Genomic DNA, 230,686 nt, shown 5'->3' with positions numbered 1-230,686 from the left:
CACCCTGGAGCAGTTCCATCAGTTCATAGTGGGTATAATTTACCGTCCACTCCGTCATATGGATATCGAGTTCCTTTCTGTGCTGCCAGCGGCTGTATACGCCTGTATACTCTTCCGCCCTGGCCCAGTCCGGATCTCCCATGGCCAGACGAAGCGCCTCCCACTCCTCATTCGTAGCTACCGCGATACTGATCCATTTGTCTTCGCCCTTGCAACGGTAACAGTTGTGCGGTGCCATAATGGCATCCTGATTCCCGCATCGGAACGGCGATCTCTTATTCATCGTATATTCCATCAATTCCGGACCCACGAGGGCGCTCAGGCACTCCGATGAAGAAAGATCGATATACTGGCCTTTTCCCGTCTTTTGCCTGTTGACCAGCGCTGTGATAAGAATAAATGCGGCCATGGTCCCGGCTCGCATATCCTGGACTCCGCTCATAACATTCGGCGCGCCGTCCTCATAGCCGGTCAGATAGGCAAGACCTCCGAAAGATGCAAAAATCGGTGCAAATCCGGCATAGCCACGATACGGGCCCGTGCATCCGAATCCCGAAGATTCCAGCATGATGACATTGGGGTTCACTTTTACCAATTCCTGGTAGCCTAGTCCCAGTTTATCCATCTTTCCCGGACGCATATTAGCAACGACGATGTCACACTTTTCTACAAGGCGTCTCGCCAGTTCGGAGCCCTCGGGCTTTGTGATATCAATCGACACGCCCTGTTTATTCAGGTTCGCATTGTTGAAAGTCGGTGAAGAGTCATAACCGTTAAAACTGTCGCCGTTCATGATGGAACCCTTTCGGGTCTGATCTACACGGCCCCGACTCTCGATTTTAATTACCTCAGCGCCCATATAGGAGAGGAGTGAAGTCGCATAAGGACCTGCCCAGACCCAGCTGAAATCAGCAATTCTTATTCCCTTTAAAGCATCTTTAAACATCTCTTGGTCCTCCTCTCTTTAAATGACGCCGGCTTCTTTGAGTTTCACCAGGTCACCCTTTGTATAGCCAAGGCGGCTGCAGTAGATTTCTTCGTTGTGTTGTCCCAGAAGAGGAGCACCGTGATTTTCGCTGATTCTGATATCAGAAAATTTGTAAGGCATACCCGGATATTCCAGTTTGCCTGCCACCGGATGTTCAATCTCTTCAAAGAACTCACGGGCCTTTGTCTGAGGCGAGTTGTATACCTGCTCCGCGGAACAGATAGGCGCACATGCCGTGCCTTGAGCCTGTATCTTGAAGAACAGCTCCTCGGTGTCATACTTTTTAGCCTCTTCCCTCAGGTAAACCTTGAGTTCTTCAAAATGGGCATCTCTGTCCTTCTGGTCGATAAACGGTTCCTTCTGAGCCCATTCCGGATTGCCAAGAGCCTCCACAATGCCTCTCCACTGTTTTTCCGGATAGAGCACCACGATGATGTAGCCGCCATCCCTGCACTGAAGCAGCGTGTCCCGCACGCGGTTTACACCGACGCGCGAAGGGCTCTTACCCATCATGTAGTAGCGGACAATATTCATCTTTTCCAGAGCCATCATGCCTTCCTGTTTGGAAATGTCGATGTACTGTCCTGTTCCGCCCGCATTTCTCCAGAAAAGCGCTCCCATAATGCTGACCGCCGCATAGACGCCGACGTCGCTCTCCCCGACATAACCGCCGCCCTTGATTGGCTCCCTGTCTGCGTTCGGCGAGGCGGCCGGAAGGACATAGCCGGCTCCGCTGGCATGATATGTATTCAGATAATATGCCTTGTAATCACGGTATGGGCCATACTGTCCAAACGGAGTAATGGATGCCATGATCAGGGACGGATTCAACTGTTTCAGGACCTCATAATTCAGTCCCAACCGCTCCATCTCCCCCGGTTTTGTGTCTTCCACCAGTATGTCTGCCTCTGCAGCCAGTTTTTTAAATATGCTGCGCCCCTCGGGAGACTCCAGATTCAGGGTTACCCCCAGCTTGTTTGTGTTGTGGTAGAGGTAAAGTCCCGAAAGTTCCGGGTCGGGATTGTCGTTCAAATACGGCCCCCTTCTCCTTGCGTCGTCGCCTTCCGGCCTTTCGACCTTGATAACTTCGGCTCCGAGATCGGCAAGCAGCTTTGTACAAAAAGGCCCTGAAATAAAATTACAATACTCCATCACCTTCACTCCGCTAAGCGGTCCTACTGCCATTCAACTCACTCCTTTCCATTTCCCTCACTTTTTATTTGGTTTCATGATTTGCGGTTTTATTTTCCAAAATTTCTATTTTACGCAATTCATTTCTGTATAACAGAATATTATCATGTTTATTTTTTCTTGTATACGGCTGTAATTGACAAAAAACAGAATTAATTTTTGTGCAATATAACTAACACCGTTAGTTGTATTGCATTTTTTTACCTGGTATGATTGGGTTGAATTATACCAGGCCTGGAACATTCTATTTCCTTTCAGCGGCCGCCGGTCAACGGCGAATCGCCTGCTTTCAGGCTCTTCAAAAACCGGAACGCTGTTGTCACCGCTATCGTGCAGGCAACCAGCTCTGCAATGGGAGTTGCGCGAGCCACGCCGTAGAGCGGCCAGATTCTGTTGAGTGCAAACATCAGGGGTACGTCCAGAATTCCCTTTCGCAGCATGGATATCAACGTGGCTTTAGCCTTTCTGGCCGTGGCCTGGAAAAGCATCATAAACGTCATAGTCGCCGCGGCAAGCGGCATAGCCAGGCAGATTGTCTTCACAAAGTATCTGCCGAACCGGACCGTCTCGGCGTCGTCTATGAAAAAGCCTACAAAAATACCGCCAAACAGGAATGATATACACATACAGACGGAAGCAAAACCAACAGCCAGTCCGGCGGCGCTCAGAATGGACTTTTTCATCCGTTTAAAATCACCCGCCGTGTGGTTATAGGCAATCAACGGAAGCGCTCCCTGTGTAATTCCGGTAGAGACGCGGAACGATAGCATATTGATTTTCTTGGCAATGCCCATTCCGGCCACTGCCGCGGAGCTCTCCCCCGAAATCAGGTTGTTGACCACGGCGTTGGAAAAGCTGGAAAGCATCGTCATTAAAAAAGACGGCAGCCCGATTGACAGCACATCCCCCGGTATCTGGTTTCCAAACGAGACATCGCGCGGAGCCAGCGACAGCACCGTCGTTTTTCTGTGACGGATGATATAGATGATAAAATAGATGGTTGCACTCAGATTCGATAGCATTGTTGCGATGGCCGCCCCTGCAACCTCGCAGCCCTTCGGTAGAATGACAAACATAAAAAGCGGATCCAGGGCGATATTGAGAATTCCTCCCATGGATACGCCGAAACTTGCCTCCTTCGAAGCTCCCTCCGAACGCACCAGATGCGCCAGCAGAGGATTCAGTACCGTAGGCAGGCCTCCTATGATGCAGGTCCAGAACATATAAGTGTAGCAGTATTCGATTGTCCCGTTCCCGGCCCCTAAAAGTCTCAGGAATGAGCCTCTGAACAAGAACAGCAGCACCGAATACACGATGACAAACATCACGCCTCCCCAGACGGAAAAAGCCGATGTCTGCCGCGCCTTCTTAAAATTTTCTGCCCCCAGGCACCGGGCAATCAGACTGGAGCCGCCGATTCCGAACAGATTGGCCATCCCCGTCATCAGCAGAAGCAGCGTCATACAGATAGAGGCGGCGGCAACCATATCCGGATTGTCCGTCCGCCCAATATAATAGGTGTCGGCCAGGTTATAGACAACCGAAATAATCTGGCTGAGCACGGCCGGCACAGCCAGTGTAAATACGGAACTGATTTCCGGCATCTCGACAAAAACCTTCCGTTCCCTCTCATTAAGTTGTTGTTTCATAACGTCCCCCTCTGTTCTTGCCGGCTGCCCATTTATCCCCGGATCTGCTGCTCCTCCAAACGATGGAGCCAGTCAGCATAGCCTTTCACCAGGAAACGGAAGCTTTCCTCAGAATGAATATTTTTACCCGTAAAATATCCTGCCGCTTCAAGCAGGGCAAAACCGTGCAGGGCGCTCCTGAAACAGCGTGAAAAATGCACATTTTCCTCATCCTGGATCTGATATTGACAGACAACGTTTCTGATTGCCAGCATGCTTTCCCTGCCGACTTCGATCGTGCCGTCTCCCTGATCCAGCACAGGCATGCCGATAATCGCTTTGTATAATTCCTGATTTTCTTTCACAAATCCGCGGTATGCATAAGCCAGGGCCATAACGGCCTCGTCGCGCGTCTTTCCTTCAACCGCACGGGCCAGGCTGCCGTTGAGCCTGGTAGCAGCCAGCTTTCCGACCTCACGGTTAATATCTTCAACTCCGTTCACATGGTTGTACAGTGACGCTGCCTTCACATCCATCCTCAAAGCCAGCTCACGCACCGAAAAATTGCCGTATCCCTTCTCCTCAACCAACTGCAGAGCAGTATCAACGATCATTTCTATTGTCAAACCTTTACCCTTCATATCCCGGTGTTCTCCTTAAACTAACATTGTTAGTTTAATTGTATACCGCTGCTTTCCATTTGTCAATATGAATTCAAAATTACTCTGCCCCGCACATTCAGGACAGAGTACGCCTTATCTCCCCGTTAGTTACTGTTCACTCCGTGCCCAGTAACACGCTGCACGATGCACAGAAACGGCAAAAAACACCTCGCGGAATACTACCTGTGAACAGTAACCTCCGTTAACTTCCCTACCTGCTCCAGCATCACCTCCGTCTCATCCAAAATCAGACGTATCTTTTCCTTTGAAATGTGATCATAGTGAATCCCGCACGCCACCGTCACCGGACAGCCCCAGGCCTCATAGAGAACCCTGGCCCACCGGGCGCTGACCGCGCTTTCTCTGTGACCTTTCTCCTCCATGGTTTGAAGGCCGTCGGCACTGCAGATGCTGACGGCGCCGATATGGGTTTTCATTCCGCCCACAAGGAGAATATGTATGCCCTGGTTCAGCACCGAAATTTCTGCAGTGACCGGATAATTGAGAACCGTCTGTCTGTATGTAACTCTTTTCATAATCCGACACCCTCTCCGCCTAATCTGCATTCTTCGTCCAATCTGTCCTCTTCTCCCCAACGGCAGAAATGCTCCGCCTCAATTCCAAACTGATCCAGCACCTTTCCCGCAATATGCGCCGTGCAGGCCTCCACCGAATCAGGATGGTTATAGTAACTGAGCACCGGTGGAATTATCACAGCTCCCATCCGGCTGAGCTCATACAGATTCCTCAAATGGATGGTGCTGAGAGGAGTTTCCCGCGCCACCAGCACCAGTTTTCTCCCCTCTTTTATGGTTACGTCGGCCGCCCTCAGGAGAAGATTATCGCTGTATCCGCTGACAATTCCCGCCACTGTTTTCATACTGCACGGCACTACAATCATTCCGGCGGTACGGAATGTCCCGCTGGCTATGGCTGCTCCGATATTACTGTTATCATAAACCACATCGGCCATAGCATTCAGTTCCTCCCGGGAAAGACTTGTCTCCTGCCCCAGTGTTATCTCAGCGCCTCTTGTATAAACGAGGTGCGTCTCAATCTCCGGCCGATGAAGTTGTCGCAGTACTTCCACGGCAATCGGAACGCCGGAGGCTCCGCTGATGCCTATTACGAATCTAGTTTTACCCATTTGTCAGGATCCACCTCCATAAACTGTGACCGCACAAAATGTTCTTTTAAATGGAAGGGCACGGTGCAGTCGAAAATAACCTTGCAGGATATGCCCCTGTCTGAAATCGACGGGCTGTAATACGGCTGGGCGCTTGGATCCAGCGGATGACAGCGTACGCCCGGCAGGAAAATGGTATCCACATCTCCCTGGTATCTCGTATTCATCGCCCACATTACATCGTCGGAATCGAAAATATCTACGTCCTCGTCCACCAGAATCACGTGTTTCAGTTCGGAAAAAGCGCTGAAGGCCAGGATAGCCGCCTGCCTCTGACGCCCTTCATCACTGGCCATGCTCTTTTTAATCTGCATGACAGCCATATATTTACCGCCTCCCGACGGATGGCAGTACACATTCTGAAGACGGCCGGGCATTGCCCGTTCCACCAGGTCGTAAATACTGGCCTCCGTGCAGATTCCCGCCATATTTACATGCTCCATGCTCGGGCCGATACACGTCTGCATAACCGGATGTTTCCGATGTGTCACAGCCTTCACCTTGATCATCCAGCACTGGTCGCTGGCCCCTCCGGTATAACCCGGGAATTCCGGCATGGCATAACCCGTATGGCTGTTCTGATCCTCCTGAACACGGCGGTTTGGCAGAACCTCCCCTTCAATTACATATTCCGCATTTGCGATTGCCAGCTCGGAAACGGTTTTACACCTGCACATCTTTACCGCAGACTCCCGAAGCGCGCCTGCGATGGAGAGCTCATTGTAACCGAGCGGCGTTGTCGGCGGCTCAAAGCACGAGGTAATCTCAATCGCCGGATCCACGCCGATGCTGACGGAAATCGGCAGCGTCTGCCCCAGCTCCTCCGCCCGCTCGGCCATCGCCCCGATGTGCCTTGCCCCCGGAGTAAAGAAAATGGAAAGCTCGTCTTTTCCCTGAATACAGAGCCTGTGGATCGTCACGTCCCCAACCCCGGTATCGGGATGGCTGGCATAACACATTCCGAGGGTAATATAAGGTCCGGCATCCACCGGTGTGTTGGTCGGCGCCGGAACTAACCGGTTCAAATCAAAACCGGGTTCCGAGGCCAGATGCACTACCTCCTGGCAGGGCGCCTCCTCCACCGTGACCGGCTGAATCGGACGGCACACACACTCGCATAAAAGTTTCGGAAGATTTTCCGGCTCACATCCCAGAAGCGTCCCCACCCTTTTCCTGCTGCCGAGGATGCCGATTGCAACCCTGGCATCGTCAAAACCCTTAACCTTGTTAAATATCATCGCCGGCCCATTCACCCTCGTCGGCCTTTGCACCGTTCCCCCGGCTCCAATATGGCGGTACACACCCGATAATTCCGCCATCGGATCCGCTTCCACATCCGTTTCCACCAACTGTCCCGGTGTCTCCTTCAAAACCTGGAGCGCTGTCCTCAAATCCAGGATCTCTGTCCGATTGTCCATCTTGATTCTCTCCTTTACATGAAACTGCTTATTCTTAATCCTATTTTTACAGTGAGCGGTGAACCGTAACTTTTTATATAACCGCTGTCTCTATTATATTTTGGAAGGGATTGACAAGCAATTCTGATTCCAGTATGATCAATTCCATAATCGAATTGATATATGTCTACAGCCAGTTAGGGGGACATAGAAAATAGAGGGTTCCGTTTCATTGATAAGGGGGAATTGATTTGAATATCGAATATATCCGTGAATTTGTAGTCCTAGCCGAAACCAGGAATTTTAATGAGGCGGCCGAGCGCCTGTTTACGACGCAGAGCACGATTTCCAAACACTTAAAACAGGTAGAAACGGAGCTTGGGACACCGCTCTTTACGCGGACCAGCAGAAGTGTAAAACTCAATGAAGCCGGAACACTCTTTCTCCCCTATGCGCGTCGAATCCTGGACACCCAGTATGAATATACAACCGCACTCAACAACCATCTTGGAAACCTCTCCTCCTCGCTCACAATTGGTTCCCTCCCCGTCATGGCCCAGTACCGGATCACGGATGTCATCGCCCGTTTCAATCAGGAAAACAGAAATATTTCCCTGCATGTGCTGGAAGCGGAGGCCTCCGAACTGATACCGCTCCTGGACGAGGGAACATGCGAACTGGCCTTTACACGGGAATCTCCGGAACTGAATGACAACTTTATCCGGATTCCCTATTCAAGGGACCGGCTGATTGCACTGCTGCCCTCCTCCCACCCGCTCTCTGCATCACGGCAGACGCCGCTTTCACTGGATCTGCTCCGTAACGAGCCGCTGCTTTTCATCAAGGAGAAAACCTTTCTCTATGAGCTGTGCATCCGCGCCTGTGAACAGGCCGGTTTTACCCCCAACGTAGTATTCTCAAGCCACCGGATTGAAAATATCATTGATCTGGTCAGAAAAGAGATGGGCATTGCACTGCTGATGGAAAAACAGATTATGAGTTTTAATCTGCCGGAAAATGCGTTTACGGTTGCCGCGGTCACGCCCGATGTTACCAGCCAGGTATTACTGATTTACAGGAAGGATCGGAAATTGTCGGCGGCGGGGCAGCATTTTCTGAGATGTGTGGAGGGGGAAAAATAAACGGCTCCCACTCGTCCAGCATCCTGAAGCCGGCGTCTTTCTTTTGACCATATTCTTACTATTTTTTTGATGACGTGTTAGAATAAGAGAAATGCAGGTACTATTTAATATTTCAAAACATTATTTAATTCATTGTTTCAAGGAGGTATTTAAATGACCCTTTTTAATTTCCCGCTTCAAATTGCAAATCTGACACTGCCCAACCGGCTCGTTATGCCTCCGATGGCAACGGCTAAATCGGGAGATGATGGGAAAGTTACCCGGGAGCTGTGTGAATATTATGAGGAAAAGTCGCACGGCGGACATATCGGCCTGATTATCACAGAGCACAGCTTTGTAAGTCCGGAGGGAAAAGCCGGCAGTGGACAGCTTTCCATATCCGATGACGGCGATATTCCCGGTTTAAAGGAACTGGTGTCCGTGATTCACCGGAATGATACGAAAGTGATGGCTCAAATTAATCATGCGGGAGGAGCCGCGAAAAGAGAGATTACCGGATGTGAGGCCATAAGCGCCGGGGCTGTTCTTATGCCCAGGGCTGCGGCCGGATCTCCGCTGCCCCGGGAGATGACCGCCACAGACATAAGGAGAGTCACCGATGACTTTGCCCGCGCCGCCGGCAGGGCGAAGGAGGCCGGGTTTGACGGTGTGGAAATCCACTCGGCCCACGGGTATCTTCTGAACCAGTTTTTCTCTCCTCTCACCAACTGCCGCACGGATTCCTACGGCGCTTCTTCACTCCACGGAAGAATCCGGTTCCATCTTGAAGTCATCGAGGCCGTCCGCCGTGTGGTTGGAACCGCTTACCCCCTTGCGCTGCGTCTCGGCGCGTGTGATTATATGGAGGGCGGAACCACAATAGAAGACAGCGTATCTGCCGCAATCGAATTTGAAAAGGCCGGCATTGATTTGCTGGATATCTCCGGCGGTTTCTGCGGATACGTGCGTCCCGGATCGAAGGAACAGGGCTATTTCAGTGAGCTGACCGAAGCCATAAAAAAATCCGTCTCCATTCCCGTGATACTGACAGGTGGGATTGTGGACAGAGAAGCCGCCGAGCGTTTATTGGAGCAGAATAAAGCAGATTTGATTGGAGTAGGGAGAGCAATCTTTAAGGACTCCTCCTGGGCGGAAAAGGCAATGCAGAAGTAAACTTATAATTTCGCAATTAGCTGTAACGTATACTGAGAGCAACGCAGCCCCCTGTCTTTGCCTTTCAAAAGCCCGTCGGACTCTTTCCTGCAATAAGAGCAGCCAGGAAAGAGTCCGACGGGCTTTTTCTATGATAGAAGTAATTTCCTGTTATGGACAAAAGCGCCAACGAGAGGTATCGTTACGATCACGACATGCAGTTTATTCTTAGCATAATTTAATAATTTTTCCGTATTATTGGTCCTCATTTCTTTTTCACATTGCTTTAAACTCATCCACTGTCCCTTTCATTCGCCCTGAAGATGGAAAACAACTTACCGCCCGCTATTGGATCACCGTCACAGAATCACTCAACACTTCAAAGTTTGAGACTGGGTTCTCTGTGCAGATTACTTCCCGAAGCCCTTTCAGACCGGAGAGCGGCGATATATCCGTCACGTAATTATCCGAGAAATTGATCGATTTAAGCGCCTCCAACGATGACGCAAATTCCAGATCCGTCAATTCATTTTCTTTAATGCTGAGTGCATTCAATCCTTTGAATTTCCCCAGAAAAGACAGATGATCCGTGAGATTCACATCATCCCAGTTTACAGAGTAGATTCCGCCCCCTCCTCTGACCGATACATTTTTATACAGTTTGATATGATCGATTTTCAGTTGTTCGAGGCTTGTATTATCCTGGATTTTATCAAAATTGATCTCACAATCCATACCGCTGATGTTTAAAGACTTCAGCGTCGGCATGTTGAAAATGCCGGAAATATCCTCGTAAGTCTTTGTTCCGCTCAGGTTCAGGCTCTCAAGCGCAGGAAGTCTTGTAATAAAACGGTAGTCCCGTTCCATCTGGCCAAAGGAGGTGCAGTTTAAGGTGGTTAGTTTCCCCAGGCCCTCAAAATCCGACGGATTATTTACCCTGCATCCATCCAGCGTCATTGTCTTAAGCTCCGGCATATTCCGCAGAAAAGCGGTATTCTCAAAGCTGTCCAGATACAGCTCCTCCATGGCAGAAAGAGCGCTCAGATCCGGCTCCGGGCAGCCGTATGGCAGCTCCAGCTTCAATTTTTTAAGATTTGTCAATCCGGATATCGCAGACATATCTTTCAGCTCGTCGCAGCGCTCTACGGTCAGGCTCTCCAGCCCCGTACAATTTTTAAGCGGATCCAGATTCAGGAATGTTCCATAGCTTAAGTTCAGTTCCTTTAGTCCCTCCAGCCCCGACACAAAGCTGAAATCTTTTAATTTCTTTGAACTGATCGTCACCCGCTCCAGCCATGGCATCATGCCGAAAACGGAAAAATCCATCCCCTCGTCATACAGATCGACCGAAAGGGATTTCAGTGTTTTGACAGCGACCAGCTTTTTCGGCTCCTCTATCTGATCGCAGTTCAGGCTCAGGATCTCCAGGTTCGGAAACTTTTCGGCTCCGTTAATGCTTACCTTGTCTCCGGACATGCCGATTTCCCTCATGGAATCCGTATCGCCAATCAATTCTGCCACACCGTCCAGACTGTCAAAGTATCCGCTGATCCCTTCAAGATGCAGGCCTGCGATCTCCTCCGATGTAAGACCACGGTTGGTTTTCAGTTTCTTTACCCCCGTAAACTTCGGCAGGCTGGATAAACTCATATCTATATAGTTGTCTCTGGGAAAGCTGACCCAGGTCAATTCCGGCTCAGAAACGACGATTTCCCCATCGGCGGCTCCGTCACCGGAACCGGTATATGGATTATAAAAACTGTACCCAATCATCTCAAAATCGGCTGTGGTCCTGAATTCCAGCCACTGAATCTTTGCCAGCTGTTCATCGGTGATTAATTCCGCGGGCTGCCCATATACCTGCTCCGCAAATGCGGCAAGAATTCCCTCCAGCTTAATTTTCTCTTCCTCTGTTTTTCCAACTCCTGCCACACTTCCGTTGACGGCGTCCGCAGGCTGCTCACTATTTACTTTCACTTCATGGTCCATCTTATAGCGCCGGTAAATGGCAGGACCTCTCATTACGCCCAGTATCACAAAAAACAGCACGACGATCGCGGCTCCGCGTTTCCAGCCGTATGGTTCCCATCCTGTTTTTTTCTTTTCATGTATCTTGACCGGCTGATACTTAATGGGCTCCGGAATCTTTTTCAGAGAGGGGTTTCCCTCTCCCGCAGCCCCACTCCCCCCTGCCGTATCCCATTCAATCAAATATCTGGTTCCACAGTATTCACATATGGCATAGTTGGGGTTTTCAGGGTCTACAATCATCGTTCCCTGACAAGCGGTACATCTCAATTCTGTAATTTTCACGATATTCCAGCTCCTGTAACCTGATTATGTAATGCGATGACTTCATCCATATCACGTGCGGCATCATATTCTTTGTTCTCATACATAAAATGGTGATCATGAATGACGGACGGATTCCGTTTTACAACCGCCTGTACAATCTCCACTGCGTCCTTTTCCTTGATCGAAGTGTTGATAAACGCCATTTTCTTATCATTGGAATAAGCCACAAACGCCCGATCATAACCGCCGTCCTGGCACCGGAACTTATTTGTATAAAAACAGGCCACCAAATCCTCCATGCGTGCCATAGAAGCCCCTATTCCCGGCATCTTGATGTAATGCTTTGTTATAAAACCCATTTTCTTTAAACTGTTGGTATCCTTCTGCTTTTCAAAGCTAAACAGAATGGTTCCCGGTTCCCTGAACTCCTGATCTGCTTTCAAAATCTCTGCTTCCGGAAGTCCCGTCTCTTTTTCATACTTTTTCAGCCATTTGTCATCCCGTGTCTTCTGCAGTTTAACGCCGCCTAAAACGAGCAGGATTCCCGGAATCACAAAGGCCCCGGCAAACATCAGTATCTGTATCATCTCCATCTCAAGTGTCATCTGAAATACTGCGCCCAGCAATACTCCAATGCCCACCAGCATGCCCCCCGCCGCAGCCAGCCCTTTTCCAAGTCCGGCCACACTGTACATAAATTTCAGCACACTTCCGTCTTTCGACATTTTCTTTTTCATTTTCTCATCCGGTTCAAATACCATTTTATCCGCTCCCTTTCTTAGTCAGTATCGTATTGTGTAACTATATTCATATTATCATGATATGAGAGGATATACAATGAGGTTTGGGGACTGATTTTACAGCTTTTTACTAAATTATTACCAATATTGCAAAAGTGCCATCATCTTCCTTTTTTTGTGTGGTTACCACCCTTGAAGGGCTACCAATGCGTAATAAAATCGGATATGTTTGCACAATACCATTATATGGCTGAAATGGTATAAATCTTCTAGGGGGTACAGATTGTACCTTGGCAGAAAAAATGATATAATACTCTATCCTTATGTTTGTTAAGGGGCAGCAGCTACAGATAAACCTCATTTTCTTTTATTAAACGAAATTGAGGTATCCCTATTTGCTGCACCGCAATAAAATATAAAGATAAGACCATGAAAAGGAGGCTTGTAGATATATGCTTAATCCTATCGTTATCGTTGCGTAAGCAAAGCTATCGCAACAAATAAAAAATGAATACGTGTTGCAGATAGTCTTTGCTGTTCCTGTAAAACATCATTTAGGAGCACGAGAATGAGTTATAAGAAAGCAACACACGTTCTGCCACAAGAATTATTGCTAAAGGTTCAAGAGTACATTGATGGAGAATTTCTCTATATTCCCAGAATCGCAGATAATAAAAAAAGCTGGGGAGACACGACCTCAACCCGCCAAGAGCTACAGGAGAGAAACAGACAAATTTATGCGGATTATCTTGCAGGGACAAATATGGAAACCTTAGCAGAGAAATATTATCTATCTTTGAAAAGTATTCAACGGATTGTTGGGCAGTTAAAAAATAAGAAGTGAAAAACGGCTGATATGGCTTACTCAAAACCATATCAGCCGTTTTCTCATATTTATCTCATAAAAGATCATTAGGTTGGGTTTGGTAAGGTGTAATGTTAAAATCTTCTTATCAAAACAAAGGAGGCCCTTTATGAAAAGAAGCTGTGAAAATCCACCTTTTTCTTTGTAGAAGTAAGACAAAGACGGAGGTGTAAGATGAAAAAAATCACATGGGAAGTGCAATATCTTTCTTTGCCGGCAGTATCGAAACATTGTAAAAAATGTGGGGAAAAATCACACTTTTTTTGTTCGGAAAAATTCCGCGTGAATGCCCAACGGCGGGCATTGGACGTTTGGTTAATATATAACTGCTCGGATTGTAATACTACATGGAACGCGAGAGTGCATTCCCAAATTTCCCCCCAATCTATAAATCCGGTGCAATTAGATGGCTTTCATAAAAACAACCAATCACTCGTAGAGGAATATGCAATGGATAGTGATTTTCTTTATAGAAATGGTGTTGATGAAGTTGAAGTCCCTAATTATACAGTTATTGGTGATGACTTTCTTTTGAATGAAAATGTGGAACTTGAAATCAAAAGTAAATATCCGTTTCCGATAAAAATTTCTTCATTGGTAAGACAAAAATTACATTTATCGCATGCGGAATATTTACGCCTGATTGAAAACAAAAATATAAAAAGTATTCCGGAACAGGATTTAAGGAAATGTAAATTAAAAAACAATATGACACTTGTTTTTCAATCAGAATAGCAGTACGCCAACTGCCATAATCTTTTATGGGGTGTCGGATATGAGTATTGGTAAGCTGCTGTGTCTGGTATTCTATGCTGAACAGCGGTATATGACAAAGCCGCTGCAAGCCCTGTGAAATCAAGGTTTGTAGCGGCTTTGTCCAGTCTGTGAAACTGTTTCTGTAAATAGCCAAATAAGAGAGCTTCCGTGATAAAATAAAAATCATAGGAGGTCTTTATTATGGCAAGAGAAAAGGAACCGGTACACAAAGTGGAAATGCATATTTTAAAGCTCCCGACTAGGCAGGATATTTACCTCGACTTGCATTTTCTTTTCTTATGATGTATAATGAGTACATAAAAAGAGCATCCGCCCACAAGGTGGAAGCCATAAGGTCTATTTACGTCCTACATGAGGACGCGCCTATCCTGTTTGGCTGACAGGGTAGGCATTTTTTATTTCTTATTATGCCTGTCTATGTAGGTCAGTAATGCGATCAGGAACGTGCCGCCCAAGAAGAGCAAGCTCAAAATTTCAAATGTCCCCATACCACACCACCTCCCTTCTTTGGTAAGATGGGAGGCCGCCACCCTGTACACGGTGCTCATGTGGAAATCTTATCACAGGATTACAAATTAATCAATCCCCTTACGGCGCGCTTCCCGGCCGGCACCGGCACGGCAGTAGCGAGGTCTAAAAAAAGACCGAGTTTCAAAAAATAATGTCACAGCAATGTCACGAGCCATAAAAAAAGCCCGGGAACCCTCATAAACACTAGGTTCCTGGACTTTTGACAATTATTCAAACTCGGCAAGTTCATGGTTCTTCCTAAACTATTTTGTTTAAATTGCATGTAGAAAATGCTTCTATATTATCTCAATTACATATCTTCTTCTGGCTTACTGATTTTCTGTTGCCAAAATGTTGCCATATATTTTTTACATATTCTTAAAATGAAAAACTATTGTTTCACTTTTCTTGTAATATTTTTTCTAAATTACGCAAAACAAATTCCTGTGCATCTCTTGTATACAAATTTACACTATACCTGTTTCCATATAAATTTACTTTATTTTCCTCAATAATCCCTATTGCTTTTCCTTTATCTGTCACACACTTATAGTTTTTATCCTCCCCAAGTGGTTTTGTCTCTAAATATCCCAATTTTTCTAGCCCATGTGTTATCTCCTTTGCAATCAGCCTTGTCATACCCGGTAATAAAATATCATTAATTTGATGACAAAATTCACTAATTGGAACTGGCTTGACAGAATATTGAAATTTATCTTTTTCTTTGGAGGATATAAAAAAAGGTATCTTACGATTATTAGTTTTTTTTCCATCATTCTCAATCGCTACTATTAATGAATCAAGCAATTCTCGAACCTTACCATTATAACTTTTTATTTTCTTGCAATTCATTACTGTATCTTCTGGAAAAACTAACCCCGATGTAGGATCAATCCCTTTTTCCATACAATTCGCATAATATCTCAATTCAAATAACTCTTCCTTCTTCATAATTAATCATCCCAATCTATATTATCTAATCTACTTAATAGTTTTCTTCCTAAGTGTTTGTCAACCATATTAATATAATACGCTTTTCCATACATATGCTCTTTATAAAAATGCTTATTACATTTAATATGTTGAAGATGGTCATGCACACCAAATTTCTCACAATAATATATCTCCTGACAAAATCCTTTTACATATCGCTTATCTACATGCATCTTCTTTCCATTTACATTTATTCCTGTTACTTCTTGACGTTGATAATAATATGCTATCCTAGTCTTATTCACATTTAATGAAAAACCTTCATCCTGAATTATCTTCTCTGCAACAGGAATAATTTTTTGTATTCCACATTTCCCCGAAAAAGTAATATCGTCTGCATATCTAGAATATGTTGATTCATATTTTTTTGCAAGTCCTGCTAACCTTTTATCCAATTTTAAACATGCGATGTTAGACAAGTATGGACTCGTTGGGGCTCCTTGCGGTAAATAACCATCATACGTACATAATCGAGCTAGCATATACGACACTTCTACTGTGTATCCATAATAATAAAAAATCCTAAATATTTGTTTTTGAGAGATACTTGGGAAGAAATCACTCATATCCATATTCACAATACAGTCCTGATTCAAATGATTTTGTGCATTTGTACATATAGATTTTTTCTTACAAAACCCATTGCAATATTGTGAAACTCTTATTTTGTATAATATTTTATCTAGTATCCACTTTTGCACCAAGCGTAAGCTAACCGCTGGAATATTAAGTGTTCTCATCTTTCCAGACTTCTTAACTATCTTGGCTTCATGATAGTAATTCGTCTCTATCATTGCCATCATCTTTGTAATTTCTGATAATTCTCTTCCAACAAGCAATGCAAAATGCTGTTTATCAAAAATCACAGGTAAACCAAGATTCAATAGATTTTTTGCATATTTTTTTGCTGCTTCAATATCCTTTATCTTTTCATTGCTATCAATTAATTCTTTTTCTAAATTTTCTAAATATTCTTCATTATTCATTATAATCACCATTCTCAAATGCACCTGCTACTATTTCTGTATTTGTGCTAAAGCAGCAAATGTTGTTGCATTCGCATGCAACAACATTTGCTGAATATCGTTGTAATGCCAACATATTCAGATTAAGTATGCTTTGCTACTTAATCTGCATATTAAGAAACCTTGCAACTATGAAAGGCCACTGTCCTTTCGCTTTCTAACAGATGCACTTGAGAACAGCAATTACATTTCGGAACCCCTCCATTTTTTTTAGAAAATTCATGTACAGTATAAACTTTTTTTATGCTCCATCTGCTATTTGAATATTCATTCTCCAAATTAATACTATAAGAATAATCTTCCATCTCCGAATTAATAAGTTTTAATCTTCCTTTTTGGGTTATACTGAGCATATTATTTTTGTAAGACAATTCACTATTTTCAACTAACTCTCCAATAAAATTATCAAGCGTATTAAACGGAATACCTATTTTTTCCTTTAATTTTTCTAAATTATATCTTCCATTAAATTCTTTAAAATAAGCCAATATTAATAACTTTACATATTCATCCATTATATTTTTTCTTTTCCCTTGCATAATTACTTTCATTACGTTGCTTCTTATCTGATTTAAATCTCATCCATGCTGGTTTTCGTTCATTATTTCTTGGAAATAATGCATTATTTTTACTTGTATTTTTCCAAAATATCCCTAACGTATTATTAGGTGTATCATTATAAAATGAAACTAACGATTCCGATTTCGAAAAACCAAATATGTCATTTTCGTTATATAAGTCCATTTTTTGGGATTCTTCTTTAAAGCACTCTCTCTTCATGCCTAGCTCGTCTGAAGAAGAAAATGCTGCACTTTGTTTATGTTCATATACGATTTCTATAGATATTTCATTTTTTTTCGCATAAGCTTCAATCTTAGACACTGCTGCATCCATAATATGAATTACGATATAAACAATATGTTTTCCAATAAGGATATTTTTATTTTTATCAATATAGTCTACAAATGTCTTCCCTGATCCGCAGAAGTCGTCAATCAAAATAATATTATCTATATACCCCCAATATTCCTTTGTAGCTATATCGTTTAATTCTGGAACAATAGAATATTTCCCAATCCCATTAAGATGCCTATACTCTATTAAATATTCATATGAACTATTAATTGTTCCCCTCTGTGATTTTAGTACACAAAAAACAGAATTACTTATATCAATATTTTCATGTTCCATTGTTCTATTATGTAAATCTTTTAGATATGTATTCACTAACTGATGAGAATAATAATCAAAATAATTTATTAATAGTAAAATGATATCTTTCATCTCTTGTGATAAATTTTCCAAATATCTTGGCAAATTACTTGAAAAGTAATTCATCTTTTCATCTGATTGCCCCCATTTATCTTTGCATTGTGTCAATAATAATTCTATATCTTTGTCCATACCTTTTCCTTAACTATATCTTGAAAGCAATATATATCATCTTCCATTTTTACTGGCAACAAAAATCATAATAATACATATCATTATAAATACGACAGGCAACCATATAGACTACCTGCCATATAAAATAATCTGTATTAAGTTGGTATTTGTTCAAGTGCAATCGAAATCCGCCCTCTTGTCCCACCAAAAACAGCCCTTTCCTTTCCAGCTTATTTTCGGGATTTTCTTCATTTTTAGATTTTCAGATTTGATTATTTCTGCCTTGTTCTCTGCTCCTTTTTCCGGCTTAGCGTTGGCTCACTGTTTGAGTTGGCTTCACAAAAGGACGGAAACAGAGACAAGTTGAGTTTTGGTTGTAATGGTCTTGGATTTGAATTTTCCTTGTAAATACGTTGTTTTCTTGTGTTTTCCTTTTCAGATTTTCTTTCCAATTTTGCCTTTTTCCTTTTTGAGAACAGAGAAAGAATAGAGGGCAAAGGGCAGAAAAAACTGTGAGTGAAAAGCCGGAAAACAAAAAGCAGAAGTACCGGGATCGTTAAGTCCTGATACTTCTGCTTATGTTTACTTTGTTCTATTTTCGACTGGATAAAAGGCTTGGAGCCGGTGGGAAGGGAACAGTATTACTCAAACTCAATCGTTGCCGGCGGTTTCCCCGTACAATCATACAACACCCTGTTAACCCCTTTTACCTCATTCACAATCCTGCTTGTAACCTTCCCAAGCACTTCCCACGGAAGTTCAGCGGATTCAGCGGTCATGAAATCGGAAGTCAGCACGGCTCTTAAGGCAATAGCGTAATCATAAGTCCTCTCATCACCCATGCAGCCTACGGATCTCATATTGGTGATAGCGGCGAAATACTGGCCTAAATCGCCTGCGATTCCTGCCTTATCGATCTCCTCGCGGTAAATCGCATCGGCATCCTGGACGATTTTCACCTTCTCAGGTGTCACATCGCCGATGATGCGGACGCCCAGTCCCGGGCCCGGGAACGGCTGACGGAATACAAGTCCCTCGGGAATGCCAAGCTCCAGCCCCGCCTTTCTGACCTCGTCCTTGAACAGCATGCGAAGAGGCTCAATGATCTCTTTAAAATCAACATGTTCGGGAAGGCCGCCTACATTGTGGTGGGACTTGATAACAGCTGATTTTCCAAGGCCGGACTCGATCACATCGGGATAGATGGTTCCCTGAACCAGGAAATCAACCGTTCCAATCTTCTTCGCCTCTTCCTCAAACACGCGGATAAATTCTTCTCCAATAATCTTACGTTTCTGCTCCGGATCCGACACTCCGGCCAGTTTCTCATAGAAACGCTCCTGGGCGTTGACGCGTACGAAGTTCAAATCGTACTGTCCTTCCGGTCCAAATATGGCCTCAACCTCGTCTCCCTCGTTTTTGCGGAGCAGGCCATGATCTACGAATACGCAGGTCAACTGTTTGCCGATCGCCTTTGCCATCATAACAGCGGCCACCGATGAGTCCACGCCGCCCGACAGGGCGCAAAGCGCACGGCCGTTTCCAACCTTTTCGCGAATCTCGCCGATTGTACGCTCTACAAATGCATCCATCTTCCATTCGCCCGCACACTTGCAGACATTGTATACAAAGTTGGAAAGCATCTTTGTGCCTTCCTGTGTATGCATTACTTCCGGATGAAACTGAACGGCATACCAGTTGTTTTCTTCACACTCCATGGCTGCAACCGGGCAGACCGGAGTCGTGCATGTTATTTTGAAACCTTCCGGCGCTTTCTCAATATAATCCGTATGGCTCATCCAGCAGATTGTCTTCGCGGAGACTCCCTCAAACAGTTTGGAGGTTGTATCCACAGCCACCTCTGTCTTGCCATATTCACTGACAGGAGCGGTCGCCACCTTACCTCCGAGTAAATGCGCGGTAAGCTGTGCGCCATAACAGATTCCTAAAATCGGAATACCCAGTTCAAAAATTTCTTTTGGACATCTTGCAGAGTCTTCCCCATACACGCTGTTTGGTCCGCCCGTGAAAATAATTCCTTTCGGATTCATTTCCTTAATCTTTTCCAGCGGCATATTGTATGAATGTACTTCACAATACACGTTGCATTCTCTGACTCTTCTGGCGATCAACTGGTTATACTGTCCGCCAAAGTCCAATACGATAATCATCTCTTTTTCCACGAGTATTCCTCCTAATAATTTTCCGTTGGTGATTTTCCCCTGATACGTGTAATACTTTACAGTGCTATTATTGGCATAAGAACTATTATTTATAAATTGATTGAACCGCAGCGACACAGCCGCATTGTTTTGTGCGTCCCTCCTGCGGCGTATTACTTATTATAAAATAATGACGTTCCATTGACAAGAAGTTTTTTCACGGTTTTCTGCCATTTTTCGTCATGCATTTTGTATCTTTACTACAGCCCGGGGAAAACCAGTCAAGAAACAGCTCCCTTTGCAACAGGCCTTTAAATGCTGCTGCAAACTCTTTTCCTTCCATTTTCGCTTATATATTCCTGCCAAGATACCGCTTCGTATAAGGACAGGCGGCAATACAGATGCCGCATAAGGTCAGTTCCTTTCCCAGTCTTTCCTTCACCATCCCACGCCCTTTACTCCTGCATGCCTCGATATCCACAAATTCATCGCGGTCCAGCCCGCTGTTCCACAGTTTTCCGCTGACAGCGCCCGCAGGACAGGCATTTGTGCACACCATGCAGCCTGCGCACTGCGACTCCCTGATTGCTTTTCCCGTTTTGAGGGGAGCATCCGTGACGACCGACGTAATCCTGACCGCAGAACCGTACTCCTTTGTCACCAGCAGTGCATTTTTCCCGATCCATCCGATTCCGGCACAGGTGGCAACCGTCTTATGCGGCAGCCAGGTGCGGTAATTCCCAAATTCCTTGACGGAATCCACGGTCTGGGCCAGCGCCTGATATCCTTTTTCCTGCAGATACTCCTTACAGGCAACCGCCAGCTCATCCAGCTTCGCATTCAATTCATAATATGTTTTCAAATACTTCTCATTCGGCCCGTCGCCTATCGACCGTACAATCTCCTTTGGTATCGTCACTGCAATGGAAACGCCGGACGTCCACTCTCCGGACGTTGCCTCCGTCATATCGGCAAAACCGACAAGTGCGGCTCCTTTTTGCCGCAGCATTTCTTCCAGTTCCCGTTCCAACTCACTGTTCATCCGTCTCCCCTCCCGGTAACTTAAACCTTCAGCTCCGCATTTTCCTGGAACCCGTCAATCGTCCGGAGTTCCTCCAGGAGTAGTTGGAGAAATTCCTTTACCAGCGGCTCCTTCTGCCTGGCTTTCGGCACCATGTACCCCATTTCACCGCTCAGTCCATAGGCAGGGCGGCTGACCAGGCCGTACGCTTCAAGCTCCGCCGGATCGATGGGCGTCCCGGCCAGAAAACCTACGCCCTGGGAAGCCAGTTTCATCCTGAGTTCCCTGGATTCCACACGGATTACGCGATCGGTTCCTATCGCGACGCGCATGGTCTCCGGGATAAAACTTTCGACCCTGATGGAATTTCTGTATCTGATGCACGCGTATTTTGAAAGTGTCTCCGGCGTCAGTTCCTCCTGATTCATCGGGTGATCCTTTGCCGCCGTTATCACAAACGGCTGTCTGCCAAGATAGGTGTAGAGTACATCCTTTTGGCGCATCTGCCCCGACAGCGTCTCCACGGTGCCGATGGGGCAAAAGGCAATGGCCATATCTGCCTTCCCCTGGTACAGGGAATCAACCGCCTCGCCGATTCCCTCGGCATACATGGAAAACTGTAATTTCTCCGACCGGCAGTATTTCCGGCAGAAGCGTGCAAACGCCCTCTCGATTCTCAGGCTGCTTGGCGCAATAAGGCGGAAACGTCTGACGATCTCTTCCTCTGAAATTCTTCCGATGGCCTCCATCTGCTCCGCCACCACCGACGCATGGCGCAGCATCTGCCTGCCCCTGTCCGTCACCGAAATCCCCCTGTTTGTCCGTTCGAATATCTGAAACCCCACCTCGTTTTCCACGGCCATAATTGAATTGCTCACCGTGGGCTGTGACAGGAACAGTTCCCTGGCCGCCCTGGAAATGGAGGCGGTCTCCGCCACCGTGAGAATAATTTTAAGCTGCTGCGTATTCATAAACTTCCTCCCAAACCCGTGAAATGCGGACTGCATTTTCCGGACAGTCCTGCAATTCATTTCCCCTATGGGGGTATCAGATAGTCGTATTTCCCAAACTTTTCCCCAAATGTTATAGTGATTTTAACATAAATCAACAGGAAACGAAAGGAGGAAGTAAAGTGACTTATCAAAGTATGCTTGAACTTCTCAAAAGTATCTGCCTCCTGTCGGCGCTTCTGCTGGCAGGCGCCTGGCTGAGGGCCAGAATCCCTCTGTTCCGGAAATTATTTCTTCCGGCGTCGGTAATCGGAGGTTTCATCGGATTGCTGCTCGGCCCCAGGATACTGGGAAACTTTTCCCTGCTCCCGGTCAGTGAAGAATGGCTGGACGCCTGGACCGCACTTCCCAGCATTCTCGTCATTCCCATTTTCGCGGCAACTCCGCTGGGGATGTTTTCTTCCAAAAACAGGAAGGCAAAATCGTCCTCTGCTGCCGGCTCCACCGTACAGCAAACCGGAAATAAATCAAAAGCAAAACCGGTTAAAAAAGGCATGATTGCTCTGGCCGCTTTTTTTGCCACCGGCGCCGTGATCAAGGTTGTAACCTCCCTGCAGGAAGTGGTCGGCCTCGGCACCAATGTAATCTACTCCGCCGTCAGACCGGACTCCGGGCTTTATAAGACCTTCGGCTATGAACTGGCCCGCGGTTTTGCCGGAGGCCATGGCTCCGCCGGAATGGTAGGCAGTCTGCTGCAGGGATACGGATTTGACTACTGGGAAACGGCCCAGGGCGTTACCACCACAACCGCCACCATCGGCCTGATCGCCGGAATGATCATCGGCATTATCACAATCAATGTAGCTTCGCGAAAAGGATATACGGCGATTCTAAAAAAGCCGTCTGAAATCCCGGAAGCCATGTCCCGGGGATATGAGTCCGATATCGGCCGCCAGGAATCCATCGGCCGCGAAACGATGATGAGTTCCTCCATCGACACCATCACCATCCATCTGGCGGTCCTGCTCCTGGCCTGCGGCATCGGCTTTATCGTCCAGGGAATTGTCGATCCGGGTGACAATCTTCCCGTATGGTTTTTCTGCATGGCCGGCATGTATCCGGTGGACTGGGCCATCTCGAAGCTGGGTCTTGGCTGGTTGATTGACACAAAAGTAAAGGCGCGCATCATCGGTTCCATGAGCGATTTTGCCATTGCCGCCGCCATTGCCAGCATTCCTGTTAAAACGCTCTCCGACTATGCCGGACCTCTGTTCGCAATGGTAATTGCCGGGCTCGCCGTCACCTTTGTCTCAACCTTTATCATTTTCAAATGGCTCTTTCCAACCCGCCACCCCTTTGAGCATTCCATAATGATGTGGGGCCTGGAAACGGGTGTGCTCATTAACGGCATGATGCTGCTTAAAATCTGTGATCCCGAGTATGAGACAACGGCACTCAACGACGTCAGCCTGGGAATGTCCCTGTTTAACCTGATTTCCCTGCCGCTGACACTCATCATTTACTATTCATTGAAGAACGGGACGCGCATGCAGATTTTCCTCACCGTAACGGCTGTTCTGATCGTTTCCGTCATACTGCTGCTTCTGTTCCGCGGTCTGTATAAGCGCTCCGAAAAAATGCAGGATGCGCCGGAAGGGCAGACGGGGATTGTATGTAAAAATGCAAATGCGGCGGTATGAGGAACCGGGAATGACGGGCAGACATAAGCAACATTAAGATAGAATCAGGAGGTCAATATGACGGTAAAAGAAAACGCTTGGTCGGCTATCGACCAAAAAAAAGAATGGATTTGCAGCATTTCCGATGCAATCTGGGAGCATCCGGAAACATCCTTTGAAGAACATTTTGCAGCCGGTATTTTATGTCAGGCACTGGAGAAGGAAGGTTTTGAAGTACAACGCGGACTGGCGGGCATGGAAACTGCTTTCTCGGGCCGCTTTGGAAGCGGCGCTCCGGTAATCGGAATTCTTGGGGAATACGACGCCCTCTCGGGAATGAGCCAGAAAGCCGATATTTTTCACCATGAGGCGATAGCACCGGGAGGAAACGGCCACGGCTGCGGCCATAACCTTCTCGGGGCCGGTTCCCTGGCCGCCGCCATTGCGGTAAAACACTTTCTTACGGAGACAAACACTCCCGGCACCGTAATTTACTACGGCTGCCCCGGTGAAGAAGGCGGAGCCGGAAAGGCATTTATGGCGCGTGACGGAATCTTCGATGAACTGGACATCGCCCTGTCCTGGCATCCTGGCGATGTCAATGCCGCAACTGCCGTCAGCTGCCTGGCAAACCAGGAGGTGCTCTACCGTTTCCACGGGACCAGTTCCCACGCCGCAGCCTCCCCGCATCTGGGCCGCAGCGCGCTGGATGCCGTAACCCTCTTTAACACGGGTGTCCAGTTCCTCCGGGAACACATTATCCCGGAGGCAAGGGTACACTATGCCGTGACCAATACAGGGGGTTTTTCGCCGAATGTCGTTCAGTCCGAGGCCGAGGCCGTCTACCTGATACGCGCCCCAAAAATCAGCCAGGTAAAGGAGATTGCAGCGCGCGTGGACGATGTGGCAAAGGGCGCCGCCCTGATGACCGGAACCAGTGTGGATATCCAATTTGTAAAGGCATGCGCCAACATTGTACCGAACAGAACCCTGTCAAGCGTCCTTGCCGCCAACCTGCAGGAAGTTCCGGCCAACCGCTATACGGAGGAAGAATTGGCTTATGCGGCAGCCATCCAATCCACGCTCCCCGTAAAAGACAGCCTCATAGCCATCTCTGAAAAGCTTGGTCCAAACGTCCGGGCATTTGTTAAACCCTATATCGGAGAACCAATCCACTCTTTTGCCGTACCGGATCTGCCCGTCACGATGACACTCCCATCCTCCACGGATGTCGGGGATGTAAGTTTTATCTGTCCAACCGGACAGATCCAGGCCGCCACGATGTGCTGCGGCACCCCCGCCCATTCCTGGCAGCGCACCGCACAGGGAAAAAGCTCCATCGCGCACAAAGGTCTGATTTATGCCGGGAAAGTCATGGCCGGAGGGGCAATCGACCTGTATCTCACCCCCGATACAGTCAAAGAGGCACGAAGAGAATGGGGAGAACAGTTAAACGGCGAACGTTATCAGCCAATCCCCAAAGAGGTGTTGCCCTCCGCTGTTCATAAATTCCAGTCTGAATAGGTTCATTTGCCCGGTTAAATCTCCTGGGGCTAAAATCAAGTTTAAACATAAGTCAGAAAGGGAAGAATGCCCGGACAAAATCACTCTGTCGGCATTCTTCCCTCTTCTATCACACGTTTCTTCTCTCACAGATTATTTCATCACTTGTAACGATTCAGTACCTTCCTGGTTACCGCTACGCGATGCACAGAAACGGCCCATTCATTACAGTTCCAGATATTTCTTTACATACTCTCCGGTGTAGGAAACAGGGCTCTTCGCCACTTCTTCCGGCGTTCCCTGGGCAATCACCGTACCGCCCTTGTCTCCGCCTTCCGGTCCGATATCAATCAGGTAGTCGGCCGTCTTAATCACATCCAGGTTATGTTCAATAACAACAACCGTATTGCCGCCGTCCGACAGTCTGCGCAGAATCTCGATCAGCTTGTGGACATCGGCAAAATGGAGGCCGGTCGTCGGCTCATCCAGAATGTAAATCGTCTTTCCGGTCCCTCTCTTGCTCAGCTCCGTAGCCAGCTTGATACGCTGGGCCTCACCGCCGGATAACTCGGTGGACGGCTGTCCCAGACGGATGTAGGAAAGTCCCACATCGTAGAGAGTCTCTATCTTACGGTAAATGGACGGAACATTCTCAAAGAATTTGAGCGCCTCCTCCACCGTCATATTGAGGACGTCGTAAATGCTCTTTCCCTTATACTTGACATCCAGAGTCTCCCTGTTATATCTCTTGCCTCCGCAGACCTCACACGGAACGTAAACATCGGGCAGGAAATGCATCTCAATCTTGATAATTCCGTCTCCGGTACATGCCTCACAGCGTCCGCCCTTCTTATTAAAGCTGAAACGCCCCTTATTATATCCCTTGGCCTTGGAATCGGATGTCGATGCAAACAAATCCCTGATTAAGTCAAACGCCCCCGTATAGGTGGCAGGGTTGGAACGCGGAGTCCGTCCGATTGGGGACTGGTCGATCGCAATAATCTTATCGAGCTGCTCCACGCCTTCTATCTTCTTATGTTTTCCCGGAATTGTGCGGGCGCGGTTCAGCTTCTTGGCCAGAGCTTTATATAAAATCTCATTCACCAGAGAGCTCTTTCCGGATCCCGAAACACCCGTCACGCAGGTCATTACCCCTAACGGGAAGGATACGTCGATATTCTTCAGGTTATTCTCGGCGGCTCCTTTTACGGTCAGCCAGCCGGTCGGCTTCCTGCGCTCACCGGGAACCGGAATCTTCTCCCGGCCGCTCAAATAGGCTCCGGTGATGGACTCCTTACATGCCATAATTTCATCCGCCGTGCCGACGGCAACCACGTTACCGCCATGCTCTCCGGCACCCGGCCCGATATCGACGATACAGTCGGCCGCCCGCATCGTATCTTCGTCATGTTCCACGACGAGCACAGAGTTGCCCAGATCGCGCAGATGGAGAAGCGTCTGCAGAAGTTTGTCATTATCCCTCTGATGGAGGCCGATGCTCGGCTCATCCAGAATATAGGCCACACCGACCAGGCCGGAACCAATCTGGGTAGCCAGACGGATACGCTGGGCCTCACCTCCCGAAAGTGTTCCCGTGGCGCGGGCCAGTGACAGATAATCAAGACCTACGTTGATCAGGAAGGACACTCTGGCCTTAATTTCCTTAAGAATCGGGGCGCCGATCGTCTCCTGCATCGTGGTAAGCTGAAGCTCGTCCAGGAACTCGCGGTACTTCACGATGGACATGTTGGTGGCCTCATAAATATTACAGCCGCCCACCGTTACGGCCAGAGCTTCCTGTTTCAGACGCTGTCCGCGGCAGGTCGGGCAGGGGGTGATTCTCATAAAGGTCTCATACTCCGCCTTCATTGAATCGGAAAATGTCTCCCTGTACTTCTTATTCATATTCTGAATCAGGCCCTCGAAGGCAATGTCATAAATCCCTTCGCCCCTCTGGCCCCTGTAACGCACCTTTACGATCTTTCCATTGGTTCCCTTCAGAAGAATGTCGTGCACTTCCTTCGGGTACTCCTCAAACGGAGTGTCCAGGCTGAAATGGTATTCCTCCGCCAGCGCCTCCAGAATCGCGCCGGTAAAACTGCCCTTGTCACAGCACGACTGCCAGCCCATCGCCACAATGGCGCCCTGCTTAATGCTGAGGCTCTTGTCCGGTATCATCAGATCCTCGTCAAACTCCATCTTATATCCCAGGCCGTAACAGTCGGGACAGGCTCCGAAGGGGTTATTAAAGGAAAAACTTCTCGGCTCCACCTCGTCCACACTGATTCCGCAGTCCGGACAGGAAAAACTCTGGCTGAACATGATCGGCTCCTGTCCGAATACATCCACCATCATCAGTCCGCCGGTCAGGCCCATAACCGTATCGATGGAATCGGAAAGGCGCTTTTCAATTCCCTCCTTGACCACAAGGCGGTCCACCACAATCTCAATATTATGTTTAATGTTCTTCTCCAGAGCAATCGATTCCGTCAGCTCATAGAGATTGCCGTCAATCCTGACACGGACATAGCCGCTCTTTTTAGCCTGTTCCAGCACCTTCTCATGACGGCCCTTGCGTCCCCTTACAACGGGCGCAAGAAGCTGTATTCTCGTCTTCTCGGGAAGGGCCAGGATCTGATCCACCATCTGATCCACGGTCTGCTTCTTAATCTCACGGCCGCACTTCGGACAGTGGGGGATACCAATTCTCGCGTAGAGAAGACGCATGTAATCATAAATCTCCGTAACCGTCCCTACCGTGGAACGCGGGTTTCTGTTTGTGGACTTCTGATCAATGGAAATAGCCGGAGAGAGCCCCTCTATGCTCTCCACGTCCGGTTTCTCCATCTGCCCGAGGAACTGTCTCGCATAGGAGGATAGAGATTCCATATATCTTCTCTGGCCTTCCGCATAGATCGTGTCAAAAGCCAGCGACGATTTGCCCGAGCCAGACAGGCCGGTCAGGACGACAAGTTCATTTCTCGGAATATCAAGTGAAACATTCTTCAGATTGTGCTCATTGGCACCACGTATTTTAATATACTGCTTCGCCATTATTCAAACTCCTGTGTATATAAGCATCACAGAATCCCTGCTGCTTATTCTCTCTCCTATATATGTTACTGTCCACTCACTGCCAAAAAGGCAGGCGGCGGACAATAGCACCTAATCAATTTCGCTTTTTGTATAGTTTCCATCTATCTGTAGCTATCCCAGTATAGCATATTCCGCCATGTTTTGCAAACATTTGTTCGGCATAAATTCCCATATTTTTTTGGATTTTATGGGAAATATTGTGGGCACAAAGGGGTGTCCCCGGAAAGCGATAAGGAGCCCGGCAAGCCGGACCCCTTATCTTTTTCTGATATTTAATTACTGCTGCCCGCTCTTTTTTCCTTACCGCTCTTCCCTGAAGTAATTCATACCCAGATGTGCCGGGATATGGCCGCCCTTGCTCTTTCTCATGGAAGAGATAACAAGCACGAGCGCCGTGATCAGGAATGGAAGTGCATCGAAAAATGCCGTCGGGATTGCGTAGGTGTTCTTTGGAACGTAATATTTCAACACCCTGAGCGCGCCGAAAATAAAGGAACCGTAGATAACATTAACCGGCTTCCAGGAAGCGAAGATTACAAGGGCCACGGAAATCCATCCAAGGCCGCCCACGCTGTCCCTCAGCCATACGCCGCTGTTGATGATCATGGAACAGTAAGCGCCGCCGATTCCGCAGATAGCGCCGGAAAGCAGGATATTGATATAACGCCATTTTGTAACCTCAATTCCGGCCGCGTCGGCTGCACCAGGATTCTCGCCGATTGCCTGCACATTCAGTCCGATCTGGGTTTTGTACAAATAGATGCTGGCTGCTATGGCGATAACCAGTCCCAGGTAAACAAACGGGTTGTAGGAAAACAGAAGCTCTCCCAACACCGGAATGTCGCTCAGTCCCGGGATATGGATATTTCTCATCTGGGATGTAATCGTGTCCGGAAGCTTTAAGGTGCCTCCCTCGGAACGTTCCAGCATGAACACGCCGATAAAATTGGAAAGCCCGACTCCGAAAATCGTCATCGTAAGACCCGTTACGTTCTGGTTTGCCATGAAGGTAACGGTCAGCACGCCGTAAATCAGGGCGCCTAACATTCCCGCCGCAGCCGAAGCCAGGACTGCGACCAGGAAATTATCCGTAATATAGCCGGCCATGAATCCGGCGCAGGCTCCGAGGGACATCATCCCTTCCACACCGAGGTTCAGATGGCCCACTTTTTCGCTCAGAATCTCGCCGACCGTTCCGAAGAGGAACGGTGTTCCCGCAAGTACTGCAGCCACAAGAAACTTAATTAAGATTTCACTGCTCATGCCCTGGCGCCTCCTTTTCCCCGCAAAACAAATTTATACCGTATAAACAGCTCGCATCCCAGAATAAAGAACAGGATTACTCCCTGGAGGACATCCGCGCTGTCGGACGACAGTCCGAAGGAGGACTGGACCACGCTGCTTCCCTTTTCCAGAATACTGAACAGAATTGTGACAATGAGAATTGCCGGCGGATTGAGCTGTGCCAGCCATGCCACGATAATTGCCGTGAATCCGACGCCTCCGGCCACCGCCGTCGTCAGCGTCACGTCGGAACCGGCCGCCTGGACCATTCCTCCGATACCGCACACTGCGCCGGAGAGGAACATCGTGCGGAGAACGACTTTTTTCACGTTCATTCCCGCATACCGCGCCGTCTCCTGGCTCTCTCCCACAACGCCAATCTCGTATCCCTGTTTGGAATACTTCATATAGATAAGTACCAGCACAACCAGCGCCAGTGCGATAATCCAGCCGAACTGGATTCCGAATACCTTGTCGAGAGCCGCATTCTTATCGAATCTGGCAATCTTTGCATATCCCTGGGAACCAGGATCGCGCCATGGACCCTCTCTCAGGAATACGATGATATTCAGGGCGATATAATTTAACATCAATGTAAATAAAGTCTCATTCGTATCGTATTTCGTCTTGAACCATGCCGGGATCAGTCCCCACAGGCCGCCTCCCACGGCTCCTGCAATAAACATAACGATAACCAGCACCCAGTGGTTCCATCCCGAATGGAACAGGGCAAAATAGGAGGCGCAGATGCCGCCCGCGATAATCTGGCCCTCCGCGCCGATATTCCAGAATTTCATCTTGAATGCCAGCGTTACGCCTAGTGATGCAATCAGCAGCGGAATCGCAATCTTTACCGTAGCCTGGATTGCCATCTGGCTCCGAAGCGCTCCCGTGATAATTGTTTTATAAATTACAAATGGATTCTGTCCGATTATCAGAATAAAAAGCCCACCGGCCACAAGCGCCAGCAGAATCGCTTCCAGACGCAGGATAAACGTCTCCCTGCTGCCCAGCTCCGCTTTTTTCACTACACGGATCAACGGCTCTTTCATGCTTTTTCCTCCTCTTCCGGCCCTTTCAGGGCCTCGGCCGCCTCAGTGCCTGTCATCATCAGTCCGATCTGCTCCTTTGTCACGTGTTTGGCATCGACAACTCCCGTTACCTGACCGTGGCAGAGTACCATGATCCGGTCAGACAGCTCCAGGAGCACATCCAGATCTTCACCGATATAAATGACGGCTACGCCCTTTTTCTTCTGTTCATTTAATAAATCATAGATCGTATAGGATGAATTGATATCAAGTCCGCGCACCGGATAGGCCGTAATCAGCACCTGGGGGCTGGACTCAATCTCACGTCCCAGAAGCACCTTCTGGACATTGCCTCCCGACATCAGCCGGACCGGCGTATCCACGCCCGGAGTCACAATTCCCAGCTTATCCACCAGCTTCTGAGCCAGTTCCCTGGCCGGTTTCCGCTCCACAAAAGGCCCTTTTCCATCCGTGTAGGACTTTAACAGCATGTTGTCCACCATGCCCATGGAGGCTACCAGTCCCATGCCGAGCCTGTCCTCGGGGACGAAGCTCATGCTGATTCCCAGCTTGATAATCTCTGCAGGTGTCTTTCCCACAATATTTTCTTTATGATAAAGGATGGCTCCCTGTTTTGCCGCCATCAGGCCCGTCAGCGTCTCACAGAGTTCTTTCTGCCCGCTGCCCGCCACGCCGGCCACACCCAGTATCTCCCCTGTTTTAATCTCAAAGGATACGTCGTCAAGAGCCATAGAGCCGTCGCTCTTATCCACGGTCAGGTCAACGACTTTCAGAATCGTCTCCCGTTTTTCGATCTCTGGACGCTCGATATTTAACGTCACCGGGCGGCCTACCATCAGCTCCGTCAGCTTCTTTTCATTGCACTCGGCCGTATTGACCGTTTCAATGCTCTGTCCCTTTCTCAGGATCGTCACACGGTCGCTGATGGAAAGCACCTCATGCAGTTTGTGTGTGATAATGATAATCGCGCAGCCCTGCTCCTTCATCTTGCGGAGAATGGCAAATAATTTATCCGTCTCCTGCGGGGTCAGTACCGCAGTCGGCTCGTCCAGAATCAAAATCTGGGCGCCTCTATATAATACCTTTAAAATTTCCACCGTCTGCTTCTCGCTGACGGACATATCGAAAATCTTCTTTTCAGGTTCAATTTCGAGTCCAAAAGACTGGCTGATCTGCTCAATCTTCTCTTTTAAAGCTTTTCTTCCCAGCCGCTTTCCGCTGGTCCCAAGTACAATGTTATCCATCGCGCTGAATACATCCACCAGTTTGAAATGCTGATGGATCATTCCGATCCCCAGGTTTCTGGAATCCACAGGCGAATTGATCGCCACTTCTTTTCCGCCCACCAGAATCGATCCGGAGTCCGGATGATAGATGCCGGAAATCATATTCATCAGTGTTGTCTTACCGGAACCGTTCTCTCCCAGGAGAGCCATGATTTCCCCATACTTCACCGACAGGTCGATCTTATCATTGGCGACCACACTTCCGAATACCTTTGTAATCTGTCTGCACTCAATGGCATACTGCTCTGTCATATCTTCACCTCGTGATTCGCTGCTGTTCACAGCCCTGCTGAATTCCTACCGCAGGACAGCCGCTATGAATAGTAACCGTGATTTGTACGGCGTCAAAAAAGGGATGCCGTAAAATGAGAATTTATGTAATTCACCATTTTTAAGCATCCCTCATCTCTCAGCCTGTCTTAGTGATATCTACGTTACCGTTCACCCCGTGCCCGGTAACATATTTATTGTAACGTTATCTGTAACTGCGAAAACGCCTGACAGTTACTATTATTTCTCAACAACGTTCTTGAAATACCAGTGAATGTTTCCTGTGATATCAGCATCCGACATATGCTCGCCCTCTGTGCCTACGGTTGTTCCGTCGTTGCACTCGATTACGCCGTCAAATACATCCCATTCGCCGGAAACCATCTTAGCTTTTGCTTCTTCGATCTTCTCTGCTGTGCCTTCTGCACAAAGATCCGATAATGGAGCCAGGTCTACAAGGCCTTCTTTTAAGCCGCCGAAGTAGTTCTCGCCTGTCCATGTTCCGTCAACAAGGCTCTGAACTGCCGTCGTATAGTATGCGCCCCAGTCCCAAACAGTGGAAGTAAGAACTGCCTTAGGAGCATCTTTGCTCATATCGGAGTTATAACCAACGCCGAATACGCCGTTTTCCTCAGCAGCAAGCTGTGGGTTCGGTGTATCGCAGTGCTGTCCGATTACGTCGCAGCCTTCGTTGATTAAAGCAACTGCAGCCTGTTTCTCACCTTCCGGATCATACCAGCTGTTGGTTGTTTTGATGTAAACGGTTGCGTCTGGATTTACAGAATAAACGCCCATCGCAAATGCGTTGCATCCGCCTGTAACCTCTGCATTGTCCTTGCCCCAGGCGCCAACGTATCCAATCTTGTTGGACTCTGTCTTAAGGCCTGCCGCAATACCGGATAAATATCTGGACTGGTAAATCCTTCCGAAATAGTTATTGAAGTTAACGCCATTGGATTTATATCCTGTGCCGTGTGAGAAAACTACATCCGGGAACTCTTCTGCAAGAGCTTCACATGCATCCATGTATCCCCAGCTTGTGGCGAAGATGATCTGACATCCCTCTTCCACGCACTCTCTCATGGCTGTCTCAATTGCAGTCTGATCATCATCAGCTACATTGTTCTTACGGATAATCTGGCTGTCATCCAGGCCTACCGCCTTCTGCATAGCAACGATACCAAGATCATGTGCATAAGAATAACCGGAACCGTCTGCCGGGTTTCCGATATGGATTACGCCAACCTTCAGGTCTTCCTTGGCAACTGCCGGCATAACGCCCTCTGCTGCCTTTGCTTCTGTCTCTTCGCCTGCTTCAGCAGTCTCTCCTGCTGCTTCAGATGCAGCGGCTTCGGTCTGTGCAGCGGTTGTCTCTTTGCCGGATGAAGATGAACATCCTGTACAGAGAGAAAGTGCCATGGCTGCGGACAGTACCACGCTTAATACTTTTTTCATTTTCTTTCCTCCTCATTTAAGATAAATGAATGTCAATACGGAACAATTATTACATTTTCTTGTAAAATTTGCAAGGGATTTCAAAGAATTTATCGAAATATCTGTAACAGCCCTCCAACACTCATGCCGAATGCATTCCAGAAGGCGTTTTCACATGTTTTTTTGACAGAAATTCATGAGATTTGCGACGCGAAATACAATTGAAATTACATCATAAACAATTAATAAAGCCCACTAAAACGACAACATGCCACAATACCATAATACCATAAATCCCCACAACCAGATGCAGGTAGTGGCAGCGACAAGAGCCCACCCCCTGAGCATGAGAACAGCCAGCAGCCCCAGGCCACGGTCCGGCCGACAGCCTTCCCCGAGTCTTCAGTCCCAACGCTCCGCTGCCCGGGGAAGGAGGCAGAATGAAATGCGCAGGGGACATTGGAGTCCATCAGCACTTAGGCGGCGTTTTGTGACGCCTTAGTGTCTGCTATGTACTCCACCAAGTGCAAACGGTCCCCGGAGCAATTCATTCTGTCCGGATTCCCCACTCACGAGAATCTATAAATGGGACTGAAGACTCATACACACACCCCTCCCTCCCCGGATCCTGCCCTCCCGGCGGCATTCCTCATCTCCCCCATCACCGTGTTTTCCCCGAAGGCTTAACCCTGCACAGTTTTAAAAATTCTTCCATAGCCTTTGTCGTATACCGCCCTCTTTTGCGTGTCAAAAATATTTCCCTGCGTGCCAGCGGATCTCCTATTTTATAGTAGACCAGCGCGTCGGTATCCGACACAAGGCTAAGCAGGCTGCTTCTGATAAACGCAATGCCGGAACCGGATTTTGCCACATAGAAGGAGGTCATAATCTGATCCAGATATAATTCAACTTTTGGCTCAAAACCGGCGTTACGGCAAATTTCCTTGCTCCGCACACAAATATCGTTTTCTTCTTTCAGAAGAATAAAAGGACAATCCTTAAATACCTGCATGGGTACGGGTTCAATTGCATTCCCGGTAAACGCTCCATCCCTGGCCTGCGCAAATGTCATCTGATAAGACCGCAGTTTTTTATTGACTTCTAATTCTGCGGGCACCGCCAGAATAATTTCTTCATAATCATAAAGGAACCGCTCCACCTCATCATCCGCCGGTATGGCCGTTTCCAGCAGAAGATCAATGGAATCATTCTGCAGTCCCGCCCTCAGTTCTTTGATGTTTCCCTCATGGATTTCCACCGAAACGCCGGGATATTTATTTTTAAAACGTTTCAGCAGCCCGGCCAGCAGGTATGCGCAGAAGAAGGAGGAACTTCCAACGGACAGATGGCCAGTCTTCATGTCGGCCATATCCCTGAAATAGGCATCCATATTTTTCTCCAGCCGCATAAACTGCTCTGCACATCGGATGTAATATTCCCCTTCTTTAGTTATTGTAAGTGGGATCGTACTTCTGTCAAACAGCTGACAGCCGATTTTCGCCTCCGCCTTTCTCACCATAGCGCTGACCGCAGACTGGCTCACAAACAGCTTCTGCGCCGCCTTGGAAAAACTCTTTTCCTGATAAACCACATAAACGTATTCCATCTCAACCGTCATACCAATCAATTCCCTTCCCCTAGAGTCCCCCGACTTTAACATTGACGATAACCCATACGCTCTGCGTACAGGTCACCGTTCCCACCCAAAGGGCAAATGCCGTAAAAAACGGATTTGCCCCTCGATTAGTTTTGAAATTACCACTGCAAATTGCCCTTGGCAAAATATTTATAAAGATTTCCCGCAATCATCCGATGTAACTGTGCTTCGAGCAGTTTCGCTGTTTTCAGCGCTTCAAAATCCAGGCTGTCCGCAAATGCCGTCAGCAGTTCCTTCGCCTTCTCCGGTTCGGATTCGTAACAGGCCGATGCCTCTTTCTCCACCGTCTCTTTCATTAAAAACGCTTTCCGTTCCAGCTTCATCCATTCATTTGTAATAATCGGCGCATAATGGAAGAAGTCCGCCATTGCCAGATTTGTCAGTTTTCTCATCTGCCAGAAAGCCGCGGAATCGCTGTAGATATCAGTGCCTTCCTGAAAAGCGGGCGCAATATCCGTAATGCCAAAATGGTGTGGAAGGTAAGGAGCCGTGAGCGGAGACCCCAGGCAGCTCCATAAAACGCCGCCCAGTTCTGCAGGCAGTCCCCGGTGCAGTTCCACCACTGCCGAATGGATACAATGTGGAACTCCGATCGGACGCACTTCACTGTTAATGCCATCCTCCGTAAATGCACAGAAATCATTATCATGATTCGTATCCCGGAGCACCTGCATGATCCTCTCCGCCGTGATGGGCTCAGACGGTTTCATAAACGTAGGATACTCCTCCTGATCCGGGCCAAGCTCTGTAGAAGAAAGCATATTAATTGCCCGCCAGACTCTCCTGGAATTATAATAGTAGGTTCGGGGATCCTCAAGGAATTTCCGTCCGAATGCTTTGGCCCAGTTAAACGGTCCGGCGGCAGGATCCCAGAGTCCTTTTGAAATGACAAACTCCTTTAATCCCTCCGAATACAGAACATTCTCTGTGTCATCCCAGTCAATTTCATTGATACGGTAACCATTGGACTGGATTAAATAGCAGTCGTCGGGAACTCTGACCGCGAGCCATGTAGATCCTCCGCCTCCCTCGATATACCATGCTTCCTCCGTATCAAATACACCGACTGCACATGGAAAACGGTTTCCGTACTCTGTATAGTAACGTCCAATCCGCTCCACACATTCCCTCGCAGTCCTGCTCTGAGTCAGCGCTGCAAACCGTACCCCGCCCGCGACGCCGTTTTCTACGATGGGATCCGCTTCGGCCGCACGGTCATTGCGATCAACCGCCAGATTTTCTCCGCCCATGAGACAGACGTTGTGTTCATTCACCGCAATCGTATCACCCGCCAAATTTCCGCGGAACGTTTTTAACAAAATACAGCGAGCCGTTTCCCGAGTTTGAGGGATAACCGGTCCCGTCGGCAGCTTTACTGAGGCTCCGGGTTCCTGTATCATATGAGGAAGTATTTCCATGGATGCCGCCTCATATCCGAACAGATCGTCATTATGTCCCCCCAGCATTATTCCGTTTTTGAATGCATTCTTACCGCCAATCAGCATAAAACACATATTTACTCTTCTCCTTCCATAAATTACCCAAACAGGATTGACATCACAAGGCACACCGCCAATACGGCTGCCGTAACCATCCAGCCATGCTTTACCTGAGATTTCATATCACTGGAACGCGCCGTACCGGTTGCCGCAACCATATCGAGGCCGGGATAGGCAAATGATGTCATCTGAGAACCAATCAATATTACGATCGCCCAGACATGCATACTGAGTCCGGTCGCATCCACCAGGGGACGGAATACCGTATTAAGCATTACCGCCTGCGCAACGGCAGCGCCCTGGATACCAAATGTACCAATCAAAGAGGCGAGCATCGACAGTCCGACTTTACCCCCGCTCTCCACTAATGGTGCGCCAATTTCCACAAGCGCATCAAAGGCGCCGCTCTTGGAAATGAAATTCAGGAATGGATCCATCAGAATAAACAGCATAAAAATCCAGAAATACTGCGCACATCCCTTCATAAACAAATCAATCGTTTTGTCTATCTTAAAACGGGCTCCGAATCCGGTTGCCAGTACGGCCACTGTAATAACGGTAATCGCATGGGCAACTCCCAGTTTAAACATAATGCCATAGCCTACAATCAGCGCCATTGCCACGCCAAAGAACAGGGTTGCTCTTTTGGCCTCGGGAGAGGCTTTGTAAGCATCCACCGACAGGGCGGTTCCTTCCGGATAGTCACATACGCCCGACGTAGCCTTTTGAACCCGTTTCGCATTAAAATAGGTAATCAGCCACATCGGAATACACACCGGCAAGCTGGCATAAAGTAAAACCTGCTGATAGGCAAGTCCTGTTACCTCCATAATCGTTACCATTGGAGGAGAAAACGGACTGATGAAAAGACCTGTCACGCCTGCGGTCTGCATGATAATGGCCAGCGTGCTGGGAGTCATTCCCACAGACGCAACCAGGGGGATAAGAATCGGCGCTATGACCGCATTGCCGCCTGTCAGAGTGCTCAGAACGAGAACCATGAACATCGACGCAAGCATGGACGCTATAATTGCCCTGCTGATCGAATTGATACCAATCTTCCGTACCATCAAATGGACAAGATTTTCCGCAACTCCGGATTCCTTCAAAATCAGGCCCAGGCCGGAACCGATCATGATAATAAAACCGACCTGGCCAAGAAACGAGCCCAACGAAGTTGTGAGAACCGCACCGAATTCCAGAAGGTTCGTCTTTGTAAGGACCGCGCCGATCGCAAGGCAAATTGAAACATTCACCAGCGGATGGATCTTCGGACGAAAAGCCAGAATTATGTAAACAATCAATGGAGTTAACCCCAATATAGGAGGTAAGTTAAAAATCATCATAAGAATCTCCTTTCTAAATCTGAATTGAATTAATTCATAGAAACGGGCTCTTGGCCGTTCCTACCGTTCCCCGTATAAAGTGCTTCCCGCCGTATCCGCCAACTGATATTTAAGCTGCATCTTCTCCGCCGTTTTCACTCCGGCCTCTGTTGTCAGGAACGTTCCCCCCGTTCCTGTAACCGATCCATGTTCCATAATTTTTTTTCCTCCGGCGAAGCTCATAACCGCGTCCAGGCGTTCTAAATCCAATACCGTAATATCCGCATCCGCGCCAATCCCAAGATTTCCTTTGCCCGTAAGCCCAAAAACCTCCGCCGGTTTGACCGAACATTTTTCAATTACCTCTTTTAACGTCAGATATCCCAAACGGTAAAAAGGAAGTAATTTTTGAATCAGGCCGTTTCTCGGGAAACCTCCCCCATCCGTCGCTGCCAGTTCAATCAGCGGCTCTCCTCCGGGAGTCCTTCTCTCTACAATGCAGGCCGAGGCGACGGAAGCGAGATTTGCCGGGAAACTTACATTGATGTTCGTCCCGTGCTCCCTCCAGTACTTTAGCGCCTCTTCTTTTTCCAAAAGCACATTTTCTTTCTCAAGAACGGCTATCGCTTTCACCTGTCCATCTTTCATCGCCAGGGCAAGCCCCTCTTTCGTCGGCTCATATCCAAACATCTTTAAACAGTTGACCGTAATGGCATCACAGGGAACGCCATCCCTGCAGGCGCCTCCCGTTCCGTTATTTACCGCCATGTGGGAGTCTGAAATGATATTTCTGTTATCCCTGAGAAGTTTGAAAGCATCTCGCAGCTCTTCCAGATAATGATACCGGTTCCCACGGCAATAGGCATTGATATGGGCCATTAAAAGCCTCTGGCCTTTGGCATAATCCACCGCCTCTTTCAACCCATATATATCACTTCTGTTTTCCGTGCTTCCGGCGTGGCAGGCCACCATCACCTTTTTTTCGTTGGCTTCTTCCACACAGAATCTGGATGCCCCGGGAGTCAACGGAAAATGACCGCCCAGAATCTTAAGCCCCAAAGAACCGTTTTGCAGGGAGTTCTCTAAAAATCCCCTCACCTGTTCCCTGGATGGCGATTTCCCTACTAAATCCGGCAGCACCGCATCAATGCAGCCTACGTTCATGCCGCAGCCATACTGTCCCAGCTGGGATGTGATGTCGGAAACCGGCCCCGCATAATCTATGATTGTCGTGACTCCGGTTCTGGCCGCCATGTAATATCCGACTCTTCCTCCCAGAAGCTTCGTCACATGCACATGCATATCGATAATTCCCGGAACCACCGTCAGGCCGGAGACGTCAACCACTTCATCCGCCTGGCCCAGCTCCCCGCCGAGCGCGGCGATCCTGCCTTCCCGGATTCCTATATCAAAATGACCGTCCACGCGGTTAACCGGATCAAATACCCTCCCGCCCTTTAATATAACGTCAAATTTCATCTGTTCCTCCACTCATACCATTTTCTTTCTCAGCGCGCCTGTTTTCAAAAATAGCAATTTCCAGTTACTCCAGGACCTGTTTTTAACCTGCCCTTAAATTCAGTTTTCTTTTAATTCTTCTCATGAGTGATAGGCTTATTATATCTATTTTGTAACAAAATATAAAACGTCATGACTACATTCGTATAAGTCAGAATCCACCGATTATACCTTCTATTTGTTGATAAATTTCACTTTTTCTATGCGGCAGCCCGGTAAGGCCGGTCCCACATAAATATAGATTCTGTCTTGGCATACTCACGCGCCGGACGCGGCCTCCAGCGGTATATTCCATCTGCGCAGGCCTGCATCCTGCACGAGGTGGTTTCATTCACAGGACGTACTTTTCTACAAACAACGAAAAGCATGCTTTGCGAACTTCTCATTGCCACTCTATAAAAACAAACGGGATATGCCCCGACGGATGTTAAATATCAGCATCGTCGGGGCATATCCCGTTTTATCCTGTTCTTTTATAATTTATTTTTTTGTTCCTTCTATATTTATTCTTTTTCTTGATTCTTCTCGTCTATTCTTACCGTTCATTTTCTTGTTATTTTTCCGGTTTATGCTTTGCGTTATTTTTTCTGCTTATTTTTCGCGTCTATCCTAGGCGTTGGCCCATCTTTTTATTCCTCTTTTTTATTCAGAATCTCCATGAATTCTTCACCGGTAATTGTCTCTTTCTCGAGAAGGTAGGCTGCCAGTTCATGAAGTTTTTCTTCGTTTCCGGTCAGGATCTTTTTAGCCTTATCATAAGCTTCTTTTACCATTGATATCACTTCGTCGTCAATTCTTGTCGCTGTATCTGCCGAACAGGCCAGGGAAGCATCCCCGCCCAGATAGGCATTGTTTACGGTCTCCAGGGCTACCATACCGAACTGATCGCTCATGCCGTATCGGGTAACCATGGCTCTTGCAATCTTTGTAGCCTGTTCAATATCATTGGATGCACCCGTTGTGATTGAATGGAAAATCAAATCTTCTGCAGCACGGCCGCCCGTCAATGTCACAATCTTATTAAACGCCTCCTCCCTGCTCATCAGGAACCGCTGATCGGATTCGACCTGCATTGTGTATCCCAGCGCTCCCGATGTTCTCGGAATAATTGTAATTTTATGAACCGGAGCTGAGTGGTTCTGAAGAGCTGCCACCAGCGCATGGCCCACTTCATGATAGGAAACAATCTTTTTCTCATCAGTTGAAACACCGGCGTCTTTTCTCTGGTATCCGGCAATCACCGTCTCTACGCTTTCTTCCAGATCTGCCTGGGAAACGGTTTTCCGTCCCATTCTGACCGCCCTCAGCGCAGCCTCATTAATAATATTGGCAAGCTCTGCTCCGCTGGCGCCGCTTGTGGCCCTCGCGATTGCATTATAATCAACCGTTTCATCGACCTTCACCTGTTTGGCGTGAACTTTAAGAATTGCCTCTCTGCCCTTTAAGTCAGGGAGCTCGGCCGGAATTCTCCGGTCAAAACGCCCCGGTCTCAACAGGGCCTTGTCAAGCGATTCAGGCCTGTTTGTCGCTGCCAGGATAACAACACCCTTACGGCCGTCAAATCCGTCCATCTCCGTGAGAAGCTGGTTTAAAGTCTGCTCACGCTCATCATTTCCGCCCATTCCGGCTCCGTCACGTTTCTTACCAATCGTATCGATCTCATCTATAAATACAATACAGGGAGCTTTCTCACTGGCCTGTTTGAACAGGTCGCGCACCTTGGCCGCACCCATTCCGACAAACATTTCCACAAACTCCGAGCCGGAAATGGAGAAAAACGGCACATGCGCTTCACCGGCAACTGCCTTCGCAAGCAGCGTCTTGCCTGTTCCAGGAGGACCCACAAGTAATGCCCCCTTGGGGAGTACCGCACCAATCTCTGCATATTTCTGCGGATTATGCAGAAAATCCACAATTTCCTGCAATGCTTCTTTCGCCTCATCCTGCCCGGCCACATCGGCAAATGTTTTCCCGGTCTCAGATTCCGCATATATTTTAGCATTGGACTTTCCAAAGGTCATCGCGTTGCCGCCGCCCATCCTCTTCATCATCGCCCTGCTCATAATCTGGCCGAGGCCGATAAAAATAATCAGAGGCAGAATCCAGGTAACCAGGAAATTAAGCAGTGGAGATGCCTGAGTTGGAGTCTCGGTACTGTATTTTTCTACGCCGGCTTCTGTAATTCTTTTCTGAAGGTTGTCGCCCGGGAACGAACCTGTCTTATAATTAATTTTCCACTTACTATCTTTCAGGGTATAGACAATTTCACCGTTCGTCGTCACATACACCTCATCCACATTCTTCTTGTCCAGTTCATCTATAAACTGATCATATCTGACCTGCTGAGTCCTGTCCATCAATGACGGAAAAACGAAAATGTTCAGTAGCATCAGTATCAGCATTACCAGTCCGTAATAATACAGAAAAGATTTTTTCGGTGCTTTGTTGCCGTTATTACTTTCGTTCATATTGTTCTCCTCTTATTTGTACTGTTATCCTATATCATATCCATATCAGGTGATTCTTAAAATTAGTTGAGTTTTATATGAATCTCAATCAATCTTTTTGTGCTCCTGATCTATTAAATTTATACCCCTTATATTAATATTTGTCAATATATTATAGTAAATATTTATTTACTTTTAATAATTATTGACTTGTAAATTAAAGTATGCTAGTATGGGAGCGTGGGTAAACAGCATTCATTGGCATGTTTTTGTTTTTATGCGGAGGTTTTTTGCATTGATCCGCTGTTTTTTAATAATCAGCTGCTTTTTTGTTTTATCTTTGCTTTTTTAATTTGGATTTGATTTATTATTTTTCTATAATACATTTTTGTTGGAGGAACCGCTTATGGAAAATATTCAGAATAACAAAAGTCTCGAAAGCTCAGCAAAAACTGATATCAATTCAGTTGGAGTACATTTCCTCGAATTTGCCGTTGCCTTTCTTACACTGGCCAAATGCCAGTATCAGCATGATAATGACGTCAAGGTCAATTCTCTCCCCTTCTTTACCCTGGTTGCACTTGACAACTGGGCAGACGAGGACTACACCATGTCGGAACTGGCAGATAAACTTCAGATTACCAAACAGCAGCTCTCTAAATTGATCAACGTACTGGAGGAAAAAGAACTCGTTGAACGGATCCACGATAAGGAAAACCGCCGCAGAGTCTACATCCGCATCCGCGACCATGGCCGGGATATGATGGACGACTTAAAAAGAGGGATGCTGGAATCCACCCTTTACGGTCTCAGTGCTTATACGGAAGATGAATTAAAGGATATGGATTTCTGTATCAGAAGACTGACGGAACTGATGGAGAAATTTAAAGTCGGTTATGACTGTGATGGACTGCGGGATAAGATTGGATAGGGCAGACATAAGTGCGGAGAATGCGTGAAGTGCTGCCATGCAGACGGTTTTGTTATATGGTGGGAAACACGGAAACACAATTTGGTAGGATTATGACTTAAGTTAGGATTGAATGTCTTATAGTATTTACATGGGAATCAATTAACGGCAGAATTAGGGTATAGATGAGTATCCTGATTCTGCTGTTTTTATTGAGGGGTAAGAACGGTATTCGAATCCTCGGAGTATGCGTTCCATTGTTTCTGTGCATAAATATTTAGTTCGGCAGAGAACTGCTCTCTTCCTCTTTTTCTGATTTTCTTCATCTCTATAATTTTCCTTATCCGAAGTATAATGACCTCGTAATGCAATTAGGAAATTTCGAGAAATAGTTCAAAAAGAAAAAAAGGAGAGTGCATTAATTATGAGAAAGCAGACTAAATTAGTTGCAGTTCTTTCTGCAGCAGCTTTACTCGCTATGGGTGCTTCCATGACATCTTTCGCCGCTGGTTGGGAAAAAGATGACGCTGGAATCTGGCACTATTATGACAGCGATGATGAGATGGTAACAGATGAGTGGAAGAAAGATGGTGCTTACTGGTTCTATCTTGACGAAGACGGCGAGATGGCTACTGACACATGGATTGACGACGACTATTATGTAAACAGTGAAGGCCGCATGCTGGTAAACTCCTGGATTAAGACAATGCCAGATGACGAAGAGGATGATCCTGATGATGGTGGTGAGCATTGGTACTACTTTGGAAACAAAGGTAAAAAAGTTACTGATGATTCCAAAAAAATCAATGGCAAAACATACTACTTCAATGAAGATGGTGAAATGTTAACAGGATGGCATCAGGATGGCGACGACGCTTTCTACTTAGGCGACGAAGATCAGGGCTGGAGAGCTGAGAGCCAGTGGTTATGGCTTGAGAAATCAGGTCTTGACGAGGACGACGTAGATGACGATGACAATCTTGAAGTAGTTCTCGGCTGTAGCGAAGATGACGACTGTGATGATGAAGGATGGTACTACTTCCAGTCTTCAGGTAAAGCTTACACAGGCGTAAACAAGAAGAAAATCAACGGCAAATACTATATGTTCAACAACCACGGCCAGATGCTGTATGAGTGGATCAATGGTACTGCTAAGACTGTAAGTTCTAATGCTCAGCTTGACGGTGTTGCCAGTGCAGGATCTGCAAAAGTTCAGGATATGAGGTACTACAATGCTGTAGAAGAAGGCTGGAGATCAGACGGATGGTATCAGATGGACGGTTCTGAAGACGTTGGTACAGACGGCGATACAGACTGGTACTATGTAGATGACGGTGAGATTAAATACGCTGATGGCGGTGATAAAGATTTCGCAACATACGATGAGGACCACAAGAAAGTCTTTGTTCAGAGAATGAAGATTAACGGAAAATACTTCGCATTCAATGAAAAGGGACAGATGCAGGATGGCTTACAGTACTGCAGCGCTGACAATGGTTTCTATTACTTCGACGAAAACGGTTATCAGAAGACAGGCCGTGTAACAAGCGTTGAGTGTGATGATGATGATTACACATTCTACTTCAATACAAAGAATGGTAAGAACGGCCAGGGTTACAAGGGCTTAAAGGATGATTATCTGTACTTCAACGGTAAGAGACTTGATGCAGATGATGATTACAGACTGTACTACTACGGTGGTGATGTTTACCTTGTAAATACTAAGGGTAAAGTTCAGAAGAGCAGCAAGAAATACGATATCGAAAACAAGGGTATTGCTGAGGATGATGTAGAAGTTAAGATCAGCGGAAAGAAAGTTCAGTCCATCAAATTAAATGATAAGACAGAGTATACTTCTGAAGAACTTATCAAAATGATGATTGAGGATATTAATGGCGAATACACAAGTGTAACTGATGACATGATCGTATCCGTTCCATTTATCCAGTTATATGATGATGATCTTTACACCTATACTGAAATCAACGCAGATGCTACACCTACCGAAGGTTGGCTTGGAATTAACGATCCGACAAAATAATAATATTTCTCTATGTAACAAGTTTCAAAATTCTATGATTCAATAATGATCAGACGGTGGCTTCATCCACCGTCTGATTTTTTTCTGCGTACTGCGGTTTGTATCGTTCATGTACAGTGACTAATACGCTTAGGATACGTCATAAATACACCGGCGTATCAGTCTTTCTTTTGTTAATATAGAGTTTATCATCCTTTTAAGTTATTCTTTCAAAACCCCATCCGCATCCACAAATTTGCCATCCGGAGTTGTATAGTTAACAGCCATAACACCATTATCCAGAAAATACCGCCAGTTACCGGATGAATCCTGTGCCCATCCCGTGGCCATAGAACCATCCTCTTGCAACAAATGCCATTCTTGATTTACCAGTATCAGGCCTGTGGCCATGGAACCATCCGGATTCAACAGATACCATTTTCCGTCGACTAAAGTCCATCCCGTTCTCATAATCCCATCTTGTCCCAGATAATACCATTTTCCATCTATCCATTGAAGCCAATCAGTTACTGGCTGATTTTCAGCATTCATGTAGTATCTGAATCCATTTATTAGAATCCATCCACTATCATTCACTGCTGCCATCGTTGTACGTGCTGTTTGAACAGGCCCTACGACTGTTGTATTTCCTGCAGGACCTGATGCACTACCTGAACTACTGGAACCACCGGAGCTGCCCGAACCACCGGAGCCGCCTGAACCACCTGAACCACCTGATCCACCAGAGCCGCCTGAACCGTGTGAAGAACTCGAGTGATAGGTAAGATGATATACCAGAGGAAGAGGATTCATATTACCTCCAGCAAGATAACCTAATTCACCATTATATCCATCATCGTATGCAATCACTAAATCAGTGAATACGTTGTATTTGTCAATTACATGTCCATCTGAAATTGCCTCATTCCTTAGTTTCATGAAACTTTCCTGTTTCATTTTAATGGGGATTGTAACCCATCCTTCATCCGATATATTCATTGGCATTACGGTAGAACCGTCTGCAAAAGTAAACCAGCCATCAGGATTTATTTGAACTTCTGCAATTGCAGCATCTTCAGTTCCCGCTAAAGGTTTGTAATAATGTTCAATAGAAAATACGGGTATGACAGATTGCTTTAGATTGACTTCACCTATGTTTATGTACTTACCATTGATGATAGGTCCACTATAATATTGGGGATATTCCGCACTATAACGAGTATAAAAACCGTCTGCTCCATAGAAAATCGAAACTTTTTTTAATATGTTATTACCGGATTTTATCTGAAGATAAAATTCACTGTTACTTCCGTTAGGGAAATCCGTCTTATCTCCTATATTTTTATCCACAAAGGAAACTGAGAATCTGACAGGTGTGTCGGGACTCAAGCTTGTATTCCCAAGTGCCTGTACCTGGATTCTTTCTCTGTCGGCGTTGATAACAGGAGATAGTTCAACTGAAATATTACCAATTGCAGAACCACTATTTTGTCGAACAGTCATAATAATTGGTTCAGGTAAAATCACTTCATTTGTGGTGGAATTACGATCCAAATAAAAGGAAATATGGTCTGTTTCAGATCCATCTACTTCAATTGTAATTTCTTCACTCAGAGATTTATCTTCCGGAAGTTCCGTACAATCCGAATCTTCCATCTTATTAGACAATGAAGAGTCAAACAAACTGTCAGGAGAGGCTTTTTGTTCTCCCGAAGGCTTTTTGAAATTAAAGTCTACACTGCTCTTTGTAGTGAAAGTTCCACCAAAAGAGGTTGCTGGACCTGCCAGAACCAAAATGGCAGTTAGAATTACGGTGATAATCAAATCAGGCTTTTTCATGTTTCCCTCCTTGTTTTGTATCTCAAGAATGCTTATAAGATTCTAATTTTTGTAAAAAATCCCCCCAACTATAAATAGTTGAGGGGGAAAAATAATTATTTGCTTACACTTACTTCTGTAGTGCTTCTGGATGAAGTAGATGTAGTAACTTCGCTTGTTGCGATTTCAACTTCTGTATCATCAGAAATTGCTTTACCATCGATTATTCCATCTGCTTTAGCAACATAGTTGTGGTCATACAGAGCGATGTGTGGAAGAGTTACTTTCATAATTCCGCCGTTGTATGGTTTCTTGTGGTCTTTATCTGTATAAAGTCCCATTACCTGATCACCATCAAAGTCTACATATAAATCGTCAGCATTGCCTTCGATATCGTATTTCTTAGACTCGGATTTCTGGATCTTACCGGAAGTATTTACAAGGTAAGTCTTATCCTCATATGCGTAGATTCTGTACTCATCATCTGCTTCAAGACGTTTTCCGTTCCAGTATAAGTAGCTGGATTTATCACCAGTCCAACCTTTACCGTTTCCTCCGTTCTTGGTGCTGAAGTAGAATGTAAATGTATCATCGTCATCTTCTACGTTAGAAACTTTACCTGTCTTCATATAGCCATTGTCGTCGAAGTAGTAGAAACCATCATCCAGCTTCTGTAAACCTGTCTGCATACGGCCATACTGATCGAAACAGAAGTACTTGTTGTTGCTTGCTTTAATCTTGAATTTCTCTCTGTATACTGCATCACCGTCGCCGTCTGTTGTGATGTAGTCTTCCGCTTTCTTAGCTTCGCCCTTGTCGAAGAAATACCAGTCGGTATCATTATCTGTATTGGTATCCTGAGAACCATCGATCTCATACCAACCATCAGCTCTCCAGCCTTCTTCTACCTGATTGAGGTAAAGCATATCACTTGGAGATGCTCCAGCGTTGTTACCATCAAGAACAGCATTTAAATTAGCTCCTGAACCTACACTTACCTTAGAGTTGTTAATCCACTCATACAGCATCTGGCCATGCTCGTTGAAGTAGTAATATTTTCCGTTTACTTTCTTCTTCTTAGCGTCTTTGTACATCTTACCATTGCTTCCGAAGTAGTACCAGCCTTCTTCGTCACAAGGATCTGTTTCATCGTCGTTGCATCCGCCAATTTCATCATCCTCGTCCGGTTTTTCAAGCCATAACCACTGGCTGTCTGTTCTCCAGCCTTCGTCTTCTCCGCCTAAATAGAAAATGTCTTCATTTTCATCTTCATACCAGCCGTCTTCCATCTTACCGTCAGAATCGAAGTAGTATGTTCTGCCATTAATTTTCTTGGAGTCAGAAGTGACTTTCTTACCCTTGCTACCGAAATAGTACCAGGAATCACCATCGTCTTCAGGATCTTCTACGTCATCATCAGCGGTAGTTTTAATCCACTGATTGATTAACATAGCGCCGTCATTTCCAACATAGTACTCATCGTCAACCCAGGAATCTGTCAGCATTTCGCCTTCATCATCAAGGTAGAACCACTTTCCACCGTCTTTCTTCCATTCTCCAGTTACCATCTCGTCATCACTATCATAGTAGTGCCAGATTCCAGCGTCATCTTTTTCCCAACCAGCGGCGAAAGATGTCATGGAAGCACCCATAGCGAGTAAAGCTGCTGCAGAAAGAACTGCAACTAATTTAGTCTGCTTTCTCATAATTAATGCACTCTCCTTTTTTCTTTTTGAACTATTTCTCGAAATTTCCTAATTGCATTACGAGGTCATTATACTTCGGATAAGGAAAATTAAGCTGTGTTGTTTTTAGAAAAAAATTTAGAGAATGTAAATTAAAATTCGGTACCAAAACGTGTCTTATTATTCAAAACTTTAATCTTTTATGCAAAAGTATGTCCAGCTTTTTATCAATATAGAAGAAATAAAGAATAAGACTTGACAATGTGCTTAATAATATATAATATTAAATTACTAATTTATAAATTAGTAATTTAATAATTAGTAAACTTTCAGGAGGTTATTTAATGTTTGTTGGAAGAAGCAGGGAGTTAAAAAAGCTAGATACAATGTACGACAGCAATAAATTCGAATTTGCGGTTATTTATGGCAGAAGACGGGTAGGAAAAACTACGCTGATTAATGAATTTTGCAGTAATAAAAAAACAATCTTTTTTGTGGCATCCGAAGCGACACCACTAGAAAATTTAAAACAGTTTTCTAAAGTTATTTTTCAAACTCTTTTACCTGACAGTCCAACTCCGGCATTTGGAAGTTACGAAGAACTTTTTAGTTATATTGATGGAGTTTGTCGGGATGAACGCCTAATACTTGTGATCGATGAATTCCCATATCTTGCCACCAGTTATAAAGCAGTATCTTCTCTTTTGCAGGCTCATATAGATCACCAGTGGCAAAACAGTAAGTTATTTTTGATTCTATGTGGATCTTCTATGAGTTTTATGGAGCACCAGGTTTTGGGTTATAAAAGTCCTCTATATGGAAGACGTACTGTACAGTTCAAAGTTCATCCATTTACTTTTTTTGAATCAAAAGATATGTGCCCCTCATTCACACTTGAAGAACAGGCTATAATTTATGGAATTACTGGTGGAATTCCAGAGTATATCAGTCGAATTCAGCCCCACAGAAGCCTGGACGAGAACATAATTGATTTATTTTTTGAAGAGAGTGGACGTTTATATGAAGAACCTTCAAACCTTCTGAAGCAGGAGCTCAGGGATCCCTCCACTTATAACTCTGTTATCAGCGCTATTGCAGGTGGTGCCAGTAAAATGAATGAAATTGCGACAAAAGCAGGTATTGAAACAGGTGCCGCCAGTAATCTTCTTCAATCTCTTATTGAATTAGGAATTGTAAGAAAAGAAGTACCGATTACTGAAAAGGAAAACAGCCGTAAAACAATTTATTTGTTAGAGGATCAAATGTTCCGCTTCTGGTATCGTTTTGTCGGGCCTAATATTAGCAGTATCGTACGTGGAATAGGAGAAGCCGTATATCTAAAACAGGTAAAACCACATTTAAATCACTATATGGGACTTGTTTTCGAGGAAATATGTATGCAATATCTGTACTTACCTGGAATAATATCGAATGCGCCATTCTTATACAGTAAGGCGGGACGATGGTGGGGGAATAATCCGCTTGAAAAACGGCAGGAAGAAATTGATATTGTTGCTTTAGATGACGATAATATTCTATTTGGTGAGTGTAAATGGCAAAATGCTCCTGTTGGCATGGATGTACTAAAGGATTTGATAAAGCAGGGTGAATTGTTCCATGCTGAAAATAAATGGTTTTATGTTTTTTCAAAAGATAGCTTTACAGAAGAATGTGATAAATATGTAAAAAATAAGTCTAATTTCTTCCTTATCACTTTCCAGCAAATGATAAAGAATAGTATCTAATAAAAACAATTTCCACCTGATAGAAGCTAAAGCTACATAAACTGTTATGCTCAAGTTTTATCAGGTGGATTTTTAAAATAAAAAAATTAAAAAGGGCAAAGCATGGAAACGGCTTTGCCCTTTAAATTTAATAGTATCCTTATAACTACAATATCATTATGCACTTTTTAGCATACAGTTTGATGCTAATGTGTTATTATTTCCAGTTATTTGTAGTTACATGAACATCATACCATTTTTCTCCAGAGGTGTAAGTCTGAACACCATCACTGTTTACAGTTCTTGGAGTAAAGTGATAGGTATATACATCATCGTCATACAGCTGGATAAATGGAATAGTTACATACTTATCCTCGTATTTACCATCTGCATCAACATACTCGTTATGATTGCTGCTGTCAGCAACTAAAGAGTTAGCAAGTAACTGAGCGGAACTATACTTTGTTCCTTTTCCTTCATCTAAAATGATTTCTTTTACAGAATCATCGGAGTTGAAGTTAACCCATACTTTGTCCTCATCGATAGAATTGTTTTCGATATCATACTTCTTGTTATTCTTCTGGATCTTACCCTTTGTATTTACAAGATAAATTTTGTCATTCCAGAAGAAGAGTCTGTAATCATCATCAGCAGTCAGTTTCTTACCGTTGAAGTATAAGTAACCGCTCTTTTCTCCGTCTGTGTAACCCTGGCCATTTTTGCCCTTTGTAGTATTGAAGTAGAATTCATAGCTATCATCATCACACTCTACATTGGAAACTTTACCAGACTTAGGATATCCATTTTCGTCAAAATAATAGAAGCCTTTGTCCTTAGCAATATACTGCAGACCTGTCTGCATCTGACCGTATTCATTAAATGCAAAGTATGCTTTTCCACCCTTTGGACTGTCTACTTTGATTCTAGCAACATAAACAGTTCCGTCATCATTGCGGATTCCAGCGGTATCTTTTGCCATATCAGCTTTCTTTGCCTTACCATCTTTGAAGAAGTACCAGTCAGTATCACTGTCTGTCTTGGTATCTTCAGAACCGTCGATTTCGTACCAGCCGTCGGCTCTCCAGCCTTCTTCTACCTCGTTTGCATAAACCATATGGGAAACCTGATTAATGCCACTTGGTGATGCACTTCCGTCGAGTGCCGGATTTGACTGGCTTGCAGGAGCAACTCCGGAAACCTTTCGGTCATTGATCCACTCATACAGCATCTGACCATGCTCGTTAAAGAAGTAATATCTGCCGTTAATTTTCTTTTTGTCATTGTCCCTTGTCATTTTACCATTGGAACCAAACCAATACCAACCTTCATCATCACAAGGATCTGTATTGTCATCAACGCATCCGAGATAGTTGGCAGCATCGTCATGATCTTCATCTTCGTTGCTAGGCTTTTCAAGCCATAACCACATATTATCAGTTCTTGCACCTTCATCTTCTCCACCTAAGTAGAAGATGTCACCATCCTTCTCATACCAGCCATATTCCATTTTTCCATCAACGTCAAAATAATATGTTTTGCCATTGATTTTTTTGGAATCATCAGTTACTTTCTTGCCTTTGCTGCCAAAGTAGTACCAGTAATCCCCATCAGAATCCGGATCATCTACTTCATCTTCAGCGGTTGTTTTAATCCACTGATTGATTAACATAGCGCCATCTTCGCCAACATAGTACTCGTCGTCAACCCAGGAATCTGTCAGCATTTCGCCATCATCATCTAAGTAGAACCACTTTCCACCGTCTTTCTTCCACTCACCAGTTACCATCTCATCATCTTTGTCGTAGTAGTGCCAAATTCCAGCGTCATCTTTTTCCCAACCAGCGGCGAAAGATGTCATGGAAGCACCCATAGCGAGTAAAGCTGCTGCAGAAAGAACTGCAACTAATTTAGTCTGCTTTCTCATAATTAATGCACTCTCCTTTTTTCTTTTTGAACTATTTCTCGAAATTTCCTAATTGCATTACGAGGTCATTATACTTCGGATAAGGAAAATTATCGCAAGTTAAGGACATTATAACACCCTATTTTGTCTTACTATTTTAATTTTATATAGATTTACTTGTATTATTAAGTTAATTTTCATTGATTCTCATTCAATAGGATGATATAGTAATATAAGATTTTTGAGCATTGAATTTCAATAAAAAGAGAATGGGGTATATTATTTGGGGTGAATTATAGAATATTTATGCAGAAATTCTGTTCTTGCAGAAATTAGAACTGGTGCATTCTGTTTGTTTGGCATGTCATCCTTTCTTACAACTCCCTGGATTCCTATAACATTAAAACACAAATTTTGAAAGGAGCTCCCCCTATGAACTATCTATCAGCATCCCAGACGTCGTCCAACGGCGGCTTCCATACTTTCAGTGATGAAGCGTCTGAGCAGACTCCAGGGATTCTTTATTCCGACTTGTCCTCCGAAGAGGAGAGAAGGGAATATGCGAAGCAGGCTGCCGTAAGCCATGCTTTGAATATAGAAGATTACCGCCACTATCTCTCTACGCAGAACATGTCGCTCAACACAATTCATGTTTATGTTTATGCCCTGCGTCAATTTTTTGCACTTTACCATGATATTACCTATTCCAACCTGAAATTGTATAAGGTATTTCTTCTGGAACATTATAAGCCGCAGACCGTTAATCTGCGGATCCGTGCGATGAATTCCTACATAGAATTCAGAAATCTTAATCCAGGAAAAATCCCAATGGTACGCATCCAGCACAAAAATTATCTTGATAACGTCATCAGCGAGGCCGATTACGAATACCTCAAAAACTGTCTGCTGCGGGATCACAAATACCTGTATTATTTTATCATCCGCTTTATGGCCGCAACCGGAGCGCGAGTCAGTGAAGTGATTCAATTTGAAGCGGAGGACATATTTTCCGGATACAAGGATATCTATTCGAAAGGAAATAAGGTCCGGCGTATCTACGTTCCGAAAGCATTACAGAAAGATGCCATAACCTGGCTCAAAACACTGAAACAGGACCGCGGTTTCGTCTTCTTAAACCGGTATGGTACCCCCATTACTCCCGGAGGTATCCGGGGACAGCTTAAAAATATGGCTATTGCCTACGGGATGAACCCAGAAGTGGTTCATCCTCATTCTTTCCGTCACCGTTTTGCCAAGAGTTTTATTGAAAAATGTGGGGACATCTCTCTGCTCTCCGACCTTTTAGGGCATAAGAATCTGGAGACGACAAGAATTTATCTCAGGCGCTCCAGCAGCGAACAATATGAAATTATAAATAAGGTAGTCGACTGGTAACATCGAAAAGTACATAAGACTAAAGGAGTTATTTATGCAAGAACTGCTCGAAAATTCATTGGAGGGTTTCAGGGTGCATCTTGAAAAACAGGGGCGCTCTGCAAAGACCATCACCTCCTATGCCTGTTCCGTCTCCCTCTTTTTTTCACTCGGCCATGAGCTTTCCGTAGAGAGTCTGAAGAGCTACAGGGAATATCTTTTGAAAAATTATCAGTTTAATACCGTAAATGCAAGGATCTATGGAATGAACCGCTACCTGAGCTATCTGCAGGAAATCGGGAAACTTCCATCTTCCCTGATGCTGCCCTATACGGAACATTTCAACTCTTTGGATCCGGTAGACCTAAATTCCGTCAAAAAGACCCGGGATGGTTCCTACCGGATGCAGTCTGTAAAAGAGCAGAAAAAAAGTTATCTGGACACTGTGATTTCCCAGAGGGATTATGAGCGGATGAAAAAAAAGCTGAAAAATGATGGAAATATGTACTGGTACTTTGTCATCCGCTTTCTCGGCGCTACCGGAGCCAGAGTGAGCGAACTGCTGCAGATTAAAATAGAAGATTTACGTCTCGGATATCTGGATCTCTATACAAAAGGGGGAAAAATACGGCGTCTGTATTTTCCCCGCAGCCTCTGTGCAGAGGCAATTCCGTGGTTTATGGAAAAAGGCATCAAAAGCGGATTTATTTTTCTGAACCGGCACGGCAACCTGATTACATCGCGCGGCATAGAACTGCGCCTGAAACATTTTGCCAAGCTTTATAAAATCAACCCCAAGACCGTTTATCCCCATTCATTCCGACACCGTTTCGCGAAAAACTTCCTAAAACGTTTTAACGACATCTCGCTTCTCGCTGACCTGATGGGACATGACAGTATAGAAACCACCCGAATTTACCTCACGCGGTCCAGCCAGGAGCAGAAAGCTCTGCTGGACCGAATCATCACCTGGTGAATGATTGCCTGATGAATCACCTATCCGGAAAATACCCGTTGAGATGTACCGCTTCAAAATGCCTTTTCCGAAATCTCCATATAATTATCCGTATAGTTTTCCATATAAATTTTCATATAAATTTCCATGAAAAAACTCCGGAAGAATTTCTCTCCCGGAGTTCTGCCTGTTACATAAATTATATAGAACGTTTTACAGCACTTTGCTTAAAAACGCCTGTAATCTCTCACTCTTCGGATGTTCGAAAAATTCCTTCGGTTCATTCTCCTCCGCAAAATTTCCTCCATCCATAAACATAACGCGCGTCGCCACTTCCTTGGCAAATCCCATCTCATGAGTTACAACGACCATGGTCATCTTTTCCTCTGCCAGATCGCGCATAACGCTCAGCACCTCTCCGACCATTTCCGGATCCAGCGCCGATGTCGGTTCATCAAACAGCATCACATCCGGCTTCATGCAAAGTGCGCGGACAATCGCAATACGCTGCTTCTGGCCACCCGAAAGCTGGTTGGGATATGCGCCGGCGCGGTCCTGAAGGCCGACACGTTCCAGAAGCTTCATGGCTTCCGCCTCGGTCTCCTCCCGTTTTTTTCCCTGAAGTTTCATTGGCGCCAGGGTCAGGTTTTCAAGAATTGTCATATGTGGGAAAAGGTTAAATTGCTGAAATACCATTCCCATTTTCTGGCGGTGTTTGTTAATATCAGTTTTTCTGTCCGTGATATCTGTGCCTTCAAACAGGATCTGTCCGCCTGTCGGCTCTTCGAGTAGGTTCAGGCAGCGCAAAAAAGTACTTTTCCCCGAACCGGAAGCGCCGATGACACAAACGACGTCTCCCTTATAAATGTCTACCGTTACTCCGTCCAGAACTACATTGGGGCCAAAGTTTTTCTGCAGATTCTTCACCTGGATCAGAGGTTGTTCAAAATAATTATCGTTCACTCTGCCTCAGCCTCCTTTCCAGACATTTGATAAGCTGGGTAAATATAATTACAATAATCAGATAAATGGCAGCGACGGCAAGCAGCGGCATTGTCGCACTGTATGTGATACTTCTGATGATATCCCCACCCTTTGTCAGATCCTGGAGGGCAATGAAGCCCGCAACGGATGTCTCTTTCAACAGGGAAATAAACTCGTTACAAAGCGCAGGCAGAATATTTTTAAATGCCTGAGGCATTACAATATACCACATCGTCTGGGGATAGTTGAATCCCAGGCTCCGCCCGGCTTCAAACTGTCCGTTGTCGATGGACATAATACCGCTTCTGAAAATCTCCGCCACATAAGCACCGGAGTTAATACCGAAGGCAAGTACGGCAACCGGAACCTTATCCACCCTGAGGCTTCCAAAGATGACATAGTAAATAATCATCAACTGGACTACGACAGGCGTGCCGCGGATTACCGTCAGATACAGATTACATATGAAATTGAGTATTTTCAGTTTGTGGGTTTTCTCGTAAGTAGAACGGACCACACCCACAATCAGGCCAATAACAATACCGAGAATTACTGCCAGCAACGTTACGGTGAGCGTAATCTTGAGGCCGTCTACCAGGTAAAGCCAGCGATCCTTCTCAATAAAATTAAAATAAAAATCCTCAGTGAATTTCTGCCACATATCTTTTTTCCTTATCTGTCATCTGTTATTAACTGCTTTATCCGTATCATCATTCAGCACTTTTGTATTCTTTAAATGATATCTATCCTTTTAGCGTTATCTTGCTCTTTTAGCGTTATTTTATGGAGGCTGTTACCAGCCTCCATATTACCTTGTACATTAATTTATATTTCTATCCGCCGGGCTGTTTCTGCCTTAGGACCTTTTAATGCTTTTTTATACAGGCTGCAATTTATATTTTACTCTGCATCCATGTATTTTGCAACGATTTCGTCAATTTTTCCTTCTGATTTCAGTTCAGCGATTGCAGCATTCATTTTCTCAACGAGGTCTGTGTTTCCTTTTTTGATTGCAATTGCGTATTCTTCTTCCGACATCTTCTCTTCCAGAATCTTGATTCCTTCTGTCTTCTTAACGAATGCCTGAGCAGTGGCCTGATCGATTACGACTGCGTCAATCTTGCCCTGTGTCAGAGACTGAACTGCCTCTAAACCTTTGTTGTAACGCTCTACTGTTGCATCTTTAAGCTCTGTTGCAAGTGCGTCGCCTGTTGTTCCAAGCTGTACGCCGATTGTCTTTCCTTCCAGATCAGCGGAACCTGTAATGGCGCTGTCTTCTTTTACGATTGCAACCTGGTTGGAGTTTGCATATGTGTCTGTAAATTCTACGGATCTCTGACGCTCTTCCGTTACTGTCATGCCGGCTGCGCCGAAATCTGCTTTACCGCTTGTAACTGCAGGAATAATTGCATCAAATGCCATATCTTCAATCTGAAGCTCCATGCCCATCTTCTCAGCGATTGCCTTTGCAATCTCAACGTCAATGCCTACGATATCGTTATCCTCATAAAATTCATATGGAGGGAACTCTGCGTTGGTACCCATAACAAGCACACCGCCTGCCGCTGCCTCTTCTTTTGGCTCTTCAGCAGTTTCATCTGCTGCTTCGGTTGTCTCACCGGCTGCTTCCTGTGTCTCTGCTGCCGTTTCAGGAGCCTTTGTCTCTGCCGGTTTCGAACTGCATCCTGCGAGAGATGCCGCCATCATTGCTGCCATTGCTAAAGCTAAAAACTGTTTTTTCATAATTGTCCTCCTCTTGTCATATCAGATGCATAAATTGATTTATTATACATTACCCAAAGCATTCTGCTGTTAATCTCCGGGACACTTCCTTGTTTTTTTCGTTTAAAAAGTGTGATTTATGCATTAAATATGTATAAATATTAATTATGTTTTCTAGTAATTCATTATAACGTATTTTGGAAAATAATCAAGTACTAATTCGGTTTTTTTTACGTTTTTCCAGAAGTTTATGAATTTTTATGCAAATATCCCCTTATGATTTACAACTATTGGCAAATATCACGTTTGGGTTTATACTACAAACTAGTAACACATCAGATACGATTACATCCGGCCGCAAAAAGCTGTGAAAATGTAATACCAGAAAGTGAGGTGTTTTTATGGAGGACTGGTTGTTTAAAACGGCCTGGCCCATGACTCCGCCGCTGCCTTTTTCCGCATTTCATATTTGCTTTACCATATTCGGCCTGGCTGCCGCTGCGCTTCTGGCCTGGCGTCTCAGACATCTTCCGTATTCCTCAAGGGTCGCGATTTTATTTATAATGGGAATACTGCTTGCCTTATCGGAATGTTATAAACAGCTTTTTCTCTACTACGTTGTCAATCACCATAGCTATGACTGGTGGTATTTCCCCTTCCAGCTCTGCAGTATCCCGATGTATCTCTGCCTTCTTCTGCCCTTTACGGGAAAAACGGGAGGGAAATGGCAGCGCATTCTCTGCACCTTTATGTACAGCTATAATCTGCCGGGCAGCATCCTCGTCTTTGCGGCGCCATATGGGATGATGCATCCCTACTGGACTCTTACCCTCCACTCTTTTCTTTGGCATATTGTGCTTGTTTTCATCGGGCTGCTGATTCTTTTTTCCGATATGGGGGCTGCGTCGTACCGCGCCTTGGCAGGGGCTACCGGAATTTTTCTGGTGTGCTGTCTCATTGCAACTGCCATCAATATCCTGGCAAGTCCCTACGGGTACCCGGATATGTTTTATATCACACCGTACTATCCCACAACGCAGCCTGTTTTTTCCGTGATAGCGGAACGCTTTGGGATTCTGGCGGGGGATTTGAGTTATCTGGGCACAATCGTGTTCGGCGCTTTTGTGCTTCATATTGGATACCGCCACAAATTTAAATGGGGATTTAATTGAGGAATGAGAACGCCGCCGGGACGGTCGGGGGGCGGGATGGTGAGAGGGAGGTTGTGAGTCTTCAGTCCCGGCTTGCAGGTTGTCGCGGGTGGGGAATCCGGGCAGAAAAAGTTCCTGCGGGAAACGCTTGCGCTCTTTGGAGTGCATAACGGTACTAAGACGTCAAAGAACGCCGTCTAAGTGCCGATGGACTCCCAGGTTCCCTCCGGAATCTTTTTCTCCCTTCTTCCCCACAGGAAGGTTATGGACCGGGACTGAAGACGCCGAGGTTTTCGCCATCCCGAACCCCGGCCTGCGGCCGCTGAATTGTTCTTATTCCTTCAAAGGGGGAGGAGGAGCGTCGCAACCACTATGTTCCTCCGAATGCTTCAAAATATCTGTTATCAAATTCATCGTGAGATACCGTCAGACCGTAAAAGTATCGCAGCTTCGTAGTGGCCGCGACAGGGTCCTCCCCATTTAAGGTTAGAAACAATCAGCGTCCGGAGCGGACCATGTCCGGTGCCGCGAAATCCTCCGTCTGAGTCTTTTGTCCCCGGCGATAACCTACCGGGGGAAGGAGGCGGAATTAATTGTGCAGGGGATATGGGAGTCCGCCGGTACCTGGCGAGGTCTTTTCGAGCCTGGGACCGCTGCGCACTCCAAAAAGCGCGAGCGGTCCCCGTAACAATTCATTCCGGCCGGATTCCCCCCTCACAACAACCTCCAATCGGGGACAAAAGACTCAGCCAGCCCCCTCACCACACCGGACATGGTCCGTTCCGGACGCGTCCTCCTCACCTCAGTTAAATCCTTATATCAATATAACCCGCCCGAAATCCCTACCAATCCAATAAGGCAGACATTCCGTGCGGGTTATCTAATTCAAAACAATTGCTTATCTAATCTCTTTATGGAACTCCTGAAGTGACTTCACTTCAATATCCCCGTTCTTTGTAATAGTCTTAAGAGCCTGGACCGTTGCCTTTGCAGCTGCCATGTTGGTAAAATAAGGAATTTTACCCTTAACAGCTGCCTTTCTGATATAGCTGTCGTCTCCCATTCCCTTTTTATCAAGTGGAGTATTGATAATAATATCAACCTTCTTGTTCGTAATCTTATCAAGGATGTTCGGGCGGCCCTCGTCAATCTTGGCAATCTTTTCTGCCGGAAGTCCTGCGGCCGCCATGATATCGTATGTTCTGCCTGTTCCCATCAGCTTGAAGCCGCAGTCATAGAATCCCTTTGCAACCTCAATCAGTTCAGGTTTGTCCATATCGTTGACGCTTAAGAGTACGGTTCCGGAGCTTGGAAGTCTTGTCTGTGTCGCTTCCTGTGCTTTGTAAATCGCCTCGCCCAGGTTTGTGGACATTCCGAGAACTTCTCCTGTTGAACGCATCTCCGGTCCGAGCACCGGGTCAACCTCAGGGAACATCTTGAATGGGAATACCGGCATCTTTACTCCGTAATGAGGAATCTTCTTCTCGGTCAGTGTCGGAACCGGTGAAGGCCTTCCCGTCAGGTGGGAGGTCATAATATCGGTTGCCAGTTTTACCATCTTGATATTGCAGACCTTGGAAACCAGTGGAACGGTTCTGGATGCCCTTGGATTCGCCTCAAGTACATAAACCTCTCCGTCTTCGATTGCATACTGCATATTCATAAGTCCGACAACGTGCATCTCTTTTGCGATACGGCTTGTGTAGTCGCGGATGGTGTCCACCTGATCTTTTGTCAGGTTTCTGGACGGAAGGATGCAGGCTGAGTCTCCGGAATGGATTCCGGCAAGCTCAATGTGCTCCATCACGGCCGGAACGAATACGTCCACTCCGTCGCTGATGGCGTCTGCCTCACACTCTGTCGCGTGGTTCAGGAAACGGTCAATCAGAATCGGACGGTCCGGAGTAACGCCGACGGCTTCCTTCATATAATATGTCATGGCATCATCATCATGTACAACTTCCATTCCGCGTCCGCCGAGTACGTAGGATGGGCGTACCATTACCGGATAACCGATGCGGTTTGCAATCACAAGGGCCTCTTCTACATTGACAGCCATGCCTGACTCGGGCATCGGAATGTGTAATTTATCCATCATGTCACGGAACAGGTCTCTGTCCTCTGCCATGTCGATTGTCTCAGGTGTGGTTCCGAGAATTGTCACGCCGTATTTCTTTAAGTCGGCTGCCAGGTTGAGCGGCGTCTGTCCACCGAACTGTGCGATAACGCCCAGAGGTTTTTCCTTGTGGTAGATGCTTAATACATCTTCCAGTGTCAGAGGCTCAAAGTAAAGCTTATCGGATGTATCATAGTCTGTGGATACGGTCTCCGGGTTGCAGTTTACAATGATTGTCTCAAAACCGAGCTCTTTCAGTGCGATTGCAGCATGAACGCAGCAGTAGTCGAATTCGATACCCTGGCCGATACGGTTCGGGCCGCCGCCGAGAATCATAATCTTCTTATTGTCGCTGCATGGGCTCTCATCTTTAATATGATAACTGGAGTAGTAGTAAGCAGAATCTTCCGTCCCGCTTACATGAACGCCTTCCCAGCCTTCCACGATATCGGCCGCTGTTCTGGCATTTCTGATATCTTCTTCGGAAACTTCCAGGATTTCGCTTAAATACTTGTCTGCAAATCCGTCGAGTTTGGCCTGGCGGAGTACTTCCACAGGAGGTACCTGGCCCTTATACTGCATCAGAGCTTCTTCCTCTTCCACCAGTTCTTTCATCTGCTCGATGAAATAGTGTTTAATCTTTGTCAATTCGAAAAGTTCTTCAACGGTCGCACCCTGTCTCAGAGCCTCATACATGATGAACTGGCGCTGGCTGGTCGGTACATGAAGCATGGACAGAAGTTCTTTTTTGCTCTTCTGGTCAAAGTCTTTCACATGGCCAAGGCCGTAACATCCTCTCTCCAGGCTTCGGATTGCCTTCTGAAGAGCTTCCTTGTATGTCTTTCCAATACTCATGACTTCGCCTACGGCCTTCATCTGAGTACCTAATTTATCTTCGGAACCTTTGAATTTCTCAAATGCCCAGCGTGCGAATTTGATTACGATGTAATCGCCGGACGGAACATATTTATCCAGTGTGCCGTATTTGCCGCATGGGATTTCATCCAGGGTAAGTCCTGTTGCAAGCATGGCTGATACAAGGGCAATCGGGAATCCTGTTGCCTTGGATGCCAGCGCTGAGGAACGTGACGTTCTCGGGTTAATCTCAATTACGATATCGCGGTCTGTCTTCGGGTCATGTGCCCACTGCACGTTCGTTCCGCCGATTACCTCAATCGCCTCGACAATTTTATAAGATTTTTCCTGTAAACGTTTCTGGACTTCTTCTGAAATAGTAAGCATTGGTGCAGAGCAGAATGAGTCACCGGTATGAACGCCAAGAGGATCAATATTTTCAATAAAGCAAACGGTAATCATATTGTTTTTGGCATCACGTACAACTTCCAGCTCTAATTCTTCCCAGCCTAAGATCGATTCTTCGACGAGCACCTGGCCAACCATACTGGCCTGAAGGCCTCTCGCACAGACTGTTTTTAATTCTTCTACATTATATACAAGGCCGCCGCCCTCGCCGCCCATCGTGTAAGCCGGGCGAAGAACGACCGGATAACCTAACTTATCGGCAATTGCAAGAGCTTCTTCCACCGTATAGGCAACTTCACTCCTTGCCATCTCAATATTCAGGCTTTCCATTGCATGCTTAAATTCGATACGATCCTCACCACGCTCGATTGCATCGACCTGAACTCCGATTACTTTTACATTATATTTATCAAGAACACCTGCTGCTGCCAGTTCGGAACAAAGGTTAAGACCTGACTGTCCTCCCAGATTCGGAAGTAATGCGTCCGGTCTCTCTTTATCAATGATCTGTGTCAATCTCTCAACATTAAGTGGTTCGATGTAGGTCACATCTGCTGTCTCCGGATCCGTCATGATCGTAGCCGGATTAGAGTTTACCAGTACAATCTCGTAACCAAGGTTTTTTAACGCCTTGCACGCCTGAGTTCCGGAATAATCGAACTCGCATGCCTGTCCGATAATAATTGGACCGGAACCGATAATCATCACTTTGTGAATGTCGTTTCTCCTCATGTTTTTTCCCTCTCATTGTCTGCAGTTTACATTTTCAGCGATAGGCCGCACGCTCCGCGCACAGGTCACCGTTATCAACAAAGGCCCGCTCTCCGGACTTTCTTCAAAAGCCGTTCGGAACCTTCATCTTGTTAAAGGCCCCAGTAAGGCATTATCAAGATTATAATAGAAAAGTTCCGCCTTGTAAACCAAAAAAATGCGTTTTTCTCTTCCCTTTTGACATTTTTTATGATATGCTGGTAAAAATATACTGGGGTATTATTTTAAAAAGCGGAAAGGATTCGTCAATTTTTATGAAAAAAATCGTAGTTATTGACGGCCAGGGCGGCCGGATGGGGAAAACAGTGGTAGAACAGTTGAAAAATACATACCCGGATCTGCCTCTAACCGCCATCGGCACCAACAGTATCGCCACCTCCGCCATGCTGAAGGCCGGAGCCGATCAGGGTGCAACCGGAGAAAATCCCGTGTTTGTCGCCTGCCGGGATGCCGATATCATTATCGGTCCCCTGGGAATCGTCATTGCGGATTCCCTGCTCGGTGAGATCACACCGGCGATGTCCTCCGCTATCGGAAGCAGCCGCGCCCACAAGATTCTGATCCCGGTCAGCCAGCATTGCCACCATACGGTTGTGGGATGCAGCGACATGTCCCTGAGCGGCTACATAAAGCTCGTCTGCGAAGAAGTCGGAAAATGGATATAGCGATATAAATTACAAACAACGAAAAGCACGCTTCGCGAACTTTTCATTGCCACTCAACAAAGAGCCGGAAGGTGCATCATACGATGTAATCTTCCGGCTCTCTCTATTGTCAATTTCTCTATTGTCAATTTCTTTATTGTCAATTATCTTGCTGCCCTCTCATGCATTTTCCGTCCGGCCTCTTTATCGGCCAGCACTCTCTCCTTCAGCTCCTCCACACCGGAAAATTTCAGTTCCGGGCGGATGAAGTCCGTCAGCCTTACCTCGATCCATTTGTCGTACAGATCAGCGCTCAGATCATAAATATAAGTCTCCACACCTACCGGGTGCTGCCCCTCTATCGTAGGCTTTCTTCCTATATTCGTAATCCCTTTGTAAAGCTCACCGTCGATTACCACCTTGGACAGGTAGACCCCAAAGGCGGGCAGATGTTTCTGCTCCCTGGGTTCGATATTGACGGTCGGAAAACCGAGGGTTGAACCAAGATGCCTGCCGTGGATCACACGGCCATGGATCATATAGGTGTATCCGAGAAGTTCATTGGCCTTTTTGATATTGCCTGCGGCCAGTTCCTCTCTGATATAAGTACTGCTTATCTCTCTTTCGCCGTCCAGCGCTTTATCCACGACGACCATCTCATAGCCGTATTTGGAGGCCAGTCTCTTTAAGAGTTCCACGTCCCCCTGCCGCTGGTATCCAAAGTGGAAATCAGTTCCGGTAACAATGGCTTTTGCCTTCATCTGGCCTGCCAGGATATGGGAAATAAATTCCTCCGGCTGCATATGTGCCACTTCCTGATTAAACGGATATTCTACAAGATAGTCGATCCCCGCCTGCTGAAGATTCTCCCTCCGCTCGGCATTCGTCGTGATCATTGTCTGAAGTTTTCCTTTCATCAGAGTCCCGGGAGCCGTCTCGAATGTAAAAACGGCTGTCTTATATCCCTTTTCCCTGAAACGGAACACTTCGTTCAGCAGCTTCTGATGGCCTCTGTGCAGGCCGTCGAATTTGCCCAGCGTGACGACGGTCGGTTCTTCTATATGAAATTCTCTGGTTCCGGTAATGTACTGCATCTCAATCTCCTCCCAGAAAAATCTTCTTTGGTTTCCACTTATTTTCTTCTTCGGCGTATGAATAAATTCCTACAAAACGGCGTCCACTGTCATAAACACGGATCCGCAGTTCCTGAGCCATGCCGCTGTCTCCAGCATCGCCGCAACTTTCTTCGGTTTCTACGTTTTCCGCATCCTCCACTTCTTCCGCCGCATATTCCGGATCGCCCTGGAGTTTGTGCATCCACTCATCCACAAGCGTTCCCGGAATAAAATCCCGGGAGAAAAAATTTCCGTTGTGCAGCAGCCTGTCCAGTTCGTCCCCCTCGGAGACGAATTCCGGCAGGGAAGAAAACATCTGATCGACCGGAACGATCTTTTCGTCCAGCCGTCCCGCAGCAGTAAGTTCTTCTACCTCATCGAGGCGTAAGCTTTCTGTAATCTCAAAGCGGTCCACCTTTGTCCTGACCAGCTTTTCCATACAGCCGCCGCATCCCAGCACAGTGCCGATATCGTAGCACAGTGTGCGGATATAAGTTCCCTTGGAACAGTTTATGCTCATCGTGACCCTCGGAAGATCCATTTTCTCAATTTCCAGACTGTAGATCTCCACCGGCCTGGCTTTTCTCTCCACTTCTTTTCCCTGACGGGCCAGCTCATAGAGTTTTTTGCCATTTACCTTCAATGCGGAATACATTGGAGGGATCTGCTCGTAATGGCCGATAAATCCCAGCACGGCTTCCCTCACCTGTTCTTCCGTCAGTTCTCCGGTGCTTCTTACGCGGAGCACGGTGCCGGTCGTATCCTGCGTATCGGTCTCGGTGCCCAGCAGCATGACGGCACGGTAAGTTTTTCTCTTATCCGTCATCATGTCGCAGAGTTTTGTGCCTTTTCCGAGACATACGGGAAGCACTCCCTCCGCTGCCGGATCGAGTGTTCCCGTATGGCCGATTTTTTTCTGTTTTAAAATCCCGCGCAGTTTCGCAACCACGTCATGGGATGTATATCCCGGTTCTTTATAGATGTTAATTATTCCATGGATCATTTGTCTTCATGCTCTTTCATCTGCTGTTCAATATGCTTTGAAAGGTTATTCAGCACATCGTAGGCGCTGCCGCTAATCGTACATCCGGCTGCCCGCACGTGTCCGCCTCCTCCAAAGTAGGATGCAATCCTGCTGACATCCACATAATCGTTGGAACGCATACTTACCTTATATACATGCGGTTCTTTTTCATAAATAAATACAGCGCACTCAACACCTTCCGTGATTCTGAGCTGGTCGATAATTCCGTCCAGATCATTGCTGTCGGCCCCGTAAAAATCCAGGTCTCTCTGTTTCAGAGCGGTGAAAATACAGCGGCCGTCCATGAACAGAAAGCTTTCCAGAAGCGCCCGGCCCAAAACCTGATTCTGGACATAGGTCTTGCGGTAAAAGCTGTCGTCTATGATTTTGGCGCTGTTCAGTCCCTTATCCACCAGTTTTCCGGCAATCTCCATTGTTTTTTTGGAGGTGTTGCTGTATTTAAAAACGCCGGTGTCGTGGACGATGCCGGTGTAGAGGCATTCTGCCGTCTCTTTGCTGATCCGGTCCTCCGCCAGTAAGCCGAACAATACTTCGCTGCTGGAGCTGGCAGTGGAAATAATATGGTTCTTTTCTGCAAAACCCACATTAGTCACATGGTGATCGATGCAGAACGTCTTCCCGGCCGTCTCAAAATACGGGAGGAAAACGCCGAGACGCTCCGTGTCACTGCTGTCCATCGTGATGCACAGCTCATAGGCGCGTCCATCTTCCCACTCCGTCTTAATCTGATCGAAATTTTTTAAATAGGAAAACTTTGCGGCCGGATGGTCCAGAAAAAGCTCCACGGTAAGCTGCGGATAATTTTCCGACAGATAATTATAAATTCCAAGACAGGTGCCGACACAGTCGCCGTCCGGATGGAGATGTCCCAAAAGGACAACGCTGTTCACACCGTCAAGTACTTCATTTAATAAATTACTCATCCTCTATATCATCTCCCGCTTAAATAGTGTCATGGATGTTTCCGTTTACAGGTAACGAAGATTACTCTTCGGAATCCTCCTCAGGAGTTTCTTCTCCGGTTTCCTCTTCCGTCTGTGTTTCATCACCCAGACCCGCCGTCACTTCGTTGATCAGCCTTGTCATATTGACACCATATTCGATGGACTGATCCAGAATAAAGGTGAGTTCCGGGGTGTTGCGCAGATTGATTCTTCTGGCTAACTGGGTGCGGATAAAGCCCACCGCGCTCTTCAGGCCCTGGATCGTGTCTTTGCCGGCTTCTTCATTGCCGAGCACACTGATATATGCCTTGCAGAACTTCAGATCCGGAGTTACCTCCACCGAAATGACGGTCGTCATCGGGTGGATTCTGGGATCCTTTAATTCACGGCTGATAATCTCACTCAGTTCTCTCTGGACTTCGCTGTTGATTCTGGTATTTTTAATGCTGTTTTTGCGCATGTTTCATGCCTCTCTTTCTAACGGTGCTGAATTGCCGGGCGCCGTCATCAGTCAGGCAGAGCTCCCCTTAGCGGGGAACTTCTACCATTGCGTATGCCTCGATCATATCGTCTTCCTGGATGTCGTTAAACTTCTCAAATACAAGACCGCACTCATATCCTGCGTTGACTTCCTTGACATCATCCTTGAATCTCTTAAGGGATGCCAGCGGGCCGTCAAAGGTCTGCTCGCCGTCACGGGTGATTCTCACCTTGCAGCCTCTCTGGAATTTACCGTCCAGAATATAGGAACCTGCAATCGTTCCGACGCCGGATGCCTTAAAGGTCTGGCGTACCACGGCATGGCCGATAATCTGCTCTTCGTAGATCGGGTCTAACATGCCCTTCATGGCTGCTTCCACGTCCTCGATGGCCTGATAAATTACGCGGTACAGACGCATATCCACTTTCTCGCGCTCTGCGATGGATTTCGCCGTAGCGTCGGGACGCACGTTGAAACCGATAATGATAGCGTTGGATGCCGCCGCCAGGCTGACATCGGACTCGTTGATCGTGCCGACACCGCCGTGGATCACTTTTACCATTACCTCTTCGTTGGACAGTTTGACAAGGCTCTGTTTTACCGCCTCTACCGAACCCTGTACATCCGCTTTTACGATGATAGGAAGTTCTTTGACGTTTCCGGCTTTGATCTGTGAGAACAGATCGTCTAATGATAATTTAGCCTTAGTATCTTCAATTAATTTATTCTTACCCTCGGAAATAAATGTTTCCGCAAAGCTTCTTGCTTCTTTCTCGCTTGGGGTTGCAACAAATACTTCTCCGGCCTTCGGAACATCGTTCAGTCCCAGGATCTCAACCGGTGTGGACGGAGTCGCCTCTTTAACACGGCGTCCCTTATCATCCATCATTGCACGCACTTTACCATAGCAGGCGCCTGCCGCAATCGGATCTCCTACATGGAGTGTACCCTTCTGGACAAGAACAGTGGCTACAGGACCCTTGCCCTTATCGAGCTCTGCCTCAATTACAAGTCCTCTGGCCGTACGATTCGGATTTGCCTTTAATTCTTTCACTTCGGCGGTAAGCAGGATCATCTCAAGAAGTTCCGGGATACCTTCCTTTGTATGGGCTGATACGGGAACGAAAATCGTGCTGCCGCCCCAGTCCTCTGAAACGAGTTCGTATTCAATTAATTCCTGTTTTACTTTTTCAATATTGGCGCTTGGTTTATCGATCTTATTTACCGCAACGATAATCTCAACGCCGGCCGCCTTGGCATGGTTGATTGCCTCAATCGTCTGAGGCATAACGCCGTCATCTGCCGCAACTACGAGAATTGCGATATCGGTGGACTTGGCGCCTCTCATACGCATAGCCGTGAATGCCTCATGGCCGGGCGTATCTAAGAACGTAATCTGCTGTCCGTTAATCTCCACCATATAAGCGCCAATGTGCTGCGTGATGCCGCCTGCCTCTTTGGCCGTTACATTGGTCTGGCGGATCGCATCCAGAAGGGAGGTTTTACCATGGTCAACGTGACCCATTACACAGACTACCGGCGGTCTTTCAGCCATATCCTCCTCGTTCTCCTCTTCCTCTTTCAGCAGTTCTTCGATGACATCGATCTTCTCTTCCATCTCGCAGAGTACGTCAAATTCCATGGCGATTTCTTCTGCCTGGTTGTAATCCACTTCCTGGTTGATTGTTACAACTTTTCCCTGAAGGAACAGTTTCTTTACAATTGCGGATGGCTGCAGCTTCATCTTCTCAGCCAGCTCTTTGATCGTGATTACCTCAGGAATGATGATGGTCTTAACCACCTCCACCTTCGGCTCTTCCTTGCGTGGCAGCGGCGGCAGTACAGGAGCCTTGGTATTCTTTCCGCCCTTGCCCTGTTTTGTGTGTGTCCCGTCATCGTGGTTCTTCTTATCGTATTTATCACTCTTATAAGCGTTCTTATTCTGCTTATTATTCTGTGGTTTCTGTACTACAGGTCCGTCAAATGATGGCTTCGGAGCGCCGGTTCTCTGACCGTCACGGTTGCCCTGGTAGCCTCCGCCCTGACCTCCGCGGTTGCCCTGATAGCCTCCGCCCTGGTCCTGATAGCCTCCGGTTCTCTGGCCGTCACGGTTGCCCTGGTAGCCTCCGCCCTGACCTCCGCGGTTGCCCTGATAGCCTCCGCCCTGGCCCTGGTAACCTCCGCGGTTGCCCTGGTAGCCTCCGCCCTGACCCTGGTAGCCTCCGGTTCTCTGGCCGTCACGGTTTCCCTGGTAGCCTCCACCCTGACCGTCGCGGTTACCCTGGTAGCCTCCGGTTCTCTGGCCGTCTCGGTTGCCCTGGTAGCCTCCGCCCTGGCCCTGGTAACCACTGCGGTTGCCCTGGTAGCCTCCACCCTGGCCCTGATAACCTCCGGTTCTCTGGCCGTCTCGGTTTCCCTGATAACCTCCGGTTCTCTGACCGTCGCGGTTGCCCTGGTAGCCCCCGGTTCCCTGACCATCACGATTGCCCTGGTAGCCGCTGCGGTTGCCCTGATAACCCTGACCGTCACGGTTTCCCTGGTAGCCTCCGGTTCTCTGGCCGTCTCGGTTTCCCTGATAGCCTCCACCCTGGCCGTCACGATTGCCCTGGTAACCTCCGCGGTTGCCCTGGTAACCCTGGCCGTCACGGTTGCCCTGATAGCCTCCGGTTCTCTGGCCGTCTCGGTTGCCCTGATAGCCTCCGCCCTGACCGTCGCGGTTGCCCTGATAGCCTCCGGTCCTCTGGCCGTCTCGGTTTCCCTGGTAGCCTCCGGTCCTCTGGCCGTCACGGTTGCCCTGATAGCCTCCGGTTCTCTGGCCGTCTCGGTTGCCCTGGTAGCCTCCGGTCCTCTGGCCGTCTCGGTTTCCCTGATAGCCTCCCTGGCTGCCCTGCGGTGCAGGTGCCTGGGTCTGTGGAGCCTGAGCTGCCGCCGGACTCGGACTTGCTGCCAGACTTGGAGCTGCCGCCGGGCTTGGAGCTGCTGCCGGCTGGCTCTGCGGCGCTGCCGGTTTTACGGTCTCGGCAACACTCTGGGCCTGAACCGGTCTGTCTTTCTGCTGTGGTGCGGGACGTCCCGCCGGACGGTTATTATTTCTCATCTGGGTGCTGTTCTGCGGACGGTATACTGCCGCGATTCTCTTCTTCGGCGGTTCAGCCGTTCCTTCCGCCCTGTTAGCCGCATTTGTCTCTGCTTCTTTTATTTCTGCCTTTACTGGCTCTTTCTTAATTTCTTCCACTCGCTTCGTTTCCGCCTTTCCTGTACCTGGTTTTGAAGTCCCCGTCACCGGCGTTGCCGCCTTATGTGATGCATGCCCTGACGACAGCGTTCTTTTTACTAAAGCTGCCTGTTCATCCGAAATGCTGGATGCGTGGCTTTTGACATCAAATTGATTCTTCTGTAATATTTCTAAAATTTCTTTATTGGTTTTACCCAGTTCTTTCGACAATTCGTTAACTCTCATACTCACTACCTCCGTTCAGCTCAATCTGTTTCACGAGTGCCTTGGAAAAACCTGCATCCAGTACGGCCAGAGATGCGCGCATCTCTTTTCCCATTGCATGCCCCAGCTCTTCTTTTTTTCCGAAAAAGTAAATCGGGACTTTGTAGTAAGTACACATATTCAGGAACATCTTCCTGGTATTGTCGGATGCCTCTTCCGATACGATAACCAGATGAGCCTTTCCGCTTTTTACCGCCTTCTCAGCCATATACTCGCCGCTGGCGGTTTTCCCCGCCTTGGTGGCCAGGCCCAGAAGGTTAAATATCTTTTTATTGTTCTCCAATGCTGTCCATCTCCTTTTCCAATGCTTCATATACTTCCTTTGGAATGGCCATCTTCAGAGAACGCTCCAGTCCTTTATTCTTCACCGCTTTTTTATAGCAGTCCATCGATGGACAGATGTAGGCGCCCCGGCCGTTTTTCCTGCCTGTGGCATCAATTATGATCTGTTCGTCGGTTGTTTTCAGCACCCGGAGCATCTCTTTCTTGTTCTTCATCTCTCCGCACCCGATGCACTGTCTCTGCGGTATCTTCTTTGTACTCAACGATTCTCACTTCCCAATCTTCTTTTTCTTTTCCCGCTGCGCGTCACATTTTACTGTTCCAGGTAGTTTATTCTTCCTCCCGGACGGCATCCTCCGCCGTCTGGACGGCCTGCTCCGTATCCGCTTCCGTCTCAATGCTTTCGTCTGCAGTTATCTCCTCTGTATAAGCTTCGTCACCGAAACCTTCAAAGTTTTCGTCCGCATATCCCTCAAAGCCCTGCTCATATCCCAGTTCCAGATCGTCTAAAAGTCCGGATTCCCTTGCCTGGGTCTCGCTCTTGATATCGATCTTATAACCGGTCAGTCTTGCGGCAAGTCTTGCGTTCTGTCCCTCTTTACCGATTGCCAGTGAAAGCTGGTAATCAGGAACAATCACCTGCGCCTCCCTTGCATCTTCGTCTGCGGCAACGAAAATAACCTTGGCCGGGCTGAGGGCATTCTCAATCAGGTAGGCAGGATTCTCATCCCAGTTGATAATATCTATTTTCTCTCCGCGAAGTTCGCTTACAATCGCGTTAACCCTTGCTCCGTTAAGACCGACACAGGCTCCGACCGGATCCACATCCTCGTTATTGGAGTATACCGCGATCTTGGTTCTGGAACCCGCCTCTCTGGCGATCGCCTTAATCTCAACCGTGCCATCTCTTACCTCCGCCACTTCCGACTCGAAAAGGCGTTTAACAAGATCGGGATGGGTTCTGGAAACCGTGATTCTCGGTCCCTTGTTCGTATCCTTTACCTCCAGTACATACAGCTTAACGCGCTCCGTCGGTTTAAATACCTCGCCCTTCACCTGTTCGCTCTCATTTAAAATAGCATCGATCTTTCCAAGGTCAATACAGATATTACGGTTTACATAACGCTGCACAATTCCTGTAACAACATCTTTCTCTTTGCAGTACCAGTCATTGAAAAGCGCTTTTCTTTCTTCTTCACGGATTTTCTGAAGAATCACATTCTTCGCATTCTGTGTTGCGATCCTTCCGAATTCTTTGGAGTTAATCTGTACATGGACAATATCGCCAAGATCGTATCTGCCGTTCATCATCTTTGCTTCCGCAAGGCTGATCTGCAGCATCGGATCTTCCACGTCCTCAACAACTTCCTTCTCGGCATAAACGGAAAAATCACCGGTTTCCCTGTTGATGGTGACCTTTACATTGTCTGCTTTACCAAAATGGTTTTTACAGGCTGTAAGTAAAGAATTTTCAATTGCCTCCAGAAGAATATCTTTGCTGATATTATTTTCCTTCTCCAGCACGTTTAACGCTTCAATCAACTCTTTATTCATTTTCTTTTATCCTCCTACCGTCTAAAAATCAAAGGCCAGACGTATTAAAGCAATATCCGTCTTTGCGAACACCAGATCATTGCCGTCTTCTAATGTAACTGTAACCGTATCTGCATCATGGGCTTTGAGAACCCCTGTGTATTCTTTTTGTTTGTTAAGCGGTTTGTAAAGCTTTATCTCCACACTTTTTCCTGTATTCCTGACAAAGTCCTTTTCCTTCTTAAGCGGTCTTCCAAGACCGGGGGAGCTGACTTCCAGAATATAGCTGTCGTCGATGAAGTCTTCCTTATCAAGCCATTCTCCCAGCTTTCTGCTGACAATCTCACAGTCGTCAACGGTAATTCCGCCCTCTTTATCAATATAAGCGCGAAGATACCATACTCCGACTTCCCTGACGTATTCCACATCCACAAGTTCAAAATGGTGTTCCTCCAGAAGGGGAAGCAGCCACGATTCTACTTTTTTTTCATATTGCTCTCTTTTTGTCATATTTACACCACCTTTTTAGCAGGTAACCGACTTTTTCTCTGCTGCCCATCATTCCGCCGCAGCATCCCGAACCGGACTTTGAACAAAGTGAAAGAGTGGACTTCTGTCCACTCTCTCTAGTCAGTTTATTATGTTATCTTGCTAAGTATAACACCTTTCTCGATAAAGTGCAAGGCTTTCTTTTAAAGCGGGAAGTGAACGATAACAATCGTTGGAGTTGCGCCGGCATTCACCTTTTTCAACTAATTCTCACCATATCGGTTAAACCATACTCTCTCTTCAAACGTCTTCTTTTTTGCCGCAGGCACCGTGGACGCCGGGATGCCGATTGGCATATAAACGGCCACATTCAGATCCCCGGGGACTCCCAGCAGTTCTGCCATCTTCCTGTCCTCACCATTGTGGTGAAGCTGGCCCTCTATCCACGTCGTTGCATATCCTTTGGCTGCGGCGGCGATCAAAATGTTTTCCGCGGCGGCAGCAAAGTCCTGGATATGGTACGATTCGCCGCTCGGGGCAACCGTATGCTTTGTCAGTAAAAGAATCGCTGCGGGCGCCGTGGCCGCCCACTCATGACCGTAAATGTCGGCCAGCTTTTTTACCAGCTCCGGATCATCCACGGCGATAAATTTGGTTGTCTGCATATTACAGCCCGACGGCGCAAGAAATCCGGCTTCCACCAGTTCCTTTAAATCCTCCCTCGGAATCGGTTCCTGTTTAAAGGTGCTTCTGTAACTTTTTCTCTCTTTGATTGCCTGTAATGCTTCCATCTTTTTCCCCTTTCCTATAAACTCTCTTTTGTATTTTTCACGCTGTATAAATCGGTTCTCCTGTTTTCCAAAGAAGGAATCTGTTTTCTGATTTGATCCAGATAGTCCAAATCGATCTCCGCATAGGTGATGCCCGGCGCATCCTTCGCCCTGGCCACCACGGTTCCCCATGGATCGGCCACAAGGCTGTTTCCATAGGCCACATAGGCCGGTTTCTTTCCAATCTGCCCCGGCGCTACAATATAACAGCCGTTTTCTATGGCTCTTGCCCGAAGAAGCGGCTCCCAGTGATCCTTTCCGGTCGGCATGGTAAAGCTGGCAGGAACAAAAATCACCTGTGCCCCCTTAAGCGCCATCAGGCGGTAAAGTTCAGGGAAACGGACATCATAGCAGATCGACATGCCGAATATCCCCAGTTCCGTTTCAACGGTTACAATCTCCTCCCCGGGCTGAACCTTGTCCGATTCATTAAACGGCGTACCGTCCGCCAGGGTAATGTCAAACATATGGAGTTTGCTGTATCTTGCAAGGATTTCACCCTCCGGAGAAATCAGGACGCTGGTGTTGGCGGAACGCTTTTCGCCGGGGAGCTCCTCTGTTATGCTGCCTCCGTGAATGTAAATTCCATGTTCTTTTGCTTTTCTGCAAAGGACTTCCGTGGTATATCCGGGAATCTGTTCTTTGCCTCCGCCCTCTCCCACATTACGGCCAATCAGGTTCATGACCTCCGGGAAGCAGATCAGCTTTGCACCCATGGATGCCGCCTCATCAATCCAGGCCTCCGCCTTCCTCAGGTTTTCTCCTTTATCATTCTGCGTGTCCATCTGGACCATTGCTATCATGTATTTACGCATCGGTACCTCCTTGCCGTTTTTTCATATTTTTTATCTTATCACTATTCCCTTATTTATGGAATGAAAATTCTATGAAATTTTTGCAAATATGGCAATGCGGTGAAAAACAAAGAAGGGTCATTTTCTTTCTGCATTTTTACTGTTGTTTCTACTTATTTAAGAGTATACACCTCTTCCCTGCGGTTTTCCAGCGTCAGTATCTGACGGTGCACGCTCTTTTGATAGTCCTGAGCGATTTGTCGGATCATTCTGCGGAGACTGATAAAAGATATTGCATTTTCCGGTCCGGCCCCAAAAAAGGCAGTCATACCATGTCCGAGATGATATAACTGCCTTACTGTCTGTTCATGAAGCTGTTTATTACTGCCGGAGCCTCTGTTTCAGGTGTCATTCATTCAGATGCTGGTCACTCACATTATTCCCACGCTGCTTAATGAGGCTCCTCTTCCAGATTCCCGACTTAATATATAAATATCCGAACGGCACCGAGGAAAACGGCGCAATGGCGCAGGCGATGTAAATTCCTTCAAGGCCCCAGAGCTTTTCGAAGGAAACAGCCAGAATCACCCGGAAGATAATGCAGTTCGTAAAGCTGGACATCATCGCGAATGTGGAATGGCCCGCGCCGATCATCATCGCATGGTAAATCAGGAAGATAGCATAGAATACCTGGCCGAAAATCTCAATCCGCATATTTAGCACTGCATTGGCGATTACCGCCTGATCATCGGTGAAAATTCCGGCCAGCCAGGGGCCTCCGATTTCCACCAGAACGATTGTCGCGAGACTCACCACCAGAGCCATCTTCATGGCCGTATACATGACCTCCTTCGCCCTGTCGTAGAGGCGGGCGCCCAGATTCTGCGCGATTACGGAGACGGCTCCCGTAGACATGGCGCTGAGCAGAAGCTGGCACATATCTTTAATCTTAATCGCCACTCCGTTTCCGGCCGAAATATCGGTGCCGTAGCGGTTAATCAAAAAGGTCACCACCAGCCAGGAGAACCCGGCTATCGTCATTTGCACGGCGCTGGGAATTCCGACCTTCAGCGTCTCCTTCAGCATCCCCATTCTGATTTTCAGGAAATCAAGTGTAAAGCGGATCAGCTCTTTTTCCCTCACAATAGCCGCCAGGCTGAGCACGGCGCTGAGTATCTGGGCTATTACCGTGGCAAGTGCCGCGCCCGCCACTCCCATTTTAAAGGTTCCGACAAAAATCACATCCAATACGGCATTCAGTACCGTCGTTGCAATGACAATCCGCATCGGTGTCCTGCTGTCGCCCACGGCGCGCAGCAGAGAGGAAAATGCATTGTATATGTAGACGAAAAACATTCCCGCGGCACAGATTCTCAGATAGACCAGCGCCTCATCGTAAGCGGGAGCCTGGAGGAGCCTTAATATTTCCCCGGACATGGCATACAGAATCAGAGAGAAGGCAACGCCCAGTATGGCCGAGAGGGATACAAGCGTCCCGGTCGCCTCCTCCCTGCTCTTACTGTCTTTACCTCCATAAAACTGCCCAATCAGCACACTTCCGCCGGTGGTGATTCCGATGGCAATCTTCGTAATGATCACCAGAATCTGGCTGGAATTGTTGATGGCTGAAATGGCGGAAGGACCTGCAAAACGGCCTGCAATCACCATATCTACCATATTATAAAGGGCCTGCAGGAGGCTGGATGCGATTAACGGCAGCGTGAACGCCACAATCTGCCTCACAATGTTGCCCTGCGTAAAATCCTGTTTCCTGTCTGTTTTCTCCGGCGTGCTGCCTGATTTCTTCTCCGTCACTGCCACGTAACGCCTCTTTTCCCGGCTCCGGCCGTATCTTTACAGAGCCGTGTAAGAACCGGCCTGTATTTCTGGTAATTATTTTACTACACACGAGGTTCAACGGCAACCAAAAATCATCATGATTCCCCCTTCATGGCCTCACGTCCCTGTAAAATCCACATATCTTAAACTAAAGCCAGTATATTTAAGAGGTGTTACATGATTCCAAAACTGGAAGTTTCAGGCCTTTGTTATTCCTACCATTCGATGGATGGGGAAACTCAGGCTCTTTCTAATATATCGTTTACCGTAAGCACCGGAGAGTTTATTGCCATTGTCGGACCGTCCGGCTGCGGCAAGTCCACTCTCCTGTCCCTTTTCAGCGGGCTTCTCAAACCGGACGAGGGTAAAATTCTCATAGACGGAATCCCTCTCTCCGAGAGCAAGGTGAGGATCGGCTATATGCTCCAGAAGGATCACCTGTTTGAATGGCGCACGATTCTCTCCAATGCCTCCCTTGGATTGGAAATTCAGCACAAGATGGACGAACGCCACAAAAACAACCTTCAGGAGCTGATGACTTCCTATGGACTCGGCAGCTTTGAAAATGCCCGTCCATCCGAACTGTCGGGTGGAATGCGGCAGCGTGCCGCCCTCATACGGACCCTGGCCCTGGAACCCGATATTCTTCTCCTCGATGAGCCTTTTTCTGCACTGGATTATCAGACACGCCTCTCCGTCTGCGATGATATCAGCACGATTATCAGGGGAAGAGGTAAGACAGCCATCCTGATCACCCATGATCTGTCGGAGGCCGTCAGTGTTGCCGACCGCATTGTCATTCTCTCAAAGCGGCCCGGAAGGATTAAAGGAATTCTGCCAACCCCGTTTTCCACTCCGGATTTAAGTCCTCTTGAACGGAGAAACGATCCGGAATTCTCAGGTTATTTCAACGAGGTCTGGAAGGTTCTCCAAAATTAACAATTCTTTTCCCTAACAGGAGGTGTCTCATGGAATTACATGAAACCCTGGCCCAGCAGGAATTTATCGCAAGGCAGAAACGCCGCCGCAGATTTGTCTCAGTCTGCCGCATTCTGCTTCTTTTTATTTTATTGGTACTCTGGGAAGTCTGTGCCAGACTGGGTATTATCAACGACTTCATCTTCAGTTCTCCGTCCCGAATCGTACTCTGCTTTATCAGCATGGTGAAGGACGGCAGTATTTTTTTACACACCGGTGTCACGATTATGGAAACGCTGATCAGTTTCTTTCTCGTCGTCGCCATAGGACTGCTTGGTGCAATCCTTTTGTGGTCCAGCAAAAGCCTCTCCGACATTCTGGAGCCGTATCTCGTCATGCTCAACAGTCTGCCTAAGTCGGCCCTGGCCCCGATCCTCATCGTATGGCTGGGCAATAACATCAAGACAATCATCGTTGCCGCCGTGTCAGTTGCCGTATTCGGAGCCATTATGACGCTTCATAACGGCTTCAGCCACACGGATCCGGATCAGATTAAACTGATTTACTCCCTGGGCGGAAAGCGCAAGGATGTCCTTACAAAGGTCCTGCTGCCGGGATCGGTTCCGCTGATTATCAGCAATATGAAGGTCAATGTGGGGCTCTGCCTGGTGGGCGTTATTATCGGCGAATTCCTCGCCGCCAACAAAGGGCTCGGATATCTGATTATCTATGGTTCCCAGGTCTTTAAGATGGATCTCGTTGTGATGAGCATTGTAATTCTCTGTATTGTATCGGCAGTGCTGTATCAGGGGATTACGTTACTGGAGAAGAAAATGAAATAGTATCGCAAAAAACTAAATGCCGTCTGCAGAGCACTCATTTCACTTCTGCAAACGGCATCCAGTTTTTTTTCTATAACATCTGATTATCTATAAATTCTAATTTACGCTTCTCCATTTCCGTCATCTTACTTTACGGCATCATTCACAGCAGCCATATTGTGATACAGCTCCTCATAAAGCGCAGCCACATCAATTGGCTTTGGCACGAAACCGTTCATTCCTGCTGCCATTGCCGACTCCTTGTCCTCCTGGAAGGCGTTCGCGGTCATTGCGATAATCGGGACTGTTGCGGCATCCGGACGTGACAGCCCGCGGATGGCGGCCGTGGCCTCCAATCCATTCATCTCCGGCATCTGGATATCCATAAGAATCGCCTTAATCTCCCCCTGGGCGCTTTGTTTAAACAGTTCTAACGCCTCCCGTCCATTCTCCGCCCGGGTGACAACGGCTCCCTGCATGCGGAGCAGTTCCATGGCGATTTCCGCATTGAGATCATTGTCCTCGGCAAGGAGGATCTCCGCCCCGTCAAACCCTTGTTCCCTGGGCGCCGCCTCCGAAACAGGCTTTTTCTCCATCCGTCCCCTGGGAAGGGTCACGGTAAAATAGAACTCACTGCCTTTTCCCGGTTCACTTTTAAGAAAGAGCTCACCGCCCATCAGATGGACAATATTTCTGCTTATGGCCAATCCAAGTCCGGTTCCCTGGCTCTTCGAATAATTAGAGCCCAGCTGTTCAAAGCTTTCAAAGATTCGCCGCTGTTCTTCCTGAGCAATTCCGATGCCCGTATCACGGACCAGGATATTATAGGAGGCCACAGTCTCCGTGGAGGATTCCTCCGAAACCCTGAGAAGAACGCTGCCACCAGCCCGGGTGAATTTGAATGCATTGGAAAGCAGGTTGAGTATCACCTGCCTCAGGCGCAGTTCATCCCCCACTATCACATCATGTCCAATACTCTCTTCCAGGCTGAATTTCAGCGACCGGTTTGCGGCATCCTGCTGCAGCATATTTTCAACGTCACTCAGCATGTCGTGCAGGGAAAAATCTTCGGCCGCCAGAGTCATCTTACCGTTTTCAATACGGCTCATATCCAGAATGTCATTGATCAGGCCCAGCAGATACTTAGACGATGTTTTAATCTTTTCCAGGTTCTCCGCTACCTTTTCGGGCACCCCTTCCATCATTGCGGTTAAATCGGTCAGTCCGACAATCGCATTCATCGGGGTTCTGATTTCATGGCTCATGCGGGAAAGGAATTCACTTTTCGCACGGTTGCCTGCCTCCGCCTTTTCGAGTTCACTCTGCATGGCGGCGGCATGAAGACGTGACTTTCCTATAAGAATGACAACAATCAGAAGCAGGATAAGTCCCGTAGCCACAACGCCCACCGCCAGGGACGGATTGGCATAGACAATACTGGTAAGCGTCATATGGGATTCCCCGATGGAGACCATATTACGGCTGCCGATGGCGGCAGAATCTTCGCTGCTGATATTGTTGATCGCTTTATTGATTATTGAAAAAAGTTCCGGCTGTACTGGACTTTTCATTGCAAAACTGGTTTCCCGGTGATCATTGATCAGATTTACCTGCATCAGATTGGTAAAATTGTTCTTTTGTATAATACTTTCAAGATGCGCGGATACCCCGTAAAAAAAGTCTACTTTGCCGCGGTTGACATCCGAAAGCGCCTCTGCAATATCGGAATAATAGATTTCCTTATCCACCGTGATATTATCCGGCATGTCTTCCCCTTCCAGTACGGCTCCGACCAGCCCCTGCGCGGGATAGCTTGATTCCTTATTCCTCACCAGGATAGAATTCAGTTCTACGTAAGGCGTTGTCAGCGCCAGATCCTGTTCTACGGCATCCTCGTCCGAACCAAGGTAAAAAGCGAGCAGATCGGCCTCACCGTTCTGTATCTTCCCGAGCGTCTGCGCATAACTGTCACAGTATATATAGGAGAACTCCAGACCGGAATACTCAGAAATCTTCTGAAGAATATCGGGCACATAGCCGTTGTGGCCGTCACCATTATCCAGGCAGAAAAGCGGATGCCAGTCACTCGGGACAGCTACCGTCACAGTCCCTCTCTGTTCTATATATTCTTTCTCCTTTGCATTAAGTACCGCATTCATATTGGCAGCGGCAGGAAAATTGGTTTCGTATAATTTTTTTGCAAAGTTGGGATCCGCCTCGTAAATCTTCTCAAGCGCCATATTAAGGCCGTCGAGAATCTCCTGGTTGTCCGGCTGCGTCACAATATAATGAGGCTGTGAATCGAATGTGGCGGCAACATAAAATTTATCACCGGAGTCCGCACTGTTGCCCAGCAGCAAATCCACCTCGCCGTTCTCCAGATAATAATTCAGGCCCCCATGCTCCTTCAGCTGATCATGATTGTAATATTTGATCGTGCAGTCTATGTTATTAAGTTCCAGATAAATCTTGAGCCGTCTTATATTCTCCGCAGCCCGTTCAAAAACCCCAATTGTTTTTCCATTAAGAGAGTTCAGGTCGAATCCCTTGATACGGTCATCATCTTTTCTGGCCAGCAGGATCAGTTTTGTATAACCACAGTTATATTCAGGATATCCATAATCTTCCTCGAGCCCGTCCATATAATACTGACCGCCCATCAGATCGTATTCCCCGGCCTTAAAACGTCTCAGTATTTCTTCATTCTCAACATCAATGTATTCATATTTCCATCCGGTATACTTGGCAACCTCATTGAGGACATCGACCACCAGCCCATACCTTTCTCCATCCGCCGTCAGCATGGTATAACCTTCCGTTATGGGAAATGCTACGCGAAGAACCTTATCTTCCGCCTCTTCGTCGGCCGCGCATGGAAACGACACTGCCATCATAAACAGCATCACGAGTAAAACCATAATATATTTTTTCATCTTAAGGCCGTATATATGCTTCATACAGACTCCTCCACTTGCTCCTCAATCCTCCGCCGCAGTCAATGGAAACAACTCCATACATATATTCTCAGCCATTTTCTCAATAAAGTCAAACAGTTCCTGAAACAAATTCCCGTAATACGGTTCAAACTCCTCCAAAATCTTAAAAGCCTTCACATTCTTCCAGATCCCGCCGCATTCTCTCCGCTTTCCGGTACTCCTCCCGGATCACATGATAAAGCGTTTTGTAATCTTCCCTGAGTTCCCCGGCCCGCAAAGGTTCCACCATGGCGGAAACCGCCTCATAGATGGACTGTAAGCCAAGATTACCAGCCAACCCCTTAATCGTATGCGCCGCCTCAAAGGCTCTGTCCAGATCTCCTTTGTCCAAAGCGTCTTCCAGGGCGGCCAGGTTATTGTCCTGAGGCAGTCTTCCCAGTATCTTCAGATAAAATGTCTCATTTCCCAAAAACCGTGCCATTGTATTGTCATAATCCACACCATAGGACTCAACTATTTCCCGAAAACTCCGCATCGATTTTAACCTTCCTCTCTGTAAATAAGATGGTATAGTGTCTGATATAACCGGTCCGAATCAATCGGCTTTGCAAGGTGGGCATCCATTCCTGCCGCCTTGCTTTTTTCTATGTCATCGTCAAATGCGTTGGCTGTCATTGCAACAATCGGAACCGTTGCGGCGTCCGTATTGCTTAAATGTCTGATACTTGTAGTGGCCGTCAGCCCGTCCATCAGCGGCATTCTGATATCCATCAGGATGGCGTCATAATATCCGGTCGACGATTTACTGAATAATTCCAGCGCCCTGAGACCATTTTCGGCCGTGTCTACGGTAAATCCCTTGCTCTCAAGAAGCATCACGGCAACCTCCGTGTTAATGGCATTATCCTCCGCCAGCAGCAGACGCCTTCCGGAAAAATCATAGGCGGCCGCATCCATCTGCGGCTTTCTCTCTTCCTTCTCCCCCAGCGCTTTGGAAAAAGCCGATACCAGGGCTGATTTAAACATCGGTTTGCTCATCAGAAGGTTCACCCCGGCCAGCTTTGCCTCATGCTCTATGGAAATCCAGTCATAGGCGGTCATGATAATGATCGTAACCTCCGGCCCTACAATAGCCCTGATATGCCTGGCGGTCTCAATGCCGTCCATTCCCGGCATTTTCCAGTCTATCAGAATCATGTCAAAGTATCTGCCCGCATCCCAGAGTCCCTGTACCCGCTCAACCGCCTTTCGGCCGCTGTCCACCCATTCTGCGGTGATTCCCATCTCACGAAGGGTGACGACCGCGCTCTCGCAAACCACCACGTCATCATCCACAACCAGCGTTTTCAGGTGGGAGAAATTATAATTCTGCTTTTTCTGCCCGTGGAGCAGCTTTTCTTCCTCGGTAATCCCTAGCTTTACATCCACTGTAAATTCCGTACCGATTCCTTTGATGGAACGCACCGTGATTTTGCCGTCCATCAGGTCCACTATGCTTTTTGAAATCGCAAGTCCCAGTCCTGTGCCGCCGTAAAGCGCCGTAGTCCCAATGGATTCCTGCGAGAAAGGTTCGAAAATGCGCGGAATAAATTCCTCACTCATGCCCACGCCCGTATCATTTACGATAAAACGCAGCGCAGCGGTATTTTTCGTTCTCTGGCGCTGTGATGCGGAAAATGTGACCTTCCCGCCCTCACCGGTGAATTTGATGGCATTGCTCAGGATATTCAAAAGCACCTGCTGCAGCTTCATCGCATCACCGACATAATAGTCATCCAGAACGGGATCCACGATACACTCATATTCCACGCCCTTTGCAGACGCCTGGGCGTAGCAGATGGAATTGAGTCCCACGATAAACTCTTCTGTTGGAATCTTTTCATTCTTTAAGAGCATCTTGCCGCTCTCAATCCGGCTCATATCCAGAATATCGTTGATTAACGACAGAAGAAACCGTGATGAAATTCCTATCTTTGAGATACAGTCTGCAATCTGCTCATCATCACCGACAGCCTGGGCGGCAATGGTGCTCATGCCGATGATGGCATTCATCGGCGTCCTGATTTCATGGCTCATCCGTGACAGGAAGTCCGACTTGGCGGCATTGGCCTGCTCCGCAGCCACCAGTGCGGCGGCCAGCTCTTCCTTCTGACGCTGTTCTTTCTGAACCACATCGGTCACGTCGCTGCGCGCCACGCAGACTCTGCCGAGTTCCTTCTCAATGTAGAAGACCTGGAAACGTTTTACTCTCTTATTCCCCTCCTCATCCATCATCTCAATGACAAAAGAGTACACCGGCTCCTGTGACAGTCTCTTTTCCATATATTCAAAGTCCAGTTTTGACCGGTATTCCTGCTTTGCTTCCTCATCCATAAAACGGTCTGCGATCCGTCTGACCTCGGCCTGGAACTCTCCTTCGGCGGCTCCCGCCCTCTGGCTGTTCTCATCAAATAAGATCAGCCGATGGGTATCGCGCCGGATATTAACCTCCGTGAGGAGTTCATAATCGAGTCTGGTAATCTTCTTCAGCAGCTCCTCCTGAATCTTGTGGGCCGTATTATCCGTGGTATAGAAAAATGCAATCACGTCGTCGTTCTCCGGCTCCCTGTATAAACGAAAGCTTGTACTGCTCCAGAAAACGCCTTCCTCCCCGCGTTTCCTCAGGAATTCAAAATGATAATCCGTCTTCCCAAGCGCATAATCCGCAAGCACCTTCTCACGGGAAAGTGTGCTGCGGATTGACGCTCCATAAGCCGGATCGGCCGCAGCCTCCGACAAATGTTCCACCAGCTCGTCGTAAGAGTGCCCTATACTGGTAACCGCCATCTGGGGCGTACAGATGTAACTCTCCACCTGGTTGCGCGTGACGTTGAGACGTCCCTGGGCGCTCCCCTCCTCGGAGGATAATTCCACGAAATAGGCCAGTTCCTGCTCATACAGTTCATCATTTTTCTCCTGCAGGCTCCTCTCGTCCGTAATATCAAGAAGTACGCTGAAAAGCTGCCCTTCGTCCTTTTCCTGAAAAAGCTGTGCTTTAAGTGAAAACCACTTGACTTCGCCGTCCCCGCAGATAACGCGGCCCTCAATGCGGACCGTGTCGCCATACTGCAGTTGAGCACTGATCTTCTGGAGCATGACCGGCATGTCTTCCGGGTGGATAACAGCCGACATTTTATTACCCAACGCGGTAAATTCGTCCCTGGTGTAGCCAAGGAATTCAAACAGGCCGTCATTGGCGTCGATTACTGACAGTTCTTCGTCATAATGGCACCGGAAAACGGCTCCCGGAATATTATTATAGAGATGGAGCAGTTCATCCCGCATCTTTTTCTCTTCCGTGATATCGATGCAGACCGAAACAATGGCGGCACGACCATCTTCCGCCATAAGTTTTCTGCCCGTATCATGGACCCATATGTATGTGCCGTCTTTCTTGCGCATCCTGTATTCAACGATATATTCATCGCCCTCCAAAAGCTGTGCATTCACGGTCTCATTCACCGGTTTCCGATCGTCCGGATGCATACAGTTGGAAATCATCCCCTCTATATCATGGACAAATTCCGTTTTATTCTCATATCCCAGATAATCCAGCATCTGCCGGTTGATAAAATAGAAGGGAAATCCGTCTTCGACATATCCTCCCATCATACCGCCGGCCACGGAATCGTTTAAAAGCTCCTGTCTCTGTCTGCTGATGTGTTCCATCACAAGCGTCTGGGGATAATGCTCCCTCCCCTTCTGGCTGCTGCCGGGTTCCGCCACATGGAAACATTTAATCTTCCAGCTCCCGCCTTCCAAAGCAAGCGTAAAGAACGTACGCAGATGCCAGAGATACTGCCTGTTTTTCAGCGTCATCTCCATGGAGAGATGAGTCACTTCCACCGTAATGCTCTGTTCATGGATTACTCTCATCTCACAGGAGAATGGTTCCGTAATCTCACTGATATCCTGGTTTAGATAGGCGGTCATCTCCGCTTTTCCGCAGGCAAATTCATCCGCGCCGGTGCCTACAAAGTCAATGTCATCAGAGAGGAAACCGATTGCCGCCTCCCCGTCGCGCTGTTCGAACCAGGCCCGGCAGAATGCCTGGGCAGTATCTTTCGCTGTAGTATAGTACTTCATTTGTTTTATTCCTTCCAAAGGTAACATCCACCTTTACAGTTTGCTTTTGCACGGTACAATGCCAAATCCACTCGTTTTATCACATCGTCGAGCGGTTCCTCCACGTTCCATATCACAATTCCCACGGAGGCGGTCACCGTAATTTTCTCTGCAAAACGTTTTTCGGCAAGCGCCCGGCAGATTTCCCTTCCCTTTTTCATTGCGGCATCATCGGATTTCATCTGTTTCATGATTGCGACAAATTCATCCCCCCCATATCTGGCCAGAATATCTGTTTTTCTGGTATGGGCGCGGAGAAGCTCCCCGAATTCCTGGATCAGGCGATCCCCTTCCATATGACCGAGGGTGTCGTTGACCTCCTTCAAATTATCGAGATCAAAGAGATAAAATGCAAATGGGGCATCCTCCTTCTGAAGAGAAGCGGTGGCCGCCTCCCATCCACGGCGGTTCAGGACATTGGTCATGGGGTCGCGGTATGCCTCCTCCTTTAAATCCTGTTCACGCTTCGGAAACGTCGCCAGCCTTATGGCATGGTTAATTCTCTTTCTGAGACTTTCGGGCGCGTGTGGTTTGGCTGCATAATCGTCGGCTCCTATTGCCATCGCCTGTTTTTCCGTCTGCATATCCGGCGGACCGGTGACAATAACCGGAATGTTCCACACCGATTTATCCCTTTTGACGGACTGAAGCACGGAAATTCCGCCCGCTCCGGCCAGGGAAGCGCTCAGAAGAACCGCATCCGGACCGTAGGTACGGCCGTGGATAATTTCCCGTGCGGAAACATCATCCACAGCCTCCAGGACGTCATAGTATTCTGAAAAGTTTTCAGCTACCTGTCTCCTGTACTCCGCGTCCTCATCTGCAACCAGGAGCTGCTGCTTCCTGTGCCCCGCCCCAGTCTCCCTGCTCTGGATTTCGACGGGGTCTGTTTCCCATTTTTCCTCAATTTCCACGGTTTCCTGTCCCCTGAGCAGTTCTTCAAACTCCCTGCCCGGCATCGGCTTTGCAAAGTAATATCCCTGCACATAGTCACATCCCGTTTCAAGCAGGCGGTCCAGCTGTTCCTTGGTTTCGACTCCCTCGGCCACAACGCCCAGGTGCATCCAGCGCGCCAGCTCCATGATGAACTGAAGCACTCCCTGGCTGATCGGTTTTGCCGTCTCGCTCTGAATGAATTTCATATCCAGCTTCAGGATATCGATCGGCATCTGGTTCAGCATGTTAAGTGAGGAATATCCGCTGCCGAAATCATCCATCTCAATGATAAATCCCAATTTTCTCAGGCGTCTGACCGTTTCAATAATCTGTCCCGGATTTTCCGTGTAGGCGCTCTCCGTGATTTCCAGATGGAGGCGTGAGGGCGGCAAATCATATTTATGTACGATTTTAATCAGTGTATCCGCAATATCCGCATTATAGATATCGGCGCGTGAGACATTGACCGAAACCGGTATCTTCGGGTAACCTTTGCTGTCCCACTCCTTCAGATAAGAACACGTCTTATCCCAGACAAACTGATCGAGTTTTGTAATGAATCCATTTTTCTCAAAAAGCGGGATAAATTCTGCCGGAGACTGAAATCCCCACTCGGGATGTTTCCAGCGTATCAACGCCTCTGCGCCGGCCAGCCTCTCATCCCGGATCCTGTATTTGGGCTGCAGGTAAATCAGGAACTGCTCCTCTTTCAGGGCCGATTCCATACTGTCGATAATGGCCTGCTGCCGCAGCAGTTCATCACGCAGCTTGTCGTCATAGGCGGCAAAATACTTTCTGTACTGTCCCTTGATGCTGCGCGCCGCAAGGAGGGCGCGGTCAGACATCTGCTCTATCGTAATGCTGCGGTTTTCAATGGAAAAAATCCCCCATTTCATCACAACGTTTTTCGCATTGGGGAGGGCGTTAATCACTTCATTGGCCCTGATAAACATATCATCCTCATATTTATCCCTGTGTTCCAGCAGGCAGGCAAACTGATCCGCGCTCAGGCGGCCGCATGTCCCTCCCTCGCCCGTGAGCCGACGGTACAATTCAGCAACTCCGCACAGCAGCTGGTCACCCGCAGTTACGCCGAAAACGTCGTTAATCAGTTTAAAATTTTCAATGTCCGAGCACAGGATATCGTACTTCTGCCCCGGATTCTGATTAAGGATTTCCCTTACGCGCTGGTAAAAGAACTCCTTGCTGTAAAGGCCGGTCAGCCGGTCATACTTAAACTGGTTAATCATCGCCGCCGTTTCCCGGAGGTGGATGATGCTTGCCACCCTGTGCCGGATGATCTGGGGCTTGTACGGTTTTGCCACAAAATCGGTCGCCCCGTGGGACAGAGCCGCAACCTCGTCGGCCTCGCTGTCACTCTGGGTCGTAACAATTACAGGAATCGATGCAAGAACCGGATCTGCTTTTGCAATAGAAAGGAACGTATATCCATCCATAATCGGCATTGTAATATCAAGCAGGATCAGTGAAACATCGTCCCTGTGCGCCTCCAGCACAGAGAGCGCGGCCTGTCCGTTCTCCGCCTCCAGGACTCTGTATTCCGAGGACAGCATTTCACTTAGCATCATACGGTTTATTTCATTATCTTCCACAACCAGAATTACTTTTTTTGAGAGCATCTTCCTGTCTCCTTTTCTTTCCCCGCCATTCTGAAAAAATATTATTACGGCTTGCGCCGGAATGTTTTATCTACATTTTACCACAACAAAAGAAACCTATATACAACTTTTTTACTTTGTCCATATAGGCACCAATGTCAGTGTAGCACAGAAGAGCCTAAGTTTCAATTATTTACGGGGTTTTAAGGGATTTACAGAGGCAAAAAATTCACCTGTTTCCGCCTCCGTTCCAGGGATAATTTCTGCTCTGGGTGCTCTCTTGTGTTGGCCTCTGGGTCGGCTTCTGCCAGGATGGCGTGCTCTCCTGCGTCGGCTTTTGTGTCGGCTTCTGCCAGGACGGCGTACTTTCCTGCGTCGGTTTCTGTGTCGGTTTTTGCCAGGACGGCGTACTTTCCTGCGTCGGCCTGCTCTCCCAGGACGACGTGCTACCCTGAGTCGGGCGTGTCGCCTGGGTTGGCCATACATCCCAGGGCGGTTTGCTGCCCTGGGTCGGCCACACATCCCAGGAGGGTTTGCTCTCCTTTGTAGGACGTGTCGCCTGCGTCGGCCATACGTCCCAGGACGGCCTGCTCTCCCGGCCCGCCGTGGATTCCGATGCACCTCCCGACTCGCTCTGACCGTCGTCCTCACCGGTTCCGGGGGGCAGAATGATCGAACTCATGTCACCGTGCAGCGTGCATCTCGGCGGCAATGTGTACTGGGTATCATCCGTCGTTCCCTCGCCGAGGGGAACAACAAGAAATACGCCGGTTGCAATCTCAGGACAGAATTCGGTGGCAGACTGCCCGGATTCGGTACAGACTTCTGAAATCACATGCCGGTCGCAAAGCATGGTCGGCTGCGTCCCCTCTGCAAAATACTCGGTATACACGGCATTTCCCCTCGGATCGTTTGTGCAGACCCCGGGAATCGCCAGTTTACCGGATTTGCGGCAGATCTGCACCTTCACGATGCCCTCCGGTACCGTAAAACCCGGATCCTGCAGTCCCTCATGGACGCGGTCCATGATCTTTTTCCATATATCCTTATGGTAGGAGGTCCCTCCGCTCACGGCCTGGTTTCCATCATTTCCGCTCCAGATTCCCGCTGTGTACCAGGGTGTAAAACCGGTAAACCACAGATCCTTGCTGGCGGTCGTGGTTCCGCTTTTCCCGGCACATGTCATCCTGGACAGCCTGGCTCTCCCACCGGTGGGATTTACCGGGGAGGTTGCAAATTTCGGCCCGCCCGACATGGCCTCCCGCAAAGCGTCCGTCAGCAGGAAAGCGGTCTGCGGTTTCAGGACCTCATGTTTCTCCGGTTCATTTTCAATCAGGACTTTTCCGTCGTGATCCACAATTTTCGTAAAGAAAACGGGTTTTGTATACACGCCTCCCGCCGCGATAGCTGCATAGGCTCCCGTCAGCTCCAGATTCGACACGCCGGCCGTGATTCCGCCCAGGGCAGTGGATGCGTTGTAGTCTTTATCGGACATGGACGTGATTCCGAATTTCTCCGCATATTTTACTCCCAGTTCCGGGGAAATCGTCTCCATCATGCAGCGGACGGCGACGATATTCATGGAATAGACGATTCCTTCCCTGATGTTGGAATATCCCAAAAACCGGCTGTACCAGTTCCGGAATTGTTTCTTTCCGACGGAATAGGGCGCGTCATAATAGGTGGTTGCAAGCGTTGCTCCCATGCTGTCGAGGGCCGGTGCAAACGAGGAAATCACTTTAAACGTGGAGCCTGGCTGGCGGAGCGTATCCGACGCGCGGTTCAATGTCCTGCTGGCCGTTTTCTCCCCGCGTCCGCCGTTTATCGCTTTCACTTCACCGGTGCGCTGATCCATTAATACGAAAGAGACCTGCGGCTGGATGACCGCCTGCAGACGTTCCCCCGTTATCTCGTCTCCTTCTTTCACAACCGATGCTTTAAACCGGTCCACATCGGCCTGCACCTCCTCCGCGGTGTTGTACAGTCCGGTATAGTTGTCCTTCAGTTCATTTTTATGGTATGTCCTGATATCCTGATCCGAATAATTATCCGCGCTGCCGTCCGCATGACGGACGGAAAGACGGTAATCGGCCGACAGAAATGCTGTTTTGTAATTTTCCGGGTTATTAATTTCCTCGTCCACGATTGCCTGAATCGAAGGATCCTGGGTCGTATAAATCGAAAGGCCTCCTCCATAGAGCATCTTGCGGGCAATGGCCTCCGAATATCCGAGCCTGTCCATCAAAGCCTCCGTCACCTGATCGATCACTTCATCGGTAAAATAGCTGTACGGCGTAGCCGATGCCCTGGCCGTTACATCCACATTCTGAATCCGCGCGTACACATCGTCCGCCAGCGCCTCTTCTTTTTCCTCCTGGCTGATCAGTCCCTGCTCCTCCATCTTACCGAGAATAATCTTCCGGCGTTTCTCATTCTCCTCCGCGCCGGTAAGAGGATTCAGTTTGGACGGGTTCTTCGTAATTCCCGCTAAAACAGCGCACTCCGAAAGGGTCAGTTCCGACACGTCCTTATCAAAATATCTTCTGGCCGCCACCTTGACGCCCAGGGTGTTGGAGCCCAGGTTGATGGTATTCAGGTAGTTTGTCATGATGGTCTTCTTGTCCACCATCTTATTCAGCTTGACGGCCAGATACTGTTCCTGTATTTTCCGTTCCAGGCGTTCCTCAAAGGTTGATTCCATGCCCCCCTGGAACACCGCGTTTTTAATGAGCTGCTGGGTGATGGTGCTGCCTCCTCCGGCGGATGAATTGCCGGTAAGCACTCCTTTTACCGCCCTCATAATCGCCCGGATGTCGACTCCGCTGTTCTTCCAGAACCGCTCATCCTCAATGGCGATAAACGCATTGACGAGGTGAGCGGGAAATTCCTCATAGGCAGCCTCCTCCCGGTTCGTCCCCTCCATCACCAGTTTTTCCACCTCATTTCCCGCGCTGTCGTAGAGCATGGTGGCAAATCCCTCCGGACGGAGGCTCAGCGCCGTTATGTCGGGCGCCTTGTCGATAATGCGCTTCAGGAAATATCCTCCGGCCGCGGATACCGTAATCAGGCAAAGCAGGAATATGACGAGAATGGCTGTCCAGATTCTTTTCCTTCTTTTTTTCCGCTTTGCGTGGGATGTATCTTTATCTGCAGAGGCCCTTTTACGGCGGGTTTCTGAGCGGGTTCCTGAACCGGTTTCCGATTGTGAATGGGACCGCTTTTTCCCCCTCTTTTCAGGCCGGGTATTCGTCTGTGACGGTTCAGAGGCGCGGCTTTTGGCTGCTCCCTGTGACGCAGGCTCCGGGGCCGCGCCGCCAAAAGCCCTGTTGTCCGGTTTTTCATTTTTAGTTTCCTGGTTTTTATATTTATCTGAACTTTGTTTTCTGTAATCCATCACTGCCTCCAAACGGTCCGGCCTGTACAGCCGCTTTCGGTAAAAATCTCTTTTTGATCAGTATTCCCCTTTCTGCCCGTTTTAAGGCATAAAATTAGCCGGATATTGCTATCCGGCATAATTCTTTTCGATTGGCGCCTGTGACCTGTGCGCAAAACGTCAAAACCGTATTTCTTTGAGCATCTGCTGCATCTGAATAATACCTTTTTTCTGCGATACGGTGATTGCCTCAAGTATCGGCACTAATTCCGGACAGCCGGGATATCGCAGCATGTTTTCACACATCAGGACCGCTCCTTTGTGGTGCGGTATCATTTCCCTTATAAAGCACACGTTGATATTATTATCCACCACCGCCGATTTCATTTCCCGGAACATATTCTGCAGAATGCGTTCATTATCTCTCCGGTAACTTTGAAGCTCTGCCGGCTTATTAACTAACGTACAGCAGCAGGGATATACCTTTTTCATATTCTCTATGCTTTTTTTCTGTTCGGCTATGATATTCAGCGCCATATTTTGAAGTGAAATATAGGTTGTGTAACGCAGAAGATTTTCAGACATTTTAATCGCTGCCCGGTGATGCGGCATCATCTGTACAATAAAATTTCCCGATATGCTGCCAGCCTGAGGAGCAGACGTCATCTGCTCCATCATTTCATTCAGGATACTGTAATAGCAATCCAGATAGGCTTTCGTGTTTATACTTAAATCACTGTAACCTGCCATCTTTCTATCAATTCCTTTCGCTCCGCTCAGACGCAAAACGTTTTGGAGTCATTTTCAGTCTTTGCCTCTTAGTATCCTATGACCGGAAAAAGTATATTGTGAGTTGTCCTAATCCACAGTTGTAGATTTGTCACTTACCGGGGTATCGGCGCCTTCAAACCATGTTAAGAATAAGTGCGGAAGTTCAAGATATAATTGATAGACTTTCTTTTCCTCTGTCCCTATACTTATATCATACTTGATTTGGAGGTAAATTTAATGAACTTAGGAAGCAGTTTATTTAACACAAGGAAACGGTCCGGACTGTCCCAGGAGGAAGTGGCGGAAAAATTGGGAGTCAGCAGGCAGACCATTTCCAAATGGGAAACGGACGAGACGCTGCCCGACATCCGGCAGTCCAAGAGCCTGGCAATCCTGTATCATTTATCTTTGGACGAACTGATTGAATTTGACGCAGATTTGAAAGAGATCGAGCGGGTCATTGAAGACACCGGCGAAGAGATTCACAAAAAAGTGGACTGGACAAAGGCCTGGTTTTAAAAGATATCCCGGCTCACATCTGGAATTATAAAGGATAGATTTAGAACTGTTATAATAAAAACGCAGTTACGGCGCGTAAAACGGCCCCGGCATAAGACAGTTTTTGTCTTATACCGGGGCGTCTGTGTAAAATGGCGGAAACAGATTCTGCGTTAGCTGATTATGATAGAAAACTCAGTCGTTTTCCGTTATCCCTTCTTTCATCTTCTTCATCACTTCCTCGGAAATAAAGTCGGTCATATACTGCTTTTCTCCCGTCTTCTTCTCCTCAAAATCCTGGCGAATCTGCTCATTCATCCGGCCTATCTCCTCCTCAAATTCCCTGGCCGACATCAGACGGCATCCCTGGCCGCGTATGATAATCTGTTCCAGGCGGTCCGAGGTAGCCACCGTCACATGATATTTTCTGGCATTTTCATGGGCAAATTTCTCGATATACTGATCCGCCGTCTCGGCCTCTTTCGTATAAACGACATGGATGTTGTGGTAATCCAGGAATTCCGTGGCATGCCCCTGCACACGGTATGCATCGAAGACGGCGATCACCTGGCACTTTTTGGCGCCCTGGTAATTGCACAGGATGTCCAGAAGTTTTCCCCTGGCGCTGTCCATATTCCGGTCGGCCAGCTCCCGCAATTCCTCCCACGCAAATATGATATTATATCCGTCCACCAGCAGGTACTCTTCCCTGGTCTCCGCTTTTCCATGGGACCGTATTGCGGAAGTCCCGGCTGCCGAGGTTCCTGCTGGTGCTGATGCCCCGGGCGCCGGGGTCCCGCCGGATACTGTACTCACGGACGCCATGTCCCTGCCGTAGGCCGTACCGTACTGCGTCCGGTTTCCAGACGCATAGCCGGAATACCCGGACGAAGAACTGCCGCGGCCACCCCAGCGTCGCCTGGATGCACCGGATTTATCGCGTTTATTGGCATTATAAGTGCGGGCAAGGATCGCATCGATCTCATCTGTTCCTATCCACATTTCTTCCGTCTCCGTACCGGCTTTTTCCCTCTTTCCCGCTCTTTTTCCACCGGACTGCGGCTGTTCCCCATTGTTCTCCACAATTTCGGGGGGTAGGCAGCTTTCCAGATGCATATAATCCGCCACTTCATCCCAGTTTACAACGAATCCGGCTCCGTGGGCGCAGAATACGGAACCGGACGGGTTGTCCGTGTCGCCGTCCGCGTCGTAGCCGATGGCCTCAATCACTTCCTCTTCATTGTGACAGGGAGCGTATCCCTTAAGCGCACAGCTCAGGTGTCCCCGGCCGCCAGTATAGGCCGTCACCTCCTGCTGGTATCCGTCCATACAGGCCACCGGGGCATTTCCGGTGAGGACCGCATACTCTCCCTCCAGCGCCGGAGGTTCAAATGTTCCATGCATCCGTTCCACATCCGTCATCGCCCGGCCCAGCAATTTTTCAGGCACCTCCAGCCGGAAATCGTAAACCGGCTCCAGAAGTACCGAATCGGCCTGCATCAGTCCGTGGCGCACGGCCCGGTAAACCGCCTGCCTGAAATCCCCGCCCTCCGTGTGTTTCAGATGGGCGCGCCCCGACATCAGCGTAATCCTCATATCCGTTATCGGAGAACCGGTCAGCACTCCCTTATGCTCTTTTTCCTCCAGGTGGGTCAACACCAGTCTCTGCCAGTTCCGGTCCAGCACATCCTCACTGCAGGCCGCCGCAAAGGACAGGCCGCTTCCCGGTTCATCCGGTTCCATTAACAAATGGACCTCGGCGTAGTGGCGGAGCGGTTCAAAATGTCCCACTCCCTCCACCGTATTCTGAATCGTTTCCTTGTATACAATGCTTCGTCCGCCAAACTCAATCCGTACTCCAAACCGTTCGGCAATCAGGCTCTTTAAGATCTCCATCTGGATTTCCCCCATAATCTGGGCATGGATCTCTTTCTGTTCTTCCTGCCAGGTGATATGAAGCTCCGGCTCCTCCTCTTCGAGCTGTAAAAGTTTCGGGAGCATGACGGCGGCGTCCACCTCCTCCGGAAGCTGTATCCTGTATGTGAGGACAGGTTCCAGAATCGGCATGGCTGAAGCCGCTTCTATCCCGATTCCTCTTCCGGGCGAAGTTTTTGCAGGTCCCGTCACCGCACAGACCGTTCCGGCATCCGCCTCTTTTACCGCCTCAAATTTATCACCCGAATAGACGCGGATCTGATTGACTTTTTCCTCATCTATTAAATCTTTTACCTGCAGACGGCCTCCCGTAATCTTCATATAGGTCAGCCTGTTTCCCTGGTTATCCCTGGCAATTTTAAATACCTTGGCGCCAAACTGTGAGGAATATTCCGGCATAAGCATGTAATCTTCCATGCCTTTTAGAAATTCTTCTATTCCATCCAGCTTGAGCGCCGATCCGAAAAAGCACGGAAATACTTCCCGCGCCCGGATCATTTCTGCCACATCCGCCGGAGCTATCTGCCCGCTCTCCAGATACTGCTCAAGCGCCGTCTCGCTGCATGTGGCCAGATTTTCATAAAAGCTCTCCGTTCCCTGTTCACTGAAATCCGCAATGTTCCCGTCCAGCTTCTTGTTCAGTTCCAGGGAAATATCCTCTTTCCTTCCGTCCGCAAGGTCCATCTTGTTGACAAAAAGAAAAGTGGGAATCCCATATCTTGCAAGGAGCCGCCAGAGCGTCTGCGTGTGCCCCTGCACCCCCGCCGTGCCGCTGATTACCAGAATCGCGTAGTCCAGCACCTGTAGGGTTCGCTCCATCTCGGCCGAAAAATCCACATGCCCCGGGGTGTCTAAAAGTGTAACCTGCATCTCTCCCCACCGCAGCATGGCCTGTTTGGAAAATATGGTGATTCCCCTCTTCTTTTCCAGCTCATAGGTATCCAGAAAAGCGTCGCCTTTATCCACTCTTCCCAGCTTTCGGACGGCTCCGCCCGTGTACAGCATTGCTTCCGATAATGTAGTTTTTCCCGCATCCACATGAGCCAGAATGCCGACCGCCAGTTTCTTCATCTGCTTTACTCTCCCTGTCCGTTCCGTAATAAACTGTTTTTCTTCTTTTGACAGTTTATCACGGAACGGGCGGATTGTAAAACGCGATTATCCATTTTGTATTTCCATATTCAGTAAGACGGAAAATCGGTTGTAAAACTCTTTTTCAAACAGTTCCGTCACGTCTTTGCTATTATATTCTTTCCACAACTCATCATCACTCATAGCAGCAGACAAAGGACAGTTTTCTTTCAGGAATGTTTCACTCAGTTCCTGTCCCACATCACGACTTCCGGCTTTCATAAATCCGGCGTAAGCTTCTGCCGTATCATTCAGGCCTTTGGCTGCCGCTTCTCTTCCTGCTTCCCCCAGAACTTCGATTGCCTGCTGCACCAGATAATATCCGAGTTTGATGCACAGCATATTAAAACCGCTCCGATGCGTTCCCTCATCGTAGCTGAAATCAGCCGGAAACCGGTAGTCCGGATCAAATTCGGCAAACGCCTCTTTCCTCTCCTCCCGATTCATATTAGCCGGTCTTAAATATACCGCAAAACAGCAGTAGTCATCTCCCTCCTGTGTCAACGTTTTCGCCAAATCGATCTGAGCCTTTTTCGCATAACTTCCAAACATCGCATGGTGAAATTCTTCACAGTAAACGCGGCCAAGTTCCCGTTCCCCGGTATCTTTCCAAAGCTGGGCAATGGGACAAACCAGGGTGTCGGACAGTCTCTCCTGTGGATTTAACCGGATTTTTCTTCTTTTGAACCTGGGATCGCCGGGAAGATCGTAATAGGTGAACAAATTTTCCAGGTTGATTTTCAATCCGCAGCTCTCATGACGTAGCCTGAGTTTTTCCCCTCTGTCTCTTCCAAAGCGGCGAACGGCTTCACGTACGGCCGCTTCCCCCTCCACGGGATCCGCATCTGCCAAAGCTTTGGCAAGCTTGATATATAGAATGCTCCAACAATCCTGGAGATTACCGATTTGTTTTCCCATCTTTTCTTCCATTACATTTTCCTCCTGCAATGAGCCATTCTTTTTGTTTCAGCCCTCTTTTTAACCCCAATTTTTATTCCTGCCTTTTTAACGTATCCATAGCATATTGGCAAAGCACGGCAGCCCCATATCCTATCGCCTCATCGGGAAAAACATTGGCTCCGCTATGAAGCCCTATCCCTGTCTCCGGTTTCTGCTGATCGCGCGTTCCGATCAGGAACTGACCGCCCCTGTTTTTGCACTGCTCCAAAAGGCAGGAAAAATCATCTGAGCCCATGGATGGAACCGAAAGCCGTACAACCGAATTTTTTCCCAGTATTTTCTCAGAAGCAGCGGCAAAGCGATCCGACAGCTCCGGATCATTAATCAGAGGAGGCATTCCTCTTTCAAACTCTACGAGACAGCTTGCCCGCATGCTTTTACAGCAGCCGTCCGCCATGCGGGGAACAGCCGCCTTTAACCTGGCCCGAATCTCCGGATTGAGCGTACGCAGCGTTCCATATAACTCCGCGCATTCCGGAATGATGTTGGGCGCCGTCCCCGCGGCTATCTGTCCGAATGTTAGAACGGCGGACTCACATGGGCTGATTTCACGGCTGATTAGTGTCTGCATCTGTGTCAAAAGAACTCCCGCCGCTATGATTGGGTCAATGCAATCCTCCGGATGGGCCCCATGTCCCCCTTTCCCCTTTATTTCTATCCTTACCACATCACAGCCGGCATTATTAATGCCTGAGATAACCCCCGTCTTTCCAAGCGGAACGGATGGGCTGCAGTGAAGTCCGATCAACTGGTCGGCAGGATGTTTTTTCAGTACCCCGGCGGCAAGCATTTCCGCCGCTCCGTCACACGTCTCTTCCGCCGGCTGAAAAATGAGAAGGAGTGTCCCGCATAATCTGTCCTTTACTTCATTTAACACCCTGGCCGTCAAAAGCAGCGCTGCCGTGTGGACATCATGTCCACAGGCATGGGAGATACCGCTGCGTTCTGAGGCAAATGTGCTTTTCGTATTCTCTTCAATCGGTAATGCGTCAATATCTTCTCTGATTGCCAGTGTTTCTCCGGGAACCCTACCCAGGACTCTGGCAACAACTCCTGTTCTTAAGGAATACTCCAGTATCTCTACTCCGGCCTGCTGAAGATACCTGCGGATTGTTTCCGTGGTTTTCTCTTCCTGATGCCCCAGTTCAGGAAAACGGTGAAGCTCATGACGCAGCCTCACAATTTCTCCATAATATTGCTCCAATAACCGCCCTATCATTGTTCACGCTCCTTTCTTCCTCCCCTACCGGCCTCATATAAGGTGCATCTATACCGCCATTTACAGCAGCGAGATTAAAACCCGGTCATGATCTCGATTATTTTTTTATCCGTTTCATGCATCCCTTCGCGGCCCAGAATTCCAATATTGTGTATTGTGTTTTCGGCTCCGGCTCCTACAAGCCCCTCGCCTTCATAAAACTGCCGTCCATTTTGATACATTTCAAATCCGAAAATTCCTGCATCGACAGCCGTGGCAATCTTCGCCGCACAGCTTGATTTTGCCCCGTCACAAACAATGCCGCTTGTTATGGCGAGTGCATTTATCACCGTATGTTCTATAGCTGCCAGTTCTTTTGTCAGAAGAAAGGCAATCCCGGCTCCGGCTCCTACTCCCGCACTCACGGCTCCGCAATAGGCGGACAGCCGTCCGATGCCTGATTTTAAATGCAGCGTGATGAGATTTGAAACCACAAGCGCTCTGAGACATTCTTCTTCCTCCGCGCCCAGTTCTGCGGCATATTCAATAACCGGAATACTTACCGTAATTCCCTGATTACCGCTTCCGGAATTAATAACAACGGGAAGCTCACAGCCGTTCATCCTTGCATCAGAAGCGGCCGCCGCCCTGGCTCTGGCCCTTGTTCTGACTTCTTTTCCGCACGTTTCAATCAGCAGTTTTCCGATAGCCGCTCCGTAACGGCCGGACATCCCTTCCTCCGCAATGGCCTGATTGCAGCTAATCTGACGTCTCAGTACTTCCCTGACGTCATCCGCCGCTACGGAACAGGCAAAATCATAAATACCATTCACCGTAAGAAGAGAATAATCCCCCTGTCCCGCCGATTCTGCCAAGAGGTGGCTTGTCTCCCTGAGCGTCCCACCTGCTATGGTCTCACCGTCTTTTTCTGCAGAAATAATATTTGTATGTTCATCCACAATACGGACCTTTGCACTGTGGTTTTTCCGCCAAACCGTCACGGCAATATCCAGAATATGTTCTGTGTAAGAGGGATGCACGTCGATTACATCCTTTTCCAAAAATTTTTTAATTTCCCTTGTGCCTGAATCCGTCGCCAAAGAAAGAACCTCCAGTTTTCTATCCGCTTCTCCAACTATAATTCCGGCGGCGACGGCCGCCTCAATCCCTTTCTGTCCGCCGGTTCCAGGTATTACCGCACTTTTTACATTCTTTATAATATTCCCGCTTACCTCAATCAGGACTTTTTCAGGCATCCCTCCAAGAATCTCTCTCGCCTTTGCCGCGCAGTATGCGACGGCAATGGGCTCTGTGCAGCCCATCGCAGGAACCAGTTCGTGTTCCATAATTCTCAGATATGCACTGTACCGCAAATCATCTCTTCTCATCTCTGCACCACTAAGTCTTTCACTACCTTCGTACCGGCCGGCTCTATTACAACATCCTCGCCGGTAAGCACCGTATTACAGGCCAGGCATACTTTTCCATTTACTTTGACCGCACAGCGGCCGCAGATTCCCTGGCCGCAGACGCTGTGCATGTAAAAACTTAAAGTTCCGTCAAACTCGTTGCCGATATATTCCAGAAGTCCCATAACTGTCATTCTTTCCTCCGGCCGCACCTCCACATGGAATTCGTCATAATAAGCGCTCGCATCTGTTTCCGGATTAAAACGGTATACTTTTATATTCATCTACTTTTCCTCCATGTTTGCCATTCCAAGTTCTTCCTCCAAAATGAAGGTTTCATAGTCCACTTTTTCTGCCGGGCGGAGCGGTATTCTTGTTACAACCGGCTTTCTCGTGGTAAGAATATCCTGTCCCTCTTCCAGACGGCTCATGATTCTTACCTGCCATTTTTCATTGTCAATATACTCATAGTCCGTTCTCAGATGGAGGCCCCTGCTCTCTTTTCTCATACGGGCCATTTTTGCCGCCACTCTGGTACAGAGCAGTGTATTCTCCGTCTGCAGAAGTCTTAACAGTTCACGGTTATACAGTAAAGTCTTACTTGGCAGATATACCTCTTCCAGGGTCTGTTCTAATTTTTCAAATGTCTCTATTCCTTCCTTAAGATGTTCTTCATCACGCCAAAGTCCCAGGGCCGTATCCGAAGTGCTCTCCATTTCCCGTATTACACTGTTGATTCTTATCTCTCCGGTTCCCGATAATTTTCTGTCCAGTCCTTCCAATACGGCTTTGACCGATTCTTCTGAACTCTCCGTCTTTTCCTCAGTCAAAGCAGCCTCTCCGGCCACTTCACCGGCCTTATATCCCTGAACCAGCATTTCAGTCACAGCGTCTGCCACACGGTTGGCTCCAAACACCCCGCCGGCACATTCCCCTGCTGCCAGCAGTCCAGGTACACCGGTTCTCATATTTTCATCCACCAGAATACCTCCCACACTATATTCGCTGGATAATCCCACCTCGATTCTTCGTTTCTCTTTAATAATCCTCTTATATTCAAGAATATCATTTCCATGATATTTTCCTCTGGGATAAAAACCGTCAAAATGATCCATCAGCGCTTCAAACATCTTATCGATCTCCTCATCCGTAAACCGGTGGAAATCAAAATAAATTCCTCCATTGTCGGTTCCGCGCCCCTCCCTGATGGCCTTGCCATAGTAGTAAATATGTACCAGCTTGCACATTTCACTTGTTTTTTCCATTTCCCGGAGCTGTTCCGGTATTTCGATCTTTCTGCCGTCCCGATCCACCGGATCGTAATCAAAGGCATCACGGAAGGTACAGATGACCGGCAGGATCGACCCCCGCATCTCATTGGGTTCTACCGCGGTGATGAGAAACAGCATAAACTCCATATCCGCCAGAGCCGCTCCCGCTCTGTAGGCCATGGCATGACCGTCCCCGGTCATATCGGAGTTTGTATTTTTCAAAGAATAGGGCTGATATCCCCCCGTTCCTAAGACTACTTCTTTTGCTTCAAACTGAATCAGACAGCCGCGGTAGAGATCCAGGCCGACGGCGCCTGTTACACGTTCCTTATTTTTCAGCAGTTCGATGATTGCCACGTCCTCATACATGTGAACCGAGCCGGTCTTTTCGAGACCCTTTAACAGGGAAGTTCCCATTCCTCTTCCCGTAACATCCCAGTTTCCGGGACGGTAAAATTTAAACCTCTGGCCTGCCTCCTCTCCCCACTGTTTTACTTTGTACACAATTTCCGGACTTTCTTCTACAAACTGCTCAACCATATTCTGGTCGCTCAGATTAAAGCCGTCATTACAGATGGAACGGAACAAATCTTCTTTCGTGAAACCCGGATCTGCCTCGGCAATTTTAAATTTGTGGTAAGCGCTGGCTCCATCCATTCCATAGGAACCTCCTATCATAATCGTATTTCCGCTGTTTCCGATCTTCCCTTTTGATACAAGTGTAACGTCCGCTCCTTTGCCGGCGGCGGCGACGGCCGCAGTACAGGCCGCCCCTCCTCCTCCGATCACAAGCACATCCGTATTTATTTTTGTCTTTACATTCATAATTCTTCTCCCCTTTAATTTGGCAAGATTTTCATTTTGCCATGCTCATAATTATTCCTCAGATAAGGTTAAAATCCTGATCCTGATATGAAAGAAGAACGGCCGCCATCTCCTCCCCATATGTTCTACCAAATTCCTCCAATACGCTTCGTGAGATCCGCTCTCCCTGCTCTCCAAGGATAGCTGTTACAATTTCCCGGAACGTCTTATAGCAATGTCCGCAATGATAATCAAATGTTTTCTGGTATTCCGTACGTTTGTTAAACACCTGGCCTTCCCTAAAATCCGCTCCTCTTGATATCTGCAGACAATAGCCGCTTTCATGCATACTCTGAGGGACCTCGTATGTAAGTAATGGATTAAATCCCCTGACAATCGATTGATCTACGTGCCTGCAGTAAAGCGTTCCGCATTTCTTTAGTCCCATTTCTTTAAACTGCGCGGCCCAGGGGCACATATAAACCTTCTCAATATGATCCGGAGACCAGGCCGTCGTCTCTCCCGCATTCGCGCAGCCTTCCCGTTTGACCGTCTCGGTATTTTTCCATTCCCCATACTCGCGGTATGTGGTAAAATTCAATCCTTTTCCGTCTCTCACCGCCCTTTGGGCCATTCGCGAACCACGCTGTTCCGCATAGCGTTGTGTACTCATAACAAATATGGCTTCTCCCCTGTCGGGACACTCCTGCATCAGCCGTTCATAAAACCTGCCCACCAGCCATGCGTGATGTTTTTCTGTAAATTCTTTCATTCTTCTTTTTCTCCTGTGCACCTGTCATTGCAGTCCGCCGGGGGACCGTTCCACGAATCAAACTTTCAGGCTGCTGCTTCATCAAGTTCCGGATAGAAATCGACATCTCCGCTCTCTTCCTCCGGCATTTTGTATAAATTCATACTGATCGTGACAAGCATGGATACCGCCAGCAGCATACAGTAAAAATTGGTCTTAATCACTGCCAGAGGAGAAGAAATACCTCCATAACTCATTGCCAGAAGTACTGCTGTTCCTATTGGTGAAATTCCCGGTATAACACAGGCAAATACATCTAAAATTGATGCAAAGCGCTTATTACAGATATTATATTTTCTGGCAATCGGTTTCAGGACCGGGGTACAAATCAGGATACAGACCGTATTGTTTCCGATAAAGAAATCAATGACGCTAATAATCAATCCCATCAGGTACTGCGCCGTCTTACGGCTTTTAATTTTAGCATTGGCAAGATTGGTAAGACATCTGATTCCTCCCCGATCTTCCACAAGTCCCATAATGCCTTTTACAAGAATGCCTATCATGGCCGTTTCCAACATTCCGAATGACCCGGCAGCAATCGCCTGTGTAAACGTGATTAAGGTCAGGCTCCCCGACATGATTCCAATGACGCCTGCCAGGATTGTCCCGCACATTAGCACGACGATTATATCAAGTCCTGCCATTGCAAGTACAAGAACCGCCAGATACGGAATGACTTTACTCAGTTCATATGTGTAGGATGCATCCACATTTCCGGTACTCTTTGTCATTACGGCATAAAGCACCATCGTAGCAATTGCCGCCGGAAGAGCAATTTTAAAGTTCATCCGGAATTTGTCTTTCATCGCACATCCGGCCCCTCTTGTCGCAACGATGGTAGTGTCGGAAATGAACGACAGATTATCACCAAACATGGAACCGCCAAGTACAGCCGAAAGGGTAAATGCCATATCAATGCCCGCACTCTCTGCCAGACCGACGGCGATTGGCCCGATAGCTGCTACGGTGCCCATGCAGGTTCCCATAGCTGTCGATATCACCGCTGAAATCAAAAACAGGCCCGCAACAAGAAACTGATGGGGAATCAGCGCCAGGCCCAGGCTTGCCGTTGCATCCACGGCACCCATGGCCTTGGCTGTGGAGGAAAATGCCCCGGACATCAGGAGCACCAGAGTCATGACCATGATCCCCGGGCTCGCGGCCGCTTCAGCAAACCGGTTTACCTTATCCCCTAGTTTCCTCTTACCCATCAGCAGGGCGATTACGACACCTAAAAGTAAGGCAAAGTTTCTTGGAACCTGCTTAAACGGATCCGGTGTTCCCATAATTGTAAAAAGAATTCCGCTTCCCATATACACTACAAGAAAAACAACCAACGGCGTAAATGATAAAAATCCAATGTCTTTGTCCTGAACTGCGTTTTGATTTTGTTTATTACGTTTCTCCATACTTCCTCCTTAAATTTGTATTTTTTATACAACCTCTCCCGTAAAACATCCTGAACCTTGCCATCCCGGATCTGGCCCCCCTTTACCAGCCTGTCATAATCGGCATCCTTTTGCTTACACTTCTATATAAAGCAAATACTGTGCCAATTTTTATCTCTGTACGGGCCGCCTCTGCAATGTCTAATCTTAATTTTTCTTTTTTCCTTTATACCGAGCCTGATATTGCTTCCCTTATTTGAAGTATTTTCCAGACAGTACTGTCAAATTATTATCTTATCCGAATGAGCAAGCTGGAATTTCAGGATGTTTTTTCGCCCTTCTTTATTAAAAAAATGGTTTAATTGGACATATAACCAATTAAACCATTTTAATTAAGCCAATTTATATTTTTCCGCTGCCCTTCATAATGGAATGAATCCCTTTTTGAGTAATCTGAGTACCACCACGCCCTTTATGAATCGATACATACTCCTTCTCTTGCAGCCGTTCCAGATAAACCCGGATTTCCGCCTCGGTGAGCGGAATCCCTTTCATCTGCAGATTATCCGCCAGTTTTTTTCGCCCTGTCTTTTCTCCCTTAAGCCTGAGCCCATATAATTCAGTCAGTATCTCACTTTCTACTGACATCTCAGAATGAGCCTGAAGCCGGACCGCCGGTTTTTCACTCAGCATATATTCCGGAAAATCCTCGACTCGGATTGTATCATGTTCGACTATCGAAAGATAGGAAATGCAGTTTTGAAATTCCCTGACATTACCCGGCCAGGAATAATTAAGCATAAATTTCATAGCATCTTCATGTATGTTTTTCCTGATATGGTTCTTTCTGAAAAACCATGGGAGCATGTCATAAATATCATTTGCTCGGTTCCTGAGAGGAACCGTCTGTAAAATCAGTGTATTCAGACGGTAATACAAATCCAGCCGAAACCGTTTTTCTTTCACAAAAGATAAAAGATCCTGATTGGTGGCCGATATAATCCGCACGTCTACGGGGATTACCTGGCTGCCACCCACACGGACCACTTCCTGTTCCTGAAGAACCCTGAGAATCTTTGCCTGAAGATTCAGGGAGACATCTCCGATCTCATCCATAAAAAGTGTGCCGCCGCTGGCCATTTCAAATATACCTGGCTTTCCTTTTCTGCTTGCTCCGGTGAACGCGCCCTCATGGTAACCGAATAATTCACTTTCCAAAAGAGAGTCTGTGAGAGAAGCACAATTAAAGGCAATGAACGGTTCCTCTTTCCTTCCCGATGCCTGATGAATAGCCTGGGCGAGCAGTTCTTTTCCGGTGCCGCTCTCTCCCTGGATCAAGATCGGGAAATCTGTTTCAGCAAACTTTCTCGCCTTTTCCTTCATTCTTCTCATTGCTTCGCTGGAACCGATGATATCATCGAAATTATATTTTAACTCCGCTTTTCTGACTCTTTCACTGCCATAGCGCGCATAGAGATTCCTCATCTCCTCAAAACTTTTCAAAATCAGAGCACTGCTCCCCTCCATCTTATCTGAAAAAAAGTTCCAGGTCATCAGGTATTTTTTACCATTAATCATGACCGGCGCATTGGACAAATGCGCTTTCACCCGTCCCTTTGGTATTCCCGTTTCCGGTATCAAATCGCAGATATCACGATGGATCAGATAGATATACGGCTCGTTGAAGAGTTCCTGCGCTGCGGAATTCAGAAGGCTTACCTTCTTCTCATCATCCAGAATCAGAACAGCCTCACTGAATCCCTCCACAAACTGCTGCTCGCTGAATCCAAAATCGTGGCCGTACCTGGTCAGTTCCGTAATTCCACGGTTAATCGAAATGACCTTTCGGCCATACGTAAATATTTTTTCGATAGCCACCGGGTTTAGACAATCGAGCCGGCTGAAAACTTCTATCAGAGTTAATGGATCCAGGCACCGTTCGCCAATATCAATCACCCGCTCTATATGTCTGGGAATAATCGGGAATTCGTTCGGTGTAATCGCCAGCTTTATGTCGGAATAGTTTTCCGTACATCCAGGATAATAAGGAAACAGTTCAATGTTTTTCATATCCAGAGCATACAAAAGCGCCACCGTTTCGAGAGCCAGTTCCTGTGTGTTGTTTATTACAATCGCCTTCTTCTCTCCGGAAGCCGCTTTCAGTCTGTCATACATACTTCTCTGGATCGTCAGGTGGAGTACGATAATCTCTGTATCGCTCATCAGCATCGGAGCCACCTGTTTGGCCATCTCCTCACTGATTGCAATGACAAGATCACAGCGGATGCGGCAGGCGCTTTCCTGATTAATCAGCATCATGCCGATATCCGCATATTCGCCTAACAGTTCCTCTAATTGCTCCTTGATGTATTCAGATACCCGCCTTCTGGTGCAGGCAATGATTACCTTTTTCTTCATCTGCCTTACTCCCCCTGTCCGTTCCGTAATAAACTGTTTTTCTTCTTTTGACAGTTTATCACGGAACGGGCGGATTGTAAAACGCGGTGATGCAGGTTTTATTTTCCACCCAGGAATTTATTGTCCTTCAGAAATCGCCAGGCCGCCTCCTGCGCCCCTATTCCCATCACATCGACCTGATGTATCATCTCCGCCATTGCCCTATCACTGATTTTGCCCTCCAGCTTTCCCAGTATTTCTTTCAGTTCCGGATAACGTTCCAGTACCTCCCGGCGCACAAAATTACATGCCGCTCCGGTTTGATTAAATTTGTATCCCAGCGGTTTTGATAGATCGATATGATGCTCCGACATCATACGTGAAACTGCCGACTTATAGCCACTCTCCGTCCCCTTATTCTCCTGATCTGCAAATTCTGCCAAAAAAGAGGAAAACACAGCCTCCATATCTCCCCCAAACATATCAATACGGCCTTCCTTAAGCGCATCAAAACAGCCGGATATCCCGTCCAGCCCAAAAGACGTCTTCACCTCAATATCGGTATTTGACTCAATCAGCTCTTTATAAATATTTCCGAGAATAACAGTCTCTGTATCATTGCGCGCCCCCACGGTAACTGCTTTCTTCTCCGTCCCACGGCAGGCATCAAATGTAAATGCGAGCAGCGTTTCTGCCGTTGTACAAAACAGACGTTCCAATCCCATACCCTTCCACATGTCCTTGAACTACACCGGGCTAAATTACACCATTTTCTTTTTTGGACTTATATTGTAGCACCGTGCGTCTAAAAAGAGTGTAAGCGTATTATATTTGGGATAAAGATTTCATTAAGATTGTCAGATTTCAAAAATACACAGATTCTTATAGTCATACTGCTTCTAATAAACTGTGGAGCGCTCGGCGCGTGAGGGCGCATCCTGCCCGGACAATTTTTCACATCATAGGAATTTCCTATGCTATAAAAAATAGTAATTATTGGATGGCTATAAAATCCTTTTTCCAGCCGGAAAGACCGATGAAATCAGCTTTGGCAGCAAAAAAGAGAGTCCAATAAACGGACTCCCTTTTTCAGGAACTCACGGCAAAATGCCCCGATCCGGTAATTTGTGAGGGGAAATCACCGAATCATCTGTCTTATTTTCCTTCTTTCATCACCTGGATAATCTCTTTCCATCCGTCCGGCTTTTTCTCCACATAGCGCGCCGCAAAGTCGTACACTTCCATATCTTCCATCCTCTTCTTGGCCGCCTCGGTCATCGCTGGGCTGAATCCGCACTCCTCCAGCATGGCAACGGAACCTTTCAGTTCTGCCGCACGGCGGTGGCAGTGGATTGCCGTTCCAGTGACCAGCCTGTCCAGGTGGGACGTGAACGGAATATTGTCCATGGATTTGGAGATTGAAGAAATCACCTCATCCGATACATCGTAGGCGTCGGCCGCCTGGAGCATTTCGATCATCAGGGAAGCGATTCCCTTCATATAAATACTTCTTACCAGCTTGATCGCCGACGCGGCTCCCGCTTTCTCCCCTGCGGTCGTAATTTTCATTCCCAGAGGGCTCATGAGCTCTTTAAACAGTTCGGCGCCGTTTCCGCTGGCTGTGATGGGAACCTGGTGTTTGTCCTTGGGAAGGGAACCGAGCATGGCGGCATCTACAAATTTCACCCCCGTATCCTTGACGGCGTCCCAAATCTTTTCTTTTACGGAAGGAGTGGACGCGCTGACATCGGCATAGATTTTCCCTTCGCCGAGCACGCCCTCAATCTCTTCGCAGACATCCATTGCAAAAGAGGACGGAACCGCGCCGAATATCACATCGGCCTCGGCGGCAACCTCTTTTGCCGTATCATAAAGTGTCACATCGGCCTCGGCGGCACGGCCCGTCACCATCTTGCCCATCACCGGATCTTTTGCCATCTTGTCAAATGCAATAATTCCTGTCACGCCTTCCCCTTTAAGTCCCAGGGAGATATTATAAGCGGCTTCGCCAAAGCCTATAAATCCAATTTTCATCTTTGTATTCTCCATTCCGCCGACCTTTTGGCGGCATAAGTTGATTCAAATTATTAATGATACTCCATTGTTATTGAAACCATATGTACTTTACGGCTCATAAATCCCGTCGATTATCTCAAATTCCTTTTCTTCCAGGGATTTCTTCACCCAGTCGCGTTTCGATGTCCCGTTTTTCGCCGCAGCCAGTTTTATCTCATCCGCTGCCTGGAATTTTTTAGCATCCTCTAAAATCTGAGGAGCGTCTTTTCTTGGAATGACGATGATCCCATCCGGATCAGCCAGGATGATGTCTCCCGGATTGACGCTGATTTCACCGCAGGCAATCGGTACATTGACCTCGCCAGGTCCCTCCTTGTAGGGGCCTCCCGGAGTCGTTCCCGTCGCATATACTGGGAAATCCCACTGGCCAATCTCATCGATATCACGGATCGGACCGTCCAGAATAATTCCGGCTGCTTTTTTCGTATGGTAAAGCAGGGCCATCATAATCTCTCCCATCAGCGCCCTGGTATTGTCTCCCTCATTGGATACCACCAGCACGTCGCCTTCCTGCGTCATATCGATGGCGGCATGGAGCGCCAGATTATCTCCGCTTCTCGCTTTGACCGTCAGCGCCGGGCCTACCATCATCTGGGACCTTGGGCTGCTCACAAGACGGATTCTGGGATTCATCGCACAGCTTCTCCCCATCACGTCCGCCACATTGGAAGCCGGAATCTCTTTAAACTGCATCATTACATCGTGATCCGGCATCTGTCTTTTCAAATAAATTCGTTTACCAACTGCCATTTTCTGCACCATACCTTTCTTTGTGTTATCTGAAATTTTGTGTTATCCGAAATTTTCCGCATAAACTCTGCTGTCTGAACCGTGTCGTTTTCCGCTCCTCATCCTCCGCGTTACTGCCGGTGGAATTGGTTCTTTTCTGTATAGATGGATCATAGCACAGCAGAGTGCACAATTTCAAACAAGGTTTTTTTATGTTTTTAACAAATTATTGTTGTTATCCTTTTAAATTTTTTGTTCTGTGTTATACTGAAAGAAATAAACGGATTTGAAGAAAAGGAGAGGGAACAATGAACCTGATAAGCCTCTACTATTTTACGGAACTGGCCCGGGAACTTCATATGACGAATACAGCCCAGAAGCTCTATATCTCGCAGCAGAACCTGAGCCAGCACATCCAGCGGCTGGAACAGTATTACGGGGTGGAACTTTTTTACCGTAAGCCGAAGCTGGCCCTGACCTACGCGGGTGAGCAGCTCCTTCAGGCGGCAGGCCGGATACTGGCCGAGGAAAATGATCTGAAAAACCGTCTGAGCGATATTTCCCAATTGGGAGCAGGGCACTTAAAGCTCGGGATTCCATCCTACCGCGGGGAGATCTGCCTGCCGTCCATCCTGCCGCGTTTCCACGAACTGTGGCCCCACGTATCAATCCAGCTGGTGGACGCCTCCTCGGAAGTCATGGAACAGATGGTGTTTGAAGGCGAACTGGATCTCTATATCGGTATCAAGTATACAGAGGATATGCGGCTTGAGATTCTTCCCCTTCTGGACGACAACCTGTTTCTCGTCGCCTCCGACTCCCTGATGGAAAAATATCTCGGTGAGGAATACGGAAACGTCAAGCGTGAATCCACAGCAGGCGCGAAGCTGAGCGCATTTAGGGAGTTCCCTTTCCTGCTGCCAAAACCTCCGATGCGTCTTCGCAAGATGATCGATCAGTGTTTCCTGGATGCCGGTTTTGCACCCAGGGTTTTTCTGGAATCCAGTACCACGGAACTTCTGATCTCCCTCTTTCCCCGCGACTATGGCGTCTTTTTCTGTACGCAGATGCGTCTTCCTCTCCTGAACGAGAAAGCGCCGGGAGCCAACACCTTTCCCCTGGCCCTGAACGGTGAACCCGTGAGGCACCGCCTGGTGCTCGCCTACCACAGGGAACGTTTTCTTCCCCAGTATATGAAAGACTTTATCTCCATCACTCAGGACGTCTTCGCCGATCTGGCCGCCGTCCGGCTGGAAAAAAGCTGACTTAGCGAGCGCCTGCACGGAGTGCTTTTTATTTCATAGGAGCACTTTCCTATGAAAAATCCTCCTGTGGCGAAAACCACGGGAGGATTTTTAAAGGGGCGCGGGCCGGACATAATGGCAATTATTGTCCGGCCCGCTGGGGTTTTATTTTGATTTGATATGGCTTATTTAAAAAATAGAATAATTAGAATGGTCCGTATCCGATATGGGTTGCATAAATCAGGAAGATGAATGCAACGATCCACCACATGAAGAATACCGGAAGCAGGTATTTAACCCACTTGCTGTAAGGAACCTTACACATTGCAAGGGCTGCCAGAATCTCTCCGCCTGTCGGCGCCAGAACGTTTGTAAAGGAATCGCCAAGCTGGAATGCGAGAACTGCCGTCTGGCGCGTAACGCCCAGCATATCTGCCAGAGGAGCCATAAGGGGCATGGTAATTGCCGCCTGGCCGGAACCGGAAGGAACGATTACGTTGAAAATATCCTGTACTACGAACATACCGCAGGCCATCAGAGATGCCGGGAGTGAATCGAGGACACTGGCCAGGGCATGGATAATTGTATCCATGATGGATGCATCCTGAAGGATGATAATCGCTGCATTGGCAAGGCCAATCATGATACATGGGAACAGCATGTTTCCAAATCCCTTTTCAAAACCGTCACAGATTTCGCCCGGTTTCAATCCGCCTACAAGACCGCCTAAAACGCCGATGGCAAGGAAAATGGCTGCCAGTTCATCAATATAATAGCCTTTTACAATAACACCGTGTACGGTGAAGACAATACCTGCCACGAAAATGATAAGAACCAGTTTATGGCGTGTCGTCATCTTCGGAATGTTATCCATGTCAATCACATGCTCGTGGGCATGAGCCCTGTCGAACTCATATACGGAGCTGGACTGTGGATTTTTCTTTACTTTTGCCGCATGCCACATAACATAGACAATGCTGACTCCCAGAAGCGCTGCAAAAAGTGCACCTCTTAATTCGATACCTGAAAACATCGGAAGTCCTGCGATACTCTGGGCTACACCGACTGTAAATGCGTTGGTCATGGCACCGCCGTAACCTGCCGCAGCCGCACAGAAGATAATGCCGACCGCCGTCAGAGAGTCAAATCCCATGGTAAGGCAGCATGCCAGTACCAGTGGAACAAAGGCCAGGAATTCCTCAAAGTTACCTGCGAAACAGGAACCGCATCCAAATACGATCATACAGATCGGGATCATCAGAAGTTCCTTGCCCCTCGTCTTTTTAACCACGTTGGCCATACCTGCATTGATTGCCCCGGTTGCGTCCAGAACGGCAAATGTACCGCCGATGATTAAAAGGAAGAAGATAACGTAAGCCGCGTTCTGCATTCCCAGTGTCACAGACATCAGAAGGCTGAAGAGGCTGACCGGGTTCTGATCAATATAGTGGAAGCTGTTTGGATCAACAATTTCTCTCTCACTCACCGCGTCGAATACACGCTCATATGTACCTGCCGGAACAATATAGGATGCCAGAGCGCAAAGTAAAATGATGATTACCAGAAAGAACATCGGGTTAATCGCTTTGAGTTTCGTCTCCTTCTTTTCCGCAGACACCTCCGTGGTGTTTAATTTGTTTTCTTCCATACTGCTCTCCTTTCTCATACGAAGTATAAAGCTTTTTGTTTCCCCTTTTTACTGCTTTGCCGGCATCCGTGAAGCTGCCGGACAATTGCTTTTATTTTAAATCTTTTAAAATACTGCATAAAAACTGGTACGTCTTTCTGGTGGAAGAGATACTCACCATCTCGGACGGTGAATGGAAATTCCAGCAGTCCGGTCCCAGCGCAATGGCATCGAGGGTCGGCCTTGCCTCAAAGAAGCATCCAACCTCAAGTCCTGCATGTACGGTCAGAATCGATGGTTCGGAACCGTAAAGTTTCCGGTAAACCTCTACCGCTGTCTCACGAAGCGGTGACTGTGCCCTGAAATGCCAGCTTGCATATTCAACTTCCGTCTTGCATTCGGCTCCCACAAGAGCTGCCAGGCGCTCTATCTTCTTGTAAATATAGTACTTCAGGCTGTCCTGGGCCGAACGTATCTCAAATACCATCCTGAACTTCTTATCGTCCATGTGAAGTTCACCAAGGTTATCCGATGTATCCACCAGTCCGGTCAGTACTTCGTTCATCTGGCAGATGCCATCCGGAGCCAGTAAAAGCAGGGTGACGATCTGATCCGGAGCAACCTGGGTTTTGGCCGCAGGCGCCTCGCTGACCGTAATCTTAAGTGACTCTGAGGTCTCCTGAAGCTCTCCTCGGAATATATTTTCCAGTTCCTGTGCAAGTTCTTCCAGTTTCGGATAATCGGATACCGCCAGGCTGAGATCCGCTTTGGCCTCCCTTGGAATGGCCAGACGGTACGTTCCGCCCTTAATTGCGGAAATTCCATATGTAAAGCGTTTCTGCGCCTCCGCCAGGAATCTGCCGAGAAGTGAATTGGCATTCCCATGGCCTCTGTGGATATCCTCCCCCGAATGTCCGCCCTTCAGGCCGGATATCATAACATTGTAGGTCTTCCAGTCTTCCTTAAGCTCCTCCGGCTGAACCGGCAGGCTGACTTCCGCGTCCATGCCTCCGCAGCTTCCGCTTAAGATTTCCCTGTCGCAGGCATGATCCAGGTTAATCAGATACTCCGCCTTCATCCAGGACATATCGAAATTCTCGGCTCCGGTAAAATCCGACTCTTCCGCAACGGTAAATAGAACTTCCAGCGCCGGATGCTCAAGTTCCCGCTCCTCCAGAACCGCCATTGCAAAGGAAACCCCGATGCCGTCATCCGCTCCCAGCGTCGTCTGTCCGCCCGTTGAGATGATATCCCCGTCAATCACCCAGGAGATAGGGTCTTTTGTAAAATCGTGGGCGCTCTTATCATTCTTCTCACATACCATGTCGATGTGTGCCTGTAACATAACGGCAGGGGCACTCTCGTATCCCGGCGTTGCCGGTTTTCTTATGAAAACGTTATTGACCGAATCCTGCTTTGCATCGAGTCCCAGCTCTAATGCCCAGTTCAGAATAAAGTCACTGAGTGCTTTCTCCCCGCCGCTCGGATGGGGAATCTGACAAATCTGGTGAAAATGATAAAAAACCCGCTCATTAAGCAACTCTTCTTTACTGCATCCCATAGAAACTCCTTCCTTAACTTACTTGCAATCCCCGTAACTATCCAGTGAATTTGCAGTTCCCGAAATTCAGGATACCGTCTCCTGGACAGCTGTTAAACCCAACCTTTAATCGCGTTTTATAATCAATATTTACTTTATAATCATGATTATAAATGCATATCTGCTATCTGTCAATACCATTTTCTTAACAAAAATTTTATATTTAAATAGACTATTTTTATATTTTGTTACTTTTTGTTTATTTTTTGTTATACTTTTCCAAAACGATTCAAAATACTTCACTGTTTTTCTCTTTATTCTGAATTTTGATTTGATTTTTTAAGTCTTTTCAACTGTTTTCCTTCCTAATTTGCGTTATGAGAAGGGAAATACTGTCATAAAAACAACGAAATATGCGCTTCGCGAACTTTTCATTGCCACCAATAACGGAACACCCCGGAAAGGTTTTCTCCTTTCCGGGGTGTTCATCATTCTTTTATTCGTTTAATCTTCTTTATGCATCTGCCATTACTTCTATAGAGTAAGGATCCATTTATTCCTTGCCGCCCATATCCAGAACATACTCAAATATCTTCCGGAACTTCTCCTCATGCTCTTCGATATTCAGGCTCTCTCCCTGCAGGCTGGCTTCATATATAAAATTCTGATGGAGGGCAATGATTAAATCCAGTGTGATATCGGCCTTTTCTTCCCGTATATATCCCTCCTGGACCATACTCTCCATCGTTATCTCATCGCGCTCGCGCATACTTCCTTCCATCAGCATCTTTTTCATCCGGTTACTCAGCCCCTCCAGTTCAGACGGAAACAATTCCTGATAATAGACCTGGATTACGGAGGCCAGCTTATTGCTGTATCTTCCAAAAAACATATTATGGAATATCTCGGGGTAACGGAAAGCAACCCGGTTAAAACATTGGTAAATTGTCCTGTATCTGTCGATGGAACTCATGTCCGGTTTCAGGGCCTTCCCGAGTGTGACGATGTATTCGCGCAGGTAACATACGGAGCCGAAGAGTGCCAGATGTTCCAGATCGTTGAAGTAATTATAGATAGTGGCGCTGTTATAACCTGCCTCCGTCGCTATCTTTCTTATAGAGAGTTTCTCTACCCCTTCTGCACGAATCAGTTTCTCCGTAGCCTCAATGAAATAAATCATCATCCGTTTTCTCTTTAATGTTAAGTTCATTTCATCATTGGCATTCTCAATCTCTGTCATAGACAATCAGCTCCCTTCCTGTCAGGCCGGCCGTTCCACCGTTAAGCGTGAAGCGGCATCCGAGTAGTTACAATTGCTGCCGCTGAAAATTCCGTCTGGAAATTAAGTTATTAAGTCTTGACAAAATAAAATGCGGAGCATATAATGAGTTTTGTAATCATGATTATATTTTAATCAAGGTTCCAACCCAACTACAGTATATCACGTTTCTACTTTATAATCAATCATCATATTCAATTTATGGATATGTGTCTTTATGTTAGTGTTATTGTTCACACCGCAATGCGCTGTGAACAGTAACCCGCTTCGCGATGCACAGAAATGGCAAAGAACGCCATTTCGCGCCGCATGAAGCGTTTACCCACCGATACAATTATTTTCCCCCTACCGATGGAGGTATGACAATGTCTAAAATCCGTAATTCCGGCACCCTCCTGGTTTTTCTAGGTGCTGTTTTCTGGAGCCTGAATGCTCCGCTTGTGAAATTCCTTACGGCAGATTCCCTGCTGATTTGCGGCCTTCGTTCCATTATTGCAGGAATTACCCTGATGCCCTTCATCAGATGGAAACGGTTAAACTGGACCCCCTGGATGGCCGTTTACATCAGCTCCTACTGCGCGCTCTGCATCAGCATTATCATTGCACTGTCCAAAACATCGGCGGCCATTGCTGTCGGTATGCAGTATACGGCAACCATCTGGCTGTTCCTTGCAAACTTTGTGATAACGAGGAAATTTAATAAGAAGGCATTCTGGCCCGTATGCGTTATTTTCGCCGGCGTTGTCTTTTTCATGTGCTCCGGCACGGACAAGAGCAGCAGCTCCGGCAACACAATTGCCCTGTTGGAAGGCATCTTCTTCGCCTGTATGAGTGTCGGCGCCAAGAAGTCTGCCGGAACCAATCCGATTGGGCTGACCGCCATTGCCAATCTTTTCACCGGCATCTTTGTTTTTGTGGCCTTTCCCTCCACGGCCGGTTACATAGGAACACTGGCATTGACCGACTGGATTGTCCTCCTGATTCTCGGAATCATCCAGATTGGAGCCGGTTATGCCTTCTACAACCTGGGAATCCAGATGATTTCCGCGCAGAAGGCATCCGTAATCGCCCTGTGGGAGATGATCCTCGGACCGGTCTGGGTCGCTCTGTTCCTGAAAGAGTATCCCTCCCCCATTGTACTGGCCGGTTTTGTCATCATCCTTGCCGGAATGCTTCTGGATACAAAGATTAATGTGCCGGATGCCAGGGAAACCGTATTGTAACCCTGACCTTCTCTCATGAACGGATCGAATTAGCTTGAATGGCCAATCTAAAACAATAAAACGGCGCAGGCCTGTAAACTTGCCGTCAGGCCTCCGTCTATGGACAGCCAAAAGCTGCTCCGTAAATTTCATATTGCCAATCTACAGTGAAACGCCCCGGAACTTCAACAGGAGTTCCGGGGCGTTTCAGCCTTCTCTTTCGTGATTCCCTGAGAATACCATGAATCCAGTACCTGGCCTCAGTCCGTCTCACATTATCTGCGTCTCTGAATCCACTTTACCATCTCCACCGCCGGTATAATCAGGAAGGCCAGCAGCAGCGCGGTGATGTATTCCATCAGGGAAATGTGCTCGAATCCAAAGGCGTCCGCCAGGAACGGCACATAAATAACAACGGTCGTAAGAACTAGTGAAAATAACATGGCTCCCCACAGCGCTTTGTTGTGCCCCTTCAGAGTGAATACGGATTTTCTCTGTGAACGCATATTAAAAGAATGGAAAATTTCCGTCATGGACATAGTCAGGAAAGCCATTGTGATTCCATCGGCGCTGGGTGCAATCTCCCATACTCCCGCCTCTATCCGGTGACCGATAAAGTAAGCTGCAAGCGTCAGAATAGAAACCAGAATTCCCTGATAGATTACGTCGGTTCCCAGGCCTCCCGAGAAAACGCCGTCCTTTGCATCCCTCGGCTTTCTCCTCATGATATCCTCTTCCGCTTCTTCCATTCCCAGGGCCAGAGCCGGGAAACAGTCCGTGATCAGATTAATCCACAGCAGATGCACCGGTTTCAGGATAATGAAACCGAGCAGGGTGGCCACAAAAACACTCAGTACCTCACTTAAATTGGAAGCCAGCAGGAACTGGATTGCCTTACGGATGTTGTCGTAAATTCTCCTCCCCTCGCTCACCGCCGAAACAATGGTGGCAAAGTTATCGTCGGCCAGAACCATATCGGCCACATTTTTCGTCACATCGGTTCCCGTAATTCCCATTCCCACGCCGATATCGGCATTTTTTATCGACGGGGCGTCGTTGACGCCGTCTCCGGTCATCGCGGTCACCATGCCTTTTGCCTGCCAGCCCTGCACAATGCGCACCTTATGCTCTGGCTGAACCCTGGCATAAACGGAGTAATTCCCGATCCGGTTCCGGAATTCCTCCTCATCCATATCATCCAGTTCAGCTCCGGTCACTGCCTGATCCGCAGAATCTATAATTCCCAGCTCCATTGCGATGGCCGCCGCCGTATCGCGGTGGTCGCCTGTAATCATAACGGGTCGGATTCCCGCCTGACGGCATTCCTGAATCGCCGCCTTTACCTCCGGCCTCACCGGGTCAATCATTCCCGTAAGCCCGACAAATACCAGATCACGCTCCAGGGATGCGGGTGATGTATCCTCCGGCTTTTCCGCCGTTTCCTTCAGCGCTCCGGCCAGTACCCTGAGCGCCCTGTCGGCCATCCTCTTGTTCTCCGACTCAATCCACTTTCTGTCTTTTTCCGTCATTGGGCGGATGGAACCGTTTTCCCATATGGAGGTACAGCATTTTAAAATCTCATCCGGCGCTCCCTTGGTGTACTGGATAAAACCGCCCTCCGCTTTTTGATGGACGGTGGACATCATCTTTCGCATGGAATCAAAGGGAGCCTCCGCCACTCTCGGAAGGCGTTTTTTCAGCTCATTTTTGGAAATTCCCAGGGATGAAGCGTAATTGACGAGAGCGGCCTCCGTCGGTTCACCGACGGCCTCCTCTCCTTCCCCGGCCTCCGCATCGTTGCAGAGGGCCATGGTTTCCGCCAGGAGTTCCCTGTCATTTCCCGAAAATTCGGTCACCGTCATTTTATTCTGGGTCAGGGTGCCCGTTTTATCCGAGCAGACCACCTGGGCACAGCCAAGTGTCTCTACCGCTGTCAGTTTTCTGATAATGGCCTTTTTCTTCGACATATTGGTGACGCCGATGGCCAGCACAATCGTGACTACGGTGGCGAGACCTTCGGGGATCGCCGCCACGGCAAGGCTCACCGCCACCATGAATGTATCAATCAGAACCTCGGCATGAAAATCACCTGCTCTTACCACGCTGAAAATGAAGATGAAAACGCAGATTCCCAAAACCAGAATGCTGAGTGTCTTACTGAGCTGCGTCAGTTTCTTCTGAAGCGGAGTCTGGCTCTCTTTGGCTTTTGCAAGGGCATCGGCAATTTTTCCCATCTCCGTCTCCATCCCCGTTGCCGTTACAAGGGCTGTGCCCCTGCCGTAAACAACCGTTCCCCCCATGTAGACCATATTTTTCCGGTCTCCCAGAGGGATATCCTTCGTTTTCCCGCTCCTTACGCCGTCGGCCGTTCCAGGAACTTCACTCTGCTTTTCCACCGGCACGGACTCACCGGTCAGCGCAGCTTCCTCCACCTTCATGGAGGCGCATTCCAGAATCCGCCCATCGGCCGGAACCGCATCTCCGGCCTCCAACAGGATTACATCCCCCACCACCAGTTCTTCACTCTTAATACTCTGTATTTTACCGTCCCTGTAAACCCTGGAGACGGCGGCCGACATTTTCTGCAGCGCCTCAATGGCTTTCTCCGCCTTGCTCTCCTGGTAAACGCCCAGGACGGCGTTAATAACGACAACGGCCAGAATAATAATCACGTCTGCAAAGGATTCTCCCGCATAAAAAGCCGTGATTCCCGATACCAGCGCCGCCGCCAGAAGGACAATAATCATCGGATCCTTTAACTGTTTTGCAAAGCGGGTGAGAAGAGGCTCCTTCTCCGGCTCCTTGAGCTTATTCGGGCCGTTGCGTTCCAGCCGCTCTTTTGCATCTCCGTCTGCAAGGCCCTGAAGGGTACTTTCCGTTTTCTTCACCGCCGCTTCGGCATGTTCCATGTAATATTTCATTGTTGACATAGGCTCCTACCTTTCTATCTGCACTACACACGCCCGGAAATCCGTACGTACAGGCATAAAATCCCCATTATGGATATTATGCCGTCTTTTCCCTCTGAATATGAGCACTTCCTGTAAAATGAAAAAAAGACTCATATGCAGTAAATAAATACTGCATATGAGTCTCGTCATCTGAGGCAAACCAGGCGTAAACGCCATGCATGTTGACTTGCCGCACAGGCTGTTCATTTCCTGTGTCTGACTACTCCCTCATATCAAGGAATCTCTCCTGTACGGAGTTATCTGGAACGGCCGTGCTGCCGTGCCGTTTCTTATGCAATCAGTCTAGCAGGGGTTTCCTCCGCTGTCAAGAGAAACGGTCTCGCTTTTCGCTAAATGGGACATTCTTTACGTTTTATTTTCGCAGATATGCGTGGGCCGGCCGTGCTCTCCACTTACGGGAATCAGTCCATAAAACCTTTCAGTTTAATATATGCCTTGATCAGTTCTGCGGTTTCATCGAGCGTCAGTTTCGTCGTATTGATCGGAAGGTCGTAGTTCTTGATGCTGTGCCACTCACTGCCTGTAAAATACTTATAATACTCTTTTCTTTCCTTCTCGATCTTTTTAATTCTTCTCTTTGCCCTCTCCTCGTCGATGCAGTCTACTTCCATAACCCTCTGCACCTTTTTCACCTTGTCGGCATAGACGAAAATCCGGATCAGCCGCTCCACGTCCTCATCCTGATCGAGCACATAACCGGCGGCACGGCCTACAAAGATGCACGGCTCGCTCTCCGCCAGTTCACGGATTACTTCAGACTGGAATTTAAAAAGGTTCTCCGGCGAAGTCAGCTTCGCGTTGGGTGACGGCTTTGATGAAATATCCAGCTTTCTGCCTCCTCCCAGCCTGTAGAGCAGGTTGTTGCCCGCCTTCTCATCCGCCAGACGGAAGAACTGTTCTCCCACGGCGCTCTTCTCAGATGCAAGCTTCAGGATATCGTCATCGTAAAAATGGATCCCCAGCTCCTCGGCCAGCTTCTTTCCCACGATACGTCCGCCGCTTCCGTATTCTCTCTCAATGGTGATAATCAGATTTTTATTTCCCATAAATCTCCCTCCCTGCTTTTGCCTATTCTCACATCTTTTCGTTGACACAGATCGCGCCGTACGGCCGGATGCTCATCCGGTACGCATTGCCCTCTCCGATGGCGCCCTCAATATATGCCACATATTCCTCAATCAGTTCATTTGGCAGCATCACCATGATCACTCCGGCAAATCCGCCTCCGTGAATACGGCAGGCTCCCTTTTTCTTTTTACCGATAAACAGCTCCGTAAGGGCCAGGGCAATACTGATTCCCTGTTCCTGCACATCGGCCGTCGTATATACATTCTGCAGCCATTTCCAGGAAGAATTGCCGGATGCGGTGATATTCTCAAGAAATGTTCCAAAATCACCTTCCTTTAATGCCTTCACTTCCGCCTCGACCCTCTTATTCTCCTCAAAGAAATGGAGCGCTCTCATCACGGAACGGTCTCCGGCGCAGGCACGCAGCTCGGCCATATTCGATATCACTTCCTCTTCCGTGATATCGGCACAGGCTTCTTTTCCAAAATAGGCCGCTACCTTTCTCATCTCCAAAGGCACGGAGGAATAATCCGCGCTCAGATCCGCATGGCCCTTGCCCGTATTGACAATCACCAGGCTGTGGTCCTGGGCTCCGAAGTCAAAATCAATTTTCTCCACAACCGGTTTCTCCGGATTCTTGAAATCAATCGTGATCAGTCCGCCCACCGCACAGGCCATCTGGTCTAAAAGGCCGGATGCCTTGTTCCAGAAGTTGTTCTCCGAATATTTTCCAATGTGGGAATATGCAACCACATCCATCTTTCCATCATTGAAGAAGGTATTGAGCATGGAACAGATCAGCATCTCATATGCCGCGGAAGAGCTGACTCCGGCCGCGCTTATGACGTTGCTCGTTATGTAGGCGTCAAAACCTCCTATCTCATATCCTTTTTCCTTAAAGCCCTGAAGAATCCCCTTCGTTAAATCGATGGTCCCCGCCATCTGCGGGCTGGGTTTTAAATCCTTCAGACTGATGATAAATTTCTGGTTAAATGTCTCGCTCAGTATACGGACCGTGTCCGTTCCGTTCTTCGCGGCGGCGCCCACGCAGTCCAGGTTAATACTGCCGGCAAGCACTTTGCCATGGTTGTGATCCGTGTGGTTTCCGCTGATTTCGGTCCGTCCGGGAGCGCTGAACAGCAGAATATCATTGTCCCCATATGTCATCTTAAAGCCATTGACCACCTGACGGTAACGTTCCGTATTCTCAGCGGCGCCTGCCCCGCCGTAAAGCTCTGTCATGATTTTCTTTGCTTCCTGCGTGTCAAGCTTCTGAAGGGTATCCTGTACTGTCATGATTTTTCTCCTTTTCCCCATGTTTTCTTTGATTATAACTATTCAGTACCTTCATAGTTATCTTTGATTACAGTATACCATCCCATTTGTCATGTCTCAATACGATATTCTCTGATTTTTCTATAAAATATTTGTAACAATTCAGACGCGTCTGCGCTGGTTTTCCCTTCTGGTCCCGGTTCTTGCCAGAAAGGACATATATCCTGTATACTATTAGAGGCACTTTGTAAAATAACCCACCTAATATCATTTATAAAAAAACCTGAAAGGCGGAACGGCATCATGGTACCATCGGCTTCACCTGTCTGGGGCGACAAACCCTACTATTCCCTGAATTATTATCTGAAACAGACCTTTGGCGAAAAGGTTTATAAGCTGGCACTGGACGGCGGCATGACCTGTCCGAACCGGGACGGCACAGCCGGAACGGGCGGCTGTATCTTCTGCAGCCGGGGAGGTTCCGGTGATTTCGCCGAACCTCGCCGCGGCTCGGTTACCGAACAGATCGAAGCTGCAAAATCTCTGGTCCGGTCAAAGATAAAGGACGGACGTTACATTGCCTATTTCCAGTCCTATACAAACACCTATGCCCCCATCGGGTATCTGGAAACGCTGTTTAGGGAGGCAGTCTCCCATCCCGGCACAGCCGCCCTGTCCATCGGCACCCGCCCCGACTGTCTCCCGCCGGAAACAATCGCCCTGCTTGCGGATATAAACCGAGAAAAACCGGTGTGGGTGGAGCTGGGACTGCAGACCATCCACGAACCGACGGCCGTTCTGATCCGGCGCGGATATGAGCTTTCCTGCTTTGAGACGGCCGTCAAAAGACTGAAAGAGGCCGGACTCACGGTAATCGTCCATGTCATCCTCGGCCTGCCCGGGGAGACGGAAGAAATGATGCTTGAAACAATCCGCTATCTCGGCAGTTTCTCCCCCCGCATCGACGGAATCAAGCTGCAGCTGCTCCATATACTCAAAGAAACAGAACTGGCCGCCCTCTATGAGGCGGCCCTGTTCCCTGTCATGTCCATGGACGAATATATTGAACTGATTCTGAAATGCATCCGCCTGCTGCCGCCGGACATCGTCATCCACCGGCTCAGCGGCGACGGCCCGAAAAAGCTGCTGATTGCCCCCGAATGGAGCGGCAACAAGCGGCTGTTCTTAAACTCCCTCACCAGGGCATTTAAGGAGACTGGGGCGTACCAGGGTGAATGGTGCCCTCCCCGTCAACCGTAATATCAAAGGAGAGCGCTTTCAGGCCCTCATAAAATCCCGGTTTCTTCCCCGCATCCATCTGCCTTGTATAACCGGCCGAGGATGTGGCGGGAATAACCGACAGGACGGCTCCGTTCTCCTCATCCACATCCACGCGCACCAGCATGGTCTGCGGTATCGAGCTTCCAAACACAAAGTTCCCGAGGCTGTACAGGATGGGCTTTCCTTTATAATACTCGATCCCCTGGAGCACGTGGGGATGGCTTCCCACCACCAGATCGGCGCCTGCGTCGATGTACTGCCTTGCCAGGGTTCTCTGGTATTCTTCCGGTTCCGTATTTCGTTCGATTCCCCAGTGTATATAAACGACAAGATAGTCGCACTGTTCCTCCGCGGCCCGTATCTCCGTCAGGAGAATCGCAGGATCATAGGTAGTCAGCACTCCCGGATGGGATTTCCCGACCGTCCAGGACGAGACGGGAATTACCCTGGAGGCCGCCAGGAATCCTATTCTTTTTCCCTTAACCTCCATCACTTCCAGCTTTTTTGCATCGTCCAGATTGGCTCCCGCTCCTACCCTCCTGATGCCCGCCCCGTCTAACAGGGCGCAGGTATCAAGCAGGGCGTCCGTGCCGTAATCGAGAATATGGTTGTTGGCCAACGTCACGATGTCGGGACCGATTTCCTGCATGATGTGAAGGCGCGACGGCGGCAGGCGGAAGGTAAACTGTTTATCCTCCGCAGCGCTTCCCCTGTCACTGAACGGAAATTCTTCATTGGCCATAAATAGATCGGCGGACGCAATCTCATTTCGCAGCCCTTCATCCAGAATTCCGGCCACGCCGCCGGCCTTGTCATAGGCGTTCAGGACATGATCGGACAGATAGATGTCACCGCCGAACAGCAGTGACACTCTGCCGTCCTCCTCTCCCGGAAGATGGCCGAATTCGTTGCCAGTACCGGATGCAAGCTCTCCCTTTTGCTCAGTTTCAATCTTCAAGAGGAGCTCTTCCGTCTCCCCCTCCCGTTTTTCCGTACTCAGGCCCAGATTCCCGTCCGGATCTCCGCCGTTACCGGACGCCCTGTAATTCTCCACAGACCCTCCCGACAGAATATCGGGCGCAGTCCGGCTGTTGGCCCTCTGCGACGCAACCAGCCATATAAATATTGCCGCCAGAAGCACCGGCGGCAGTATGAATATTTTCCTGAATTTCTTTCTTCTTCTCATTGTTTCCTCAATATGGCGGACCTTTCAGTCCTCAGTTAAAGCGTCACGATCACTCCGCCGTCCCCGGCATATACGGTAGCCACACCCGCGGTATCCGTTATAACCGTCTCCCTGAAGGAGGCTTTTTGGCAAAGCAGTTCTTTGACCTGCTCCGCCCTTTCCCTGTTGTTGCAGTGGGCAATAATCAGCCTCTTCTCCTTCGTATCTCCGCCGCGCGCAATCGCAATGTCGGCCATACGGGACAGAGCCTTATTCATGCCTCTCGCCTGTTCCAGCTTCACAATAACGCCCTTGTCACCGGCCATAATCGGCTTGATGTTCAGGGTTGTCGCAAAAAAGGCCTGAAGGCCCGTCAGGCGTCCGTTCTTCCTCAAAAAATCAAGTGACTCCAATACGAAAAATGTTTCCATGGAATCGCGGTAGCTCCCGGCCTGCTTTACCACCTCCTCAAAGGGAAGATCCTGTTCACAGAGATCCCTTATGGTAAGAGCCACGTTCAGTTCTCCCGAGGATGCCGACAGGGAATCAATCACGGCAATGTTCTTGTCCTTCCCGTGTTCTTCCTCATATAATTCCTTTGCCAGGACGGCCGCATTGTACGTGCCGCTCAGATGGCTCGACAGCGTAATGACGAACACATTGTCCGCCTCACACTCAAATGCCTCTTTAAATTTCTCGGGGGACGGACATGCTGTCTTCGGACACTCCTTCCCGCTCTTCACCAGTCCCAGAAACGACTTCTGGTCAAAGGTCTCATCATCTATCACCTGGACATCATCCACCTGCAGCGTGAGAGGCACCATCTGAAAATGGGCGTCCTTCTTCAGTTCCTCCGTCAGGTCCAGGCAGCTGTCCCCAATAATTTTATATGTCATAGTCGTCCTCCTGTCATGCGATTCGCATCACATAGTATTCATTACTATTTATTATAGTAACCACATGAATGAAAGTCAAGTACTTCAAGGCGCCGGTACACCTGCACATTTATAATTCTGTCCACTCTGTGCCCGGTAACATGCTCTAGGCCACAAACAGGTAGAAAGCGGCCAGCAGCAGGTTCAGCACAATAAATACAGCCGTACCCGAATTTAAGTACATGGCCGAAGAAAAATCCCTGTATTCAATCCCTTCCGGCCATCTCCCCGGAAGCAGCCTCGTCCTCTTCACATTGACGCAGAAAATGACGATGGATGCAACAATTACCCCCAGCGTAATCACCGGAACCGCCAGGACGATGAACAGATAGGCAATTGAAAACTGTTCTTTTGACATCAGCAGCACGAGCAGCGTGGAGTAACTGTTGATCATAATATGCAGGATGCAGTTATACTTCATTCTTCCCGTTTTTACCGCCACGTATCCCAGCACCACGCCGATGGCGGTTGCATAAAGGATCTGGGACAGGTTCCCATGCATCAGCCCAAACATCAGGGCCGAAAAAAGAATCGCTGCCTTTTCTCCCAGCGGCCTCAAACGGTTTATCAGCTTCCATCTGAATATATATTCCTCGATAATCGGCCCGAGCACGGAAACATACAGAATCACCACAATATTCAGGCTGTCAAACAGGTTGTTGACAGGATTCATATTATAGGTATTCCTGCCGGTTAAGACAGCTACAATCAGGTTCAGCACACTTCCCACAATATTTAAAATGTATCCGGCCCCCATCGTCATGACGAAAAACATGATAAATTTACTGGGCCGCATCCTCTTCTTCTCGGGTATGACCTCGGGTACATGCTCCATGACGGCAAATGTCACCGGCAGCACCAGCGCATAGGCGAGCAGATTGCTCCCGGCAATCGAGAACCAGCCCGAATTCAGCACCTTATATAATTCCGCTCCAACGCCCATCACCTTGTAGTGGGACAGCAGATAACCAATCAGCCCAAAAAGAATTCCCGCAAGCTGAGTCAGCAGAACAAGCGCCACCAGCGACCATCCCAGCACGGAACAGATATGCCTGACCTCGCTTCTGTATTCCTGGACCCTACTCCAGTTGTAATTACCGTCGTCCATATAAAACGTCTCCTCTATTGCCGCTAAGCTTACTTTTGTGAATACTTACAGTATAGCGATTTCCGGGCGCGGAGTCAATGCGATAAGGAGTTAGTTGAGGAATGAGAACGCCGCCGGGATGGTTGGGATTCGGGATGGTGAGAGGGAGGTTATGAGTCTTCAGTCCCGGTTTGCAGGTTGTCGCAGGTGGGGAATCCGGGAGAAAAAGATTCCCCTCTCACCATCCCCGCGGTTTCCTTCCAAAAAAAGCTGTGTAATACGGGATTTCCCCGTAATTACACAGCTTTTTACAATCGCATTTACGTCCGCCGACGCTCAGCGGCGCCCTTTTCTGATCGCAGGACGCCCCTGAAGATATACAATTTTTCCGTCAATCATTGTCATTTCCGGCGCAAGGATTCTGTCTCCGGTTCTGATGTTGCCTTCGGAATCTGAAAATTCCACCTTACTCCTGACAAGTCTCACCAGGGTCAGATCGGCTTTTCTTCCTTCCTCCAGCACACCGGCCTCTCTCTCCATCCCGAGACAGCGGGCCGGAATCCGGGTTACCGAGTCGAATACGCGGTGAAGCGGCATTCCCATATTCAGGAATTTCGACATGACAAAGGCCAGATCCTTCATATCGGACGCATTGCCGAAGGTGGCTGCGGTCGCATCACTACTGATAATGTCCGGATAAATTCCTTCTTTCAGTGCCTTTTCCGCCACCTCAAAATTAAAATTCATTCTGCCGTTCCCCACTTCCAGGAAGACGCCTCTCTCCCTGGCGTCGTGGAACGCGCGCTGTACGGTTCCATCCTCCTTGAGGATTGTCATGCCCTTGTTATGGTACATATGGCTGTAAATATCACCGGGCCGGAGCCGTTTTACAATCTCTTCCGCCCTCACGGGAGGATCTGTTGTGTGGACGCAGACCGGAAGACCAAACCGCTCCCCCAGTTCCAGTGCGTGTTCCAGAGGGGCAATGCCCTCATTCCCTACAATCGGGCGGCTGACTCTGACCTTGATTCCCCGTATCTCATCCCTGTATTTTCCAATCAGCGCAGCCATCTGCTCCTCTTTCACGGCGGTGCGGGCAAGCGGTTCCATAATGCCTGTGCCAGGCTGGCCTAACGGTGAAAGGTTCAGAAAACTCCTGATTTTGATCGTCCTCGGCATAATGTCCAGCTGATGAAACGCCTCATACCCGGCGCACCCGGCCGTACCCATATCCACGGCCATCACGGCTCCCGATGCCAGCAGCAGATCTCCATTTATACCGAAGCCGCTTCCCTTTGTAAACAGATGTGTATGGAAATCAATCCAGCCGGGCTGAAGATAAGCCCCCTCCGCATCCAGTATTACATTGGCTAAAGTCTCCGCTTTCCTCCCCGTCAGAGGTTCCGCAATAAACTGAATAAGCCCCTTGTCAATTCCCGCTGCAATGTTTCGTTCTATGCCAGTATCCGGGTCCACGGCCACTGCATTATTGATGAGTAAATCCATTTTTTCCTCCGTTAAACATATAAAGGCCAGATAAACGGTATCAGTATGATACAGGCAATCAGGAATACAACCGTCATACCAATGTTGCTCTTCAGATAGTCTGAGAACTTATATCCCCCGTAAGCGTAAATCAGGTTGGCCGGAGGGCAGGCAATCGGGCTTAAAATCGACATTGTGGATGCGATGCAGAGCACCATCAGCAGTGCGGAAGGGAATACCCCGATTGTTTCCGCAATCGCAATGATGATCGGCATCAGCAGCGTAATCGTCACTACGTTGGACATAAACTGCGTCATCACGCATGTCAGGACGAAAATGACAATTGTTATGTAATACACGTTGGTAGAACCGCCAATGATTCTTATCAGGGTATCCGCCATAATCTGGGCCGCTCCCGTGTTTTTGAGAGCCGTAGCCAGCGGCGTCATTCCTCCGAGCAGAATTACCGTCTTGATGCTAACGAGCTGATATGCCTGTTTTTCCGTAAATATTCCCAGAAGCACATCGGCAACCGCTCCCATAATTGCCACCATGTAAGAAGGAATTCCTGTCCTGTCCTCAAAAATCATCCCCACGAAAACACAGAGGAGAACTGCCACGGAAGCCACCTGCTTCCACTGCGGTGCATCCTTCGGCGCCCGTTCGGAGAAAATCTGGCTCTCATCATTGTACACCTTAATATCCGGTAAAAATTTATAGCCGATCAAGTACATATAAATCAGCATGATTATGGTAAGCGGAACGCCGATTTTAGAAATTTCAAAGAAGCCGAATGGCTGTCCCAATTCTTTAATCTGATCGCCGATCAGTACATTGACCGCCGCATCTCCTACCAGCGTCAGCCTGCCTCCCGCCATAGCGCCGAGAAATGCGGACATCAGCAGTTTGGAGCGTGAAAAGCTCGTTGTAGCGGTGATACCGATGATAATCGGAATAAATACGGCGACTGTTCCTGAATTGCTGAGCCCCGCCGACATGATGGTGGACAGAATCATGATTGCCATGATCATCTGCCGCTCCGTCTTTGCATATTTCGTCACTACCGAGGCAATCTTATCACATACCCCTGTCTCAAACAGTGCGCTTCCTACAATTACAACGCCTATCAGCATCAGGATTGTCGTGCTGGCAAATCCGCTGACCGCTTCCTTCGGCGTAACCAGTCCCGTCAGCACCAGAGCACACAGCGTCAGCATTACTGTCATATTGACTGGTATTTTCTCAAGAAGAAAAGAAATAACTGCAAGTATCAGAATAATAATCGTTAGTGTGGATGGTTCCATGTTTTCCCCCTCATTTCATTTGTGTGGTTACGATCAAAGCCGCCATGGCCAGTCTTTTCTTTCATCGTCTGTCCTTATTGTATGACATCCAATCCACAAAATCCAACAATGTATTTTGTCGTTCTCAACAACAATTTTTTGTTATATTACCCATTAAAAAGACGCAGGGCGCCCTGCATAGAAATCTGCTTTCGGTAACAGTTTTTTCTACGCACAGGGCGCCCTGTGTCTTCTCACTATTCTGAACGTCCGGGAATCTTATTTAGCAAGCATTCCCATAATCTCGTTGCTTCTTGCAATAAATTTTGTCATTCTCTCCGGTGTCAGGGAGCCGTGGCTGAGCAGCGCCAAATCATAGAGCTGTTCACAAATCTTTCCTGTGTTCTCGCCCTCACCGTTCTCCAGCACATACTGAACCAGATTATTGTTTGCATTCAGGATTAAAACCTGTCCGCTTCCGCCGAACATGGAAGGATCCATTCCGTACATGTTGTACATCTTCATCATTTCCTGCATACGGCGTGATTCCTCAGAAACGGTAATCATCGAGGAAATGGACTCGTTTTTAAGTTTCTCCACCTTAACCTGGAGCTTGTCGTCTCCCAGTGTTTTGCGGAAAAGTTCCGTCAGAGTCTCCTCCGATTTGCCGAGCGCTTCCTTGTCCTCCTCGGCTACTTCTTCCTTCATCGTCTCATTGACATCCGCGTCGATACGGAGGAATTTCAGGTTTTCATGTTTCTGCTCCAGACGTCCGATGAACGGATTGTCGATGTTGTGAGGCAGAATGAGGGCGTCCTGGCCGGACTCCTTAAACATGTTGATGTACTGGCCCTGCTCCTTTTCGTCCGTTACATAGAAGAGCTTATTCTCATGGTTTTCTTCTTTAGCTCTCTCCTCGCAGTCCTTCAGCGTCAGATATTTGCCTTCCAGGTTTTTGAAAATGATATAGTCATCCATCTTCTCGGCAAATTTGTCGTCTTTCAGGCAGCCGAATTTGATAAATGGAGAAATGTCATCCCAGTATTTTTCGTAATTTTCCCGGTCTGTCTTGCACATTCCTGAAAGTTTGTCCGCCACTTTCTTTGTGATGTAATCGGAAATCTTCTTAACAAAACCGTCGTTCTGAAGAGCGCTTCTGGATACGTTAAGAGGCAGATCCGGACAGTCGATCACGCCCTTTAAGAGCATCAGGAATTCCGGAATGACTTCCTTAATGTTGTCGGCAATAAATACCTGGTTGTTATAAAGCTTGATTGTTCCCTCAAGGCTCTCATACTCCATGTTGATCTTCGGGAAATAGAGAATTCCTTTCAGGTTGAACGGGTAGTCCATGTTCAGGTGAATCCAGAACAACGGCTCCTTAAAGTCCATAAATACCTTGCGGTAAAATTCTTTATACTCCTCCTCGGTGCACTCATTCGGATGCTTGTTCCAGAGCGGGTGGATGTCGTTGAGGGCGACCGGACGTTTGAGGATCTTGTATTTTTCGGTTCTCGGTGATACTTCAACCGTCTCTTTTGTGCCGTCCTCGTTCTCCTTCTCCTCTGTCTTCGCCTCCTCGATTACGGTCTCTACAACCGTATCCTTCTCCGTCAGCTCGTCCTTTTCAATCGTCTCATACTGAGGCTCTGCCGCGCTGTTGTCCAGGAAAATCTCCACCGGCATGAAAGCACAGTATTTCTGGATTACTTCACGCGCCCTGTACTCATTACTGAATTCAGCGCTGTCGTCATTTAAGTAGAGGACAATCCTCGTACCGATGGTTTCCTTGTCGCCTTCATCCATCGTAAATTCCGTTCCGCCTTCGGATTCCCAGTGAACCGGCTTTGCCCCATCCCGATAGGACAGAGTGTCGATTACAACGCGGTCCGCTACCATGAACGCAGAATAGAAGCCAAGTCCGAAGTGACCGATAATCTGATCCTCATTGGCCTTGTCCTTATACTTCTCCAGGAAGTCCTGTGCGCCCGAAAACGCGATCTGATTGATGTACTCTTCCACTTCCTCAGCGGTCATACCGATACCGTTATCTTCCACCGTGATCGTCTTTGCATTAGAGTCTACCGTCACCTGAATTTTGTATTCCAGATCTTCCGGTTTAACGAATTCACCCATAAGCTCCAGTTTTTTGAGCTTTGTGATTGCATCACAGCCGTTGGAAATCAATTCCCTGTAGAAAATGTCGTGGTCGGAATAAAGCCATTTTTTTATAATAGGGAAGATATTCTCGCTGTTGATTGATAAGCTGCCTGTTCTAGCTGCCATAATAAACACTCCTTTACTGCCTTATTTTTTATATTTATTTTCTTAAGATACTTTGTTGTGCGGCGGCATTCCCATTCCTCCTGCCGTGCATTTATTATTCTAATACCACTTCTTCCAGATGTCAATAGAAAATTAGCACTCATTTGCATTGAGTGCTAATAATTTGATTACCAAACCTGTTACTGTTCACACCCCAGCTAAAAGCAGATGTGCTGCGAACAATAACACGCTTCGCGGAATACTGCCTGTGAACAGTAACCCAAACCTTGCGTTTTTCTTTCAGTTTTTTCCAGTTCGTTGACAATCTATACCAGAACTTTTATAATGAGTGAGTCGTAATTGTTCAGGGATCGTTTTATATAAACCGTAAACCGGCAATAATGAGGGTACTGAACAGTCGCATTGAGCCACACAAAATAAGGAGGATACTCTAAATGAACCGTAGAACAAACTTACGGCGCTTCCTGAAAAAAAGCGCTGCTGTCGGATATATTTCCCTGTCGCTGGCATTTTCCAGCATATTCGCAGGTACTGCTTTTGCCGGTCCGGCTGATGATGCATCCCTGTCGACCCCTTCCCCTGGCCCCGGAAACGGCCCCGGCGCCTCTGTCCCCGTGGATAACAGCTTTTATAACCAGAATCTCTCCGATCCGGTAGTAAAACCGGTCGATAAATACTCTTATGAGCAGATGGAACAGGATATCGCCGCATTGGCCGCACGCTATGGAAACCACATGGCGGTCAATGTCATCGGCCAGTCTCTCGACGGGAGAAATATTTACGACGTTGTCATCGGAAACCCGGGCGCGCCGAAAAAGATCCTTTTTCAGGGAGCAATCCATGCAAGGGAATATATTGTAGTTCCCCTGATGATGCAGCAGCTGGAATATATGCTTGCTTTCTACGATTCAGGAACATATAACAACCAGCCGCTTTCTTCCATCCTGAATAATGTTTCCATCCATTTTGTCCCGATGGCAAACCCCGACGGGGTCGCCATCAGCCAGTTCGGCGAAGGAGCCATCCGCTCCGAAGAGCTGCGCCAGAACATTCAGAACTGCTACACCATGGACGTGGCGGATGCCCGTACCTCACTTAGTTATGACGAGTATCTGATCCGCTGGAAGAGTAACGCCCGCGGAGTCGATTTGAACCATAACTTCGATGCAGGCTGGGAATCCCTGAACCCAACCCTGGCTCACAACTCATTTACCGACTACAAGGGAGCCTCCCCTCTGTCCGAGCCGGAATCACAGGCTCTGGCCAACCTGGTCCAGCAGCAGGCATTTTCCGCCGTTATCAACTATCACGCGATGGGAAGAGTCCTCTACTGGGATACCGACAATAACCAGAAGATGGCGGAGTCCAACGACATGGCCCTCACCGCCGCCGGTGTAACCGGGTACCAGGTACTTGGCAGCAAAGGCGTAGGCGGATTTAAAGACTGGCTCCAGAGAAAAGGAAATCCAGTGGCAGGCATCACGATTGAGGTGGGACGTTCCACCTGTCCGGTCGCCTTCTCCGAATACCAGTCAATCTGGGATCAGAACAAACAGATTCCGGTTCTCTTCAGCAAATATATTTTAAGCCATTAACCAGGCCACCAGCAAACGGATTATAAAGTAAAATAATCAAAAGCCCCGATATCCCGGTGTATTGCGAACTGGGATATCGGGGCTTTTTTGAATAATTTCTGTTTTTATCCGCGAATCTTTACTTCTCTGTGCTTCTTAATGTTTACTGTTCTATCCTTCCTCAAAAGCAATCTCTTCTTTTTTCAAAAATGCCTTTATGGAATCATCCCACTCCCGTTCCAGGGTCCGGTCCATTGTAAACTGGTTCATGGACAGTCCGGTAATGCAGGATAATACCTTTTCCTCATACCTGACGTTGATAAAAAGCCCGCCCACCTGCTCCGGAAGCCAGGAGGAACCCCTGTCCTTCAGAAAACGCTCCACATTTTCGGGAGGCAGTTTAAACACTATCGCAAAACTCTCCGGCAGCTTGCTTCCCTTAATCAGCGAAAAACAAAATGGCCGAAGCGCCTTCCAGGACGAATATGCCTCAATCTTTCCCTCTTCCAGCTCCTCGTCGGAATAAAATCCATGTCTGACTTTTCCGTCGATCGAAAAGCTGTTAAATGTAACAATCGTGGCCTCACGCACCAGAAAACGGTCGAAAGTCTCCCCAATAAATAATTTTTTTGTAAATGCCTTCATATCGGCAATCTGTAATGCAACCATAATCTCCCTCCGTCTTCTCCCATTTTACCTCACTGGGGAAGTTCGTGCAACTCCGAATAAGGGGATTTAATTGAGGAAGGAGAACGCCGCCGGGACGGTCGGGGGGCGGGATGGTGAGAGGGAGGGTGTGAGTCTTCAGTCCCGGGCTGTAGGTTGTCGCGGGTGGGGAATCCGGGCAGAAAAAGTTCTTCCGGGAAACGCTTGCGCTCTTTGGAGTACATAACAGTACTAAGGCGTCTGAGAAACGCCGCCTAAGTGCTGATGGACTCCCAGGTTCCCTGCGGAATCTTTTTCTCCCGGATTCCCCACGGGAAGATTATGGCCGGGACTGAAGACGCGAAGGTTTTTCGCCATCCCGTACCCCGGCCTGCGGCCGCTGAATTGTTCGTATTCCTTCAAAGGGGGGAGGTATTGTCGCTGCCACTACATTTCCTCGAATTACGGGAGAATGACTCCTGTATGGTATTCAATTGATGAATCTGAGCTTTGGTGCCTTACCTATCCTTGAATAACTATTGAATTTTTAGATTAATCATAAAATCTAACCTTGAATTTAGCTTTAGATTTTTCTCTGAATTCAGCCAAAAATACCTTCATAAGGTAAAAGATTCACGACTACATAGTGGCCGCAACAAGACCTCCCTCCGCACTTGACGAAAGAGACAATCAGCCCCTGAAGCCGGCGGACGGGACAGTCACCTTCCCTGAGTCTTCAGTCCCGTCGACAACCTGCCCGGGGAAGGAAGGAGAAAAGATTCCGAAGGGGACATTGGAGCCCGCCGGTGCTTGGCGAGGTTCTTTCGAGCCTAGCATCCGCTGTGCGCTCCGCAAGCGGAAGCGGGTCCCCGTAGGAATCTTTTCTCCTGGATTCCCCCTCACCACCCCCTACCAACCGGGACTGAAGACTCATCCACACCCTCCCACTCCCCCGTCCGCCGTCTTACAGAGGCGTCCTCGCATCTCAATTAAACTCCTTCCTTCTTGCATATTGCCTTCACATTCATTATACTTGAATCATTATGAGAATGGCCTCATGCTCTGCACACGGGGCCTGTCATTCGTAAGAAGAATCAAACAACGAAAAGCACGCTTCGCGAACTTTTCATTGCCACTCAATAAAACCGGACAAACCGGATTTTTCATCACTATTATCCAAAAGGAGGATTTATATCATGAACTCAATTTCATATCAAAAAGACACCGCCGAACTGATCGGCCATCTCAGGGCAGGAGTTTCTCCGTTCCACACGATCCGGTATTCCACAGGGATTTTGGAAGCGCAGGGATTTGAGGAATTGAAGCTGGACTCCCCCTGGTCTGTTCAGGCAGGTAAGTCTTATTATGTTAACATTTTTGACACCTCCCTGGCCGCTTTTTCCGTTGGCAAAGATGCCGTCTCCGGCGGCGGGGTTCCTGGTCTGCGGGTTGTTGCTTCCCACACCGACTGGCCCTGTCTGATGGTCAAACCGTCTCCTGAGCTGACCTGCGGGCCTTATGCAAAGCTGAATGTATCGGTCTATGGAGGACCCATCCTGAACACCTGGCTGGACCGTCCCCTGTCTCTGGCCGGAAAAGTCTGCGTGCGCGGCATGGATCCTTTTCATCCCGAAGTTCTGCTGGTGGACTTTGCCCGCCCGCTTCTGACCGTACCAAATCTTGCGATCCATTTTAACCGTGAAGTAAATAAGGGAGTGGAATTAAATCCTCAGAAAGACATGCAGCCGATATTGGCCGTGCTGGATGAAACGCTGAATAAAGACTCCTTTTTCCTTGATCTCCTGGCGAAGGAAACGGGCCGTAATAAGGAGGATATTTTGGATTATGAATTTTATATCTATAACTGCGACGAGCCCTGTTTGCTTGGAATCAATGATGAGATGCTCTCCTCCCCGCGCCTCGACAATCTGACCTCGGTCCATGCCTGCCTGAGCGGAATCATGGACAGCCGCCGGGAAAACGGAATTAATGCCGCCGTTCTCTATGATAACGAGGAGATCGGCAGCAGCACCAAACAGGGAGCCGCCTCCCCTCTTCTGGAACGGATTATGGAAAAAGTCTATCTCAGCCTGGGCTATGGCCGCAGTGATTTTCTCAATGCTCTCTTTGGAGGTTTCCTGCTCTCCCTCGACGTAGCCCATGCCCTGCATCCCAACCAGGCCGAAAAATACGATCCCAAGGACCGCATCTGTCTGAATGAGGGCGTCGCACTCAAACTTGCCGTTTCCCAGGCCTATGCCACAGATGCCTCCTATGTCAGCGTCATTGAGGATATCTGCCGAAGGAACAGCATACCATACCGTAAATTTTCCAACCGTTCCGATATCCGCGGCGGTTCCACGCTGGGAAGCATTTCTTCCTGCCTGTTGACCATGCCCACGGTCGATGCGGGCGCACCGCTCCTTGCAATGCATTCGTCGCGTGAGCTGATGGGGGTAAAAGATCAGTGGGCGCTGGCAGAGCTTACAAGAAGATTTTTAAGTTAAACGGGAGGACGGCGACGGACGGGACGGAGCCCTTCCCGGTCTCCAGTCCCGCCGACAACTTGCCCGGCTTCCCCCTCATCAAATTGTAAAATCGGGACTGAAGACTCGTCCAACCATCCACCATGCGCCATTTGACAGAGGCGTCCCCGCTTCTCAATTCAATTTCACCCTTAAAATCCTCTCCACCGACTGATCAATTCTCTCCTCCGAGAGTCTGCCATCGTGAACCGCATCCAGCACGCCCTGATATGCCTCTTTAAAATTCTCCGGCATCAGCAGCATATCGTTTCCTGCCTGCAGCGCTTTCACGGCGGCTTCTGCGGGGCTGTAAGAGGATATGACCGCACCCATATTCAAGGCGTCCGTAATAATAATCTCATTATATCCCAGTGTCCCTCTCAGGATCTCCGTGAGCATCATCGAAGACAGGGAAGCCGGAGTATTATCACCGGTCACGGCCGGTGCGGCGATGTGTCCTGACATGATAAAATGCGCTCCGGCATCTGCTCCCTCTTTAAACGGGACAAAATCTTCTGCCGTCAGTTCTTCAAGCGTCCTCTCCGTCGACGCATATCCTTCGTGGCTGTCCGCCGCCGTACCGCCATGTCCTGGAAAATGTTTCAGCACGGCGCTTATACCGTGGGCCTGGAGACCTTTTACCACCTCGTTTGAAAAGGCCGCCGTTACGGCTCCGTCCGTTCCAAAGGAGCGGCGCGCCACTACTGTGTTTTCAGGATTGGTCAGAACATCCGCCACCGGGGCAAAGTCCATATTAAAACCCAAATCTGCAAGGTAAGTTCCTATCTTATCGCCCACTTCATATGCCTTATTCGGATCCCCTGAGGCTCCTATTTCACGCATATCGGGAAATGAGGCAATCCCAAACTCTTCCCTGCCGCTGATTCTGGCAACCTGCCCGCCCTCTTCGTCCACGGCCAGAAACGCCTCCACTCCAATGCGGTTCCTGAAATATTTCTGCGTCCTGGTGAGCATATCTTTTACCTGCTCCGGAGAACGCAGATTCTGCTTAAAATAAACAATTCCCCCGACCGGATACCTGTTAATGGATTCTTCGGTCTTTGCGCCCGCCGCATATACCTCATCCACTTCCGTGAGCGCCTCAGGCGTCACCATAAAGAGCTGCAGGGCCTTCTCCTCCAGCGTCATCCTCGCCATGATCTCCTCAACCGTCGGCGGCTTTTCTTCCGCCCCGGCTGCAGAACCTCCGCTTCCATCTCCGGTCCCGTTTTTCTCATCGCCCGGAAATACTTCCGTCCCGACCGCCGCCGAGGATTCCCTCGCTGCCGCCAGTTCCTGATCCTTCTTCACCGTGTGGCGGTGAATTAAAACAACTGCCATGACTGCTGCCGCTGTGATCAAAAGCAGAATAAGCCATCCTACAGAATTCCCCCCGCGCCTTCTCCGGCTCCTGGGATTTCTTCTGCTTTGTCCGCGTTGCCGTTCTTCCATCTCCATGTCCAGCCTTTCGCCTGTTATTGTCCCGAATGCTTCCTGTAGATTTCAAAGAAATCCGCACCCGCTGCATAGCTGCCCGAACCGAGATCCAGTTTATTCCATGGATCGCCCGAGTAAGTCAGATTGACCTCCTCCTTGAACCTGTCATAGATTTCCCGGAATGCCTTGCGTTTGCGCTCCTCAAAAATGACTTTCTTCCTGGCCGCCGTAGCTTCTTCGTCATAGTCGCTGACGCATTTCAGCACATAGTATGAGCCGTCCGACTCGATCACCTGGCTCACCTGCCCGCTCGTCAGTTCAAAGGCCGCATCCTCAAATCCCTGGGCCTCCTCTTTTCTGCCCAACTGCCTTGTGGTGACGGATAGTCCGGCATCCTCGGCAGATTTTTCAAAATTTGCATTTTCCTGTGACGCAGCAACGACCAGATTCTCTGCTGCCTGTCTGTCGGAGGTTTCGGCCTGCATCAGTGTAATCACTTTTGCCTCGCTGTCGCTGACTTCCAGGGCAATCCCTTCCGTCAATGCCTCCACCAGTTTTTCAGCCATACAGTAATCCTCAAATACCGTCCTCACGTCCTCCTCGGTGACTCCCATATGCGAGATGTCCTCCGATGTCAGATTCCCATAGTATTCCGAGGCCGCAGCAGTCATCTGGGAGCGTTCCTCCGGCGACAGGGTCATCTTTTTGTCCTCGGCCAGCAGATTCATGATTTTCAGCTCTTCCATAAAGTTTTTAATCTGGCCCGTCAAATAGGATGCAAAATCTTCCTGCTCATCGGATATCGTGACATTCCAAATCTGGTCCGTGCAGATTTCCTCGTACCGGTTTTTCTCCGTCATCGCGATTACCATGATCTCGGGGAGGGAATACCCTTTTTCGCTTTTTTTACCGGCAGGCAGCGAAGCTCCCTTACCGCATCCGGTCAGAACAATCAGACTGAGCGCCAGCGCCGCTGCCGACAGCTTCATCCAGATCCGGCTCTTTTTTTTCTTATTGTGACATGTCATTCTATTCAAATTTCACTCCTGTCGTGATGATTGGTTTCCTTTTTCTACAAAAGAAGCTTCAGTATTTTCATAACACCGTCATTCACATTGCGATCCGCCTGGAATCTGGCCGTTTTTTTGACTTCTTCCCTCGCATTTCCCACGGCAAAGCTGTAATAGGCCCGGTTCAGCATCTCTATATCATTGAGCTGATCACCAAAAACCATCGTCTCCTCCGGGGCAATCCCGAGGCTTTCCTGCAGCGTCTTAACAGCCTCGCCCTTGTTGACGCCCAGGGCCATGCAGTCCATCCACATTTCTCCTGATATCGTCATCTTAAGCCTGCTGCCGTATTTGCTGAAATACGGTTCGGCGGCGTGCTGGATTCCATCCCTCCGGTACGCGGCCACCTTGATAATTTCATCGTCCACCTTGGTGACGTCATCCACCTCGATAATATTAAAATGGTATCCGTTTGCCATCCAGTCTATGAACTCTCTGTCTTTCGTCTCCAGATAGGTCCCCTTGGCCCCGCTTACCATGACCTCCAGATCCGGATCCTTTCTGATATCCACCGCCAGCTGATCCGCGGTTTCCCGGTCGATTGGATAGAGAAAAAGATTTCTTCCATAGCAGCCCAGGTAAGAACCGTTCTCCGCCACATAAAAAATCTCCTTTTTGATAGGGGCAAAGGTACACTCAATACTGGCAGCCTGACGTCCGCTGGCGGCTGCAAAATGGATCTTCTTTTTCTTTTTCAGTTCCATAATCACATCAAAAATCTCCGGATTGATTTGATTCTCTCCGTCTTTTACAAGGGTGCCGTCAATATCCGATACGATTAATTTAATCATCCTGTTCCTCCAATAGGCGTTTCATTTCCTGATAGACTCTTCCGGCCGGAAGTCCCATTACATTTGTATAAGACCCCTGGATTCCTCTGATATGCGCGGCGAATCTGCCCTGGATTCCATAAGCTCCCGCCTTATCCATGGATTCCCCGCAGGCCAGATAAGCTTCTATTTCCTGCTCCGACATCGGATATACATCGACCACGGTTTCCACAGCAAAGGTCTTCTTCCGTTCACCTGCAATCAGAGTCACACCGGTGTAAACGTGGTGAGTTCCTCCCTGAAGAGTTCTGAGCATATTCGCCGCATCTTCATAATCCGCCGGTTTGCCGAGGATTCTGCCGTCTGCATAGACTACCGTGTCTGAACCGACCACTATCTGTGTGAGGGATGTCCCCTCTTCCGCCTCCGTCTTCTCAGCCTTCTTTGCACGGTCCTCAGTAAACTTCTCTTTCTGCGTCTTTTCAAGCCTCGCCGCTACTTCTTCGGCCTTCTGCCTGGAAAGTTCCATCACCACCTGATCCGGTTCCTTTTTCGTCACCTTCTCCTCAACCCGGCTGGGCATCACTTCCGGGACGATTCCAATCTGCCTGAGCAGCTCTTCTCTCCTCGGAGAGGCAGAGGCCAGTATCACTTTTATATTCTCCATTTTTACATCCTGTCTCTGTTTTATAATTTGTTACTGTCCACTCCTGCAACCCGGGATTTTCACGCGGAATATGCGCGAAAACACCTCGCGGTTTATTACCTTTGAACAGTATCTATCATTATCGTGTTTCGCATAATAGCGGACGGTACACCGCCACCCTTTTATTTATACCACAAACTCCCCTGTATGCACAAGGGCGGCTGCAACGAAAAGCAGGCGGCAGTCCGTATTCCGTTCTGCCGCCCGCTTACTGATCCGTCAATCCATATTCATGCCGCCGTGACGGCGTTTTAACCGCTCCTCCAGCCTAAGCCTGCTATGGATTGACCTTCATCCTGCCGATCATCTCCGTATCTTCTTCACAGTCTTTTTCCCTCAACTCAGTCCTGAAGCTGTAGAAAAAGTCGAACACATAGAAGAAAATCAATGCCAGAGCCACATATTTCCCAACGTGGTTTGGGATCCTTCTCACCGTATTCTGTACCTGAACATTGAGGATCCTGAAAAAGATAATTCCCAGAAGTCCCCAGCCCAGACTGCTCTCCAGACAGATAATCCCCTTATAATTACATTTCTTCTTACTGTAATCCCACCAGAAAGCTCCAAAAAGCCGTATCATGATTCTAGCGGTGATAAGCTCCATCGTCGTTGCCATCAGCATACTTGCAAAATAGAGCTTTACCATGTTGTCGGAAACCGGTCTGAGGAGTATGGCGGCTCCGATAGCCCCAAAACCGTAAATAATACAGAACGGTCCATGGCCAAAGCCGCGGTTATAAACTGGTTTTCTGTTTTCCACAGTCAGAACAATGCATTCGAGGATATAGCCTATCAGGCTGAATGTAAAAAAACAATTAATCCAAAAATAAATGTCTGCCGTTATCTTCATTTGCAAATTCCCGTCCTTTCAGTCTCTCTTCTCTGTCCCCTGCCGGAAACTTCCTAATAATTTTTTCCAGTATAATATGAAATAATTCAGAAAGCAAGAAAATTGTAACAATTTTATAACTTGATTCTCCCCCCATAATGGCAAAAAGCCCACACCGTGAGCTTTTCCCCCTGACCTTTATAAAATTTAAATAAACATCGGATCCATCACCAGGGCAATAATTACCCCCAGGATTGCTCCCGCCGCAACCTGGATTGGAGTATGTCCCACATATTCTTTTAATTTCTCCTGCAGTACCACGCCGTCCAGTTTGAGAAAATCGTCGAACAGCAGACTGTTAAGTACCTTCGCCTGTTTCCCTGTTTCCTGCCGTACGCCGATTGCGTCGTACATTACAACCATGGATACGATAAAACAGACTGCAAATTCAAAACTGCCTCCGCCGTATCTCATCCCCGCTGCCGTTGTCAGCGCACACATCGTGGACGAATGGGAGCTGGGCATACCGCCCGAGCCCACCAGCCGCTCGGGGTTAAAGGAACGGTTCAGCGCAATATCAAGCAGTGTTTTCAGTACCTGGGCGATTACCCAGCCTGCCACGCCGCTCATTAACGTCTGGTTTCCGGTTACTTGCTGAAAAAATGTCATGTTTATCTCCTGTACTTTTCTTTTATCGACACCAGCCCTACCACGGCATAAAAGCCCGGCGAGCCGGGCTCTTTATACTCATGATGGTGACCTGCGCGCATTGCCTGAGGACTATCGTCAGCGTCTGGCCCAGGCCGGACGCAGATTATATAGGAACCAGTCTTTCATCCTTGCGCCGACCTCTGCAAGACCGCAGTATTTGTCGGCATAAATGATGGTATATCCTTCCTTATATTTCGGAGGAACCGGTGTCAGCGGCCACATATGGCGGAGAATCATATTCTTCTCCTTCTCTGTCACCTGAAAATACTTCTCGGCATTCTTCATCGCCGTCTTCGGATGGGTAAATCCGTGGAAATATTCTCCTGTCTCCTTTGCGTGGGTATGCCAATCGTAGAGAAACAAATCATGGAGGAGAGCCGCTCTTGCCGCCTGGCGGTAATCCCACCCATATTTCCTGCACATCTTATAGCTCATGTAGGAAACGCGGATGCAATGCTCTTTACAGGTAGTATTCCCGTGCTGGAAGTAATTATCCATGGACTGGAACACAGGGGTTTCCAGAATATCGGCGACGCAGTCCATATAACCGCTGTCCTTTTTATACTCCCCCCGCACGGCCCAGTTGCCGTCTTCCGACCATCTTCTGACCGCTTCCTTTTCCTGCCGGCTTAATCTTATCTGTTCCATGCCCTAATCGCACTCCTTACTATCCAATCAGCCAGTCATAAAGTTCCTGATACTTCATAGCCGATGCATGCCAGGAGAAATCCGCCGCCATGCCCCGGTCTACAATCTTGTTCCATTCACGCTTTTTGTTGTAGAAAACGTATTTGGCGTAATAAATGCAGTCCAGCATCTCATGTGCGTTGTAATTGGCGAACGAAAAACCGGTGCCGGTGCCCTCATACTCATTATACGGCCAGACCGTATCTTTTAAACCGCCGGTTTCCCGGACAATCGGTACGGTTCCGTAACGCAGGGCCATAAGCTGGCTCAGTCCGCAGGGTTCAAACAGGGACGGCATCAGGAAAGCGTCACAGGCTGCATATACCTTGTGCGACAGTTCCTCGGAATAGTAAATGTTAGCGGAAACCCTGTCGTTATACTTCCAGTCATAGTGACGGAACATATTCTCATACTTTTCATCACCGGTGCCCAGGATTACGAGCTGGACGTCCTCCGCACAGATGTCGTCCATTACGCACTGGATCAAATCAAATCCCTTCTGATCCGTGAGACGCGAAACAATACCAATCATGAATTTCTTCTCATCCTGCGCTAGGCCGAGCTGAGCCTGAAGGTCCTTCTTATTCTTCGCCTTCTCCTTACGGAATGTCCTCGCGTTGTAATTCTGCGCAATCAGCTTATCCGTCTCAGGATTGAATTCATCATAATCAATACCGTTTAAAATGCCCCGCAGGCTGTTGCTTCTGGCCCTCATCAGGCCGTCCAGTCCCTCGCCGTAAAACGGGGTTTTTATCTCTTCCGCATACGTATTGCTGACGGTTGTGACGGCGTCGGCAAAGACAAGGCCGCCCTTTAACATATTGCCGTCTTTGTATGCTTCCAGTTTATCAGGTGTGAAGTAGTAATCAGGAAGTTCGGAAAAACGCTGGACTGTCTTTACATCCCATACGCCCTGGAACTTCAGATTGTGAATTGTCATAACCGATTTAATATCGCGGAAGAATTCGCCGCCGCGGAATTTATCTTTCAAGTGTACCGGAATAAGACCGGTCTGCCAGTCATGACAGTGAATGACATCGGGCTTGAACCCGATCACAGGCAGAGACGACAATGCCGCCTTGCAGAAAAAGGAGAACTTCTCCAGGTCAAAATACCAGTCCCCATAAGGTTTACTGCCCCAGAAGTAGCTTTCATTGTCAATAAAATAAAAGGTAATTCCCTCATACTCATACTGCAGTATGCCCACATACCGGTTCTGTCCCAGGTAGTCCATATAGAAATGGCTGACATACTTCATCTCGCTGCGAAGGCTCTCCTTGATGCAAAGATACTTCGGTATCATAACCCTCACATCAAAATATTCTTTATCAAAACATTTTGGAAGTGAACCTACAACGTCCGCCAATCCTCCCGTCTTTATAAACGGAACTGCTTCTGATGCTATAAAGAGAATGTTCTTCATAATACTACCTCCCCGGCTACATTATATTGAAAACGTTTCACGTCATACCTCACACGATGATTATAATCATTATACAATATAATTATGAATTTAGAAAGTAGTATCAGAATTTTTTAAGTCTTTTATTATTATTCTAAAATACTTGTAAATTGTTACATACAATTGCTTCCAGCCGGTAAAACCGGGTTAATACGCCCGTATCCGGGCGCCGTATTTTGAAAAAATTTCCAGTCCGGTTAATTCATTCTGCGGTAGTCCAGGCGGATCTTATCCACAATCAGGGCTATGAATTCCGAGTTGGTTGGCTTGCCCTTTCCCGTGCTCACCGTGTATCCGAACAGTTCATTGATTGTATCCATCTTTCCTCTGCTCCATGCCACTTCAATCGCGTGGCGGATTGCGCGCTCCACACGGCTGGGCGTTGTCTGGTGTTTCTTTGCAATGGTCGGATACAGGATTTTTGTCACCGATGCAAGCATCTCTTTATCACTGACGGACATAATAATAGCATCCCGCAGATACTGGTAACCTTTGATATGTGCCGGGATGCCAATCTCATGAAGCATCTGAGTTACATCATTTTCCAGATTCTGCTCCATATAATCCGATTTATTTACATAAGGTTTCACTTTTCTGCTTCCCGCAAGCATGGTTGTTTTATTTTTGTAACCCGACAGTCTTCTCAGTTTGTCGAGGACGCTGTCCCTGGTAAAGGGTTTCATGATGTAATAGCTGGCGCCGAGTTTAAAGGCATCTGCTGTCAGATTCTCACTGCTGGCCGCCGTTACCATGATGAAAGATGTATTTTCTTTGAATTCTTCGTTATTTTTTACCTTCTCCATAACCGAGATTCCGTCCATACCCGGCATAACTATGTCCAGTAAGACAACATCCGGCTTTGTTCTCAGTATCATATTGTACGCCTCATTGCCATTATCTGCCTTTCCAACGACATGATAATCTTTTTCACTCTCCAGTATTTCGCCAAGCATCTCCAAAGTCTGCCTGTTGTCATCCGCAATCGCAATATTAAGTTCTGCCATGATATACTCTCCTCCTAAAATTTAAATGGTAATGATGATTATAGACTCGACCCCGTTTTTCTTTCAACTCGATCTCACCGCATAATTCGACACGAAATGTCACAAAAAAGCCGATACAGAATAGGTGTTCCCCCGGTAAAATTCGGGAGACTCCTGTCACATTTCCCTTTTACGGCAATTCTTATTATAACGGATACTTGCCTTTTGTGCAAAATGTTGTCGGAATTTTTTTCGGGACGTTAGCGGGGTTTTGCGGAGAGGAAAAGCGGCAGTTTACCACGCTGCCGCTTCACCCTCCGTAACCCTGTCAAACATCTCATAAAGCTTTTTATTCAGCTTCTGGACTTTCTCTATCTGCAGTTTGTCAACCTCACGGTCATATGTCATGACACCATTGATCTCCTCCTCAATATCGCTGGTCTGCGTATAGATGGCGCTGCACAGGCCGCGCTCCAGGTTCGGGTATATTTCCTCCTCCCACAGCCGCTTATAGTTCTCCGTAAGCTCCTCAGAGGAATGGTAATGCTGGTAGCCGAATTCCTTTTCACACGGCAGATGGCCTTCCACCGGATAGGCGTATCCCCCATATTCGGTCAGTGCGACCGTACGGTCCTCCTGCGGCTTTACTTTCAATTTATGGACATAATTGTGGATGCTGTACATATCCCCGCCCTTCTGGTCAAACCAGCCGCAGGCCTCGTTGATCAGCCTGGTGTTATCGGTTCTCCGGATTCTCTCCGTCGCCTTCGGGGCATCAAACTGCCCCCAGCCCTCGTTGAAGGGAACCCACACCGCAATGCTGGGATAATTGTACAGAGTGCGCACCATTCCATCCAGATCGGTATAGTACTGCTCACGCCCTTCCCTGTCTTTCCGCCTGAATATACCGTAGTGGTGATCGCTCACGCCTCTGGCAAACCGGTCGGATGCATTCGGCAGATGGGTCACGAAAACCATGTTATATTCGCCTCCGCCGTTCGGCATATCCTGCCAGACAATCATACCAAGCCTGTCACAGTGATAGTAAAAACGCTCCGGCTCAATCTTGACATGCTTGCGGATGGTGTTGTATCCCATCTCCTTCAGCTTGACAATGTCGTATTTCAGCGCGTCGTCGCTGGGCGCGGTAAGAAGGCTCTCCGGCCAGTAACCCTGATCCAGAATGCCGTTGAAAAAGTATGGTTTATTGTTTAAAAAGAATCTTAAGATGCCTTTTTTGTCCCTGCCGGACGATATTTTACGCATTCCAAAGTAAGAGGACACCTCATCCTCCCCCAGTGTGATTTTCAGATCGTAGAGGTGGGGATCGTCGGGACTCCAGGCCCTGAAACCGTCAAGCTTTATCACTATCTCCCGGCCTGTGTCCGCTACGGCCTCCCCTACCGGAGTTTTGCCGTCGTAAATTTCCAGTTTTACCTTCTTACACGCCTCTTTCTCCGCGCTCCATCCGTCTCCTTCCTCACCGCCCTCATCATCCCTGTTGGAGTATACCGTAATCTTCACGGCGCTTTCATCAAACATGGGGGTGATCTTTACCTCCGTGATATACTCTTTAGCCACGCTCTCCATCCAGACGGTTTTCCAGATCCCGCTCTGGGGAGTGTAAAAGAGCGACCCGTATTTGCCTTTCTTCTCAAGTTTCTGTTTTCCCCTCGCATGGGGCGAAAGTTCCGTCCTGTCGGTGACACGGAGCGTAATCTCGTTCTCTCCATCGCGGAGGCTCTCCGTTATGTCGAAGGAAAACGGCAGATAGCCGCCCTTATGTCCCCCTATCTCCGTACCGTTGACATACAGGATACACTCCTGATCGACGGCTCCGAAATGGAGCAGGACTCTGCTCTTCCTGAAACCGGACGGAACGGTAAATTTTTTTCTGTAATGCAGATACTGGTGGGGCATCAGAATTTTTCCCACACCGGACAGCGAGGTCTCCGGCGAAAACGGCACGAGGATCGTGCCGTCGTAAGAATCCGCCGTCTCCGACTCACTGATGCAATATTCCCATTCTCCGTTCAGATTGAGATAACTGTCCCTCACAAGATTCGGACGGGGGTATTCCGGTAAAATATGTTCTGTATCAAGCTCTTTTCCCCACCTGCTGACTAGTTGAATCATGATTCACCCACCTGTTTCCTTTTGATTTTGATCGTCTGAAACACTTCAGACTGGACTCCGACGGAAATCAGCACCAGCATACCCATGATAATTGACTGCCAGTGAACGGAAATACTGGTCGGAAGATATGTAAAGATTGTGTTGATAATAAAATAAATCAAAATTCCGAAAAATGCGCCGGAAAATTTCCCTTCCCCGCCGGACAGCTTTACGCCGCCGATTGCACACATGGCGATCGCATATGTCTCATACACATTGCCTGCACTCAGAGTCGCGCTGCCGCTGCTGGACGCCAATAGTACGCCGGAGAGCGCCGCGATAAAACCGGAGCAGACGAATGCCTTGATTTTAATCCGGTCCACATCGATTCCCATCATCCGCGCCGCCTCGCAGTTTCCTCCCACCGCATACATTCCCATGCCGAACTTCGTATGCCTGGAAACATACATGCAGATGAACGTGATGACAAAAAGCATCGGAATCAGGATTGAGATACCACTGTTCATCCCCGGTATCACCCCTTTTAGAATCTTTGTATTGGCAAATGTGAGCACGCCTCCCGTGATCGCAACCGACTTTTTGGCTACAATCAGGATTACTCCGCGGAGGGCGAACAGCATCGCCAGGGAAGCAATCCAGGACGAAATCCTCATTTTGGTAACCATCAGGCCGATTAAAAGCCCGGAAGCCACACCAACCATCAGACCGCAGAAAATTCCGAAAACGGGGTTGACCTGGGCGGTAATTCCCATCACCACTCCGCTGAGGGCAAACACGGCTCCGACGGAGAGATCGATCTCGGCGCACAAAATGACAAATGTCATCCCCAGCGCCAGAAAACCGCCGTTTTTCGCTGCCTTTAAAAGAATATTAAACACATTGGCCGTCGTCAAAAAGTTTTTATCTTTGAAAATAATACTTGTCGCAATCACTAAAAGCAGAAATGCTAAGATAGTACTTTTTGAATAAAACGAATTATATATTTTTTTTATTAATTTCATACTTCTTAACCTCCTACTTCGCCTGTTCTCTCTGGATAAATACGGCAAACACGATAATCGCCGCCTTGAATACCTGGGCGTACTGATCCGGTATATCGTTCATTACGCAGGTGAGCGTGATCATCTGCATGATTAAGGCTCCCACAACGGTTCCGAGAACATGGGCTTTTCCGCCTGTCATCGGCGTGCCTCCGATTACAACGGCCGCAATCGCGTCTAACTCCGCCAGCTGCCCCAGAGAACTGCCTGCAGCCACAGATACCTTGGCTGCCTGGAAAATCCCGGCAAAGGCCGCAAAGAACGTGCTGAGGCCGTATACGATCATCAGCGTCCTGGCCGTGTTGATTCCCGCCAGGGAACTGGATTTCATATTGTCTCCAACCGCCTGGATCTGCCTGCCCAGCACGGTTTTTTCAATCATAATAAAGACGGCCGCCACCGAGATGACAATCGGCACAATCTGCACCGGAATCACGCCGCCCAGCTTATAAGTTCCCCACAAGGAAAGCTGTTTTCCCACGGCGCCCAGTTTATTAAAATAGATATCTCTTCCGCCGCACAGAACCTGTGCAACTCCCCTCAGGCCCAGCATCAGGCCCAGTGTGATGACCATGGCCTGCAGCTTCAGTTTTCCGACCATGATGCCGGTAAAACAGCCCACCAGGACCGAAACGGCGACCGCGGCCAATACCGCGGGAATCAGGCCCGTATCCGGCATCAGCCTGGCTGTCAGGACTCCCGCCAGAGCCATGACGGAACCGACGGAAATATCGATTCCCCCCGTAGAGATGACGAGCGTCATTCCCATTCCACAGAGAATTGTGGGACAGAGCTGTGTAATTACGTTGTTCAGATTGCCTATCCTGAAAAAGTTCGGGGTAAACAGTGAATTCAGCAGGATAAAGAAAAGGAGCAGCGTAATTGCACTGTATTTTTTTACAAGCTGGAAGTAATCCTGTTTTGTCTTATTCATGCGCTTTTCCCTCACTTTCGCTGCCTCTTGCGATGGTTTCCATCACTCTGTCCTGGCTGATACTGTCTCCGACCAGTTCATCTATGACTTTTCCCTCGCGCATGACGATGATTCTGTCACAGTTCCGCTCCAGCTCCGCGATCTCCGATGAGATCATCAGAACGGAGATTCCGCTTTTTGAAAATTCCTGGATCAGCTGCTCAATCTCGGCCTTGGCGCCCACGTCGATTCCTCTGGTGGGCTCATCCAGGATCATCAGTTTCGGGTTCATGCACATCCATCTGGCCAGAAGCACCTTCTGCTGGTTCCCGCCGCTCAGGTTGCAGATTGCCTGTTCCGGAGACGGTGTCTTAATCTTCAGGCGTTCAATGTATGTCCCTACAATCGCATCCTGCTCCTTAGTTTTTACAAAGCCGAATGAATTCAGCTTCGGAAGCAGGGCAATCGTGATATTTTCTTTTACCGACAGATGGGGGATGATTCCTTCCGTCTTTCTGTCTTCCGTACAGAAGCCCATTCCCTTTTTGATGGCATCGGACGGTGAATGGATGGCGGCGGGCTCTCCCCACCAGAAAATCTCCCCCTCGTCCGGCATGCTGCTCCCGAAGAGCACCTGGGCCAGCTCGCTTCTGCCCGAACCGAGAAGTCCGGCAAGACCTACCACTTCTCCCTGTTTAATTTCTATATCAATTCCGTTCAGCCTCATCCCCTGACGGATCTGTTTCATTCCCGCTATTACCGGAGCTTTGGCAAAAGCATAGCCCTGCTTATTCCTTTCAAGCTCTACCGTATCCCTTCCCACCATCAGTGATATCAGCTTAAACTGATCCAAATCACCGACATTATATTCACCGACATATTCTCCGTCCTTAAATACGGTCAGACGGTCACAGATTTCAAATATCTCATCCAGCTTGTGGCTGATAAAAATCACGCTGATTCCCCTTGCCTTCAGTTGTCTGATAATTCCAAACAACACCTGCACCTCATGGGGGTCCAGCGAGGAGGTCGGTTCATCCATAATAACAAGTTTTGCATTGATGCTGACCGCCCTGGCAATGGCCACCATCTGCTGGATTGCCGTCGAATAGTTTTTTAACGGCCTTGTCACATCAATCTCAATTCCTAATTCCTCCAAAATCCTCTTTGACTCGGCAATCATCGACTTTCTGTCAATGCTCCCGAATTTTGTCCTGGGTTCACGTCCCAGAAACAGATTTTCATATACCGTCTGAAATAAAACCAGGTTCAGTTCCTGGTAGATAGTGGATATTCCCTTCCCGTTCGCCTCAATCGGAGTCCTTGCATTAATCTCCTGGCCGTCAAAACGTATCGTTCCGCCATTCTTCTGGTAGATTCCGGTCAACACCTTAATCAGTGTCGATTTGCCGGCGCCGTTTTCTCCCATCAGAGCATGGATTTCACCTTTATTCACCGTTAAATTGACGCCTTTCAGCGCCCGGACTCCCGGAAACGTCTTTTCCAGACCCTTTATTTCCAGCAAAACTTCTGCCATAAACTTCTCCTTTCAAAAAGGCTGCCGCAAAAATAAACAATTTCTGCGGCAGTCTTTTTTGTGTGCCCGGATATATCGTTTGAAAACAATCAGTATTTTCGCAGCTTACATCCCGCGGAACACGTTTTTAACAGTTCCTAGAATCCTAACTCTACTTTCACATTATCCTTTGTATAAAGGGTATCCTCGTTTGTAATGTGGGCCGGTACTTCTTCTCCGCCGATAATCTTGGAAATTGTATCTACGACGATTTCTCCGAAGTATGGGGAACAGGTACAGGAAGCAAGCTGTCTTCCGTCTTCCACTGCCTCAAATGCAGCTCTTGTTCCGTCGATTCCCAATGTCAGGATGTCTTCTCCCGGTTTCAGGCCTGCCGCCTCAATTGCGTTCATAGCGCCCTGGACCATATCGTCTGTTACACAGAATACGGCGTCAATATTCTCGCCGCCCTGGGCCTGGATAATGTTTTCCATAACGGCCTGAGCCTTATCCATCAGCCATTCTCCATCCTGCTCTGCCACTACTTTAAACTTGGAGCTGTCAAGGCCCTTCACAAATCCGTCCTGTCTGTCTGTGGATGTGGAGGAATCATAACCACCGTTGATGATTACTACATTGCCGCCGTCCGGTAATGCTTCGGTCAGGGCTTTTGCACACTGCTCGCCTTCCCAGATGAAATCGGACATGATTGCCGTTGTGTAATGGGTTCCTGCATCTCCGTCGATGGCACGGTCTACCAGGATAACGGGGATGTTGCTTTCCATTGCTTCCTGGAGCGCGCCCTGAAGTCCGTTGTTCTCAAGCGGGGCAACTACCAGGTAGTCAACGCCTGCCGCTACCAGATCGCGGATATCGGATTCCTGAGTCGCGATATCTCCTCCGGCGTCCTTAACGATAAATTCGCCTCCGGCGTTTTCCACATATTCCTTGATGCTGTCCGTCTCCGTCGTTCTCCATGCAGACATACTGTCTGTCTGGGCAAATCCTACTTTCTTGCCTTCCAGTACTTTTGCTCCCTCCGGAGCCTCTGTTTTTTCCTCCGGGGCCGCTGCTTCCGTCTTTCCTTCAGCAGGGGCTGCCGCCTCGGTTGCCGGGGCCGCGGTTTCCGCCGGTTTGCTGGAACTTCCGCAGGCAGTCAGTGACAATGCCATCGTTGCTGCCATAACCATTGCGATCATTTTTCTCATAATAATTTCCTCCCTTGATTAGAACGTGTTTTTATTACATAATTTATTTTATATCATTTGGTCTATTTTTACAATATATTTTTGATAAACCTTTTATTTTTTTGTTATTTTTTTACATATTTTTCATCTTTTAATTGTATGATTTGCTTTTTTGCTTTACTTTTTATGTAATAAAGAGTTATAATTAAAAGACGATAAATATAAAAAATGCAAGAAAGGAGTCTGTCATGTCGGCAAGAGAAAAGCGTACTGTCAGAATTATTGGCGAAAGAAACATCTGCCTACACCTGGGCAACCCGGCACATCATGAATCCATTACTAAAATCGGGAAAGCTCTTTCCTCCCCCGTCCGTCTCAAAATCCTGGATATGCTGAGGAACAATGCCAGGTCATTGCAGGAAATCGCCGAAATCATGAATATCCCCCTATCCTCCGCGGCGCTTCATGTCAAAACCCTGGAGGAGGCCCAGCTAATCGTAACGGAAAGCCAGCCGGGCGTCCACGGTTCCATGAGGGTGTGTACCTGCAGCTTGCAGTCGTTTCACCTGGAGACCTTCGACGCCTCCATCGATTCCGTCAATAAGAGTCTGTCCATGGATATGCCGATCGGGAATTATTATGCATGCGATGTACAGCCCACCTGCGGCCTCGCGGATGAAAACGGCCCAATTGACGCTTACGATACGATACGTTCCTTCTATTCCCCGCTCAGGAATAAGGCGCAGCTCATCTGGTTCAATAAAGGGTTTATCGAATACAGGTTTCCCAATATCCATAATCCTCTTCTGAAGCTCAACGAGGTGTCGTTCCGGCTGGAAATCTGCTCCGAGGCACCCGGTTATCTTGAGAACTGGCCTTCCGACATCACGATCTATATCAATGATGTGGAAGTCGGTACTTACCGCTCTCCCGGCGACTACGGCGCACGCAGGGGAAAACTGACCCCTCCCGCCTGGCCGAACGGCAGCACCCAGTATGGAATGCTCAAAACCTTCTCAGTAAAAGAATTTGGGAGCTATATCGACGGGCAGCTCATTTATCCTGGCGTCGGGCTCGATGACATAGCGATTAATGATAAACCGTATATTTCTCTGAAAATACAGATTAAGGATGATGCGAAACATATCGGAGGGATTAATATTTTCGGTGAGAAATATGGAGATTACCCGCAGGGAATTGTGATGAACCTGACTTATCAGTAAGGTTCCGGACCTGTCATAAAAACATGGTTATAATAATAGTAGATGAATGAACATTATTCATTTACAAAAGAAGAAAGTTGATGTATACTTCTATATAGAGAGGAAATTTAACTCCCATGAGCAGGAAACAGAAACATGAAATTTACTTTCTCCGGCCGGTCCCTGCTACCGTACATCCAAGCGGCGGCAGAGAGCCTGTCACTATATCCTGTGTTTCCATCATTTTGAATGCTGACATCTTGCTGTACGGCGTTACATTTATATTTCTGCTTTCTTCTTTAATATAGAAGAAATTGCTCCCCAGCCGCAGCGCGGGGACAATTTTATAAACTCACAATGAATAATGTTCATTCATTAAATTGTATCATACTCCTACAGAAGTAAACGCTTTGGCGGGGCGTTTTTATCCTTTTACAGATAATAGAAAACAGGGGTTATATTTTTGACAGAAGGCGGGTGAGTATGTGATAAAGGAATTGGCTTCCGGATGGATCTCCGGAAGAGCGGTATTCATAGCAGACGGTTTTTAACGGCGCCGGCCGCATTTTTATGCCGGTAAACAAAAGCATCAAAAAATCATCAGTAAAGGAGAATTATCATTATGCCCAAGAAAAGCAAATCAGAATCGGCCCCAATTATATGCCGGACGGATCATCTAACAAAGGTATATAAAGATGGGGCTGCACTGCAGGAAGTAAGTTTAGCAATACATAAGGGGGATATTTTCGGGCTGATCGGAGAAAATGGGGCCGGTAAAACAACTTTGATCAAGCTTCTTGCCGGTCTGATCCGCCCTACGGAAGGTACGATTCAATTATTGGGAGCAAGCAGCCCGGAAGAAATCAGCCGCGTGCAGGCGAACATCGGATATATGATTGAAACTCCGGCAGTTTACACCGACATGACGGCCGAACAGAATCTGGAGGTTCGTCGTCTTGAAAAGGGAATTGAGGACAAAAATTGCGTAGACGACGCGCTCGCCCTTGTGAATCTTCTGAATAACCGCAAAAAGGTGAAAAATTACTCTTTGGGTATGAAACAGCGCCTTGCCTTAGCGCTGGCGCTCCTGGGACAGCCGGAGCTTCTGATTCTCGACGAACCGGTAAATGGACTCGATCCCGCTGGAATTGTCGCCCTGAGGGAACTGCTGGAGAAGCTTAACAGGGAGCGGAATGTGACGATTATGATTTCCAGCCATATTCTCGGTGAACTGCATAAGCTGGCCACCTGCTATGGGTTTATTCATGCGGGGCGTTTAGTGGAACAGATTACAGCACGGGAACTGGATGGAAAAGCAAAGGATATCGAAACGTATTTTACCGATATGACGGGAGGTGGTTTCTTTGGGTAATCTTATTCAAGCAGAATTTTATAAAATCGTACACAGAAAGACATTAAAAATTTGTATAGCTTTTGCTGTTGTTATCGAATTTATGAATGCTTTTCTGCATGGCGGGACTCAGATCGGCACCATGACTTTGCTGATTGAAATCATCGGGCTAATGACATGCGCTTTGTTTGCCGGGCTTTCTGTCGGGGCTGAATACGGCAGCCGGACGATTTTTCATACGGTTACCAGCGGAAAAAGCCGGGGCGGTGTGTGGTTTAGTAAGTTTACCGCATTTTCAGTTGGTTGTCTCCTTATTTTAGCGGTGAATGCTCTGGCGGTGGATACCGGATTTTTGTTGTTTCATGGGGTGGGAGGGGAAATTGGCCGACATGTCGGTAGTAGGATTGCTTCCATGTTAATGTATACTGTTGCCGGTGTGTTCTATGATCTTTGTCTCGTCAGCCTGTTCTTTTTTCTTGCCATGCAGATAAGGGAAAGCGGGATTGCAATCGCTGTCTCTACTGCTTTAACTGCTTTGATCGTCTCCAATTCCGAGTTCCTGTGGGTGGACCGATTGTTTCCGCTGATGAATGGGAATGCGGCTGTGGAGTTGATTCCGACGGGGAGTTTTCTGATTATTATTTTGATTCCGGTTGTGGTTATGGGGGCCGGAATCTGGGTGTTTGGACGGCGGAATTTATAGGGAGGACTGGTATAATTTGCAGGGCTGGCTGGTATAAAATGTTCTTATTACACCCATATGGATGCCGAGTGGTGATACGCTAAAAAATACAGGTACGAATTCCGTTAGTTTTTCAAAACAGTACGGAATTCGTACCTGTTTACTAATGCCTCTGCATATAGTGTATATTTATGACCTGCTTAGAATATATAAGTTATTTCTGCTTTCCACAGCACTTTTTGTACTTTTTTCCACTCCCACAGGGTCAGGGATCGTTGGGATATATTTTTTTCTCTGTTGGCAGCTTATTATCATTCATTACTGAAGATGCAATGAATTGCTCCTGGTCGTTCGGAAGCTGCCTTTCCTTTCTGCTATACCCATACTCACTCCAGCGCCGAATCGTATAAAGCCAGTCACTGAGCGCTTTCGTCAAACACACACCGCTCTGCTGACTGGCAAATGCGACATCCCAAAAATACAGACAATTCATAATTTTCGGGATTCCCCAATCATTAACGGCAACCCCCTTGGTAATTTCCTCTAATATTTCTTCCGTCTGCTCCAAATCTTTTATCTCACGGCTCAGACAGCCGTAAACAGCTTTATACTCTCTGGTCTTGTCTGCCCATCTTCCAAAGACATAGGCTTCGATATCTTGCTCCGTAGGGATGTAATTCTTTTTTTGATTTTGTATGGTGTATAACTGGTTTTATCTGGTTGTAATCAGTTTTGCGTCACTCATGTATTTTGATTTTTCCGGAGCGAGTACAGCCGACTTTTTACTCTTTAACTTTCATATACTTTCAAAAATTCCTGAAGTATATCGTAATACTTACACGCCTCCTCCTTAAAGTAACCTGCCAATGCCGCAAAACTTCCTGTTTTCTGCGCGGCATTTAGAAGATGTGTATATTGATCTTTATTCTCATCACAAATTAAAAATGGAATTATTCCATTTTTCAAACACTCCCGGAATAGAATCATTCTGCCTGTGCGTCCATTTCCATCCTGAAAAGGGTGTATTTTTTCCGCTGCCGCGCTCCATCGGTTGGCGGCTTTCACCGCATAGCATACTACAAGAGAGCATGGATCTGGGAACTAGCTCCCACTTTCGGCCTCTTCCGTCCCACTACTCCGTCCGGGCGGCAACCGCTGGCACGCTGCGCGCTCCATCGGTTGGCGGCTTTCGCCGCATAGCATACTTCAAGAGAGGATGGAGATGGGAACTAGCTCCCATCTCCATCCTCTTCCGTCCCACTACTCCGTCCGGGCGGCAACCGCTGGCACGCTGCCGCGCACCATCGGTTGGCGGCTTTCGCCGCATAGCATACTTCAAGAGAGGATGGATCTGGGAGCTAGCTCCCATCTCCATCCTCTCTTTCCGTCTGCTGCCCGGACTCAATGTTCGAGCATGTTTTCAATAAATATCCCATACCCTCTGGTCGAATCCTGTATAAACACATGAGTCACCGCCCCTATCAATTTCCCATCTTGTATAATCGGTGATCCTGACATTCCCTGTACTATGCCTCCTGTCAGCTCTAATAGTTCCGGATCGGTGACTTTGATTATCATGTCTTTACTCTTCCTTGCCGTGGAATAATCGACTTTTTGTATTTCTATCTCATAATCTTTTAATTCTCCCGACACGTTGCTTCTCACATACGCTTTTCCCTTTTTTACATCCTGCCGGTATCCGATCGGGATGGCCTCGCTTTTTACCCGGTTTCTGAATTTCTCATTTACCGTTCCGAAAATTCCCTCGTTTGTGTTGGCCTCAATGGAACCCAGCCGCGACTGGTTGCCATAGTAGATTACGCCGGACATGACGCCGGGTTTGCCGAAGGTGCCTTTTTCGATTCCCATGATTTCCGTGTCGTAAAGTTCGCCGCCGGAGGTCTGGACCAGCATTCCGGTATCGCTGTCGCTGATACCGTGGCCTAAGGCTCCGAATTCACCATTGGCGCTCATATAGGTCATGGTTCCGATTCCCTGGGTATCGTCTCGGATCCACAGACCCAGTTTGTAGTCACCATCCGCCGTTTCTATGGGCGTCATCTCCACAGGTATCTCTTCTCCGTCCCTTCTCACTTCCAGGGTCAGAGTGCCGCCTCCTGAACTGTTAACGGCCTGTATCATGTCTTTCTTGTTTACGGCAGGGACGCCGTTGATGGCCTCAATGTAGTCGCCGGATTTTAAAACTCCGTCGGCCGGGTCAATAATTTCTCCATTTTTTGTTGTCACTTCACCTGTACCTATAACCATCAGGCCGTCGGATTTCATATAAATTCCGATGGGAAGTCCGCAGGGAACGGCATATTTTGTATCGGAGACATCCACCTCGATGTCCTTCAGGCTGAACAGACCAAACAGCTTCATGTTCAGATGGTATGTTCCTTCATTTTCCGAATAAAGGGAAAATGGCTGATCCAACTGCAGATGTATTTCATCTGAGGGGATGTTGGAGCCGTTGTTTAAGACCACCTCTTCACTTTCACTCTTTAAAGACACTTTTACGGGAAGGGAAAAATGGAAATTCTCTTCCTGGTCCACCACCACATTCAGACGGTCCGGTATGGACCACTGCATATAAAAATACGACAGGCCGGCTACTGCCACAAGACCGGCCCAAAACAGGACAATAAGAGACTTTCTAAGCTTTTCTTTCCTGGTCACCTTTCCTTCCTCCTTACACAATTGTTACCGCCTTTTCGGCTTTTAAATCATCTGTTTCTCATTCACGCTGTTAGTATGTGACGATGACCGAAAATCAGTCTGCTATTTTTCGTCCAGTCTTTCATATTTTTTCAAAATAAGCTCTTTACATTTTTATAGTAGAGGACTATACTTGTTATTGTTTATATGGATACATTCCGCGAGGTTTTTTACGGTGACGTTTAAACATAAACTCATTGACACAACTTAATATTTAAGTCTTTGTGGCAGGGTGTAATTCCCTACCGATGGTAAAGTCCATGACCCGCAGGCACCTTCCTGCGGTTGATCTGGTGTAATTCCAGAACCGACGGTAACAGTCCGGATGAGAAAAGACGTTTTCTGTAGCCTACCTGAAGACTGTTGTTTTCAGGCATTTTTTATTTATCAGAAAAATTTCAAGGAGGACAGAAAGTAATGGAAGGTAACACAAACACTGGCAACATGAATCTGAACACAGGAAGAAGCACAAACACAAGTTCCGGAAGGAACCGGACTCCGGAAAAGCCGGCCGCTCATGCCCGCACCGGCCTCAACACGAGGGAACTGACGCTCTGCGGCCTGATGGGAGGCTTAAGCGCGGTACTGATGATGTTCCGTTTCCCGCTTCCGTTTATGCCCCCGTTCATGAGCTTTGATTTCACCGGGCTCGTAGAGATGATCGGAGGTTTTACAATGGGCCCCGTTGCGGCCATTGCAATTATTGTAGTTAAAATGCTTTTAAAGGCCCTGACTCAGGGAACCTCGTCCGCCTGGACGGGCGAAATCCAGAATATCATCCTGAGCTGCGCCTACGTTCTGCCGGCAGTTTTAATTTACGACAGAAATAAATCGAAAAAATCAGCGCTCATCGGCATGGCCGCAGGAACTGTGATATGCGCAATTGTATCCGTATTTACTAACTTGTACTTAATCATCCCGTTTTATGCATCATTTTCAGGATTGACACTGGATAAAATTCTTTCCATGTGCATGGCGGTGAATCCTCTGCTTTCCAGTAAATGGAGTCTGGCGCTTCTTGGCATCATTCCGTTTAACCTGATTAAAAACGGTTCACTGTCGCTGCTCACCTTCCTCGTCTATAAAAAAATGAGCCGCCAGATTAAGCAGTTTGTACAGGGACACTGATTTCTTCCATGTGTCTGAGAATATACAATAATGAAAATGAAAGGGAAAACACTATGAAATTCAGCAAAGAAAAACATTTAAGCTTTGAGGAAGCGGTTGAAATCATGTTCCATCAGCTCGGCGACTGGAAGATTATGGCTCTGGCCTCCAGTGTCAACGATTATGTGATGGTAAGAAATGTAAGCTGCCTTTTTTACGACGACAAAATTTATTTTAAAACAGACAAAAATTTCAGAAAAACAAAACAGCTTTTTGAGAATCCCCGGGTAGCTCTGTGCTGGAGCGGAATCCAGGTGGAGGGAATCGCCGAAAACAAGGGGCTTGTCGTAGATGAACCGGGAAGACGTTTTGAGAAGGGCTATAAAGAGTTCCTCTGGAACAGTTACAATGCCTACAGCCATGAGGACACGGAAATTCTGATCGAGGTTTCTCCGAAGTACGTGGAAGTTTGGGATACCAGCGAAGATCAGTACGCCTACCAGATTTTTATTGATTTTGATAAAAAAGAAGTGGAAGTAAAACCTTACGATGTAAAAAAGTAAATACGCAACAACGAAAAGCGCGCTTCGCGAACTTTTCATTGCCACTCAATAAAAGAAGGAGCGCTTTTCGATCCAGCCGCATGATACCGGCCGAGGCGAAAAGCGCTCCTTCTTTCATTACTTATATAGCCTGCGCAAAAAGCGCCGGGGTATTTTTATTTCAATTTGCCCAAAAGTAAAACTACCAGGGTGATGATCAGGACAACAACGAAAATTCCGCCCATTCCTTTTCCCATGATTTCAAGAGAAATTAATAAATTATTCCACATAAATGAACCTCCTCATTTCTGCATGCTTCATGCTTTGGCTGATTACAGATACTGGCTGACGAGCTTGATGACAAGTCCGCCCGCGATAACAGAAGCAATCTGTCCGGATACGTTGGCGCCAACGGCGTGCATCAGGATAATATTGCCCTTCTCTTCCTCTGAGGCCATTTTCTGAACCACTCTGGCCGACATCGGGAACGCGGAAATTCCGGCCGCGCCGATCATCGGGTTGATCTTGGTTTTCAGGAAAAGGTTGATAAATTTAGCAAAAAGCACGCCGCCGATGGAATCGAAAACGAATGCAATGAGTCCGATACCCATAATTAACAGTGTGTCCGTACGGACAAAGGCATCCGCCCTCATACTGAAGGAGATTGTAATACCTAAAAGCAGCGTGATAAGGTTGGCGAGCTCATTCTGCGCAGTGTCGGAAAGTGACTGTAAAACACCGCATTCCCTGATTAAGTTACCAAACATCAGGAAGCCGACCAGGGCTACGGATGCCGGTGAAATAAGGCCTACAATAATTGTTACGATAATCGGGAAAGCAATTTTCGTCGATTTGGAAACTGCTTTCGGGCTGTATGTCATATGAATCTGACGTTCTTTTTTCGTCGTTACGAGCCTGATGGCAAACGGCTGGATAATCGGCACAAGAGCCATGTAGGAATACGCCGCAACCGCGATGGCGCCGACATAGTCGGAACGCATAACCTGTGATACAAGAATCGAGGTCGGGCCGTCTGCAGCACCGATGATACCGATGGAAGCAGCGTCTTTTAAATCAAATCCCATCAGTGTTGCTACACAGATAGCAAAGAAAATACCAAACTGTGCCGCCGCGCCGAATAAAAACATAATTGGCTGTGACAAAAGCGGGCCAAAATCAATCATGGCTCCGATACCAATGAATAAGAGAATCGGAAGCGCCTCAGACGCCTCGATCGTCGTCTGGAACAGCCACTGTATAACACCGTGTGTCTCTCCAATACCAGGCATAATCTGGTCGATGACACCGGATAACGGTAAGTTTACTAATATAGCGCCAAAGCCCATCGGCAAAAGCAGCGCCGGCTCATACTCTTTTTTCACGGCCAACCAGATAAGCAGAATTCCTACAACATACATTACAAGCTGTTGGGGCGTTATCGCCATAATACCTTCCAGTAAAAAATCCATGAACTTTCCTCCTTAAATTTGCTTTCTCAGCATTCTTTTCCTTAACTGTTGAGCAGTTGTCTGCACGTTCACCCCTCGGTCAGGCCTGCGATTTTCGGGAACCCGCGGAGTTCCTTCCAACCACTTAGATTCTTCACACAGAATCCGTAAAACATACCTTTTATGAATTTTTCTTATGTAAGCGCATCCGCCGGAAAATGTTTTAAATCGCGGAGGGCTTTTTTATATCATAGGAACACTTTCCTATGGTATAAAAAAAGACTTTCAGCATATTTTCATATGCTAAAAGTCTTGTTCCTCTACATTTCATACAGGCATGTAACCATGGACCTGTAAACCCGGCCCAGGGTATGTTGATTACATGTTGCAACTACTCCCTTTTAACGGCTTCATCTTACCACATGTTTCCACAGCCGTCAAGAATAAAAAGAAGAATAATCTGAGAATCCGGCATTCTTTACAGAGTCTTTACTGCCGTGTAAACAGATACCGCCTACTTATTCTCGTCCATATTAACGCCTGCAATTTTAATATTCACTTCCAGGACCATAAGGCCTGTCATATTCTCTATTGCAGTCTTTACTTTGTCCTGCACTTTTTCACTGACATCGGGGATGCTGTAGCCATATTTCATATTAAGGGACAGATCGACACTTACATGTTCCTCCGTCACCGTAACCTTGACCCCCTTGCTCAGGTTCTTCATGCCGAGCTTTCCTACCAGCTCATTCGTGATATTACCGGCCATGGAATCCACGCCCTCTACCTCTGTCGCTGCCAGTCCGGCGATGATTGCAACAACCTCGTCCGCAATCTGCACTTCACCAATTTTGTCTTTTTCGTACAATATATGTGTATTTCTATCTGCAATCTCTTTCGACACCTTTGTTACCTCCTGTATCCTCGTGATATTCCCATTATAACAAAAAGGCTGTGGTTTGCAAAGGAGTTTTCCCCTTAATGGTACAAATTATGCAACAGTCCGATTTTCAGCTGAGGTGCGGGGACGCCTCTGCGGGATGGCGGATGTCATGAATTCTACAGAGTGGCGGCTTCGTTGACATGCCAAATGCCCCGGCCTGTGGCCGGAGCACGGTAATAGCGGTATTCTTAACGTCTTCGATCTCCGGCGGCAGATGATTTATTCCTGAAGATTCATCAGCGTAATAACGATATTCTCAGCGCCCGTTTCTGTTTTTCTCTTAACGATGTCCTCAATCTGGGCACGCTGTGGATCCGTGATGCTGCTTGCATTTACAACAACGTCTACTTTACCGTCTGTGATGCTGACTACCGGATCGGCAAAACCTTTTGCCATCAGAAGGGTTTCCGCGGCGTTTTCTTTTTCTGCGATAGCCGACAGGGCCATCAGGCTCTGGGTTGCCGCTTCTTTGGAAGCAGCGTCTACACTCTCATTGTTGATGATGCTCATCAATGTCTCTTTGCTCTTGGCACGGACCTGCTCTCTGTTTAGCTGTACATTGGCTATGTAGTCTGTTACGCTTGTTCCGCCGGTCAGAACTGCTTCGCCCGGGTTATCAATCGAAGAACTTCCATCTGCCTGATCGGAACCCGTCAGAGCGCTTCCTCCCTCGTCCGGATCATCGAGGCTTGCTATCTCCTGGTACTGGCCGTCTTCGCCCGTTGCATTACCCGATGAGACATTTTCCGCAGTCTGGCCGGCGGCTCCGCCTGAAACAGCCTGGTTCTCTGCCAATATATCCTCATCAGAAATCTCTGTAACTCCGGCCTCGTAGACTTCTCCGCCCGCCACTTCCTTTTTACCGGAGTAGTTCAGGTATCCTGCTGCTGCGATCATAATGGCAAGTGTGGTAATGATTATCTGGTTTCTCCTAAAGATTCTTTTCATCTTCATAATATTATGCTCCTTTATTCCACCCGCTTTAATACTTTTATTTTATGACGGCGATGCCGTTTTATGCCTGTCTGTAGTATTTTGTCTACATTTTGAGTATCTTTCATCCTGTCTCACTGATTCTGCAAATGTCCCACCCGTTTTAACACCTTTATTTTATGCGCAGGCAGGCCGAATAAAGCTTCCATTGCCTCGGAAATTTCCGCTTTCACCTGAGGGCTTCCGCCTCCCTGGGCGCTGATGATGATTCCTTCTATCTGCGGCTGCAGCTCTTTCTCTACCACCGGCTCCTGGGAACCCGTCGCTCCTGCGGTCAGAGCCGTCTCTTTAATCTCCTCGGTCTGTGATTTTCTCGTTCCTCCGGCGCTGTCCTTTTCTTCCGTCGCAGAACGGCTTTTGTCACGGTCCACATGGAGGACCTTTTCTTTTGAGGATTTGAGGGTGAGCATTACATCTACCTCCCCCACTCCGTCCACGTTTTTCAGGATGTCTTTAACCCGCTGTTCCATCTCTTTTTCATATTTCCGTTCATCGTCGTCCACCGTACCCGATATTTTCCCGGCCGCGGTCCGTGTATTGGAGTCCTCCTCCCCCCTTTCCGGTATCAGCTGCCCCTGAACAGCCGGGGAACCTGCCTCCTCCCCCTTTTCTTTTTTCGGCCCCACCGGAAATGACAGAATCAGCAGAATCAGTCCGCACACCAGCAGAAGCATCCATTTTTCTTTTCCCTTCACCCAGTCTTTGTTAATCTTCCAGCCCGATTTCCACATTTTCTTCCTCCATCTGATAATACCCGGCTATCGTCCGCCTGAACTGCCTGATCATTTCATTTTCCTGCGCTGTAGCAATCACTTTACCCGCAGCCTCGACATCGCTTTTCCCCTGTTCCTGGTCTCCGCTCCGGCTGTCCCGCAAGGATTCTTCATTCCTGTCCTGTCCGGAGCCGTCCAGCCTGACCGATACTTTCTCAACTTTTTCCAGGGTAATTCTGTCCTCTTTGGCCGTCTTCGTCCGCCCTCCATCCGCATTTTCTTGAGCGTCCGCCGTCTCTTCCGTCTTTTTTAATCTCAGGGCAATCTTTTTCACCTTTCCAAAATCAGGATTTCTACTGTCTCCCTCTATTACCACAGAAGCGGCAACCGCCTCAATCCCTTCTTCCCCGGCCATACGGATTAACTCCTCCTCAGCCGATGCTTCATAACTTCCAATCAGGCGGTCAAGCCTCTTCTGCTCCATCCCATCCAATTCACCCTTCAGTTCCCCGGCCTCATTTTCAAAGGAAACTGAGCGGAAAATCGCATTGATTTTTTCCTCCAGCCTGAGGCTCCCGGTCAGCGGCTTCATCACCAGAAGAATCAGGATACAGCCCGCAAAGAGCCTGAGATACTTTTCATACTTTCCTGCCGGAAGAAGATTTGTAATGATGGTCATGAATATCAGATAATATACAATATTCCTGACCCAGGCATAAATTCCGTCCATTCTCTCCCTCCTTAACCTGCAAAATAGGTGGCATTGGCAGCCGTACACACAATTGCCAGCGAGACACTGAAAAGCAGGAGCGCCGTCGCCGCCATGGAAAGCAGAAGGCGGCAGCCGTTTCCCACCTCGCTGATGCACGCCACCATCCTCTTATCGCAGACCGGCTGCAAAAGCGCTGCAGCTCCCTGATAAAACAGGCAGAGAATCACAAGCTTTAATAACGGGATGACGGATATCAAGATGAGAATGATAACCGCCCCGGCTCCGATGCTGTTTTTAATCAGCACCCCGGCTCCCATCATCATCTGGGAGACTGCCGCCGCCCCCTGCCCCAGCCCCGGTATGACGCTGACAAAACGCTGAAGCGACGTATTTTTGAGTGAATCGGCATAAGGGGTAACCAGATTCTGCAGTAAATGAAACCCCAGTATCACTCCCGTCATGGTTTTGAGTCCCCAGCGGATGGAACTGTCCAGCAGTTCGGTCATTCTGGAGAAGATGTCCTCTTTCACCATATGCCCCGCCAGAACAAAAAGAATATAAATCCGCAGGACTGGAAGCAGGAGCCTTAAAACAAGCCATTCCACAGCGCTGATGGAAAAGAGCATCCATCCATAGCCCGCTGCCGAGGTCAGGCTCCCTCCCGAGAAGGAGACCGCGAGAAAATAGGTTGGGACCAGGGCCCGCATAAATTCAATGATATGGGACAGAATCTCCTTCGTGATGGCAATCCCGGTCAGGAAACTCGATGCTAAGAATGTAAACATCAGAAGATAGGTTACATAAAATCCCGTCTCCGCAATCTGGCTGTTGGAAAAGATACTTGAAAAATTGGCAAATATCGCCCCGGTCAGTCCCAGGATCAGGACCTGTCCCATCCACTTCCCGTTTTTTGCTATCTCCCCAAAAAGGCTGTCCCGCAACGAAAGCAGACACTCGTGAAAAACTCCGGAAAAATTCCCCTTCATCAGCTCCAAAATCAATTCTTTAAATGTGAAAGAAAACGTCCCGTTTCCGCTCTCCTCACTCATAAAGTTTTCTATTTTAGCCAGATCAAAATCATCCAGAAGATTTCCGGTCTCCGCCTCGTAACCGCCGCCTGCTTCATAGCCTCCATTCGTTCCATAGCCGCCGTCCGCCTCATAGCCTCCGCCGCCTTTCTGCCCCGGCGTTTCCGCCGCCTCGGCCCGGAAGCAGAATCCCGGAAATACCATTGCAGCCGCAAGCAGGAACAGAACGGCGCCGCATTTTCCCGTTCTCACCACTTCTTTTAACTGAATTTTCAACTGTTTCATGATACGTTTTAATGACCGCATTCTTATCCCGTCTCTCATATGAAGCACATCCACCAGCCTTCCCTTTTCATTCCGCCGCCTCAGGCCAAAAAACCCTGAAGTGTCTCCAGAAGCGCCAGCAGCACCGGCATACTGACGGCCAGAATGGACAGTTTTGCAAATATCTCTATCTGCGTCCCGATGGCGCCGTACCCGGCGTCTTTACAGATACCGGAGGCAAATTCGGCAATATATGTAATTCCCGCCATTTTAAGAAGTGTGGTCAGATATACGCTGTTAATATTGATATAGCCCTGAATCTGGTGAGCCGTGTCGATGATAATTTTCATCTTGCCTGTCCCATAGAAAAACAGGATTAATCCGGCCGCCATAATCAGATACGTTCCATACTCTCCGCCCTTACTTTTAAACTGCACCGCCAGAAGCACGGCGGCAAGTCCCAGCACGGACGCCGTAATGATAGACATGAACCCGCCTCCTTCCTGCCCCTCTGTTACAATGCAAACAGCTCTTTCATCGTCTCAAAAAGCTGGTATATGTACGGTATCATCCAGAACAACACCAGCACCAGTCCCGCCAGGCTGGTGAGAAAGGCCTGTTCTTCCCTGCCGCTGTGTTTGAGTATCTGGCAGATGACTGACACCAGAATTCCCACTGCCGCAATCCTGAAAATCAAACTTACCCCCATATGAAAAATCCTCCTGCATCTATTAACTCGTGCCGTTCCCGCACTCTCAGCTTTCCATTTTTTATTCCATCAAATTAGTATTACGACAAGAAACAGTCCCGACAGTATTCCCATTCCAAAGAACAGCCGGCTCTTTTCCGGTTCTTCCTTCCGTAACTTCTCTATGGAATGCTCCAAATCCTCCAGATAGAATAGAATTGCCTTTTCCTGCATGTCGCGGTCCAGATATCCCAGACTCTCGCCAAACCGCTGGAGCTGTTCCTGTTCCTTCTTATTTAAAGCACTTTCGGCGGCAAACCTCCCGGCCTTCTCTTTCCAGACCGTCTCAAAGCTCTCGCCCGACTCCTGTTCCAGTGTTTCGGCCACCTCGATAAACATCTTTCCTGCCGGTCCGGGATTGCGTTTTCCCGTTCTGAACAATGCCTCGGCCAGCGGGACATTGGCATACAGGATTTCCCCCTTCATGTGGGATGCCATCCGCCGCAGCGTCTCTAAAAGCCTTAGCCGCTCCCTCAGCCTGTGCACCGCCTCGGCTCCGATTCCCGTACAGGAGGCTATCACCAGTATCAGTCCCGCCGTTTTCATCCACATAAAAGATTCCTCCCGTTTCCATCGCAGATTTCCCGGATTGTTCCCGGTCCGTTTCGGTTCCCCAGAATTACATACCGGTCAAAGACCGACTCCTCAATAAACCGGCTGAGTCCCGGTTTTTTCCTGATATCCTCCATCGATGTTCCATGGATTGTGGCAAGAATCCGGCAGCCGCAGTTCATCACATAACGCATGGCCTCCAGGTCCTGCTCTCCTCCAATCTCGTCCACCGCCACCACGTCGGGAGCCATGGACCGGATTAACATCATCATCCCCGCCGCCTTCGGACAACAGTCCAGGATATCCGTGCGCTGTCCCACATCATTCTGGGGAATGCCCTGAAAACAGGCCCCAATCTCCGACCTCTCGTCGACCACTCCCACTGTCTTGCCGTTTTTCCCATTGGAAATCTGGCGGACGATATCGCGCAGCAGCGTCGTTTTCCCACACCTGGGAGGAGAGATAAGCAGGGTATGTAAAAAGTCTCCGTTCGTCCGGTCATAAAGATACGAAAGTACATGATCCGCACACCCCTTAACCTGATGGGAAAAACGGATATTCAGGAACGTGACGGGCTGTATGGTTTTCACGCTGCCCTTTTCCAGGATCACCCGGCCCGCCACCCCGATTCTGTGGCCTCCGGACACCGTGATAAATCCCTGTTTCAGCTCCTCCTCATACGCATACAGGGAATAACGGACCGCACATTGGAGTGTTTCCTCCACATCTTCCTTAGACACGTAAAAGCAGCCTTTACTATCCTCTTTTTCCCCGCTCCCTGAAAGTCCGCCAAGTCTCCCCGCCTCATCTACCGTATATTCGTTGTTCCTGTAAATGATAAAAAGCGGAGCGCCGATCCGCATGCGGATTTCCTCTATACCCTCCGGCTCCACATTAAGCGTTCCCAGCACTCCCCTGAGTTTTTTTGAAAAAATCTGAAACAGCCTGTCTTTGCTCTCCATCCTGTCCGCCTCCTTTTACCTCAATATATGTGCAGGCGGGGAAAATATGACAAGCCAAAAACTGACCCGATTATTTTTCACAATTCTGGTTATTCTAAATCAGTCCAGTTTTTGTTATAGTGCGTTTAAGAGCATCAAAGAAAAAAGAATAAAATCAGGAGGTCAGCCAATGAAAAGAATCGTTACTCTTCAGGATATATCCTGTGTCGGACGCTGTTCCATCACGGTGGCCCTGCCGGTTATATCGGCCATGGGTGTGGAATGCGGAATACTGCCAACTGCGGTTTTATCCACCCATACAATGTTCCATACATTTACATGCAAGGATTTATCGGATCAGATCGCTCCTATCGCAGATGCATGGGAACGGGAAGAAATTACTTTCGACGCCATCTACACGGGCTATCTTGCCTCAGCCGAACAGAGTGCCCAGGTATGTGACTTTTTTGACCGTTTTACCACTCCCGGAAACCTCGTACTGGTCGATCCGGCCATGGCCGACAATGGTCTGCTCTATCCGGCCTTTGACAGCGGCTTTCCGGCGGAAATGGCAAAGGTCTGCGCCAAAGCGGACGTAATTATGCCGAACATAACAGAGGCCTGCCTGCTTACCGGCATGCCTTATAAAACCTCTTACGACGAAGCTTATATCCGGGAACTCCTGGAGAAACTGCTGGCTCTGGGCTGCAAAACCGCGGTCCTGACCGGAGTCAGCTTCGAGGAGGGGAAACTGGGAGTCGTATACCTTGATCAGGGCGGCAGCTCCTTCTCCTATTTCACCCGTCACTGCCCGCAGAGCTATCACGGCACCGGTGATTTATATTCCTCCACGGTTCTCGGGGGACTGATGCGCGGCCTGAGCCTTGGAAGCGCCCTCTCCCTGGCGGCTGATTTTGTCGTTACGTGTATTGAAGCCACCAGCACCGCTGAGAATGCCCGCTGGTACGCCGTAGAATTTGAATCCCAGATTCCAAAGCTGTGTGCGATGTTAGAAGAACATATCAGGGCAGAAAATCGGGCGCTGAATTCCGTCGGAGACACCGTATTCACGAAGTGAATATGGTATAATATTACCAGAATAATATGAACTGAATCATATGGAAAAGGTCGGTGATACACAGGTGAAACGATGCATTGCAGCTGCCGGAATAGCACCCGTAAACACAATAATCAGATTCAGGAGGATGAATGATGTCTATTCCGGCAAAGAAAATATATCCACGCTCAGGTGACAGGCAGACCGTTTATTTAGACGCTGTTGTCAATAAACCTGGCATATCGGTCGGCGCATATACGATGTACAATGATTTTGTAAATGACCCGGTTGATTTTGAAAAGAATAACGTACTCTATCACTATCCCATTAATCAGGATCGCCTGATAATCGGAAAATTTTGTTCCATTGCCTGCGGAGCCAAATTCATTTTTACGAGCGCCAATCATACGATGGCTTCCCTTTCAACCTATCCGTTTCCTCTGTTCTATGAAGAATGGGATACCCCTATTTCAGAGGTCCGGACATCCTGGGATAATAAAGGTGATATTATAATCGGCAATGACGTCTGGATTGGATACGAGGCCGTGATCATGTCCGGCGTCCGTATCGGCAACGGAGCGATTATCGGAACCAGGGCCGTTGTCACAAAGGATGTCGAGCCGTATACCATTGTAGGAGGGCTGCCTGCAAAGCCAATCAGGAAGCGCTATGGCCAGGATACGATATTGAAATTGGAAGAACTCAGATGGTGGGATTTGCCCTATGAGCAGATAAAACAGCTCCTGCCTGCTGTGAAAAGCGGCGATATTGCAGTTTTAGAAGAAGTATATAAGAACCTGTAGAATTAAAAGAGCATTAAAAAAAGGTACCCCGTCGGTAAATCACAGTCATTCCTGCTGTGGTTTGCCGTCAGGGCACTTTTTTATTGAGTGGCAGTGAAAAGTTCGCGAATGCGGAGACAAGGCAATGTTGTCACCTACAACAGCTTTCGCCTCCAAGTATCTTCTCTTAATATCGTTATGGCTCAAAAGAACCGGAGCGTTCGTCGTCATACTCAACAAAGAAACCATCATGAGGAATCTGTCTGATAATCGGAGCCACAACAATACCACCGCCGCACTTGGCGAAAGAGACAATCAGCCCCTGAAGCCGGCGGACGGGGCAATCACCTTCCCTGAGTCTTCAGTCCCGCCAACCACCTGCCCGGGGAAGGAAGGAGAAAACTTTCCGAAGGGGACCTTGGAATCCGCCGGTGCTTGCTGAGGTTTCTCACGAAGCTAGCATCCGCTGCGCAGTCCACAAGCGGGAGCGAGTCCCCGTAGGAATTTTTTCTCCTGGATTCCCCCTCACCACACCCTACAACCGGGACTGAAGACTCATAACCACCCTCCCACTCCCCCGTCCGCCGTCTTCCAGAGGCGTCTTCACATCTCAATTAATTTTTTTCCCTGAAACTTTTTCCCCTCCCCGCCCGTCTAATCTCTGAATAACACAAGAGGAGGAAATTATCTATGAAGAAAAGTAAATTAATTATTTTATCCCTACTGGCCGTTGCCGTTATGGCAACCGCAACCGCATGTGGGGGTAAAAAAAACGAAATTTCTAAGCCGCCGGTAACCACGTCTGCCGAAACGGCAGCCGCATCTACGGCTAATGAAGAAACGGAAGCGGTTGAGGAAAATGAAACGGATGATACGACCACCTCATCCGATTCCAAAGAAAGCGGACAGATGACCGGTACGCTGGAAGAAAATAAAGGTTTTATGTTCCTTATCATTTCCGATGAAGACAAAGAAGCCTATGCATTCAACATCGATGATGAAAGTACCCTGGCCGGTTTCAAGGAAGGTGATAGAATTACTGTCTCCTATGAAGGCGGAGATCCGGCCGACCATGACAGTGACTGTGTAGTTACAAATATTGAGAAGGCGAAATAATAACAAAAAGGACTGCCATTGCATGCAGTCCTTTTTGTTATGTTTTTTTCCACTGCGGATTTTTAATACAATCCCGTCTTTGTCATATATTCATCCAGTTTTTCCAGCCGCTTCCGGCCTTCTTCCCCACTCATCTTCCCCGTCAGCGTCACGATGATTTCCATCGAAAGCGCCAGTGAGGATATGGAGTTGGCGAAGCTGAACGAATCCACCTGGTTTACGACCGTAACTTCGGCATTCTCCGCCACCGGGGACGTCACGCTGTCCGTAAATACGATCACCGGACAGCCCGCTCTGTGCGCCATCTCCGCTACCGTCAGGGCATGGCCCGAATAGCGCGGGAGGCTGAACAGGATCAGGACGTCTTTCTCCCCCATATCCATTGCCTCATCTTCAAATCCGTCCCTCCGGTTGACGTTTCTGACATCTTTCAGAATATGGGACAGGACCGTTGTAAAGTAATCGGCAAGACCGGCCGTATTTCTGAATCCGGCAATATATTTCTTCTCCGCTTTTAAAAGCATACCGGCGATTTTCAAATACTTTTCATTCCCGTTCTCCACCTGATCGCAGGCGGCCCGGCTGGCGTGCTGCCTCCTGACCGCGTCGGGAATCTCCTCCGGCGTGAGACGGTCGGCGTTCTTAATCTTCTCATACGGAAGTCTGGAACGGCTGATGGCCTGTTTTACCGTCAGGGCGTCCTCCTGAAGGAAACGGCGGAAACTCCTGAAATTCTCAAATCCCAGTGTTTTAGCCAGACGGATTACCGAGGTGTCCCCCACCCCCGACGCAGCGGCCAGCTCCATGGATGTCATGACAGCCGCCTCATTCCTGTGGGCCAGAAGATAATCAAAAACAAGCTGTTCTTTTTTGGACAGTTTTACCGTCCCGGCAATTTCTTCAAGCTGCACCGCTCTACTCCGTCTTCACTTCTGCGGTAGCCTCCAGTTCCAGAAGGCAGCCTTTGTTCAGTCTTCCAACCGGAAGCACAATTCTGGCCGGTTTGTGCGCTCCGAAAAATTCACCGTAAACCTTGTTTACGTCACCCCAGTAATCCATGGAACTGACATAAATACGGCACATTACCACGTCTTCTTTTGTACATCCGGCCGCATTCAGCACGCTCTCCATCTTTTCGAGCGCCATCCTTGTCTCTGCCTCGATACCGCCTTCCGCCGGAAGTCCCGTCGCCGGATCGGCGGATGTCTGACCCGATATGTAAAGTGTTCCGTTACTGATCATTCCCGGTGTGTAGTGTCCCGATGGGCTGTTTTCATTAAATACCTGTTTCATTTTGATTTTCCTCCTTCTTATAAGTACTCAGCAGATTGATTCAAGCTTCTCTATCTGATCCAGGCCGACATTGCCGCCGGAAACAACAAAGCAGACCTTGTCCGACTCTTTCACATCCCATTTTTTTAGTTCTCCCTGGAGTGCCGCGCCAATTCCAATACAGGAGGACGGCTCGGCCAGAATTTTCCCTTCCATGAGGAGAAGCTTCATCGCCTTTAACATGAACTCGTCTTTTACTCCCACAAACCCCTCTACATTGGCAGTGACAATCGGATAATTCCTCTCACCCGGTTTCTGGGTCAGCAGCGCATCGGCAACCGATTTCTGCTCTTCCAGGTTTACCCGCTCTCCCGCTTCCACGCTTTTCGCATATCTGCGGAGGACGGCAGGCTCTGCGCCGATTACTTTGGCTCCCGGAATCGTTGACTTAACCGCGGTGCTCACGCCCCCAATCAGGCCTCCGCCTCCGATTGGCACCACCACGTAACCGGTGTCGGGAAGCTGCTCGGCAATCTCAAGTCCCAGGGTTCCCTGGCCTGCAATAATCTGGTAATCATCATAGGGATGGATGATCGTATAACCGTACTTTTCGCTGAGCTGTCCGGCGATGACATGGCGTTCGCTCAGTTTGCACTGGACCACCTCGGCCCCCAGATTCCTGATTCCGTCAACCTTCACCTGCGGCGCATTGTCCGGTATGACGATGGTTGCCTTCACTCCAAGAAGTTTTGCCGCAAACGCCACCCCCTTACCGTGGTTTCCCGAGGATGCGGCTACCACTCCGTTTTTAAGCTCCTCCTTCGGCAGCGCCAGCATCTTATTCAGGGCGCCCCTGATTTTGAATGAGTTCGTGCGCTGCATGCACTCCGGCTTGATATATACCTGGCATCCCAGTGTTTCATCCAGATTCTGCAGATGAATCACCGGCGTTTGGTAAATATAGGGAGCAAGACGCTCCCTCGCCGCCTGGATTTCTTCGATTCCAAACATGGTATTTAACTCCTTTCATTGCTGTTTGATTGATATAGTTTCTGCTTAATTGACATAGTTTCTGCTTGATTGACATAGTTTCTGCTTGATTGATATAATATTGTTATTCGAAAATACAAAATAAATATTAAAATTTATTTTAAATTAGTAAAAATGATAATATTTATTTTATCATTTTTACCGAAATCTGTCAAGAAGCCGGTACCGCATTTTCCACTGCGAATCACACTATTACACTGCACTTGTGCTTCACTCACAAATTGGCTCCCCGGACAGTATGCCACCCAACAAAAAAGCCGCTGCCCGGTCAATTGCTTTTACCGGTACAGCGGTCGTTCTGTAAACAAATATTATATGGTTCCATAACACAGTTTCTACACAAGCGGCCTGTGGCAGAGCACATAATGGCCTGGAACCGGCTCCTGCATCTTTGGCGTCTCGCAAAAGCATCTTTCATCCGTAAACTCGCATCTGGGCGCAAACCGGCACCCGGGACGCGGATCAATGGGCGAGGAAATCTCCCCCTTCAGCAGCACACGCTCGTTCTTCGCATCCACATCGGGGATGGGAACCGCCGCCAGAAGCGCCTTTGTATACGGGTGCATCTGCCGCTCGAAGAGTTCATCCGTGTCGGCATACTCCACCATATTTCCCAGATACATCACCAGAATGTGGTTTGAAATATGTTTCACTACCGACAAATCGTGGGTGATAAAGAGGTATGTCAGTTTCCGTTCCTCCTGCAAATCCTGCATCAGGTTCAGGATCTGTGCCTGAATCGAAACATCCAGCGAGGAAACGGGTTCATCACAGACAATGAATTCCGGGTTGAGGGCCAGCGCCCTGGCAATTCCGATTCTCTGGCGGCGCCCTCCATCCAGCTCATGGGGATAGGAATCCGCAAGCCGTCTGGAAAGGCCGACGATGTCCATCAGCTCCTCCACCTTCCTGTCCGTCTCCTCTTTTGTCGGAAACGTCTTGTAGATGGTCAGCGGTTCGGAGATAATCCGGCTGACCGTCATCCTGGGATTGAGGGATGAAAAGGGATCCTGGAACACAATCTGCATATTCCGGCGCAGATCTTTAAACTGTTTCTTTGTAATATTGGTGATATCATTTCCATTGAAGAAAATCTGTCCGCCGGTATTATCCAGCAGATGAAGGATGGTTCTTCCAAGCGTGGATTTACCGCATCCGCTCTCCCCAACGACGCCCAACGTCTGCCCCCGTTCCAGGCGGAAGCTGATTCCGTCCACTGCGTGCAGCATCCCCTTCGGTGTTTTAAAATACTTTTTAAGTTCTCTTACTTCCAGCAGCACATCCATCAAAAGCCGGCCTCCTTTCCCTCCAGGTACAGCCTGCATTTTACAAAATGGCCCGGCTCTACTTCACATATTCCGGGATCGGACTGCTCACATGCATCCGTCTTCATATCGCAGCGGTCTGCAAAACTGCATCCGGCCGGAAGATTCGACGGATCCGGCATCAGGCCCTTGATTGGTTTCAGCCGCTTCACCTTGTCTTTCAGATTGGGAAGCGAGTTAAAAAGCCCCCTGGTATAGGGATGTTTAGTATTTCGGTAAATCTGCCGGAGAGTCCCGCACTCGACGATTTCTCCCGCATACATAATCGCCACTCTGTCGCACACTTCCGCTACAACGCCCAGATCGTGGGTGATCAGAATCATGGACGTGTCAAACTGCTGTTTTAACCTGGTCATCAGTTCCAGCACCTGCGCCTGGATCGTCACATCCAGAGCCGTCGTCGGCTCATCGGCCACTAAAAGCTCCGGATTGCAGGCCAGCGCAATGGCTATCACCACCCTCTGTTTCATGCCGCCCGAAAACTGATGCGGATATTCGGCAAAACGGTCAGCTCTGATTCCTACCAGTTCCAGCATATCCATTGCCTTTTTCTGGGCCTGCTCCGGTGAAATCTTTTCGTGCAGGCGGATCACCTCGGTAATCTGGTCTCCGACCGTAAGCACCGGGTTCAGCGCCGTCATCGGGTCCTGGAAAATCATCGAGATCTTATGGCCTCTGATTTTCCTCATTTCCCTGGATGACTTCTTCAGAAGATTTTCTCCCTCAAACTCAATTTCCCCGCTTACAATTCTTCCGGGAGGATCCGGAATCAGCCCCATAATTCCCAGGGCCGTCGTCGTCTTTCCGGCTCCGGTCTCACCTACCAGTCCCAGCGTCTCACCCTTTTTCAGACTGAACGAAACACGATTGACCGCCTTTACAACGTTCTCATCCGTTTCGTAATATATGGTCAAATCACTGACCTTCAATAAATCTTCTGCCATGATGCCGCCCTCCTAATTCTTTAAACGTGGATCCAGCGCATCCCGCAGGCCGTCACCAAAGAGATTCAGCGAATAAATCGTCATCATAATCATCAGACCCGGGAATGTAACAATATACCAGTAATCCCGGATGTACTGACGCCCTGCCGAAAGCATGCCGCCCCAGTCCGGTATCGGCGGCTGAATTCCAAGGCCGATAAAGCTTAAGCCCGCCGCATCCAGAATGGCCGTTGCCACTCCAATGGTTGCCTGTACGATCATCGGCGCCAGGCAGTTGGGCAGAATATGGAATAAAATAATGTGGAAATCACTGGCTCCAACCGCCCGGGCCGCCTCCACAAATTCCTGATCCTTGACCGACAGTATCTGTGCGCGCACCACTCTGGCGTACCGCGGTATTTCACTGACTCCGATGGCTATCATCAGATTAAACAGTCCCTGCCCGAGCATGGCCGCGATGGAGATCGCCAGTAAGATGCTGGGAATCGAAAGGACAATATCAATGGCCCGCATGATCACATTGTCCAGCACATTGCCGTAATATCCCGCAATGGATCCGAGGATTGTTCCGAATACAACGGAAATGCTCACGGATACAAGACCTACCGCCAGCGAAATACGGCTTCCGTAAATCACACGGCTCAGTATATCACGGCCCAGGTTATCGGTTCCGAATGGAAACTCCCGGCACGGAAATATAAATCTCCGGCTCAGTAGCTGATCATCATATCCGTACGGTGCGATAAGGGGCGCCAGAACGGCACAGATAATCAGAAGAATAATGACAATCAGGCCCAGCATGGCCGCCTTATTCCTTTTCATCCTGCGCCAGATTCCTTTCAGCTGGCTCTGCCGCTTCCCTGCCCCGGTTCCGTTCTTTTTTACATCTGCTGCCAACACAAAGCCACCCCCTATTTTTTATCTGTTTCCCGATTCACTGTCTGCACCGCTTCGCGGCTCACGGTCTGTGTGCTTTCTTTTCTCCGTTTCTGCGCCTTATACTGTGATTTTATCCTCGGATCAATAAAAGCGTATAAAAGATCGACGACAAGATTGACCAGGCTGACCACAATGGCTACGAACAGGACTCCGCCCTGCACCACCGGATAGTTCCGGGCATTGATCGCATCCACCATCATTTTCCCCAGTCCCGGAATCGAAAAAATCGTCTCCGCCATAACGGCCCCGCCAAGCAGGCCGCCGAAGGACAGTCCGGCTACGGTGATAATGGGAATCAATGCATTCTTAAGCGCATGTTTTACGATTACAACCCGCTCCGTCTGTCCTTTGGCCCTGGCCGTACGGATATAATCCTGGCGCAGGACTTCCAGCATACTGGAACGCGTCATCCTCATAATTGTGGATGCGGTACTGGGTCCGATGGCCAGCACAGGCAGAACCCAGTAGCGCGGACCGGAAAAACCGGATGCAGGCAGGACCCGGAGCCAGACGGCAAATACGATAATCAACATTAATCCCTGCCAGAATGTCGGCATCGATACGCCCAGCAGCGACAGCCCCGTAGCCAGATTGTCGAATATGGAATACTGTTTGGTCGCCGCGATCACGCCTGCCACAATTCCGATAATCAGCGCAAGAGTGATACTCAGCGTCGCCAGCAAAAGCGTTGTCGGGAAACGGTCGAGAATTTCTTCCAGAACCGGGCGCTTGGTGGAATAGGAAATCCCCAGATCTCCCTCCGTGACGATTCCTTTAATGTACTTTCCATATCGGACGAGAAACGGTTCATTCAATCCCATTTCCTCCCGCAGCTCCTCCACAACGGCTTCCTCCGCGCGCTCTCCCAGCAGCATTCTCGCCGGATCGCCCGGTGTGAAATACATCATTGTAAAAATGACAAAAGAGATGCCAAGCAAAACCGGCAGCATCATAAGTAAACGCCTGACTATATAACGATACAACGTATTTCACCTCACTTTGCAGTTGCCATACAGCCGCGTTTTCCGTTTTCTGCATGGCAGCATATCACTATGTCATTTCATTATTCATATACAATAACCTTGGCCAGATTCGGCGTATTTCCCGGGCTGCATTCCAGATTTTCCACTTTTGCGGTAGTCGCATAGACAACATCGGAGAATGCGATCGGGATCATATAATGTGTATCCCACATATATTTCTGTGCTTCTTTGTATAATGCGGCGCGTTCGGTCTCATCGTAAATCGTGCGGCCTTCATCCAGATATGCGTCGATCTTATCGTCATTTCCCTGTAAAACGCCGCCGTAGCCGCTCTTCCAGAGTCCCAATGCCTGATCCGGGTCGCCGGAGCTGGCTGTAAATGCGGAGATTCCAAGCTGTACTTCACCGGCTGCTTCCTGCTCTGCAAAGGATGCATATTCCATGATATCCACTTTGGCATTCACGCCCACTGCCTTCCACATATTCTGGGCAATTTCCAGAATATCCACAAACTGTGTATTATCATATCCTTTTACCGTAATGTCCAGGCCGTTTTCGTAACCGGCTTCTTTCAGAAGCTCTTTTGCCTGTTCCGGGTCATAGGGGTTGATTCCCATCGATACATAACCAAAAATATTGGGTGACATAACGGAATCCGAAGTTTTTGCAGTGCCTGTAAATACGGCGTCTACAATCGAGTCCATATCCAGTGCGCAGGCCAGAGCCTGGCGCACACGGATGTCTTTCATCACCGGATCTTCCATGCTGATACTGATGTAGGTGTGTTTCAGGCCGGTTCCGCTGACAAGGCGCAGTTCCTGGTTCTCTTTGATTCTGTCAATATCGTTTGTGGAAACATCATAGATCAGGTCAACTCCGCCCGTTTCCAGCTCAATCGTCCGGTTGGCCGGTTCTGCGATAAATTTGATGAGAAGTGTCTGATACGTTGGCTTCTCTCCCCAGTAATCTTCGTTGCGTTCCAGTTCGATACTGGTTCCCGTGGTCCAGTTTTTCATTTTCAGAGGGCCGGAACCTACAGGATTGCGGCCGAACTCATCGTCGCCCATCTCCTCGACAGCTTTCTTGCAGAGAATTCCGCCTTCCGGCGCGGACAAGAAGTTAAAAATGGGAGCCATCGGCTCTTTCAGCTTCAGTTCTAAGGTCACATCATCAATGACCTTTGTATTTTCCGTATCAATGGACTGAAACAGTGGAGCGCTTCCCGATTTTTCGCTGGCGCGCACCAGTGTGTAACGCACGTCCTCAGCCGTCATTTTCTCTCCGTTATGAAAGATTACATCGTCACGAAGCGTAAAGCGGATCGTGGTGTCGTCCACGTTTTCCCAGCTTGTGGCTACGGAGGGAACCAGATTTCCGTCCTCATCCTTTACCACCAGGAAATCGTATATTTCACGGCGCACCGCCTCGGAAACAAGCTGGGTGTTCAGGTGCGGATCCAGGCTGGCCGGTTCGTCCCTGATGGCCACGGACAGCGTGTCTTTCAGTTCGGAGCCTTTTGCGCCGGAATCAGCAGCTCCTGCATTTCCTCCCGATTCTGCCGGTGCGCTTTTTTCAGGAGCGGTGCCCGTTTTCCCGGAACCGCAGCCCGTCAAAATTAAAGCGGCTGCCGTAATCAATACAAAGCTTTTTTTCATCAGGCTTTTCTTAACAAAATTTTTCTTCATAATCTCCCTCTCTTTCTCCTGTGTGTTTTTCGTTACTCCTCACATTCTGTTTATTCTTCAAACTGGGCAAACAGCGAGCCAAACCCTCCCGTATGCAGGAAGCATACATTGCCCTCCGTCTTCCCTTTTCGAATCCGGTCAACCATGCCTGCCATCACCTTGCTGTTATAGACATTTTCAAGATACAGGCCCTCCTCCGCCGGGAATTGTAACACCATTCCGGAGCTCTCGGGCGTATTGCTTCCCCAGCCGCCGCCCCTGTAATCATCAAGGATAATGAAACCTTCCTCCGCACCCCGGTCAAAGGGCAATCCCGTTATTTTTTCCACCTGGGAGAGCGCCGAATCTATTCCTTCCGACAGCAGGATTCTGTCGTCATCTACACTGACTACATTGATGCGGAACGGACATCCCAACTGCGCGTTTCCGAAGATCAGTCCGGCCGCCACTCCTCCGTTGCCTCCGGGTACAAACAAATCACGGATTCCCAGTTTCTGTTCCTCATTCTGACGCATCAGCTCCACCGCCGCATTCACATATCCCAGCGCCCCAAAACCGGTTGTGGCTCCGTTTTCAATGACATACGGGTTTCTCCCCTGGGCACGGTATGCCTCGCACAGGTTTGATACGTACTCGTCTCTCCGGGGGCGGCTGATTGCTCCTGCGTAATACGTCCTGACCTGGCTCAAGTGGTTAAGCAGTTCATTTCCGCAGAATTTTTCTGGTTTTTCACCATTGTGGACGATGACGCATTCGACTCTCAGCCTTGCACAGGCATTGGCCGCAAGCGTACACAGGTTGGACTGCATCGGCCCCGAAACGATTACAAGATCGTGATGTCCGTCCAGCACCTGCTTCATAATAAATTCAAGGCTGCGGACCTTATTGCCGCCGGGTCCCAATCCGGTCATATCATCTCGTTTAATAAAAATTTTGCCAAACTTAAGCGTCTCCTCAAGATTGTACAATCGGTGCAGCGGCGTGGGGAAAATTCCTATTTCAATTTTCCCAATCTTTTGCAGGCAGTCGTTTAGCCGCTCCATTTCCGTATCGGTGATGACCATCGTATTCCCTCCCTTCTCTTTACCCTATAAAACAGCAATTTGCGTGCCAAATCTTAAAGAAACAAAATTCAGCACGCAAATCCAACAAAAATCAGCTTTTTTAAGTTATTTTATACGATTGCACAGAAAAGGTGGGCTTTTTTGCCGTCATTTTCAGGTTGTACTGGTTGTTTATTTAACCAGATATTCATGTAAATCTATCAGTACGGAACATACCATCCCGTTTTTTCTCTCCTAGAATCTCCCATTCCATATATCTCAGCGCCCTGGCCCCAAAATCGGTGATGGCCGTCCCGCCTCTTCCCGGGAATATCTGCACCATCATATAATTGGACAGATTCTTTAATATGGTCCTCACCTCCTGCTCCGTACAGCGCAGTCCCTTCAGCGCCATCCGGTCACTGATACTTTTGCGTCCCAGTTTTTCTCCCTGTTCTTCCCCCTCCTGCAAAACGCCGAGCACCATGGCATAACGTCGTTCCTGGCTGCCGAACTGACGCCGGAACTGTCTCATCAATGTCTCTTCCTCATCCCTCAGGCAGGGTTCTTCCTGAATTTCATCGTCGTCCATCAGCTGAAGCACATCTTTGACATCCATCTTCTGCTTTCCGAAATACATCAGTCGCTCCGCAAAATTGCTGAGTTCACGCACATTGCCCTCCCAGCGGCCGCGGCAGATCACATCCATTGCCTCCTTTGTAAATTCAAAGTTTGTCTTGAATTTTTCCTGGAACTGTTCCAGCAGGATGGGGATATCTTCCCTTCGCTGACAGAGAGGCGGGAGCTGCAGTGACAGCACATTGAGGCGGTAATAAAGATCCTGCCGGAACTGATTTTTCCGCACCAGTTCCTTCAGGTTTTTATTACTGGCCGAGATAATGCGCACGTCGATATTAATAACCCGGTCCCCTCCGATTCTGATGATCTCTTTTTCCTGAAGCACGCGGAGCAGCCTGGTCTGTAAGGCAAAATTCATCTCACTGATTTCATCTAAAAACAGGGTTCCCTTGTCGGCCAGCTCAAAGTAACCGACCTTTCCTCCTTTTTTTGCTCCTGTGAAGGCGCCTTCATTGTAGCCGAACAACTCGCTTTCCAGCAGGTTCTCCGGAATGGAAGCACAGTTAATCGCAATAAACGGATTGTCCTTCCTGTTGGAACTGTTATGGATGGACTGGGCAAACAGCTCCTTTCCCGTACCGCTCTGGCCGTAGATGAGAACGGCGGAATCAGAATAGGCCATCTTTCTGGCCGTCTCCTTCAGCATCGTGATACCGGCGCTCTTTCCAACAATATCATCAAATGTGTATTTCGCCGCATAGCCGCGGGAAACAATCTGGCGGCGGATGGTATACTGCTCTTTCTCAATATCCGTGAATCTTTTAATCAGAATCAGATGGCCCGAAATTCCCTCCGGATCGGAAAGCGGATAGACCGAGATAGACAGAAGCTGCTCTTCAAAGGTGATAATCCGATCCTTCAGCGATTCCGCTTCCTCCGGGAACCCCTTAAACGCCTCGTCCCCAATCTTCGGCACCAGTTTCGCCAGCGGAGCAATCGTCTCCTCCAGTGTGCAGCCCAGAATCTGTTCCTGCCTGCGGTTCAGAATCTTTTCGGCCGACTTGTTGATAAAATTGATCTTCCTGCTGCGGTTCAGGGTAATAATACTGCCGTCAAATATTTTCATCACAAGATTCAGCTTCTTTTCCATCGAACTGACCTCATCCAGAAGCTGCTCCGTGCCGTAGTCCGCCTTTGCCAGTGTCTGAAAGTAATTCTCAAAGACCGCAGTCTGGAGCAGATACTCCAGGTTGAGCCTGGTCGCAACGTTTACAATTGTCCTGGTGGACAGAACCCGGTCCTGCAGATCGATCACATCGGTAACCCAGGGCGGAACCAGATCCCGTTCTCCCGGCGTTATGGCGAGGCTGCAGGCGGGAGGCTCCTTCATTCCGGGATAAAACGGCACTATTTCCACATGGGAAATCCCGGAATTATAAATCAGGCCGATCGTCTCCACCGCCATCTCCAGTGTAATATTTACAAGCATCGCCTTGGTTCCGGACGGCAGCATCTTCATCTGGTTCAGCGACTGCTTTTTAAGTGTGATATCGGCAATAAAGATGTCATCGCAGTTGTGCACGTACCGTTTGACCAGATCGTAGACTCCATGTGTGGAAACCAGAATCAGGTCGGCCGTAATTCCCATCAGGATACCGGGACCGTCTTCCACCGAATAAACCTCCGTTTCCAGGTGCTCCTGAAACAGGTTCTTCAGTTCGTCCGCGTAGAACTGTGCTATATTTCTTTGATTGGTTACCACTGCTATCTTCTTCATTGCGGTTTTTCTCCTCTTTACGGGTAAGTCTCCGTTCCTTCCTGGGGGATTGACTGGTTTTGCCGGATTTTGTCTGATATTGCTATTATAAATACTTTCACGTGACAGGACAAGGAATTTAATTATTTGACACCCCTATCCCTGCCATATATACTGAATGAAAAGACATCTTTAAATCAAAGGAGGCTGTCACATATGGATAACACAGAAAAAAAGAACATGCCGCAGACACCGGCTCAGAGCGCTCCCCAGGCTGCGGATACATACCAGGTTCCCAGGCTCCACACCTGCACGGACTGCGGTCTTTTAGGCTGCGGGACTGAAGACGGCAGTTACCCTCCGTTTTGCCTGACCGAACAGGCTGACAGGGACGAACTGGACGAGATTGCTTCTCTTTATGCATCCGACACGATCGACGGAAGGATGGCAAGAGCTTCCGCTAAAATCGAGGGGAATTACTACTGCCAGAAGACCCGGGTGGAGGAGACCGTCCTCTTTATCAAGGCCATTGGTGCAAAACGCGTGGGGATTGCTACCTGCTCCGGGCTGATTAATGAGGCTAAAACATTTGCCAGGATACTGAAGAAAAACGGAATTGATTATGTGAGCGTAATCTGTAAGGTGGGCAGCCGCGATAAGAAGGAGATGGGCCTTGCCGAGGAAGATAAGATTCATCCGAACCAGTTTGAGCCTATGTGCAATCCCGTTCTGCAGGCCCGCTATCTGAACCGGGCAGGCACTGATTTGAATATTGTCATCGGCTTATGCGTCGGCCATGATGCCCTGTTCAATAAGCACTCCGAAGCTCCGGTCACAACTCTGATTGCAAAAGACCGTGTTCTGGCGCATAATCCTGTGGCGGCGCTGTACTGCCATTATTATGATAAGCTTTATAAGTAGGAGTATGAAAAAGCGGGAGTCTCATTTACAAAGCCGGAGGAACCACTTCCTCCGGCTTTACCGCTGTCATTTGTTTCTGTACTCGCTCCTGATCAATCCCATTTCTGCCATTCAGCAGTTTCCCACCTTCACAAACCTCAGATAGCCCCTGGCTGTATCCGCCAGCCGGAGCAGTGTCTCAATCTTTGTCGCCTCCCGGTCCATCATCCTGTATCTGGGGAAAAAACGGTTCAGATGAAGCGGGATATCCGGCCGGATCGATGCAAGCCACCGGGCCAGTTCCTCTATCTCTTCCTCCGAATCATTGAGTCCCGGAATTACAAGCGTAGTCACCTCCACATGGCTTTTCCCGGCCGCGGTGACGATGAACCGCTTCACATCCTCCAGGCTGCCGTGGACCATCCGGTAAAATTCCGGGGTAAATCCCTTCAAATCCACGTTGAAGGCATCAATCCACGGAAGGATTTCATCCAGCACTTCTACGGAAGCCGAACCGTTTGTGATGACGGCATTTTTAAGCCCCATATCCCGGGCAAGGATTGAGCAGTCCCTTACATACTCATAATTGATCAGAGGCTCGTTATACGTATGGGCAAGCCCGATATTTCCGAAATCACGGCTTTCCAGCGCCATTTTCACCGCCTCCTCCGGGCCCAGATAACGGATGGGCAGCGCTCCGCTCAGGATCTCCTCCTCACCTGCCATGGAAATCTCATAGTTCTGGCAGAAAGGACAGGAAAAATTGCAGCCGTAGCTTCCAAGTGACAAGATGCGGCTCCCCGGATAAAAATAGTGGAGCGGTTTCTTTTCAATCGGATCCAGGGAAACCGAAGTCACTTTTCCATAGGCATTGCTTTTAATCTGTCCGCCCCGGTTATATCTCACCCTGCACAGGCCTGTCCGGCCTTCCTCCAGCGTACAGTGGTTTGCACATACATTACAGGCTGTTTTCAAACATGTCTCACCACCTCAAACCGTTCCATTTTATAGTCTTCTTTCCCGTCGATTCCGGCCTTTTTAAGGGCGATAAAAATCTGCTGCTCCACCGTATCGACCCCTTCCAGGTTGGGAAGGAGAAGCCCCCTTCTCCGCCCGCAGCTCACGATGACGCCGTACCGCTTTACATCCAGTTCTTTCAGTGCATGAACGGGTTCGGCCTCCCCCAGCACATCCACGGTGCAGATAATTTCAGGAAGTTCCTCTCTTTTTACCTCCGGAAATCTGGGATCATAGATTCCGGCGCTGACCGCATTATCGATGATTTCAAGCGCCACATTCTTTTGTACTCCCTGGATTGTCCCGATGCATCCCCGCAGTTCCCCGTCCTTTTTCAGGGAAACAAATACTCCGGCCCGGGTCTTAAGCATCTCCTCCGGCACTTTAAAGGATGCCAGTTCCGGTTCCTGCATTTCCCGGCCATTCTCCAGAAAACAGGTCAGGGATTCCCTGGCCAGCGCCACATAGGCGTCCTGGAATGCGGCCACCGCATAGCCCACTCCAAACGGCCCCTCATACGACAGGAGACGTGGGCGAAGTGTCTTTCCTTCGAGGCATCCGGCCATGATGCAAAAGGCTCGATGGCCGCATTCTCCCGCTTTCCCGCAGAACTCTTCCGTAAATTCCAGCATCCGGTGCAGCTCTCCTCCCGCCATGATCTCCGTTACTCTCCGGTCGTACTCCGGACCCTCTTTTGTGTATTCGTAAGGGCCGCTGTCCAGCAGGCAGTGGGAAAGATCGCCGCTGGCGATTACCACAATCCGGCGTTCCAGCCTCCCGGCCGCCTCCGCAATACAGCGTCCCAGCCTGAAATGTTCCTCAAACGGAAGACCCGAAAGACCGATCCTGACCACCTTAAAATCCTTCATCTCCCTGTTCAGGAAATAGAGCGGTATCATTGTGGCGTGGTCAAGCTCCCGTCCTCTCTCCCCTTCCGTCCCCGCCGCAATATTCTCCTCCTCGGCGAGGCCGCAAAGCTCCGCGACAAACTCCGTGTCATAAATACCTCCAATTTGTAAATCCGGGTACCCATAGAGGCCGAAATCCCCCTTTGCCCGCGAGCCCGGGGAAATATGGAAATAGTCCCGGTACATGACGCTGTGCGGTGAAAGAACGACCACCGTATCCGGATGCATGGCGGCGGCCTCCTTCGCAATCTTCCGGTAGGAATCAATGGTTTTCTGAATTCTCCGCTCTTCCCCTCTCCCTATATCCGGCAGGATAAGGGGAGGATGAGGTACAATAAATGCTCCTGCTACCGCCATACGGCACCCTCCTTTTGTGATTTGCACACCCTGTTTGTTCTTCTATTTTTACGATAACACCGATTGCAAAATTATTCAACAAAAACTCCCCCACACAGAACATCAAGATTTTGGTGTCCTGCATGGGGGAGTATAGACGAGGAGGGCTCCCCTGTCTAATATTGTTATAGTTGACTCCCCTGCCGGCAAGTGGCGGTGCAGAGAACTGTAACACTCATCGTGTTATTCTGCCGTCGGCAGAAGGTTATACACTGCGGCTCTGCGCCCTGTACTGGCCAGGGGTCATATCATATGTTTTCTTAAACAACCGGTTAAAATGTTCCACCGTCTCATACCCGACGGTCTCCGCAATGGATTCCACCGACTGGTTCGACTCTTTCAGCATTTTTCTCGCCTTTTTAAGTCTCGCCTTTTTGACGGCTTCCTGGAATGTCATTCCCGATTTCTGTCTGATATATCTGGACAGATACGGTTTTGACAAATTAAAGCTTTCCGCCAGATTCTCCAGAGTCACGTCGCAGTAATGGCTCTGTACATATTTCATAATATCAACGATTCTCTCTTCCCGGCCCTCTTTCACATTCTGGCTGGCGGCCAGTTTATTGGCGGCTGAGACAAGCGCCTCAATGGAACTTATAATAATATCCTCATCAATGCCCACGCCCCAGAACATATTGCCCTGGTTCATAATGCCCACGTAGGAAGCCGCCTTGGAGGAAGACCCCCTGGAAATGGCATGCTCTTCGTAAATACTCAGTTCATAGCTCAAACCGAAATAAAGTTTGATTGCATTGCTGACGGCATCCAACCGGCCGTTTCCTGTGGCCTCAATCACGCGTCTTTCCTTATTCTGCTCGATTGTCACCTGTGCGGCGATACCTTCCTCGGTCTGTCTGAAATCATAGTCGGTGATATTGAAAATATTTCTCGGTGCGATATAGTGATCCTCGAAAATCTGGTAAATCTCCGCAGGAGCCAGTTCCTGATGCTTTCTGTCCGAAACTCCCTTCACGAGGTAGCCTACCTCCTCACGCATCTTATCCGGCACATCGATGCCAAAGTTCTGTTTCAGGATAAAGGCTACTCCGCCCTTGCCGGACTGGCTGTTGATACGGATGACGTCAGACTCATACTCACGTCCGACATCGGCCGGATCGATGGGAAGATACGGAACATCCCATCTCTCCCCGCTCTTTCCTTCTTCTCTCCAGGCCATGCCCTTGGAAATAGCGTCCTGATGGGAACCGGAAAATGCGGTAAATACGAGATCGCCCGCATACGGCGTCCTCTCATAAACCTTCATGCCGGTCAGGGTCTCATAAGTCTCCCTGACTTTTGCGATATTGCTGAAATCCAGCTTCGGCTCCACGCCGTGGCAGAACATGTTCATTGCAACCGTGACGAGATCCACGTTTCCCGTCCTCTCACCGTTTCCAAAGAGCGTTCCTTCTATACGGTCCGCACCGGCCAGCACTCCCATCTCCGCATCGCTGATTCCGCAGCCTCTGTCATTGTGCGGATGCACACTGAGAACCACGCTGTCCCTGTATTTTAAACTTTTATGGATGTATTCCACCTGTGAGGCAAACACGTGAGGCATGGCAATCTGGACCGTGGTGGGAATATTGATAATCACCTTTCTCTCAGGTGACGGTTTCCACACGTCCAGAACTGCGTTGCAGACCTCCACCGCATAATCGACCTCTGTTCCCGGGAAACTCTCCGGGCTGTATTCAAATGTAAAGTTGCCTTCCGTCTCATCGGCCAGGCTCTTTAAAAGCACGGCGCCGTCCACTGCTATTTTCTTAACCTCGTCGCGTCCTTTCTTAAATACCTGTTCCCTCTGTGCAACGGAGGTGGAATTGTAAAGATGCACGATGGCGTGGGGAGCGCCCTTTACCGCCTCAAATGTCTTTTTGATAATATGTTCTCTCGCCTGGGTCAGCACCTGGATCGTCACATCGTCAGGAATCATGTTCCGCTCGATAAGAGCCCTGATAAACTGGTATTCCGTATCGGAAGCGGCCGGAAAACCGACCTCAATCTCCTTGAACCCAACCTCGACGAGCATTTTGAAAAACTCCAGCTTTTCACTCAGTCCCATCGGCTCCACAAGGGCCTGGTTTCCATCGCGCAAATCCACGCTGCACCAGATCGGCGCTTTATCAATATAATCCTTTTTCACCCAGTCGTAAGTAACGACCGGGGGCATAAAATAAGATTTACCATACTTTTCCGCTACATTTACACTCATTTTCATTTCCTCCCTTATACGGTTATCGCTATTTCCTGAGAACTTCCGGGGAACTTTTCCGAACAACGAAAAGCACGCTTCGCGGACTTTTCATTGCCCTCAAAAAAAGTCCCCATAAAAATGTTTACCCGAAACATTTCTATAGAGACGCAATGTAATCATATACGCGGTACCACTCTATTTCACGGCGCAGTCGCCATGCCCTCACCGGCACTTCATGCCATTCCCCTTTCTACGGCGGGAATTCCGTCCGCACCTACCCAATCCCTATGGACCTTCAGCCGGCTGCTCCGAGGCCAGTTCACTGTCTTTCCCCGACCGCCTCGCACCACCCGGCAGCTCTCTGCATTTTCCGTAAAAACAATTACTCTTCCTCTTCTTCGCTTTATTCTATTCAATTTTCACTGCCAATTTCTGTTGCTTTATAAATGTTAACACACTTCATTTCGGCTTACAAGGTACGAATTTAATCAATTTTCTTGATTCTTTTTATCTTTTCAGGGTTTTATGGAGAAAATCACTCCCCCCATCCTGCTTCAGCCCGTCAATACCGGCCGCCTGCAATACCGTTTTCCCCTGTTCCGCTCCTTCCGGATCCACTATCTTCCTCTCCCGTTCTTCCAGGTAACTCTCCTCCCTCCGCATCCTGCGCAGCTCCGACCTTGCCATCAAAATAGCAACCACAGCCGCAACGAGATCGGCAATGGGCCCCGCATACATGATCCCGTCAATCCCGAAAAAAACAGGGAAAATAAGAATCAGCGGAAGCAGAAATAAAAGCTGCCTTGTCAGGGAAAGGAAAATTCCCTTTTTCGGTTTCCCGATGGATGTAAACAAATTGGAGGAAATCGGCTGCACGCAGTTTAAAAACGTAAAAAAGAGATAAATCCTGAAATACTTGGCCGCGAACAGAAAATACTGCTCCGAACCGCGCCCGAAAAGGGCAATAATCTGCCGGGGAATTAACTGGAAACAGGCAAAAGACAGCACGGATACAACGGCCCCGCGGCGTATGGCCAGCAGATACACTTCCCGCACTCTGGCGTAATTCTTTGCTCCGTAATTAAAGCTGGCAATCGGCTGCATTCCCTGGGACAGTCCGATTACAACGGAGAAAAATACCTGGTTCACCTTTGTGATGATCTCCGCGCAGGCCAGGGGAACCGATTCTCCATAGGAGGATAACGCCCCATAATAGGTCAGCGATTTGTTCAGCACGATCTGAACAATCATCATCGCAAGCTGGTTAAAAAATGAGGCCGCCCCCAGCGAGGCGAGCAGTCCCGCATATTCTTTTCTAAGAATCAGATGGCGCCGCTCCAAACGCACCGTTTTAAATCGGCAGAGATAACGGATTACCAGACATCCCGAAAAGATCTGGCCGACAATGGTAGCCAACGCCGCCCCGGCCATTCCCATACCAAATCCGAAAATGAAAATCGGATCGAGAATCGTATTGATAATCGCCCCTGACAGGTTGTAAATCATGGATTTCCTCGGACTGCCGTCCGCCCTGACCAGATGGCCTCCACCGCTTGTCAGAATCAGGAAGGGAAATCCAAAAGAGGTGATTCCGGTATACGTCCTGGCATAGTCCAGGATATTTTCCGGAGAACCGAAAAAGCGCAGCAGAGGTGTCAAAAAGATCTGTACCACAATACAGAGCGCCGCAGCCCACCATCAATACGGCTGCATTGCCTATAAAGTGAGGCGCCTTCCCGCTGTCCCCCCCTCCCCATCGTAAGATTAAAGGCGGATGCCCCTCCGACTCCGCATAAAAGCGCAATCGCAATACAGGACGTGCTGAGCGGAAAAGCCACATTCGTCGCCGCATTTCCCAACTCTCCCACACTTCTTCCGATAAAAAACTGATCTACAATATTATATAAAGCTCCCACCAGCATGGCGATAATGCTGGGAACCGCAAATTTCCCAAGCAAACGTCCAACCGGAAGTATTCCAAGAATATTATCTGATTTTCCCTGAACCGCATCTCCCATCGTAAAATCCCCCATCTCTTATTCTTCTCATTTCAGTATACTCCCGCGCAGGGCCGGACACAAATACTTTCAGGTAAAAAAGCCGGTTGAAGAATGCGGACGCCTCAACAAATTCCCAAATACAGGAAACACAAAATTCCGGAAATGTATTGACTATCCCATCCAGGCGTGCTATTCTTTAGTCAGAAATACATTTAGATGTTTCTCTAAACGTCTAAATGAAACACTCCTAACTGCCCCGGACAACCGTCTTAGGCAGACTCAACGGAAGGGAGGTAATTATGGCCTTTGGAGACACCTTTAAAGCATTGTCCGATCCCACCAGGCGTGAAATCCTGAACCTGCTGAAGGACGGAGCCATGGCGGCAGGCGATATTGTGGATCATTTCCAGATGACAGGCGCAACGATTTCCCACCACCTGTCTGTCCTCAAATCGGCGGGCCTGATTGACGACGAAAAAAACGGGAAATATATTTACTATTCCCTCAATACGACCGTCATGGACGATATTATGAACTGGATATTAACATTGAAAGGGGAGACATCCGATGAAAAATAAGAAACTCAGAATATTAAATTACGCCCTTGCCGCGTTGGGCATTCTCATAACGGCCGCCCTGTATCCGTGGCTTCCCGATAAGATTCCCACAAACTGGGGATTTGACGGTACCGTAACCTACAGTCCGAAAACAACAATCTGGCTATGCTGCGGCCTGCTCCCGTTCCTGGCCTTTTTATTTGACAATATGCCAAAAATTGATCCCCGCAAAAGGAACTATATAAAATTTGCGCCTTATTACGATTCCTTCTGTATTTTTATGCAGTTCTTTCTGCTTGTGATGCTGGGAATCACACTGAGCGAATCATTCTTTCCCGGCCATATTTCGGTAGGCAGAATTGTTACGATCGTTGTTGGAATCCTCTTCATGTTCCTGGGCAACGTCCTGCCAAAGACAAAGAGTAATTTCTACATGGGCCTCAAAACGCCCTGGACCTTATCCGACGATGAAATCTGGAGAAAAACCCACCGGCTGGGAGGCAAAACCATGTTTGCGGCCGGGGCGCTGTCTCTGATTTTCGGCTGGTCCATGACCGATCACGGCGGCAAATACATTATCATGGCTCTCCTGCTTGGCAGCATGGCGGTTCCCTGTATTATGTCCTATGTCTGGTGGCGCCAAAAAGCAGAAAAATCGGATTAAAACATAAATCTGCACGAGACAGAAAAAGAAGCCCTTCGGATTTTTAACATAAAATTCGAAGGGCTTCTTTTAGTCTGCCGTCCTTACCGATTTACAGGCTCTTTTTTCTGAGTAAAAAGACTGACAGCAACATAGATAATCAGCGACGGAATAAACGGCGTCAGGGAAACGTAGGGAATCGGCACGCCGAACTTGGACAGTAATACCACGGCAACGCCGGCCAGCGCGCCTGCAACCGCCCCCTCCTTTGTCCCCTTCTTCCAGTACAGAGCGCCCAGTACCATGACAAGGGAACCTGCATTCTGGAGCGAATAGGCGGCCGAAAGCAGGGAAATAATATTTGAAAACTGCAGGGAGATAATGAGGCCGCAGATTCCAACGGCAAAGGTAACCGCCACCGTAATCTTACTGAGCTTCTCCTCATCGGCCTTCGGATTGATAATACCCGCATAAATATCATGAACCAGGTTCGCCGAGATATTCAGGATAATAATATCCACGGTCGACATAACCGCTGCCAGAATCGCCGCAAGCATAAGGCCTGCCAGGATAGGAGGACATGCATCGAGAACAACCATAAATAAGATGGAAGCGCTCTCCGCCTCCGGGAAAAGGGCTTTTCCGTACATACCGATAATGACGGGAATAACGACAAAGGGCAGCGAGGCAGCGGCTCCGATAATCGGTGCCCAGAACGCAGTTTTCTCATCTTTACACGATGCATTTCGCTGAAAAGACGGGCCGGAAATTAAACCGATTAAAGCGCTGGGCGCCAGCATCATTAAGAAAGTTTCCGTATCAAAAGGGACGGCCTCAAAATTGCTCGGGGGAAGCGCTGCTGAAATCGTGTCGAATCCTCCTTTCATGGCAATGGTAATAATACAGAAACATGCTCCGAACAGCATTACGATCGCCTGAATGGAGTCGGTCATAACGACGCCCCACATTCCGGAGAATCCACAATAGAGAATAACAACTACGCCAAGTAAAATAATACCGAGCTTGGGGTTCAGTCCCAGAGAGCTGAAAAGAGCCGCTCCGGCCAGGAACTGGGAAGCCATGATTCCAAGGCTGCACGAGATTGCAAGCAGCGCAATAATAACTGCCGCCGCTTTACTGTTGTAACGGTTCATGATTAACTGGGGAATTGTAATAACACCCCTGCGGTGAAGCGCCTTTGACATAACCAGGCCGAAAAGCACCAGTGACAGCACGGAACCAATGCCAAACCACAGGCCTCCGATACCGTAATTAAATCCATTTTGGGCGCCGCCCACGAAAACCCCGTTTCCTACGGTTGAGCCCAAATAGGCACATGCCATGAGAAATAATCCGTTTTTTCCGCCGGCGGTAAGGTAATCATTCATAGACTGGGATTTTTTACCCCTGAAGCCGATGTACAGCATACCAGCCATGTAAACTACTAAAACAGCAATAATAATAGTCATATTTTACCCCCTCTGTTGTGATAATATCTTCCTGTTGTGATAATATCTTCCACAGTTCCCGGAACGTATCGGGAAAATTGTTTCCGATACGTTCTAAGGTTCTAAGCGTTAATCAATCGAATATCCCGCACAATAGCCGCTTCTCACAGCCTCCATAATACGGGCAGTGTGCTCGCAGTCGCCGATAATCCGCAGATCGGGAACAAGTTTATCCCACTCACCTAGCATATCGTTGTCCTCGGCCATGCCTGTCGCGATCAGGACGGTATCGGCAGGCAGCATTTTTTCTTCCCCATCCGGCCCCGCCGCCAATACGCCGTCATCCAGGATCTCTTTTACCTGTGTGCTGCGCATAGCTGTGATATGGGGCTCTCCGGCAATTACACGGAGCAGGTGCTTCCAATATACAAAGTGCGCTTCACGGGCAAGTTCTGGCTGCACTTCGACGATCGTAACCTCGTGTCCCTTTGCGGCAAGAGCAAGGGCCTCCTCGCATCCAGCCTGGCCTCCGCCAATAATGACTACCTTCTTTCCCGGCTTCAGCTCTTTCTTAAACAGGTCGGTGACGGAATGGACGATGGGCAGGTTCACGCCCTGGATCGGAGGAATCACGGGAACTGCGCCGCAGGCGGCAATCAGGACGTCCGGTTTTTCCTCTTTGATAAGCTCTGCCGTAACCGGTGTATTCAGCCTGACTTCCAGGTTTTCCGCCTGCTCTACGTTGGCGACAATACTCTTGCGGTATGCGACCAGATCGCTCTTAAATGGAATGCCGTCCGCATAGTACAAGTTCGCGCCCAGGCGGTCCGACTTTTCAAACAGGGTGACCCGATGTCCCCTGCGCGCCGCCGTCAGGGCCGCTTCCATGCCGCCGGGGCCTCCACCCGCCACCATGACTTTTTTCACCGTATCCGGGGGAGTCTGGTGATGGCTCGTCTCGAACTCCCGGCCCAGGGTTGGATTGACGGAACAGCGCAGAGTGCCGGAGGAGAAGGGGACATGGGGAATAAAACCAACACTGTTGCAGGAAGAGCAGCGCATGCAGTGCACGATCGTATCGGCATGGCCGGTGCGTGCCTTTTTCGGGAAATCCGGATCCGCCAGGAATGCCCGGGCGGCGACAACGATGTCTGCCTTCCCCTTTGCCAGGATGTCTTCCATGATATCCGGGTCGTTCAGGCCTCCTACCACCGCAACCACCGCATGTTTACAAACCTTTTTCACGGCTTCGGAGACATGGGTGTTGCAGCCTCTGGGCGTAAAGACCGTCGGGAACATCCGGCAGGCCGTGTCGGTGAGGTGGAAGGTCCCTGCAGAAATATGGATGATATCGACTTTATCATCCAGCATCTTTGCCAGCTCTACGGTATCCTCTTTGGTAAGGCCGCCCTCCACGGCCTCCTCTCCGCTGACGCGGACTTCCAGTATCATCCTGCTGCCGCATTTCTGCCGGATACGGTCAATGACCATAAGCGGGAAACGGGCTCTGTTTTCAAGACTTCCTCCATATTTGTCCGTACGGTGGTTGTCCAGGTTGGATAAAAATTGGGAAAGCAGCCATCCGTGTCCCAGATGGATATTTATAATGTCAATTCCCGCATACTGGGCCATATAGGCGGCATATGCGTATTTATCGGCCGTCTCGTCCATCATTGCCTCATCCATTGCCAGGACGGGCGCACCATAAAGATTGGTCATCTCACATGGTCCGATGATTTTAGAATCAGAAGGTATGTAGCCGGGGTGCGCACGGTTCCCCGAATGAACCAGCTCCACGGAAGCCAGGGCGCCCCACAGGTGGATCGCATCAATGGCGCCCGCCAGAGAGGGAAGGATCACCGGGTGGTCTAAGTGGGAATCATAGGGATGGCAAATATCCACCCTGGAATCTACACCGGCTTCACCCATTGCAACAATACCGGCTCCGCCCTTTGCGATGCTGCTGAAAAATTCCTGTGCCTGCCGCGTATATCTGGGGATCTCCCCCCTGTGGCTCATGGGAGCGCTTGCAATACGGTTTCGTACCCGTCTTCCATTAATTATGATAGGGGAAAACAAATGTGGATAATCACAAGTCATATTCTTTTTCCTTCCGTAACGGTTCAGTGCCTCCGCAGTTACCGCTTTACCGCTTCGCGGAATGCTTCTTTCCGAACCATTACTTCCTTTCTTCAGCATGTTATTCTTTGTGCATTTTCACAAAAATTAAATTGGCCGCGCGCGCCTTTTTGTATTGTTATTATAAAAAATCTTTGTTACAATGTAAAAGACCAATAAATTTGCGTTGGTCATAACAATAGCTTATACCATGTTAAAAATACTCTTTTGGGGAAAGGAGTAGTTTATGAACACACAACAGATGAAGGTCTTTGTCGCTATTGCAGAAAATAAAAATATCACGCAGGCCGCGGGGAAACTGTTTCTCTCCCAGCCCGCCCTTTCCCGGCAGTTGACGCTCTTAGAGGATGAACTGGGATGTCAGCTTGTCGTCCGCAACAACCATGGCGTGGATTTGACGCCTGCCGGTGAAGTCCTGTACAAAAGGAGTAAGAAGATCCAGGAAGATCTGCTTAATACGGTGGAGGCGGTGCGTGAAGCGGCATCCGGGGTACACGGACAGATTAATGTCGGGACAATCTATACGGATTTCCCGCATCTAAGCCCGTATCTGGCCGATTTCCGAAAGCAGTACCCCCATATCATGATTAGAATTACGCCCCAGGTGCCGAGTCAACTGTTAGAACAGCTGGCACAGGGAACCGTCCACGTTGTCTGCCTGCGTCTCCCCATGTCTGATATCAAAAACTGGCCCTATATCCCACTAAACAAAGAAAAATCAATGCTTGCAATCCACGAAACCATGGATCCCTGTCCGGATCAGAAGGAAATTCCCATCGAACGGCTGCGCGGAATCCCATTTTGCTCCGGCACAAACGTGGACCGGGAACGCCATATCTGGGATTATGCAAATTTATTGCAGGAAGAATGCCGCCTGCACGGTTTTGAGCTGAATATGGCATTTGAATGCAGCGGCGTCATGAGCCGGATTATGCTCACCTCCGCAGGGCTGGCCGCCTGCTTTATCCCGGCAGAGATTATCAAGCTGTTCGATTGCAGGCGGATCCATCTGAAGGAGATAGCGGGAGTAACGGTCGAGACGATCCCGATTATCGCCTGGAACGACCGCACCTATATGAGCAGGCCGCTGCAGCTTTTCCTGGAGTATTTCCATAAACTGCAGGCCGGACGGGAAGAGTGATTCAATGAAGTGTTCTATGCAAAAAAGTGCCGGTTTCGCATAAAACTGCGGAACCGGCACTTTTTTGCACCTCTTCAGGGACTTACTCCCTGCTCTTTTTTCTGTTTGCCATCACCGCACAGATCGTGATCACGATGATCGCGATTCCTGTGACTAAAAACCACATATGCACGCCTATTTTCTCGGCGGCCGGGCTGGCGACCAGCAGGCCGATCGGCATTGCCAGGGAACCGGCCATTCCCATAAGTGAAAAGGCCCGGCCCATTTTTTCCGGCGCTATCGTCTCCTGCATATAGGCCACGATAGGAATACTGTGTATATTGCCGCTTGCTCCCAGCAGACCACAGAAGAAGGTGAACATCCACCATCCCCACATGGTCGGCGGGGTAAGGCCGCACAGAGCCGACATGATCCCGATTGCAACGAGGCCGATATAGGCCGTCTTGATTTTATCCTTTACCTCTATTACACTTCCCAGAAGTACGGCGGAACCCATCATTCCAACTGCGAACGACAGTTCCACCGCACTGGCATGCCAGGCGCCCAGGTTAAAGTAGCTGCTGGTCATCAGCGGATAAAAGGAAGACAGCGGAAGGAAAAAAATCATGCTGAATGTCTGAGCCGCCATGAGAATCAGAAGCTTCGGATCTTCCAGATAAACCTCCGCCCCCTCTTTAAGCTCCCTGAAGAATTTTCCCTTTTCCCTGTCTTTCTTCTCTCCGTTTCCACTCTCCTCCCCCGCTTTTGCAACAGGAGGTATTTTAACTGCTCCCAGAAGCAGACTGGCAATGACCGCTCCCAGCGTATCCGTAAGCAGCACAAGAGGCATCGGCAGCGCTGCAAAGAGCGCCGCTCCCAATACAGGTCCCAGCATAAAGGCGCCGGACTGCATAAACTGGCTCCAGCCGTTGGCCTTTACAAGGCTTTCTGAGGGCACCAGCTGAGGGATAATCGCCCTGATGGACGGCTGATGAAAGGTATCACCGATTCCTCTTAAAAAGAGAACCAGAATTGCATATTCACAGGGCACATCATAGTTCCACATGAACCATGCAAATACCATGGCCGAAAATCCGATAAACAGGTCCGCACAGATACAGACCGCCTTCCGGTTAAAACGGTCCGCCAGCACTCCTGCCACAGGACTTAAAAACGTCATCGGCAGAAAAGCCGCCAGCCCTGAAATTCCAAGCATCATCGGTGACTGTGTCTCACTGGCCAGCCACCAGATAAGCGCAAACTGTACGGCCGAACTGCCAATCAGCGAAACCGTCTGCCCCGCTGTAATTGTAAAGAAACGCTGTTTCCATTTGCTGTTGCTGCTATTTCTGTTACCGCTGCTGTTGCCGCTGTTGTTATATCCGTCACTATTTCTGTTATTTTTTTCCGTCATATTTAAATCTCCATAATCATATCTGTTGTCAGTTCCACTCTCCCACCGACATCCTTCCCTGCTTTTCCGCTCTGTAACGGCGGCATCAAAAAAGCAGGATCCCTCAAAGGTTTCCTGCCTGAATCTACAGATATAAAAAGCGGCCGCTCCGACCCGTAATGCCACGGAACAGTCCCACAATAAATTGGACAAACAGCCGCGCATCACAGTCTGCGCGTCTGCCGCAGTTCCGGTAGACTTCCATCCAGAGTATCCGGGATACTCCTCAATAATGGTCTATAACTTTTTATTCATCCGCAAATCAGGTACAAGAAAAAAACCTCCGAAAAATCAGGACTCAGTTCCTTTCTCATCTTAAACGGATAGAATAAATCATTATATACCTCCCTCTGTCAAAACTGTGTCCAGTATATCAGAGTCCCTGTTCCTTGTCAATCCTGTTACTTTCCCAATTCCGATTCCCGATACGCCTCTAATTCCTCATCCCACAATGTATAGTCCCGCTCAAACAGCTCCTCACAAATCTGCGGTTTTAAATCTTCCCACTGCATCTTCTCAAGCAGCTTCTGCCGGACGAATTTCTTGCTCTTCCGTTTATAGGCGGGCAGATGGTTTGCCGCGAGCAGATTCTGGAGTTCCGGGCGCCAGAGGAGTGTAATCTGGTGCTCCTTCTTCATTTTCGGATTGGGTGACGCGGCTTTTTTCTCGCTGATGACAATTTCACTTCCCCTTGCCTCCACCACGAGAATCCCCCACCAGGCCGGGATGTGTTCTTCCACATGTTTTTCATGGGATTTGCCGATGACCACATAATTTTCGTCACAGAATTTGTCGTAATCCCGGATCTGTCTCTTCAGGCGCTCGTATGTATCGGCATCACTCTTAATCTCCAGGCCAATCAGACGGTTCTCCGTCAGCATAATAATATCGGCCCTGGATCTCCCCATTATCTTTTCTTCAAACATCCTGGTCTTTCCAAAACGCTCCTCCAGATAATCAAAAAGCGGTTCGCGGATATCTCTGTCATAGAGCACTGCATTTATTGTTTCTGTTACCATACTGATTATTTCCTTCAATGATCGGCGTACTTTGCCCCGTTGCAAAAGGGGCAGCCTGTCTGCTGCAATATCCGGCAGGAACAGTCCGTCTGTTCTACGGACCCACGCTCCCGCCGCCGATCTCGAGTATAACAAACCTGTTTTCAATCGTCAATCCGTGTGAACAGAAACATCAATCATGCAGTTTATATTTGTTACTGTTCACACGGATGTATCCCGCGAGGTGTTTTCACGTGTTTTTCGTGAAAATCCCGAGTTAAGCGGCGCGAAACGGAGTTTTTTGCCGTTTCTGTGCATCGCGAAGCGGGTTGCTGGGCACGGAGTGAACAGTAACTTATATTCTTCCCCATTTATAACAACCGCCTCCATCTCACCTGAATCCAGCGCCGATGAAAATTCGATTGTCATCCTGCTTCCCTCCCCGTCCGACCATGAAAATGAAATCCCCGAAACGATGTCATTCTCATCCGTGCCATTCACTTTATCATAGAGCCGCAGTACACGGCCGTCTTTCATCTTCAGCAGGATTTCCTCCGCCGGGCAGTCCTCCAGTTCTGAAATGGAATTGTCCATGTACAGGGTAAGGCCCATGCCGGAAATTTTTGCTTCCAGGCATTCCGGTATTTTTATGTCATCCAATGCAATTTCACGGATGGCCGACGGCCCTCCAATCACAAATTTCCCTATCGTTTCCGAACTGTAAATCCCCTTTTCTCTGTCCCAGACGAAAAGATTGGCTGATGAACTCAGTTCCCCGGACTCTCTCAGATTCATTCTGACGGAAACCTCCACGGAACCGTCTTCCCTGTCTTTCAGTTTTGTCTCTGATGATTCGGCCGATAATGTCCCAAATGTAATCTGCCTGAGCAGGCCGTCGCCGTCAATTGCACTTCCATCCAGGGAAGACACCCCAAATTTTGCCAGCAGGATCCTCTCGGTATAACTGTAGCCCTCAAACACAATTTCCATGTTTTTATAGGTGATCTTCTGATCGGATACCAGTACGTATGTATTGTTGATTTCTTCCGTCACCGGGTCACCGCCGTTGTCAAAGAAAGAGCGGAAAAAGCGGATTGGGCCTTCACCCGTTATGGCATAGGCCGCCGTTGCCGCAAACATCATAATCGCCGTTGCCGCAATACACGCCAGGATTGGTTTGCGAAGTTTCCTGTGCTGCCTCCGCCCTTCCGGCTGCATCTGCCCCGCATTCGAAGCATGCAGCTTTGAAAACGTTTCCTTGTATAAGTCACTGTTCTTCATCCCACACCTCCTGTAATTGTTCTTTCAGCATCTTTCTTGCCCTCAAAAGCCTCGTGCTCACCGCTGTTTCCCTGATTTTAAGAATCTGCGCAATCTCCCTGATTGAGTAGTCCTCATAATAATAGAGATGCACAACAATGCGGTAGTTTTTGGACAAAGACATTACGGCCGTAAAAAGTTCGCTCTGTTCCTTATCCTCAAATTGCAGCGTATCCGCATACTCTTCCAGGTTCTGGCACCTGCTCCGCCACGGCGAAAATAAAAGTTTCTTGCACTCATTGACAGCAACCCGGATTAACCAGTTTCTCCTGTGTTCCTCCGATTCAAAAATCTTTTCGCTGCAGTAATACTTCATCAGCACATTCTGTGTGATATCATCGGCATCATAGCTGTTTTTCAGGTAATTATATGCAATTGCAAAAATGCGATCCCGATACCGGTTTGCCGCCTCTATCATGTCTTTTTCCAACATATCCGTGACGTTCTCCTTTGTTTTTATCGTGTCTAAACACTCATTACGGTTCATTCCGTACCCGGTAACAAACACGCTTCACTTATAATACCTTTCAGTAAGGCAAAATATCACATCGCGGAATAATGGCTGTGAATCGTAACAGCGTGTTACATAAAAACTGTTGGCGGTAATGCCGCAATCCGCAGCCCGCCAACAGCTTAAATGACTCTCTATTCACCGAAAAGCTCACCGTCCAAACCGGTCAGTTCACTGAACGGAATTTCAAATGTAATGTAATCTCCTATGGAATGGGGAACCCCTAAAACAAAACCAAGCATTCCCTCCGGAAGAGATTCGTTCGCCGCCAGACAGTCATACGGACAGTTGTACCCGTTTATTCTCTTAAACCAGTAGCGGCTCCGAATCTGATTCGAATCTTTTTTAATTACCTCCGAGACACCGCGTCCCGCCTCCTCCGGGAATTCTCCCGGATCTCCGCTTAAAAGACAGCAGGCAAACCGGACCATACGCTCACCTCGGTTTGCCGCCTCCCCCTGCCCATAAGTACGTTTTTTCTTCAAAGCCTGTCCGCTATCATCTCTGCTTCAATTATATGCCATTTTCACCGTTTTTGAAATACGTAACTTGGTTCAGGACCGGAAGTTCCAGCACAAAGGTGCTTCCGCCTCCGGCCGTATCCTTCACGGTCAGCTTCCCCTGGTGAAGCCTGACAAGCTCCGTGGCAATACTCAGCCCCAGCCCATAATGCGCCTTGTCATTCCTGGACTTATCGGCACGGAAGAAACGGTCGAATATCCTTTTTTTATCTTCATCCGAAATACCGCATCCATGGTCTTCCACCTCGATAGAAACATGCTTCTGGTCCGACCGGGCGGTGACGGATACCGCGCTGCCCTCCGGCGAATAGCTGGACGCATTATCCGTCAGAATCATCAGAATCTGTTCCATGCGCTGCCGGTCCCCGGAAAATACGGGCAGCTCTTCCTCCGGCAGCCTCAGTTCAAACGGCTGTCTCTTTTTCCGGCACAGCTCCGACAGGGAATCATAGATCGAGATAAGAAATGTATCCACAGTCAGAGGCTCCATCTTCATCGTCCAGGTACTTGCATCCGCCAGGGCCAGTTGAAGCATATCGTCGATGAGCACGGTCATACGCTCCCCTTCCTTTTCAATCCCCGGCAGAAACTGCTTCGCCTTCCCCTCATCCATGGAAATGGCATGAATTCCCGCCCGTATAACGGTCAGCGGCGCACGCAGTTCATGGGACGCCGCGGCGATAAACTCGCTCTGCCTTTTCAGACCTGTTTCCAACGGTTTTAAACTTCGGTCCACAAATGTCCGGCAGATTAAAAACAGGGTAACAAGCCCCGTAAGATTGATGGATGAATACAGCAAAATAGAACGCCGGTAAAACTGTCCTTCATCGGTCAATGCCTTCAGGACAAGGATCTTCTGCTCCCTTCCGGATTGCTTTTTCAGGTAAATGCTCCCGTAATAATGCTCTCCTTTTTCGCCATAAATAGAATAAACCGGACTCTTCACCTCTCCCTGGCCAATTTTAAGTGAATTCCCGGGGAATCCGTCCTGTTCTGCAAAAAGCTCAAGCTTTTCAAGCAGTTTTTCCCTCCCGGTAGGCGGTGTCCAGGCGCCTTTAAACGACAGGGGGACAGCGTTACTGTAAATAGAAATGATAAGATTCCCGTTTATTTCACTTTCAGACAGCCAGGCATGGGTAATTTTACTGCTGTCTTTGACAGCGTCCACCACCTTTCCAAATGACGCCTGATACCCTCTGATATTATTATTTTCATACTGCCTAAACGATAAAAATAACAGTCCCGCTACAATTACGGTCAGCAAAAGTCCGGTAGCCAGTACATAGGCGACAATGAGTTTTTTTCTTAACTGCTTTACCATGGCCGCATTCCTTTCTTTCCCGCTTCTTCCCCTACTCCTTAAGGGAATATCCAACCGACCTGACCGTCCTGATAGTTACACTGCTCCCCACCTGCTTAAGCCTTCTCCTGAGAAAATAAATATAATTATCGAGATTTCCTTCTTCCACCGCGCTGTCCAATCCCCATACGCGGTTTAACAGCAGTTCCCTTGTCAGAATCTGTCCCTTGTTTCTGATTAGAAATTCCAGCAGATCCATCTCCTTTTTGGAGAGCTCCAACTTTTTTTCGCCCTTTGATAAGACCCGGTTGGAGAGATTTAATACAAGATCTCCGAACTCAAGCTGCCTGTTAAGCTCCATTTTAACCGGGCGCCGTTCCAGTGCGCGGATTCTGGCAAACAGCTCCTCGGGCGCAAAGGGTTTAACAAGATAATCATCCGCTCCCGCGTCCAGTCCGTCCACCCTGTCTTCCAGCGTTCCGAGGGCCGTCACCATAATAACGGGAGTGGTAATCCCCTGTTTTCTCATGAGCTGCAGTATCTGTATTCCGTCCATCCCCGGCAGCATCCGGTCCAGAATCACCACATTATATATCTGCCTGTTCAGATAATAAAATGCATCCTGGCTGTTTTGACAGATGTCGGCCAGGTATCCTTTTTCTTCAAACCAGAATCCCATGAATCTGCACAGTTCCAAATCATCTTCAACCAGTAAAATCCTCACGGCATTTTTCTCCTTCCCGTGCCTTATTCCTGAAGGTACAGCGTCATTTTACCCATCAATTCCTCCACCACCTGATCAAGTGATATTGCTCCGTCAAAATAATTTCCCGAATAGGTCATCAGAATCTCTTTTATTTTTCCGTTTCTTCCCGCAGAGTGTTCCACGCTCCTGCAGAATTCCGCCAGCCTCCGGCGCAGGGGCTCGCCGGGCCAGGAGGTTTTGAACTCATACGTTCTTCCGTCTACGCCGTCGATCGGGCCGCCATATGCATCGGCCGAATTCCGTTCGATTCCACATAAAAATTCCAGCGCATTTCCATTGACCGAAAATCCGTCATAAAAATCGGAGCGCTGCACCTTTTCCGACAGAGCGGTCCGCAAAAATTCAATTGCTTTCTCTTTATTTTCACCGGCATTATTGATTCCGATTGTACCGTACGGCAGATAGGTTTTGTTCAGCACCGTCATATCCGCCATAAGCTCCCCCATCGCCTGCTCCAGGATGGACGTACCCTGGCTGGATTCAAAAAAGCCCGCTGTCTCTTCGGAATGCAGGAATGTCCCCTTCTCCAGCAGCCCCCATATATTCGTGGGCCTGTTGTCCCTTGTGCCGTCGGACATACGGCTTCCATCAAAGATTTCCTTCATACAAAGGAGGAAATTCCTTAATTCCTGTTCCTTTATCACGCCGTCTTCACCGACCGCATCACCCAGAAACGCGTCCGCATAGAGGGAAAGAAATGCGTTCCTGTCAACAGTCCCGAATATTTGTCCGTTTTCATGTGTCTGAACCAGATTTGCCAGAGTATCCAATCGTCCTGCCTCCTGTAGCGCTTCTTTCCTGCCGAAAGTCATGGGGAGCCCGATTTTTACCGGCACCGAATAAATGCGCCCGTCCAGACGGCTTCCGTCCGCGATATTTGCCAGAAAATCGCCGGAGGAAACAAGAGATTCAACCACGTCCGTTATGTCTTCCAAGACACCCTTTTCAATATAGGAGGTTTCCGATAATCCGTCTAAAATAAGAATATCCGGGCCTTTGCCCGCCAGCAGTTCCGTATTTAAAGTCCTTACATAGTCATCGGGAACCGCCCCGTCTCCCTCTTCCATCAGGGGTTCAAATTCCACCCTCACATCGGGATTCTCAATCTGATAGACACTGACCGCCTGCCTGATCGTCTGATTGTCATAAAGGCCGAAAATGGTAAGCACCGTCTCCGGTTCCGAAGGCATATCCGGCTGATAAACATAGCGGACAAGCTTGCTGGTTTCATCCATGGAGTCATAATAAACAAAGTAATCATCCTCTTTTCCGCGGGCAAATCCGGTCGGATAAAATTGAGGTGAACCCATGGTATTTCTGTCCCCCTCCACAATCTGCTCCCAAATATCCGAACCGTTTTTCAAAATCTGGATTCCCTCGTTTGAAACCAGGCTTACGTCGCCGGTTTCACCGGCAATCACCTTTGCCTCATAAAAGCTGTTCAGTTCAAGAGGATACTTTGCCTTTTCCGTCCCCTTATCTCCATCATATAATATCAGGCTCCGGGATGCCTCGTCAATGACATAAAACTGGTTACGCCCGACCGTAAAATGGCTGCCGTCGCCTAATGTCTCTGCAATTTTGTGCTGCCCCGATGCATCATACAGGAGGAGCCTGCCACGCCCCGAGTCCAGAAGAAGATTTCCATTTTCGAGTGCCGTAATCCTGTCCGGATAATAGGCATATCCCATTTCATTTTTCTCCTCCAGCAGGGGCATCTGGATTTCCCAGCCGTTTTCCCAGTCCTCCGTTACAATGATCCGATGCCTGACCGTCACTTCTTCATCATCCTCATCCGAATAGACCGCATACATCCTTTTATCCTCTCCGTATGAAATATAGGCCCTGCCGTATTCGTAAGACAGTCCGAGCCGGTTCAGCCATCCGCATTTCTTTTCTTCCCATGACATATCCTCCAGGAGCAGATAACCGGTGAACTCCACCACCCCGTTTATATCCCTCCGGGTAAACAACAGCGGTTTCCCGTCCGGCCCGTCCTGGAAGCTGATTACGGAATCAAATGTAATTCCCTCCGGCAGCGGAATTTCACTCTCCACATACCTTCCCATGGCCTGTTTTTTCTGTTCTCTGCCCGTGTCCTCCCCCGAACCGGACACTACTTTTCCGTCCCTTCCGCACCCAAACAGGGCGGCCGATATAAGTAAAAGAGACGCCGCTTGCAGGAGCGTCCTTCTGCCTCTGAATTTTATCATCAAAATTCTCCTTTCCGGCTGAACATCGCCAAACAACTTCTTATAATTGGCATTCTATCACCGCTGTCTCTAAATCATCTCAAATACCGGAGACTCTTTTCATTGGCAAAAAATGCACATACCGGCAAAATACCGTACCGGCGGCCGTTGAGGCCGCTGATACGGTATTTTATAAAATCATTTTTATTAATAACTTTCCGCCCGGAAACTCCAACGCTTCCTCACGTGTAATTCCCTTAAAATTAATCACTTCAAAAAAGTAAAGCAGAATGCTGAACAGGACGGATATCAAAATGGCTGTCACATTACTTTTAACATAATGGAAAACCAGGGCATAGAGCACCCGCCCCAGCGCCCCCATGATGACCGCGCTCAGCAGCGGAATAAAAAATACTTTCCTGTACTTATTACAGTATTTTAAATGCTTTTTCAGATATAACGCATTCAAGAGCATAACGATAAGCGGAAACAGTACATTTCCTAAAACTAAGGCAAATACTCCCATCGGTGTATACCGCAGGCAGATGCACACGGCAAAAACATGGAGCACCAGGGCCGCCGCAGAATTGATTACAGGAATTCTCATTCGATTGACACCCTGTAAAACGGTGCTCGTGGTTGTGGAGTATGCATAAAAAATCACCGCACACGCTCCCCAGAACAGCATCCGGCTGCCCAGGCCAATGTCATAGGACGGGAATAAAAGCTGTAATATGGGCCTTCCAAACGCCATCAGACCGATTGCGCTGGGAATGGATATATTCATATTAAACAGAAGCGCCTTATCAATATTGGCTGTAACCCTCTTACCGTCTTTCGTTGCATGGGAGGCCGCGATCCCCGGTATTAACGAGGCGGAAAACGCAGTAGAAATGGCAATCGGCACACTGATCAGCAATTTATATAACGTGCTGTAACCTCCCTGGAGGGCGCTGATTTCCGCGGCCGCTATCTCCTTTTTCCCCATCAGGCTGTTAAACAGCGTGATATCAATAATTCCGCTGATTTGGTAGATGGTCTGGCTTAAAATGATCGGAATCATCGTGGCAATGATAACGAGATAGATATTGAATGTTTTGTTCACCGGCTTATGGTCACACCGGATTTGCCTAAAAAGCCGCGGAAGGTTAACTCCCATAGCCAGCATCAGAAACAGGAGTCCGCCGAGCGCTCCGATACAGGTGCCTAAGGTTCCGCCCGCCGCCCCCCATGCAGCCTGTCTGCCCAGATCCGAATATAAACCTACAAAATAAACGGCCGCTCCGATGCTGACAAGGGCATTGATAATTTGCTCGATGATCTGGGAAACGGCAGTCTGAACCATGTTGCCCGTGCCCTGGAAAAAGCCTCTCATCACTCCCATCAATGAGACAAAAAAGATCGTCGGAGCCAGTATTCTTAATGATACCGCAATCCCGGTATAATTGCTGAAAAAAGCTTTTTCTACCCACTGAGCATTGAAAAACAGAAACAAAGCCGCAATTCCGCCCGAAATCGCGGAAAATATCATCGCATTCAGCAGACACTTACAGCCGTTCCTGTATTCGGAACGGCTGAACTTTATGGAAATCAGTTTAGACACGGCGGTCGGCATACTGTAGGAGGACAGTATCAGCAAAATATTGTAAACCTCAAATGCGGCGGAATAAATTCCCATCGCATTCTCACCAATGATATTAGCCATGGGGATCCGGTAAAGCAGCCCTATGATTCTGACCACCACCGATGCCATAGCCAGTATGCTCCCCTGTTTTATGATATTGGAATTGATTACGTTTTCTTCTTTCATCCTGTTCCCTTTTACTTTATGTTTATGTTTGAACCATATTACTTCATTGGAAGATATTTGTCAAATTTTGGAAGCTCCATCCTTTCCACAAAAAAATCCCAGGCCGGCTATAACCGTCAACCTGAGATTCCTTATTATTGTTAAAATTATCATTTAGCCAACTCCAGAAATGCTTCCATACTTTCTTCAATCAAAGTGTCTGCTGTCATTTCTAACTTTTTTTCTCTTGCCTCTTCTGATTCCTTTTATCGCTTCGTATTCCTCAAAATCTACCACAGCAATCATGCTTCGTCCTGTCATTTGTGATACGGCTCTCCATTGATAATTCTGTAGCTTCTGTATATCTGTTCCAGCAGAATCACCCTCATTAGTTGATGCGGAAACGTCATTTTTGAAAAACTCAGTTTATAATCCACACGGCTCAGAACCTTCTTAGACAGACCCAATGAGCCTCCGATTATAAACTGGAGATGGCTCTCACCCCTGACGCCCAGACCGTCTATCAACTCCGCCAGTTCCTCCGAGGAAACCATGCGGCCGTCGATGGCAAGGGCTATGACATAGGCTCCGTCTTTTACATGGGAGAGGATCTTTTCTCCCTCCTTGTCCTTTATCTGTTCCTCCATCACCTCGCTGGCCCGGTCGGGCGTCTTTTCATCGGCTACCTGGACGATCTCCAGTTTACAGTATCGGCTCAGCCTTTTACTGTACTCCGCAATGGCATCCTCCAGATATTTTTCTTTGATTTTTCCTACCGTAATCAGTGTGATTTTCATGCTATGAAATCTCCCATTGTATTATTCACATCCATTATTCCGCGAGGTGTTTTCACGCGCATTTTGCGTGAAAATCCCGAGTTGTACGGCGCGAAGCAACGAAAAGTGCGCGATGCGGACTTTTCATTACAATCAGCGGTGTTTTTACCGTTTCTGTGCATCGCGAAGCGTGTTACTGTTCATAGAACTGCGGTTTTTTGCAGGGCTTTGAACAGTAATCTCCCGCTTCAGAAATGCCAGCAGATTCAGCCTTGCCCTGTCTTCCGTATCTTTTCTTCTTCTTTTTACCTTCTTCACTACTTTTCCCTGGGGCGCAATGCGGATCTGGTAGACGATTTTCATAAATTCCCCTACCTCTTCCCAGGCCTCGCGGCTCTCCGGTATTAAATCGAGCCCCATCTGGAATACATGGAACATTCCGTCATAGACCGAGGTCCGGACCCGGACACCGGCCTTCTTTGCCTTTTCCGAGACCGACAGTGTGTCACTCAGGAGAACCTCATAGCTTCCAACCTGCATCAGCATCGGAGGAAATCCCGTATAGTCGCCAAACAGTGGGGACAAATACGGATTCTTCGGATCGGCGTCTCCTATATAACTGCACTGGTAAAGCATATTTTCTTTGGAATTGCCAAACAGGGGATCAATCTCATAATTGCTCTCATACGTTTCCCCGCTCAGTGTCACGTCGGTCCAGGGAGACATGGTGATAATTCCTCCGGGGAGCGGCAGTCCGTGATCCTTTGCATACATGCAGAGAGCCAGAGCCAGTCCGCCTCCTGCCGAGTCGCCCGCCACCACGATCTGATCCGGCTTATAATTCTTTTCCTCCAGAAGCCAACGGTAAGCGTACACCGCATCCTCCACAGCAGCGGGAAACGGATTTTCCGGAGCCACTCTGTAATCAATCGTCAGGACATCGGCGCCGTAACTGAGTTTTGAATACTTCACGGCAAATCTCCTGTAAATATTCTTCATCGGTCCGATATACCCGCCTCCGTGGAGCTGGAGAATCACCCTTCCGGTCACAACGCTCTGAGGCCTTAAATATTCCATTACAAAATTATCCGCGTCAATTAATTCATATAAATACTCCGCCGGGCATCTCCACGCCGGTTCTACCGGATTCTTTCTGAACTCACCCGTCTGAATCGGCTTTTTAAGCGCCGTCTCCATTACATCATTCATCATATCCCGGGTCAGGTTTCCTATCATGCTGACATTTTTCTTGCGCATCTGTTTTCTCTCCTTTAAATATCATCCTGGTATCTGCCTTCTCCCCGAGCCAAAAAGTCCGATCCATCGTCCAAATTAACCGGGTAATTAGAAATAAAACCTTCGTTTCAGTTCCTTTTTCACACTTCTGTCCCCCAGGATTATCGTGATAAACAACACCGAAACCGACAAAATCACGGTAATGATGGACATCAGCGGACTTGTAATCAATCCTGCCGCCCACAGAATCAGCGGAATAAAGCTGAAAATTGTAATTGCAATCTGGTACATAAAATAGCTTTGCCAGTTCAGCCTGTTAATCAGAATCAGAAAGACCACGGCTATTACATCGAATAAAATCAGGCTGGGGATCGCATAATTGAACGACCACCGGCTAAACCCCGTCATATAATCGATAATTACCAGCAGAACCTGTACTCCAAGGGACTGCCGGATGAGAATTCCCGCCAGGCTGGCCCTCCTCATTATGGAGTACCGGAGCGTCATTGCCACATAGGCGATACTCCCTATCGCAATCAGCGACCACCATGTTTCCGTGATGCCGTAGGTCAGGACGTTGACCAGTCCCGTTATGGCCGCTGCGGTAAACAGCACCAGATAAAGGATATTGGTCAGTTTTTTCAGTTTTCCCCGGTCATAACTGATAGACGGGTAATTCCCTTTGTCATACTTCTGCTCCACCGCTCCGTTGCTTTCAAGCTCCGCCGCCGCGCCTCTCTCTTCCAGGAAGCGGAAAAAATATTCCTGCATTTTGAGGTCACTGACCGCACTGTTAAACGACAGATAGAGCTTGTCCCGGAACGCGATCACTCCGCACTTCATCTTCTGCTGCCTGGATACGCCGATCAGTACATGGAAATTCTCCACCATGTCTTCATACTCCGGCTTCAGCGATACCGGGCCCAAATTGGAAAGTGTCATCGTGTATGCCTTACTGCTTTTCAGAAATACCGCGTTCATGGCAATGTTTTTAACAAAGAGAGGGACAATTCTCACATACCATTTTTTCTCATTGGACACATTGTAGGAGATCGTTTCCTCCAGCCGTTCTTTCACAATTTTCTCATCCATCTGCCTTCCGACTTCGGCCAGCACATCCTCAAACCGCTCCGGCGCTTTCCCGGCAGGCCACGCTATGTTGGTGACGGAAAAGAAATTTGCCATTGTCTCGGAATCAAAAAAGCTGCGGAGGTTGATCGGCAGGTTTAATGCGGCCGGACGCTTCAAAGTCTTCCCATCCGTATAGACCTGAATCAGGGACCAGATTAACGCAGCCGTCAGGTATTTCGTGATGCTGACCCCCTCTTTCCTGCATACGGCCTTCAGCGCGTCGAGCGGGATGCTCCCGTGCAGAACCGACTGGCAGTCTAACGGCAGATATTCCCCCTCGATAGAAAGAGCCTGTTCGGTCTCATAACGTTTATGGGGACGCTTGCTGTAATGCCTCAGATAACCGTCCTCCTGCATCCGTTCTATTTTTCCGGTTATTTCCTGTGTTTGTTCTGTTTTTCCGGTTATTTCCTGCGTTAGTTCCGTTTTTCCGGCTGCTTCTGCCAATCCGGCATTTTCCGCTTCCTGAGAATTCTCTTTTTTCTGCACTTTAATGTACAGGTCGAGGTAATGTTCCGTCATTTTCTTCAGGAAATTCAAGGCCCCGAGGCCGTCCGTCAATCCGTGGAACACCTCAAAATTGATGCGTCTGCCATAGTAGCTCACCCGGAACGGAAACCTGTGGCTGGCATGAGGATCGATATATTTGCATGGATAGGTCTCCTCCTTCTCCACCAGAGGTTCCCTGTTATTTGTCTCAAAGTAATTCCAGAAAAATCCCTTGCGCAGTTTCACACGGAAATTCTCAAATTCCGGGAGCGTCAGCTTCAGGGCCTGCTCCAGCAGTTCCGGTTTTATCTCATTTTTCAGTGATACTGAGAGCCGGAATACATTGCTTAAATCCTCCCCGGCTACAGCAGCAAACAGTTTTGCCGTATTGTCCAGTTTTCTCCAGCGCGCCCCCTGTATACGCGGTCTTACTCTGTCCTTCTCATCCACGATTTAAGCCTTTCCAAATGTTCTAAAATTCCAGAAGCATGTCGTACCATACGGCGCCGCCATGAACCGACTGTGATACCCCAAGGTTTACATAACCAAATTTTTCGTAATAATGGAGCAGTCTGTCTTTACAGGTGAGAATCAGGCCTTTTCTTCCTTTTTTCCTGGCATCCTCTATCAGGTGTTCCATCAGCAGGGCCGCCACGCCCCGGTTCCTGTATTCCGGAATAACATCCAGGCCAAAGACACTCTGATACGCTCCGTCCGCCTTATGCAGGCCGGCATCTTCAAACATTTCGTCACCTATTGTTCTTTCATCCGTGACACATCCGTTGATAAATCCAATCAGCTCTCCCTGAAACTCGGCGATAAAAAAGCTGCCGGGAAATGTCTCCAGTCTCTCTTTCATTGCCTCCCGGCCTGCTGCCTCGGCAGGTGGAAAGCATCTTGCCTCCACCTGTGTCACTCCGTCCAAATCATTTGCCTCTGCCTGTCTGATTGTGATATTGCAAGTTTCCATTCTGCTGTTCCTCCATTCGGTATGAAATGCTGTCAGTTCCCATCACAAGATCGTCAAAGAGCCTGCACTCCGGCAGACTCTTTACCAGAACAGACCGTCAAACGCGCCTGCCCTGCTCTCTATGTTCTGGACCGCTAAGCTCTGAAATAATATCCCACTCCCCATTTTGTATGAACATACTTCGGTTCGCTGGGACTTGGTTCAATCTTTTCTCTCAGACGCCTTACATGTACATCCACCGTGCGCACATCGCCCCCGGCGGCAGCCTTATTTCCCCAGACAAAGCGCAGCAGCTCTTCCCTGCTGTAAACTTTATTGGGATTGCAGACAAAGAGCTCTAAAAGGTCGAATTCTTTGGCCGTCAGATTGATTTCCTTCTCTCCGATGAAAACGCGTCTGCTGTCCGTATCCAGTTTTAAATCCGCCGCCTGGATTACCTTGCCGCTGCTCTGCTCTTCCTTCTTTGACTTCTTGGCATTACGCCTCATAATCGCCTTGATCCTGGCCTTTACTTCCAGAATGTTAAACGGCTTTGTTATATAGTCATCCGCTCCGTACTCCAGGCCGAGAATCTTATCCATGTCTCCACCTTTGGCCGTAACCATGATAATCGGCACCTCGGAAAATTCCCGGATTGCCTGGCAGACTTCAAACCCGTCAAACTTCGGCAGCATCACATCCAGAAGTACAATATCGTATTCCGTCTCCTTTGCCATCCGGATTGCTTCCTCTCCGTCATATGCACAGTCCACTTCCATTCCATCCTGCTCTAAACTGAATCTGATTCCTTTAACAATCAGTTTTTCGTCATCCACAACTAACACTTTTGCCATACTTCCACCTCATACTTATACTTCACACCGTGATGTCTTCTTTTATCTTCTGAAAAGCGGCTTCCTTAATCCCGGAAACCTCCATGATATCTTCGATTCTTGTAAATGGGCCGGACTCCTGACGGTAAGCGATTATCGCCTCCGCCCTTGCCTCACCGATCCCTTTCAGGGTCATCAGCTGTTCCTTCGCCGCCGTATTCAGGTTGACCTTCGCCGTCCCGGTATTGCTCCGTTCCTGGAAACCACCTGCACCGGCTGCCTCTTTCTCCTGCGTCCGCCCGGCTGGCTCCGAATATTCCGGATATGTAACGGCCTTCCGGCTGTCCCACTCCCCGGCTTCTTTGCGGTTCGGAACCTGGATTTTCATGCCGTCTTCCAGGGACTCCGCCATATTGAGAAAATCCTGCGCCGCATCTTCGGTAAAACCGCCGGCCATTTCAATGGCCTGATAAATACGGCTTCCCTCTTCCAAGCCATAAACGCCCGGAACCGTCACTTCACCGCACACATGTATAAAAATCCGGCCGGTTGTTCCACCTGCCGTCCCGTCATCTTCTGATTCTGTTCCCGGTTGGGAGGATTTTTCCTGCTCCATCGGATTCCGCCCGCCATCATCCGGCTCACTTCCTGCCTTCGGCGCCGCATCCTGGTCTCTTGCCCCAGTTTTATCAGCGTTTTCCAGGGTATCCCCGGAATTCTTCACGGCATTTCCGGCAATTCCCACAGCATTCTCTGCCGTGGCGCCGCTATCCTGAAAACCGCTGCACATAAGCGCCGTTGTCCCGGCGCTGTTATTCCATCCCACATTGTAACATATGACCGCCGCCAGCATAGCTATAATGGCAACCGCTGTTTTTATCATTCGTGCTGCTTCTTTTTTCATATGTAACGTACCTCCCGTTCATACCGGAAGATACTGATTTGCCCGTATTTCTATTCTAACTAAATAATTTACCGAACACAAGCGAAAAATGAAAGAATTTGTTCCGCTACCATCGAAATACTACAATACCTGCAATGGCAATCAGGGCACCGATGGCCTTTCTCCACTCAAATCCAACCTTCTCCACGCCGAAAAGTCCCATTACTTCAATGCCGTAAGCCACAATTATCTGTGCCACTACGATCAGAAGAGCCGATTTTGCCGGTCCCAGGGTTCCCACGCTCTTAATCACCGTATAGGTAATCAGGGCTCCCATGATGCCTCCGACAAGCATATATTTCGGTTCTACCTGAAACAGCCCGCCCACCTCGCCACGGCCTGTGAAGAACCACATAATGATACAGGCGATAAGGGCGCTGAACTGAACCCAGCCCGAGGATACCCATATACTTGTCTGTTTTGTCACCTCTGTGTTAAAAACTCCCTGCACACTCATCAAAGCGCCGGAAACCAGGGCTATGATTATTCCCCACATAAATAAAACCTCCGCATTCTATTCGATATCGCTTAGTATCTCATAGACGTGGAGGTTTTATACTTATTCAATCGAAAATTCTACCGCAATATTTGCTTCGACTTCAACTTCACCAGGCATAACGGCCATATCCATCGCGCCTGACTCTTTGGCCGCCGCACCTGCTCCGGCGGAATATCCGTTATAGCGCGCCATCTGGTTGTTGCCGTATTCCTGGATATTGACAATCCTGCCCAGCTTGCATCCTCCCGCATCCGCCATCGCCTGCGCCTTAACCTTTGCGGCATTAACTGCTTTTGCAAGAGCTTCCTGGTACGCCTCATCATATTTACTGGACATATAGTTGACCGCATCAATTGAATTTACGCCGGCATCCACGGAATCGGATAGAAGCTGCCCTACCCGGTCAATCGCAATATCGGAAACCGTTACCTGGGTGGTCATCTCATATCCGCTGACGGTCTTTCCGTCTTCCCAATTATAAATGGGACTCATTCCGTAATTTGAGGTCTGAATCGATTTTTCTTCCACTCCCAGCTCTTTTAACAAATCAAGCACCTTCTGCAAATCCGAATTATTCTGTGTCTGGCACGTCTGGGCGTCCGATGCCTGGGAATATACGCTGTAAATAATCTCTGCCATATCAGGCTCCACTTTCACCTGCTCCCTGCTGCTTACGCTTATCACATTGCTGTCGATATTCTGAACCTTAATTGACTCCGGCATCGTCGTGCTTCCACAAGCCGTAAGAGAAAGGGCCCCTGCGGAAATAAGAACGGCCGCCAGCCCTGCTTTTAAATTCTTCATAATATTTCCTCCTCTTCTTGCTGAAAGCTCCCGGGGACCGCCGCTGTGAGTGAATCCCATAAACTCGGCCGAGTGCGGCCGCATAGCGGCATATTACATTTTCACACGAGTGCTTCAGCAAGTATTCACCTCTGCGCGGCATGTGCATCCTCGCGGACCGTTTTTTGATTCATAGGACGTAATTTCCTGTAAATTAAAACACATCCCCGCCTTCCAGCTATATCCATTATAACTGAAAGGGCAAAGGGATGTGTTTCTTTTACCTTAACTTTCCATATCTTATTTCTGAAAATATTCTTACCATTTATTTCCCGCTCTCCCGGCCTCTTCCTGGGCCAGGGCCGCGCTCACGAGACGCCGCGCCAGTACGGCCGTCGTCACGTTGCCGATGCCTCCGGGCACGGGAGTTGCGCAGGCGGCTACAGAACTGATTGCATCAAAATCCACGTCCCCGCACAGGTGCCCGCCCTCATCCACGTTAATTCCAACGTCAATGACCACCGCTCCCTCCTGCACGTAGCTTTCATCGATCATCCTCGGACTTCCGGCACAGGTGACAAGGATTTCCGCACTCCGGCAGATATCCTGCAGTTCCAGCGTTTTCGTATGGCAGACCGTTACCGTTGCATTTTCCTGAAGCAAAAGCATGGCAAGCGGGCGTCCTACCACCATGCTCCTGCCCACCACTACCGTTCTTTTTCCCACCACAGGGATTCCGTAGAGCTTCAGCACATTCATCACCGCTTCCGCCGTACATGGCGCAAAACCGGTGCTGTCTCCGCTGAACACCTTCGCAATATTGACAGGGGAAATGCCGTCCAAGTCCTTCATCGGATCGATCATCCTCTCGATATCCTCCTGGATAATCTGAGGCGGAAGGGGACGCATTACAAGAATTCCATCGATGCCGCCGTCTTCATTAATCTTTTTGAACTCCTTTTTAAACTCCCTGTCACTGATTTCCCCGGGAAAAACAAATTTTTCCACTTTGAGTCCAAAGGCGTGCATCTTCTTTACGGCTCCCGTCTCATAGGAAATATCATCCGGGCTGTCGCCAACCCTGACAATGGCCAGTTGCGGAACTCTTCCCAGTTTTTCCAGAAGCTCTTCCACCTGTACTTTCAATTTTGCTGAAACTTCAGCCCCTCTTAACGTAATCATTCTGTCCTCATTTCAACTGCAATACCCAGGATAGGTTCATCCTGCGGTCATAATATCATTCCTGTTGCGACCAGTTCCAGCAGATAAACTGCAATAATAGCGGCCACGGCGACTACCACCAGGCTCTTTCCCCTGTAGCCGAGAACCACTGCCACCAGTGTCCCTCCCGCCGCAGAATAAAAATGTCCGGTTGAAAAAAACACATCCGGGAAGGTCAAAGCTCCCAGGACCGCATAAGGTGTATAATCCAGAAAGGACCGTATAAATCTGGATTTAATCTGTTTTCTGAAAATCGTTACCGGAAGGACTCTGGGAATATAGGTGACAAGCGCCATCAGGATAACACATATTACTACTCTTGTGAGTTCCATCAGTCATTCCCCCTCTCTTCACAGTCTTCCGGCTCTCCCGGGAACAGCCAGGCTCCCAGAGCAGAAGCCGCCACCGTGGCCAATATCACCCGGAACCCCGATGAAATGAATCCAAACACGGGAATATATTTCAGGATGCATGTCACTGCAACCGCGGCCACAATCACGCACAATACGGCCATGGACTTTCTGGCCGCCGGAATAATCAGCGCAATAAACATGGCGTAGAGCGCAATTCCCATTGCATTCTGCAGGGCCTGGGGAAGCAGGGTGGATATCGAGCCGCCCAAAAGTGTCCCCAGATTCCAGCCCAGTATGGGCATCGTCATCAAACCGAACATAAAAGGCGCTTTTAAATTCCCTTCCTTCAGGGAGCTGACAACAAACGTCTCATCCGTAATTCCAAACGCCAGAATCAGTCTGTCAAGGGTTCCTGTCGTCCTCTCCAGTTTCTGGGACAGGGAAAGGGACATCAGCATATACCTGATGTTAATAACAAATGTGGTCAGCGCGACCTCAAAATATCCGGCACCGGCCAGGATCAGATTAGTTCCCGCGAATTGTCCCGCACTCGTTAAGTTTGTCAGGGAAATCATCACGGCCACCCATACGGGCAGTCCCCCTGAAACCGCCAGAAAACCAAATGTAAATGATACGGGAAGATATCCCATTCCAATGGGAATGCCGCTTTTCAGACCTTCCCTGTATGCTCTTTTCCAACTCATTTTTCTACTTTTCCTTACTCTGTTAAAACATTTTTGAACGATATGCGCATGTTATAATGTCCGTTTGATGGACATTATACATATTCACTTCGTGAATACGTGTCTCCGACGGAACTTAGCGCCCGGATTTCTGCAGCAAATGCAGAAACCGATATGCGCATGTTATAATGTCCGTTTGATGGACATTATAACATCCCCCCGCTGTGGGAGTCTATTGGTATTTTTCGTGCTGGGCGTTCAGCCATTCGACTCCGCTCACAATTCCCTCCTCGGTAAAGGGAAAATACTCGCTTGTTTTCTGCTCCTCCGGCGTGGCGTCGTAGCCGTATGGCTCCGGCCAGGACGTAACTTTCAGGACTGTTTCTTCCTCTTTCGACGATTTTTCCATGCGGTACCGCATTCCGGTATCACTGCCGGTAAAATTTTCTTTTTTCAGGAAATTGACCGGCATAACATTTTTACGCTCAATCATAGCCTTATCTCCCTGTTATTAAGCCTGCTTCAGTCTAAGACATACTCTGGCCTGAGACCTGCCCTGGCCTTAAAACGCGGTCAGTGGAATTTATATCTTCTCACCACTGCCTGCAGTGTCTTATTTCCGTTATATTCGTTTATTTCCGGGTAGTAGACAATGTCCATGTCCCTGCGCCCGTTTCTCTCTTCCTCAAAAGAAACCCCATCCCCAAAATAAATGGCCTCCATTGCAAAACCATTTTGTTCCTCCAGGGTCAGTTTTACCACATTTCTGTTCCTGCCGATTACTCTGGCGTTTCTGACTCTCAGGTTTTTCTGGGCAAACATCGGCTTTTCGTTGCCCTGCCCGAAGGGCTCGAGACACCGGAATTCCTTTATCAGGCGCTCTGTCATATAGTCCACGGGCATTGGAACGTCGATCCAGACCTTCGCTTTAAAGTCTTCCTCGCACAGCCCGGAATTTTCATTCAGCCGTTTTCTGAACTCGTCTATGTTCTGCTCTTCCAGGGAAAGTCCTGCTGCCATCGGATGGCCTCCAAATTTCAGCATCAGTTCTTTTACCTCCGACAGTTTCTGGAACATATGGTAGCTTTCTATGGAACGCCCGGATCCTTTAACCGCTTCCTCGCCCCGTGTCAGGACAATGGAAGGTTTCTGGTAATGTTCTCTCAGACGTCCCGCTATAATTCCAGCAAGCGATTCGTGGCACTCTGGAAGGTATACCACCAGGACCTTATCCTGCATATAACAGGAATCCACCATGACTTTTGCCGCTTCCGTCCCCTGCTCCGTCATATCTTTACGCATATCATTGAGTTCTTTTAACTCGGTCGCCAGGCGGTCCGCTTCCTCCTCATCCTGGGAAAGCAGCAGAGACAGCGCCAGTTTTGCCGTCTGCAGCCTGCCGCCTGCATTCAGGCAGGGACCGATTACAAAACCAATATGGTACGCGGTGATCTGGGATAAATCCAGGTTGTTTTTCCCGGCCAGTTTCCGAAGCCCGATGCTCTTTGTCTGTTCCATTCTTCTCAGGCCGTACTTTACAATGATCCTGTTTTCATCCTGCAGGCGCATGACATCACCGACCGTGGCAATGGCGGCGAATTCAAGCAGCTCTTCCCATTCCTTCTGCGGTACGCCGCATTCCCCGTAAAGCACCTGAACCAGTTTCCAGGCAACTACCGCTCCGCAAATCTCAGGAAACGGATAATTACATTCCGACCGTTTCGGATCAATCACCGCATCGGCCGGAGGCAGTACCTCCCCGCCGTTCCCCAGGGGCACTTCATGATGATCCGTGACAATCACGGTCATCCCTTTCTGTTTTGCCAATTCAATCTGGGAAAAAGCGGAGATTCCATTGTCACAGGTGAGAATCGTATCGATTCCCTGTTCCGCCGCTTTTTCTATAATTGATTCATTAATTCCATACCCATCCCTGATGCGGTCCGGGATATCATAATCCACCGGGGCGCCGAGGCGCAGGAATGCATTATATAATATGTAGGTGGAGCAGACTCCGTCTATATCGTAATCTCCCACAATACGTATCTTTTTTTTACTGTTTATCTTTTCTTTGAGAATAGCGACGGCCTTATCCATATCCTTCATAAGTCTGGGATCGTATAATGCATCCATTGTTCCGTTCAGATACCGGTTAATATTATTTTCCCCTTCAATTCCCCGGTTTCTGATAATCCTGGCCGTTACAGGATCAATGCCGAACTGCTTGGCAATCCCGGTAAAATCAGCTTTTTTCGTCTGTACCATCCAGATTTCTTCTGCCATCTGTCTTCTCTGCCTTTCGTCTCTTTACTACCGCAGTGCCGCGGCTATCCTGTTCCGCCCTATATTCTGTACTCTTTCAGGAGTTTCCTTCTCTCCTTATAATCAGGGAGAATGTGTGTCACAATCTTCCAGAAGGCAGCCGAATGGTTCATCTCCCGCCGGTGGGCGAGTTCGTGGACCACCACATAATCAAGCAGTTCTTCCGGAAGAAGTGCAAGCCGCCAGTTAAAATTCAGGTTACCGGCCGAGCTGCAGCTTCCCCATCTCGTCTTCTGGTTTCGGATTGTAATTCTTCCATAATCTACTCCCATGAGGGACGCATAATAAGAAACCCGGTGTTCCAGCACCGGGCGCAGCTTCTCTATATGGGCACGTATTTCCTCTTCACCGTATACCGGCCGTTCCCTTTTAAGTTCCGTCACCTTCCGGTAGTTTTTCCCAATCCATATCTCATTACGCATTGCAAAATCCAGCGCTTCTTTTTCCGGCACTCTTCGGGGCAGCCGCATAACAACATGCCCGTCCTGTGCGATTTGAAGAGCCATTGTCCGCCTGGCGGAACGGATTATTTCTAACGGGATCCGGATAAATTCTTCCGCCGTCTCATCACCACATGGATGAGGAATCCAGGGGTTCAAAATCTGCAAATACTGCATAGAACTTCCCATCCTTCTCTTCAACAGTCTGGGCTGCATTCTCAAAAACCTTTTCAAGTTTCGGCTCAAATTCCTTCAGCGGGGAATTGAGTTCCGTACAGCGCACCATTTCCACACATATATTTTCCACCAGACCATCCGTCAGCATATCGGACAGAGCATCCAGGTTCTTTCCATAATACTCTGGAAATTCAAGCTGCTCCATCAGGTAGTTGTGGACAGCTTCTTCATTTTCCATCTCATTCATATCCAGAAGTAAAAGTCTCATTTTTCGTCTCCTCCTGTACTTTTCTAATTGTAGGCAGTCTCGGGGCATTTGCCGTCAATAAAGCTGTTCAAATGTCTTGTAATGGTCGGCCGTATAATAAATCAGACCGTCGTTGGAATAAATGAGGCGTTCCGCTCCACGGAATCCGCCATCATAATTAATATCGCATTCATACCACTCCCGGCCGTCTTTTTCAGGAAGACTGCCCTCGTAATTGCCAAAAGGGCTTCCCCCGATGCTCTTTCCGGGAGTCACATCCGGCAGGTTGCCTTCCCGGCTTACCCATCCGGCGGCCTCTGCTTCTTTTTTCGTAATAAAATTCTCGGGCAGCTTTCCATAAATATGAATATAGAGAGCCACATCTTCCTTACTGGTATAACTGCCGTTCTCCTCAACCGGCAGAGCAGAGGACTGTATTTCCTCCACCTGCTCCTGGTTTACCGGCTTGTCCGCCTGGCTATCCTGCGTATTGACAGGACTGCAGCCAAGCAGCAAAAATAAAGCTACGCAAAATGGGATCAGCCATTTTACAAAGGATTTGACTTTACTCCAGTATTCGATTATCATAATTCCCTCCTTCAGGCACTGGCTGCCTGATTGTGTAGTAAAACTACAGCTTATATATTATATAAGGCATTGGGGCAAAAGTCAAACTTCCTGTTTATTAGACAGGAAAATGAATTGGAAAATTCTAAAATAGCAAGGGGAAAAACTTTTTATAAACACTGTAAGATATTTCCGGCAACGCAAAAAGCGCCACGCAGCATCCTGTTGAAGATGCTGCGTGGCGCTTTTGCACTGATATTTTATGGCTGTTCAATTCCGTTAAATATTTCAATTGCCTTTTCACTGCTTGTTTCTAATAAAAATTTACCGTTCACAGGCCAGTCTTTTACTACATCCTTGTAGGTCTCCTGTGCTTCGCTCAGACTTTTCTCCGATTCATATTCGTAGATCTTTACAACGGAAGTATCAATGTAGAAGATTACTCCATCTTTGGCTCCAATCATCTGGAAGTAAGGTTTATCATTCTCATCTACCTCAATATCGTTATCCGCATAAACCTGAATGATATCGCCAAGCACTCTCCCATCTTTCTTACTGCTGCCACACGCTGCCAGAATAACCGCCAGCATGACTACTGCCATAAGTCCTGTTATTTTCTTCATTTTTCTCCTCCACAGATGTGTTTATAAACAATTGGATCATTATATCACACTCCGGTTATATTTACTACCCGTTTATTATGAATTACAAGACGAGGTTCCTACCGGTTCTTTTGAGGATACGTCGCTGATTGTTCTGCACTTTCATCTTTAGCTGCTTATTTAAATTTATGCTACATTTACTGTATATCCAATCTATATCGTTTGCTGAGGATTATGCTAAACTACAATAATAATCTGCTTATTTCTGCAATTTTTCTTTATGAAGTACCCGGCCGGCGGTTTGTGACGGCTCTTATATTCTTATTTGACTTCCCAAATCTCCCAGGCCCCATATCCTCCCGGACGCTCATGCCAGCATGCTCCTTCCAGGCTGCCTCCCGGCGTCTCGTCAAAGTAATACCAGTCACCCGGTTCCTCACGGGATACTATTCTTCCGTTCCATTTCTGCCATCCTGTCAGCATGTGTCCGTCGGCAGCGAACATATACCAGTGATGATTGATCAACTGCCACTCATTGGCGGCATATTGGCCGTCGGGTTTACGGTAGCGGTATTTTCCCTGGGTGTCGCCTTCCCAGCCTGTGATGGCCGGTTCAGAGGCTGCCAGAGCTGTTTTAAATTCCTCCCATGTGTGTTTCGTGTGGTTATAAACAAATGGGTTTGGGCAGATTTTTCCCGTAACATCGTAGTGCCGGAGGACACATTCCGCCGGAATCCGGTATTTCTTCATCAGTTCCCGGGTAAGCATGGTAGCTGACTCTACCGTGCTATCCTCAAAATACCAGTCCCGGCTGGTATCTGCCTGACTGCCTCTGTTTCGCACGCAAAGTTCAATTCCAATGCTGTTTCCGTTCCGACATTCCGGATGTTTATACACTTTTGCACCGCAGTGCCAGGCAATATTCTTATCTTCTACCGACTGCCAAATCTCCCCCTGAAAACCCACAAAATAATGGGCACTGGCCCCAACGCGCCCGCCGGCATAATATTTACAGTTAGCCTCCGCTCCGCCGGTGGCGCCGACATAGTGGATCACGATATACTTGATACGGCTTAACTGGCCTGAGTTGTAATTATATGGTGTAAGTAATTGATGTATCTGCATAACTTTCCCCTCTCATTTATCACCGACCCGGCTTGCTCCTGGCCGGTCATATTTTTATTACAGTACCCTATGTATCGTTCCCCCATATTTTCCTTCTGGAGAGAAATATGGGGGAACGCGGCTCCCTACTGTTTGCAGTCTTTAATCTGCTTGACTGCCTGGTTGACACCAGTTGCCGCCAAACCGGAAACAATTCCGATTGCCAGGGCATTAATCGGATCTTGCGCCGGAAATACCGGCATCGTATACATCCCCGCAAGTCCCAAGACAGCCCCGGCTGCTCCGCAGATGACTGGGATCGCCTCATTCTTGATCTTTTCAGTGGCCTTGCAGACCATCCCGGCCAGATAACAAATAACGGTGATACCTGCAACACTTGCAATTCCAAAATCCATATGATTGTCTCACTTTCTTACTTGATTTTTCTTTTTTGATTTTTCTTTTTTGATTTTGCTTATTTGACTTTTTATAAAATATTACTTATTTGGTATAAAAAGCCATGATATAAATAAGGCCGGTAGCAACTGCCCCGGCCATAGCTCCAACTATTGTGTTAAAAACTGTCTTTTTCATGCTGCTCCACCGCTCTGCCGGTTCCGACTCCAATTTTGCCAGACGTTCCCCCTGGTCACTCTGTTCCCTGAGCATCGCCTGCATATTAAGAGCCAACTCCTTAACGGATAAAACCAGTTCCTGTATCGTTTTATTTTGTTCTTCCTGATCCGACATCCTGTGTTTAAGGGAACCTATTTCATGATCATGCCCTTCCAGCTTTACTGCAATTTCTTCGTCCGTCACATTCTGATACCTCGCTTTCTGTTTTTGTTGTAGGGTTGGGTGTTACTCGCTGAATGAGTAGTGGGGATGTTGGTCTTCTTAATTCTGTTATGGAAAGGCTTACTATTAAATACAAGAAAGATATTAACGTTATCCAGATAAATACTATTGTGATATAAAATTCATTTATGGGGATACTTTTTTCGTTTTCTCAAGATAGAATTATATTGGCATGGATGTTAAAAAAACTGTGTTATTTGCGCTGGGAAATGGCGAGCGTATTACAATTACAAGAGACAATAATTTCCTTGGCATACGAAAAAATGATGCTATTATGGTTGGCTTTGACAGAATCGCTAATTATGTAACGGTATATTATGATTCCGGAGTAAATGTCAGATACAAACTAACGGAAATATAATAATAAAATGGCGATTGGCAATTCTTTTTCCCATCGGAATACCTTTATCGCGATCCAACTGGAGAGGGGGTTGATTTAGTCACAATGGCAAAGGCAATCCATTCTGGAATGACAAATGGAACTATAAAAATAGGGTTGGCAATGCCCGCAGGAGCCGGATTGTGTTTAGCAAATAGAATAGATAACTCATATGCATCATTTATATATTTCGACTATTATCAAGTTGCGCCAGTTGGAATCATCCTCAATAACGGTCTTTGGTCAACAACCTCATAAAATGGCGATGTCGTAGATTTAAATTCTGCTGGTGCTGATTTTTAAGGCCTATCCCATCAATACTGAAAAAACTATGTTGCTTTTTATGTTAATGGGACATTGAGTGATTGGTTATAAAAATTGGCCTTTTTCCCATCGGAATACCTTTATGAAAAACAACTGGATGTTGCTTTTTATGTTAATGGCAAAGGCAATCATTCTGGAATGACAATTGGTTATAAAAAATGCAATGCCCGCAGGAGCCGGATTGTGTTTAGCAAATAGATTAGATAACTCATATGCATCATTGATATATTTGACTATTATCAAGTTGCGCCAGTTGGAATCATCCTCTTCTTTTCAACAACCTCATAAAATGGCGATTTGAAAACCGGTTACGTCGAAATACCTGCTGGAGATGACGTGGGTAGCATTAGTTTTGCGACTGCATTTAAAGACTCTGGATATAACGTATTATTAACAAATGTTTTCTTAAATACCAGAAAAGTCATATTTTCGGTTGCTGGTTTGACAGCGAGTGGATTTAACATATATCCTGTCGATCCAGTGACCGGGGAACCTCCTGAAGTAGTCACAAGAGCTCTTTGGCTTGCCATCAGGGCAGAACCTAAATGGCGACCTGAAAATGACAATCATTTCAAATTACTATGCCTTCCGGTTTTTATCGATGGCTAAGGGACACGTGGTCTACACCACGGAAGGTTTTTCACAGGAACGTTATGGTTCGATACTTTGGGCAAAGTACAATGGCACTGCTGGGATTGTGTTTAGGAAAGATGGTATCTTTACAAGGAAAAATATACAACAATTAAAAACCGAAATGACAATTTAACCGTCAAAACCTTACGCATTTTTACCCTTTTTCATATCTCTTTTTCACTCCCCGGATTTTTTTATGTCACCTATCCTGTTTTTGAGTACAACAAATAAGCCGCCCCCTATGGCCGACCGAAAAACTGTTTTTCATCACCTACTTAAGCAGCATATTTCCGGTAGCTTTCTCGGACATTATCCTGCTTGATGTTACAGTAGATTAGCGTCGTCTCTATCTTTGTGTGTCCCATCAGGACCATGACCTCCTCAATCCGCATTCCACGATTTAAAAGGTCTGTTGCAAACGTCCGACGGAACCGATGTGGATGCACATTCCCGACTCCTGCCCTTTTTCCCAAAGTTTTGACCAGGTACTGCACACCAGCTACCGTTATGCCTGTAAAAGGTTTTTTCACAGCGGCAAATAATGGTCTCTCTGCCAGCTCTTCCGCCGTCAGCCCCTCTCTTTGCATGCGGTCTTTAAAATATCGGAAGAGGTGGAAGCACGCTACATCTGATACATACAAATGCCTTTCTTTTCTTCCCTTACCCATGACTTTAAATTCCTGTTTATATAAATCAATATCACCCACCTTTAAACTACATAATTCAGAAACCCTGACGCCTGTTGCATACAAAAACTCGATTAATGCCCTGTCCCGGCTACGGGTACAGGATAGTCTCAAAGCCTCTATCTCTTTTGCCGAAAAGGCTTGTTTTATAGTACTTTCAATGCGTAATGACTCTATTCTTGCGATTGGATTCTCGGCCACCATATTTTCCTTCTGTAAAAATGTCCAAAAGCTGTTAAGATACCTCATCCTCCCTGCAGCGTCACCATACTGATATTATTATGTTCCCGCAGCATACCAAAGTACCAACGTAAATCCATCGTTGTGATGTCCTCGATATTCTTATTTAGGGCATTCCGGCAGTTGCTTATTTCCCTTACGTACTGGGCCAGCGTATTATTTTGCCGTCCAGATACCTTTTTAGACGCTACAAACAACCTTATTTTAGCGGTATCGCTGTCCGTTCCGGTTGCCTGCAACTCATTTTTTTCTTCCACAATTTTTTTATCATGGAACTGGATATAAAGCACATTTTGCAGCTTATCCAGTTGTTCCTCGTCCAGACAATTACTCATTGCCTGGACAACATTCATCAACATTTCTTCTAACACCTAAAAACCTCCTTCCTGGTATTTCTACAATACAAAAAAGAGGTCATTTCACCCTACTTTTCGTAAGATTTATCGTTAAATTGTCATTTCGGTTTTAAATAAATTGTATATTTTTCCTTGTAAAGATACCATCTTTCCAACACAATCCAGCAGTAACCGGTACTTTGCCCAAATCGAACCATGTTCCATAAGGCCATATCCAAAAACCGTTATCAGAATGACACTGAACCTAAAAAAGCGTGTTCCAACTATTGGTTGACATTTTAGTCTCGGCTGGAAAACCGGAAGGCATAGTAATATCCAATGATGTCAGGCCAGGTCGCCATTTATAAATGCCCTAATGGCAATCCAAAGAGAATTGTGGAACTTCAGGAGGTTCCCCGGTCACTATTTAATATGTTAAATCCATTGGTTCAAACCAGAAGGCCTTAAAAATATGACTTTTCCAGCAGAAGAAAACATTTGTTAATAATACGTTATATCCAAGTTGCATACCGGATAATGTACCCACGTCATCTCCAGCAAAGTAAATTGCCAATCGCCATTTAACTGAGTATACAAATCCATCAAAACCTTCCCCTGAGCCGCGCTCAACGGCAGATTTGCATTGTTCGTAGTACAGTTATTTACCAACATTCCAACGGTTAAAAGTCCTGTTTTCAGATTTTTAAAATCCTCCGCAAACTTTTTCATCTTACTGAGGAATGCTTTTGGCGTATCTCCGGCGGACGGGACGGGAAACTCTGTTGTGATATTGTCTGCTGTTGCAATTTTTGTATTTGAGATATCGCCGCCCGTTACCGCCACTCTTTTCTTCAGTTCTGTATCCAGACTGTCCGCATTATCATTAAAGTCCTGAATATTTACCGGATCGGAACCTTCCGGTTTTTTCAAATTATAATTTGTTGTATACTGCATAAATTACCTCCTATTTAATTTCTTCCCATGTTTTCCAGTAAATCATATCCCAGGTATAAAGCCCCAGGCTCCTCCAATCATCGTTCTCATACTCCACTTCGCGCATAATCCTGATTTCATCCCAGGTTTTCGACAGCAGATCATTCCAGGTGAAAATTTTCAAACTGTTCCACGTTGTATAGGTGTATTCAAACCTGTATTCCAGGTGTGCAGGCTTAATATCCTCCAGCATGGCGACAAACGCCTGCATATTCCTGGGTATTCCTTTAATGCCTATAAAACGGACAATAAAACGGTGGTTCTCACTGTCCTCCACCACATCGACTTCACCCCCGCTGAATGACTCTGCGGTGTTTTTAAGCATCTGTTTTGTTGTCGTCCCCTGGCCCCTTATTTTAGCCAGGACAATTTCACGCCGTTGTTCATAAGATAACTTTAAATTAGTCGTAATTCCCAGCAGTTCCTCCCACCTCGTAATCCCCCAGGAGGAAGTAGAAACAAAGCACTGAGCCATCAGGTCGTACAGATAGTACCGAAGCAGCCCTGTTTCCCTGCCCTGCGTCTGGTATATTTCTTTCATTTCTCTTATTGAGGAAATAAAGGGAGGCACATAGAGCGACAAGTCTGTAAAATATTCCTCCTGTATTTCCGGCTCTAATTTTTCCAAGGCATACGTTAACTTACCGTATTTTTCAACTCCATACATATTTACACCCCCTTAAGCTGGTTCCAGGTGTAATCGCCATGCATCTGTGCCCAGGAAAACGGTCCCATCGGCATGTAGGCGCCGTCATGATTGTGGCTCTTCGGAGCCGCATCTGTAATTCCGTATCCAGCCAGCGTTGTGGGATTTGTTCCAGCCGTCACGTGTCCCTGGGCATTTACGGTTACGCTCCGGTAGGTTCCGGCTGCCGCTCCGCTGTTCGGATGTGTGTATACGGTGTCGGTAAACTTGGCCCCGGACGGCACCGAGGCGGCAATCGTATACGCGGATGACTTGATTTCTCCGGCTGTCCCGTCTGAAACAAGAACGCGGCCAGAAACAGGTGCCGCATTAAAGCGTCCGACCGGCAGCCATGCAGACCAGGTTCCGTTTGAACAGTAGCGCTCATAAACAGCTTTTGCGGAGGCCGAAAAAAATGTCTGCTTTGAAACATAATCCGTTTCGGATGCCCATCTGAGGCTCTCCGCCTTTAATAAAAACGGCTGTCCGGCAACAGGGATGTTCGTAATGTTGGATGCTCCGCCGCTCGTCTTTTCGGAATAGAACTGTATCTGAGGACTTCCTGACGATAAATTATAACTGTTTACATCTACCGTCTGCCCCGTAATATTTGACGCCTCCAGACTCGTATGGCTGTGGGCTGCCGGAGTAAATGCACCGGGCTTTCCCGAAATTTCCGTCCAGCCGTAAGAGGGCTTTGACGCCGCTTTCGCCCAGGCCGAAACATCGGACGCAGGCATGGAAGATGGAAAGTCTGTAATTTGATTTTTAGAATGGGTATGTGATGAAGCGGCCGCCCCTACCTGCGACGCCGTTACACCGTGCGGATTGCTTTTGTTTCCGCTATGGGTAAACGCGGTATTCCAGTTATCGAAAAGCGCCTGCGTAACCTTATCCAGTACCGTTTTATTAGCATGCGTATGGTTCTTGCTGGTGTCGATATCTGCCGATGTTAAAAAGCCTGAATCATTCGTAAACTGGGACAGTTTCGTCGGCATGTCCGTGATCTGGCTCTTCGTATGAGTATGTGAAGAAGAAGGGTAGCTGCCGGGCTTTCCGGTAATTTCGTTCCAGCCGTATGCCGGCTTTGACGCCGCTTTCGCCCATGAAGGCACATCCGACGCAGGCATGGATACCGGTTTATTCTTAATATAGGCATCCGAAACCGCATCGGTTGTATTCCAGTCTGCCTGTACGTTTACATCGGCTCCCGGGGCAATTCCCGCCAGTTTATCCAGCATGGCCTGAGTTAACTTATCTATCACTCCCTTGTTGCCGTGGGTATGCTTCTTTTTATCCGTATCATTCCATGCGGTCCGCTCCGAAGCTGTCACGTGGGAGACAGAATCTGCCTTATGGGAAATTAATTCAGCAACGGCCGTTGAAATTTTTCCTAACATTGCGGTTAACTTCTCCCCGCTCGTGATATTTTCCAGCGCGGTTCGCTGTGTAAAAGTCGGCGTCTGATCATTTGTCGCAACGTTCGGCACATTTCCAAGACCTGCCTGCGCCTTCGTTACACCGTGCGGATTGCTTTTACTTCCGGTATGGGTAAATGCGGCATTCCAGTTGTCTATCTGTGTCTGGGTGACCTTGTCGATCACTGCCTTGTTCGCATGTTCATGGCGCTTGCCGTAGGCATCCGTCCAATTGGCCATCAGGGAATCCGTCAAGCTGTCCAGGGCGGATTGGTTCGTGTGGACATGCCGTTTACCGTAAGCCTCATCGTAAGCAGATTTATCTTCCCTGCTCAACAGCCCGTCCACATCCTGCGTTGCCTTTGGAATTGCATTTGCCGATATTGCGATCCATTCAGTTCCGCTCCAGCGGTATGTATAGTCGGTATCCTTTACATTGACCGTCCATCCGTCTTCCGGCGCAGGATATACGGTTTTCAGATCCGCATAAGTATTAACCGCCTCTTTCCAGTCAATCGCAGTTTCCAGCGCTGCAAACTTATTGTCTACCTCGTTACGGGTATATTTGTCATTCCAGTTCGGCTCTTTGGATGAGATGGCATCCCTGATTGCAGCTTCCGCAGCTCCGGCCCGCTTTATTTCCAAATCCAGGCCGTCTTTAAGTTCCCGCTCCGCCAGCCGTGCACGGCCGCTTTCTTCTAACAGCCGCCCGGCTGTCTCTGCTTCGGAGTCCTTAGCCCGTTCCGTCTCTGCGTCAAGCTCCTCTTTCAACTTTTCCTCGGCCCTGCCCGCCCGTTCCGTCTCCGAATTAACCGCAGTCTGTGTTTTTGACACGGCTTCCTGCAGCCGGTTTATATCTTCTGCTTCCACCGTGTCTCCGTCAGTCTCATAACTGATATACACCTCCGGCACATCGGCAAAAACCTTAATGACTCTCTTCCAGGGCGTCAGACTGGGAGTTGATACCGAATAAGTCTGAATTCTGTCCCCGGTCAGCCGGGGGCCTGTGAAGACGGCCAGCGTCGCCGGGTTTATGTTGTCATGTTTCAGCTCTCCGTTATAGACGCCTTCGCATAACAACGCCTTCTCTTCAATTACATAATTATTCCCATCAATTTTATTGAGTTTCTCCTCAAATCGGTTGACCTCCACTACATCACCTCCAGACTTATGGTTCCGGCTATTGCGATTTCTTCCTTCTGAAGCAATACGTTCCCCGCCTCCCCATTAAGCATTAAATCTGAAAAGTCCTCCACGCCCTCGACATCCAGCAGCAAACTGCCTACCTTTGCCAGGCTCACATAAGAAATTTCAAATGCATTCCTCCCCAGGTATTCGCTCAGTCTTCTGCTTAAAGCATCCTGAACCGAGCCCAGATACAGGCCGTTCTTCAGACGTACTCCCGCCGTCACATGTATTTCTTTTTCCGATGCCGAAGCCACGGTAACCGTGGCGCCGATCGGCCTGAGTTCCTCAATATGTTCCTTTACAGAGTTTATTAACGCCGGGGCGGCCCCCTTTCGCCCCTCATTGGCAATCAGGACCTTCACGGTTCCCGGTCCGTCTGAGAGGGGAAAAATCTTTGCCGCCCCCACTCCGCTGCACTCCATGGCCCAGTTATAATAGTCATACCTGTTACCGCTGGTGGACGGTTTACGGACCGCCGCCAGATACCTGCTTCTGAAATCCTCCGTATCCTCCTCATCCGTTCCCGGAATAAGAAGTTCCGTGAGCTGCGCCCGTTCCAGTCCCGCAATATAATTTATCGGAATCATGGCGCCGGCGCTGTCATTGCCTGCTGCCCCAACGCTCTCGCATATAAGACGGTATCCCCCATCGCCCAGCTTCTCCATTACCCGGAAATTCATTTTTCCGCGGCTGAACCGCTCTCCTGTTTCCACTTCGATTTCATCCGGAGAAAATATGCCCCGCCACTCGGCCGCCTGGGCTTTGTTCGGAATGATGCCGTATTCCGCGGCACGCTTTACCAGAAATTCCCGGTCGGCCGTGTCTCCAAACGCTTCCCGCAGCACATTATCCAGGCTGATGTAAAGAATCTGCATCTCCGCTGCGGACGGCGCCAGCGCATCATACAGGAGCGATCCTTCGCGTTTATCAAAGGACTCGGGTATCCTGTCCAGCATGCGTTTTAATATTTTTTCATAAGTTGTGTCCTCAAACATCAAACTTTCACCTCCTTTGCTGCCGCAACATCGCCATACTTTGTATGTACCTGGAAAGTGGCCGACAATTTCCGGCCGCTGGTTTCAAAGGAGAAAGCATCCACGCCCCGGATTCTGTCATCCTGCATCAATGCCTCCCTGATTCTTTTTTTTAATTTTGACTTAACGAGCCCCATCGGTTTGCCAAATAGTCCTTTCAGCTCTATTCCGTAATTCCAACTGTAAATCAGGTAGTCAAAACGCTCTGTATTTAAAATGCAGAAAATTGCCTGCCTTACGGCCTCCAGCCCATCCACATATCCCGTAATCTTATCCACCTGAAACCGGTATGTTTTAGACGGCTGTTCAACTATTTTAAAATCCTGTTTCAATATACTTCCCGAATCCGGTAGCATAACCTCCTCCTTTCCGTCATCGGCGTGCCATAATCAGATATTGCTGGCCGCCCCTTTTCTGAAGCATAAAAACTACGTCTCCCGTCTTCAAAGCGCCTTTAACCGTCACCGCCACACTCCCAACTCCAGGAATGTCCATCTCTACCGCATGATCGGTCAAATATTGCGGGATGAGAAGCTGCGGCCCCGACAAAGTGATCTTCTGATTGAGCCGGACCGCCGGCGGAGCAGTGGAAACCACCTTGCCCTGAAGGATATCACAGGGTTCTCCGGCATCCACCGCCTTCATCATAATCTGCCTCATGTTATCAATCCATACCGTATCAGCCATTAAAAGCAGCTCCTTTCAGTGTTAAATCCATCGAATGAAATCCCTGGCTGAATTTATGTTTCACGGACTCCACTAACATATAATTCTGGAGATTCTGATCCCCCACTCTTAAAAATGTAGGAATCAGGCAGCCTGCCCGCACACTGATATCTCCAAACGCATCCCTGATTGAAAGGCTTCTGGACGGCCGGTTATACAGGGAAAGGGAAACTTCCGCCTTCTGCCGCCCATTTACCTTTTCCCCGAACGATTCATATTTCCGCAGAATCCCCCATTTTTTAATATTCTCTATGTCCTGGACCATATGAACTTCCCGTTCTTTTGTTTCTTCATCTTCCCTGTACAGTTCGATCTGGTTGTAGGTGCTGCTGTCAATACCGGATTTATAATCAAAATCCTGAGCCGTTTTCTCACAAATCATCAGGTTCAGCTTCATATTGTCAATACTTTTCAGAGTCAGCTTTCCTACGTCGTCATACAGGATAAACATCCTTCCTGTTCCCAGCATGGTCAGATCCAGTGCGTTTAAAATGATGTCAAAAAGCGTTTTATTTTTTTCCGTTCGGGATTCAATCCTGTATCCTGTATCCTCCAGCTCTCCGGTCTGCAGATAATAGTCGCCTGCGATCTGTGCTATCAGCTCTCCTGCCGTCAGATTTGTGTAGCTGTAGTCATCTGAGTTTTTCAGATATCTAAGCTGATCATAGGCCGTGATTTTGACCTCTCTCTCCCTGCTTCCCGATCGTTCAAATAAAAATCCAAAAAACACCGGTTTTCCGTCCACATCCATCCGTATGGCATTTCCTTCCTCTATCTTTAATTTATCGTCCGCAATTACCGTGAAGGAAAGCTTTCCCGGCTGTCCTTTCCGCTCAGTTTCCCAGGTTATCTCACCTTCCACCACAGGAGCATATACGGTTTGGCCGTTCTGAATATAGATTGCTGTTTCCATCTGTCCCCTCCTTCTATGGCAGTGTCAGGACCTGACCTGGATAAATTAAATCCGGATTGCCGATTTTGTCCGTATTCAGGTTATAGATTTCAGACCAACGGCTTCCATCACCCAATGTCTTTTTCGCAATTTTCCAGAGACTGTCTCCGCCTTGGACCGTATAAGTCTTCGGCGTCTCCGGTACTGCCCGGTCCTCCTCCGTCTCTGTGGC

Annotated in this window: 192 protein-coding genes, 3 pseudogenes, 1 riboswitch and 1 other annotated feature (2 of these 197 running past the window's edge); of the genes and pseudogenes, 34 read left to right on the top strand and 161 right to left on the bottom strand. The window is 48.2% G+C overall.

The window, feature by feature from the left end; genetic code table 11:
- From V3C10_05455 to V3C10_05425, 7 genes are all read right to left on the bottom strand, one after another.
- A protein-coding gene (locus V3C10_05455; protein WVP63267.1) for a CoA transferase crosses the window boundary here: on the bottom strand, nucleotides 1-946 show its 5' portion. It extends 269 nt beyond the left edge of the window; only the first 946 of its 1,215 coding nucleotides appear in the window; it begins with the start codon at nucleotides 944-946; its stop codon lies beyond the left edge, outside the window.
- A gap of 18 nt (nucleotides 947-964) precedes the next feature.
- A complete protein-coding gene (locus V3C10_05450) occupies nucleotides 965-2,173 on the bottom strand; it encodes a CoA transferase (protein ID WVP63266.1) in 1,209 nt (402 codons plus the stop codon).
- A 260-nt stretch (nucleotides 2,174-2,433) separates the two neighbouring features.
- A complete protein-coding gene (locus V3C10_05445) occupies nucleotides 2,434-3,828 on the bottom strand; it encodes an MATE family efflux transporter (GenBank protein ID WVP63265.1) in 1,395 nt (464 codons plus the stop codon).
- Nucleotides 3,829-3,860: 32 nt separating this feature from the next.
- On the bottom strand, nucleotides 3,861-4,448 hold the full coding sequence (locus tag V3C10_05440) for a TetR/AcrR family transcriptional regulator (GenBank protein WVP63264.1): 588 nt from the start codon (nucleotides 4,446-4,448) through the stop codon (nucleotides 3,861-3,863).
- A 200-nt stretch (nucleotides 4,449-4,648) separates the two neighbouring features.
- Nucleotides 4,649-5,005: a hypothetical protein gene (locus V3C10_05435; GenBank protein WVP63263.1), complete on the bottom strand. Its 357-nt coding sequence runs from the start codon at nucleotides 5,003-5,005 to the stop codon at nucleotides 4,649-4,651.
- A complete protein-coding gene (locus V3C10_05430; protein WVP63262.1) occupies nucleotides 5,002-5,616 on the bottom strand; it encodes a UbiX family flavin prenyltransferase in 615 nt (204 codons plus the stop codon). The genes V3C10_05435 and V3C10_05430 overlap by 4 nt, the downstream gene beginning before the upstream one ends.
- Nucleotides 5,595-7,073, bottom strand: coding sequence for a UbiD family decarboxylase (locus V3C10_05425; GenBank protein WVP63261.1), 1,479 nt, complete (start codon nucleotides 7,071-7,073; stop codon nucleotides 5,595-5,597). The genes V3C10_05430 and V3C10_05425 overlap by 22 nt, the downstream gene beginning before the upstream one ends.
- 230 nt (nucleotides 7,074-7,303) lie before the next feature.
- On the opposite strand from V3C10_05425, the gene V3C10_05420 reads away from it, so the two are divergent.
- Both V3C10_05420 and V3C10_05415 read left to right on the top strand, forming a co-directional pair.
- The gene (locus V3C10_05420) at nucleotides 7,304-8,194 is read left to right on the top strand and encodes a LysR family transcriptional regulator (GenBank protein ID WVP63260.1); all 891 of its coding nucleotides are present in this window, start codon (nucleotides 7,304-7,306) and stop codon (nucleotides 8,192-8,194) included.
- A 153-nt stretch (nucleotides 8,195-8,347) separates the two neighbouring features.
- Nucleotides 8,348-9,346 carry an NADH:flavin oxidoreductase gene (locus tag V3C10_05415; GenBank protein WVP63259.1) on the top strand — a complete coding sequence of 333 codons (999 nt, stop codon included), beginning with the start codon at nucleotides 8,348-8,350 and terminating at the stop codon, nucleotides 9,344-9,346.
- Nucleotides 9,347-9,670: 324 nt separating this feature from the next.
- On the opposite strand, the gene V3C10_05410 is transcribed toward V3C10_05415, so the two are convergent.
- Both V3C10_05410 and V3C10_05405 read right to left on the bottom strand, forming a co-directional pair.
- Nucleotides 9,671-11,638 (bottom strand): hypothetical protein, encoded by a 1,968-nt coding sequence (locus V3C10_05410; protein WVP63258.1) that lies wholly within the window; start codon nucleotides 11,636-11,638, stop codon nucleotides 9,671-9,673.
- Nucleotides 11,635-12,381 carry a hypothetical protein gene (locus V3C10_05405; GenBank protein ID WVP63257.1) on the bottom strand — a complete coding sequence of 249 codons (747 nt, stop codon included), beginning with the start codon at nucleotides 12,379-12,381 and terminating at the stop codon, nucleotides 11,635-11,637. The genes V3C10_05410 and V3C10_05405 overlap by 4 nt, the downstream gene beginning before the upstream one ends.
- 547 nt (nucleotides 12,382-12,928) lie before the next feature.
- Here V3C10_05405 and V3C10_05400 point away from each other — a divergent pair.
- Nucleotides 12,929-13,204 (top strand): CD3324 family protein, encoded by a 276-nt coding sequence (locus V3C10_05400; GenBank protein ID WVP63256.1) that lies wholly within the window; start codon nucleotides 12,929-12,931, stop codon nucleotides 13,202-13,204.
- A gap of 195 nt (nucleotides 13,205-13,399) precedes the next feature.
- The gene (locus tag V3C10_05395) at nucleotides 13,400-13,960 is read left to right on the top strand and encodes a DUF1062 domain-containing protein (GenBank protein WVP63255.1); all 561 of its coding nucleotides are present in this window, start codon (nucleotides 13,400-13,402) and stop codon (nucleotides 13,958-13,960) included.
- A 437-nt stretch (nucleotides 13,961-14,397) separates the two neighbouring features.
- Here V3C10_05395 and V3C10_05390 read toward each other — a convergent pair whose 3' ends face one another.
- The 8 genes from V3C10_05390 to V3C10_05355 form a co-directional block, all read right to left on the bottom strand.
- A complete protein-coding gene (locus tag V3C10_05390) occupies nucleotides 14,398-14,490 on the bottom strand; it encodes a putative holin-like toxin (GenBank protein WVP63254.1) in 93 nt (30 codons plus the stop codon).
- Between the two features lie 421 nt (nucleotides 14,491-14,911).
- On the bottom strand, nucleotides 14,912-15,463 hold the full coding sequence (locus V3C10_05385; protein ID WVP63253.1) for a hypothetical protein: 552 nt from the start codon (nucleotides 15,461-15,463) through the stop codon (nucleotides 14,912-14,914).
- A 2-nt stretch (nucleotides 15,464-15,465) separates the two neighbouring features.
- The gene (locus V3C10_05380; GenBank protein ID WVP63252.1) at nucleotides 15,466-16,491 is read right to left on the bottom strand and encodes a reverse transcriptase family protein; all 1,026 of its coding nucleotides are present in this window, start codon (nucleotides 16,489-16,491) and stop codon (nucleotides 15,466-15,468) included.
- A gap of 152 nt (nucleotides 16,492-16,643) precedes the next feature.
- Nucleotides 16,644-17,081 (bottom strand): hypothetical protein, encoded by a 438-nt coding sequence (locus V3C10_05375; protein ID WVP63251.1) that lies wholly within the window; start codon nucleotides 17,079-17,081, stop codon nucleotides 16,644-16,646.
- Nucleotides 17,038-17,934 carry a hypothetical protein gene (locus tag V3C10_05370; protein WVP63250.1) on the bottom strand — a complete coding sequence of 299 codons (897 nt, stop codon included), beginning with the start codon at nucleotides 17,932-17,934 and terminating at the stop codon, nucleotides 17,038-17,040. Before V3C10_05370 ends, V3C10_05375 begins: the two co-directional genes overlap by 44 nt.
- Before the next feature lie 623 nt (nucleotides 17,935-18,557).
- Nucleotides 18,558-20,099, bottom strand: a complete 1,542-nt coding sequence (gene guaA, locus V3C10_05365; GenBank protein ID WVP63249.1) for a glutamine-hydrolyzing GMP synthase — start codon at nucleotides 20,097-20,099, stop codon at nucleotides 18,558-18,560.
- Between the two features lie 328 nt (nucleotides 20,100-20,427).
- Entirely contained in the window at nucleotides 20,428-21,120 is a 693-nt protein-coding gene (locus V3C10_05360) for a 4Fe-4S double cluster binding domain-containing protein (GenBank protein ID WVP63248.1), read from the bottom strand.
- Between the two features lie 20 nt (nucleotides 21,121-21,140).
- Nucleotides 21,141-22,070 carry a LysR family transcriptional regulator gene (locus tag V3C10_05355; GenBank protein ID WVP63247.1) on the bottom strand — a complete coding sequence of 310 codons (930 nt, stop codon included), beginning with the start codon at nucleotides 22,068-22,070 and terminating at the stop codon, nucleotides 21,141-21,143.
- Nucleotides 22,071-22,231: 161 nt separating this feature from the next.
- Between V3C10_05355 and V3C10_05350 the strand changes: the two genes are divergently transcribed.
- Together V3C10_05350 and V3C10_05345 are read left to right on the top strand one after the other, a co-directional pair.
- The gene (locus tag V3C10_05350) at nucleotides 22,232-23,749 is read left to right on the top strand and encodes a sodium/glutamate symporter (protein ID WVP63246.1); all 1,518 of its coding nucleotides are present in this window, start codon (nucleotides 22,232-22,234) and stop codon (nucleotides 23,747-23,749) included.
- 57 nt (nucleotides 23,750-23,806) lie between these two features.
- Entirely contained in the window at nucleotides 23,807-25,252 is a 1,446-nt protein-coding gene (locus V3C10_05345) for an amidohydrolase (GenBank protein ID WVP63245.1), read from the top strand.
- A gap of 204 nt (nucleotides 25,253-25,456) precedes the next feature.
- Here V3C10_05345 and uvrA read toward each other — a convergent pair whose 3' ends face one another.
- From uvrA to ftsH, 10 genes are all read right to left on the bottom strand, one after another.
- On the bottom strand, nucleotides 25,457-28,285 hold the full coding sequence (gene uvrA, locus V3C10_05340) for an excinuclease ABC subunit UvrA (GenBank protein ID WVP63244.1): 2,829 nt from the start codon (nucleotides 28,283-28,285) through the stop codon (nucleotides 25,457-25,459).
- 342 nt (nucleotides 28,286-28,627) lie between these two features.
- A complete protein-coding gene (locus V3C10_05335; protein WVP63243.1) occupies nucleotides 28,628-29,590 on the bottom strand; it encodes an ABC transporter permease in 963 nt (320 codons plus the stop codon).
- Nucleotides 29,587-30,663 carry an ABC transporter permease gene (locus V3C10_05330; protein ID WVP63242.1) on the bottom strand — a complete coding sequence of 359 codons (1,077 nt, stop codon included), beginning with the start codon at nucleotides 30,661-30,663 and terminating at the stop codon, nucleotides 29,587-29,589. The genes V3C10_05335 and V3C10_05330 overlap by 4 nt, the downstream gene beginning before the upstream one ends.
- Entirely contained in the window at nucleotides 30,660-32,201 is a 1,542-nt protein-coding gene (locus V3C10_05325) for an ABC transporter ATP-binding protein (GenBank protein WVP63241.1), read from the bottom strand. The genes V3C10_05330 and V3C10_05325 overlap by 4 nt, the downstream gene beginning before the upstream one ends.
- A 258-nt stretch (nucleotides 32,202-32,459) precedes the next feature.
- Nucleotides 32,460-33,674, bottom strand: coding sequence for a BMP family ABC transporter substrate-binding protein (locus V3C10_05320; protein ID WVP63240.1), 1,215 nt, complete (start codon nucleotides 33,672-33,674; stop codon nucleotides 32,460-32,462).
- 640 nt (nucleotides 33,675-34,314) lie between these two features.
- On the bottom strand, nucleotides 34,315-35,271 hold the full coding sequence (locus V3C10_05315) for a LysR family transcriptional regulator (GenBank protein ID WVP64574.1): 957 nt from the start codon (nucleotides 35,269-35,271) through the stop codon (nucleotides 34,315-34,317).
- Nucleotides 35,272-35,408: 137 nt separating this feature from the next.
- Nucleotides 35,409-36,824: a C69 family dipeptidase gene (locus V3C10_05310; GenBank protein ID WVP63239.1), complete on the bottom strand. Its 1,416-nt coding sequence runs from the start codon at nucleotides 36,822-36,824 to the stop codon at nucleotides 35,409-35,411.
- Between the two features lie 23 nt (nucleotides 36,825-36,847).
- Nucleotides 36,848-38,155: a Na+/H+ antiporter NhaC family protein gene (locus V3C10_05305; GenBank protein WVP63238.1), complete on the bottom strand. Its 1,308-nt coding sequence runs from the start codon at nucleotides 38,153-38,155 to the stop codon at nucleotides 36,848-36,850.
- Nucleotides 38,156-38,215: 60 nt separating this feature from the next.
- Nucleotides 38,216-39,613 (bottom strand): amidohydrolase family protein, encoded by a 1,398-nt coding sequence (locus V3C10_05300; protein ID WVP63237.1) that lies wholly within the window; start codon nucleotides 39,611-39,613, stop codon nucleotides 38,216-38,218.
- 668 nt (nucleotides 39,614-40,281) lie between these two features.
- Complete coding sequence (ftsH, locus tag V3C10_05295; GenBank protein WVP63236.1) at nucleotides 40,282-42,120, bottom strand: ATP-dependent zinc metalloprotease FtsH; 1,839 nt, start codon at nucleotides 42,118-42,120, stop codon at nucleotides 40,282-40,284.
- Between the two features lie 385 nt (nucleotides 42,121-42,505).
- On the opposite strand from ftsH, the gene V3C10_05290 reads away from it, so the two are divergent.
- Together V3C10_05290 and V3C10_05285 are read left to right on the top strand one after the other, a co-directional pair.
- Entirely contained in the window at nucleotides 42,506-43,030 is a 525-nt protein-coding gene (locus V3C10_05290) for a MarR family transcriptional regulator (GenBank protein ID WVP63235.1), read from the top strand.
- A 403-nt stretch (nucleotides 43,031-43,433) separates the two neighbouring features.
- Nucleotides 43,434-45,050, top strand: a complete 1,617-nt coding sequence (locus tag V3C10_05285; GenBank protein WVP63234.1) for a glucan-binding protein — start codon at nucleotides 43,434-43,436, stop codon at nucleotides 45,048-45,050.
- A gap of 201 nt (nucleotides 45,051-45,251) precedes the next feature.
- Here the strand turns inward: V3C10_05285 and V3C10_05280 are convergent, their stop codons facing one another.
- Nucleotides 45,252-46,868 carry a hypothetical protein gene (locus V3C10_05280; GenBank protein ID WVP63233.1) on the bottom strand — a complete coding sequence of 539 codons (1,617 nt, stop codon included), beginning with the start codon at nucleotides 46,866-46,868 and terminating at the stop codon, nucleotides 45,252-45,254.
- 95 nt (nucleotides 46,869-46,963) lie between these two features.
- Entirely contained in the window at nucleotides 46,964-48,553 is a 1,590-nt protein-coding gene (locus tag V3C10_05275; protein WVP63232.1) for a glucan-binding protein, read from the bottom strand.
- Between the two features lie 323 nt (nucleotides 48,554-48,876).
- On the opposite strand from V3C10_05275, the gene V3C10_05270 reads away from it, so the two are divergent.
- On the top strand, nucleotides 48,877-50,277 hold the full coding sequence (locus V3C10_05270) for an ATP-binding protein (protein WVP63231.1): 1,401 nt from the start codon (nucleotides 48,877-48,879) through the stop codon (nucleotides 50,275-50,277).
- 196 nt (nucleotides 50,278-50,473) lie between these two features.
- Here the strand turns inward: V3C10_05270 and V3C10_05265 are convergent, their stop codons facing one another.
- Entirely contained in the window at nucleotides 50,474-52,180 is a 1,707-nt protein-coding gene (locus V3C10_05265) for a glucan-binding protein (GenBank protein ID WVP63230.1), read from the bottom strand.
- A gap of 411 nt (nucleotides 52,181-52,591) precedes the next feature.
- On the opposite strand from V3C10_05265, the gene V3C10_05260 reads away from it, so the two are divergent.
- Both V3C10_05260 and V3C10_05255 read left to right on the top strand, forming a co-directional pair.
- Nucleotides 52,592-53,554: a tyrosine-type recombinase/integrase gene (locus V3C10_05260; protein ID WVP63229.1), complete on the top strand. Its 963-nt coding sequence runs from the start codon at nucleotides 52,592-52,594 to the stop codon at nucleotides 53,552-53,554.
- A 34-nt stretch (nucleotides 53,555-53,588) separates the two neighbouring features.
- A complete protein-coding gene (locus tag V3C10_05255; protein WVP63228.1) occupies nucleotides 53,589-54,509 on the top strand; it encodes a tyrosine-type recombinase/integrase in 921 nt (306 codons plus the stop codon).
- Between the two features lie 192 nt (nucleotides 54,510-54,701).
- Here V3C10_05255 and V3C10_05250 read toward each other — a convergent pair whose 3' ends face one another.
- The 3 genes from V3C10_05250 to V3C10_05240 all read right to left on the bottom strand — a co-directional run bounded on the left by V3C10_05250 (nucleotide 54,702) and on the right by V3C10_05240 (nucleotide 57,215).
- Nucleotides 54,702-55,451 (bottom strand): amino acid ABC transporter ATP-binding protein, encoded by a 750-nt coding sequence (locus V3C10_05250; protein WVP63227.1) that lies wholly within the window; start codon nucleotides 55,449-55,451, stop codon nucleotides 54,702-54,704.
- A complete protein-coding gene (locus V3C10_05245) occupies nucleotides 55,441-56,133 on the bottom strand; it encodes an amino acid ABC transporter permease (protein WVP63226.1) in 693 nt (230 codons plus the stop codon). Before V3C10_05245 ends, V3C10_05250 begins: the two co-directional genes overlap by 11 nt.
- 239 nt (nucleotides 56,134-56,372) lie before the next feature.
- Complete coding sequence (locus V3C10_05240) at nucleotides 56,373-57,215, bottom strand: basic amino acid ABC transporter substrate-binding protein (protein WVP63225.1); 843 nt, start codon at nucleotides 57,213-57,215, stop codon at nucleotides 56,373-56,375.
- 380 nt (nucleotides 57,216-57,595) lie between these two features.
- Here V3C10_05240 and V3C10_05235 point away from each other — a divergent pair, with 380 nt between their 5' ends.
- Nucleotides 57,596-58,366 carry a YwaF family protein gene (locus V3C10_05235; protein ID WVP63224.1) on the top strand — a complete coding sequence of 257 codons (771 nt, stop codon included), beginning with the start codon at nucleotides 57,596-57,598 and terminating at the stop codon, nucleotides 58,364-58,366.
- An 877-nt stretch (nucleotides 58,367-59,243) separates the two neighbouring features.
- On the opposite strand, the gene carB is transcribed toward V3C10_05235, so the two are convergent.
- Nucleotides 59,244-62,456 (bottom strand): carbamoyl-phosphate synthase large subunit, encoded by a 3,213-nt coding sequence (gene carB, locus V3C10_05230; GenBank protein ID WVP63223.1) that lies wholly within the window; start codon nucleotides 62,454-62,456, stop codon nucleotides 59,244-59,246.
- Nucleotides 62,457-62,749: 293 nt separating this feature from the next.
- Here carB and V3C10_05225 point away from each other — a divergent pair, with 293 nt between their 5' ends.
- A complete protein-coding gene (locus V3C10_05225) occupies nucleotides 62,750-63,160 on the top strand; it encodes a DUF3842 family protein (protein WVP63222.1) in 411 nt (136 codons plus the stop codon).
- A gap of 143 nt (nucleotides 63,161-63,303) precedes the next feature.
- On the opposite strand, the gene V3C10_05220 is transcribed toward V3C10_05225, so the two are convergent.
- The 12 genes from V3C10_05220 to V3C10_05165 form a co-directional block, all read right to left on the bottom strand.
- Nucleotides 63,304-64,233, bottom strand: coding sequence for a bifunctional riboflavin kinase/FAD synthetase (locus tag V3C10_05220; protein WVP63221.1), 930 nt, complete (start codon nucleotides 64,231-64,233; stop codon nucleotides 63,304-63,306).
- Between the two features lies 1 nt (nucleotide 64,234).
- Entirely contained in the window at nucleotides 64,235-65,257 is a 1,023-nt protein-coding gene (gene truB / locus V3C10_05215) for a tRNA pseudouridine(55) synthase TruB (GenBank protein ID WVP63220.1), read from the bottom strand.
- Complete coding sequence (locus V3C10_05210) at nucleotides 65,254-66,222, bottom strand: bifunctional oligoribonuclease/PAP phosphatase NrnA (GenBank protein ID WVP63219.1); 969 nt, start codon at nucleotides 66,220-66,222, stop codon at nucleotides 65,254-65,256. The genes truB and V3C10_05210 overlap by 4 nt, the downstream gene beginning before the upstream one ends.
- A 61-nt stretch (nucleotides 66,223-66,283) precedes the next feature.
- The gene (rbfA, locus tag V3C10_05205) at nucleotides 66,284-66,703 is read right to left on the bottom strand and encodes a 30S ribosome-binding factor RbfA (GenBank protein ID WVP63218.1); all 420 of its coding nucleotides are present in this window, start codon (nucleotides 66,701-66,703) and stop codon (nucleotides 66,284-66,286) included.
- A 67-nt stretch (nucleotides 66,704-66,770) separates the two neighbouring features.
- On the bottom strand, nucleotides 66,771-70,184 hold the full coding sequence (gene infB, locus V3C10_05200) for a translation initiation factor IF-2 (protein WVP63217.1): 3,414 nt from the start codon (nucleotides 70,182-70,184) through the stop codon (nucleotides 66,771-66,773).
- A complete protein-coding gene (locus V3C10_05195) occupies nucleotides 70,174-70,506 on the bottom strand; it encodes a ribosomal L7Ae/L30e/S12e/Gadd45 family protein (GenBank protein WVP63216.1) in 333 nt (110 codons plus the stop codon). Before V3C10_05195 ends, infB begins: the two co-directional genes overlap by 11 nt.
- Entirely contained in the window at nucleotides 70,493-70,768 is a 276-nt protein-coding gene (locus V3C10_05190; GenBank protein ID WVP63215.1) for a YlxR family protein, read from the bottom strand. The genes V3C10_05195 and V3C10_05190 overlap by 14 nt, the downstream gene beginning before the upstream one ends.
- A gap of 67 nt (nucleotides 70,769-70,835) precedes the next feature.
- Nucleotides 70,836-72,059 carry a transcription termination factor NusA gene (nusA, locus tag V3C10_05185; GenBank protein WVP63214.1) on the bottom strand — a complete coding sequence of 408 codons (1,224 nt, stop codon included), beginning with the start codon at nucleotides 72,057-72,059 and terminating at the stop codon, nucleotides 70,836-70,838.
- Nucleotides 72,060-72,080: 21 nt separating this feature from the next.
- On the bottom strand, nucleotides 72,081-72,548 hold the full coding sequence (rimP, locus tag V3C10_05180; protein ID WVP63213.1) for a ribosome maturation factor RimP: 468 nt from the start codon (nucleotides 72,546-72,548) through the stop codon (nucleotides 72,081-72,083).
- A 242-nt stretch (nucleotides 72,549-72,790) separates the two neighbouring features.
- Nucleotides 72,791-73,318 carry a nitroreductase family protein gene (locus tag V3C10_05175; GenBank protein ID WVP63212.1) on the bottom strand — a complete coding sequence of 176 codons (528 nt, stop codon included), beginning with the start codon at nucleotides 73,316-73,318 and terminating at the stop codon, nucleotides 72,791-72,793.
- 14 nt (nucleotides 73,319-73,332) lie between these two features.
- Nucleotides 73,333-74,172, bottom strand: a complete 840-nt coding sequence (locus V3C10_05170) for a carbon-nitrogen hydrolase family protein (GenBank protein ID WVP63211.1) — start codon at nucleotides 74,170-74,172, stop codon at nucleotides 73,333-73,335.
- 387 nt (nucleotides 74,173-74,559) lie between these two features.
- A complete protein-coding gene (locus V3C10_05165; protein ID WVP63210.1) occupies nucleotides 74,560-75,972 on the bottom strand; it encodes an MATE family efflux transporter in 1,413 nt (470 codons plus the stop codon).
- A 195-nt stretch (nucleotides 75,973-76,167) separates the two neighbouring features.
- Here V3C10_05165 and V3C10_05160 point away from each other — a divergent pair, with 195 nt between their 5' ends.
- Both V3C10_05160 and V3C10_05155 read left to right on the top strand, forming a co-directional pair.
- Nucleotides 76,168-76,929 (top strand): ABC transporter ATP-binding protein, encoded by a 762-nt coding sequence (locus tag V3C10_05160; GenBank protein WVP63209.1) that lies wholly within the window; start codon nucleotides 76,168-76,170, stop codon nucleotides 76,927-76,929.
- A gap of 29 nt (nucleotides 76,930-76,958) precedes the next feature.
- Entirely contained in the window at nucleotides 76,959-77,750 is a 792-nt protein-coding gene (locus V3C10_05155; protein ID WVP63208.1) for an ABC transporter permease, read from the top strand.
- Between the two features lie 125 nt (nucleotides 77,751-77,875).
- On the opposite strand, the gene V3C10_05150 is transcribed toward V3C10_05155, so the two are convergent.
- The 6 genes from V3C10_05150 to V3C10_05125 form a co-directional block, all read right to left on the bottom strand.
- Nucleotides 77,876-80,686: a transporter substrate-binding domain-containing protein gene (locus V3C10_05150; GenBank protein ID WVP63207.1), complete on the bottom strand. Its 2,811-nt coding sequence runs from the start codon at nucleotides 80,684-80,686 to the stop codon at nucleotides 77,876-77,878.
- A 142-nt stretch (nucleotides 80,687-80,828) separates the two neighbouring features.
- Nucleotides 80,829-81,200 (bottom strand): Hpt domain-containing protein, encoded by a 372-nt coding sequence (locus V3C10_05145; GenBank protein ID WVP63206.1) that lies wholly within the window; start codon nucleotides 81,198-81,200, stop codon nucleotides 80,829-80,831.
- A 5-nt stretch (nucleotides 81,201-81,205) separates the two neighbouring features.
- Entirely contained in the window at nucleotides 81,206-84,790 is a 3,585-nt protein-coding gene (locus V3C10_05140) for a response regulator (GenBank protein ID WVP63205.1), read from the bottom strand.
- A 5-nt stretch (nucleotides 84,791-84,795) separates the two neighbouring features.
- Complete coding sequence (locus tag V3C10_05135) at nucleotides 84,796-87,405, bottom strand: EAL domain-containing protein (GenBank protein ID WVP63204.1); 2,610 nt, start codon at nucleotides 87,403-87,405, stop codon at nucleotides 84,796-84,798.
- Nucleotides 87,406-87,613: 208 nt separating this feature from the next.
- Nucleotides 87,614-90,778 (bottom strand): transglycosylase domain-containing protein, encoded by a 3,165-nt coding sequence (locus V3C10_05130; protein ID WVP63203.1) that lies wholly within the window; start codon nucleotides 90,776-90,778, stop codon nucleotides 87,614-87,616.
- A 159-nt stretch (nucleotides 90,779-90,937) separates the two neighbouring features.
- Nucleotides 90,938-91,507, bottom strand: coding sequence for a DUF305 domain-containing protein (locus V3C10_05125; GenBank protein ID WVP63202.1), 570 nt, complete (start codon nucleotides 91,505-91,507; stop codon nucleotides 90,938-90,940).
- A 258-nt stretch (nucleotides 91,508-91,765) separates the two neighbouring features.
- Here V3C10_05125 and V3C10_05120 point away from each other — a divergent pair.
- Nucleotides 91,766-92,035, top strand: a pseudogene (locus V3C10_05120) (helix-turn-helix transcriptional regulator).
- 186 nt (nucleotides 92,036-92,221) lie between these two features.
- Here the strand turns inward: V3C10_05120 and V3C10_05115 are convergent.
- The 12 genes from V3C10_05115 to V3C10_05060 form a co-directional block, all read right to left on the bottom strand.
- The gene (locus V3C10_05115) at nucleotides 92,222-95,032 is read right to left on the bottom strand and encodes a translation factor GTPase family protein (protein WVP63201.1); all 2,811 of its coding nucleotides are present in this window, start codon (nucleotides 95,030-95,032) and stop codon (nucleotides 92,222-92,224) included.
- An 87-nt stretch (nucleotides 95,033-95,119) separates the two neighbouring features.
- Nucleotides 95,120-96,022, bottom strand: coding sequence for an L-2-amino-thiazoline-4-carboxylic acid hydrolase (locus tag V3C10_05110; protein ID WVP63200.1), 903 nt, complete (start codon nucleotides 96,020-96,022; stop codon nucleotides 95,120-95,122).
- Nucleotides 96,023-96,083: 61 nt separating this feature from the next.
- Nucleotides 96,084-97,271, bottom strand: coding sequence for a M20 family metallopeptidase (locus tag V3C10_05105; protein WVP63199.1), 1,188 nt, complete (start codon nucleotides 97,269-97,271; stop codon nucleotides 96,084-96,086).
- A gap of 74 nt (nucleotides 97,272-97,345) precedes the next feature.
- Nucleotides 97,346-98,638 (bottom strand): L-serine ammonia-lyase, iron-sulfur-dependent, subunit alpha, encoded by a 1,293-nt coding sequence (locus tag V3C10_05100; protein ID WVP63198.1) that lies wholly within the window; start codon nucleotides 98,636-98,638, stop codon nucleotides 97,346-97,348.
- The gene (locus tag V3C10_05095) at nucleotides 98,635-98,943 is read right to left on the bottom strand and encodes a 2Fe-2S iron-sulfur cluster-binding protein (protein WVP63197.1); all 309 of its coding nucleotides are present in this window, start codon (nucleotides 98,941-98,943) and stop codon (nucleotides 98,635-98,637) included. The genes V3C10_05100 and V3C10_05095 overlap by 4 nt, the downstream gene beginning before the upstream one ends.
- Nucleotides 98,944-100,755: an FAD-binding protein gene (locus tag V3C10_05090; protein ID WVP63196.1), complete on the bottom strand. Its 1,812-nt coding sequence runs from the start codon at nucleotides 100,753-100,755 to the stop codon at nucleotides 98,944-98,946.
- A 58-nt stretch (nucleotides 100,756-100,813) separates the two neighbouring features.
- On the bottom strand, nucleotides 100,814-101,506 hold the full coding sequence (locus tag V3C10_05085) for an L-2-amino-thiazoline-4-carboxylic acid hydrolase (protein ID WVP63195.1): 693 nt from the start codon (nucleotides 101,504-101,506) through the stop codon (nucleotides 100,814-100,816).
- Between the two features lie 65 nt (nucleotides 101,507-101,571).
- Nucleotides 101,572-102,957, bottom strand: a complete 1,386-nt coding sequence (locus V3C10_05080) for a Na+/H+ antiporter NhaC family protein (GenBank protein WVP63194.1) — start codon at nucleotides 102,955-102,957, stop codon at nucleotides 101,572-101,574.
- Between the two features lie 381 nt (nucleotides 102,958-103,338).
- A complete protein-coding gene (locus V3C10_05075) occupies nucleotides 103,339-105,354 on the bottom strand; it encodes a sigma 54-interacting transcriptional regulator (protein WVP63193.1) in 2,016 nt (671 codons plus the stop codon).
- A 98-nt stretch (nucleotides 105,355-105,452) separates the two neighbouring features.
- Complete coding sequence (locus tag V3C10_05070) at nucleotides 105,453-106,058, bottom strand: glycine betaine ABC transporter substrate-binding protein (protein ID WVP63192.1); 606 nt, start codon at nucleotides 106,056-106,058, stop codon at nucleotides 105,453-105,455.
- Nucleotides 106,059-106,488: 430 nt separating this feature from the next.
- The gene (locus V3C10_05065) at nucleotides 106,489-107,367 is read right to left on the bottom strand and encodes a DUF1932 domain-containing protein (GenBank protein ID WVP63191.1); all 879 of its coding nucleotides are present in this window, start codon (nucleotides 107,365-107,367) and stop codon (nucleotides 106,489-106,491) included.
- 90 nt (nucleotides 107,368-107,457) lie between these two features.
- Nucleotides 107,458-108,159, bottom strand: a complete 702-nt coding sequence (locus V3C10_05060) for an RraA family protein (GenBank protein WVP63190.1) — start codon at nucleotides 108,157-108,159, stop codon at nucleotides 107,458-107,460.
- Nucleotides 108,160-108,446: 287 nt separating this feature from the next.
- Between V3C10_05060 and V3C10_05055 the strand changes: the two genes are divergently transcribed.
- The gene (locus tag V3C10_05055; protein ID WVP63189.1) at nucleotides 108,447-109,403 is read left to right on the top strand and encodes a LysR family transcriptional regulator; all 957 of its coding nucleotides are present in this window, start codon (nucleotides 108,447-108,449) and stop codon (nucleotides 109,401-109,403) included.
- Nucleotides 109,404-109,587: 184 nt separating this feature from the next.
- Here the strand turns inward: V3C10_05055 and V3C10_05050 are convergent, their stop codons facing one another.
- The 3 genes from V3C10_05050 to V3C10_05040 all read right to left on the bottom strand — a co-directional run bounded on the left by V3C10_05050 (nucleotide 109,588) and on the right by V3C10_05040 (nucleotide 113,789).
- Complete coding sequence (locus V3C10_05050; GenBank protein WVP63188.1) at nucleotides 109,588-111,030, bottom strand: YfcC family protein; 1,443 nt, start codon at nucleotides 111,028-111,030, stop codon at nucleotides 109,588-109,590.
- Between the two features lie 91 nt (nucleotides 111,031-111,121).
- Nucleotides 111,122-112,570, bottom strand: a complete 1,449-nt coding sequence (locus tag V3C10_05045; protein WVP63187.1) for an aminoacyl-histidine dipeptidase — start codon at nucleotides 112,568-112,570, stop codon at nucleotides 111,122-111,124.
- Between the two features lie 532 nt (nucleotides 112,571-113,102).
- The gene (locus V3C10_05040; GenBank protein ID WVP63186.1) at nucleotides 113,103-113,789 is read right to left on the bottom strand and encodes a TetR/AcrR family transcriptional regulator; all 687 of its coding nucleotides are present in this window, start codon (nucleotides 113,787-113,789) and stop codon (nucleotides 113,103-113,105) included.
- Between the two features lie 404 nt (nucleotides 113,790-114,193).
- Here V3C10_05040 and V3C10_05035 point away from each other — a divergent pair, with 404 nt between their 5' ends.
- A complete protein-coding gene (locus V3C10_05035) occupies nucleotides 114,194-115,051 on the top strand; it encodes a DMT family transporter (GenBank protein ID WVP63185.1) in 858 nt (285 codons plus the stop codon).
- A gap of 254 nt (nucleotides 115,052-115,305) precedes the next feature.
- On the opposite strand, the gene V3C10_05030 is transcribed toward V3C10_05035, so the two are convergent.
- From V3C10_05030 to V3C10_05020, 3 genes are all read right to left on the bottom strand, one after another.
- Entirely contained in the window at nucleotides 115,306-117,951 is a 2,646-nt protein-coding gene (locus V3C10_05030) for a cation-translocating P-type ATPase (protein WVP64573.1), read from the bottom strand.
- 452 nt (nucleotides 117,952-118,403) lie between these two features.
- Entirely contained in the window at nucleotides 118,404-119,048 is a 645-nt protein-coding gene (locus V3C10_05025) for a cytidylate kinase-like family protein (protein WVP63184.1), read from the bottom strand.
- A gap of 28 nt (nucleotides 119,049-119,076) precedes the next feature.
- On the bottom strand, nucleotides 119,077-120,366 hold the full coding sequence (locus V3C10_05020) for a galactokinase family protein (protein ID WVP63183.1): 1,290 nt from the start codon (nucleotides 120,364-120,366) through the stop codon (nucleotides 119,077-119,079).
- 282 nt (nucleotides 120,367-120,648) lie between these two features.
- Between V3C10_05020 and V3C10_05015 the strand changes: the two genes are divergently transcribed.
- Nucleotides 120,649-121,605, top strand: coding sequence for a TIGR01212 family radical SAM protein (locus V3C10_05015; GenBank protein WVP63182.1), 957 nt, complete (start codon nucleotides 120,649-120,651; stop codon nucleotides 121,603-121,605).
- On the opposite strand, the gene V3C10_05010 is transcribed toward V3C10_05015, so the two are convergent.
- From V3C10_05010 to htpG, 6 genes are all read right to left on the bottom strand, one after another.
- Nucleotides 121,553-122,812 carry a CapA family protein gene (locus V3C10_05010; protein WVP63181.1) on the bottom strand — a complete coding sequence of 420 codons (1,260 nt, stop codon included), beginning with the start codon at nucleotides 122,810-122,812 and terminating at the stop codon, nucleotides 121,553-121,555. The genes V3C10_05015 and V3C10_05010 overlap by 53 nt on opposite strands.
- A gap of 35 nt (nucleotides 122,813-122,847) precedes the next feature.
- Nucleotides 122,848-123,687, bottom strand: coding sequence for a DegV family protein (locus tag V3C10_05005; GenBank protein ID WVP63180.1), 840 nt, complete (start codon nucleotides 123,685-123,687; stop codon nucleotides 122,848-122,850).
- 145 nt (nucleotides 123,688-123,832) lie between these two features.
- Nucleotides 123,833-124,834 (bottom strand): type II CAAX endopeptidase family protein, encoded by a 1,002-nt coding sequence (locus V3C10_05000; GenBank protein ID WVP63179.1) that lies wholly within the window; start codon nucleotides 124,832-124,834, stop codon nucleotides 123,833-123,835.
- 315 nt (nucleotides 124,835-125,149) lie between these two features.
- Nucleotides 125,150-126,319 (bottom strand): amidohydrolase family protein, encoded by a 1,170-nt coding sequence (locus tag V3C10_04995; GenBank protein ID WVP63178.1) that lies wholly within the window; start codon nucleotides 126,317-126,319, stop codon nucleotides 125,150-125,152.
- 11 nt (nucleotides 126,320-126,330) lie between these two features.
- Nucleotides 126,331-127,602, bottom strand: coding sequence for an SLC13 family permease (locus V3C10_04990; GenBank protein WVP63177.1), 1,272 nt, complete (start codon nucleotides 127,600-127,602; stop codon nucleotides 126,331-126,333).
- Nucleotides 127,603-127,860: 258 nt separating this feature from the next.
- Nucleotides 127,861-129,867 carry a molecular chaperone HtpG gene (gene htpG / locus V3C10_04985; GenBank protein WVP63176.1) on the bottom strand — a complete coding sequence of 669 codons (2,007 nt, stop codon included), beginning with the start codon at nucleotides 129,865-129,867 and terminating at the stop codon, nucleotides 127,861-127,863.
- Between the two features lie 434 nt (nucleotides 129,868-130,301).
- On the opposite strand from htpG, the gene V3C10_04980 reads away from it, so the two are divergent.
- A complete protein-coding gene (locus V3C10_04980) occupies nucleotides 130,302-131,462 on the top strand; it encodes a M14 family zinc carboxypeptidase (protein ID WVP63175.1) in 1,161 nt (386 codons plus the stop codon).
- Between the two features lie 150 nt (nucleotides 131,463-131,612).
- Here V3C10_04980 and V3C10_04975 read toward each other — a convergent pair whose 3' ends face one another.
- Nucleotides 131,613-132,110, bottom strand: coding sequence for a DUF5721 family protein (locus V3C10_04975; protein ID WVP63174.1), 498 nt, complete (start codon nucleotides 132,108-132,110; stop codon nucleotides 131,613-131,615).
- A 1,172-nt stretch (nucleotides 132,111-133,282) separates the two neighbouring features.
- Here V3C10_04975 and V3C10_04970 point away from each other — a divergent pair.
- The gene (locus V3C10_04970; protein WVP63173.1) at nucleotides 133,283-134,593 is read left to right on the top strand and encodes a M18 family aminopeptidase; all 1,311 of its coding nucleotides are present in this window, start codon (nucleotides 133,283-133,285) and stop codon (nucleotides 134,591-134,593) included.
- 153 nt (nucleotides 134,594-134,746) lie between these two features.
- On the opposite strand, the gene V3C10_04965 is transcribed toward V3C10_04970, so the two are convergent.
- The 14 genes from V3C10_04965 to V3C10_04900 form a co-directional block, all read right to left on the bottom strand.
- The gene (locus V3C10_04965) at nucleotides 134,747-135,952 is read right to left on the bottom strand and encodes a glycoside hydrolase family 3 protein (GenBank protein WVP63172.1); all 1,206 of its coding nucleotides are present in this window, start codon (nucleotides 135,950-135,952) and stop codon (nucleotides 134,747-134,749) included.
- A 134-nt stretch (nucleotides 135,953-136,086) separates the two neighbouring features.
- Nucleotides 136,087-137,076 carry a peptidylprolyl isomerase gene (locus V3C10_04960; GenBank protein WVP64572.1) on the bottom strand — a complete coding sequence of 330 codons (990 nt, stop codon included), beginning with the start codon at nucleotides 137,074-137,076 and terminating at the stop codon, nucleotides 136,087-136,089.
- Between the two features lie 44 nt (nucleotides 137,077-137,120).
- Nucleotides 137,121-137,909: an HAD family hydrolase gene (locus V3C10_04955; GenBank protein WVP63171.1), complete on the bottom strand. Its 789-nt coding sequence runs from the start codon at nucleotides 137,907-137,909 to the stop codon at nucleotides 137,121-137,123.
- A complete protein-coding gene (locus V3C10_04950; protein WVP63170.1) occupies nucleotides 137,902-138,555 on the bottom strand; it encodes a Maf family protein in 654 nt (217 codons plus the stop codon). The genes V3C10_04955 and V3C10_04950 overlap by 8 nt, the downstream gene beginning before the upstream one ends.
- 316 nt (nucleotides 138,556-138,871) lie before the next feature.
- The gene (locus V3C10_04945) at nucleotides 138,872-139,444 is read right to left on the bottom strand and encodes a putative ABC transporter permease (protein WVP63169.1); all 573 of its coding nucleotides are present in this window, start codon (nucleotides 139,442-139,444) and stop codon (nucleotides 138,872-138,874) included.
- A 186-nt stretch (nucleotides 139,445-139,630) separates the two neighbouring features.
- Nucleotides 139,631-140,092, bottom strand: coding sequence for a divergent PAP2 family protein (locus tag V3C10_04940; protein WVP63168.1), 462 nt, complete (start codon nucleotides 140,090-140,092; stop codon nucleotides 139,631-139,633).
- A 117-nt stretch (nucleotides 140,093-140,209) separates the two neighbouring features.
- On the bottom strand, nucleotides 140,210-140,782 hold the full coding sequence (locus tag V3C10_04935; protein ID WVP63167.1) for an HDIG domain-containing metalloprotein: 573 nt from the start codon (nucleotides 140,780-140,782) through the stop codon (nucleotides 140,210-140,212).
- A 19-nt stretch (nucleotides 140,783-140,801) separates the two neighbouring features.
- Entirely contained in the window at nucleotides 140,802-142,244 is a 1,443-nt protein-coding gene (glgA, locus tag V3C10_04930; protein ID WVP63166.1) for a glycogen synthase GlgA, read from the bottom strand.
- A gap of 236 nt (nucleotides 142,245-142,480) precedes the next feature.
- The gene (gene spo0A, locus V3C10_04925) at nucleotides 142,481-143,287 is read right to left on the bottom strand and encodes a sporulation transcription factor Spo0A (GenBank protein WVP63165.1); all 807 of its coding nucleotides are present in this window, start codon (nucleotides 143,285-143,287) and stop codon (nucleotides 142,481-142,483) included.
- 273 nt (nucleotides 143,288-143,560) lie between these two features.
- Nucleotides 143,561-145,402, bottom strand: a complete 1,842-nt coding sequence (locus tag V3C10_04920) for a sugar-binding domain-containing protein (GenBank protein WVP63164.1) — start codon at nucleotides 145,400-145,402, stop codon at nucleotides 143,561-143,563.
- Nucleotides 145,399-146,403, bottom strand: a complete 1,005-nt coding sequence (locus V3C10_04915) for an ABC transporter permease (protein WVP63163.1) — start codon at nucleotides 146,401-146,403, stop codon at nucleotides 145,399-145,401. Before V3C10_04915 ends, V3C10_04920 begins: the two co-directional genes overlap by 4 nt.
- 13 nt (nucleotides 146,404-146,416) lie before the next feature.
- Entirely contained in the window at nucleotides 146,417-147,376 is a 960-nt protein-coding gene (locus V3C10_04910; protein WVP63162.1) for an ABC transporter permease, read from the bottom strand.
- Nucleotides 147,369-148,892: a sugar ABC transporter ATP-binding protein gene (locus V3C10_04905; protein WVP63161.1), complete on the bottom strand. Its 1,524-nt coding sequence runs from the start codon at nucleotides 148,890-148,892 to the stop codon at nucleotides 147,369-147,371. Before V3C10_04905 ends, V3C10_04910 begins: the two co-directional genes overlap by 8 nt.
- Before the next feature lie 137 nt (nucleotides 148,893-149,029).
- Nucleotides 149,030-150,079 carry an ABC transporter substrate-binding protein gene (locus V3C10_04900; GenBank protein ID WVP63160.1) on the bottom strand — a complete coding sequence of 350 codons (1,050 nt, stop codon included), beginning with the start codon at nucleotides 150,077-150,079 and terminating at the stop codon, nucleotides 149,030-149,032.
- 227 nt (nucleotides 150,080-150,306) lie between these two features.
- On the opposite strand from V3C10_04900, the gene V3C10_04895 reads away from it, so the two are divergent.
- From V3C10_04895 to V3C10_04885, 3 genes are all read left to right on the top strand, one after another.
- The gene (locus V3C10_04895; protein ID WVP63159.1) at nucleotides 150,307-151,281 is read left to right on the top strand and encodes a helix-turn-helix domain-containing protein; all 975 of its coding nucleotides are present in this window, start codon (nucleotides 150,307-150,309) and stop codon (nucleotides 151,279-151,281) included.
- Between the two features lie 601 nt (nucleotides 151,282-151,882).
- Nucleotides 151,883-152,632, top strand: a complete 750-nt coding sequence (locus tag V3C10_04890; protein WVP63158.1) for an ATP-binding cassette domain-containing protein — start codon at nucleotides 151,883-151,885, stop codon at nucleotides 152,630-152,632.
- The gene (locus V3C10_04885; GenBank protein WVP63157.1) at nucleotides 152,625-153,314 is read left to right on the top strand and encodes a hypothetical protein; all 690 of its coding nucleotides are present in this window, start codon (nucleotides 152,625-152,627) and stop codon (nucleotides 153,312-153,314) included. The genes V3C10_04890 and V3C10_04885 overlap by 8 nt, the downstream gene beginning before the upstream one ends.
- A gap of 193 nt (nucleotides 153,315-153,507) precedes the next feature.
- Here the strand turns inward: V3C10_04885 and V3C10_04880 are convergent.
- The 4 genes and pseudogenes from V3C10_04880 to spoIVB all read right to left on the bottom strand — a co-directional run bounded on the left by V3C10_04880 (nucleotide 153,508) and on the right by spoIVB (nucleotide 155,972).
- Nucleotides 153,508-153,558 (bottom strand): annotated as a pseudogene (locus V3C10_04880) (SEC-C metal-binding domain-containing protein).
- Nucleotides 153,559-153,861 (bottom strand): hypothetical protein, encoded by a 303-nt coding sequence (locus V3C10_04875; GenBank protein WVP63156.1) that lies wholly within the window; start codon nucleotides 153,859-153,861, stop codon nucleotides 153,559-153,561.
- A gap of 221 nt (nucleotides 153,862-154,082) precedes the next feature.
- The gene (locus V3C10_04870) at nucleotides 154,083-154,358 is read right to left on the bottom strand and encodes a Fic family protein (protein ID WVP63155.1); all 276 of its coding nucleotides are present in this window, start codon (nucleotides 154,356-154,358) and stop codon (nucleotides 154,083-154,085) included.
- Nucleotides 154,359-154,694: 336 nt separating this feature from the next.
- Nucleotides 154,695-155,972 carry a SpoIVB peptidase gene (spoIVB, locus tag V3C10_04865; GenBank protein ID WVP63154.1) on the bottom strand — a complete coding sequence of 426 codons (1,278 nt, stop codon included), beginning with the start codon at nucleotides 155,970-155,972 and terminating at the stop codon, nucleotides 154,695-154,697.
- Between the two features lie 253 nt (nucleotides 155,973-156,225).
- A riboswitch (FMN riboswitch) is annotated at nucleotides 156,226-156,352 on the top strand.
- 76 nt (nucleotides 156,353-156,428) lie between these two features.
- On the opposite strand from spoIVB, the gene V3C10_04860 reads away from it, so the two are divergent.
- A complete protein-coding gene (locus V3C10_04860; GenBank protein ID WVP63153.1) occupies nucleotides 156,429-157,139 on the top strand; it encodes an ECF transporter S component in 711 nt (236 codons plus the stop codon).
- Nucleotides 157,140-157,192: 53 nt separating this feature from the next.
- On the top strand, nucleotides 157,193-157,681 hold the full coding sequence (locus tag V3C10_04855) for a pyridoxamine 5'-phosphate oxidase family protein (GenBank protein WVP63152.1): 489 nt from the start codon (nucleotides 157,193-157,195) through the stop codon (nucleotides 157,679-157,681).
- Between the two features lie 155 nt (nucleotides 157,682-157,836).
- On the opposite strand, the gene V3C10_04850 is transcribed toward V3C10_04855, so the two are convergent.
- The 11 genes from V3C10_04850 to spoIIIAA form a co-directional block, all read right to left on the bottom strand.
- A complete protein-coding gene (locus tag V3C10_04850; GenBank protein WVP63151.1) occupies nucleotides 157,837-157,950 on the bottom strand; it encodes an OadG-related small transporter subunit in 114 nt (37 codons plus the stop codon).
- Nucleotides 157,951-157,992: 42 nt separating this feature from the next.
- Nucleotides 157,993-159,129: a sodium ion-translocating decarboxylase subunit beta gene (locus tag V3C10_04845; GenBank protein WVP63150.1), complete on the bottom strand. Its 1,137-nt coding sequence runs from the start codon at nucleotides 159,127-159,129 to the stop codon at nucleotides 157,993-157,995.
- A 493-nt stretch (nucleotides 159,130-159,622) separates the two neighbouring features.
- Nucleotides 159,623-160,012 carry an Asp23/Gls24 family envelope stress response protein gene (locus tag V3C10_04840; GenBank protein WVP63149.1) on the bottom strand — a complete coding sequence of 130 codons (390 nt, stop codon included), beginning with the start codon at nucleotides 160,010-160,012 and terminating at the stop codon, nucleotides 159,623-159,625.
- Nucleotides 160,013-160,270: 258 nt separating this feature from the next.
- Nucleotides 160,271-161,005 (bottom strand): SpoIIIAH-like family protein, encoded by a 735-nt coding sequence (locus V3C10_04835; protein WVP63148.1) that lies wholly within the window; start codon nucleotides 161,003-161,005, stop codon nucleotides 160,271-160,273.
- A 113-nt stretch (nucleotides 161,006-161,118) separates the two neighbouring features.
- Nucleotides 161,119-161,775 carry a stage III sporulation protein AG gene (locus V3C10_04830; GenBank protein WVP63147.1) on the bottom strand — a complete coding sequence of 219 codons (657 nt, stop codon included), beginning with the start codon at nucleotides 161,773-161,775 and terminating at the stop codon, nucleotides 161,119-161,121.
- Nucleotides 161,750-162,487: a stage III sporulation protein AF gene (locus V3C10_04825; protein WVP63146.1), complete on the bottom strand. Its 738-nt coding sequence runs from the start codon at nucleotides 162,485-162,487 to the stop codon at nucleotides 161,750-161,752. The genes V3C10_04830 and V3C10_04825 overlap by 26 nt, the downstream gene beginning before the upstream one ends.
- A gap of 11 nt (nucleotides 162,488-162,498) precedes the next feature.
- Nucleotides 162,499-163,803, bottom strand: coding sequence for a stage III sporulation protein AE (locus tag V3C10_04820; GenBank protein ID WVP63145.1), 1,305 nt, complete (start codon nucleotides 163,801-163,803; stop codon nucleotides 162,499-162,501).
- A gap of 59 nt (nucleotides 163,804-163,862) precedes the next feature.
- Nucleotides 163,863-164,249 carry a SpoIIIAC/SpoIIIAD family protein gene (locus tag V3C10_04815; GenBank protein ID WVP63144.1) on the bottom strand — a complete coding sequence of 129 codons (387 nt, stop codon included), beginning with the start codon at nucleotides 164,247-164,249 and terminating at the stop codon, nucleotides 163,863-163,865.
- A gap of 26 nt (nucleotides 164,250-164,275) precedes the next feature.
- A complete protein-coding gene (gene spoIIIAC / locus V3C10_04810) occupies nucleotides 164,276-164,470 on the bottom strand; it encodes a stage III sporulation protein AC (protein WVP63143.1) in 195 nt (64 codons plus the stop codon).
- Nucleotides 164,471-164,539: 69 nt separating this feature from the next.
- The gene (locus V3C10_04805; protein WVP63142.1) at nucleotides 164,540-165,061 is read right to left on the bottom strand and encodes a stage III sporulation protein AB; all 522 of its coding nucleotides are present in this window, start codon (nucleotides 165,059-165,061) and stop codon (nucleotides 164,540-164,542) included.
- Entirely contained in the window at nucleotides 165,052-166,023 is a 972-nt protein-coding gene (gene spoIIIAA / locus V3C10_04800) for a stage III sporulation protein AA (GenBank protein WVP63141.1), read from the bottom strand. The genes V3C10_04805 and spoIIIAA overlap by 10 nt, the downstream gene beginning before the upstream one ends.
- Nucleotides 166,024-166,192: 169 nt before the next feature.
- On the opposite strand from spoIIIAA, the gene V3C10_04795 reads away from it, so the two are divergent.
- The 3 genes from V3C10_04795 to V3C10_04785 all read left to right on the top strand — a co-directional run bounded on the left by V3C10_04795 (nucleotide 166,193) and on the right by V3C10_04785 (nucleotide 168,957).
- Nucleotides 166,193-167,080 (top strand): pyridoxamine kinase, encoded by an 888-nt coding sequence (locus V3C10_04795; GenBank protein ID WVP63140.1) that lies wholly within the window; start codon nucleotides 166,193-166,195, stop codon nucleotides 167,078-167,080.
- Between the two features lie 134 nt (nucleotides 167,081-167,214).
- A complete protein-coding gene (locus tag V3C10_04790; protein ID WVP64571.1) occupies nucleotides 167,215-167,862 on the top strand; it encodes a CatB-related O-acetyltransferase in 648 nt (215 codons plus the stop codon).
- Between the two features lie 669 nt (nucleotides 167,863-168,531).
- Nucleotides 168,532-168,957 carry a hypothetical protein gene (locus V3C10_04785; GenBank protein WVP63139.1) on the top strand — a complete coding sequence of 142 codons (426 nt, stop codon included), beginning with the start codon at nucleotides 168,532-168,534 and terminating at the stop codon, nucleotides 168,955-168,957.
- Between the two features lie 62 nt (nucleotides 168,958-169,019).
- Here V3C10_04785 and V3C10_04780 read toward each other — a convergent pair whose 3' ends face one another.
- From V3C10_04780 to V3C10_04735, 10 genes are all read right to left on the bottom strand, one after another.
- Nucleotides 169,020-169,868, bottom strand: a complete 849-nt coding sequence (locus tag V3C10_04780; GenBank protein WVP63138.1) for a MurR/RpiR family transcriptional regulator — start codon at nucleotides 169,866-169,868, stop codon at nucleotides 169,020-169,022.
- 4 nt (nucleotides 169,869-169,872) lie between these two features.
- Entirely contained in the window at nucleotides 169,873-170,250 is a 378-nt protein-coding gene (locus tag V3C10_04775) for a RidA family protein (protein WVP63137.1), read from the bottom strand.
- Nucleotides 170,251-170,277: 27 nt separating this feature from the next.
- A complete protein-coding gene (locus V3C10_04770) occupies nucleotides 170,278-171,240 on the bottom strand; it encodes a threonine/serine dehydratase (protein ID WVP63136.1) in 963 nt (320 codons plus the stop codon).
- Nucleotides 171,241-171,614: 374 nt separating this feature from the next.
- Complete coding sequence (locus V3C10_04765) at nucleotides 171,615-172,565, bottom strand: oligopeptide/dipeptide ABC transporter ATP-binding protein (GenBank protein ID WVP64570.1); 951 nt, start codon at nucleotides 172,563-172,565, stop codon at nucleotides 171,615-171,617.
- Nucleotides 172,565-173,548 carry an ABC transporter ATP-binding protein gene (locus V3C10_04760; GenBank protein WVP63135.1) on the bottom strand — a complete coding sequence of 328 codons (984 nt, stop codon included), beginning with the start codon at nucleotides 173,546-173,548 and terminating at the stop codon, nucleotides 172,565-172,567. The genes V3C10_04765 and V3C10_04760 overlap by 1 nt, the downstream gene beginning before the upstream one ends.
- Before the next feature lie 12 nt (nucleotides 173,549-173,560).
- Nucleotides 173,561-174,448, bottom strand: coding sequence for an ABC transporter permease (locus V3C10_04755; GenBank protein WVP63134.1), 888 nt, complete (start codon nucleotides 174,446-174,448; stop codon nucleotides 173,561-173,563).
- A gap of 11 nt (nucleotides 174,449-174,459) precedes the next feature.
- Nucleotides 174,460-175,470, bottom strand: coding sequence for an ABC transporter permease (locus tag V3C10_04750; GenBank protein ID WVP63133.1), 1,011 nt, complete (start codon nucleotides 175,468-175,470; stop codon nucleotides 174,460-174,462).
- An 80-nt stretch (nucleotides 175,471-175,550) separates the two neighbouring features.
- A complete protein-coding gene (locus tag V3C10_04745; protein ID WVP63132.1) occupies nucleotides 175,551-177,155 on the bottom strand; it encodes an ABC transporter substrate-binding protein in 1,605 nt (534 codons plus the stop codon).
- A gap of 50 nt (nucleotides 177,156-177,205) precedes the next feature.
- Entirely contained in the window at nucleotides 177,206-178,219 is a 1,014-nt protein-coding gene (locus V3C10_04740; GenBank protein ID WVP63131.1) for a pyridoxal-phosphate dependent enzyme, read from the bottom strand.
- A gap of 187 nt (nucleotides 178,220-178,406) precedes the next feature.
- Complete coding sequence (locus V3C10_04735) at nucleotides 178,407-180,554, bottom strand: sigma 54-interacting transcriptional regulator (protein WVP63130.1); 2,148 nt, start codon at nucleotides 180,552-180,554, stop codon at nucleotides 178,407-178,409.
- Nucleotides 180,555-180,749: 195 nt separating this feature from the next.
- Here V3C10_04735 and V3C10_04730 point away from each other — a divergent pair, with 195 nt between their 5' ends.
- Complete coding sequence (locus V3C10_04730; GenBank protein WVP63129.1) at nucleotides 180,750-181,454, top strand: DUF1847 domain-containing protein; 705 nt, start codon at nucleotides 180,750-180,752, stop codon at nucleotides 181,452-181,454.
- Between the two features lie 111 nt (nucleotides 181,455-181,565).
- Here the strand turns inward: V3C10_04730 and amrS are convergent, their stop codons facing one another.
- The 4 genes and pseudogenes from amrS to V3C10_04710 form a co-directional block, all read right to left on the bottom strand.
- Nucleotides 181,566-182,408 carry an AmmeMemoRadiSam system radical SAM enzyme gene (gene amrS / locus V3C10_04725; protein WVP63128.1) on the bottom strand — a complete coding sequence of 281 codons (843 nt, stop codon included), beginning with the start codon at nucleotides 182,406-182,408 and terminating at the stop codon, nucleotides 181,566-181,568.
- Nucleotides 182,405-183,715 (bottom strand): AmmeMemoRadiSam system protein A, encoded by a 1,311-nt coding sequence (gene amrA, locus V3C10_04720; protein WVP63127.1) that lies wholly within the window; start codon nucleotides 183,713-183,715, stop codon nucleotides 182,405-182,407. The genes amrS and amrA overlap by 4 nt, the downstream gene beginning before the upstream one ends.
- Nucleotides 183,716-183,959: 244 nt before the next feature.
- On the bottom strand, nucleotides 183,960-185,975 hold the full coding sequence (locus V3C10_04715; GenBank protein WVP63126.1) for a 2-isopropylmalate synthase: 2,016 nt from the start codon (nucleotides 185,973-185,975) through the stop codon (nucleotides 183,960-183,962).
- 134 nt (nucleotides 185,976-186,109) lie between these two features.
- Nucleotides 186,110-186,359, bottom strand: a binding site (T-box leader).
- 249 nt (nucleotides 186,360-186,608) lie between these two features.
- Nucleotides 186,609-187,969: pseudogene (locus V3C10_04710) on the bottom strand (MATE family efflux transporter).
- Between the two features lie 281 nt (nucleotides 187,970-188,250).
- Between V3C10_04710 and V3C10_04705 the strand changes: the two are divergent.
- On the top strand, nucleotides 188,251-188,529 hold the full coding sequence (locus V3C10_04705; protein ID WVP63125.1) for an autorepressor SdpR family transcription factor: 279 nt from the start codon (nucleotides 188,251-188,253) through the stop codon (nucleotides 188,527-188,529).
- Nucleotides 188,519-189,172, top strand: a complete 654-nt coding sequence (locus V3C10_04700; protein WVP63124.1) for an SdpI family protein — start codon at nucleotides 188,519-188,521, stop codon at nucleotides 189,170-189,172. Before V3C10_04705 ends, V3C10_04700 begins: the two co-directional genes overlap by 11 nt.
- A gap of 83 nt (nucleotides 189,173-189,255) precedes the next feature.
- Here the strand turns inward: V3C10_04700 and V3C10_04695 are convergent, their stop codons facing one another.
- Both V3C10_04695 and V3C10_04690 read right to left on the bottom strand, forming a co-directional pair.
- Nucleotides 189,256-190,620, bottom strand: a complete 1,365-nt coding sequence (locus V3C10_04695; protein WVP63123.1) for a sodium:solute symporter family protein — start codon at nucleotides 190,618-190,620, stop codon at nucleotides 189,256-189,258.
- 108 nt (nucleotides 190,621-190,728) lie between these two features.
- Nucleotides 190,729-192,699, bottom strand: coding sequence for an FAD-dependent oxidoreductase (locus V3C10_04690; GenBank protein WVP63122.1), 1,971 nt, complete (start codon nucleotides 192,697-192,699; stop codon nucleotides 190,729-190,731).
- Between the two features lie 265 nt (nucleotides 192,700-192,964).
- Between V3C10_04690 and V3C10_04685 the strand changes: the two genes are divergently transcribed.
- Nucleotides 192,965-193,879 (top strand): LysR family transcriptional regulator, encoded by a 915-nt coding sequence (locus V3C10_04685; protein WVP63121.1) that lies wholly within the window; start codon nucleotides 192,965-192,967, stop codon nucleotides 193,877-193,879.
- 82 nt (nucleotides 193,880-193,961) lie between these two features.
- Here the strand turns inward: V3C10_04685 and V3C10_04680 are convergent, their stop codons facing one another.
- From V3C10_04680 to V3C10_04540, 29 genes are all read right to left on the bottom strand, one after another.
- Entirely contained in the window at nucleotides 193,962-195,272 is a 1,311-nt protein-coding gene (locus V3C10_04680) for an MFS transporter (GenBank protein WVP63120.1), read from the bottom strand.
- A gap of 440 nt (nucleotides 195,273-195,712) precedes the next feature.
- Nucleotides 195,713-196,336: a sce7726 family protein gene (locus V3C10_04675; GenBank protein WVP64569.1), complete on the bottom strand. Its 624-nt coding sequence runs from the start codon at nucleotides 196,334-196,336 to the stop codon at nucleotides 195,713-195,715.
- Between the two features lie 195 nt (nucleotides 196,337-196,531).
- On the bottom strand, nucleotides 196,532-197,590 hold the full coding sequence (locus tag V3C10_04670; GenBank protein ID WVP63119.1) for a hypothetical protein: 1,059 nt from the start codon (nucleotides 197,588-197,590) through the stop codon (nucleotides 196,532-196,534).
- On the bottom strand, nucleotides 197,577-198,062 hold the full coding sequence (locus tag V3C10_04665) for a sigma-70 family RNA polymerase sigma factor (protein ID WVP63118.1): 486 nt from the start codon (nucleotides 198,060-198,062) through the stop codon (nucleotides 197,577-197,579). The genes V3C10_04670 and V3C10_04665 overlap by 14 nt, the downstream gene beginning before the upstream one ends.
- A 212-nt stretch (nucleotides 198,063-198,274) precedes the next feature.
- Nucleotides 198,275-198,625, bottom strand: a complete 351-nt coding sequence (locus tag V3C10_04660; GenBank protein ID WVP63117.1) for a hypothetical protein — start codon at nucleotides 198,623-198,625, stop codon at nucleotides 198,275-198,277.
- Between the two features lie 28 nt (nucleotides 198,626-198,653).
- Nucleotides 198,654-199,982 carry a HAMP domain-containing sensor histidine kinase gene (locus V3C10_04655; GenBank protein WVP63116.1) on the bottom strand — a complete coding sequence of 443 codons (1,329 nt, stop codon included), beginning with the start codon at nucleotides 199,980-199,982 and terminating at the stop codon, nucleotides 198,654-198,656.
- A 31-nt stretch (nucleotides 199,983-200,013) separates the two neighbouring features.
- On the bottom strand, nucleotides 200,014-200,685 hold the full coding sequence (locus tag V3C10_04650) for a response regulator transcription factor (protein ID WVP63115.1): 672 nt from the start codon (nucleotides 200,683-200,685) through the stop codon (nucleotides 200,014-200,016).
- Nucleotides 200,686-200,708: 23 nt separating this feature from the next.
- Nucleotides 200,709-202,940, bottom strand: coding sequence for an extracellular solute-binding protein (locus V3C10_04645; protein WVP63114.1), 2,232 nt, complete (start codon nucleotides 202,938-202,940; stop codon nucleotides 200,709-200,711).
- A 169-nt stretch (nucleotides 202,941-203,109) separates the two neighbouring features.
- Nucleotides 203,110-204,729, bottom strand: a complete 1,620-nt coding sequence (locus V3C10_04640; protein WVP63113.1) for a polysaccharide biosynthesis protein — start codon at nucleotides 204,727-204,729, stop codon at nucleotides 203,110-203,112.
- A gap of 296 nt (nucleotides 204,730-205,025) precedes the next feature.
- On the bottom strand, nucleotides 205,026-205,505 hold the full coding sequence (rlmH, locus tag V3C10_04635; GenBank protein WVP63112.1) for a 23S rRNA (pseudouridine(1915)-N(3))-methyltransferase RlmH: 480 nt from the start codon (nucleotides 205,503-205,505) through the stop codon (nucleotides 205,026-205,028).
- Nucleotides 205,506-205,649: 144 nt separating this feature from the next.
- Entirely contained in the window at nucleotides 205,650-206,741 is a 1,092-nt protein-coding gene (locus V3C10_04630; protein WVP63111.1) for an alpha/beta hydrolase, read from the bottom strand.
- Between the two features lie 87 nt (nucleotides 206,742-206,828).
- Complete coding sequence (locus V3C10_04625; GenBank protein WVP63110.1) at nucleotides 206,829-208,790, bottom strand: DUF6320 domain-containing protein; 1,962 nt, start codon at nucleotides 208,788-208,790, stop codon at nucleotides 206,829-206,831.
- 22 nt (nucleotides 208,791-208,812) lie between these two features.
- Nucleotides 208,813-209,310 (bottom strand): GNAT family N-acetyltransferase, encoded by a 498-nt coding sequence (locus tag V3C10_04620; GenBank protein WVP63109.1) that lies wholly within the window; start codon nucleotides 209,308-209,310, stop codon nucleotides 208,813-208,815.
- A 134-nt stretch (nucleotides 209,311-209,444) separates the two neighbouring features.
- Entirely contained in the window at nucleotides 209,445-210,143 is a 699-nt protein-coding gene (locus V3C10_04615; protein ID WVP63108.1) for a response regulator transcription factor, read from the bottom strand.
- A gap of 22 nt (nucleotides 210,144-210,165) precedes the next feature.
- The gene (locus tag V3C10_04610; GenBank protein ID WVP63107.1) at nucleotides 210,166-211,026 is read right to left on the bottom strand and encodes a helix-hairpin-helix domain-containing protein; all 861 of its coding nucleotides are present in this window, start codon (nucleotides 211,024-211,026) and stop codon (nucleotides 210,166-210,168) included.
- Nucleotides 211,027-211,132: 106 nt separating this feature from the next.
- Nucleotides 211,133-211,561, bottom strand: a complete 429-nt coding sequence (locus V3C10_04605) for a DMT family transporter (protein ID WVP63106.1) — start codon at nucleotides 211,559-211,561, stop codon at nucleotides 211,133-211,135.
- 63 nt (nucleotides 211,562-211,624) lie between these two features.
- On the bottom strand, nucleotides 211,625-212,368 hold the full coding sequence (locus V3C10_04600; GenBank protein WVP63105.1) for an SIMPL domain-containing protein: 744 nt from the start codon (nucleotides 212,366-212,368) through the stop codon (nucleotides 211,625-211,627).
- 297 nt (nucleotides 212,369-212,665) lie between these two features.
- Nucleotides 212,666-213,529, bottom strand: coding sequence for a bifunctional 5,10-methylenetetrahydrofolate dehydrogenase/5,10-methenyltetrahydrofolate cyclohydrolase (locus V3C10_04595; GenBank protein ID WVP63104.1), 864 nt, complete (start codon nucleotides 213,527-213,529; stop codon nucleotides 212,666-212,668).
- 47 nt (nucleotides 213,530-213,576) lie between these two features.
- Nucleotides 213,577-213,900, bottom strand: coding sequence for an AzlD domain-containing protein (locus tag V3C10_04590; protein ID WVP63103.1), 324 nt, complete (start codon nucleotides 213,898-213,900; stop codon nucleotides 213,577-213,579).
- Nucleotides 213,900-214,625, bottom strand: coding sequence for an AzlC family ABC transporter permease (locus V3C10_04585; GenBank protein ID WVP63102.1), 726 nt, complete (start codon nucleotides 214,623-214,625; stop codon nucleotides 213,900-213,902). The genes V3C10_04590 and V3C10_04585 overlap by 1 nt, the downstream gene beginning before the upstream one ends.
- Nucleotides 214,626-214,836: 211 nt before the next feature.
- Nucleotides 214,837-215,097, bottom strand: a complete 261-nt coding sequence (locus V3C10_04580; GenBank protein WVP63101.1) for a hypothetical protein — start codon at nucleotides 215,095-215,097, stop codon at nucleotides 214,837-214,839.
- An 80-nt stretch (nucleotides 215,098-215,177) separates the two neighbouring features.
- Nucleotides 215,178-216,887, bottom strand: coding sequence for a single-stranded-DNA-specific exonuclease RecJ (gene recJ / locus V3C10_04575; protein ID WVP63100.1), 1,710 nt, complete (start codon nucleotides 216,885-216,887; stop codon nucleotides 215,178-215,180).
- A gap of 59 nt (nucleotides 216,888-216,946) precedes the next feature.
- Complete coding sequence (locus tag V3C10_04570) at nucleotides 216,947-217,543, bottom strand: M48 family metallopeptidase (protein WVP63099.1); 597 nt, start codon at nucleotides 217,541-217,543, stop codon at nucleotides 216,947-216,949.
- Nucleotides 217,494-217,811, bottom strand: coding sequence for a barstar family protein (locus V3C10_04565; GenBank protein ID WVP63098.1), 318 nt, complete (start codon nucleotides 217,809-217,811; stop codon nucleotides 217,494-217,496). The genes V3C10_04570 and V3C10_04565 overlap by 50 nt, the downstream gene beginning before the upstream one ends.
- Before the next feature lie 54 nt (nucleotides 217,812-217,865).
- Nucleotides 217,866-218,378, bottom strand: a complete 513-nt coding sequence (locus V3C10_04560) for a ribonuclease domain-containing protein (protein WVP63097.1) — start codon at nucleotides 218,376-218,378, stop codon at nucleotides 217,866-217,868.
- A 239-nt stretch (nucleotides 218,379-218,617) separates the two neighbouring features.
- Nucleotides 218,618-218,980 (bottom strand): hypothetical protein, encoded by a 363-nt coding sequence (locus tag V3C10_04555; GenBank protein ID WVP63096.1) that lies wholly within the window; start codon nucleotides 218,978-218,980, stop codon nucleotides 218,618-218,620.
- 300 nt (nucleotides 218,981-219,280) lie between these two features.
- Nucleotides 219,281-220,084 carry an N-acetylmuramoyl-L-alanine amidase gene (locus tag V3C10_04550; protein WVP63095.1) on the bottom strand — a complete coding sequence of 268 codons (804 nt, stop codon included), beginning with the start codon at nucleotides 220,082-220,084 and terminating at the stop codon, nucleotides 219,281-219,283.
- Between the two features lie 125 nt (nucleotides 220,085-220,209).
- Nucleotides 220,210-220,479: a phage holin family protein gene (locus V3C10_04545; GenBank protein ID WVP63094.1), complete on the bottom strand. Its 270-nt coding sequence runs from the start codon at nucleotides 220,477-220,479 to the stop codon at nucleotides 220,210-220,212.
- A gap of 85 nt (nucleotides 220,480-220,564) precedes the next feature.
- Nucleotides 220,565-220,882 (bottom strand): hypothetical protein, encoded by a 318-nt coding sequence (locus V3C10_04540; GenBank protein ID WVP63093.1) that lies wholly within the window; start codon nucleotides 220,880-220,882, stop codon nucleotides 220,565-220,567.
- Nucleotides 220,883-221,366: 484 nt separating this feature from the next.
- Here V3C10_04540 and V3C10_04535 point away from each other — a divergent pair, with 484 nt between their 5' ends.
- Entirely contained in the window at nucleotides 221,367-221,558 is a 192-nt protein-coding gene (locus V3C10_04535) for a hypothetical protein (GenBank protein ID WVP63092.1), read from the top strand.
- Nucleotides 221,559-222,532: 974 nt separating this feature from the next.
- On the opposite strand, the gene V3C10_04530 is transcribed toward V3C10_04535, so the two are convergent.
- The 10 genes from V3C10_04530 to V3C10_04485 all read right to left on the bottom strand — a co-directional run.
- Nucleotides 222,533-223,147, bottom strand: coding sequence for a tyrosine-type recombinase/integrase (locus tag V3C10_04530; GenBank protein WVP63091.1), 615 nt, complete (start codon nucleotides 223,145-223,147; stop codon nucleotides 222,533-222,535).
- Between the two features lie 41 nt (nucleotides 223,148-223,188).
- Nucleotides 223,189-223,554 carry a hypothetical protein gene (locus tag V3C10_04525; GenBank protein ID WVP63090.1) on the bottom strand — a complete coding sequence of 122 codons (366 nt, stop codon included), beginning with the start codon at nucleotides 223,552-223,554 and terminating at the stop codon, nucleotides 223,189-223,191.
- Nucleotides 223,555-224,019: 465 nt separating this feature from the next.
- Nucleotides 224,020-224,472, bottom strand: a complete 453-nt coding sequence (locus V3C10_04520; protein ID WVP63089.1) for a hypothetical protein — start codon at nucleotides 224,470-224,472, stop codon at nucleotides 224,020-224,022.
- 10 nt (nucleotides 224,473-224,482) lie between these two features.
- Nucleotides 224,483-225,178: a putative phage tail protein gene (locus V3C10_04515; protein ID WVP63088.1), complete on the bottom strand. Its 696-nt coding sequence runs from the start codon at nucleotides 225,176-225,178 to the stop codon at nucleotides 224,483-224,485.
- Nucleotides 225,179-225,180: 2 nt separating this feature from the next.
- Nucleotides 225,181-227,766 carry a hypothetical protein gene (locus tag V3C10_04510; GenBank protein ID WVP63087.1) on the bottom strand — a complete coding sequence of 862 codons (2,586 nt, stop codon included), beginning with the start codon at nucleotides 227,764-227,766 and terminating at the stop codon, nucleotides 225,181-225,183.
- Nucleotides 227,766-228,797 (bottom strand): baseplate J/gp47 family protein, encoded by a 1,032-nt coding sequence (locus V3C10_04505; protein ID WVP63086.1) that lies wholly within the window; start codon nucleotides 228,795-228,797, stop codon nucleotides 227,766-227,768. The genes V3C10_04510 and V3C10_04505 overlap by 1 nt, the downstream gene beginning before the upstream one ends.
- Nucleotides 228,797-229,192, bottom strand: a complete 396-nt coding sequence (locus V3C10_04500) for a DUF2634 domain-containing protein (protein ID WVP63085.1) — start codon at nucleotides 229,190-229,192, stop codon at nucleotides 228,797-228,799. The genes V3C10_04505 and V3C10_04500 overlap by 1 nt, the downstream gene beginning before the upstream one ends.
- A gap of 16 nt (nucleotides 229,193-229,208) precedes the next feature.
- Nucleotides 229,209-229,523: a DUF2577 domain-containing protein gene (locus tag V3C10_04495; protein ID WVP63084.1), complete on the bottom strand. Its 315-nt coding sequence runs from the start codon at nucleotides 229,521-229,523 to the stop codon at nucleotides 229,209-229,211.
- Nucleotides 229,516-230,475 carry a hydrolase gene (locus V3C10_04490; protein WVP63083.1) on the bottom strand — a complete coding sequence of 320 codons (960 nt, stop codon included), beginning with the start codon at nucleotides 230,473-230,475 and terminating at the stop codon, nucleotides 229,516-229,518. Before V3C10_04490 ends, V3C10_04495 begins: the two co-directional genes overlap by 8 nt.
- A gap of 13 nt (nucleotides 230,476-230,488) precedes the next feature.
- Nucleotides 230,489-230,686, bottom strand: partial view of a LysM peptidoglycan-binding domain-containing protein gene (locus tag V3C10_04485; GenBank protein ID WVP63082.1) — the end only. It continues 459 nt past the right edge of the window; only the last 198 of its 657 coding nucleotides appear in the window; its start codon lies beyond the right edge, outside the window; its stop codon occupies nucleotides 230,489-230,491.

The organism is [Clostridium] symbiosum (assembly GCA_036419695.1).
In the GTDB taxonomy this organism is placed as follows: domain Bacteria; phylum Bacillota; class Clostridia; order Lachnospirales; family Lachnospiraceae; genus Otoolea; species Otoolea symbiosa_A.
This window is presented reverse-complemented; position numbering and strand designations above follow the sequence as displayed.

Coding starts and splice junctions, on each gene's coding strand:
- V3C10_04690 (WVP63122.1), bottom strand. CDS start 192,699: ATGACTTGTGATTATCCACATTTGTTTTCCCCTATCATAATTAATGGA.
- V3C10_05025 (WVP63184.1), bottom strand. CDS start 119,048: ATGGGAAATAAAAATCTGATTATCACCATTGAGAGAGAATACGGAAGC.
- rbfA (WVP63218.1), bottom strand. CDS start 66,703: ATGCGCAAAAACAGCATTAAAAATACCAGAATCAACAGCGAAGTCCAG.
- V3C10_05290 (WVP63235.1), top strand. CDS start 42,506: ATGGAAAATATTCAGAATAACAAAAGTCTCGAAAGCTCAGCAAAAACT.
- V3C10_05280 (WVP63233.1), bottom strand. CDS start 46,868: ATGAAAAAGCCTGATTTGATTATCACCGTAATTCTAACTGCCATTTTG.
- V3C10_05005 (WVP63180.1), bottom strand. CDS start 123,687: ATGACATATAAAATTATTGGGGACAGCTGCCTGGACCTGACGGAGGAA.
- V3C10_04950 (WVP63170.1), bottom strand. CDS start 138,555: ATGGAGAATATAAAAGTGATACTGGCCTCTGCCTCTCCGAGGAGAGAA.
- V3C10_04600 (WVP63105.1), bottom strand. CDS start 212,368: ATGAAGAATTTAAAAGCAGGGCTGGCGGCCGTTCTTATTTCCGCAGGG.
- V3C10_05175 (WVP63212.1), bottom strand. CDS start 73,318: ATGGAAGCATTACAGGCAATCAAAGAGAGAAAAAGTTACAGAAGCACC.
- V3C10_04695 (WVP63123.1), bottom strand. CDS start 190,620: ATGACTATTATTATTGCTGTTTTAGTAGTTTACATGGCTGGTATGCTG.
- V3C10_04775 (WVP63137.1), bottom strand. CDS start 170,250: ATGAAACAGGTATTTAATGAAAACAGCCCATCGGGACACTACACACCG.
- V3C10_05145 (WVP63206.1), bottom strand. CDS start 81,200: ATGCGGAGTTTTCGGGAAATAGTTGAGTCCTATGGTGTGGATTATGAC.
- V3C10_05345 (WVP63245.1), top strand. CDS start 23,807: ATGACGGTAAAAGAAAACGCTTGGTCGGCTATCGACCAAAAAAAAGAA.
- V3C10_04615 (WVP63108.1), bottom strand. CDS start 210,143: ATGGCAAAAGTGTTAGTTGTGGATGACGAAAAACTGATTGTTAAAGGA.
- V3C10_04745 (WVP63132.1), bottom strand. CDS start 177,155: ATGAAGAAAAATTTTGTTAAGAAAAGCCTGATGAAAAAAAGCTTTGTA.
- V3C10_04680 (WVP63120.1), bottom strand. CDS start 195,272: ATGACGGAAAAAAATAACAGAAATAGTGACGGATATAACAACAGCGGC.
- V3C10_04995 (WVP63178.1), bottom strand. CDS start 126,319: ATGGATTTACTCATCAATAATGCAGTGGCCGTGGACCCGGATACTGGC.
- V3C10_05425 (WVP63261.1), bottom strand. CDS start 7,073: ATGGACAATCGGACAGAGATCCTGGATTTGAGGACAGCGCTCCAGGTT.
- V3C10_04765 (WVP64570.1), bottom strand. CDS start 172,565: ATGGATGTGCTGCTGGAAGTAAGAGAACTTAAAAAGTATTTTAAAACA.
- carB (WVP63223.1), bottom strand. CDS start 62,456: ATGAGGAGAAACGACATTCACAAAGTGATGATTATCGGTTCCGGTCCA.
- V3C10_04910 (WVP63162.1), bottom strand. CDS start 147,376: ATGAATAAGACAAAACAGGATTACTTCCAGCTTGTAAAAAAATACAGT.
- V3C10_04825 (WVP63146.1), bottom strand. CDS start 162,487: ATGGACGGAATTTATGCCTGGGTCAGGAATATTGTATATTATCTGATA.
- V3C10_04965 (WVP63172.1), bottom strand. CDS start 135,952: ATGGCAGTTGTTTTAATTCACCGCCACACGGTGAAGAAGGATCAGGAA.
- V3C10_05060 (WVP63190.1), bottom strand. CDS start 108,159: ATGGCAGTTGGTAAACGAATTTATTTGAAAAGACAGATGCCGGATCAC.
- V3C10_04955 (WVP63171.1), bottom strand. CDS start 137,909: ATGATTAAATTAATCGTATCGGATATTGACGGCACCCTTGTAAAAGAC.
- V3C10_04785 (WVP63139.1), top strand. CDS start 168,532: ATGAAGAAAAGTAAATTAATTATTTTATCCCTACTGGCCGTTGCCGTT.
- spoIIIAC (WVP63143.1), bottom strand. CDS start 164,470: ATGGGGGTAAGTTTGATTTTCAGGATTGCGGCAGTGGGAATTCTGGTG.
- V3C10_05385 (WVP63253.1), bottom strand. CDS start 15,463: ATGAAGAAGGAAGAGTTATTTGAATTGAGATATTATGCGAATTGTATG.
- V3C10_05260 (WVP63229.1), top strand. CDS start 52,592: ATGAACTATCTATCAGCATCCCAGACGTCGTCCAACGGCGGCTTCCAT.
- V3C10_04940 (WVP63168.1), bottom strand. CDS start 140,092: ATGACATTTTTTCAGCAAGTAACCGGAAACCAGACGTTAATGAGCGGC.
- V3C10_04790 (WVP64571.1), top strand. CDS start 167,215: ATGTCTATTCCGGCAAAGAAAATATATCCACGCTCAGGTGACAGGCAG.
- V3C10_05140 (WVP63205.1), bottom strand. CDS start 84,790: ATGAAGTACTATACTACAGCGAAAGATACTGCCCAGGCATTCTGCCGG.
- V3C10_04820 (WVP63145.1), bottom strand. CDS start 163,803: ATGCGGTCATTAAAACGTATCATGAAACAGTTGAAAATTCAGTTAAAA.
- V3C10_05010 (WVP63181.1), bottom strand. CDS start 122,812: ATGAGAAGAAGAAAGAAATTCAGGAAAATATTCATACTGCCGCCGGTG.
- V3C10_04735 (WVP63130.1), bottom strand. CDS start 180,554: ATGAAGAAGATAGCAGTGGTAACCAATCAAAGAAATATAGCACAGTTC.
- V3C10_04565 (WVP63098.1), bottom strand. CDS start 217,811: ATGAGACTTTTACTTCTGGATATGAATGAGATGGAAAATGAAGAAGCT.
- htpG (WVP63176.1), bottom strand. CDS start 129,867: ATGGCAGCTAGAACAGGCAGCTTATCAATCAACAGCGAGAATATCTTC.
- V3C10_04975 (WVP63174.1), bottom strand. CDS start 132,110: ATGGTTGCATTACAGATTGCCGATATGAAGGCATTTACAAAAAAATTA.
- V3C10_04845 (WVP63150.1), bottom strand. CDS start 159,129: ATGGATTTTTTACTGGAAGGTATTATGGCGATAACGCCCCAACAGCTT.
- V3C10_05310 (WVP63239.1), bottom strand. CDS start 36,824: ATGTGTTTTATGCTGATTGGCGGTAAGAATGCATTCAAAAACGGAATA.
- V3C10_04905 (WVP63161.1), bottom strand. CDS start 148,892: ATGGCAGAAGTTTTGCTGGAAATAAAGGGTCTGGAAAAGACGTTTCCG.
- V3C10_05035 (WVP63185.1), top strand. CDS start 114,194: ATGTCTAAAATCCGTAATTCCGGCACCCTCCTGGTTTTTCTAGGTGCT.
- V3C10_05400 (WVP63256.1), top strand. CDS start 12,929: ATGAGTTATAAGAAAGCAACACACGTTCTGCCACAAGAATTATTGCTA.
- V3C10_04685 (WVP63121.1), top strand. CDS start 192,965: ATGAACACACAACAGATGAAGGTCTTTGTCGCTATTGCAGAAAATAAA.
- V3C10_05015 (WVP63182.1), top strand. CDS start 120,649: ATGGTACCATCGGCTTCACCTGTCTGGGGCGACAAACCCTACTATTCC.
- amrA (WVP63127.1), bottom strand. CDS start 183,715: ATGGCGGTAGCAGGAGCATTTATTGTACCTCATCCTCCCCTTATCCTG.
- V3C10_04570 (WVP63099.1), bottom strand. CDS start 217,543: ATGCAGTATTTGCAGATTTTGAACCCCTGGATTCCTCATCCATGTGGT.
- V3C10_04550 (WVP63095.1), bottom strand. CDS start 220,084: ATGCAGATACATCAATTACTTACACCATATAATTACAACTCAGGCCAG.
- V3C10_05285 (WVP63234.1), top strand. CDS start 43,434: ATGAGAAAGCAGACTAAATTAGTTGCAGTTCTTTCTGCAGCAGCTTTA.
- V3C10_04935 (WVP63167.1), bottom strand. CDS start 140,782: ATGGAACAGATAAGATTAAGCCGGCAGGAAAAGGAAGCGGTCAGAAGA.
- V3C10_04545 (WVP63094.1), bottom strand. CDS start 220,479: ATGGATTTTGGAATTGCAAGTGTTGCAGGTATCACCGTTATTTGTTAT.
- V3C10_04665 (WVP63118.1), bottom strand. CDS start 198,062: ATGTTGGAAAAAGACATGATAGAGGCGGCAAACCGGTATCGGGATCGC.
- V3C10_04960 (WVP64572.1), bottom strand. CDS start 137,076: ATGACATGTCACAATAAGAAAAAAAAGAGCCGGATCTGGATGAAGCTG.
- V3C10_05360 (WVP63248.1), bottom strand. CDS start 21,120: ATGAACAGTGAGTTGGAACGGGAACTGGAAGAAATGCTGCGGCAAAAA.
- V3C10_05235 (WVP63224.1), top strand. CDS start 57,596: ATGGAGGACTGGTTGTTTAAAACGGCCTGGCCCATGACTCCGCCGCTG.
- V3C10_04760 (WVP63135.1), bottom strand. CDS start 173,548: ATGGCAGAAGATTTATTGAAGGTCAGTGATTTGACCATATATTACGAA.
- V3C10_04515 (WVP63088.1), bottom strand. CDS start 225,178: ATGTATGGAGTTGAAAAATACGGTAAGTTAACGTATGCCTTGGAAAAA.
- V3C10_04630 (WVP63111.1), bottom strand. CDS start 206,741: ATGCGCAAGAAAAATGTCAGCATGATAGGAAACCTGACCCGGGATATG.
- V3C10_05240 (WVP63225.1), bottom strand. CDS start 57,215: ATGAAAAAACAGTTTTTAGCTTTAGCAATGGCAGCAATGATGGCGGCA.
- V3C10_05315 (WVP64574.1), bottom strand. CDS start 35,271: ATGACGGTTGAGATGGAATACGTTTATGTGGTTTATCAGGAAAAGAGT.
- V3C10_05070 (WVP63192.1), bottom strand. CDS start 106,058: ATGGGATTGGAACGTCTGTTTTGTACAACGGCAGAAACGCTGCTCGCA.
- V3C10_05380 (WVP63252.1), bottom strand. CDS start 16,491: ATGAATAATGAAGAATATTTAGAAAATTTAGAAAAAGAATTAATTGAT.
- V3C10_05450 (WVP63266.1), bottom strand. CDS start 2,173: ATGGCAGTAGGACCGCTTAGCGGAGTGAAGGTGATGGAGTATTGTAAT.
- V3C10_05395 (WVP63255.1), top strand. CDS start 13,400: ATGAAAAAAATCACATGGGAAGTGCAATATCTTTCTTTGCCGGCAGTA.
- V3C10_05355 (WVP63247.1), bottom strand. CDS start 22,070: ATGAATACGCAGCAGCTTAAAATTATTCTCACGGTGGCGGAGACCGCC.
- V3C10_05110 (WVP63200.1), bottom strand. CDS start 96,022: ATGGAAGAAAAGATGGGAAAACAAATCGGTAATCTCCAGGATTGTTGG.
- V3C10_05040 (WVP63186.1), bottom strand. CDS start 113,789: ATGACAGAGATTGAGAATGCCAATGATGAAATGAACTTAACATTAAAG.
- V3C10_04715 (WVP63126.1), bottom strand. CDS start 185,975: ATGAAAATGAGTGTAAATGTAGCGGAAAAGTATGGTAAATCTTATTTT.
- V3C10_05390 (WVP63254.1), bottom strand. CDS start 14,490: ATGGGGACATTTGAAATTTTGAGCTTGCTCTTCTTGGGCGGCACGTTC.
- uvrA (WVP63244.1), bottom strand. CDS start 28,285: ATGGCGAAGCAGTATATTAAAATACGTGGTGCCAATGAGCACAATCTG.
- V3C10_04915 (WVP63163.1), bottom strand. CDS start 146,403: ATGAAATTAATAAAAAAAATATATAATTCGTTTTATTCAAAAAGTACT.
- spo0A (WVP63165.1), bottom strand. CDS start 143,287: ATGGCAGAACTTAATATTGCGATTGCGGATGACAACAGGCAGACTTTG.
- V3C10_04855 (WVP63152.1), top strand. CDS start 157,193: ATGAAATTCAGCAAAGAAAAACATTTAAGCTTTGAGGAAGCGGTTGAA.
- V3C10_05305 (WVP63238.1), bottom strand. CDS start 38,155: ATGATGATTTTTAACTTACCTCCTATATTGGGGTTAACTCCATTGATT.
- V3C10_04530 (WVP63091.1), bottom strand. CDS start 223,147: ATGGTGGCCGAGAATCCAATCGCAAGAATAGAGTCATTACGCATTGAA.
- V3C10_04890 (WVP63158.1), top strand. CDS start 151,883: ATGCCCAAGAAAAGCAAATCAGAATCGGCCCCAATTATATGCCGGACG.
- V3C10_04900 (WVP63160.1), bottom strand. CDS start 150,079: ATGAGAAAAATGATCGCAATGGTTATGGCAGCAACGATGGCATTGTCA.
- V3C10_05155 (WVP63208.1), top strand. CDS start 76,959: ATGGAATTACATGAAACCCTGGCCCAGCAGGAATTTATCGCAAGGCAG.
- V3C10_05220 (WVP63221.1), bottom strand. CDS start 64,233: ATGCAGTACATTACCGGAACCAGAGAATTTCATATAGAAGAACCGACC.
- V3C10_05130 (WVP63203.1), bottom strand. CDS start 90,778: ATGGATTACAGAAAACAAAGTTCAGATAAATATAAAAACCAGGAAACT.
- V3C10_04970 (WVP63173.1), top strand. CDS start 133,283: ATGAACTCAATTTCATATCAAAAAGACACCGCCGAACTGATCGGCCAT.
- rlmH (WVP63112.1), bottom strand. CDS start 205,505: ATGAAAATCACACTGATTACGGTAGGAAAAATCAAAGAAAAATATCTG.
- V3C10_04830 (WVP63147.1), bottom strand. CDS start 161,775: ATGTGGAAATCGGGCTGGAAGATTAACAAAGACTGGGTGAAGGGAAAA.
- V3C10_04645 (WVP63114.1), bottom strand. CDS start 202,940: ATGATAAAATTCAGAGGCAGAAGGACGCTCCTGCAAGCGGCGTCTCTT.
- V3C10_04520 (WVP63089.1), bottom strand. CDS start 224,472: ATGCAGTATACAACAAATTATAATTTGAAAAAACCGGAAGGTTCCGAT.
- V3C10_05030 (WVP64573.1), bottom strand. CDS start 117,951: ATGAAATATTACATGGAACATGCCGAAGCGGCGGTGAAGAAAACGGAA.
- V3C10_05095 (WVP63197.1), bottom strand. CDS start 98,943: ATGAATATAAAAGTATACCGTTTTAATCCGGAAACAGATGCGAGCGCT.
- V3C10_04495 (WVP63084.1), bottom strand. CDS start 229,523: ATGGCTGATACGGTATGGATTGATAACATGAGGCAGATTATGATGAAG.
- V3C10_05085 (WVP63195.1), bottom strand. CDS start 101,506: ATGAAAGAATTTACAGAAAAACATCACGCATGGCTGGTGGGCAGGTTT.
- V3C10_04700 (WVP63124.1), top strand. CDS start 188,519: ATGAAAAATAAGAAACTCAGAATATTAAATTACGCCCTTGCCGCGTTG.
- V3C10_04535 (WVP63092.1), top strand. CDS start 221,367: ATGGCAAAGGCAATCCATTCTGGAATGACAAATGGAACTATAAAAATA.
- V3C10_05100 (WVP63198.1), bottom strand. CDS start 98,638: ATGAGAAGAGATGATTTGCGGTACAGTGCATATCTGAGAATTATGGAA.
- V3C10_05245 (WVP63226.1), bottom strand. CDS start 56,133: ATGTGGCAGAAATTCACTGAGGATTTTTATTTTAATTTTATTGAGAAG.
- V3C10_05435 (WVP63263.1), bottom strand. CDS start 5,005: ATGAAAAGAGTTACATACAGACAGACGGTTCTCAATTATCCGGTCACT.
- V3C10_05090 (WVP63196.1), bottom strand. CDS start 100,755: ATGAATGTAAAGACAAAAATAAATACGGATGTGCTTGTGATCGGAGGA.
- V3C10_05135 (WVP63204.1), bottom strand. CDS start 87,405: ATGCTCTCAAAAAAAGTAATTCTGGTTGTGGAAGATAATGAAATAAAC.
- V3C10_05125 (WVP63202.1), bottom strand. CDS start 91,507: ATGGCAGGTTACAGTGATTTAAGTATAAACACGAAAGCCTATCTGGAT.
- V3C10_04860 (WVP63153.1), top strand. CDS start 156,429: ATGGAAGGTAACACAAACACTGGCAACATGAATCTGAACACAGGAAGA.
- V3C10_04490 (WVP63083.1), bottom strand. CDS start 230,475: ATGGAAACAGCAATCTATATTCAGAACGGCCAAACCGTATATGCTCCT.
- V3C10_05075 (WVP63193.1), bottom strand. CDS start 105,354: ATGAAGAAAAAGGTAATCATTGCCTGCACCAGAAGGCGGGTATCTGAA.
- V3C10_05020 (WVP63183.1), bottom strand. CDS start 120,366: ATGACAGTACAGGATACCCTTCAGAAGCTTGACACGCAGGAAGCAAAG.
- V3C10_04920 (WVP63164.1), bottom strand. CDS start 145,402: ATGATTCAACTAGTCAGCAGGTGGGGAAAAGAGCTTGATACAGAACAT.
- V3C10_04505 (WVP63086.1), bottom strand. CDS start 228,797: ATGTTTGAGGACACAACTTATGAAAAAATATTAAAACGCATGCTGGAC.
- V3C10_05225 (WVP63222.1), top strand. CDS start 62,750: ATGAAAAAAATCGTAGTTATTGACGGCCAGGGCGGCCGGATGGGGAAA.
- V3C10_05170 (WVP63211.1), bottom strand. CDS start 74,172: ATGCGTAAATACATGATAGCAATGGTCCAGATGGACACGCAGAATGAT.
- V3C10_04580 (WVP63101.1), bottom strand. CDS start 215,097: ATGATTGAGCGTAAAAATGTTATGCCGGTCAATTTCCTGAAAAAAGAA.
- V3C10_05370 (WVP63250.1), bottom strand. CDS start 17,934: ATGGACAAAGATATAGAATTATTATTGACACAATGCAAAGATAAATGG.
- recJ (WVP63100.1), bottom strand. CDS start 216,887: ATGGCAGAAGAAATCTGGATGGTACAGACGAAAAAAGCTGATTTTACC.
- V3C10_04640 (WVP63113.1), bottom strand. CDS start 204,729: ATGAAAGAAGAAAACGTAATCAATTCCAATATCATAAAACAGGGGAGC.
- V3C10_05320 (WVP63240.1), bottom strand. CDS start 33,674: ATGAAAAAAGTATTAAGCGTGGTACTGTCCGCAGCCATGGCACTTTCT.
- V3C10_05325 (WVP63241.1), bottom strand. CDS start 32,201: ATGACAGAGCAGTATGCCATTGAGTGCAGACAGATTACAAAGGTATTC.
- glgA (WVP63166.1), bottom strand. CDS start 142,244: ATGAAGAACATTCTCTTTATAGCATCAGAAGCAGTTCCGTTTATAAAG.
- V3C10_04585 (WVP63102.1), bottom strand. CDS start 214,625: ATGAGTTGGAAAAGAGCATACAGGGAAGGTCTGAAAAGCGGCATTCCC.
- V3C10_04610 (WVP63107.1), bottom strand. CDS start 211,026: ATGAAAAAAGAAGCAGCACGAATGATAAAAACAGCGGTTGCCATTATA.
- V3C10_05335 (WVP63243.1), bottom strand. CDS start 29,590: ATGAGCAGTGAAATCTTAATTAAGTTTCTTGTGGCTGCAGTACTTGCG.
- V3C10_04500 (WVP63085.1), bottom strand. CDS start 229,192: ATGCTACCGGATTCGGGAAGTATATTGAAACAGGATTTTAAAATAGTT.
- V3C10_04620 (WVP63109.1), bottom strand. CDS start 209,310: ATGGAAACTTGCAATATCACAATCAGACAGGCAGAGGCAAATGATTTG.
- V3C10_04740 (WVP63131.1), bottom strand. CDS start 178,219: ATGGTCATCACCGATACGGAAATGGAGCGGCTAAACGACTGCCTGCAA.
- V3C10_05430 (WVP63262.1), bottom strand. CDS start 5,616: ATGGGTAAAACTAGATTCGTAATAGGCATCAGCGGAGCCTCCGGCGTT.
- V3C10_04705 (WVP63125.1), top strand. CDS start 188,251: ATGGCCTTTGGAGACACCTTTAAAGCATTGTCCGATCCCACCAGGCGT.
- V3C10_05405 (WVP63257.1), bottom strand. CDS start 12,381: ATGGTATTTGAACCGGATGAGAAAATGAAAAAGAAAATGTCGAAAGAC.
- V3C10_05275 (WVP63232.1), bottom strand. CDS start 48,553: ATGAGAAAGCAGACTAAATTAGTTGCAGTTCTTTCTGCAGCAGCTTTA.
- V3C10_04850 (WVP63151.1), bottom strand. CDS start 157,950: ATGTGGAATAATTTATTAATTTCTCTTGAAATCATGGGAAAAGGAATG.
- V3C10_04605 (WVP63106.1), bottom strand. CDS start 211,561: ATGTGGGGAATAATCATAGCCCTGGTTTCCGGCGCTTTGATGAGTGTG.
- V3C10_04560 (WVP63097.1), bottom strand. CDS start 218,378: ATGATAATCGAATACTGGAGTAAAGTCAAATCCTTTGTAAAATGGCTG.
- V3C10_04945 (WVP63169.1), bottom strand. CDS start 139,444: ATGAAGATAACGGCAGACATTTATTTTTGGATTAATTGTTTTTTTACA.
- V3C10_04805 (WVP63142.1), bottom strand. CDS start 165,061: ATGTGGATGAAAACGGCGGGACTGATACTGGTGATAGCCTCCTGTACG.
- V3C10_05105 (WVP63199.1), bottom strand. CDS start 97,271: ATGATAGGGCGGTTATTGGAGCAATATTATGGAGAAATTGTGAGGCTG.
- V3C10_05375 (WVP63251.1), bottom strand. CDS start 17,081: ATGAAAGTAATTATGCAAGGGAAAAGAAAAAATATAATGGATGAATAT.
- V3C10_05440 (WVP63264.1), bottom strand. CDS start 4,448: ATGAAGGGTAAAGGTTTGACAATAGAAATGATCGTTGATACTGCTCTG.
- V3C10_05055 (WVP63189.1), top strand. CDS start 108,447: ATGAACCTGATAAGCCTCTACTATTTTACGGAACTGGCCCGGGAACTT.
- V3C10_04655 (WVP63116.1), bottom strand. CDS start 199,982: ATGGTAAAGCAGTTAAGAAAAAAACTCATTGTCGCCTATGTACTGGCT.
- V3C10_04555 (WVP63096.1), bottom strand. CDS start 218,980: ATGAAGAAAATAACAGGACTTATGGCAGTAGTCATGCTGGCGGTTATT.
- V3C10_05415 (WVP63259.1), top strand. CDS start 8,348: ATGACCCTTTTTAATTTCCCGCTTCAAATTGCAAATCTGACACTGCCC.
- V3C10_04980 (WVP63175.1), top strand. CDS start 130,302: ATGAACCGTAGAACAAACTTACGGCGCTTCCTGAAAAAAAGCGCTGCT.
- V3C10_05080 (WVP63194.1), bottom strand. CDS start 102,957: ATGGAGAAACGTAATAAACAAAATCAAAACGCAGTTCAGGACAAAGAC.
- V3C10_05045 (WVP63187.1), bottom strand. CDS start 112,570: ATGGGATGCAGTAAAGAAGAGTTGCTTAATGAGCGGGTTTTTTATCAT.
- V3C10_05265 (WVP63230.1), bottom strand. CDS start 52,180: ATGAGAAAGCAGACTAAATTAGTTGCAGTTCTTTCTGCAGCAGCTTTA.
- rimP (WVP63213.1), bottom strand. CDS start 72,548: ATGACAAAAAGAGAGCAATATGAAAAAAAAGTAGAATCGTGGCTGCTT.
- V3C10_05330 (WVP63242.1), bottom strand. CDS start 30,663: ATGAAAGAGCCGTTGATCCGTGTAGTGAAAAAAGCGGAGCTGGGCAGC.
- nusA (WVP63214.1), bottom strand. CDS start 72,059: ATGAATAAAGAGTTGATTGAAGCGTTAAACGTGCTGGAGAAGGAAAAT.
- V3C10_05150 (WVP63207.1), bottom strand. CDS start 80,686: ATGAAGCATATATACGGCCTTAAGATGAAAAAATATATTATGGTTTTA.
- V3C10_05255 (WVP63228.1), top strand. CDS start 53,589: ATGCAAGAACTGCTCGAAAATTCATTGGAGGGTTTCAGGGTGCATCTT.
- V3C10_04815 (WVP63144.1), bottom strand. CDS start 164,249: ATGTCTATCATTACGGCGTCCGTGCTGGGACTTGCCGCCGTGCTTCTG.
- V3C10_05000 (WVP63179.1), bottom strand. CDS start 124,834: ATGGACGACGGTAATTACAACTGGAGTAGGGTCCAGGAATACAGAAGC.
- V3C10_05210 (WVP63219.1), bottom strand. CDS start 66,222: ATGAGTAATTTATTAAATGAAGTACTTGACGGTGTGAACAGCGTTGTC.
- V3C10_05160 (WVP63209.1), top strand. CDS start 76,168: ATGATTCCAAAACTGGAAGTTTCAGGCCTTTGTTATTCCTACCATTCG.
- truB (WVP63220.1), bottom strand. CDS start 65,257: ATGATCCATGGAATAATTAACATCTATAAAGAACCGGGATATACATCC.
- V3C10_04770 (WVP63136.1), bottom strand. CDS start 171,240: ATGTTTGGAATCGAAGAAATCCAGGCGGCGAGGGAGCGTCTTGCTCCC.
- V3C10_04590 (WVP63103.1), bottom strand. CDS start 213,900: ATGGAACTCACAAGAGTAGTAATATGTGTTATCCTGATGGCGCTTGTC.
- V3C10_05065 (WVP63191.1), bottom strand. CDS start 107,367: ATGAAAATTGGATTTATAGGCTTTGGCGAAGCCGCTTATAATATCTCC.
- V3C10_05050 (WVP63188.1), bottom strand. CDS start 111,030: ATGGAAGAAAACAAATTAAACACCACGGAGGTGTCTGCGGAAAAGAAG.
- V3C10_05115 (WVP63201.1), bottom strand. CDS start 95,032: ATGAAGAAACTGGCGGTCGGCATTCTGGCTCATGTGGATGCGGGAAAA.
- spoIIIAA (WVP63141.1), bottom strand. CDS start 166,023: ATGGAGAGCAAAGACAGGCTGTTTCAGATTTTTTCAAAAAAACTCAGG.
- V3C10_05300 (WVP63237.1), bottom strand. CDS start 39,613: ATGAAATTTGACGTTATATTAAAGGGCGGGAGGGTATTTGATCCGGTT.
- infB (WVP63217.1), bottom strand. CDS start 70,184: ATGAGAGTTAACGAATTGTCGAAAGAACTGGGTAAAACCAATAAAGAA.
- V3C10_04670 (WVP63119.1), bottom strand. CDS start 197,590: ATGAAGAACAGTGACTTATACAAGGAAACGTTTTCAAAGCTGCATGCT.
- V3C10_04595 (WVP63104.1), bottom strand. CDS start 213,529: ATGATTACGTTAAGAGGGGCTGAAGTTTCAGCAAAATTGAAAGTACAG.
- V3C10_04795 (WVP63140.1), top strand. CDS start 166,193: ATGAAAAGAATCGTTACTCTTCAGGATATATCCTGTGTCGGACGCTGT.
- V3C10_04895 (WVP63159.1), top strand. CDS start 150,307: ATGTCGGCAAGAGAAAAGCGTACTGTCAGAATTATTGGCGAAAGAAAC.
- V3C10_04835 (WVP63148.1), bottom strand. CDS start 161,005: ATGAAGATGAAAAGAATCTTTAGGAGAAACCAGATAATCATTACCACA.
- V3C10_05445 (WVP63265.1), bottom strand. CDS start 3,828: ATGAAACAACAACTTAATGAGAGGGAACGGAAGGTTTTTGTCGAGATG.
- V3C10_04990 (WVP63177.1), bottom strand. CDS start 127,602: ATGGAACCATCCACACTAACGATTATTATTCTGATACTTGCAGTTATT.
- V3C10_05270 (WVP63231.1), top strand. CDS start 48,877: ATGTTTGTTGGAAGAAGCAGGGAGTTAAAAAAGCTAGATACAATGTAC.
- V3C10_04730 (WVP63129.1), top strand. CDS start 180,750: ATGGATAACACAGAAAAAAAGAACATGCCGCAGACACCGGCTCAGAGC.
- ftsH (WVP63236.1), bottom strand. CDS start 42,120: ATGAACGAAAGTAATAACGGCAACAAAGCACCGAAAAAATCTTTTCTG.